Below are 230,686 nucleotides of genomic sequence, written 5' to 3' on the forward strand. Positions count from 1 at the left end.
TCCAGAATGCTGAGGTGGAAATGGGCCACGGAAGATGAGGCCAGGCCGTTCCCTTCGGCGATGTCCCTGACGGACGGGGCGTAGCCCCTGTCTCTGATGAAAGCGGCGATGAAGTCGAGGATTTGTTTGCGTTTTGGGGTCAGCGTCTCCATGGATTCCTCCAATAGAACATTTGTTCTATTTTGTGGATGTATGATAAAACTTATCCCGGTTGGTTGTCAAGGGGCTTCTTGTTGAGCGTGCTGGAGGCGGGATTGAATATTATATCGACAAGTTCATTCTCAAAACAAATTGTTCAGTTTTCCTTAGCCAAAATACCTGCTGGGCATATCGCATTTCTGCAGTTTTTATCGCGTTTTTACAGGGTTTTGTGTTAAGCCGTAGCCGGAAGAGGGGGGGGACCCCCTCCCGGCAGGTATTCAGTGTCTCAAATTTACGATAATATGCTACGAGTGGAGGACTTTTCGCAAACGATATGGCAAACGGTATCGTAAACGATGACGTAAACCTCATTGAACAATGTTATCTTTTGTTCAATGTAACAACATCTGAGCCTGTATTTTATAGCATTGTTTATAAGATGGAAATCGGAATATGGAGACTAGTTCTATGCAACTTTTAGGATTTTTTCGGAGTATCTGTCTCTCCTAAAAGCCAAGCAGTAGATACACCTAAAGCTTTTGCTATTAATGATAGTTCTGTATCAAGAACAGGCCGCTGTCCATTCTCTATCTTTGAAATAGCAGATTGTTCAATCTTTAATCCAAGAACTTGTAAACGAGCTACAAGATCAATCTGCGATATTTTCGGCGAAGACATATACCTAGCTTGATGCACTCTAGCGCCTATCACATTACGCTGCATAGTAACGTAATGATATATAATATTCTGACTAGGAATATTCTCGTGGGGAATATTTTGTGGTATAATCGGGCAACAAATCGGAGGGATTGTTCAAACAGGGGGTGCAATATGAGTTACTGCTCGAACTGCGGCGGCAAGATTGAACCTGGTCATGTATTTTGTCCTAATTGCGGACAAAAACCCCCGCAGCAGAATCCCAAGAAAGTACAGAGCAATAAGCATCATGGCAGATACTGGGCTACGATTTCTGTACTTATAATAGTATTGGTAATTGCCATAGCCGCGGTAGTCAGCGGTCTTGTGATAGGACTTGGCGGAAACAATAGTTCGTCTTCAAATTACTATCAGTCAACGTATCCGACATATACGTATCAACCGCCGATACCGACATACACATATCAACCACCAACACCTACATATACGCCGACAACACATACATTGCTGTCGGATCATACATTATTTGGACCTTCTTACAACTATGATTCTTACTATATCCCAGCAGGTAAAACTATCTCACTAAGCTGGAGCGCAGATGGATACGTTTCTATTTATATCCTCACTGAAACCCAGTATAGTTACTTTTCGACATGGGGATGGCATTCAAGTCCTGCCGCATATGACAATGGTAACTCCGGAACCCTTTCCTACCACGTTACAAATACTGATACATATTACTTAGTAATTAATAATCCGTCATGGGTTACAGGGATCAAAGTATATTCAGCAACAGCAAGCTGGTAGGAAAGGAGATGGCGCATGAATTACTGTCCTAACTGCGGTAACAAGATTGAAACTAACCAACACTATTGTCCGAGTTGCGGGCAGACACTTATCCAAGCTGTAAACCAAGAACGAGAACAGAATAATGAAATCAAACGGATCAAAGCAAAGATGAAGGAAGCAAGAATCAACGAGATAACTCTTGCTCTGTTTGGTGGTCTTTTAATCGGTGGCGGAATAATCTTTATATTACAAAGAATATTTACAGTAGACATTTTTGATGTGAAGGTAGTGTTCATAGACAACGCTGCTATCGGTGGTGTCGTGGCAATCATACTAGGAATCGTATGCTGCGCCGGCGCAAGTGATTACGGTAACAAATACAACGAATTAGAGAGGAAATTGTAGATTACTTGCAAAACTCTTGAATCCGGGATAGATTCATTCGTGAAAAAACACTTTTATGCTCCTCTAACTTGAGCCCGATAGGCTCAAAGGCTTTATCCTTGACAGCCACTATCTCAGCCATTAAAGTGTTACTAACTTATACATCTCCATTTGCTCCAGATAGATTGCATATAAGGAAAGCATGGTGAAAAAATACTCGGTATTGGGATTAATTATCGCTTTCGTTTTCTCAATCGCCGCCATAGGATGCAGTAATGGCAGCAACATCGGTCCTACCCCGCAGCCGAAAACAGCAACAGCAGCCCCAACAATAGAGCCTACACAGGAGCCAATACCCACACCAACTCCTAGTTATACGACTGAACCAACACCGACGACTGAATTAACCCCTACCCCCAGTTCTACTCCGACGGGTAGCATTACACCTACTCCAACATCTGCGCCAACTTCAACAGGAGCACCTACTTCCACAGCGACACCTACTCCCACGCAAACTGCAACATCCACACCAACCGCTGCGCCAACGCCTACCCATACGTCTGCTCCAACACCTACGCCTACACCTGCAGCTACACCCACGCCAACTATGACTCCTGTAGAAGTGGATGATGCTATGGTTTTGTGGGTGGATTATAAATATGGCAACACTATAGCCGCAGACGCTAAATATAAGAACAAACTGCTTACAATAACTGGTATAGCTACTGAAGTCGGGACAGACTACTCAGGTGACACTTACCTGAAATTTGGCACGGATATTCCCTCATATTTTGGGATATACTGCACTTTCAAGCCTGAAGCTATAAGCGATGTTGCTGCAATAATAATAGGACATACAGTTACAATACAGGGTATTTGTATGGGTTACAGTGGATATTACTGGGTTTATGTAGAAGACTGTATTGTCATCAATAACACAAATCCCACGTCGACGCCGACACTCACTCCAACACACACACCTACACCCACGTCTACACCAATGCCAACATCAACACCGACCCCTACGCCAACGCCTATACCTACTACAACAGTGCTGTTTTCCGATGACTTCAGTGACCCGAACAGCGGCTGGAGAATCTATGATGGTATTTATGGTCAAGTTGGCTACGAGAACGGATACTATTATGTGGAAGATTCTGCCCTTTACAATGGCATCATGTGGGGCAATATACAACTTTCCTTCAGCGATTTTATCCTAGAGATAGAGACCTGGCTGATTGACGGCACCGACTATAACTGGCAGTCAGTGTCATGCCGGGTACAAGATGACTATAACTACTACAGCTTCGGCATTAGCGCCGGAGGGGGCTATTTAATAGAGAAGGTCGCTAATGGAGAGCAGGTGCTCCTGCGTGCACCTGTCAGTTCATCCTATATCAACCAGGGTGTGGGTGCCGTTAACCTAATCCACATAGAGTGCATCGGCAGCAGCCTAAGCTTTTCGGTCAACGGCCATCTATTAGCACAGGTTACAGATAATGCCTTAAGCAGTGGCAGTATCTCCTTGGATGCCAATGCGAAAAATGACACATTTACGAAGGTTGCCTTTGACAACTTGGTTATTACCGAGCCATAAAAAGATTCCAGATATTGGTATAAGCTGTTCCGTTATCCCAGCGATGCCTTATAGAACTTCAACGCTATGAAACAACCGAAGCAATCTGATATAGAGCGCATACTTCAATGCTACAATCGTAGGAAGGGCAGGGAATACTGTAAAGGCTGTGAGCTAACCGGAGAGTGTAGGAAACTCAGAAAGTTCATTAAAGACAAAGCAACTTATCATCTTGCAAAGACGCATGCCTCCAGGATGATGGATTTCTATGCAGCAGATACCACGAAGAATAAAGGGAGCACATGATGAGACTGGTAAGATTATCTATAGCAGCGTTACTTCTAAGCGTTGTCCTGATTTCCACCGTTGCTTGCGAAACTACTAAATATCAGTTATACACTTCTATCGGAAATGGGCAGGGAACGGTAGCGCCAACCTCCGGAACATATACTGAAGGCACGTCCGTTACAGTATCAGCGATACCCGATTCCGGCTGGGATTTCAGCCACTGGGAAGGGGATTACGGAGGCACCGATAATCCGATCACTGTAGAAATGAGTTCAGGTAAATTATTGAGGGCCTACTTCGTTGAAACGTATACACCTGCGCCCACTCCGACAGAAACGCCTGAACAAACGGTTACGCCAACAGCAACCCCATTGATTTCACCAACGCCATCAGCAGAACCGACTTCAACGGCTACACCGACAATTGTACCCACAGCAACACCAACAGTAACAGCTACTCCTACAAACACAGCTACACCCACTCCTACACCCACGCCAACATCTACGCCTCTAGAGCCACCACAGGTAACATTAAGAGTTGTTGGCAATATCTACGCTCTGGGTAATATTACAGCACAGGAGGCTACGAATATCTCATTCCAGATTAGTACGGTACTCGATGGCGAGAGTGTTAATCTTGATTACTGCGTAGTGAACTATCAGGACGCCAATAGTCTAGATACTAATATCTCTAGCGGCGGACTCTACGGATTCACCGGAATCCTTGCAACGAATGAGGTACGGGATATCGACATAGACATATCGTCGTATAACCTGGGACATTACGATTACTTCACATTAGATATTATCCCGCAAACGGGCGCTACTCTCCAATTCACGAAATTCCTGCCCGGTGAAATTGAAGCAGTTATGAATCTACATTGATTCTGTTTATAAGCATGCAGATGCGGAGCAGATCTATTCGTGAAAAAACACTTTGGTACACCCAAGTAGAATTGAACAAAAGTTTGGTATGTTCAATGCAGTTTACTGCATAGTTTACTATATCGTTTACCTTGTCGTTTATTTTTTATAGAAACCCGGTTTTGTGTAGAAATTACAACGTATCCCAAGGGGAGGAGCCCCCGAGGGAAATAATCCCTTTTTGCTGTTTGAGAGTTTCAATAACAGAATGAACGTCTCGTCAAATTAACAGAACTGTTTTATATAGTAGTATTTGGATTGAACCTTTTGTTCCAGGTAACTAAACGAAAGCTAGCATTACTTTGATTTCATCAACTATCGCCGCAGTGGGTTCGTTGGAACACACCTTCCTTGCATCGCGGACAGGGCAATTCATGGAGGGTCTTAATCAGTGCCGTTCCGCATGTCGGGCAAATAGGGTCTAGTCGCCGTCCGTCCCACTTTCTGGCGGCTATACTGTCCTGCGGCCCTGGCATGGCACGGACCCACCGGCAAATATTCCGCAGGCCATTCGGTTTTGCTCTAAACCAGTTTCTGATGGCCCGCCTCCACCTGTAGTCCGCAAGTTCATTCCAGGCTATATCAACATCACCGGGGTGTTCGAATTCATATATGACCGCATATCTCACCTCATCGCACTGGCGACAGTAGAGGTTTTCCGAAAAGCCGTTAACAGTGCTAGACGGCTGCCTTTTCAACCAGGACTCGAATTGTGTTAGCATTTCACGCCGCCTAGTCTTGTCCCTAATCTTCATTATCGATTTGCGCGTCATCATCGGGCCTGCTCTGGGATGGCCGTAAGGTTGGCGCTGTCCGGATTCGTCCCTGTAGAATTCCCATGGGCCCGATGTGCGCACCGTATAACCGCAGCTGCTGCATTCAAATGTATTGTGTATTGCCATGAGCTACTCCTTTCATCATCATGCGTACCACGTTGCGATGGATGCTTCTATCAGACCCGCCGCTTCTTCCAGTGTCCTTCCGTCGATATCCGAGAAATTAGCCCTGGCAATGGACATCGCCACCCTCTTGGCGTAATCCGCCGTTCTATTGTCTCTACGCAGCGGTGAGTTGATAAACCGCTCGATAATACCGTTAACCCTGCTCACATAAGAATCGATTTCTTCATCCGACACCATCAATTTGGGAATGTGTTTCCGTCCTTCGCGCAGCCAGGAAATATAACCCCCGGTGGAATCAAGGTCGGATGCGTACCCCAGCAGCTTCTTTTTTATGAGTTCCTTCCTGTAGGATTCGTCCAGTTCATCGGCTTTTACGATCAGCGCAAAACGGCTGAGTAGTATGGGAGGCAAACCGATCTCCTGCACCGGCTCATTGATAAACACGGTATTTACCGGATTGGCAAACGCAATCATGATAAATTGGGATTCTATCGTTTCATGCATCCGCGCCGAGTGAACGCTGCACTTGCCGTTGGACAGCAGTTCATAACAGTATTCCACATCCTGGTCCGGTATCTTGTCGAATTCGTCCGCCAGGACCACTTTGCCATCGGCGTAGGCGAGAACGCCGAGCTGGCCGGTTGACAGGCTGCACACTAGGCCGGCGCGTGTCGCGTTGGCCCCCACGAGCTCGACATCCGCGCCCAGTCCTCTGACCATGATGTCCCTGGCCAGGGTCTTTCCTCCCGCAGGGTCGCCCACGACAAGAACATGCACCGGTTCTTGAGGAGTAGAGAAAAGGGCACATGCGAGGGATTTCTTCATAACCTCGTTGCCGTATAACTCCGCGAAGAAACCTTCCGCGAATCCGCTAAACCCCTTCTCAATGGCGATATCCATGACTTTACGGCTGGGAGCCGATTCTGCGTCGGCGCGCTTCTCCTTCGGCATGGGAACGAATGACTGCGCTCTTTCCTTCACCAGTGCGAACATCTCGTCGAGATAACGCGTTTCTATAGACTGGAAGTGTGCGTGTTTGGGCCGACATTCGTCGCACAGGCTCACACGACATATCCTGCATATGTGCGTGGAAGCCGCTCCGCATGCCGAGCAGGGACCTGGGTGGGGAGCGGAGATACTGAGAGACTTTCTCTTGTCATCTACCGTGCGCAGAAGGTCTTCGCTCCATATGCCGAGAACGTGTTCGACGGCACTGATGGTTGGCTTTGTCGTGTCGGATAGCATGATATCAATGCCGCAGTCGCAACTGTCCGTATCTACTGCGATGATACGATCGTAGGCGAGTATGTTCCTGGCCCTGGTTATGATATCGTCGCCCTTCCTCTTGCCCAGGCCGAGGTCATCCCGCCAGCACAGTGATACCTTCTCGACGGTATTCAGCCCCATATCTTCCAGCATCTTTTGTTCCTGTGGTCTCAGGCGAAGTCTTTCGAGTTCCATGTTAGTTCCTCCTACATTTCTTTGCAAATTATTTGCGATTAAAGGATGCTTTCTTACGATGTGCGCTCCGGTAGGCCTGTTGGCATTGAAGATTAGTGTTGAGAACTATAACATAACTGCTGATTAGTGTCAATTATAATCTATTATAATCTATATGTGCCTAATCATAGACATCCAACTAAAATTACGTCAAAGTTCGAACTGGAGTTAACAAATGGGAAGATCGAAGAATATTAAGAAAGAGGTTGTAGTCGAGCGAATATTCTTCAACTTTACTGAGACGCAAGAGTTTCTAGGCGTCAGTCATCAGACTGTGTACAAGTTAATGAAGGAAGGATTGCCTTCTCATAAGATAGGCAATAAGAGGGTGTTTCTTAAGGAAGACCTTATCAACTGGGTGAAAGAGCACTAGAGAACAACTTGTGGACATAGTCACAGGTTAAAGAGAACTGGCAGCGGCGCTATTAGTAAAGGCAGTAGAAGAATCTTGAACCTTTTTGCTAATATTTTGCTAATACACGAGTTGTCAGCCCCTGGTGCCTGGAGGCATGCCTAGATACGAAACGTTCTTTTAGTACACAACATGAAGAACTTATTTATACGTAAAATCAGTCTATAACATATTCATCGCTAGTTCCGAAGACCGATGCTCTAATCCGCTGAGCTACGGGCGCAAGTTCACACTAGAAGTCGATAATCGAACGATAAGTAAAAAGGGTGAGCGGAGGGGGTCGAACCCTCGATCTCCAGGGCCACAACCTGGCGCCTTAACCACTCGGCTACGCCCACCATGCAGTGAACATTTTAGCACAACGACATCAGCCATACCATATTCGGCAAAGATTAGAACAATCGTGGACGTGAAAAAACGTCGAACACCATTATTTCGACACTTCTTCGATAAGCAGCGGCATTAATTTGGTATAGGTCGAGTCCAGGTCCTCAGGTATCATCCTCGTCCCGCCCAGCACCGTCATGAAGTTGGAGTCTCCGGACCATCTCGGCACCACGTGCATATGAACGTGTTCGCTGATGCCGGCGCCAGCCACGCGGCCTACGTTCATGCCGATATTAAACCCGGTGGGCTGCATGAGGCGTTCCAGCGCGGCCACGGACGCCCTGGTGAGGGTGCCCATCTCCCGCAGCGACTCATCATCCAGCTTCGTCAGATCGCCCTCATGTCGATAGGGGATAACCATGACATGACCATTGGTATACGGATAAAGGTTCAGCATTATATAGCAATAACGCCCGCGGTAAAGAACATAGTTATTCCTGTCGTCTGCGGGACATCTTACCTTTTCGCACAGTATGCATTCTTCGATTTTCTCGGATGATTTAGCCTGCAAAATATACCTCAATCTCCATGGCGTCCAGATTATTTCCAATTGCCAGCCCTCGCCATAACCGTTTCAATTTAATGTTGAGATTCTAGCACACAACCGTACCAGGTTCAACACAATAGGCGCTATGCTATAATGAGCCGCGTAGCGATATGAATAGCGAATTATTCGATACTATAGTAATCGGAGCCGGGCCAGTCGGAAGCTATGCCGCGCAACTGCTCGCGGGCGGCGGCTTTAATGTGGCCATAATGGAGGAGCATGAGCACTTCGGCGAACCAATGCAATGCACCGGTATCATAGGGGTTGAGTGCTTCGAGCGGTTTCACCTATCGACAGAGTCCGTTCTGCGAGAAGCGCGTTCGGCGAAATTATTCAGCCCGTCAGGTAGATTGATACGCCTGCACAGCGAAAGGCCGCAGACCTACATCGTAGACCGCAGCGCGTTCGATCGTATGCTGGCCGATAGCGCAGCGTCACATGGCGCAAAATATTTCACGTCGAATAAGGTTACCGGAATCGAAATCACAAGCGATCGAGTGAGGTTATCTATCGACAAAGGCAAAACGTTCGAAAGCCGAACGGCCATAATCGCCAGCGGCTTCTATTCCAAACTTACTCAAAAGCTCGGGCTGGAGAAATACAGGGACTTCATCACGGGAGCCCAGGCCGAAGTAACGATCAAAGAAAGCAGCGAACTTGAAGAAATCGAGATATACTTCGACCAGGACCTGGCGCCAGGCTTTTTCGCATGGCTGGTGCCGACATCGCCGCAGCGGGCTCTTGCCGGCTTATTCTCACGCAAGGCGCCAAAGAAGCACCTGAGTAGATTCCTGCAAACGCTTTACGACAGAGGTCGAATTACATCGTCCGAAGTGGAAATCACGCACGGCGCAATACCGCTTAAGCCGCTGAACAAGACTTATTATGAACGAGTTATCGTGGCAGGGGACGCGGCGGGCCAGGTGAAGCCTACCAGTGGGGGAGGAGTGTACTACGGCATGATCTGCGCTCAGATCGCCTCCGATGTGCTGAGGACAGCTTTTGCGGAAAACGATTTTTCTGAAGGGTCGCTGTCCGCCTATCAGAAGGAATGGCAAAAAGAGATCGGGCAAGAACTGCGCAATGGTTACATCGCGCGCCGTATCTATGAAAAGCTCAGCAACCGCCTGATAGACAATCTGTTCGGCCTTTCACTGAAAAAAGGTCTCCACGAGATAATCAATGAGTCTGAAGACATTTCGTTTGACTGGCACGGCAGAGCCTTTTCCGAGTTCATAAGAAACTCAGTGCCACGTATATTTAAGTCTTGATGCTACACGCTTACAGTCGACATAATATTCAACACAATTTACAAATAATAGTTTGTATGCGGTATATAGTTTCTGATAAGATAAGGCCGTGATTTTTGAAATGAACGAAGACAAAGAACGCGATGTTGAATTGAATAGCCCCGCCCGCAACATCAATATCCCGCCCGACGATGCCGCCGCGATAGCCGGCGGCTTCATAGAAGCATTGTCCTCGACAGAAATGAGCGACATGCTGGATAGATATGTAGACGATATACATATCATAGTGAAATCCAATGCCGTAGTTATCTATGTATATGACGCAAGCACGATGCTATTCTCGATGCAGGCGCACCTCGGCATAACGGATAAGTTTATGAACGAACTCCAGAGAATTCAAATATCGGAAGGCGAATATAAAAAACTGCTGCGCTGGGATAATCAGGCGTCGCTGCTGGAAGAGACGCTCTCGGAAAACACTTACGCGAATATCATGAAAACTGTGTTGCGCGATGGCATCAATATGCTTATTGCGCAACCTCTAATTCAGAAAAACAGCGTCTTAGGCATGATGTTCATCGGATACAATTCTCCCCGAAAGATATCCACGGAGGATAACAAGCTTTTCGAGTTCATAGGCAAGCAGACCGCCTCATCCATAGAAAACATTGTTCTGAAAAGAGATATCGCTAAGATTAGCAAACGGCTCGATCTCATGAGCGCCATGACCATGTTCACCGGCTCCAGCTTCAATCTGAATCAGATTTTTGAAACTATAGCATACGGGATCAAACAGATACTTGACTTCGCTCATGCCAGCATTGCGCTGGTCGAAAACGATATCATCTTATATAGCGCGGCACATTCGGCAACAAAGAGCCAGATAGTGGCGGGATTCAAATTGCCTCAGGGAGCTTCCCCTATCAGCTGGCTCATAAAAAACAAAAAGCTCTATATCCAGAATGATTTGTCCGCAGGCATACAGTTCTCTACGGACGATATCTATGCAAAAGAAGGCATGCGATCCGTTGTCTATATACCACTCTATTCACAAAACTCGATATTCGGATACCTGACCGTGGCCAGCCGAAAACCAAACGCATTCAACGCCAGGGATCAGAGCATACTGCAGGAAATCAGCATTCAGATAGCTAACAGGATGGAATTCTACCGCATTTACACGGAGCTGAAACGGCATCAGGAGAACCTTGAATCAGCTAATAAACAACTTGCGGAAAAGGCCGATCTGCTCGAAAAGAATAAGGACCTACTTGACAGTTCATTCATGGACATCGCTAAGACTGTTGTGCTTCTTGCTGAATCGCGCGAGCAGTACACGATCGGTCATTCGGAAAGAGTTACGGATCTTTGTAAGAAGATAGCATCAGAATTGAAGCTCAGCGAGGATAAAATCCGGCAACTGGAGTCAGCGGCGGGATTACTTGGATTGGGAAAAGCCAACGTTCCTGAAGAGATACTAAATAAGCCGGGACCTCTTAATGATGAGGAGAAAGCCAGGTTGCAGGCGCAACAGTTGAAATCGCTGGAACTGCTGCGCGTACCTGATTCGCTGAGCGGAGTAGTAACTATTCTTGAGAACAAACATGAGAATTACGACGGCAGCGGCTACCCTAAGCAGATAAAAGGCAACGATATCCCCGTTGAAGCCCGCATCCTGGCGGTAGCCGATGCCTATATCGCGATGATATCAGAGAGACCGTACCGTCATGCCATGAGCAGCGATGAAGCTGTCAAGACATTGAGAGGCCAGGCCGGGAAGCAATGGGACCCGTTAATTGTGACCGCGCTCCTGCATATTCTTAAGTAATAAATCCCTTTTAAACACTCTACAAAGTTAAGATATATGATCCGATTCATGCCAGATGATTTATTATGCGAATAAATCGACCGTCAAATTACCACTCTAGGTCAACCCATTCTCAACCTCTTTCGTTTTCTCCGTTTCCGATTCCATACCGGCGATTGCCTTAGCTATTGTCTCCTTGGAGAGAGAGGACTTGATTTCCTCGAGCGGTTCCTTTCCGATATCCTTAGCCGCCTCTATCGCCCCTATCACAACCTGGCTTACAGCTACGTCCTGATCTATCCCAGTCTGCTGTGCTACTTCCTTAGCCGCCTCTACTGCTTCAGAAACCGCCGTTTCCAATTGCGCTCCCGTTTCACTGGCTCCCTGCACCATGCCATACGCGGCACCGCGCAGCGCTTCAGCTACATTTTCCTCACCGCCCTGCTTATGCAATGCACTGGCAATTCCAACTACGGTCTGACGAGCCACCTCCCCGGCATCAAGGTTGGTCTGTTCTACAGCACGCATGGCGCCGCGGGCGGCATGCTGCGATATCTCTGTGACATTTACACCTGACGCTTGCTCCGTTCCTAATAAACCTATGAGCAACTTTTCCAGTGCCCCGGATATCTTTGCTGCCCCTCTCCTGCCATGCTTTACGGCAATTACCGCCATACTCGCAGCTTCGGCGAGCTGATGCGCCGTCACCCCTATAGCAACATCCAGCCCGGGTAAAGGAACTTTTCTTATATACCCAAACGGAAACTGCGACAGAAAACTCAGGCTGGCTGTAGATCCCAGCGGCTTCGTAAACCGGCGTAACGGGCTTACCAGAGCATCAAGAACCACGTCGCGGTCAACCTCTCCTTCCTCACGCAACATGGTCAACAGTCCCAACACCATAAGGCCCAGCACAAAAGCTATCGCGAAAAGAAAGTCAAAGCCTGTAAGATGGAATGCCGACATCTGCAATACGCCGGAGGGGTCGGTCCACGAAAAGACGAGGCCAAGCTGGCGGGAACTGAAGAAGTCGGCGATAGGCCCGCCGAGCAGAGGCCCCAAACCTGTTCCGAGGCTTGTGGCTACAGCAGCCGTGGTAAGATATGCCGTGGCCTGCCCCTTTGGCGCCAGTTTCATACCGAGCGTGCCGGTAGTCAGGGTCACACCTGAAGAGGCTATACCTGCCATTATGTGCAACACAACCAATAATGGTATGGTCAGGAAATATCTGTCAGGCATGGTTGTAAAAGTCCAGCCGAATATCACCAGAAGATACAGGGACGCGCACACCGCCATAACAGACTTGCTCCCATAACGATCCGCATACTGGCCCCAGACGCGATAGAACAGGATTGTGAATATCTGGCTAAGCGCGCTGAAACCTATGACCGCGGATACAGGCAACTCCAATCTTACCAGCATATACACGGTGAAAAACGGCACGGCCAGGTTCAGGCAGAACCCCCATAGTAAAAGGAAAAGCAACAAATAGCGGTAATTACGGTTTCTATAAGGTATTGTAAGCAGATTTCTAATCGACTGGTTCTGCCCCTGTGTCGATTCCATCAACGGCTCCGGCATTTTCGCCATCATCAACGGGCTGGCGATACCCAGAGTCACAGCGCCGAGTATCAGCGGATATACGTAACCTGTTGCTTCCGTCCCCGGCGCCGCATTGCTCTTCCAGTAGTCCACAAACAGAGCGGCTCCCACGCCGAATATCATCGCCACAACCGTGGCGTATTTAAAACGTCGAGCGAAAAACGAGCCCATTATCTGCTGCGGCACAAGATCCCTTACCCAGCTATGCCAGGCGCCGTTGGTTACAGCTTGAAGTATGCTTCTTGCCGCCATAATAGCCAGAAGTACAGAAATCCCGGGAGCGCCGGGAACCTTGAGATAGAAGGGTATCAAAGCTATAGGTATCCACAGTAATTGAGCGATGAACCAGGTTATAACGGCTATCAGCTTTCGCTGTCTGACACGTTCGACAAGAAGTATTGTTGGGATTTGCAGCACGCCGCCCAAGAAAGGGAGCGCAACCAGAATACCTATCTGGAGGTTATTCGCACCCAGCGCAAGAGCGTAAGCCGTTAGGAAACCGCTGGTGGTTATGCTGCTGAAGCCAAGCGAGGCCATTCCCTCCCAGGAAAGCCACTTTAAACCTGAAGCCTGCTCGGCCTCGGATATAGAAGGACTCGGTTTTAGAAATCCTATTATCTTGAACAATATTTTACCTTCTCAAACGTAAAGAGTACCACAAAACACCGGATAGGCTATTCACTCTCTCACTCACATCATGAACGGATTAAGATATCGTAAACAAAAACCTTAAACTTTTCAAATACTGTTACAATACAGCGACACATAATGTCGACATCTGATAATCACTGACTGTTTCTATTTCCAGATTCCCCCATACCCCTTATTTAACTACTAACCGCACCGAACCGGCCAGCGACCTCCCGACGCAGCGTATATTGTAAGTTTTTCAAATCCATGTTTAAATTAGGAACAACCTCAAAAACATCGCCCGCTATACATCCGTTACGTATCAATGATTCGACAGGAGGGATAAATTGAAACCAAAGCAATATGAAGTGCCTGTTGAAAAACTGCGCTGGAAATGCGACCCCGGAATATTTGAATTCGAATGCACTAAAGAGCTTTCTCCGCTCGGCGAATTTATAGGCCAGGAGCGCGCCGCCAAGGCCATAGAGTTCGGGTTGAACATGAGCGATGACGGCTACAACATCTATGTCGCCGGACTTACCGGCACCGGCAAGACAACAATGGTTAAGACCTATATCGAGAAACTTATAGAAGAGAAGGAAACTAGGGGCGAAATGCCTGTTATCGAGGACTGGTGCTACCTGTACAATTTCAGAGAGCCGGACCAGCCCCAAATAGTGAGCCTGCCGCAGGGCAAAGGCAAGGAATTCCGCGATGACATGAACCAGTTATTGAACAGGGCTCGTAAGGAGATGAGGAGGGCTTTCACCAGCGATGAGTACAAGGAACAAAAAGAAAAGGTCATGGAGGAAAGCCAGACCCTGCAGAAACAGGTGTTCGAGAGCGTGTCCGAGGAGGCGCGCCAGCAGGATTTCGCTCTGAAAGTAGGCCCCGCCGGCCCGACGCTGATCCCGACGGTAAACGGCCACCCCATGGAGGAAAAGCAGTTCAACGCACTTTCAGAAAACGCCAAGAAAGAGCTGAATAATAAGCATGACGAACTCATAAAGAAGCTGCAGTCCGGCATCGAGCAGGTCGCTGATTTACAGAAACAGACCGCGGAGCGCCTGCAGAAACTGGATAAGGACATAGGAGAGTTCACTATTTCGCGGCTGATCAACATGCTGCTGATCACGTATCAGGAGCAGTCAAAGATAAGCAAGTTCCTCTACGAGTTAAAAAGATACACGCTCGACAATATTGATTTATTCAAGGATGGGGAGGAGCCGGCGCCTACTGTGCTTGGGATGCCGGTGAACCAGGCGGCCACAGGCAAGAATCCCTTCCTTCCTTTCCAGGTCAACGTCTTTGTAGATAACAGCGAGGTCAAGGGGCCGCCGGTCGTGATCGAATCCAATCCTAATTTCGGTAACCTGTTCGGCATGATAGAAAGGCGTTTCCTTCTTGGCGGCTACGTAAGCGACCACACCATGATAAAACCGGGCGCGTTGAGCAAGGCCAACGGCGGCTACCTCCTGCTCAGCGCCTATGACATAGCAATTAACTCCATCGCTTGGTTCGCCCTCAAGCGTGCGATAAAGAACAGGGAGGTGCGCATAGAAGACCCGTTCGAGCAGTTCGGTCTCTTCGCGCCTCAGGGCATGAGGCCGGAACCGATGCCCGTGAAAATAAAGATCATACTTATAGGTGAATCTTTTATATATCACCTGCTGTCCATGCATGACGAAGACTTCTGGGAGATATTCCGGGTCAAGGCCGATTTTGATTATGAGATCGATAAAACCGAGAAGAATATGAAAGACTACGCCGCCTTCATCGCCGTCTGCTGCGAGGAGTGCGGCACGAAGCATTTTGATCCGGCCGGAGTAGCCAGGATGATAGAATACTCGTCGCGGATGGTGTCCGATCAGGAGAAAATGTCATCGCGATTCGCGTTTATTAAGCAGTTGATACAGGAATCCGATTACTGGGCCTCCCGCGACGGGGACAAACTCATCACCGATAAGCACGTAGCGAAAGCCATTGAAGAAAGGATATTCAGACACAATCTCGCCGACGAAAAAATCAGGGATATGATAAACCGCGGCGAGATAATGATAGATATCGCCGGCGAAGAGACAGGGCAGGTGAACGGGCTCAGCATCTATTCTCTGGGGGATATCGCCTTCGGCAAGCCTTCGCGGATAACCGCAAGCACCTTCATGGGACGCGGCGGCGTAATCAACATAGAGCGAGAATCGGAGATGAGCGGCCCGATTCACAATAAAGGCGTCATGATCCTAAGCGGCTACCTCGGCTGGCGATACGCCCAGGATAAGCCGCTGTCGCTCTCCGCCAGCCTGTGCTTCGAACAGTCTTACGAAGGTGTTGACGGTGACAGCGCCTCATCTGCCGAGCTGTATGCGATTCTCTCCAGCATTGCCGAAGTGCCGATACGCCAGGGGATAGCGGTCACCGGCTCGGTAAACCAGAAGGGACAGATACAACCCATCGGCGGCGTCAACCTAAAAATCGAGGGCTTTTTCCGCGTGTGCCAGGCGCAGGGACTCACAGGGGAACAGGGCGTGCTCATCCCCGGCCAGAACATAAGGAACCTGATGCTGAAAGAGGATGTAGTGCAGACGGTGAAAGACGGCAAATTCCACATCTATACGGCGAAGACCGTTGACGAGGGTATGGAAATACTCACCGGTTTGCCGTCCGGCGTCAGGAAAAAAGACGGCACATATCCAAAAGGAACGATAAACTATCTGGTCGATAAGAAGCTCAAGGGCATGACGGAGAAGTTGAAGAAACTGACTTCTGAAGATAAGTCGGAAGGAAAAGCCTAATAACCGAAACTGAGTTCCCACACGATAGACAATTCTTAAGCGGGTCGACTATTATGTATTACCTGAATCTCGGTTGTATTGGAGCGGGAGACGGGGCTCGAACCCGCGACACCCTGCTTGGAAGGCAGGAACTCTACCACTGAGTTACTCCCGCGAAACACGTAGCTATTTTATACTTAATCACAAGCCGTGTCAAAAATACAACCCTAATCTAAGTAACTGCTAGTTTATTATCTCAATCCTATCGCCGGCACCCGGACTAATATACAATCCTCTTCCTTCCAACCTCTCTGTAATTTCCAATCTTTCGCCTTCTTAGTGCAGTGTGGGTATACACACGACCGCATTTGCCGTTCTTGCACCTGTACAATCCCGTCTTCTCATTGTAGACCAGAGACTCGCCGCATTTAGGACACTTTTTTTCAATCATCTTAATTTCGTCCTTCTATCGGATTACACAAATCATCCCCATATGGCATCGATTATCTTTGTCCTCATCGCTCCGTGCACGGGCAACAACGCGGAAATTATGGAGACGACGAATAGCAGCAAGGCGGTGCGGACTAACACAAACGGTATTATCCTTAAGAAGACGTCGCCGAACGGGAAATGGAACGGGTAGTGCGCTTCCAATGGTATTATTCCGAACTTGTAAATCAGCATGGCCAGCGCCAGCGCGACGATGGCATAGAATATGGCTCGTATCACGTACGACATCGTGATAGAGGCGGGAGTTATACCGATAGCCCGCTGGATGCCTATCTGCCGTCTCCTGTGCGCCACATCGATATAAGTTATGATAAAAATTGTGATGCCGGCCACAAGCAGGTTCACCGCATTCATGATTACTTCAATGATCTTAAAGCTTGACGTCATGCTGTGAACGAGGCCGGCATAGTCTTCCCATGTCATGACCTTAAGGCCGTTCCTTATATTCAATATCTGATCAGTTATTGAGCCGACATCGGCATCTTCAGTAGTCCTGATATGTATGGTGCTGGCATTATTCGCCAGTAGCGGGGCAAGAGTATTGAACTCCTCTTCGGATATAAAGGCTTGCAGGTCCGTTTGAATAAACTCCGTGTGGAAAATGCCTTTAACCGTATATTCCTTCTCTATACCATCGGCATAGGCAACTTTTACTACATCTCCTGCATGCACATTCTGAAGCGACCTGGCGTATAGCTCCAAATCCGTTCTATCAGCACCGGCAAGCTGAACGCCGAGAACTATAGTATCGATATCATCCTCATCCAGATAGCTTCCCTCTATAATATAGTCGGCGATAGTAAAAACGGCTCTTTCCGTATCCGGATCAACCCCATAGACAGCAGCACCAACATATTTACCTTCAGAATCAATCTCAGCGCCCAGATAATTCCTTGCTGCGGCCGCCTCAACGCCTTCTATCTTCTCGACCTCCGCCATGAGCCAATCGACATCGGGAATGTAGTGGCTGGCTCCATCCGGTTCTATAAGGAGATCGCCCGTATGCGTATTGACCAGCTTATCGTTCGCCCCCCACACCAGCCCGTCGAGCAGACCGGGCACAAAGAGTAAATTTAGAGCCACAAGAATAAGAATAAGCATAGTGAGCAGGGCTATCCTGAAATTGCCCTTAGTAACCGAGGTGAAAGCCAGCAGGCAGGCCACTTTCAGCGATCTGATCATGCCGTTCCACCGTCACGCGCGATGACCTTGCCGTCTCCCAGCGTCAGAATATGCCGGGCGTACTGCCTGTCTCCGGGATCATGGGACACGAAGACGATGGTGATTTTCATATCCTGATTCAGCCTGGCCAGCGTTTCCATAACCCTGCCGCTGGAGATGGTATCCAGATTGGCACAGGGCTCGTCGGCCAGAAGAACCTTTGGGCTGTTGATTAAAGCCCGGGCGATGGCCACCCGCTGCTGCTCACCCCCGGACAGCTCTTTAGGATAATGGCTGACTCTTTTGCCCAGGCCCACCAGCTTCAATAACTCGACAGCGCGTTTCTTGTAGTCTTTACCTTTGTGGTTCAGCATCATGCCGGGTAAATACACGTTCTGATGCGCGGTCAGTTCGCCAAGAAGGGCATACTCCTGGAAAACGTAGCCCAGATATTTCAGACGCAGCCGGGCTCTCTCGCTCTCAGCGAGTCGTGTCACATCATATCGACCGAGGAATATCCTCCCCGTTGTCGGAAGGTCCAGCAGCCCCATCTGCCTGAGAAGCGTCGATTTCCCCGAGCCGCTTTTGCCCATGATAGCAAGCATATCGCCATTCACAACATTGAAGGAGACGCCATCCAGCGCTTTAACCTTCACTTTACCCATGTTATAGGTTTTAGTCAGCTTTTGTACTTTGATCATCTACTTACTGTACCGCTCTATGATTGTCGGGGGGCACCCGGGGATATTTTAATGTCTGGGGTGAACGATAACAAGTTCGATACTTTAATAAAAACAAAACGTTTGAAGCCACAAAGAGCCCTGCTCCATTAGAAGAAGACGCGTCTAAAGACAAAATCTCTATAATTTCAAATTCAACAGTGTGACCCTGTCGTTCACGCGCTTCGCCGCTTCACGCCGCGTGAGCGGTCGTGACAGATCTCTTCCCAGCTTCTCATCCTCGATGACTTCATTAAGCCAGTTGCTGAAGTCATGCTTCTCATCGTTTGAATGATAGAAAAAGGTCTCATCCGACATAGTCTCAAGTCCGTCGGCCAGTTCACTCATATTCCTGAATATGCGCCCATCGCAACACCAAAACGTATTTTTTTCAGGAACGTCGGCCAAGAATTTCTGCGCATCCTGTTTCGTAACCTTGATCTTATACATCGTATCACCCCTCTCCTGAGATGCAGAGCATCAATATGTGTTGCACGCATGATAAAGACTCTCTGATGGAGGAACATTATACTACTTTTCGGGGTGATTGTCGTTAGAGTATCGCTGTTTTGACACGAAGCTTCATAGACTGTCACTGCTGGCAATTTCCGCCGCCGTATGCCTGACCCACCCCAGCCACTCTTCCAGCCCCTGTCCCGTGGCGCAGGATATCTCAAAAATCTCCACTTTGTCATTAAGTCCAGTCACCGATTTTCTATACGCTTCGGTGTCAAATTTGGAATATGGCAGCAGATCGATCTTGTTCACCAGAATGACATCGGCTATGGTGAACATCAACGGATACTTCAACGGTTTGTCGTCGCCCTCAGGAACGCTGGCGATGACGAGGTTCTTATGCGCGCCTATCTTGAATTCGGCGGTGCAGATGAGATTGCCTATGTTCTCGATAAACAGAACATCGATATCGTCAAGCGGAATCTCATTGAGAGCACGCTTTATCATGTTTGCATCAAGGTGACATTCTCCGCCGGTGTTAATCTGCAGTACCGGCACGTTCTCCTGAGCTATTCTGTCCGCGTCCACGCTGGAGCTGACATCGCCTTCGATGACCCCGATCCTTATTTTGTCCTTAAGGCTGGCGATGGTCTGCAAAATCACGCTCGTTTTACCCGCCCCCGGAGAGGCCATTACATTAATCGCAAGTACGTTTTTGCTATCGAGCAGTTTTCTGTTCTCAAGTGCGATACGGTCGTTGGCGCTGAGTATATCCTTTAAAACCTTGATTTCCATGTCAGTCCACCTCAATGCTTTCCACGAACAACTCCATGCCCTTTAAAAGCTGAACGTTTTTTTTATGGCATTCCGGGCATATCCAGTCCAGTTTCTTGATTGTGAACTCGTGGCCGCAGTCGCGGCAGCGACCCTGAGTAGGCACGCGTTTGAAAAACAGTTTAGCGTCCTCGGCGATGGTCCCTTTGCTGAGCTGCTCATAATAGAACTGCATACATTCATCGACATAGCCGCTTAGTTCTCCGGCGACCACATTGACTCTCAAAACCTTCTTAGCCCCGGACTTCCTGGCGTGCTCCAGAACGAGGTCTATCAGGCCCTGGGTTATTGCTAATTCATGCATATTCCATCACTACACAATTTCCAAATTAACTGAGACCATGTTGGTCGCACATCGTTTCATTTTACCTGATAAAAAAGTAAGGGGGAAGCACTTATGCTTCCCCCCATTTCAACTTACCTTTTAAATAAGTCGCATCTTACATTCAACTATACTTGTAACTTTATCCTTCTGAATTCACCCCTGATAAAAACGATTAAGTAACATTCGTAAGCTGTAAAAACGCGTTATGCAGCCTCTGGGAAAGTGCGCTAGTAATCCATTGATAAACTACACAGCCCAAAACAGGATCGTTTTGGGATAAATCGCGTAAAGCTTGTCCGTTAAAGACCAGCGCGGTTAACTTCTTTTCAACCCTAACTGAACCTTTATATGAATATGGCGGAACCACCGCCGACCAGCCAACTAGTTCGAACTTAGAAGCGGTTTGTATCTGCCGTTCGTAGGTCTTTCCAAGTCCTACAATAATCGATGCCGTACCTTCCGCAATTAAATACAGATTGTTAGCTTTTTTCCCTTCCTTGGCTATAATCTCCCCAGCTTCATATGTCTTCAGTGTACACAAACTCGCTAACTTCTCAAGCAGTCCTTTGTTAGCCTTCGGCAGTACATCAGCTTTAACCCAGTACTCAGTAGCTTTTTTTAGTACTCCTAACTTTTCCACCATTTCCCTCCAATTCTATATATCGGATATCGACTTCATCGATATCATCAACATATCATAGACTAAACTTTAGCCTGTACTCCATTTAAATCTCTTCACCCAGTTCTTTTAATTGCTGATAAGAGTACACCGGTCCGTCAAAACACACGTATTTTTCACCGATGTTGCAGTGGCCGCATTTGCCCAGGCCGCACTCCATCCTTCGCTCCATAGTCGTGATTATCTTGTCCCCGGCGAAGCCCAGCTTCAGCAGGTCCAGGATAACGAAGTGTATCATTATCGGCGGGCCGCAGACAAAAGCCACGGTGTTCTTCAGGTCGATGTTGATCTTGGACAGCAGCGAGCCGACCACGCCGATGTTCTCGCACCAATTCTTCTCCGGATCGGTATCCACGGTGCGCAGAACCTCGCTGTTGGGCACCTTGCCCCATCTATCGAGGTCGTCCATGAAGCACATCATCTTGGGATACCTGCAGCCGTAGAGAATGCTTATCTTCTTGAATTTCTCCCTCTCGGCGAACATCTGATTGATCAGCGAGCGCAGAGGCGCCAGACCGATGCCGCCGGCCACGAACAGGATATCCTTGCCGGCTACTTCATCGAACGGGAAGGTATTGCCGTAAGGGCCCCTGAAACCGATGACGTCGCCTTCCTTTTTCTGGTGCATGGCGCGGCTAACTTTGCCAACTCCGGCTACGCTCAATTCCAGATAGCCTTTCATCGACGGCGACGAAGTGATGGAGATAGGGGCCTCGCCGACGCCGAATATGGTGACCTCGCCGAACTGGCCGGGACGATAGGCAAATGACTTGCGCATCTCCGGCTCGTTGAACTCCAGGGTGAATGTCTTAATGTTTTCGGCTTCGTCACGTATCTTTTTTATAGTTATCAAATGAGGAGCATAAATGTTCTCAGTCATTTCGATGTAACCCTCCCCAGGATATGGGTGATGTCTATATCGGCGGGACACACCTCTATGCATCGCCCGCAGCCGGTGCAGCCGGGCACTCCGTTATACTTGTCCGGAGTATATACGCATTTGTGGAATATCCTCTGGCGCAGCCTTTCCGACTGATGTTCCCGTGTATTTTCCGCCGCCATCTGGGTGAAGCCGCCGAGCTGGCAGCTGTCCCAGTAGCGAACCCTGGTGCTGACGCCGTCGCCTTCATTGATGTCCTCTATATTGAAGCAGTGACAGGTGGGACATACAAAGTTACAGCCGCCGCAGAGGATACAGGGCAGGGACTCCTCCGACCACAGTTTGTCGTCCCACGAACCCGGCAGCTTCTTCTTGGCCTCGGCCGAGCGCACCGAGCGCTTAAAAGCGCCCTTGCTCTTCTTCTCCAGATCGGCCGCCTTCGCCTTGTCGGCATCGGTAGCGGCGCCGAACAGCTTCGAGCCCTTTTCGATTGCCTTCTTGCCTTTATCGCTCCCGATGTTCACCAGGTATTTGTCTCCGAGGTCAGTGAACATAACATCGAACGCTTCACTAGCGAAAGGACCCGTCTTAGTTGAATCGCAGAAGCACGTATCGCAGGGCTCGTTGCAGTTAAGCCCCATAAGTACGGTATTGTCCCGCCGCGCCTTATAGTAGGTATCCACGTAGTTGGACATGTATATCTCGTCCAGGGTCTTGATACCGTAAAGGTCGCAGGGGCGCAAACCCCATATCACGCGCTTGGCGTCGTTGGTATGAGCCACGATGTCTACCTTCTTTGGATCCTTGGCGTTGAAAGTAAATATCTTCTCGCGCTGCGGGAAGAAGTATTCCTTGGGAGGAATCAACGGCCGCCCGTTGAAACCTGTCTCCATCTTAACGGAACCCATGTTGCCCATTATGAGGGTGCCGTTTTCGATGGACGACACTATGACCTCACGGTCGCCGTTCAAAGCCTTCAGGAAATCGGCCAGATTGCCTTTGCTTATAATCTTCATCTCGCTCATTGTCTAATTCCTCTCCAGCTTAACCGCGCATACTTTGTATTCCGGTATCTTGGCCACCGGGTCCAGATTGGCGGCGGTAAGTCTATTAGCTGCAGCTTCCGCGAAGTGGAAAGGAATGAAAACCAGCCCTTCCTGAATTGTATCGACGACCTTAGCTTTAACTACTATCTGGCCTCTTCTCGATGATACTTTCGTCATCGCGCCGTTTCTTATTCCAAGCTTTGTAGCGTCACTCTTGCTTATTTCCACATAGCTTCCCGGCACTTCCCTGTCCAGTATCGGAACCCTTCTCGTCATCGTGCCGGTATGATAGTGGAATCCGGTGCGCCCCGTTGTGAGCATGAACGGATACTCGCCGTCCGGCAATTCCGCCGGCTGTTTGTACGTTATAGGCATGAATTTACCCAGACCGCGCGCGAATTTATCCTTATGAAGATAGGGAGTCCCAGGATGTTCTGTCGTCGGACACGGCCAGGCCAGACCGCCGTTCTCCAACCGGCTGTAGGTTATGCCGCCATACGACGGAGTCAGTTTAGCAATCTCCTTCATGATTTCCTCTGGAGATGCGTAATCCATCTTGTAACCCATCTGTCTGGAAAGCTCACATATGATCTGCCAGTCCGGCCTGCTGTTACCGATGGGATCGATAGCCTTTCTGATCCTTTGCACCCTTCTCTCGGTATTGCTGAATGTGCCATCCTTCTCGGCAGGCGAGACCCCCGGTAATACTACGTGAGCCAGCTTTGCCGTTTCCGTTAAGAATATATCCTGTACTACAAGAAACTCTAATTTCTTTAATGCGTGCTCAGTATGATTACTGTCGGGATCTGACACCATGGGATTCTCTCCCATAATGTACATGGCTTTCAGCCGACCGTCCGCCGCGCACTCTATCATCTGAGTAGCGGTGAATCCAGGCTTGGGGGATAGCGTTACTCCCCAGACTTTTTCGAACTTCTGGCGGAGCTCGTCGTTATTGACTGCCTGATAACCGGTGAAAACGTTGGGCAGGCCGCCCATGTCGCAGGCACCCTGGACATTACTCTGTCCGCGCAGCGGATTCACTCCTGTTGAGGGCTTGCCAACGTTACCGGTCAGCATCGCCAGGTTGGCGCATGACATAACATTATCAACGCCTGTTACATGCTGAGTAACACCCATGCAATAAATTATTGAGCTCTTCTTGCTCCCTGCATACGTTTTAGCCGCACTTATAATGTCGCCGACAGGTATGCCGGTGATCTCGGAAGCCTTCTGCGGAGTGCAATCAGATACTGCTTTCTTTAGCTCCTCAAACCCCTCCGTGCGCGTCTCGACGAACTGCTTATCATATAAACCTTCGGAGATGATGTAGTTCATCATACCGTTGAGCAAGGCCACATCCGAACCGGGCTTGAGGCTCATGTATAACCCGGCTAGTTTAGCCACCTGTGTTTTTCTCGGATCGGCCACTATAAGCTTTGTGCCCTTTTTAACCGCCTTAATTATCTGATGCGAAACCAGCGGGTGCTGTTCTGTAGTGTTGGAGCCGATAGCAAGGATTACTTCGGCTTCGCCGATCTCATTAATGGAGTTGGTCATTGCGCCGCTTCCAAATGTTGTGGCCAGACCGGCCACAGTGGAAGAGTGTCAAAGACGGGCGCAATGGTCGATGTTGTTCGTGCCGATAACGGCACGTGTGAACTTCTGTAAAAGATAGTTTTCTTCGTTAGTGCATTTCGCGGATGTGAGAACGGCGATGGAATCGCTGCCTGATTCTTTCTTGATCTTGTCGAGTTTTGTTGCAATCAGCTTATAGGCTTCATCCCACGACGCTTCCTTGAAATTATCGCCCTGTCTGATGAGAGGCGTCGTCAGCCGTTCCGGGCTGTGAATATATTCGTGACCCTGCCATCCCTTGATGCACAACTTGCCGTGGCTTACATCATGTGAGGTACTAGGATAAACCGCAGCCACCCTGCCGCCTTCCACCCCGAGATAAAAGTTACAACCGCACCCGCAAAACTCGCAGGTGGTTAAGACCCTTTCCAAAACCTGCCTCCTTTAAGAAAGCCTCTGCCATAAAAAATCGCCCTATCTAATATGGCAGAGGCTTAACCAATCTACTTTGCCGCTGGCGGCTGCTGTGCCTTTTGTTTACCGGTTCTCATGTATACATACCAGTATGCACCGGATACAAAAACCGCAGCGCCTACGATATTACCAAGGGTAACCGGGATGAGGTTTTTCACGATGAAGTCGCCCCAGGTAACAGCTGCGCCTTCAAAAATACCGGCCGGGATAAAGAACATGTTGGCCACGCTGTGTTCGTAACCGAGAGCAACGAAAGCCATGATTGGCCACCATATGGCCCATACCTTGCCTATGATGCTGTCGCTGCTGATGGCCATCCACACTGCAAGACAAACCAGCCAGTTACAACCTATGCCGCGCAGAAATGCCTGGTCCCAGCCCAGGGAGACTTTCTTGCTCGCGATAGTACCGATGTACTCATGCCAGGGTGATGCCGCAAATAGTCCAGTCATATGCGCCAGTAAATAAGCTACGATCAAGGCGCCGATAAAGTTGCCGATGTAAACGAAGAACCAGTTTTTCAGCAAGCCTCCGATTTTAGCTTTGCCGCTCATGCATGAAAGCACGGGTATGGCACAGTTGCCGGTGAAAAGCTCCGACCCGGCAATGACCACCAACATGAGTCCTACAGGGAACACGCCGCCGAAGATGAATTTTTGAATACCCGGCATGCCTAGATTTGTAGCCCAATCGCCGGCGGCAGCCGTAACCGCAAGCTGCGCCCCGAAAGCGATGTAAGCACCGGCCAGAATGCCGAGCACCAGCATCTTGCCCCAGGGGAGCTGTGTTTTCGCAGTACCTGCAGAACACGCCGCCTCTGCGATCTCTTTAGGTGATTTGAATGGCATTAAGCTCTCCTTTCATTTAATATTTTGTGATTCCTAATGATTTATTCGGTAACTTATTCCCAATTACCTGGCATATTCTACAACGCCAGTTCTTTAATTGTTTTCCCGTCCTGCCCCTCCTTTCAACCCTATAGCAAATACGACCCGGCAAAATGCGGGACTTATTTTTTTCGTCTGCATTTCCACCAAGTCGTATATTTGGGATTGTTATTTATTTCACATATCATTTTGTATATTTTACCAGAATTACTAATTTCCAACGAGACCTTTTATGAAAGAAAGCTATCAAATCTGACGGTATTACCGACCATACCTGATAAAAATATTAAGTATTTTAAAAAAGGAGCGAAAACAATATTCGCTCCCTGCCTGTAAGCCATAGTCGACAAATCACCGTTAAATTTTACTACAGATAAATCGACGATGTAAATACCCTCTTCATGACGATACTATACGGATACCACTTCTTTAACTTCAGGCACCTGCTCCTTCAATATACGGGCGATACCCTGCTGCAACGTCATAGCCGCCATCGGGCACCCGTGGCAAGCGCCCTGGAGCCGCACGCTCACGACGCCGTCCTTAACATCAACCAGTTCAACATCTCCACCGTCAGCCTGAAGCGAAGGCCTTATCTTCTTTAAAGCTTCCTCCACCTTATCCCTCATAACTCTCCTCTCATACTATCGAGTCCGCAGTAGCGACCGACCCGACGATTCCCAAACATCCAGTTATATTGTACCACTTTCGAAACTAACCCTGCTTCAAAGCGGCAGCCACGATCTCTGAAAGGTCCATGACCTTGACCTTGTCCTCCACCTTCTTATCCTTGAGACCATCCTCGAACATGGTCATGCAATAAGGACAACAGGTACAGATCGTATCCGGCTCCTGCTTCAGCGCCTGTTCGGTGCGGGCTACATAAATACGATCGCCGACATTTTCCTCCAACCACATGCGTCCTCCGCCTCCGCCGCAGCAGAAAGCCCTCGACCTGTTCTTATCCATCTCGGCGGGAGCCTGTCCCGTCGCGGCAGCAACAGCACTTCGCGGCTGATCGTAGATCGAGTTATAACGCCCCAGATAGCATGAATCGTGAAAAACGACCTTGCCCAGGCTAGCGCCGCCGTTCAGCTTGAGCTTGCCCTGCTCAATCAGACTATTGATAAACTCGGTATGATGTACGACTTCGATATCAGCATCGTACTGCCGATAGTCGTTCTTGAAGGCGCTGAAGCAATGGGGACACTGCGTAATTATCTTCTTGATGCCCTTCTCCTTAAATAAGGCGACGTTCTTCTTGGCCATATCCTCAAAGACAAATTCGTTGCCCAGACGCCGCAGGCTGTCGCCGCAGCACAGCTCGTCCTTGCCCAGGACTCCCCACGAGACACCGGCGGCATTGAGCACCTTGGTCGTAGCCAGCGTCACCTGCTTGCTGCGCGAATCGAGCGCGCCGGCGCATCCCACGTAGAACAGATACTCGGTCTTGCCTGATTCGAATAGCTCGGCGCCGGCTTCCTGAATCCACGACGCCCGCTTTTCAGGCGCTATGCCCCACGGATTGCTGCGGCCTTCGATGTTCTCGAAGAAATTATGCAGCTCGTGAGGGAACTTGGCCTTCATCTCAACCAGATGCCGCCGCATGTTCACGATCTTCGGCACGTGCTCGATGAATACAGGGCAGACCTCCATGCAGGCGCCGCAGGTGGTACAGTCCCAGAGCACCTGTTCCGATACGCTGCCGCCGTGATGATCTCCTATCAGCGGCAACACCGGCTCGCCCTTTTTTAACAGCAGGGGGCCGTTTGTAAGCAAATTCACCTTGATATCATGTATCAACAGCCGCGGCTGCAGCTGCTTTCCCGTATTTGCCGCCGGACAGTTATCGGAGCAGCGGCCGCACTCGGTGCAGGAGTACGAATCGAACAGGTCCTTCCATGTAAGCTGATCGACGCGCTCGGCGCCGTAGACATTGCCCTTCGCGAACTCCTCGCGCGGCTGGGTGGTCACTTTATCGATGCTGCGAAAGAAGCAGTTCGGGATCGATGTAAGAATATGCATATGCTTGCTGTAGGGCAGGTAGTTGAGGAACGACAGAAGCACGATCGCATGTATCCACCAGAACACGTCCGCGACCGTCTCGGCTGCACCCTGCGAAGCACCACCCAGTATCGTTGTGCCGACGAAATTCGATATCGGCATATAAGACGCGGCCTCTTCAACTCCCTGCGCGATCTCGCCGCCGTGCGTGAAGAAGAACGCTATCATTAGTGTCGCGATGAGCCCTAAAATTATAAATGCGTCGCGGCTTCTGGCCTCGATGAACTTGGGCGGAAATAGGAAACGCCGCGCAACAGCGGCAACGATGGCTACCAGTACAAGTACCGACACAATATCGAATATCATGGCCAGCGCGTGATAGGCTCCCGAAGGCAGTTTCGACAGGGCGATGGTATTCGGCACCAGACCGTGCAGCAGGAACTCGGTGTTGGCGATGAGCAGCAGCATAAAGCTCCAGAAGAGCAGGGCGTGGTTGATGCCGAAGCGATAGCTGCGGGAGATGGTGCAGCGCTGCGAGAACGGGTAATAGATCATGTTCCATATGCGCCTGCCGATCTCTTTGAAGCGGTTGTCGGGCTTGCCCATAGCCACAAGTCGAAAACGGCTATAGCAGCTCGAAATGAACAGCGTCACCGCCGCTATGAATACCACTATAAATATCACAGTGCTTACAGACACGGTTAACTCCTTACAGACATCAAGATCGACAACCTAGCAAGCCACCTTTTGTTGCTTCAAATTTTTGAGACGCTTGGTGATAGCCGGTATCACCTGGAACACGTCGCCGACGATCCCGTACGTCGCAACCTCGAATATCGGGGCGTGGTGATCCCTGTTGACCGCTATGATCACATCCGAATCCTGCATGCCCACCAGGTGCTGAATGGCGCCGCTTATGGCGCAGGCGATGTATATCTTGGGCCGCACCGTCTTGCCCGTCTGTCCCACCTGGCGTTCGACGGGCATGAACCCGGCCTCCACCGCGGCGCGCGAGCAGCCGACAACGCCGCCCAGCTCGTCGGCCAGCTCCTGCAGGATGCCGAAATTCTCTTTACTGAGCATGCCGCGTCCGCCCGCGACGATAACGTCCGCAGCCGATACATCTATCGCATCCGCTCCCTGCCTGCTGTCCTCGATTATCTGAAGTACCTTTACCAGTATGTCGTTCTCTTTAACCGGAGACGGCTCGACGATGATGGTACCTTTGAGCCCCTTGTCGCATGGAGGCATCGGCATCACATGCGGGCGCACGGTAGACATCTGCGGCCTCGTTCTCTCCGTCATGATGGTGGCCATGATATTGCCGCCGAAAGCGGGACGGGTCTGCATCAGGAATCCTTTATCGTCAATGGCCAGTCCCGTGCAGTCAGCCGTCAGTCCTGTTAGCAGATCGGTGGCCACCGCCCCGGCCAGGTCGCGGCCCAGTCCGGTCGCCCCCACCAGCACGATCTCAGGTTTGTACTTGCGCACCAGATGGCACACAGCCTTGTAATAAGATTCGGTGCGATAGTTCTTATAGACAGGATCGTCGACAAGATACGCCTTGGACGCCCCGTAGGAGAAAGCCTCATCGCAGAGATGTTTCACGTTATCGCCGATGACGATGGCGCACAACTCAACGTTCAGCTTCTTAGCCAGCTCGCCGCCGATCCCCATCAGCTCCCATGCCACCGTGGCCGCATTGCCATCGCTCTGCTCAACGAAAACCCAGACGCCCTTGTATTCTTTTAACTGCGGATGAGCGACATCTTTTGCTTCTTCATCTTCCTCCGCCTTGGGTGCCCCGCCCTCGGCGGCCCTCTGCGCCTCCCACTCCGCCAGCAGCTTCTTCTCCTCATCGGTGAGGTACATCTCTATAGCGCCGGAAGGGCAGACCTTGACGCACTTGGTGCAGCCGATACAAAGCTCGGGCTTGAAAACCGGTTCGCCCTTATCGTTCATCTCCACGCCGTCTTTGGGACAGGCCACCTGACAACGGGCGCCGCAAGCGATGCACTTGCCCGGTATGAGCCTGGCTACGCCACGCGGTTTCTTTATTTTCTTTTTCTTTTCGTCCATATCACCCTACATCCGAATCGATATTTATATTGAGATCACGTCTTTCTTGAGCAGCTCGTCTATGAGCATTCCGGCCGCCCCCTCGGGATCGCCGACGCCGTCTCCGAGTATCTCGCCCTTGGCCCGCTCGGGAGAGAAAATCTTCCTGACCTGGGTCGGCGAGCCGTTGAGACCGATTAGCTCTGCCGGCAGCTCCATCACGCTGTTGTTCCACAGCTTGACCTGCGCATCCTGGGACATGAGCTTCATGGGAACAGTGGGATACCTGGGCTGATTTATCTCGCGCACCACGGAAATGACCGCGGGCAGGGGAGCCTCAACGATCTCATGCCTTCCCTCAAGCTTGCGCCTGACTATGACCTTCTTTGCCTTCGGGTCGAAGTCCTGAATCTGATCCACCAGCGTCAGCTGCGTGTAATGCAGCCTGGCCGCGATGCCGGGGCCTACCTGCGCCGTATCACCATCTATGCTCTGCTTGCCGCACAGCACGACACCGACCTCTTCCTCCTTAGCCAGCCTGGCGATGGCTTCTGCCAGCACCTTGCTGGTGGCCAGGGTGTCGGCGCCGCCGAATACTCGGTCGCTGAGCAGGACGGCGTCGTCCACGCCGAGGGACAGAGCCTTTTTAAGGGTAACTTCCGTGTTCGGAGGCCCCATCGATATGGCCGCGACGCGCAGGCCATACTTATCCTTGAGCTTGAGGCCTTCCTCCAGCGCGTGGGTATCGAACGGGTTCACGATGAAAGGCACGCCTTCTCGAATCAATGTCCCCGTAACCGGATCGGTCTTCACCTGCGTGGTGTCAGGAACCTGTTTTATGCATACTACTACTAACACTTGTCACACCTCGCTTAATTGGATGGAGTTAATACCTGGAGAGAATAACCGGGGTACGCTTTTGCGAATATAAAGCAGACTGTTCACTATAAAAGTATCTCTATATAGCTATATTTCACTCTTTTATATACTTAAAAACACAACCTTCCAATTTTAGCGTTTTTAATATTCCTTTGTCAATGAAAATCACGATTAAAACAAGGATTAGCCGACTAATGACCGTTATGCTATAACCTCTTGCTCTCATCCGCCTTCCGGATGAATTCTTTTGCGCTTTTCACGGAGCTATCATTGGGTTTCGGCCCGGCCAGCATGACAGCGACTTCTTTAAATCGATCCTCGCCGGAAACGGATTCGATAACGCTGACCGTCCTGCCTTTATTCGTCTCTTTGTGCACCACGTGATGCGCGTCGGCATAGGCCGCTATCTGAGGCAGGTGGGTGATGCAGATAACCTGCCGATTCCTAGCCAGGTTCCACAGCTTCCGTCCGATGACCTCGCCGCTCCTGCCGCCCACACCGATATCGATTTCATCGAATATCATTATCGGTATATCATCGGCCCCGGAGACGGTGCTTTTCAAAGCGAGGGTGAAACGAGACATCTCGCCCGTGGATGCAATTTTAACAAGAGGCTGCACCGGCTCGCCCGGATTCGTCGATGTCATGAACTCTACATAATCGATACCTTTGTCGTTGAAACTGTAACTTTGACCATCGCCCGACGGCAGTCCATCGTCGGCTTCCTCCTGCGTGATAGCGACATCGAAAACCACCTGCGACATGTTCAATTCTTTGAGCTCGGCCTTAACCGCGGCGATGAGCTTCTTAGCCGCCTTCGACCGCGCCTGCGACAGCTTAACGGCCAGCTTTCCCATCTCCTCCCTGAGCGACGCGCGGAGCTTCTCCAACTCGCCCTGCTTCTCTGACGAGTGCGTTATCGCTTCCAGCTCATGCTCGGCCTTATCGAGATAGGCGAGCACCTCGCTCACGCTCTGTCCGTACTTCTTCTTGAGCCTGCCGATGAGGTCCAAACGAACCTCGACTTCCTCAAGGCGCTTCGGATCGTGCTCCAGCGTCTCGCCATATGAGCGTATCTCGCGCGCCGCGTCCTCCAACCGATAATTCGCATCCTCGAGAACATCGAGCTGGGGCTTCAGTGTAGCATCTATATCGACCGATTTCTTTAACGATCGAATCGACTCGCTCAGGCGCTCCATAGCAGAGCCTTCGCTCCCGGAATCGCCGCCGCTGAGAGCATTGTAGGCCTCGTCGCAGAGCTCCTTCAGCTTCTCGGTCGATGATAAAACCCTGCGCTCCTGCGCCAGCGCCTCCTCCTCGCCCTCCTTGAGCTTCGACTGTTTGATCTCGTCGATCTGGAAACGCAGAAACTCCTCGCGCTGGGCGCTCTTTTCCTGCGCTTCGGCCAGCGATTTAAGCTGCTGCTCCACATGGCGCAGCTCAGCCGCCTTTTCAGCGAAGCTATTCCTTAAATCAATCGTATGGGCATACGCATCAAGCATATCGATGTGATTTTCGATATTGAGCAGCGACAGGTGCTCGCTCTGGCCGTGAATATCGATGAGCAGGTCGCCCACCTGACGCAGCAGGCCCCTGGTCACCGCCTGCCCGTTGATCCTTATCACCCCACGCCCCTGCCGCCTCAGCCCGCAACTGACCGCCAGCGTGTCGTCGTAATCGATTCCGTTGTCTTTTAAGATGACGGCGAGCCGCGAATAGTCGGCTTCACGATCGAGAGAGAAGACCCCTTCGATCCTGGCCTCGTCGGCGCCGTGTCGGATGGCGCTCTCATCCAGCTTGCCTAAAAGCAGAGCCTCGATGGCGTCGACCACCAGCGATTTGCCGGCGCCGGTCTCGCCCGTTATCACGTTCAAGCCGGGACCGAGGCTCCAGCTCATATCCTCTATGATGCCGAAGTCCCGCACCTTCAACTCGACCAGCATCGGCTGCACCTCGTCATTCCGGCCCCGTATCGGCGTACGGGGTAAACTCCAGCCGGAATCCATACCGACATCCGACTATTCGTCGCACGGTAATTCATGGGATAAATTTTGGCACAAAACCTTTTTATATACAACTCCATATGGCAAGCGGCTTTGCATCCCTGCTCCTCCAAATGTTGCACTTCATTATTGAACCCGCGTCTGGAAAAATAAATCCTTTTGCTCGGCGTGTCCTTCCATGATCAACATTGTATGGAAGGATTCACCTCGCCGACAACTTTGTTGAAGGTGAAGAACACCTTCAACAGCATGAAATCGATAATGGTAAGCTCAGCCTGCCTTACATTACCAAATAAAAAAAGCCCGCCGTGCTGGCGGGCTTTTTGTTTACCCGTATCTTATCCCTTTACAAGGACTATATTCTTCCTGACCCTCTCGGAAAGCGCGCCCTCAGCGGCTGTAAGAGGAACCCTGTTTCTGCCGGTGATTATTTGCTTCCGCCTTACCTCGGAAAACTGACCGATGCCGGATGGCGTATGAGCCCTGTTCCTCCCGATGATTATCTGCTTCCTTCTTACCTCGGAAAATTGCGCGGTCCCGGATATGTCAGGCGGATTTATTCCCTTCTGCTGATCAAGCCTTTCCTGGATGCTCATGATTCCTCCTTTATATTTTTGACGAAATACTCAGCGCTATAATGAGGATTTTCTGCTGCTCTGATTATTCATAGATTTGTTCTGTTTGTCAATATTTTCAAACAGGTCGAGCGTAATTGACCTTAAATACTTAATTCCCATATAATCCAACAAATGAAAAACCGCCATTCCATCCGTTTGAAAGAATACGATTATTCACAATCCGGTGCGTATTTCATCACAATATGCGCCCATGACAGAGAGTGTTTATTTGGCGAAATTGTAAATGGACAGATAGAATTGAATGATGTTGGCAGAATGATCGATAAGCAATGGCAGGATTTAAAAACCAGGTTCCCTGATATTGAATTGGATGAGTGTGTTATCATGCCCAATCATTTTCACGGAATCGTAATATTGAACCCCGAAAATTACCAAACTGTAGGGGCAGGGTCCTCCTGCCCTAATGAAACGACGAAATCGTCCGGTGATGGTGGGCGCGAAGACCGCGCCCCTACATTGGGAGACATCGTCGGTTATTTTAAATATCGGACGACAAAACAAATCAACGCGACACCTGAGACCGGTATTAAGAAACTATGGCAACGCAATTATTACGAACATGTCCTTCGCAACGAAGCTGAATTGAACGAGATACGGCAATACATTGTAGACAACCCGGCCAAATGGGATACGGATGAGGAAAATCCAAACGTAAAACCATCATAACGATGATATCTGTTCGGCCTTTTACTCGGCATGACTGGACAATCTCGATGGTAGCTTACTTCAACCCTCGCCAATCGAGCCTTTGCTGTGATTTCCATATATGAAGATACCAGTATATTGGATTAGTTATGAAGAAAAAGCCTATCAGTAAGACTATCCAAGTCAACCTCTTCCCTTGTCCAAGTTCCCTATTCCCCATGGCATGAAAAATATTAAAGATAATAACCCATGGCAATACACCCGACCAAGTCAACCTCTTCCCTTGTCCAAGTTCCTTATTCCCCATGGCATGGAAAATATTAAAGAAAGTAACCCATACACCCGAACTAACCACCAAAATATGAAAAATCCAGAATATTGCGGGAAGACGTTCTACAAATGGTAAAACGGTGAAAACCAAAATAAAATATAACAAGGGCAAAATATTAATGATTCCTAATAAAAGCTTCGACTTCTTACTCAATACAATCAGTGACTCCGATATTAGGATATAATTAATCTACCCCACCAGCCCCCGCTCCTCCATCTCGCTAACAATATCCCCCAGCCCTATGCTTTCAAGCTGCTTTTTGGTCTGCAAGCCGGTGGCCGCATCCCAGCCGCGAAGCTTGTAATACTCGTCCTTCATGGCCTCGAACTTTTCTCTATCGACCACCGTGTTCTTGCGTGAGGCGATCTCGCCGTTTTTGCCGGGAACCTTGCACTCCACGTTAAGTCCCATGAACTTGATAGGGCGGGTGTAGAATACATCATCGAGAACGTCCGCGGCGCGGCCGCGGTGGCCCTCACGCGCAAGGATAGCGCGCTGCAGGTTAAAAACTCGTTCCCCGACGCTATAGAGTCCCTGCTCATCCGGCTCGCCGCCGACGACCGCGGCCAGCATCCTGCTGTCAAGAGAGGGATCGCCGATGTGGTCGTCGGAATACATCACGCTCGACGCGTTGTTGAGGGGAAAATCGCACAGGATCAGGCATTCGCGGGCGTACTGGCGGTCCTGTATCTTCACGGCCGCCTGCGCCTTCCCATCGTAGGTGGTGAAATCGGCGGCCGTCTCCGTACCCCAGAACACTTTGGCCAGCTTGCGAAATACACCGCTCGACAGGTAAGAAGTGGTGACCCCGTCGACCCAGTCCAGCCATTTGTACAGTGGCAGGCTCGTCTCGTGGAGCTGCTGGATCGGCATCCGCGGCTCCATGGCGTAGAACAGGCTGTGAACCAGGAATATGCGCGGGTCGTACAGAGTCATATGTCCCGCCTTAGACACGTAGTAGGTTATCTGTTCAGTGGCGGCGGCTCCGAGCGATTCGGCAGCTTTGATAGTGCCTTTCGCCATGACATCGCCGAAGCCCTCACGCAGGGATATCATCTTTATCATTTTATCGATGAACTCGATGCTGCCCATCTCCATTATCTGCATACCGGTGGTCTCATCGTTCAGCACGCCTTTGGCGTAGCAGCGCCCGAGCCACATTATCATCGCCAGCAGAGAGTTTGTGTCGATTCCGTAATCGTCGCACATCATCGTTGCCTGGAACGGCACGTCGACGGCCTCGGCGCTCCACGGCCCGTAATAGCGCTTTGCCGGCTCCTGATATAATTGGGCCGCCGTGCACATATATTTGTGGAATGTACCGTCTTTCGACATGGCCTCGGAACGGATGCAGCCGCGTATGCAGCCGAAACAGGCTATCTTCTTCATGCGGGGCCCCGGGGTAAGATCTTTCTGCACCAGCGGCATGCCCTTAGTGAGTTCGCGGGCGTACTGTGAGACCTGTTTCAACGCCTCGGGATTGGCGGCGACGGGCTTATTCTTTCCCTTGACCACGATAGCCTTGAGCTTCTTGGAGCCCATGGACGCAGCCAGGCCGCCCGAGCCGGACGCATCGTCATCGGCGAGGATTATCGAGAACTGCACACAATTCTCGCCGGCCTGCCCGATGGAGACCACTCGCGCCGTATCGCCGTGAGCTTCCTTCAAAGCGCGCCGCGTATCGATATTGCCCTTGCCCCACAGATGCGAGGCATCCAGTATCGAAACGTTCCCATCTTCGACGTAGATGTAAACCGGCTTATCCGACGCGCCGTGCACTACAACGCCGTCGTATCCGGCGAACTTGAGATGCGCGCCCCAGCTGCCGCCTAGGTTGCAGTAGGTGAATGATTCCGGATCGGTGGCGGGCGATTTGCCGCAGATGACCCAGCGAGAGCCGGAGAGGCCGGGGAAACCGCAGAGAGGCCCGGTCATGAAAATCAATCGATTATCGGGATCGAGAGCGCCGACGGAAGGGGAGACCTCATCCCAGTAAATCTTAGCGGCTATACCCCTGCCGCCGAGAAATCGAGATGAATAATCAGCCGTCGATACGGTTGATGTTTTACCCGACGATAGATCGACCCTTAATATCTTGCCGCTGTAGCCATAAACAGCCATTCAGCACCTCGACCGTTTCGAAAAAGAAGAAGTTAATTAGACTGATCCGGGATAAACGTCAGTGCGCGACCGCCGGGGACGTCCACGCAATCCAGCGTCATCCCCTTGACCGACTTGGCGATCTCCTGATCCACGAGCAGCACTTTAGCGCCGTCCTGCTCTATAGCCTGGTCGCCATCCCTGAAGATGTCGGGGATAAGGCCAAATCCCTGATCCCCCATTATCACCAGCCTGAGGGCGATATTATTCATATCGAACTCTTCGCCGGCATCGCCATGCCCCTCGCACCCGCAGCCGCAGTGGCTGCCGCAGCTCGATTCGGCATGCGCGGGCTCATCGCCGCAACATGATCCGCCATGCTCATGCTCTTCGCCGCATCCCGAACACTTCATCTGTTCCAGAATGTTCTTTAACTCATGGATTCCCTGCGCCGTCACCTTCAACATAACACATCCTTTCAGTCAACCATTTGGCTGAGCACTATAAGCAATACAGAAGTAGCGACCATATAGTAATAAAGGCTCGGCACAGGCCCCCACCACTGCGTATGCCACCATATTTTCCCCTTCTTAAAGTTCTTCAACCCGTAATGAGGATTAAAAACGAACCAGAAAAAATCCTCCAGCAGGAACGTAAGAAACATCAATCCCAATATAAGTAAATGAGTAGCCAGCGTCCACCGAACGAACAGCAGGGGAAAGTGAAACATAAGGATTACAAAGGTTATCATCACTATATGATAACCTGTAACCGGACGGCCGCCCGACAGCTTGACGATAAGCCCCTTTTCTTTCCGCCAGCATGGAAGCTTCTCCGCCCAGCCGTGCTTGCCCTCGATCTGAATCTCGAAAAGGGCGAAGACAACGGCCAGCACCACGGCGCACACGATATAGACGGCAAGATGGAAAATCATCTACTATACCTCATATATCAAGACTGTACATAATAGTAAACGATAGACTGGCGTTTGCCAAGTGTTAGTTACCCTGACCCTCACCCTGCAGCGTGGTTCGGAATCATAGTTCCCGTAGGGGCGGGTTTCAAACCCGCCTCTACACTCTTATCAACGTACAGTGGATAGCGGGGATAACTCCGCCTATTGGCAAGCGCATCGCATATCACTATAATTAACCAAACATCCATATACCTTTATAGAGACACAGAGGAGGGAAGTCGATGGTAACAACGCGAAGTGCGGCGAAGCCGGCCATCCGGACAAAAAACGCCTCCTATAACTATCGCAAGATTAAGGCTGTCGACAATGTGTCTATAGAGATACCACGCGGCATCAGCTTCGGCGTGCTCGGCCCCAACGGGTCGGGGAAAACCACTTTCATCCGTATGCTGGTGGGATTGATCAAGCCCAACTCAGGAGCAATACGCACCCTGGGACGCACCCCATCGCGACAGCTGGCGCGGCATATCGGTTATATGCCGCAGCTGCCCGCCCTGTACTCGGAGTTGTCGATTGCGCAGAACGTTGACTTCTTCGCCCGCATCTACGGCATTAAAAACAAGGCGCAGCGGCAGAAGCTGGTTAAGGAAGCCATAACCATGGTCGGTCTGTGGCCCCGGCGCAAGGACTCGATCAGTAAGCTCAGCGGCGGGATGAAACAGCGCGTCAGCCTGGCATGCGCCATCGTGCATAAGCCGCGTCTGCTCTTCCTCGACGAGCCGACCGTGGGCGTTGACCCGGCGCTTCGCGTGAAATTCTGGGAATATTTCAGGAGCCTGACGAAGAAGGGCGTCACCATCATCATATCCAGCCACACCATGGACGACGCCGCCCACTGCGACAGGCTTGCATTTCTGAGAGAGGGCAAGGTCATCGCCCAGGGAAGCCCCGGCGAGCTGAAACAGGCCACTGGCTCACCCGAAGCCTCGCTCGAGGAATCCTTCCTGTACTTCGTACAGAGAAAGGAAGCGGGCAATGTCAGCCAATAACATTTTCGCGATGGCATCACGCCTGATACGCCAGCTTATAAGGGACCGCCGCACCATAGCGCTCATTGTAATTGTGCCAATCGTCGTCATGTCTCTGATCACCTACGCCTTACCGTCGGGCGAAGGCGTGCTTGACAGATACGCGCCTGCGCTTATCGTAACCATGGCCCTGTTTTTCACCTTCCTTCTCACAGGGATCAGCTTCCTGCGCGAACGTTCACAGGGTACGCTGGAGCGCCTGATGGCCTCACCCGTATCCCGACTGGATATGGTACTGGGATACATATTCGGATTCTTCATCTTCGCGCTGGCGCAGGTGCTGATAATACTCCTCTTCACCATATATGCGCTGGACATAGAATACGCCGGCGGCCTGTGGCGGATATTCCTGTTCCTGATACTGATAATCATTATGGCTGTCTGCCTGGGCATCTTCGCCTCCGCCTTCGCCAAGAACGAGTTCCAGATGGTGCAGTTCATCCCGCTGATAATCGTGCCCCAGATATTCCTCTGCGGCGTAGTCTTTCCCATGAACCAGATGAATACAATCCTTCAGTGGATAGGTAAATTCCTGCCCCTTACGTACGGGGTTGACGGCATGCGCCAGATCATGCTCCCCGAGCCCATACTTTCCGGCCTCAAAGCGAGCGGCCAGATACAGCACGACCTGATTATTGATATAGGAATACTCGCCGCCTTCGTTATCGTGATGTCGGTGCTGGCTGCCGCCGGTCTGCGACGGGGACAGTCCGGCTAGATGAATCCTGATAATATTTTGGTACTTAACATGGGGATTCACGAATCGCTTCTGCTTCCGCGACATATATAAGACCAAAAATAAAAGCGAGCATACCCGAAAATGAGTATGCCCGCTCAACGGCTTCAATATGATATATCGTTCAGCTATTGAATCTTACGGAGATAACTAGGCAGTTGTCTTAGCCCTCTCGGCTGCTCTGGCTGCTTCAGCCGCCTTTTTTTCATCGGCTTTCGCCTTATCTTCCTTGCACTTCTTCAGATATTCTCTGTCGCCAAGGTCATGCGTGAAAAGCCTCTTGAAATAGACGAACAGGCCGCCTATATTCTTACCGAAGAACACCAGCGCCTGCCACGTCAGGGCGACTCTTAATATGCCGCGAACGTCGACATCAAAAAGGGTGACTTCGTAGTTCCATTTGACCGGCTCTACTATGATGCCCCTCATTATTACTTCGTTGTTCGGCTCGCTCGACAGGTTGCCGCGGCTCAGATCGATAACCAACTGTCTGTCTCCTAAACCCTTAGACCAAAATCTCATTTTTTTATTACCTACCTTTTCGCTAGTTTAAGAAATAACTCCGGCTAATTATTTAGCCGCCGTGGTTTCCGCAGCTGCCGGAGCGGCCGCTTTCTTAGGCTTCTCTTTGCCAGCCGATCGTTTGATGATACGCTGGTAGAAAAAGCTCAGGACATACTTGAAGTTCTTCAGGAAGTGCATTACTACCGGCCCCGAGAACAGCATATGCAGAAGACCGGGAACATCTTCTTTCTCGAAGAAGAACTTGCAGTCCCAGATGATACCTTTATCGCGTACGATGCCTTCCGCAACTAGAGTTTTCCCCTCAACTTTTATGTCGCTCTTGAACCAGTCAGCATACAACGCTTGCTTTCCTAGACCTCTCGACCATACTTTCATTCTTCGTACTCCACACTATCAGTTTTAGCTATCCACAGATGTAGCATTTTACAATATAACATATTCTTTTAGAACGTTCAATAGCGTGTTTGTCCCAATAGGGTCTCAGATTCGATATAACTTATTAAGGAGAATAATCCTCTGACATCTTTTTTAATGTTGAGTTGAACATTGTTCTTCCTAACCCCCTGTAGTTCCCCAAACGTTGAGTGACTTTTAATTTAATTACGGGATACCCCTGAAACCCGGTAGAAAAAAACTGTCCTGCACCACTCTTATTCTTGACTGTCATTGCGAGTCCTTCCTGGGAAGGATTCCATATACCGAAATGTCATGGAGGGACGACGTGGCAATCTCATGATGTCGCTGGCCGATGGATTGCCCGAACCCCCTGTAGTCCCCCAAACGTTGGGGGACTTAAAAAATCCGGGGGGCACCCCCGGTTACCCCGGAAGGAGCTTCTCCTTCACCTCTTTCTTTAAGATAACTCCTTTTCCAAAAGGAGGGAGAACTTAACGTTTGTCATAGAGAGGTGCAGGAGATTCCTCTCCTGACGGGGGATTTTGGGGGACACCCTCAAAATAAACTTTCCCCCAAGAATGGGGGATATAGGGGGTTGAGAGCAGAGCTTTGAGCCGAAGCTGGTTGGAGTCGCTGCAGCTATATCAAATCCGGCGCAGTAAAAAAATCGGGTGCACCCCTTGTGAGATGCACCCGATCCGGCGTCTGAATCTTTTTCTATATTACATCATGGAATAGCCGCCGCTGACGCTCAGCGTCTGGCCGGTGATAAAGCTTGCGGCATCGGATGCAAGGAATATCATCGCGTTGGAGATATCCTGAGATGTGCCGACCCTGCGAAGAGGATAGTTCTTTGCGATCTTGGCAACTACTTCGTCGGTGAAGAAACCGCGGGACAGCTTCCATCCGCTGTCATCGCCATACTCGTCAGCGCTGCCGGGTATGGTCACGCCCGGGCATACGACGTTGAGCCGGATGCCGAACTTGCCGGTCTCACGCGCGACAGCCTTGGTGAAGGCAATGACGGCGCCCTTGGTGCCGCCGTAAACGGCCTCTTTGAACTCGCCGACGCGGCCGGCATCGGAACCGGTGCTGACAATGACGCCCTTGCCCTGCTTCATCATCGGGCCGAGCACGGTCTTGGTGCAATTCAGCACGCTGCGATAGTTGATAGCGATAACCTTGTCCCAGAAATCGGGTCCGGTATCGACGAAGAGCTGCTGGATATCCCAGCCCACATTGTTGATGAGAACATCTACAGAGCCAAGCTCGTCAACGGTCTTCTGCACCATTGCTTCTACCTGGTCCAGCTTGGTCACGTCCGTCTTCGCTACGATAACCTTGGGGCTGCCTAGCTCTTTCGCTTTCCCGGCTACCTTCTGCGCCTGCTTATCATCAAGGTCCGCGATCATAATATTGCAGCCTTCTTTGGCAAAGCCCAGAACGATGCCGTATCCGATGTTCGATGCTCCTCCTGTGATTATTACATTCTTCCCCTTAAGACCTAGCTCCATGTACACTCCTCCTTCAATATTTTTACATTAGAGTTTATTTCAATCCGATACTAGCATCGGAATTACTCCCAAACAGATTACCCCCTCGGCAACCCCAGCCCCGCCGTCGCCAGAATATTGCGCTGTATCTCAGGCGTACCTCCGGCGAACAAGCAGCCCATATTGTTCAGGTAGTTGCCCGTCATATATCCGTCCATGGGCGCCTGCGGAGCGTGCCAGGCCAATGAGCCGTAGAGCCCCATTATCTCGGTCGCCGTCTTGGCCAGCTTGAAATAGACCTCGTCGCCGACGACCTTGGCTATCGACGCCTGGTAATGCGGAATCAAGCCTTTGGTAATCATCCATATGACGCGATAGGCCAGCAGACGCGAGGCCCTGACCTCGATAGCCATATCCGCAACCCTCTGACGAACGATAGGGTCCTTCGCCAGCGGCTTGCCTCCGTAGCTGGTGTTCTTGACGTAATCAATTATGTCGTCCAGCGCGCGCTGCGTTGAGCCTCCGATGGCCGCCAGCGTGCCGCGCTCGAAGCCGAGGATGGTCATCATGATGAGCCAGCCGCCGTTCTTGGGGCCGAGCATGTTCTCCTTGGGCACGCGCACGTTGTCGAAATATACCTCGCAGAAGCCGGGAGCGCCGCACATGTTTATTATCGGGCGCACCTCTATGCCCGGGGTCTTCATATCGATTAAAAAGAAGCTGATGCCTCTATGCTTCTTGGCGGTAGGATCCGTCCTGGTAGTCATGTAGCAGAGATCGCCGTGCAGGCCGAAGCTGATCCATATCTTCTGGCCGTTGATGACATAAGAATCGCCGTCCTCGACGGCGCTTGTCTGTATGCCCGCGGAATCTGAGCCGAAGTTAGGCTCGGAGAAGCACTGTATCCACATGACCTCGCCGTGCGCGATAGGGGACAGGTATTTATCTTTTTGCTCCTCGGTTCCGTGGACGAGGATCGTCGGGCCGACTATTCCGCTTCCGCCCTGGTCCATACGCGGCGCCCTGGCATAAGCCATCTCCTCGTTGAAGATGAGGTACTGCATCTCGGTGCCTTCCAGCCCCCCGTACTTCTTGGGCCAGAGGGTGGCTATCCACCCCTTCTCACCTATCTTGCGTGTGAACTGCTTGGTGAACTCCCACTCCTCGTCGCTCTCGCCGCCGTGGAGTACCTTGCGCTCGTATTTCGCGGGCAGTTCCTTCTTTAAAAAATCACGTATTTCCTGCCGAAAGGCTTCTTCTTCAGGGGTAAACGTAAAGTCCAAAACATCGCTCCTAGTCAATTAATAAAGGGCACAAGCCTCTACAATTCTATTGAAAAGGGTATATCCCGTCAAGTCCTCGACTGCCTTTGGCGGGTATCGGTAAGGTGGGAGCAGGATATGTTTTTCCGAACCCCTAAATCCCCCATACGTTGGGGAAATTAAAAAAATAGAGGGATAACTTACCTCATACAGATGCGACGCGCCTGCCCTCACCCTTACCCTCTCCCTGCGGAGGGAGAGGGAAGTAATTATTGATTAACACCCCCTTACCCCCTCTTCTAAAAAGAGGGGGGACTATCACGACCAAGACAGCAGTCGAATTATTTCAAAATCCTCTCATTTTATGATGGTTTACCATGTAAATAGAGGTACAGGAGACATAGTCTCTTGACAGGGTTTTAGGGGTGTCCCCTAATTCTTTTAAATTTCCCCCATGAGTGGGGGATAAAGGGGGTTGAGAGCATAGCTTTAAGCCGAGCTGGCTGGAGCCGCCGCAACTGTATAGGTGTGACTAGCTAACCTCTCTCTTAGAGAGATAGCTGTAATAGTATTTCGGTCGCCAACATCTCGAATCTGTCATCCTGAGCGAAGCAATAAATCTCGTCACTAGGCTAATTGAAAGTACGAGATACTTCGGCGCTGCCTCAGTATGACAAGTTAAAACAACTCACTACTTACTACACGCTACTCACTGATATTTTCTTGAACTTACGTTCGAAAATGTGTTAACATTAATATTTGTACAGGACAGAAAAACATATATGAAATACTCTTTAGGCATAGACATCGGCTCGGCCAGCGCCAAGTTGGCGCTGCTTGACGAGCAGGGCGAGATAGTGCACCTCGATATCGAGGAGATAACCGCCTCCCCCCAGGACGCGGTATCCTCCCTGCTCTCGCGCCTCAGCTCAAAGGTCAGCCTGGATGACATAACCACCGCCGGCGTCTCCGGCTCCGGCAAGGGCGTGATACCGGAGGACATGAACTGGTCAGTATACAGCAGTTCGCTGTCGATATCGGCAGGGCTGCTGCGCTTCCATCCCGACGCCAAGACGATCGTGCAGATAGGCGGGCAGACATCGCTGGTGATAGGGCTCGAGGACGGGCTCAAGAAGCCGTGGAAGGTGGCCTCCAACCCTCTATGCGCCGCCGGCACCGGACGTTTTCTCGACCAGCAATCGTATCGGCTGGGCATAAAGATAGAGGATTTCGCGGACGCGGCGCAGCAGATAGGAGAGACCGCGCCCCGGATAGCGGCCAGATGCAGCGTCTTCGCCAAGACCGACCTGATACACCTGCAGCAGAAGGGCATACCGCTCGGAGCGATGCTCAGAGGATTGTGCGATAGCATAGCGCGAGGCGTGGTCTCGCTGACCAAGGGGACATTCGCCGAGCCCATCTACTTCGTGGGCGGAGTAGCGGCCAACAGGGCCATCGTCGAATCGTTGGCGGAGGCCGTCTCGGCGCGCAACGGACATAAAGTCAAAGTAACCGTTCCCGACAACTGTTTCCATATCGAGGCCATCGGCTCGGCGCTGCTGGCGCAGGAGGCAGGGAAACAGTCGCGTGTTAAATTGCTGCCCAAGGCGGATGTAGAGCAGTGCTACTGGGAAACGCCGCCGCTGAGCCCCCTGACGCAGGAAACGACATTCAAGTATCGTAAAATCGACCAGCCGTTCAGCGGCTACCTTGGCGTGGATATAGGCTCGACCAGCACCAAGGCTGTGATACTGGATGAGTCCTGCAGGAACGTCATAGCCAAGAGCTACCTGATGACGGCGGGACGCCCCATCGAGGCCATACAGAACGTTTTCCGGAACCTGATCGCCGACGTGGGCGACAACGCGAATATACTCGGGGTCGGCATCACCGGATCCGGCAGATATCTGGTGGGCAGCTACATAGGCGCCGACCTCATCCGGAACGAGATAACGGCCCAGACGCGCGAAGCCGCCGAGGTGGACCCGGACGCGGACATCATCGAGATCGGCGGACAGGATTCGAAACTTGTCATAAAGCGGAACGGCGTCGTCGTGGACTACCAGATGAACAAGGCCTGCGCCGCGGGCACGGGCAGCTTCATCGACGAGCTGGCGGAACAGCTCGGGGTCAACGTCAAGAACGGCGACTTCGCCAGACTGGCATTTAAAGCCCCGCATACGATAGGACTCGGCTCGCGCTGCGCCGCCTTCATGGGACAGGCGGTGGCCTCGGCGCAGCAGGAGGGCGTACCGATAGAGATCATCTGCGCCAGCCTGGCCAATTCCATAGCCGCCAACTACCTGTCGAAGGTAGTCAGCCGGCGCAAGCTGGGCGATAAGGTCATACTGACCGGGGCCGTATTCTACAACGACGCCGTGGTATCGGCATTCAAGCAGGCCCTGCCCGGCAAGACCATCATCGTCCCCGAGCACAAGGAGGTCAGCGGCGCCATGGGCGCGGCCCTCCTGGCCAGGGAGATGCTGAACTCGGCGCCGTCGCGCTTCAAAGGCTTCCAGCAGGTCATCGACCGCGAATATAAGCTGTCGAACTTCATATGCAAGGGCTGCGAGAACAACTGCACCATCAGCCGTTTGGACATCGAGGGCGAGCACGCCACCTTCTACGGCAGCAGGTGCGACAAATACGACAGCTCGGTGCTCAAGGAAAAGCAGGAGCCGACGCCCTTCGACGAGCGGGAAAAGCTGCTGTTCAAGGAATATAGAATGGGGATGGGCACCGGGCACACAGTGGGAATACCCCGGTCGCTCATCGTTTACGATTTCGCGCCGCTTCTCCTCGGCTTCCTGAACGACCTCAACGTAAAGGTTGTTCTCTCAAATAAGACCAACAAGCATATCACGGAGCAGGCCTGCGAGATGAGCTACACGGACAGCTGTTTCCCCGTCAAGCTGCTGCACGGCCACGCCGCGAGCCTGGAAGACGTAGATTATATACTGTATCCCAGCGCCATACGCCTGGGGCCCAAGGACGGCGACGAGAACCAGAAGTACTCCTGTCCGCTGGTGCAGGCCTCGCCATACATCATCAGCGAAGCACTCAATCTTGAAGATAAGATGCTGATTCCCACACTGGACTTCAGCATGGGCGACGACGATGTCATCAGGAACTTAACCGATGTAGCCGTGAAGATGGGATTCAGCCGCGCCAAGGGCGGGAAGGCCGCGCTGGCCGGGCTCAGGGCGCTGCGCGAATTCGAGGCAGCCTCTGTCGAAGCGGGCAAGCGGATTCTCGGCGAGATACATAAGAATAACAAGACGGGCGTGGTGATAATGGCGCGCTCCTACATGTCGCAGGACTCCGGCGCCAACCTCGGCATCGCCAAAGAACTGGCCGACCTGGGCGTAGTACCCATACCCATGGATTTTCTGGACCTTCAATCAGTTAATGCCAAGGACTATTCCGACCGCCCGTACTGGTACTACGAGAGCAAGCACATCTCGGCCGCGTCCATCGTGGCCAACGATCCGCAGTTGTACGGGCTTATATTAACCAACTTCGGATGCGGCCCCAACTCGTTCATCATCAAGATGGCCTCCGACATAATGGGCATCAAGCCCATGGGGCAGCTGGAGATAGACGAGCACGCCGCGGAGGCCGGGTTGATAACGCGGCTCGAGGCCTTCGTGGATACGATAAACAGCTACTCGAAGAGCGGCAAGTCCTCTCAGAGCGCGGGCAAGGAGATATACCGCTCCGTTCATACCCTGGACAACAAGGGACAGACCATCATGCTTCCCAGCATGTGCTCGCACGCCGGGATGCTGGCCGCGGCCATGCGCGCCTTCGGCGTGAAGGCCTTCGTGCTGCCGGAGACGACCGAGCGCTCATTCCAGTTGAGCAACAGGGTTACCGAAGGCACGGAATGCCTGCCGTACCGCGTGACGCTGGGCGATTTCATATACTTCCTGCAGGAGAGCGGCCACAAGGATATCGATCTTAAGAACGTGGAAGGGTTCATGCCCAGCGCCTTCGGTCCCTGCCGCTTCGGCAAGTATGCCGTGGAGCAGGTGCGCGCCCTCAAGGAACTGGGATTCGATATGCCGTTCCGCACCACGGTATCGAACAACGCCTACCGCGACCTGGGTCTGGGCAACGCCTTCGAGCGCCTGGCGTGGAAGGGAATGGTGGCCATGGACCACCTGGAGCGGATACTCTGGCGCACCCGCCCTTACGAGAAGACCCCCGGAGCCGCCGACGCCCTCTTCAAGAAATACAGCGATCTCCTCATAGAACGCATCGAGCAGCAGAAAGACTTCAACGACGTGATGCAGTATGCAGCGAAAGAGGCCGCGGAGATCATCGACAGGAACATACCGCGGAAGCCGCTGGTGGGCATCAACGGCGAGATATTCCTGCGCACAAACAAATTCAGCAACTGCGACCTGGCGCGCGAGTGCGAGAGGGCCGGGCTTGAGGTCATCATATCGCCGATGGGGGAGTGGCTGAACTACATCACGCACCGCCACATCGAGGACGGCGTGCGCGAGAGACAGCTCAAGAAAACCATAAAAGGCTACATCAAGAAGGTGATACAGGACAGGGACGAACGCTCCGTAGCAGTTAACGTCAACGGTTTCCTTGACATAAAAGACCCGACTATCAAGGAGGTACTATCCCTATCCGGCGAGTACCTCTCGGCAAAGTGCGGCAGCGAGGCCGTGCTCAGCCTGGGCTCCGGCATCGAGTGGCTGGAGAACCCGGCCTTCGCCGGCGTCATATCCGTTATGCCGCACGGCTGCATGCCCGGCGGCATCGTGGCCGCCATGTCGGAGCGTCTCAGCGAGATGCATGGCAAGCCCTGGATAAACCTGACCTACGACGGCACCATGGAGACCAACAACTCGGAACGCATCAGCAACTTCGCCGAGATCATCAGGTTCTGTGCCGGTCAGCATATTTAACTCACCCTTGTCCCTCTCTTTCACAAAGAGAGGGTAGCAATCCCCACCATCTACAGCTGCGGCGCGCAGATATATTCGTATGTGCACTGGACTTCGTCCGTGCACATACATTAAGGTTCGCTAAATGCTATACACCAGAGGTGAAGGAGAAGCTCCTTCCGGGGGATACAGGGGGAGTCCCCCTGTTTTATTTCGTCCCCCAACGTTTGGGGGACCACAGGGGGTTCGGATATCCATCGGCCAGCGACAACCGTGCGGGCGTATCGCGATACGCCCCTACTACACGCTACACGCTACTCACTACCCGCTACCCACTACACGCTAAATGCAAAGACTGCTATAATTTTAGATGGCCCATCACATAAGAAAGGTAATATCATCGCCGCGTTCAAACCGGCGTATCATAGAACAAAAGATGTTTCGAGAAGTTATCCTGCCCGATGAAATACCGGGGAAGCTGTACCTGCACAGCATGCCCGGCCGCTATGAGAAGCTCTCCAGATCGTGGCAGGAGATTAGATCGCTGTCCATCGACGAGATACTCTCGATGGTATCGATGAAAGAGACCGAGCAGAAATCCCCCTTCTACGCCGAGGCTATTAAACGCAACGACATACCCTGTGAATACGTTCCATACCCGATAACGGACGCCGGCATCCCGGACGACCACCACGATTTCGCGCGATTCGTGGAGGAAGCCGCCAAAAGGATTCAGGAGAACAAGCGCCTACTGATACACTGCAGCGCCGGCATAGGCAGGACGGGCACTATGGCTTGCTGTATCCTGATAGCGATGGGAATGTCGGAAGACGAAGCCGAGGCGGCGGTGCGCAAGGCTGTGGCCCGCCCGGAGACCGTCGAGCAGAGGGCGTTCGTGCACTGGTACGCGCAGCACAAGGCAAAGTAAGAACGAACTCACCCTTGTCCCTCTCTTTATCAAAGAGAGGGCAGCAATCCCCGCCGCAACCACGTCCCCCGTAGGGGCGAGGTCGCCTCGCACACTGTCATTGCGAGCGAAGCGAAGCAATCTCCTTTACCGCATGCCATACAAACGACGAGATTGCCGCGTCGTCCTTCCGTATATTCCTAACGGGGAATCCTTCCATGCAATATTGATCATGGAAGGACTCGCAATGACAAAATAGACCGGGGGATGCCGGAGGGTGTACACTTTACTTATGGACACCCCCACCCCAAAGCTGATCGCCCGCGCCCGCGAGCTGGGCATGGAGACGTGCGTCCCGTTCGAGGCGTTCCTCTTGAAACCGGAGCAGAGGATACGCGACCTGTGCTATGAGAACAAGTGCGGCAAATTCAAGAACCACTACATGTGCCCGCCCTATGTCGGAACGATAGAATCGATAGAGAAAAAACTGCTGGAGTTCCGCAATGGCATCCTCCTGCAATATTCCAAAGCCTTAGACGTGAAGAACGACGCCGCCGGCCTGATCCAGAGCAAATTAGAGTTCCATGAGAAGATACTCGCGCTGGAGCACTACGCCGATAGCTGCGGTCTGCCGCGCGCGATGGGGATGATTGGCGGCAGCTGCGAGCTGTGCTCTGTTTGCAAGGCAAAAACAAAAGAGCCCTGCCCGTATCCGGCAAAGGCCAAGATGTCTTTGGAGTCCATTGCCGTGGATGTGATGGCGCTGATGGAACGGCTGGGGGTCGAGGGGGAGTTCAGGGCGGACCGCGTCAAGTGGACGGGGTGTGTGATGTTTTAATATTAAGTTTCTGAAGGACTTCGCTACTTATAGATAACAAATAACTATTTGTAGAATATTACCCCAGCAATCCATTGACCAGTCCTTTCATTTGAGTTAGAGTAAAAACATCAAATGACAGAGCGTATTAAAGTATCAAATCAGTTTTCGCCCTCAGAAAGCATCGTATTATACCACGGTGATTGTCTTAAGCTGCTTAAAGCAATCCCAGACAATTTTATTCAGCTAATTGTAACCTCACCCCCATATAATATAGGCAAGCAGTATGAGAAGAAGTTAAAACTAAGTAAATACCTCGAACAGCAAGCGTTAGTTATTAAAGAATGTGCCCGAGTGCTTTCCGACAATGGTAGTATTTGCTGGCAGGTAGGCAATTACGTCGAAGACGGCTTTATTGTGCCTTTAGACGCAGTTCTATATCATATTTTTGCAGACCTGGATTTAAAGATGCGTAATCGGATTATTTGGCACTTTGAGCATGGGTTACATTGCAGTCGTAGATTTTCTGGCCGCTATGAGACAATCATGTGGTTCACAAAATCTGAAAATTATACATTTAATTTAGATCCCGTCAGAGTTCCACAGAAATACCCTGGGAAGAAATATTTTAAAGGCCCCAAATCCGGGCAGTATTCATGCAATCCTCTCGGTAAAAATCCTAGCGATGTATGGATTATTCCCAATGTTAAAAGCAATCACATAGAAAAGACTGAGCATCCATGTCAATTCCCCGTCGAATTAATTGAACGTCTCATTCTCTCAATGACAAATGAGGGTGACTGGGTATTTGACCCCTTTTTAGGAACGGGTACTTCTATCATTGCAGCTATCCGGCATAAACGTAAAGGAGCAGGAGCTGAAACATTAGAAAAATATGCACAATTAGCGCAAAGTAGAATTCAGCAAGAGCTTGCAGGCAACTTGAAAACAAGACCTATGAACAAACCTATATATGACCCAGTTCTTTACAAAAATAGCTTAACTAGCTCTCCTTGGGATAAAGGTAAACCAGTAGATCAATATGTATTATTAGAGAAAAAATCTAGGAAACAGAGGTATAAAGTTAAATGAAGATTGTTGAAACGTATTCACATTTAAATGGCCTCGAGTTCCTTATTGTTCACAAGCCTGCGCTATGGCAAGAAATACAATCCGTAATTGCCAAGGTGGATGCCACCAAATGTAAAACAAAAGTCTCTAAAGAAAAAAGAATGGAGGGCGATTTACTCTATAGCCCCATTGAAATGAATGCTGAATACAAGAAACTCCTGCGAGCAAAGAAGTGGGAGGAAAGCCGTGTCAGTTATTGGGTAACTAAAAGCGAAAAACTGATTAGGAAAACTCTGACCATGTCCCCTGACGAACAGAAGAAGGAAATTAAAGCAGCCGGTGAAACCCCTATTTTTAGCTACAATCAAACAGATTTTGTCAAAGAACGAGTAGCAATTGAAATTCAATTCGGGAAATATGCTTTCGTAGCATATGACTTGTTCGTTAAGCACCTCGCATTTTACGTCGGCGACCACATCGACGTTGGTATAGAAATACTCCCGATGAAAACACTACAGTCCAACATGAGTTCGGGCGTCGCCTACTACGAAGGTGAATTCTATAATGTCGTAAGACAAGGGCGCGGCGTCCCAGCAGTTCCATTAATCATAATCGGAATAGACTCGTAAGACTGAGAAACTTCGTTCAACCGTTGGTGTCCCCACTTCGTTTAACATAACCGTTTCCAAACGTAAAAATCCGTTCGCGGCAATTGACGGAAACTTGCAACGGCGTGAGGCCAACCTTAAATGTCGAAATTTGATGGTAATATCGTCATATTATAAAAACATGTCTAAGATATCGACATATTTTCACCACCACATCCTACACCAACTTGAAATAACAAATTGTGACTTCAAGATTTTGAACTCATCGGGATTCAATTGAAACATGAAATCATCCGGGAAGCGATCTATATTGACATCCCGGCGGGGAAGGTTATATATTAGCACTAGAATCACGATTAGAGGCCAACCAAAGGGTTCCGTCCCGCGGTAATGCCTCTTTTTTATTTTCTCTCTGCATATTCTAATTTGCCTCTGATATCGTTCATAAACACCATGTGCGGCCTGAGCTTCCTGAAAAGGGAAGATTATATGATCGCCCTAATTCTACTAAAGACGACCGTCGAGACGAACACAGGATTCGCCCCTGCCTGACATACAAATCGCAAACGTTAACATACTCACAATATGGAAGCCTGCCCCACTTCGTTTAACATAACCTAAATTGAACGTAAAAATCCGTTCGCGGCAATTGACGGAAACCCCAAAATTTAGTACTCTTACACTGGCGTGCCTATATCATTGTCAAAAATATTAAGGAGGGCTAATGATAGGTATTACTTCATTCGGTGCCTACATCCCCTGGCACCGTCTAGACCGACAGCAATTCCTTAAAGCCTGGGGAGGGTTCGCCATCCCCGGCGAGAGGTCGGTGGCGTATTACGACGAGGACAGCGTAACGATGGCCGTCGAAGCGTCGATGAACTGCTTAAAGGGATTCGATGCGACAAAGATCGACGGTCTTTATTTTGCCACTACGACAGCACCATACAAAGAGAAACAGTCCGCCGCAACGATGCGATTGGCATTGAACATGCGCGACGACGTGCGCACCGCGGACCTGACCACATCATTGCGATGCGGATCGACGGGCCTGCTCATGGCCTACGAGGCCATTAAGGCCGGGACGCTGAACAGCGTGCTGGTGGCCGCGGCCGACTGCCGCATAGCGGCCCCTTCGGGCATGACCGAGCAGAGCCTGGGCGACGGAAGCGCGGCGTTCCTGCTGGGCAAGAAGGACGTGGTCGCCGAGATACTGTGCACCTATTCCACATCCGACGATCTCTGCGCCACATGGCGCGGCGAGAACGACACGTTCGTTCGATTCTGGGAAGAGCGCATGGTCATGGACGAGGGCTGGTCCAAGCTCGTGCCCATTGCCATCAATGCCCTGCTGGCCAAGGCCAAACTGACGACCGCAGATATCACCAAGGCCGTCTTCGATCCCCCCGGCGACGCGCGCAGGCACGGCAAGACGGCGACACAGCTTGGCTTCAAGCCGGAACAGCTACAAGACCCGTACGGCCTGTTCCTTAACATGGGCATGACCGGCGCGGCCATGGCTCCGCAGATGCTCTCGGCGTGTTTAGAGCAGGCGAAACCGGGCGACGTGATTCTGTACGCGGGGTACGGCAACGGGGTGGACGCCATGATACTCAAGGTAACCGATAATATCACCAAGCTCCCCGAGCGCCGCGGCCTGATCAAACACCTCTTCGTTAAGAAATCATTCGATAACTACAACAGCATGATCAAGTGGCGCGACATAGTGCCACTGGAGGCCGCGAGACGGCCGGATAAGCAGCACATACGCATGTCGGCCAACTGGCGCGACCGCAAGGTCCTCTTAGGCCTCTGGGGCGTAAAGTGCAAGAAGTGCAAGACCGTACAGTACGACAACGGCGCCATGAGCACGCCTCCGATACGCGTGTGCGCCAAGTGCCAGGCCCAGGACAACTTCGAGGACTACTGCTTCCAGGGCAAGACGGGCACCGTGTTCAGCTACACGCACGACCAGCTGGCGCCGGTCATCGATCCGCCCGCGTCCGTGGTGCTGGTGGACTTCGAGGGCGGCGGCAGGGCCTTCTTCGACCTCACCGACAGAAACCCGGATGAGATTCAGGTGGGCACCAAGGTCGAGTTCACCTTCAGGAAACTTCAGGTCGACAGGGGACTGACCAACTACTTCTGGAAAGTCCGCCCGGCGAGGTATTAGAAGGAGACGGATGAGATGAGCGGAAGCATTAAAGATAGAGTTGCAATAGTCGGCATGGGCTGCACCAAGTTCGGCGAGCTCTGGACCAGAGGCCCCGCCGATATGATAATCGACGCGGTGACCGAAGCCTACCAGGACGCCGGCGTAACGGCAAAAGACATACAGGCGGCATGGGTCGGGACGCTGTTCTCCGGCAACGGAGGACGCGCCATCAGCGAGCCGTTAAAGCTGCAATATATACCGGTCACGCGCGTTGAAAACGCCTGCGGATCGGGACATGAGGCGCTTCGAGGCGCGGCCTACTCCATAGCCGCAGGGATCTACGACGTGGTACTGGCGGTGGGCTATGAGAAGCTCAAGGACGAGGGCGCCAGCGGACTCCCGGGAATGGAGAACCGCACCAACACCCACTACCAGTCCAGCATGCCGGGCGTGTTCGCCATGATGGCCACCAGGTACTTCAACCGCTACGGCCTCACCCCTGATGAGGGCAAGAGGATGCTGGCCAAGATCTCCGTAAAGAGCCACCATAACGGCAAGTTGAACCCCAAGGCGCACCTGCAAAGGGAGCTGACCATAGACCAGGTGCTGGGAGCCCCCATCATCGCCTGGCCGCTGGGGCTCTTTGACTGCTGCGGCGTCAGCGACGGGGCGGCGGCGGCCATACTGGTACGCGCAGAGGATGCCAAGAAGTACCGCAAGGACCCCGTTTACTTCAAATCGATGCAGATATCGGCGAGCCCCACATCGGGACGCATGCTCACCGATTTCGACTATACCCACGTGGAAGAGGCCTACCGCGCCGGCGTGGCCGCCTACAAGGAGGCCGGCATCAAGGACCCGCGCAAGGAGGTCAGCATGGCCGAGGTGCACGACTGCTTCTCCATCACCGAGGCTGTTACCATGGAGGACCTGCAGTTCAGCAAGAGGGGCAAGGTCAAGGAAGACCTGGAGGCCGGATTCTTCGAGCTGACGGGCGGCCTTCCCGTCCAGCCCGACGGCGGACTGAAGTGCTTCGGGCATCCCATCGGCGCCTCCGGCATCAGGATGATCTACGAGCTGTACCTGCAATTGCAGGGCCGGGCGGACAAGCGCCAGATAAAGAATCCGACGATAGGGCTGGCGCACAACATGGGCAACGAGCCCTACGCGCCCGTGGTCAGCGTAGTTATAGTAGGGACATAGAACCTTAAAAAAATAGGTGGTAACGTAGAGACGCAACATATTGCGTCTCTACACGATGACCGATATATAAAGGGCAGACACGCAGGTCTGCCCCTACGTCGATTCCGTGTAGGGGCGAACCTATGTGTTCGCCCGCAGCGTGGATTCCGGCCTTCGCCGGAATGACGGGGTGGAACAGGGTGTCATGCAAGGGCGAGATGACCTCGCTCCTACATACAGAGGTACAGGAGACAGCGTCTCCTGACGGGGTAATAGGGGTGTCCCCTAATTTAAAATTCCCCCAAGAGTGGGGGATAAAGGGGGTTGAGAGCATAGCTTTAAGCCCAGCCGGCTAGAACGAGATTGCCGCGTCGCCCTTCCGCATTTCGGAAGGACTCCTCGCAATGACAATCCGTAATACAGAGGTACCCCGATGAATCGGGGACGGGGTGATAGGGGTGTCCCCTAACTAAAATAAAAGTCCCCCAACGTATGGGGGACTACAGGGGGTTCGGTCAATCGACCGCCCTTCGAACCTTATAGTATAATTACAACGGTTACTTCTTAAACCGAATAAAAAAAGGAGGTTTGATAACAGATAATGGGAATGTTAGATGGAAAAGTTGCAATAGTCACCGGCGCCGGACGCGGACTGGGCAGGGCGCACGCGCTCTTCCTGGCCCAAGCCGGAGCCAAGGTGGTAGTTAACGACCTCGGCGGCGCTGCGGACGGCTCCGGAGCCTCCGCCACACCGGCGGAAGAGGTTGTTGCCGAGATCAAGAAGGGCGGCGGGGATGCCGTAGCCAGCCCCGAGAGCGTTACCGAGTGGGACTCCTCCAAGAAGATCATCGACCTGGCAATCAGCAAGTTCGGCAAGCTGGACATCCTGGTCAACAACGCGGGCTTCCTGCGCGACAGAATGACCTTCAAGATGAGCGAGCAGGAATTCGACGCGGTGATCAAGGTACACCTCAAGGGCACCTTCAACTGCGGCAGATGGGCCTGCATCCACTGGTACGAGCAGAGCAAGGCCGGGCAGAAAGTGGCCGGACGAATCATCAACACCGTCTCCCATGCCGGACTCGGCGGCAACGCCGGACAGCCAAACTACGGCGCGGCCAAGGGCGGCATCGCGTCCCTGACCATGGTGTGGGGCCGTGAGATGGCCAAGTACGGCGTCACAGCCAACGCGGTGGCCCCTATGGCGCGCAGCAGGATGACGCTGGGCTCCGACATGACTAGAGGCATCATGGGCGAAGAAGCCCCCAAGGAAGGCTTCGACAAGTGGGCCCCCGAGAACCTCTCTCCGCTGGTGGTCTACCTGGGCAGCACCGAGGCCGGGGACATCACCGGGCGCATCTTCACAGTAACGGGCGGCAAGGTGCAGGTATTCATCCCGTGGACCCCGGGACCTGCCATCGACCTGGGCGAGAAGCGCTGGACAGAAGAAGAGCTTCACAAGAGGATCCGCGAGCTCGGCGACCTCAGCATGCCTCCGTTCCCTCTATGAACAATTAAATTAAATATCGAACAAAAACCGGGGGTGGCTTCACACCCTCGGTTTTTTATTTTCGGGCGAGACGACCTCGCCCCTACAACGTCGATTTATAATTATGATGTTCCGTAAAAAAGAGGTGAAGGAGAAGCTCCTTCCGGGGGCGACCGGGGGTGTCCCCCGGTTTTTTCTATTGTTCCCCCAACGTCTGGGGGACTACAGGGGGTTCGGGATAGCATTCACCCGAACCTTAGAGCCGCCGCCCCTCAAGGGAGAGGTTAGTTGAAAAAGAGAGGTGCAGGAGAATCATCTCCTGACGGGGTTATAGGGGTGTCCCCTAACTAAATTAAAAATCCCCCAAGAGTGGGGGATAAAGGGGGTTGAGAGCAGAGCTTTAAGCCAAGCTGGCTACAGCCTCCGCTGCTCCAGCGGCATATACAGATTATCGCAATTCTTGCACAGCTCATTCTCGACCTTGTTCTCGATGAATTCCTTGCGCAGCGACTGAATCCGTTCGCCATTCCAGATATCAGACAGCGATTGTTCTGCCATATTGCCCAGCACATACCTGCCGTTGTAGTCGTAGCAGCAGGGGAGGACATCCCCGTTCCAGGCGATCGTCATAACCTCCCAGGGCAGGGTGCAGGTAACCGCAGATTTATCCGCGAACTGGCACGTGCAGTTGTGCGGCAGAGCGTGCACATCCTCCGCGTTGCCGTCCCACGTGGAGAACTCCTTATATATGAACTGGTCTACGCCCTCGCGCCGGTCCCAGTAGCTGGCCATCCTGTACATGCTCTCCTCGTTCATCTTGAAATCGATCATGGACACGATAACCTTGATGCGGCTGCGGCTCTTCACCTTGCGGGCGAGGAAATCGATGAGATTATCATGCGACATTCCATACGCCTTCTTCACGCCGCGGATCTTGTGGAACGACTCGTCGTCGTGGCCGTCGAGGGACATGCACAGCATATACGGCCTGGATCTCAGCAGCACATCGATAACCTCATATTGCAGCATGATCGGATTGATGGACAGGGCGGGGCGCACGCCTTTAGAGACAGCATACGCGATGCAGTCGCCGAAGCGCGGGTGCAGCAGGCTCTCCCCGAAGTGATGCAGCCAAACTAAACGATTGTCGACGTATTCGCCATTGGCCGACACGAGCTCGTCGATGGCGCGCTGATATAGCTCAAACGACATGAACCCCTGCTCGCGCGTCATGTTCTTCGTGCGCGGGCACATGATGCACTTCATCGGGCACTTGTTAGTCAGCTCGATGTTGTATATGCCGAAGGGGTGGTCGGCACGCGGCGACCGCTCTTTCGGAGGAATAACCTTGAAGATGTTTTCAGTGCCCATGCGATTAAACTTTCGACTGCAATTATTATAACAGGGAACAAACCACGCCTCATACAGCTGCGACGCGCAATACGAATTGTAGGGGCACGGTCCTTCCATGATATTTGGTCATATGGAAGGATGCCCCTACGGTTGGGCGGGCGAATACAAGATTCGCCCCTACAAGATACGTGGACGCACGAACTCACCCTGGCCCTCTCTTTGTTAAAGAGAGGGTAACTAACTGACAGAGGTACCCCGATGAATCGGGGACGGGGTTTTAGGGGTATCCCCTAACCTTATAGCCTCCTTCCGCAGAATCCTTCTAAATAGTATTATCATGGAAGGAAACGTATGGGGGACTACAGGGGGTTCGGTCAATAGGAAGCATTGACCTGATCGACGCTGAAAAAAAAATGGTCGGGGTGGTCGGATTTGAACCGACGGCCTCATGGTCCCAAACCATGCGCGCTAAGCCGCTGCGCCACACCCCGATGCGGGGAATATATCAAACAGGGGCGGAAAGGTCAAGGAATATACGCGGAGAATCGACGCGACCTTATACCTTGCAGCGCTCCAGCAGCCTCTCCCACTGCAGATCGACCCACTCCTGCATCTGCTCGATTATCGGCGCGTTCTCCGGCGTCATCAGGTGCTTGAAACGCCCCTGCGAGCTGAGCCAATCCTTCACGGGTTTCTTGGGGTTGGGATTATATGTCAGGTGATACTCTCCGTCGACCACCTCGTAGAGCGGCCAGACGCAGGTATCCACGGCAAGGCGGCAGACCTCCACCGTCTTCTCGCCGGGGTAGCGCCAGCCCCTCTGGCACGGCACCAGCGCATTGAGATATGCCGGGCCGCCGCAGTCCGCGGCCTTCTTAGCCTTCTCCATCATATCGCGCCAGGCGTGCGGAGATACCTGGGCTACATACGGGATATTGTGATCAGCCATAATGGCCGTGACATCCTTGCGGTGCACCTTCTTGCCGAAGCTGGCCTTGCCGTCCGGCGAGGTGGTGGTCCATGCGCCGAAGGGGGTGGCGCTGGAACGCTGGATGCCCGTATTCATATAGGCTTCGTTGTTGAGGCACACATAGACAAATTTATGGCCGCGCTCCATGCAGCCGCTGATCCATTGCAGGCCGATATCGTAAGTGGCGCCGTCACCGGCGAAACACACGAACTTGATTCCCTCATCCTTCATCTTGCCCTGCCGCACCAGAGAGCGGTACATGGCCTCGGCGCCGCAGATGGTGGAGGAAACGTTCTCAAACGCGCTGTGTATCCACGGCACGCGCCACGAGCTGAAAGGGAAGGGGGTTGTGGTCACTTCCACACACCCGGTCGATGAGCCGATAATAACGGGCTCGCCTATCGCATGTAATATCTGTCGTATAGCCATAGGCTCGGCGCAACCGGCGCACAGCCGGTGACCCGGAGCCAGCAAATCCTTGTCTACGGAAACTTTCTCCAATTGCATATCCAGTGTATCAAGTACCATGACTATCTCCTAATCCCTTACTCCAAAGAATCTCTGTACCGGGTCCGCGATCCCCGTCTTGCCTATCTCAACCATCTCCTTGTACATCACGCATATCTGTTCCGGGGTGATATCGCGCCCGCCCATGCCGTAAACATAGTTAACCAGGTTAGGATTAACCTTATTGACGAAGAAAGATGCGATGACCTCAAGCGCCAGGGGCCCGGTCTGGGCGCCGAACGATATGGAACGGTCCAGCACGCCGACGACCTTGCGCTTGCCAAGAACTTCGGAGACCATCTTCTGCGGGAAGGGCCGGAAACATCGTATCTTGAGCAGGCCGGCCTTGACCCCGCTGTCGCGCATCATGTCCACCGCCACCTTGGCAGTACCCATCGTTGAACCGAGCCCGACCAGGACATAATCCGCATCCTCCATGCGGTACTCCTCCATCAGGCCGTACGGACGCCCTGATAGATCGCCGTACTCCTTGCCGACTTTAACTATAACTTCCAGCGCATTATGTATGGCCTCCACCTGCTGGCGCTTATGCTCAAAGAAGTAGTCCTGCAGGTCCATCGGGCCGAACGTAGCCGGATGCTTCCAATCGAGCAGGGAAAACCTCGGCTTGTAAGTCCCTATGAACCCCTTGACCGCCTCATCGGGAAGCGTCTCCAGCCTCTCCACGCTGTGCCCGATGATGAAGCCGTCCAGCGCGTGCAGCGAAGGCAGCATCACGTCGGGGTGCTCGGCGATGCGCACCATCTGTATCGCGTTGTCATAGGCTTCCTGAACATTCTCTCCAAAAACATGAACCCATCCCGCGTCCCTCATGCCCATGGTATCGGAATGGTCGCAGTGTATATTAAGCGGGGAAGATAACGAACGGTTGACCGCGTGCATAACTATCGGCAGGCGCGAGCCTGACGCCACCCAGAGCACCTCCCACATCAGCGCCATTCCGGCTCCTGATGTCGCCGTCTGCACGCGTCCCCCGGCGGCGGCAGCGCCGATGCACGAGCTCATCGCGGCATGTTCGCTCTCCACGGCGATAAACTCTGTGTCCACCTCGCCGTTGGCCACGAAATCGCTGAAGCGCATCACTATTTCCGTCTGCGGCGTTATGGGATAGGCGGCTACGACATCGGGGTTCATCTGGCGCATGGCCTCGGCCACGGCGCGGTCGCCCTCTATACCCCTGGGGATTCCTTGATATCTCGCAGTATGCGTGGTTGTCATTTTACCGCCTCCCTCAGCTTAGTCTCCTCCACCATCTTTATAGCCTTCTGGGGACATTCCTGCGCGCATATGCCGCAGCCCTTGCAGTGATCCAGGTCCATCCCGCTTACGACCCCGTCCTTGATCACGATCGAGCCGTCCGGGCAGTAGACCCAGCACACTTTACAGTTGTTGCATTTCTTGTCATCCCATACGGGACGGAACGACCGCCAGTCGCCCGTCTTGTAATGAATGGAGTTGCCTCCATCAGTTATCGTCCCGCCGGGCAGTATCTCATGCCAACCTTTTAAAGCCATTTCATTCACCCTTCACTTCATTATAGGCTCTTTCGAAGGCAACGACATTGGCCTTCACCAGCTTTTCACTGACCTTGCTTCCCATTTTCTTCTTGACACCATCCAATACCGCCTCCTTGCTCAACACTCCGCCCAGAGCGCTAAGGAGAGCGCCTACTAGCGGAGTATTTGGGATATTCCTCCCGATAGTGTCGATTGCTATACGCGTCGCGTCCACCGTGAACAGCTTGCCGCCGCTGAAATTGAGCTTCTTCTTCAGATCGGCAGCGGACATGCTGATATTTACGATGACCGTGCCTCCCGGTTTAAGCCCTTCCGTAAAATCAACGACCCCGATCAGTGTTGGATCTAATACTACCACTGCATCGGGGTTCGTTATCTGGCAATGCTGGCTGATCGGTGAACTGCTGATCCTGGTGTAAGCCCTGACCGGAGCTCCCATACGCTCGGGTCCGTAATCGGGGAAGGCCTGAAAGTACTTGCCCTCCTCAAGGGCGGCTTCGGCCAGGATTTCGCTTGCCGTCACTGCCCCCTGGCCTCCGCGGCCGTGCCAGCGTACTTCAAGTAGATCTTTCTTCATTTTTAACTCATACCTCTTCTTTTAAGCGCCCCTGGGGCGACTCGAACGCCCGCTCCCAGCTCCGGAGGCTGGTGCTCTATCCTCTGAGCTACAGGGGCTTATTCCATGCCAAACTACATTTCTTTTGCCCCGGTAATATATGCCAAGCAAACGCTCGAATCTTCCTTAAATCAAGGATTATCTAACTGCGCTCATATAAAGGATACTACAAAACAGGCCACGATGACAATAAGCGCTTACGTACAACATGCTGCGTACAACAAATTCACAACTTATGATTTGGATTTCTTCGAACGGAACGGTAATCCCACCCTTGCTACCTTGGCCAGTATATAGCCAAGGCCAAATAGAACTATTATCGGCGCCGCTACCAGCGTCTGATTTACCGGATCCATAGTAGGTGTAATGAAAGCACCGAGCACAAAAGCAAAGACTACCACCCACTTCCATTTTCTAAGAATCCAATCAGGGTTTATCACCCTTATCTTACTGAGAAAGAACATCAGCAGCGGTATCTCAAAGACAACTCCGATCCAGAAACATAGCTGGGTGACCACCGAAATGTAATCATTAACCGTCCACATGGGCTGAATTCCGCCGCCTACCCACTCAGGAAAATTGTAATACAGGAAAGTCAGCGCTGGAGGCAATAGCACAAAATAGCAGAACAGGACGCCGCATATAAAAAGAATGATTGTAGAAGGCAGCAAGGTATACAAATAAGCCTTTTCCTTCTTTTTTAGCGCGGGATTTATGAACATTACAATGTGATACAGTATATAAGGTCCGGCAATGGCTAAAGCGGAATACAAAACGATTTTAATGTAGGGGCTGATCAATCCCGTCACTTCGATGTAGTAAAGATCAACACCCTGAACAGGTTCCCTGAGTATGGGGATAATATAACGGGCGACAGGTAAAGCGAGGAGAACCCCTATAACTAACGCGATTACGCTTTTTGTCAGACGAATACGGAGTTCGTCAAGGTGAGCCAGCAGTGGTTGCTTGTTACTGTCCTGCATCTTCTATGCGATGTCCTGTCGCATCGCTAAGTCTTCTTGTTCGATCCTTCAGCCTGTTCCTGAGCTTTATTCCCGGGCTTCTTGTTGTCATCGATTTTAACGTTCAAATCTTTTTTGATGCTGCTCAGATCGGAATTGAAATCCGATGCTATTTTTCGCAACGGGTTCTCTATCTTCTTATCCTCTTCGATGCCGACTTCCTTGGTCAACTCTGAAGTCAGATCCTGTGAAGCCCTCTTGAGCCGGCGGTAGGCCCTGCCCGCTTTCGCTGCCATTGCCGGAAGATTCCTCGGCCCGACCAGTATCAAGCCGATTAAAAATATCAGCAGAATCTCCCAGAAGCTTATGCCAAAAAAACCATCCATACAACTATTCGCTTAACCCGTGACATAGGCAAGATGTGCTTTACAGAGGATACCTAAAAGCTAGCTTGATTTTGAATCGGATGCGTCCTTGCTTTCAACGTCTTTGGCAGTCTCTTTTTTAGCGTCCGATTTCCCCTCATCAACGTCCTCTCCCGCAGCCGATTTCTTAAAGTTGCGGATGCCTTTGCCCATCGCGCCCATAGCCTGCGGCAGCTTGCCCACGCCGAAGACTATCAATACGATAGCCAGGATGATCAATATCTCCGGCGCACCCCATGAACCAGCGAAAATTGCAAATGGTAACGTAATCATAGCCGCCATAAAATATTACCTCCTAAGGAGTTTCCTCTCCTTGACTGCTAGTATTTTCTGTATAAGTGCCAGATTTATAACCTCTCTCGCAGGCCTGCCTGTCCAGATCTAGAGTATTTATCCACTCCAGCGGCATCGCGACATCTTTGCTAACTTTCCTCAGATCGACGGCTTTTAAATATCTCTTGCACTTCTCACACACATAAACCCTGTAGCGCCCATCTAAATCTGCAAAGAAAGAAAGCTCCTTCTGTTCCGCATTACCGCAAAACGGGCACTCCATCCTCTGAAAAAGCCATTCCGCGTCGCACCGGGGGCAGCAAAGCCACCTCGCGCCGTTCTCCGGTTCTAGATAGGCGAAATTAGGCGTCCCTCCGCATACCGGACAATACCTCCGCCGCCACTTCTCCTGACTAATCTGTGGCAATAACTCCTCCGCCCACCTCGCCAAGAACGGCTTAATTGCGGAATGAATTGCCACGGTTAAGATATCTTCATCCATTCCATCGTGCGGAAAAGACTGTTTATTATACCACGATTCAATTGCCTGCCTCAACTGAAAGGCGCTCTCGGCATCTATTGACGAAGAATATTCTCCTATTATCTCAAGAGCACGTTTGAATAAGTCGTCGACCTTGTCCCAATCCAGGTGCAGCTCATCGAATTTAAGCGCTATAATGCCAAGACCCACCCTCTCATCGATTTCCTCTTGAGACGGGCGGGCCTCTTTTATCTCTATATCTGACCTTGCTTCGTACTGCAGGCGGGTCAGCTTAACATATAGTTCGATAGACTCGGGAAGAGAAGTTTTTCCCAGTTCCTCCAGCTTTTTAAGCACTTTCCCATAACTTCCACTACCCATTACGTTTGCACACTACAGTCTTACTTCCCTTTACCAGATTCCTTGTTATGTTTCATCAACTCATCATACCATTTCTTATGATGAGACTCGGCGTAGTGAGCGGGCACTGTACCGTCCACCATAGACCAGAATATACCCTTCATCTTTGGATGCAATACTGACAGGTACACATGGATAAAAGCGAAAGTAAACAGCGCGGCCATGCCTATTGAATGGAACGTGCTGGCCCACAGGAACACGCCGGGAGTTATGATCTCCTTGAAGAACCACATCAGCGCCCCTGTAATAACCATGACCGAACCGCATGCCAGAACCACCAGCCACCACAGCTTCTGTCCGGTGTTCATGTGCTCCTGAGGCGGCATTTTATCTTCTTTACCGAAGAAGTAATACGCGGGCGCCGCCATGGCCCACTTTATATCGGCGGTGCCCCACTTGAAAGCGAACTTAATCCCTTCTATGGAAGATTTCGGGTTGCGCAGGAAATAAACGGCGGCCCAGCCGCAAACGACCACTGCCGCTATTCTGTGAAACAGTCCGCTTATTCCTCCAACGGCGCCTCCACCGAACTGAGGCACAAAGAAGAACAAGCCGGTTATGAACAGGATAACCCACGTTACAGCGGTTACCCAGTGCAGCCACCTCTCCTGTTTGGTATACCTCTGCACAACCTTCTCTCCGGGAACAGGCCTGTGTCCGAAAAAACCCTCCAAAGCGGAGTGAGAACGCTCTTTGGATTTAGCACTGGAAGTCGCCATATTATTCCCCCTCGCTCTTAATCTTTATCTTCCGCTGGGCGATAATGTAGTTCAGCCCGAGACCGAGCACGGCTATGCCGGCCAGCCCCCAGCCGACCGGCTGCACAATATCTTTCCAGACCGTAGTAGCGATAGGCACCTTGGGATTCCCAGGTAGACCATAGACCTCAGGCGAGTCCTCAAGCACATACAACACATGCAGTCCGCCCAACTGAGTATCGCCGTAGATATTGGCTTTAGGGTTACCAGCCTTAAGCACGTTAACCCTGGCCTGAGCGGCGGCGAGTATATCCGAGCGTTCGCCGAAGGTAAGCGCGCCGGTGGGACAGCTTTTCACGCAAGCGGGTTTCTCTTCATTGGTCACACGATCCTGGCACAGGGTACACTTATTTGCATGCCTTATGCCGGTGACGGCGCCGCTGCTGGAACGGGGGACATCGAAAGGACAGGCCTCTACGCAGTAACCGCAGCCGCTGCACTTCGATTTATCGTACGCCACGAAACCCATCTCGTGATGATACAGTGCTTTTGTAGGACACACATCAACGCAGGCGGATTCGGTACAGTGCATACAGCTGCGTCTGCCGAACAGCCAGCGAATATCGGGATACGTGCCCTGTTCGATGAACTTTATCTTCAGCCATGTATTGGCGGACAGATCGGGAGGATTCTCATAGGTTCCCCGATTAGTCGTGACATCGCCGCTGAGATCGTTCCACTGCTTGCAGGCGACCTGACAGCCGCGGCAGGCAGTACATTTACTCGCATCGTATAGAATCGCTAATTCTGACATGTTTCTCCTTCCGCTTCATCTATACCTTTGTAATATCGCACAAGAAGGTCTTATATTCAGGTATCGTAGTATTCGCATCACCCACGTGCGGGGTCAGAATATTACCGCTGCTGTGGAAAGCGCTCGACCGGCCCATGAACCCCCAGTGCCATGGTACGCCCACATGGTCCACAGTCTTTCCCCCTATAGTCATTCGTTGCATTCGATTGGTGACGATGGCAACTGCATTCACGAATCCGCGAGCCGTGGATACCTTCACCTTATCGCCGTTCTCGATACCTTTATCAGCCGCCAGCTCCGGCCCTATCTCGGCAAACACCTCGGGTTGAAGCTCTGCCAGCCACGGATGGTTGCGTGTCATCTGACCCGCCTGCCAGTGCTCCGCCACCCTGTATGTCATGCCAACATACGGGAACTCATCCGCCGACCCCTTCTTGTTCCATCCTTCCAGACTGCCTATATAACAGCAGGGATCGTTGAATCCGGGAGTGCCCTTGCCATCAGCATTAGCGTTTGCTACACCTGTAACCAGATTCTCATCCAGCGGGCTCTCCCACGGCTCGTAAGCTACAGGGAACGGCCCTTCGGCCATGCCGGCCGGTCCCCACAGATGCGCCACGCCCTCCGGCTGCATGATGAAAGGCAGGTACTTCTCTCCGGTTGCGGCCTCGTTGATGGCGGCCCATCCGCCATCGGGTATGTCTCCCAGCCATGCGCCGCTTGAGCGCTGGATCACCGGGTGTTCACTGTCGAACGGCTGACCGTCGAAGTCCACCGACGCCCGGTTATAAATTATGCGCCTGTTTATCGGCCAGCACCAGGTCCAGCCTGAATACAAACCGATCTGGTTAAGGCTGTTATCCACAGGATTGCGATCTTTAGCCTTGTTTCGCCCATCGGCAACATTGAACATGCCGGAGTACAGCCAGTTGCCGCAATAGGTGGAGCCGTCGCTCTTAAGCGCCGTGAAATTCGTTACCAGCGACCCATCGGCCACATTGCATCCGTTAAGCTCCTCGGCCACCTTGTTGGGGTCGGCCTCGTGCTCATACTCGCCCGAGGTGCGATAATTCCAGTAAAGCTTATTTATCGGTTCCGCCTGCACGCTGTTATCGCCGGCGTATTTCTCTTTCAACTTAAGAACCAGCTCGTCGATAATCGCCATGTCCGGCTTGGCCTCTCCTATAGGATCGACCGCCTTGTAGCGCCACTGGGCCCATCGACCGCTGTTCGATATGCTGCCCTGCTTCTCGTAAGAGGCCGCGGCCGGGAGAAGGAAGACCTCTGTCTTGATTGCGCTGGAATCGACCCGCTTGGTCTCATCGGAAGATTCGGGGTCGGGCCTCTTCCAGAAAGCCGCCGTCTCCGTCTCGAACAGGTCGGCCACCATCAGCCATTCCAGGCTGTCCAGCGCATGACGCTCGCCTTGCGAATCGGGTCCGCCTACTGCCGGATTCTGCCCCCAGACCATCATCCCTTTGATAGTCCCGTTGGCTATTGATTCAAAGGTGCCGATGTGTGTATAGTCATGCCCTGAAGTTACCTTGGGAAGATAGTTGAAACCAAAATCATTATCCGCGGTGGCATTATCCATATACCAGGCCTTGAGCAGGCTGACCATGTATTTCTTGTAGTTCTGCGCCTCATCGCTCAGCCACCACCAGCTGGCGCTCTTGTCGCCGTGCAGCCCGACGGGGGTGACCGGCTGCTTACCCGCTTTTGCCGTCGCTATGTAGTCGGCCAGGCTCTGCTGCTTATGGTTTACCACCGATAGATACCCAGGCAGGATATGCGAGAGCAGACACATATCGGTGGAACCCTGCACGTTGGACGTGCCGCGCAGAGCATTGATGCCGCCGCCGGCGATGCCGATGTTAGCCAGCAGAAGCTGCAGAATGGCATAACCCCTGATATTCTGCGTACCGTAGGTATGCTGGGTTGTTCCCATGGCATACATTATCGTGCCGGACTTGCCGGGCGCGCCCGAAGCCGCGTATTCCTCGCATACCTCAAGGAACTTACCCTGAGGGCAACCTGTTACTTCCTCGACCTTCTCCGGCGTGAAATCCTCGTAGTTCTCCCACAAACGCCTCAGCACCGAATTCGCGTTTAGATCGCTCCACTGCGTCCATGAGTTACCAACGATCGCCGCGTCAACATTAGGATTGGTGGTATTTGCATATTTCCACTTCGCCTTATCATAGGCCCCCAGCTTGCTGGGCGCGGCGTTTGTGTTCTCAGTGAAACCGACGAACAGACCGGGATGCGCGGAATCCTTCCAACTCTCAAAACCGTCATTTATTATCAGCGCGGCATTCGTATATTCCGCTACATATGTCATATTGTATTTCGCAGCCCTCTCCGCCGAGCTTAAAGATTGCATATCGTTCAGGATATACCTGATCATACCGCCGATGAAGGTAATGTCTGTTCCCGATCTCATCGGGGCGTAGAGGTCAGCCTTTGACGACGTGCGTGTGAAGCGCGGGTCGACGCTGATGAGCTTGCCGCCGCGCTCTTGCGCAGCGGTTACCCATTTGAAGGATATGGGGTGATTCTCCGCTGCGTTTGAACCGATGATCATTATGCGATCCGCATTTCTGATATCGATCCAGTGGTTGGTCATTGCTCCCCTTCCGAACGACTCTCCCAGAGCCGCTACAGTAGCGGAGTGTCAGATGCGTGCGCAGTGTTCAAGATAGACAATGCCCAAGGCGCGGGCCATCTTAGAGAGAAGATAGCACTCCTCATTATCCAGTTCACCGCCGCCGAAGTTGCAGATCGCATCGGTGCGATTTACGTTATATGTGGTGCCGCCCACATCTATCGTCGAGAGCCAGTTCGCATCCCTGGTCGTCTTCACCCGCTCGGCGATCGTATCTATAGCCCAATCCCAGTCCACCTCCTGCCATTCGCTGGCATAAGGAGCGCGGTAAAGAGGCTTGGTCAACCGATTAGGATTATCCTTGCCGTCGACCATCCTCATCTGGGCCAGGGCCTGCCCCTTGGCACATAAGGAACCCTGATTAATCGGATGGTCCGGGTCGCCCTCAATGTTGACCAGCTTGCCGTTCTCTGTCGCTGCAACCGCGCCGCAACCGACGCCGCAGTAGCAGCATATAGTGGTTGTCTCACCGATTTGCTTGTGCAGCGGAATCGGAGATGAAGACAGCTCCTGCTTCCAGTTTCCCCCTTTTAACAAAACAAATCCGGCTGTACTGGCGCCGGACAATTTGAGGAAACCTCTTCGAGTCAGTTCCATCAGTTACCTCCCGATATTGTTTCAGATATGCTAGATACTAAAACCTACCACTCTCCTTTCCAAACACGGGAGGCCTGAAAATTTCTTTTCAAACCCTGGAGGCTTTCGCCTGTCGGCTGCTAACCATATCTACATTGATTGATTTAAGACTTAGGTTGACCAGCTCGAAGAGTACTCTTGCACTATAATCTTAATCGATATTAAACTTGCTTGTTAAATTTTAAGGCACTAAAGAATCTATTATCTACTATCCTTTGTGAAAATTGTAACATACCCTAGCTAGCGACGTGTCAATACCTGTCAGCGTTTAACGCTAATAATACACACCTTTCACCTATTAATTATGCTCGACAGCCGACTTAACAACAGTTCATCCTCCTCGGTGAAAACCGTCCGGGGATCAAGCAGAAAATAGTCCTCTTCAATACGGCCGATGACGGAAGGGCTGCCTTTACGAAGCTCCTCGGCCAGCTTCTGCGCTCCACCACTGCATTCGATTCTGACCAGCCGCGTTGGCAGGGTGCCACCCGGTAAGCTGCCGCCGCCGACCATGGATCGTCCGTCAACAACCGAAGCCGCCTTGCCGATAGCCCTGCACCATCGCCGCGCCCGCTTATCGATATCGTCAACCGGCATCGATATCATGCACCATACCGGTATCTTCTCCTCAGCCTCGCCTTTGATATAGTGAAGCAGCGTCGCTGACAATCCTGCCAGCCTTACTTTATCGATTCGCGTCGCCCGGGCTAGCGGGTGCTTGCTCAGCTTAGCGATTAGTTCCTTACATCCAACGATGATTCCGGCCTGCGGCCCGCCCAGCAGCTTATCTCCGGAGAACATAACCAGGTCGACTCCGGCTTTAACGCTATCCTGAACCATAGGCTCGTATTCCAACCCGAACCTTGTCGTATCGATGAGGCACCCGCTGCCTATATCGTCGAGCACGGGGATGCCGCGGCGTTTCCCCAATTCGACCAGTTCTCCTACTTCCACCGATTCGGTAAAACCGACTACCTTGAAATTGCTGGAGTGCACCCTGAGCAGGGCGGCAGTGCGCGGCGTTATCGCCTCCTCGTAATCCGAGATATACGTGCGGTTAGTGGTGCCGACCTCAACAAGCTTTGCGCCGCTCTGCCGCATCACGTCCGGCACGCGGAACCCGCCGCCGATCTCCACCGCATGCCCGCGGGAAACGATGACTTCCTTTCGTTTAGCGATGGCGCTCAAAGCAAGGAGCACGGCCGACGCGTTATTGTTCACGACCAGTGCCGCCTCCGCGCCCGTCAAACGGCAGAGCAGCGACTCGATATGCACCTGCCGCGAGCCGCGCTTGCCGCTGTCCAGATCGATCTCTAAGTTTACATAACTTATGGAGCATTCCCCCATAACCTCTACCGTTTCTTTACTCAGAGGCGCCCTGCCGATATTCGTATGGATTATGACGCCTGTAGCATTGATAACGGGGCGTATGCTTAAGCTTCCGAGGGAAGAGACTCGATCGCAGACCGAGCCGACGACATCATCGAAAGATGGAGCGGAACCGCCGTCCTTCAATCGCATGCGAGCCTCGTTTAGACACTCGCGGGCGATCTGCAATACGGTAGGGCGGGAATACGTCTTCTCGCAGCGCACGACGCGCGCATCTGAGAGAATCTTATCGACGCTGGGGAGACTGCGGAACTCTTTTTTCATATTACTTAGTTCGCAAGCAATTTAGCATACCGCTCACAGACTGTCAAACGGGTTTCCTTGACATCCCTGCCTTATAACACCTACAATTCTTTCGGAAAACATTAATTAGTTATGACGGAGAGGGGGTGATATCGATGTACCATCGCAAAACGTGAGCCTTCAATCGACCGGGGGCGTGGCTCCCGCATTATCTGAAATCAAAATTCGAAGGAGGATGTTGTGACTCGTGTGACACGAATCATGACGCCGGGTATGTTGATATTCACCTTAGCTCTGATAATCGGCATACTGGCGGCGTTTCTTGTGAAGTGGGGCAACCCGCAGAACATGGGCATATGTGTAGGCTGCTTCCTGAGGGACACCACAGGAGCTTTAGGCCTGCACCGGGCTGCGGTAGTCCAGTACATGCGACCTGAGATAATCGGGTTCGTTCTCGGCAGCTTCGGCGCCGCATACGCTTTCAAGGAATTTCGGGCCAGAGGGGGATCAACCCCGCTGGTCCGTTTCTTTTTGGGCATGTTCGTTATGATCGGCATCCTTGTCTTTCTGGGATGCCCGGTCAGGGCTTTATTACGCCTTGCCGGCGGCGACCTTACTGCGATTGCCGCGCTGGCCGGCGTGGCCTTTGGCGCCCTGATAGGCGTTTTCCTGCTTAAGAAAGGCTTCTCGCTGGGCCGATCTCACTCCATGCCGGCGGCATCGGGCTGGGTCATGCCCGTAGTTATGATCGGCCTGCTTATCATGGCTATAGTTAAACCGAGCTTTATGTTCGCCAGCGAATCAGGCCCGGGTTCTCAATACGCACCCATAATCACGGCACTGGCGGTCGGTCTATTCGTAGGTATAGCCGCGCAAAGGACAAGGATGTGCTTCGTCGGCGGCTGGCGCGACCTTTTCCTGGTACGCGATACATACCTGTTCAAAGGCATAGCAGGTCTGTTCATAGGAGCCCTTCTGGTAAACCTTATACTTACCTACGGATTCGATGAAAGTCTGTTCAAGCTCGGCTTTGAAGGCCAGCCGGTGGCACACACCAACCACCTGTGGAACTTCTTCGGCATGACGCTGGTGGGCCTCGGTGCTACACAGCTCGGCGGCTGCCCGCTGCGACAGCTTGTGCTCAGCGGCGAGGGCGATACTGATGCCGGCATCACCGTGCTCGGCCTGATAGCCGGAGCGGCCGTAGGCCATAACTTCGGTCTGGCAAGCTCCGCGGCAGGGCCTTCGGCATCCGGACCGTGGGTAGTTGTCGTGGGATTGGTGATATGCATCGCCTCCGGATTCCTGTTCCGGGATAGAGTGAAAGCATAAAGGGAGATAGATTTGCCGTTATTCAAACGTGAAAAAAAGATATCGGGCGAGGGCAGCGGGCTGGCGCTATTCGCCGACGTCCAGGCCGCTCTCAAGGCGGAGAAGGCGCTGAAGAACGCTGGCTACGCAATAAAGCTCGTCGCCCCTCCTCCTAAGCTGCGCAAAGGCTGCGACCTTGCGGTGGAGATAAACCTTGTAGAGAGCATGGGCATCGAACGCCTGTTCCTCGAAAAGGACGTCCCCTATGTGGAAATCGTTCCGCTGAGCGAGGGCACAAGCGACCTGCTCGATATCGTGAAAGTAACCGATTTCGGCGACTGGACAATGGTCAAGGCCGGAAACATGAAACTGACCTTCGAGAAAGAGAGCGGCGTCATAGTGAACACATCCGGCGGAGGCTGCCCCGACATCCCATACATGCACGTAGAGATGATCGGGAAGAAGCTGTCCGAGGCGCCGAACCCGAAAGACATCGGCTTTACGCTGTGCGCCACCATGCTGCACCGCGCGCTGGAGGAGAGCCTGGCCATCTGGCAGGGGAGGCGCTCATGACGCTGCTTATAGCCGGAGTGATACCCGATAAAAATCTGCCTCTGACCGTGGGCGACGTTGCCTCGGACGGCGACTACCTCACCGTCGATAAGCAGCGTTTCCCCTGCATGCAGGGCACCGGCGCCATGATCAGTGCCGCGCTGGCGGTGACGAGCTACTTCAAGCTGGACGCGCCGCGCGTGGTTGTCGCCGGCGACATAGGAGACGGCGCGGGCAGCCGCGCCATATACGACCTGCTGATACACAGCGTCGATAAGCTCGCGCCGACGGTCTTAGCCCTGCATTACTGGCTGCCCGACATGGCTCAGACGAAGCGCCTGTGCGAAACAATCGACAAATGCGATAAACGGCCGGTCATGATAGCGGACGCCGCCTCGATGTATTCGGCCAAGGCCTCGGGCATGGCGTCGAGCTTCGACATATTCACGCCGGACGCCACTGAGATGGCTTTCCTCGCCGATCCGGCCGCGACGCACCCGGCCTACATCGCCAGACATCTGTTCGATACCGACGTGACGCAAACGCCGAAGCTTATCGGCGACGCATACGCCAATAAAAGCGCAGCAAAATTACTGCTGGTAAAGGGTAAGATCGACTATATAGTTCGCGACGGCGAGATAATCAAGACAATCGCTGAACCGGACGTGCCCGCGCTCGAGCCCATCGGCGGCACCGGAGACACCATCACCGGACTCGTCGCGGGACTGGTGTATATAGGATTGGAACCTCACGAGGCCGCCATAATCGCGGCTAGAACCAACAGGATTGCCGGACAGATGGCAAATCTGACACCGGCGACGAAAGTGAGCGAGATAATACGACAGTTCCCCGCCGTATTCGAAAAATATCTCTGCGAATGGAGCGGGGTATGCTGTATTAAAGGAGAAGGGAATGAGTGAAGTAGATGCGCGCGGGCTGTCCTGCCCGCTTCCTGTTATAAACACCAAGAAAGCACTGGAAGGCTCCGACAAACAGGTCACAGTGATCGTAGATAACGCCACGGCGCGCGATAATGTGACACGCCTGGCAAAGAGCAAGAAATGCTCGGTCACGGTGGAGAAAAAGGGCGGGGATTTCCACCTGACTTTAAGCAAAAGCTGAACGAGACCTTGTAGGGGCGATTCGCGAATCGCCCCTACACAATTTGTACCAATACATTCAAGCAACAAATGTAGGGTGGGTTCGCAAACCCACAGCCAAGATGATATCATAGGCCAATGGCGCACCCTCGATATCGAGGAGGTAGTAATGGGCGACAGGGTGAAAAAGAGGCTTACCGAGACCGTCCGCGGGGCGGGTTGAGCCGCCAAAATAGGTCCGTCGGACCTGACAAAAGCCCTGTGCGGGCTTGAGATGATGCACGACGAGAACGTACTGGTCGGGTTGGAGACCGGCGACGATGCCGGCGTGTATCGGTTGAACGATGATCTGGCTATAATCCAGACCGTCGATTTCATCACGCCCATCGTGGACGATCCGTACACCTTCGGCCAGATAGCCGCTGCCAACTCCCTGAGCGACGTCTATGCCATGGGAGGAACGCCCATTACCGCCATGAACGTGGTCTGTTTCCCTACCAGCAGCCAGGATATCTCGACGCTGAGCGATATACTGCGTGGCGGGCTGGACAAGATGAAGGAAGCCGGCGTGGCGCTTGTCGGCGGGCACAGCGTAGCCGATGAGGAGCTTAAATACGGCCTGTCGGTAACCGGTATCATCCACCCCGCACAGGTACTGAGAAGGAACAGCCCGTGCGCCGGCGATAAAATTATTCTGACCAAGCCCATCGGCACCGGCATAGTGGCCACGGCGCTAAAGGGCGGAGAAGCCGATTCGAAGGCCATCGAGCCGGCGGTGCGCAGCATGACCACGCTGAACAAAAAGGCCGCCGAGCTTATGCGCACGACCGAGGTGCACGCCTGCACGGACGTGACGGGCTTCAGCCTGATGGGTCACGGCTACGGTATGATAGCCAACAGCAAGCTGGGAATGGAGATAAACGTATCATCGGTACCGATCTTCGCCGCCGCCAGGGAGTTCGCAACAATGGGATTCGTGCCGGGGGGCGCGCGGCGGAACATGGAATACTATAGCAGCCATATAGAGCAGGCCTGCGAGATAAGCGACGAGATGAGGGATATACTATTCGACCCGCAGACATCGGGCGGGCTGCTCATGGCCATACCTCAGGACAAAGCCGAAGGGCTGATGAAAAAGCTGCGCAGCAGCGGCATAAAAGAAGCAGCCATCATCGGACAGATAGTAGATAAGCCGAAAGGTAAGATCGTATTAAGGAATTCCTGAAAAAGAGGTGCCCCGATAAATCGGGGCCAGGGGAATTGGGGGTGTCCCCCAACTCTCCATTCCCCCAAGATTGGGGGCCAGGGGGTTGATCATTAAATGCCATTTGTATTAGGCACAGCAGGACATGTCGACCACGGGAAATCGCTACTGGTCAAAGCTCTGACAGGGATAGATCCCGACCGCCTCCGCGAGGAGAAAGAGCGCGGCATGACCATCGACCTGGGCTTCGCCTGGCTCACTCTGCCGAGCGGCCGCGAGGTCAGCATCGTCGACGTGCCCGGCCACGAGCGCTTCATCAAGAACATGCTGGCCGGCGTCGGCGGCATCGACCTGGCGCTGCTCATCATCGCCGCCGACGAAGGCGTCATGCCGCAGACGCGCGAACATCTCGCCATACTCGACCTTCTTGGCGTGAAGAACGGCATCATCGCCATTACTAAAAAAGACCTAGTCGACGATGAGATGTTAGAACTGGTTACGCTGGATATCGAGGATACTATTAAGGGAACGACGCTGGCGCAGTCGCAGATCATTCCCGTATCCGCCATGACCGGCGAGAACCTGCCGGCGCTTCTCAATGCCATCGATGCCATGCTCGACAAAACAGCCCCCAAGCGCGATATCGGCAAGCCAAGGCTTCCAATCGACCGTATCTTCACCATGGCCGGGTTCGGCACCATAGTAACTGGAACACTCATCGACGGCAGCCTGAAAAAGGGCCAGGAGATAGAGATCGTGCCGGCCGGCATTCGAACGCACCTCCGCGGGCTGCAATCGCACAAGCAGAGCGTGGACAGCATCGATCCGGGCAGCCGCGTCGCCGCCAACCTGGCGAATATTGCGACCGAGCAGCTCACACGCGGCGATGTAATCACCATACCCGGCTGGCTCAAGCCCACTAAAGCGATAGACGTCAAGCTGCGCCTGCTCGCTTCAGCGCCACGTCCGCTGGAGCACAACGCGCAGGTTACCCTGCACACCGGAGCCGCCGAGTCCCAGGCCAAGGTACGATTGCTCGACGCCAGCGAGATCAAACCGGGAGATACGGCCTTTGCGCAAATAGTACTCGACACCCCGATCGCCATCGTTAAGGACGATCTTTTTATCATACGCTCACCGCAGGAGACGCTGGGTGGCGGTCAGATACTGGAGCCCCACGCTAAAAGGCACCGCAGGTTCCAGGCATCAACAATCGAGCGCCTCTCGGCAAAAGACGAAGGCAACGCTGAGTCGGTCATACTCGCATCGCTGGATGCGTACAAGCCGACCGAGCTCGCTAAGCTGGCGGCCACATGCAACATACCCTCTAAAGACATAGATGCCGCTATCGCATCTTTGGCCGAACGCAAAGACATCACGGTGCTGGGAGAGAAGAACGACCGGCTCATTTATTCGGCGCAAGCCTGGACCGCCGTCGTACAATCGGTCGAGGAGACGCTGAAGAGATTCCACAAAGACAACCCGCTGCGACAGGGTATGGCCAAGGAAGAACTCAAGGATAAAATAAAGGCCCCATCCAAATTCTTCGACGCCGCCGTAAAACAGCTATCCGACGAAGGTATTCTCAAGGAATCAGGTCCGATTGTGCATGCGCCCGATCATCAAGTAAAACTGTCGTCTGAGCAGCAGAAGAAGGTCGATGCCTACATCAAAGCGTTATCGACAACTCCGTTCTCGCCGCCGCCGGAGACGATCATCGAGCCGGAACTGCTCAGCATCATCATCGGGCAGAGAAAAGTTGTGAAAGTGGCTGATGGCGTTGTTTTCACCGCCGACGCCTACGATAAAATGCTGCAAATAATAACCGACCATATTAAGGCGCATGGGCAGACAACGGTGGCCGAGGTACGCGACCTGCTGCAGACCAGCCGCAAGTACGTTCTCGCGCTGATGGAATACATGGACAACCAAAAAATAACCCGCCGCGTCGGCGACGGGCGGGTGCTGAGATGACTTCTGGCGGGAGCGCATAGGAGTCGAACCTACTATGGACACCGCAGGGTGCCCACCGACGGATTTGAAGTCCGCGGAGCCCACCGGGACCCATCCGCTCCCATAGCTGATTTACTACCATGCCATGCTATCATAACCCGTCGTGATTTTCAATTTCGGCTGGTAAGAGGTGCAGGATACTTCCTGCCGGGGGAATTGGGGGTGTCCCCCAACTTTTTAAAGTCCCCCAAGCGTGGGGGATTAGGGGGTTGAACATCATCGAGATTGCCACGTCGCTTCGCTTCTCGCAATGACACTCGCGCTGCATAATTTATTGCTTCCGACCCCTGAGATGTTGTAACATCTGGATGGTTTATAAATAAAATAACCAATATCGAAACTCACTAAGAGAAGAGGTGCAGGAGAAGCTCCTGCCGGGGGAATAGGGGGTGTCCCCCTTCTTTTAATGTCCCCCATGACTGGGGGATTTAGGGGGTTGATAAAAGTTAATCAAATATCAAACCAATGAAAAGGAGAGAACCTACATGCAGATCAAAGGCAAAACCGCATTCGTAACAGGTGGCGCCAGCGGATTGGGCGCCGCCACCGCTAAAAAGCTCCATAGCCTGGGAGCCAACATCGTCGTCGCCGACATGAACAAAGACACAGGCGACGCCATGATAAAAGAGCTCGGCTCCGGGGCCATCTTCGTTCAGATGGACATCACCAATCCCGACCAGGTGAAAGCCGGATTCGAAACGGCTCTTAAAGAGTTCAAGAACGTTGATATCCTGGTACACTGCGCCGGAACCGGCTGGGTCGGAAAGATAGCCGGCAAGGAGGGCCCGCACGACCTCAACATGTTCATCAAGATCGTCAACATCAACCTCATCGGCACGTTCGATGTCTGTCGCTGGGCCGCGTTCCATATGCAGGCCAACGAGCCCAACGAGGACGGCGAACGCGGCGTAATCATCAACACCGCATCCATCGCCGCCACCGACCCGCAGATAGGGCAGATAGCCTACTGCGCCTCCAAGGCCGGAGTGGTCGGCATGACGCTATCGATTGCCAGAGACATGTCACGTGTTGGTATCAGGTGCTGCACCATCATCCCCGGGGCCTTCGCCACACCGCTTACCGCCATGATGCCCAAGGAGATGAACGACGCGCTGGCGGCGCAGATTCCCTTCCCCAAGCGCTTCGGCAAGCCGGAAGAATACGCCATGCTGGCGCAGCAGATAGTCGAGAACCCCTTCCTCAATGGCGAGACGATACGATTGGATGGCGCCATACGCATGCCGCCGAAATAACGACTAACATTTACGATTATATGTGACGTAGGGGCGATTCATGAATCGCCCCTACTGTTTATGGAAATAGAATACTCATGACCGACACATCTGTTCACATCGAAGAAATTCCTCTCGGCGACCCGTGCTGGACCCCGCCCCTACGAGTCCATGGGAGCGCGGCATTACAAAACGTGGCGCATCTACGAGTTGCCGTTATAACTAGACCAACTTCACTTATACGATAACGCTTTTTTACCGCTCAAACATTGACAGAATGCCCTGAATTATGGTAAAAGAACGGAATATGAATATGTCGTCAGAATGGGTATCATATAAATATCAACGGAGTCCTGCGTAATCCGCAGGTTTTTTGTTTAAATGAAACGCGTCGGAGGCGATTTCAAGGAGTCCGACATGTCGCGACCTGGATTTGTTGCGGTAGTCTTCACGACCATATTTATGTTCTGCGCCCTGCTGGCCGGGTTTCTTGTCCTGTCTTCACAAGAAGCGAACGCGTTTACTGGCGGCGGTAACGGAACCTCGGGAGATCCCTACCTGGTTACAAACATTTCACTGCTCCAGGAGATGAACAACGAACTGAACGCCTATTATGCATTGTCCAATACAATAACCATCACCAGTTGGAGCGACCCCTCCGGCTTCCTGCCCGTAGGAACCGATACAGATCCATTCATCGGCAGCTTCGATGGACGAGGTTATACCATAAGAGGACTTTACATAAACCGCCCCAATAACGACGATGTGGGACTATTCGGATGCATAGGGCCTACTGCGGAGATTGTGAATGTTAGCCTGTTCGACGCAAAGATTACAGGAATGATAAACGTCGGCGCTCTTGTAGGATGCAACAATGGAGGCACGGTAACCGATTCATCATCCACCGGCCCTACGGGATACGTGAAAGGAACCAACAGCGTCGGCGCGCTCGTGGGAAGAAACTATAACGACGGTTTGGTGACCGGCTCATACGCCGCCTCCAAAGTGGAAGGGAACGACGCCATCGGCGGACTCGTAGGAGAGAATTACCAGGGGGAGGTCACTGACTCATACGCCACGGGTAATGTGCAGGGAGTGAACACTGTCGGCGGACTCGTGGGGTGGAACTACTACAGCATCGTGACCGACTCACGTGCTTCGGGAACCGTAAGCGGAAGTTCCGATGTCGGCGGACTCGTGGGATGGAATGACGACAACAGCACCGTGACCGATTCATTTGCTACAGGAACGGTTGATGGAGACTCGGATGCCGGCGGGCTCGTGGGAGAGAACTGGGGCACCATAACCGGCTCATATGCTGAAGGCGATGTGGAAGGGATTTATGACTGTATAGGCGGTATTGTGGGAAGAAACTACAATTTTGGCCTTGTGGAATACTCCTACGCCAAAGGCAATGTGGAAGGAAGTAACGCCGTCGGCGGGCTCGTGGGAGAGAACAACGGCGGCACGGTGACAGAATCGTATGCCGCGGGAAGTGCAACAGGAATCGAGGATTGTGTCGGCGGGCTCGTGGGAAGAAATTATAACTACGGTGAGGTGACATACTCATACGCCACGGCAACCGTGAACGGAAGCGGTCTGGTAGGCGGGCTCGTGGGAGAGAACAATGGTGGCTCGGTGATCTACTCATACGCCGCGGGAGCCGTTAACGGAAGCGATCTGGTTGGAGGACTGGTCGGAAGAAACTATAACGGCGGCGCGGTTTCATACAGTTTCTATGACCGGCAAACCACCAACCAGTCTGACTCCGGCAAAGGCGTGCCGAAGACCACCGCTGAGTTGAAGACCTTGGAAACCTTCTCCGACTCCTACTGGAATATCGAGGAAAACCTGACAAACCTTAATAACGGTTATCCTTACCTGTCATGGCAGTTGTCGGGCGGTTCCGGTACCACCATCTGGTATATTTATAATCCTTTATGTCCCCCGCCGGACCTGCCCACCACCCCGTATCCGTTGGGCGGCGCAACGGACGTGCCGGTTAGCGTGACCCTGGACTGGGCCGCATGCGCTGACGCAAATCTATATAATGTATATTTCTCTACCACCGCATCTCCTACATATCGCGGCAGCACCACCGCCAGCAGCTACATCCTGTCTAATCTGCCATACAGTACAACTTTTTACTGGCGTGTAGTGGCCGTCAATGATTGCGGAAGTACCTGGGGACCTATATGGAGCTTCACAACTGTATGCGCTCTCCCTTCCGTGCCGCAAGCGCCGTCTCCAGCCAATAATTCCACTAACTCTGCTACAAATATTTCGCTGAGCTGGAATGCCTCCACAAATGCCGTTTTATATAATGTATACTTCGGCACTTCCGCAGCGCCAGCTTATCACGGGAATACAAGCAACAACAGTTACCAGTTGCCGGCGCTTAACTACAGCACAAAGTATTACTGGCAGGTGATAGCTCTCAGCAGTTCAACCTGCGGTAGTAATAGCTCTGTATGGAACTTTACGACCGCTGTTGCGCCAACTCCGACACCCACGCCTACACCAACGCCATCGACTACACCCACGCCCACTTCTACGGCAACAGCGCCCCCGGCTGATGACGACGGGACCCCGGCATGGTTCTGGATTCTTGTAGTGCTGGACGTTATCTTAACAGTTGCGATGGTGGCGGCGGTATATATAGTGGCAAAGAGGCGGAATCAGAAAAAACGAGGGGCCGCAGTAAAAGCTGAAGGCTCGAAAAAGCTCTTCCGTCTTCCCCGACTTCGCCGCGGCGCTCCGACCCCGCCGGAGAGCGAAGAGGAAGAGTAGGACACAAACTGGAGTACTTTCAAGAGTTGAGCCTCCATCCCGGTCCGGCAAAGATGAAATAACAAGAGCCTGGTAGTACGCGGAATCTTTCATGTAACAGCCACGACAGAAGACGTGTAAACTCTTTGTTACTGAGTCGCTTAGAAGTTTGCCGGTGTAATCCAACCATTACGCAGGGCGAGAGCCACAGCGTGTGCCCTATCATTAGCATTAAGCTTACGGAGAATAGCGCTAACATGGTTCTTAATCGTCTGCTCGCTGATATCCAGAATACGGGCGATCTCTTTATTTGAGTTACCCTCCGCGATGTAGGCCAGAATCTGAGTTTCCCTGCTGGTAAGGGGAGCGGCCAGGCCTTCCATAGTTTTAGTGACGCCGCGGAATTCGTTTAATACACGCTTGGCAACCTTAGGACTGGTCATCAAACTCTCATTGATGGGATATTCGCCCTTGCAGGTTCGTCTTATAGTATTAGCCAGATCGTCGGCAGAGGCCCCCTTGCTCAAGCAGGCTGCCGCGGCAGTCTTAATGACTTCAAAAAGCACCTCATCATCAGGATCGGGACTTAGCACTATCACTTTGGTATTGGGGTAGTGTTGAGCAATCGTTCTACCCAACTCAATCCCGCTGAGGCTAGCCAGGTCGGAACCAAGCAAAGCGACATCAGGGAGAGTAGCTTCAATAAACTCAAGCCCATCCTGTGTTGGGTCGCATTCCAATACTTCCAGATCAGGTTGTTGAGACAGTATCTGTCGCACTCCGGCTCTGAAGAACGCATGCTCATCAATTATCACTACCTTGATCTTATCCATCAGCCATCCTCTGATAAAATCCGTTGACTATAAAGCACCTGCCATAAAATCACAGAGACAAGTCGTGAACAAGGGAAAATAGAGTCTAGTCATTATTATACTAAACCCTATCAGTCTTTATGTCCATGCCGCCATTTCATAATAAGTGTCAATATTTCAACAGTTACCTAAATTTAACTTTACTTACCTATACTTAACCACCGAAAAGTATATCCATTATATCGAGAAACTAAGACTTGTCAAATATTTCAAGTAAAAGCATTATATAAAATCTTGATCGGCTGTGGAATATGATAAATAGATACTATAAGATTATGAAGTGTACATCAAAGAATATTGTTGTGACTTATAGAACGAAATCATTATTGAGCTTTACCTTTTCGCGAGATAGTTATAAAATAAGTGACCGGATACGAAAGTGATATTCAGGCAACGTGACCTGCCCAGCGACACTATGGAATCGGGAAAAGGTTCTTTGGAAGAGCTATGTGATATCGCTCTAGCTCAGGCGCAATATGAGTGTAAGCTAATAGCAAAGGTGTTGGAGTATGACTGATGCCCAGTGATGAAGAGCTTTCTCAGGCAGAAATAGACGCGCAGGTATTTGAGGTTACGCGGAAACCCACCCCACCACCCACCGCCGGTGGCGCAGCGTATGCTCGCAAACCATCGGGATCGTCCCCTTCGACACGGCAGGAAAACGAGTCCCTGACCGCCAGGCTGGCACGTCTTGAAAGCGACATCACTACACTGAAGAAAGATCTGCAGGCGATCCTGCTTGACCTGAGAGAAAAGTATCTGGAAGCTGAAAACCCCTTCAATTCGCCCGCTGCCCCAGGCCAACCCCAAGCACGCAGTAATAAAACAGACACCCCTGGCGAATGAGAAAAATCCAATCCTGATTTGCGGAATAAATCACCCCGGTTACGTGATTTATTTGTTATTGAGGGCGGCTACATTTCCACTCGGTTGCGGCCGTTTTGTTTAGCCTTGATGAGGTTCTCCTCCGCACGGGAGAGAAGAGCTTTTGCATCCTCACCCTGTTCCCAACTGGACAGCCCTTGACTGACAGTTACGGCGAACATATTCTCTTCCGCGTCTTTCATCTCAGCGTTCTGAATCGTATTTCGGATTCGCTCGGCTGTAACCATGGCTGCATACAAATTGGAGCGGGGCAAAACAATTATGAACTCATCATCCCCATATCGTCCCGCTATATCCGAGCCGCGGATATTTTGGTGAATTATCCTGGCAACATTCTCTAGAACTGCATCTCCGATGAACTGGCCATTACGTTCATTTATCCTGTTCAAATGATCGATGTCCAATAAGCTAACGCTCAAATTATGCTTATAGCGCTCGGAAAGAGCGATTAATTCACGCAGTTTGTCCAAAACGCCTTGACGGCTTAACAGTTCGGTCAGTGAATCAAACCACTCGGTTCCGCTCATTTTCTTTATCCTTGTAGAAAATCACCAAGACGCCTTTGCGTCTCTATCATTAATCTATTATATATTATGTGTAAAAGCGTACTCTTTTCACGTTACCCCTGTCAAGATATCCAGCCATGAAACAGGGAGAGGGTAAACAGCCCGTCCTCCTAGCAGCCGCAACCCCAATAGCTATATTCGGCAAGTGATAGAACTCCTTTCCTATTACTATTTCCTAATCGATATAGTACTATTGGGTCTTGTATAGTTAGTTTAGTTTAGTTAAGATTGGTGCACTTAGATTTACAAATATCTAAAAAACCTTAAAAAATTAATAAATATGGTGACTTCGGAATTTATTGCTATATAGAGAGGAGATGATAGAGATGTTGGAAGGTGGCGCCCAGAAAGACGGCATGCTGACACTGAATGAAGTAGCCCGGCTCCTCCACGTACATCCGAACACCCTGAGGCGCTGGTGCAAAGACGGAAGGATACAATCATACCGGATCGCCCCCAGAGGCGACCGCAGGTTTAAGCAAGAGGAAATCGCCCGTTTCCTGGCAGAGAACAATGCAAAGGTGGGCAACGGATAGCTAGTAAAGAGGAATCATGAATAAATCTCTTCAAGGAGGTGGATAAGATGTGAAAGAAAAGATATATATGACCAATAGGGCATATAGTTTATAGGGATCGCCCGGTGCCGGACGGGCGGTATCAAAAAACAGAGCCCGGCAACCAAAAACAGTAAGGAAACAAAAAGGAGGGAAATACAATGAATGGCAAGTTTTCAAAAGCACTGGTAAAATTTCATAAGGGTGAAAAAGGTATCACAGGCCTTGAGACCGCCATCATACTCATTGCCTTTGTGACCGTAGCCGCGGTTCTGGCTTACAGCGTTCTGTCTGCAGGCGTCTTCTCGTCCGAGAAGGGCCAGGAGGCCGTGTTCAGCGGACTGGAAGAGGCGTCGGCATCCATGCAAGTGTTGGGCAGCATATACGCCCTAGGTAATGTAACATCGCAGCAAGTGACGAACGTCTCCTTCCAGCTCGGCACAGTGCTAACGGGTGAGAGCGTTGACCTCGATAATATCACAGTTAACATACAGGATGATACAAAGATTGAGCTGGACGTCGCTGATGGTGGTCTCTACGGATTCAGCGGCATGCTTGCCCCTAACGAAGTCGTAGATATCGATATAGACGTAGAGGGTGAAGGGTTTGTTCTGGAGCCTTACGAATACTTCACGATAGAGATCATCCCGCAGACGGGCGCTTCATTACTGTTCACGAAATGGCTGCCCGGTGAGATCGACGCAGTTATGAACCTGCATTAATCCAGAGAAAACGGCATGCATCTGAAGCATGCGCGGTATTGACTTAAACAGGCAATTAGCGGTAGTGTTAGGAGTCAGCGGGAGTCCCCGCTGACTCCTAACCATCAAAGAGAGATAACATAGCTCGGGAGGAAACTCCAATGAAGACGGATGATAGAATGGCTGAGAGGATAGCGCACCTGGAAAGGGAAACCAAGATCCTTAAGAACGAGGTGCAGGCGGTACTGGTTGATCTGAGAACCAAATTCATGGAAGACAAAAACCCGTTCGGCGCGCCCTCCCAGCCAGCTTCCTCCCAGCAAGTAATAGTCCTTCAAGCCCCTGCGGCACAATCGCCTGCGGCTGGTGAAGTAGGCCCCGGCGCGGAGGCTCACGGTGGTGCAGAGGTAAGAGAAGAACAGGACAAAACAGAGGAACCGTCGGAAATATCTGAAGAGGTAGAAGATAAAGCGGAAGAGCCGGCGATAGCATCGGATGAGTTGGAAAACAAAGCAGAGGAACCGTCAGGGGAAAAGTATCCGGCGGCAGCGCGTGAGGAGGTGGCAAAAGCGCAGATACCGGAGGATTTCCCGATCAATGCCAGAACTTATAGAGGACACACCACCGGCCGAGAAATAAATCTAATTAGTGTCAGCGGACTGGTGAATTGGGCAGAGGAATCCGTCAAGAAACTGGGGCATCAGAAGACCGAGGCAATTCTAGATGTTGCTGAACTGATGGGATTGCTCTCGCCCCAGCTCAAGCAGATCATGATAAAGCTTATCAATATCGACAGGGAGGACGGTTCGCAGTCTGTTTCGGCAAGGGCCTTTCTCGACTCGCTGGTGAGAATCACCACACTCCTCGGCAAGGACAATCAGACTGAGGCGGCTTTGCTGTCCATTCTGTCTGAGGAGGAGGAGGAACATGGATAAGATAATAGTAACGGTAATGCTCATAATAGCCGGCCTCACGGCGGCATTCGCCGTCTTCAACAGCGTTTACCCGGCGGTGCAGAGAAGCGGCGATTCCATGACCAACGCCGCCGATGATATAGGCGAACGAATCACAAGCAGAATAGAAATCATACATGTCGGTTCCGTTAATGACAGCGTTGATGCCTGGGTCAAGAATATTGGCACGTCACGGATTTTGGGAATATCCAACAGCGACATTTTCTTCGGGGAATACGGCAATGTTTCCCGAATCTCTTACGGAGACGACGGCTCGCCCCTGCCGTACTGGAGCTACGATCTAGAAGGGGACTACACTACCTGGGAAAAAACAGCCACCAATTCAATTACAATTCATCTTGCGGGGGCGCTGGATCCGGGTGTTTACGCCTTCAAGATGGTACTCCCCAACGGGATCTTTGACGAGACATCCTTCAGCCTGGAGTAAGAGATGGATACTATCCTGGTTGCAATAGTTGTCATGGTTTTAATCATCATGAGCGGCCTGATAATCACGGTCAGCATTTTTCAATCGGCAAACAACCTGGCCGATTCATGGAAGGACATGGAGGCGCAGTCCGACAGCATAAAAGAAACCGCGATCAGCGCCGTCGGCAACTACTCGGGAGGATTAATAGATATAGAGGTGGGGAACGAAGGCAGCACTAATCTATATGATTATAATAACTGGGATATCATCATACAGTATCAATCCGGCAGCGCTTCCCATCTTTCCTATACGGGCACCTATCCCCCTGCATCAGGCGGGTGGGCTATTGAAGACATCTTTATGACCGGGGGAGCGACGGAAGTATTCGACCCCGATATTCTTAATCCTGAAGAAGTTATGGCTTTATCCGCCAACCCTGAGCCGGAGATAGGCATTGGAGAGACCGTTCGTGTAGTTGTCTCAACGCCCAACGGAGTGACCTCGCAATGCTTCGTCACTAGATAGAAGCTGATCCCGCAGGTGCAGGAGATCATTATGGCTAGACCGGATGATGAAAAAGAAAAAAAGAAGATCATCTCAACGGGGCACGCCGAGATAGATAGAAGACTTGGCGGCGGCCTGCCTATCGGCTCACTGACACTGGTGGAAGGAGAATCGGATGCCGGGAAATCGGTGCTCTGCCAGCAGATGATATGGGGCTCGCTTAACGATGGTTACAGCGTCATCCTCTTCACCACCGAGAACACGGTAAAAAGCCTGGTGAGCCAGATGGACAGTCTGGGACTGGGCATTCTCGACTATCTTCTGCTGGGCAGGCTCAAGGTTTATTTTATGAAGCAGTCAAATATCAGGACACAGGTCAATGAAACGTTCGCGACTATATTGGAGACGATTGGTAAAAATGAACGGTATCAGCTCATTATAGTAGATTCTTTAACCCCCATGCTTCCAACCGCCAGCGATGTGGAAGTCCTGCACTACATAGAGCGCTGCAAGCACTTTTGCGATAACGGAAGGACTGTCGTCAATGTCACTCACAGCTATGCCCTGGAAAGCGGCGTATTAATGCGTGTCAGGTCGGCATCAGATGCCCATCTGAGGCTGATGATCGAAAAGGTCGGCGACAAGCTGGTCAAGACCCTCGAGGTGGCAAAGGTCAGAGGCGCGGCTCAGAGCACCGGCAACGTGGTGACCTTTGACGTCGAGCCGGAGATAGGTATGAAAATTATGCCTCTCTCCAAGGCCAAAGCATAAGCGGAGGACTGGCTGGAAATGCCGGGGATTCAGGCTGTATTCAGCAGGAGGTCGGAATAAACCATGGTAGCGCAACCTCAGGTTGAGGAGAATAAGGCTAGAGGGTCTGCGAAAACCGCACCATCCGGACAGGTTTTCTCGGAAGCCCTTAGAAAGGCGTGTGAAGAAAGCCCTCACCTCCTCGAGTACGTGAATCAATTAAGCGCCGACATCGGAATTCCCGAATACGTGCCTAAGCTCTCCAGGAAGATGTCCGAGGATACAAAGCCGAACCTTATCTATCCTACCAGCGCCAAAGGCATCTTCATTCATATCTTGTATGATGAAAACGGCGACATGCACAACTATATCGCTGTCGAGCCAACCACAACGGTGGACTTGAGCAGCATTATGGAAAAGGTCGAGGACGCATGCATAGCCATAAGCGAGCACATACCGGGCATCGATCCTTATGCGGACAGGCAGGAACAGCTTCTTAAATATGTCGAGCAGGTCACCACTTTCAAGAAAGCTGCCGGTCAAAGTCCGATGCAGAAGTATTTCAAGTTCCTGCGTCCCAAAGAAACCGAGAGCGTGGAAAAGGTTAAAGTTACCCGCAGGGAGCTTGAAGGGATAAAATATCTCTTTATACGCGAAAAGGTCCGCATGGGGGTCCTCGATCCGCTCATAGCCGACCCTTATATCGAAGACGTAAGCTGCGCGGGATTAGGGAACGTGTTCGTTGCGCACAAGATTTTCGGGAGCCTCAAAAGCACAATCTCCTTTTCCAATATGGATGAACTGGATGAATTCGTTATTCGACTGGCCGAGCGGGTAGGCAAGGCGGTCACGATCAGACAGCCTATCGCCGATGCCTCTCTCCCCGACGGGTCACGGATTAACATCGTCTACGGCCGCGACGTTTCCAAGCGCGGCTCCAACTTCAGTATTCGTAAATTCAGCGAGGTGCCTCTGTCTATTTTCGATATAGTGGAATTCGGCACCATCGATTATATGATACTGGCGTACCTTTCCCTCGCCATCGGCAACGGCATGAATATCTTCATCGCCGGTGAATCTGCGTCAGGCAAGACCGCCCTCCTGAATGCCCTGACCGTCTTCATTTCCCCGCAGGCCAAGATCGTATCCATCGAGGATACCCCCGAACTGCAGGTGCCTCAGCAGAATTGGTGCAGAGAGGTGGTCCAGACCACAAAGGCCGATGATACCAGCGGAGCGATAACCATGTTTGACCTGCTCAGAGCGGCGCTGCGGCAGAGACCCAACGAGATCATCGTGGGAGAAATCAGAGGCAAAGAGGGAAACGTGGTGTTTCAAGCGATGCAGACCGGACACTCGGCTATGTCCACCTTCCACGCGTCCACCATTGAGAAACTCATTCAGCGAATTACCGGAGACCCCATCCTGGTGCCCAAGACATATCTCGACAACCTGAACATCGTCGTGCTCATGGGCATAGTGCGGTTACCTAACGGACAGACGGCACGCCGGTTGACTAGTATTGCGGAAATCGTAGGATGGGACTCTGCGTCGCAGAGCTTCAATATCACGGAAGCCTTTCGCCATGATGAGGTAACCGATACTTTTGAGTTCAACGGCTACATGACCAGTTATATCATGGAATATAAGATCGCCCCAATGTTAGGGATTCCAGCCAACCAGATAACTAAGATATATGCCGAGCTAAAGAGACGGGCTGCTATTCTGGAGACTCTGCACAAACAAAAAGGGGTTTCCGGTTTCTACGAGGTGCTCGACGTGCTGGGCAAAGCGCAGAGGGAAGGACAACTATAGGGGCGCCGGCCGCGAGGTAGCGATATGACGACAACCACTCAAACTTCAATAGAAAAAAGACCGGGCGATAGTGTATTACGGCGCCGTGACATCGAAGAAGCGATGCCGGAATCGCTGAGGGCCGTTTGCCGGGAACACCCGCATGTGTTCGACTATATAAGCGGCTTGCCGCTGTCCGAGGTCGGCATGCCGGAGTACGTGCCGGAGCTGACGCGTAAGATGGGTGATAGCAAACAGCCTAATTACATCTACCCGGCCCACTTCAAAGGCGTTTTCATACATGTTTTATTTAGCAACACCGATGTCAGACATCAATACATACCGATAGAGCCTTCAACGGAAGGCCTCAAGGACCTGATGCAACAGATGGAGGTCAAACTTCTGGCACTGCGCACCAAGCTTCCACGCATCGATCCTGATGGAGACAAGCAGGCTCAGCTCCTGGATATATTAGACTTGGTGGTCAGCGTTGACGCGCAGGCATCCAAATCAAGCATCTTGGATAGAAATGTCGGTTTTCTGCGCAAAGGAGGCCCTGCCGTACCAAAACTGAAGGTGACAAAAAGGGAACTGGATGCGCTCCGGTATCTTTTTGTCCGCGATAAGCTTGGCATGAGGGTTATGGACCCTTTGATGCAGGATCCTTATATAGAAGACATCAGCTGTTCCGGCACGGGTAATCTCTTTGTTGAACATAAGATTTTCAAGAGTCTGAAAACCACGATTACCTTCTCCACACATGAGGAGCTTGACGAATACGTGATATGGCTGTCCGAACGCGTGAAGAGACCTGTTACCAATAAAAAGCCCATCCAGGATACAGTCCTTCCCGATGGATCACGCATAAATATCGTCTACGGACGGAATGTATCCAGGCGCGGTTCTAATTACACTATCCGTAAATTCAGCGAAACCCCGTTGTCTGTTTTCGAACTGTTAGAGTTCGGCACCCTTAACTACCAGATGCTTTCTTATCTATCACTGGCTATAGGATGTGGAATGAACGTTTTCGTATCCGGTGAGACCGCCTCCGGAAAAACCACTCTGCTGAATGCGGTGACCACCTTTATTCCACCGCTGGCCAAGGTGGTCAGCCTTGAGGACACGCCTGAACTGCAGGTGCCCCACAAGCACTGGCTCAGAGAAGTAGCCAAGGCCGCCGGAGCCGATGACACCAGCGGTGCGGTCACCATGTTTGACCTGCTCAGGGCAGCATTGCGGCAGAGACCGGACGTGATAATTGTGGGCGAAATCCGGGGCAAGGAAGGAAACGTGGCGTTCCAGGCAATGCAGACCGGACACTCTGTCATGGCCACCTTCCACGCGGCATCGGTGGAGAAACTGATCCAGCGTATCACTGGCGATCCCATTCTGGTTCCTAAGAACTATGTGGAGAGCCTTAACGTGGTTATTCTGACCAGCCAGGTAAAACTGCCTAACGGCAGGAAGGGGCGGAGACTTACAGGAATCGCCGAAATAGTGAGTTACGATCCTGTTGCAGAAGCCTTTTCCTTTGTAGAGAGTTTCAAATGGGACCAGACGAAGGACGTCTTTGAGTTCACAGGATATATGACCAGTCACGTCCTTGAGAACAAGGTAGCCCCCAGGATTGGCATCTCGGTTCATAAAAGGCAGAACGTATACGCAGAGATGGAGAGGCGGGCGAAAATATTAGAGAAGTTGCACAAGGAAAAGGGGGTCACCGGATTTTACGAGGTTCTTGAAGTATTGTCCAAAGCACAAAGGCAGGGGCTTTTCTAATGAAGTTTCCCAATTTCAAGAAAAAAGAAACCAAGAAAAAAGAGGAGAACTTCGACGCTTTACTGTTGGAGGTGGACTTCTTTTGCCAGCTGGCATATATGGCGGCAATCGCTACATCGGGCATATCGAGAAGCGGAATGTTCTATCAAGCCGCCAGGTTACCGTATTCGGCCACGCGTTACTTCAGAAGGGTCGACTTCGTGGCCAAGATGTTCAACCACGACTATTCGCAGGCATGCCGGATAGTAGGAGAAAAGACTAAAGACCCGGCAATTAAAGCATTTTTGCTGCGGTTCTCGGGCGCCCTGTCATCAGGAGAGGATATCACCGGCTTCCTTTCACGGGAATCAGCCATCGTTTCGGAGACGTACGGTAACTCTTACGAACGAAGGCTTGACCTCGTGAAGAAGTGGGCCGACGGCTATGTAGCGTTGATGCTGGTGCCGGCGCTGATCTCCGTCATGGGTGTGGTGACCCTGATGCTTGGTGTAGTATCGGTAACGTTCCTGGCTTCGATGATAGTTCTGAGCATAGTGGCTTCTATAGTAGGCTCATGGTTCCTGTATCGCACATCTCCAAGAGAAGTTAAGAACCATTCGTTTCCGATCCGCTCCAAAGAACAGGAATTAGCCAGGAGCCTGGCGAAACTTCTTATCCCGATAGCAGTCATCGCTGTAATGTTATTGTTTGTCATGAAAGTTGATTTAGGTCTTATGCTGATTGTTGCCGGCGCCTTTATCCTGCCTGTCGGGCTGTTAGCCATGTCGGATGATAGAAAAGTGACAAAGCGCGACTCCGATATCGCCAGTTTTCTGAGATCTGTGGGCGGAACAATGCAGGCCATAGGAGCCACCGCCGCCGAGGCCATCAGCCGGCTCGATTTCCGTTCGCTGGGAATCCTGAAGGACGATGTGAGCCTGCTTCACACCCGATTGGTCGCCGGTATAAGCGCATATGCCTGCTGGAGAAGCTTTGTAGAAGAAACAGGATCTGAATTGATAAACCGCAGCGTAACAACTTTCTGGGACGGGATTACCCTGGGTGGCGAGCCGCAGGAAGTAGGACATGAAGCAAGCGCTTTCGCCTTGAAAGTATCTCTTCTGCGGGCGCAGCGAAGCCAGATATCCGCTGGTTTCACATGGCTTACAATTGCCATGCACAGCGTGCTTTCCTTATTGATCATGTTTGTATATTCCGTTTTTGTGAGTTTTACTGAAATTATCGAGAGGCTAATGCCGTCGGAGGGAGCTACTCAAAGTAACATCCCCGTCTCTATTCCGTCATTCGGTCTATTCGGCCAGGACCCGGCGCTGCTGGATCTCTTCTATGTCTTTATTATTATTGTCGTTTTCGTAATGATTATAGCCAACTCCTTTTCTATTCACGCGGTGAGCGGAGGCCACCCCATGAAGCTGGTCTTTTACCTGGCTCTCACCGGGTCAATCTCAGGTATAGTCATTCTTGTAGTCCCATCCCTGGTAGATATGTTGTTCAAAAGCATGTGGTGATTGAGAATGCAGATTAGGAAGAGTTGATTATGAATACAACACTGATAGCAGTACTGATATGCTTCGGATTGTGCTTGAAGATAGCGCTCACCATAGCGGCTATCCAATATTTGAGACGATCCTCTTCAAAGATCACCAGGAAACGGAAGCGCCAGGGCGGCCGGCGGGAGGCATCAGTGAGTGAGAAGAAAGCCGAAAGCCGGCCTGTATTGGAGAGTTCGACCGGCCCTGATACTAAAGAACAAGCTAGTTCTTTAGTCGATAAACCTTTGAAACCTACGCCGGTAGCTAAAGTTCAACAACCGGAGACACAGGCAACAGGGACAGTAGCCGCAACAACCGAAATGAGGCGCATGGAAAAACCTCGCCAGGAACCGCCGGCAGGCAAAACGCCCGAAGGGGAGCGGAAAATGATGAAAGTGGTCACCGGCCCCCCGCGCAAGAAGGGCGAGAAGATCGAGGTCGTCGAAATTAGAAAGCAGGTTGAGCCAAAGAATATCGCCCCCGTCGGGGCTCAAACACCGAGCAGAGACTTGAAAGACGACTCCACGAGCGGTACCGCACTTACGGGTACGGGAACGCCGCGGGAGCAGGCTGCCGCAAACGAAGCGAAGGACGCGGATAAAACTCCGCAGGAACCGATGGCAGGCGCTATTGTACCTGATGAAACAACAATGAAAGAGGATGAAAGCGGCGCCGAGGACAATCAGACAAGCTCCGAGCCGGCTGAAGGGGCTTCGGATTCAGAAGAGACGGAAGAGGACACGCAGCAGAAAGATAAATCAGGCCTTGGTGATTTAGCGGATCTGTTCGCCACGAACGCTTCCGATTTTACCGAAAAGAGCAAACTCGCTGAACAGGTGCAGGAGGTTGACGTCAACGACATTCTTCAGGAGGGGCTGGGACTGCTCGGCAAGGTGAAGAAACCTGATGAATAGGGCTGTTCGCGATGTTAATCTTAACCGAGTGAACCGAAGGACTAGTTATCGCCAGCAAGCTGAACTTGTCGCAGCACCGATTGGAGATTGTCCTGGACAGCCCCGATAACAAGTTGCGATCCTCGACCAATTTATGGCCGAACGATATCAGTTGATGCGGCGCAATCTAAGCATACTCCTCATCATTATCGTATAGTCAGGCTGAAATGTATTGACAATGTGCATCGTGTATGTTATATTTTCCCAATTTTAGATGAATATGAATGGTTCATGTAGGCAGTGTTTTCGAGGATGCTTAGCTGCGTAAGTTGTCCAAAAAACAAACCGCAAGCAATTGCGGAGCGCAAAGCTGCGGGCAGGTTTCAATAGTCGCAGTAATAAGATTGTTGGGGCTTTATGCTCCAGGGGAGGAACTATAGAATGGACTCAACAGTTACTTGCATTGTAAATCTGGTGTTCGCCTGTCTCATTGCAGCCTTATCTATTGCCGGATACGTGTTGACTCATAAGAGGACCGGCCAGCATTGGCCTCTCTGGATTGTGCTTGCCGTAGGCTGGGTTATCCTGGCCATACCGTATGTCATATTCCTTGCAGATTACAATTTGAGCGTAGCGGCAATGGCCGCCCTATGGCTGTCTTCTTATGTGCTCATCATGGTGTCGCTGGTGCTGCTTTTCCTTAAGCTCATGCATTTTTTAAAAAACAGGGAGAAGAAAGAAACCACTCAGCAATAAGTTATCAGGCGATAGTTGCATAATTTAACGCTTGAGAGCCCCGGGTTATTGTATATAGCTTAACATCGGGGCTTTTCAATTATCTGAGTGTTCCCGTCCATCCAGATCCTGTAACGATATGTTCATTCAAGTTAATACGGGTACCTTCCCCCCGATAGCAATCCTAAGCATATCACCAGGATTATTGACTGAACCGGTAAAAGCATCCATAATAAACAATCTGATGGAAGGTATCTGGATAGCTGTTTTCGTCGTGCTGGGAACGGTTGTAGCCGGCCTGCTTAATGTTTTAATCGATCGCTTGCCCAATAATCAGTCGATTCTATCCGCTCGTTCTCACTGTGCCTCGTGTCATCATCGCCTGACGATAAAAGACCTCATTCCTGTATTGAGTTATCTGCGGCTGAAAGGGCGTTGCCGCTACTGCCAAGCGCCTATTCCCAGACGCATGCTCTGGGTAGAAATCGGCACCGGGGCTCTTTTCGGCTACCTCTGCTGGCACTACGGACTGAATATTGATCTGGCGATTGCTTCCTTCTACTGCTGCCTGTTCGTCATCATCATGGCAATCGATTTAGAGCACCAGCTTATTCTTAACAAGGTGACTTACCCGGCTATGGCAGCGGCGCTGCTCATCAGCGTATTCTCATCCGAGCCGGGAATAGTTGACGCGGCCATAGGCGGCGGCATAGGCCTGGGGCTTTTTCTGCTGATTGCGCTTGTCAGCAGGGGAGGGATAGGATTGGGCGACGTAAAGCTGGCGGCACTGATAGGGCTGGTCACCGGCTATCCACTGGTATTCATTGCACTGGTTCTGGCGATTATTATTGTTGGCCTGGTCGCCATAATGCTACTCATTATCAAGAAAAAGAAAGGCAAGGAAGGCATCCCCTTCGGGCCATACCTTTCTTTAGCCGCCATAGCCACCCTGTTATATGGAGCTGAGATACTCGACTGGTGTCTGGATATATTTCAGGTTTAGTATATTCTCAGCATGGCCTGTACTCTTGATCAGCGATTCGACCGGATTCACATGGATTTGTCGATACAGTTGTAGTGGAATAAGATTTCTCGGCGCAGCTCCTACTCATATCGTTTTGCCCGCACGGAAGAATGTCCCGTCATAAAAAACCAACTTTTGCCATAGCCTTGTTTCTATTGTATAATCGCAGATTGTGGAGAGGTGTCCGAGTGGTTGATGGTGCCGCTCTCGAAAAGCGGTCTCGCCGTTTCGGCGAGCGCGGGTTCGAATCCCGCCCTCTCCGCCATATAACTGCAACCGATGCGCCATAGGCCGTAAAAAGACCTCCATGCGTACGCTTCTCGACTAACAGCCGATATTGTGGTACATTACTCACACTGAATTATTCCGGAATGCAATTTCGACTAATAATTGAATCAGATATCATCAGCGATCTTTCTGGCTGAGGGGTATGGCATGGAAAAACAGATAAAAATACTGATTATGGAGAACATACCGGAGGACGCGGAACGCATAGAGCTAGAGCTTGAAAAGACCGCACTAAATTTTATATCTCGGCACATAAAGACGAAGGCTGAATACCTGCACTACCTGGAAAGAGGCGCGGAAGTTATCATCGCCGATTACGGCCTGCCTAACAACAGCGCTATGAAATCGCTGGATATATTGAAAGAGCAGGGGCTTGATATCCCCCTGATAATGGTTGCCGACGCTGACTACGAAGACCATGCCGAAGAATGCTTAAATCAGGGAGCGGCGGATTTCATACTGAAGAATAAGCTGACGCATCTGGGGCCAGCCGTCATTCACGCGCTGGAGAAGAAGCCAATACATAAGGTTGAATCCCGCGTCGATAAGGCAGTGCCGTCGGACACGCAGGTAAGGATGCAGAAAGTTTTTGAAGACACGGTCCACGCCCTGGCCCAGGTCACCGAGAGCAGAGACCCCTTCACCGCGGGCCACCAGAAAAGGGTCGCTTCCCTGTCTTACGGTATTGCCTACAGGCTCTCCCCCGATAACAATCATGATTTCGCCGAAGTCCTCTATCTGGCCGGACTTGTACATGATATCGGCAAGGTGGCCGTGCCCATCGAGATCCTGAGCAAGCCGACCGGCATCACCGATCTCGAAATGCAAGTCATTAAGACACACCCAAAGGTAGGCTACGATATATTAAAGAAAATAGATTTCCCGTGGCCTATCGCCGAAATGGTACTGCAACACCATGAGAGGCTGGACGGCTCAGGTTACCCCAACAGGCTCAAGTGGAAAGAGATCATGATAGAGGCCAGAATACTGGGCGTCGCGGATGTGGTTGAAGCCATATGCTATCCCCGCTCCTACAGATCCGCTCTAACCATCGAGCAGGCTATGGAAGAGGTCTCCAAGTACAAAGGCACTTTATACGATCACGACGTCGCTGATGTCTGCACGTCGATCTTCAAAGAAGCCGGCTTTTCCTTCACACGCGGCCTGGAGGAATGCGACGCGTTGCGCGACGCCAACCTAATGAAACAGCAATAATCGCAGGTTAAGATAATGGGCATCGTTTCCGAAACGCTGAAATTCGAAATACCGCCGAAGGAAAAGGTGTTGCTCCTGGTGAAACAGCTAAAGGGCGGCGGCGAGTTCCTCACAGAGATAACGGACTATTTCCAGATAGCAACGGACGCCGATAAAGCCATTTGTCTCGCTGCCGTGAACCAGATAACCAAAGACGATCCAATGTTCGTTAAGAACGGAATCGACCTTATCATCAGCCAGCTTGACAGCAAATCAGCCCAGGTCAAACTGGAGGCCGGCGAGATCATCACAGGCACCTCTAAAGCCTTTCCCGATGAAGCCGCGAAGGCAATTCCAGCATTAACGGCAATGGCCGATGACCCGGGAACGATTATCAGATGGAGCGCTGCCAACGGGCTGACCGAGATAGCAAAAAACAACCCGAAAACCAGGAAAGAGCTGACGCGATTTTTCAAAGCAGCGGTCAAAAAGGAGAAGCAGTCCTCGGTGCGTAATGTCTATCTTGAAGCCCTATCTGACATTGGCAAAGGCAAATAATATTCTTAAATGACTTCCCCATGGAGGGTCGGTATGGCGACTAAAAAGAAATCCTGGCGCGAAAAGCTGAATGACAGCAAAGACCTGCCTCGCGTAGAAGTCATAGACGATAGGATGAGCAAACGCTGGGGCACCGGTACGTTCGTGATACCGGCTCCGATCGAGGTCGATGAGATAATGCGACGGGTTCCTAAAGGCAAACTCATCACGATAAGCGAGATCCGCCAGAAGCTTGCGGAGAAACATGGCGCTACCATAGGCTGCCCGCTGACCACAGGCATATTCGCTTGGATAGCCGCCAACGCCGCCGATGAAGCCCTAAGCTCAGGCGAGAAGAACATCACGCCTTATTGGCGCACGCTGAAATCGGGCGGCGTGCTGAACGAGAAATACCCCGGCGGCATAGAAGGTCAGAGGAAGCTCCTTGAAAACGAAGGTTTCAAGGTAGTGCAAAAAGGCAAGAAGTGCGCTGTGGCCGACTTTGAAAAATATCTTTACACATAGCCTTTCGGCTAGAATCTCTGGTATAATCCATAAAGTTAAATTCCTTCATAAACGACATCACGTCGAATAGAGCCCTTAAGCGGAGAGGTGCTGGAGTGGTCGATCAGGCACGCCTGGAGAGCGTGTGTACCTTCGGGTACCGCGGGTTCGAATCCCGCCCTCTCCGCCATATTCCTCAATTCCCCGATATATTCAAAATTCGCACAATTTAGAAAAAACAGGGGGTTCTCTTGCATTTCGCGACATGATGTGGAAACCTTCTCCCTTCTAAAAACAGACGTGTGCTAAATCAATCAGGGAATCGGAAACATGAAAGTAAACTAATCGAGCCGTAGATTTGAGCGCATCACCAACCCCCGCCGGACAAAGCGGGGGTATTTTTTTACCCTGACTCATGTGCTAGAATAACCTAGTTTATGAACGAGACAAAATTCTGGGTGGGATTTTCGCTGATACCGGGGATGGGACGCGCCCGCATCTCCAGGCTGGCAGGCTATTTCTCCAGCATGGAGCAGGCCTGGCAGGCCAACGCCGCCGAACTGGAAGCGGCCGGGCTCGATGCCAAATCCGTGCAATCGATCTTGTCCAACCGCTCCAAACTGTCGCTCGAAGACGAGATGGAAAAGCTGGAGCGGTACAAGGTAAAGGCTATAACGATTACCGATGAAGCTTATCCCGCAATGCTCAAGGAGATATACGACCCCCCGCCGCTGCTCTACATCAGGGGCGGCTTTGCCCCCCAGGACGAGTGGTCGCTGTCCGTAGTCGGCACGCGCTACCCGACATACTACGGACGCGAGGTGACGCAGCAGATAGCGGGAGCGCTGGCCGGCAATCGCATAACTATTATCAGCGGGCTGGCCAAAGGAATCGACTCGATAGCTCACAGGGCGGCGCTGGACGCGGGAGGGCGCACCATCGCCGTGCTCGGCTGCGGGCTGGATATCGTCTATCCCAGCCAGCACGCCAACCTGGCGCGGGACATAATCGAGCAGGGCGCTCTCGTCAGCGAGTACCCGCTGGGCACGCCGCCCAGGAGGGAGAACTTCCCCCTGCGCAACAGGATAATGAGCGGGTTGAGCCTGGGCGTACTGATAGTCGAAGGGAAAAAGGAAAGCGGCGCAAGGATAACCGTGGAACGGGCCATCGAGCAGAACCGCGAGGTCTTCGCCATACCCGGAAGCGTGCTCTCGCCAACGAGCTGGCTGCCAAACAGGCTGATTCAGGAGGGGGCTAAACTCGTTCGTAACGCCGAGGACATCATGGAGGAACTCAACCTTACCATGGCGGTGCAGCATGTTGAGGCCAAATCGCTGATCCCTGCGACTAAGATGGAATCCGTTATACTACAATACATATCGGCGGAACCGACACATATCGATGAGGTGCGCAGGCAGTGCTCACTGCCTATAGCGACCATATCCAGCACCCTGGCCATGATGGAGCTTAAAGGTATGGTCAGGCAGGTGGGCGGCATGAACTACGTGACAGCGAGAGAATCGCGGGAAGAATACAGGGTGAAAATAAACTAATGACTAAAAAGAAATCGACTAAATCGACCAGAGCGAAGATATCAACAAGAACGAAATCGAAAGCCAAAACCGGGGCTCGATCGTCGGGCGGAAGCCTTGTAATCGTTGAGTCTCCGGCCAAGGCCAGGACCATCACCAAGATGCTGGGCGGCGGCTATAAGGTGAAAGCATCCGTCGGCCACGTTCGCGACTTACCCCAGAAACGGCTGGGCGTAGATATAAAGGAAAAAACGTTCGCTCCCAAGTATGAGGTGCCCAAAGAGAAGCGCGATGTGGTCAACGAACTGAAGGAAGCCGCACAGAGTTCTTCAGCGGTCTATCTGGCCACCGACCCCGACAGGGAAGGGGAGGCCATCTCCTGGCACCTGGTGGAAGCTGTCGGGCTGGACGGCATGCCGGTCAAGAGAGTGGAATTTCACGAGCTGACCCAGGATGCGGTAACGGAGGCCTTCAAACACCCGCGCGACATAGACATGGACCTGGTCAACGCGCAGCAGGCCAGGCGTATTCTCGACCGCCTGGTAGGGTACAAGCTGAGCCCGCTGCTGTGCCAGAAAATCAGGCGCGGCCTTTCCGCGGGCAGGGTGCAATCGGTGGCACTCAAGATGGTGGTCAACAGAGAGCGGGAGATATTAAACTTCGTCCCGATAGAGTACTGGTCCATCGACGCGCTGTTAGAGAAGGCGGCGACTAAAGAGCAGTTCACCGCCGCCTTTATCGGCAATATGAACGGCACCAAGATTGACATAAGCAGCAAAGAAGAGTCATCGAAACTAATCGAAGAACTGAAGTCCGCCGACTACAAGGTCGCCGGCATACGAAGAAAAGACGTGCTGCGACAGCCGTCGGCTCCGTTCACAACCAGCACACTGCAGCAGGAGGCCTGGCGCAAGCTGCGATTCAGCGCGCAACGCACCATGTCCATCGCCCAGCAATTGTACGAGGGGCTATCCATGGGCAAAGAGGGATCGGTGGGCCTCATCACCTACATGCGCACCGACTCCATTCGAGTGACACCATCTGCGATAGAGGAGACGCGCGCGTATATCCATAGTAAATACGGCGAGGCGTTCCTGCCGAAACATGCCCGCGTCTTCACCAGGAAAGCAAAGGGAGCGCAGGAGGCGCACGAAGCTATAAGGCCGACATCGATCGGGCGCGAGCCGTCTGCGATTAAGTCACACCTAAGCCAGGACCAGTTCCGTTTATACGAGCTGATATGGAAACGCATGGTGTCTAGCCAGATGTCGCCCGTAATAATCGATACGACCACAGCCGATATCGAAGCCAGGACCCGTAAAGAGGGGAACGCTTATCTATTCCGGGCGGCCAGCTCGGCTGTGAAATTCCAGGGCTTTTCCATACTTTACAGCGAAGGCAAGGATGAGTCCGACGACGAAAACAACAAGACGCCGCTGCCTGATATGGCAAAAGGCGACCATCTCAATCTCATAGATCTTAAACCGGAACAGCATTTCACCCAACCTCCCTCCCGTTACACCCAGGCCACGCTGATAAAGGCGCTTGAGGAGTGGGGCATCGGAAGGCCTTCGACCTACGCGCCGATCCTGGGCGTCATACAGGTAAGGGATTACATCGTACAGGAAAGCGGGCGTTTTAAGCCAACCGACTTAGGCATGCAGGTGAGCGACATGCTCAGCGAGCATTTCCCCAATATCGTCGATTTCGGGTTTACGGCGCAGATGGAGGAAGGGCTGGACCTCATCGCGCAGGGAAAGAAAGACTGGGTTCCGTACGTCAGCGATTTTTACGAACCGTTCGAGGCCACGCTCCAAACGGCTAAATCGAAAGTAGAAAAGGTGCCGGACGAACCGACGGATGAAATCTGCGAGAAATGCGGCGCACCGATGGTTATTAAGAACGGCCGCTACGGCAAGTTCATGGCCTGCTCCGGCTACCCTGAATGCAAGAACGCGAAACCGCTTGGCAAGGGAGATGTAGCCGAGGAGAAAACAGGAGAAGACTGTCCCACCTGCGGCAAGCCCATGGTCGTCAAATCGGGGCGCTTCGGCAAATTCATCGCTTGTACTGACTACCCTAAATGCAGAACGACGAAGCAGATCCTTAAGAAGATAGGCGTCGCCTGCCCCAAGTGCGGACGCGACATCGTGCAGCGCAGGAGCAAGAAGAAACGTAATTTCTACGGGTGTTCGGGTTATCCCGACTGCGATTTCACGTCGAACGTCAAACCGGTACCAAATCCATGTCCGCAATGCCGCGGCCTCATGGTAATGAGCGGCAAGAACGCGGCTAAATGCACGCAATGCGGTTTCAGCGAATCCAGCGACAAGCTGGAAGGGGAGGCCGTTAAAAAATGATCCCGTTCCTGCAGGATGAGAAAAGCATGGCCGTATTGTTTGGCGATTTCAAACGCTATCTTGAGATCGAGCGCCACGCATCGCCATATACGCTGCGCAACTACCTGCATGACCTGCGTCACTTCATAGATTACGCCGTTAAGGAGAATGTTGCGACGCTGGAGGATGTGGATATCCAATTGTTGCGCCGATATATCGCCTCGCTGCTGGAAGGCGGATACGAGAAATCCAGCATCGCGCGCAAGCTCAGCGCGCTGCGCTCGTTCTACGCCTATCTCACCCGTATGAATATCATCACGGAAAATCCGCTGCTTACAATATCCTCGCCCAAGCTGACCAAGAGGCTCCCTTCTTTCCTTTCCAACGACGAGGTCAAGAAACTGATAACGGCTCCGGATGCCAGCACCCCGCTGGGCATGCGGGACAAGGCCATACTGGAGTTGCTCTACGCGTCAGGTCTGCGTGTAAGCGAGATCGCCGGCCTCGATATCATGAACGTCAACCTGGAGGAACGCGAGATCCGCGTGCTGGGCAAGGGCTCCAAGGAACGCATCACGCTCATGGGCAAGCCCGCCGTGAACGCCATCGAATGCTACCTGCGCGAAGGTCGGCCGAAGCTCACGGGGAAACGCTCCACCGACGCGCTTTTTCTGAATCGATACGGACGGAGACTATCGAAGCGTTCCATCGAGGAGACGCTGTCCTATTACGCTAAAGCGGCAGGGCTCACCAAGAGGGTCTTCCCGCACATGATACGCCACAGCTTCGCAACACATCTGCTCGACGGCGGCGCGGACCTGAGAGTTGTGCAGGAGCTGCTGGGCCATGCCAATCTGGCCACCACTCAGATATACACGCATGTTACTCAGACGCAGGCGAGAAAGGTTTATCTGGCCTCGCATCCCAGGGCCAGGAAGCAGGGGGGATCATCATGAAGATATTGCTCATACATGGCCCCAATTTAAATATGCTGGGCAAAAGGAATCGCGATCTGTACGGCGACAAGACCCTGCCCGAGCTTGAAGCCGCTGTTACAAAGCGTGCCAGGGAGCTGGGCGCCTCGGTGAAGACATATCAGTCGAACCATGAAGGCGCGCTTATCGATTTTATTCAAGACGAGGCGCCTAAAGCCGACGGGATAATAATAAACCCGGGGGCGCTCACACACTACGGATTATCCTTAAGAGATGCGCTGGAAGACAGCAACCTACCGATTGTCGAAGTTCACCTCTCCGATATACACCATCGCGAGGAGTGGCGCAGGAAATCCGTCATCGAGGACCTGGCCAAGACGCAGATTTCCGGTCTCGGCTGGCAGGGTTATATCGATGCGGTCGATTTTTTAATAGCTCTCCTCAAGAAGAAAAAATGACGGGACGCCTGAATAAGATAAGACAGCAGGTCGACGGGAAAGGACTGGATGCCCTTTTTGTTTCGCAGGCGGAGAACCGCCGCTACCTCAGCGGATTCACCGGATCGGCGGGATATCTTCTCATCACGCAAAACGATGCCGTTCTTGCAACCGATTTTCGCTATGTCGAGCAGGCCGAGAGCCAGGCACCCGAGTTCAAAATATTACAAAAGCAGGGAGCTCTTTCAAAGTGGTTTAATGAATTGATTTCATCTTTCGATATAAAGAGGATCGGTTTCGACGCTAACGATGTTTCTTTCGCGACGTATCGCTCAATCACGGCCGACATCCATGGAAAAGAGCTGGTTCCGACCGAAGGCCTCGTCGAATCGCTGCGCGCCGTTAAGGATGACGACGAGTTGGCGCTAATAATGAAAGCCGTTGCCGTAAGCGACGCCGCCTTCGAAAAAGTGGCCGCCGGGATGCAGGTCGGCATGACCGAAGCTGAAGTGGCATGGGAATTGGAAAAGACCATGCGCGAGAACGGAAGCGGCGTAATGCCCTTCGACATCATAGTGGCCTCCGGCCCCAACGCGGCTAAGCCCCACCACCAGCCCACGGACCGCCCCATCGTCGCCGGCGAACCGGTTATCATAGATATGGGCGCAAGCGTCGGCGGGTACACCAGCGACCTGTCGCGGACTATTTGCATGGGGAAAAAGGGTGGAAAATTTGATAAAATATATGACTTGGTACTGGGAGCGCAGCTCACCGCCATCGCCACTATAGAATCGGGTATGACGGGCGATACGGCAGACGGCCTGGCGCGGACGGTCATCGAACAGGGAGGATACGGGGAGCACTTCGGGCACGGGCTGGGTCATGGGGTGGGGCTGGCCACGCATGAGGCGCCGCGGGTGGGGCGGGAATCGAAGGACATACTAACGGACGGCATGGTGTTCACCATCGAGCCCGGCATATATATCAGCGGATGGGGAGGCGTGCGCATAGAGGACATGGCGGTTTTGAAAGATGGAAGAGCGACGGTGCTCACTAAAGCAAAGAAGCTAGAGTAGTTCCACTGGAGTCTATGTATTCCGGTTTATATACAATCGAATACGTCGAGAGGATGGGATAAATGATAGGAACGGGTGACATTAAGAAGGGACTCACGATCGTGATCAGCGGCACGCTGTACCAGATCGTAGACTGGCAACACATCAAGTCCGGACGAGGCTCTGCTCAGATAAAGCTGAAACTTAGAGACCTTCGCGGAGGACATACGATTGAATACACCTGCCAGTCGGGAGAGAAATTTGAGCGGGCGACTCTCGACCGGCACACGGTACAGTTCTTATATAACGACGGCGACCTTTATTATTTCATGGACGCCGACACCTTCGAGCAGACGCCGCTTAATAAAAAGACGCTGGATGATGCGGTAAACTACCTCAAGGAAGGTCTGAAGATCGACCTGCTCACATACAAGGAAGAGGTCGTCAGCGTGGAGCTTCCCAACTCGGTCGAGCTTGAGGTCATCGAGACCGATCCGGGCTACAGGGGTGACACCGCGACCAACGTCAACAAACCCGGAAAGCTGGAGACCGGGCTTACCATACCGATACCGCTTTTCGTCAACCAGGGGGACAGGATACGCGTCGATACGCGCAGCGGCCAATACCTTGAAAGGGTGAACTAGATGCAGGTCTACAGCGTAGCCCAGATAACGGGCTACCTCAGGGACATCCTCGAATCAGACGCCCTGCTCGCCGACGTCTGGATAAGCGGCGAGGTATCAAACATGTCGGGTTCCTCCGCCGGACACCTCTATTTCACGCTCAAGGACGAATCGAGCCAGATGCGCTGCGTCCTTTTTAACCGCAAGCGACTCAGCGTCGAAGTTGAGAACGGCATGGCCGTCGTGGCCCACGGACGCATCTCGATATACGAGGTCAGCGGAGCCGTCCAGCTTTACGTGGACATGATACAGCCCACCGGGATCGGCGTGCTCCACATGGAGTTCGAGAGGCTCAAGGCCAGGCTGGAGGAGGAGGGACTTTTCGAGCCGTCGCGAAAGCGCCCCCTGCCGGAGTTCCCTGAAAAGATCGGCATCGTGACCTCGCCGGGCGGGGCCGTGCTCCACGATATAACGAACATCATCGGCAGGCGCTACCCGCTGGCCGAGCTTGTGCTGGCGCCGACCGCCGTCCAGGGCGAAAGCGCCGTACCCGGCATCATAAACGCCATGAACGCGCTCAACGATAGGGGAGACATCGATGTGATCATCGTCGCGCGCGGCGGCGGCTCGCTGGAAGACCTGTGGGCCTTCAACGATGAGAAGGTAGCCCGCTCCGTCTATTCCAGCAAGGCTCCGGTTATCAGCGGCGTAGGCCATGACACCGATTTCACCATATGCGATTTCGTCGCCGATAAACGCGCCCCCACCCCCTCCGCCGCCGCCGAGCTGGCGGTCCCCCAGCGCGGCGAGATCGAGGCGCTCCTGCAAGGCTGCGTCGCGTCGATGTCATCATCTCTTTCCGGCGGTATCGAGCGTGGCCGCCAGCATGCAGATGAGATGTATGCCACAATGTCGAATCAAATCGATAATGTGCTATCAATAAACGGCGAGAAGCTGCGCGGGCAGCAGCTTAAACTGGGTTCGCTGAGCCCGCTGGCGACGCTGGAGCGCGGCTACGCGCTGGTTCAGAGCCACGCAAGCGGAGAAGTCATATCGAGTATCTCGCAGGTGGAACGCGGCGACATGATAGAGGTCAAGGTCGGCGACGGACAATTCAACAGCCGCGTGACCGGCTCGAAGAAGGGATTGCAGGCATGGATGAAGGACTTTCCTTCGAAGAAGCGCTGAAGCGGCTGGAAACGATAACGGAGGCCCTGCAGAAGGGCGGCATGCCGCTCGAGGAGATGATCGCGCTCTTCGAGGAGGGTGCTTCCATCGCCAAGATATGCCACGAGAAACTGAACAAGGCCGAGCTCAAGCTGAGCGAGGTGCAGACCATGTTCGATAACGACGGTGAAAACGGGGAGCCCGATAAATGAAGTGCGACCTGCACATCCATACCATGTACTCGCCCGACTCAAAGACGACGCCGGAGCAGATCATATCTCGTTGCATGGAAACGGGTATCGACTGTATAGCAGTGACCGATCATGACACCATAAAAGGCTCCGTCGAGCTGAAGCGACTCGCTCCTTTTAAGGTGATCGTAAGCAGCGAGATTCATACCAGGGACGGCGAGGTCATCGGTTATTTCCTGAGCGAAGAGATACCGGGGAAGCTGCCTGCGACTGAGACCGTGCGACTTATCAAGCAGCAGGGCGGATTGGTCTGCGTGCCGCACCCGTTCGACGCCCTTCGCGGCTCGGCTATCGAGCGTCATGCGCTGGACGAGATATTGCCTGAGGTTGACATAATAGAAGTATTTAACGCGCGTTCCCTCTATAGACACCACAACACCATGGCCCGGGAATTCGCAGAACGGCACAAGCTCCCGGCCGGCGCCGGCAGCGACGCCCACACACCGGACGAGATCGGCACAACGTATGTGGAAATGCCGGATTTCGAGGGAAAGGACGACTTCCTCAAGGCGCTTGCGCAGGGAAACATCGTAGGACGGCCGTCATCGCCGCTGGTGCATATGCGCAGCACATGGGCCAGGATAAGGAAGGTGTAACATGCCGCAGCAACCGTATAGAATAGGCTGGTTTTCCACTGGCAATGGAGAGGGCTCCAGAAACCTACTGCGCTTCACCTGGAACAGTATAATCAGGGGCGATTTAAAGGCCGAGATCGCCTTTGTTTTTTGTAACCGCGAGCCGGGGGAGCACAAGGGCAGCGACGAGTTCATGAAGCTGGTGCACGATTACAGCCTGCCCCTGGTATGTGTATCATCAAAGCAATTCAAACAGGCGGGAACGGGCGACTGGCGCTCCAGGTTCGAGGAAGAGGTCATGAGCAAGCTGGAGCCATATTCCTTCGATCTCGGCGTTTTGGCAGGATATATGCTCATAGTCGGCAGGGAGATGTGTAAAAAATATCCCATGATCAACCTGCACCCCGCGCCGCCCGACGGCCCCGCGGGCACGTGGCAGGAGGTCATCTGGCAGCTCATCGAAAAGAAGGCCAAGGAGACCGGCGCCATGACGCACCTGGTCACGCCCGTGCTCGACGGCGGCCCCGTCGTCAGCTACTGCAAGTTCTCCATCAGGGGCAAACCTTTCGACAGGTATTGGGACGAGATTAAAGGACTCCCGCTCTGGGAGATACAAAAGCACGAAGGCGAGAGGAACCCTCTCTTCATCGAGATAAGGAAACAGGGAGCCGCCAGGGAGATACCGCTGGTCATATCGACGATAAAGGCCTTCAGCGAAGGTAAGATAAAGATAGACAACGGCAAGGTCGTGGACGTAAAAGGCAAGCCCATCAAGGGATACGATCTGAGCAGGGAGATAGACAAGAAAGTGAAAGAGCCTCCCGCCCCATGAACCTTATCTTCTTCGATATGGAAGGCCCGCTGTCCATACACGACAACATGCGGGCGCTGATGAAGCTCATTCCCAACGGCAATGCGATATTCGACATCGTGCGGCGCTACGACCGCCAGCGCACCTACGAGGAGGAGGATGCCTACGACCCCGGCGACGACCTGGCCGTATTAGCTCCATTCATTATCAATCATGGAGTAACCTCGGACGACATTGAAAAGCTGGCCGATGAGGCCACAATCGTAGACGGCGCGGTAGAGCTCATTAAAAGCCTCAGCGATTGGCATGTGTTCTGCATCAGCACCGCCTACGAGCAATACGCATCACGCATCATGCAGCGCGTGGGCATCCCCCGCGAAAATCTCGAATGCACTTTGTTCCCTATCGAACGGCTCAAAAAGCTCGCAACGAAAGAAGACTACAATCGAATCGCCGCCTTCGAGATCGAAGTGCTCGATATGACGAACGCCGATGATAAGAATGTGAAACTGAGATTCGAGCGTTTCTTCCGCGGCGAGCTGGGGCAGACGACCTTCGGCAAAGCGATACGCGAGATAACGCCGATGGGCGGCCGCAAGAAGGCCGCGGCCCTGCGCAACTTCGCCCGTATGCGCGGTGTGTTTCCGGAGCAATGCGTCGTCGTCGGCGACAGCATCACCGATTCGCGCATGCTGGAGACCGTGCACCTGCCCGGCGGGCTGGCCGTGGCCTACAACGGCACCGAGCACGCCCTGGCTTACGCGACGATAGGATTGGCCTCAACCGATATATCCGACCTCAAGCCTGCGCTCGACGCCTGGGCACAAGGCGGCCGCGAGGCAGTGAAACAGTTCGTGGAAACTAAGAGGAGAAACAAGTTCCAGTGGTTGGCCGACGCCGACGGTTTGGAGGAGCCGCTCCGCATTCACCTCGGCGTCCGGCAGAGGGTGCGCGGGGCGGCGGGGCTGGGGTAAAAGAAACCAGCTGTATTTTTCCTCATTGCCACCGCCAACTTTCCTCCATCCATTCTGTAGCAGATAAAGCCTCAGCATTCTCGGCAGCTGCTGGCAATGTGATATTCACAGGCTGATTGATATTCGAATAAGTCAGTATCTCACTTAGCCATTCACCATCTGAAATCGTTAGATTAAATGACAATTTCATAAGATAGTAATTGTTCTCTGCAATCCAGGCATTAAATGTTGGTATCTTTATCGTTAATCCACTCAATCCAAGAGCATTCATCTGTGATTCAGTCGGAGTAATGTCTATCTTGTAACAGTTCGTCCCGTCGACAGACTCCATACTAATGTAGCTTGCTTGAGTGTAGTTTTGCAATGTAACTAACAATTGTTGTTGCGGCGAACCATATATACTATTCCAAATATCTTCTGTCAACTGGGTTTTTATCCATTCTTCAGTAGAATTGCGTGTATAAAGCCATTCATCTAATGCATAGACCTCCATAGATTCATTCGGGAAGGCCGAATCATACGCTACTGTATATGCTGAATGGTTTAAATTATCTATAAGAGCAGAGGTGTCCCCACTACCGCTAAACCATAGCCTATTCGTGGTGTAAATTTCATGTATTTGCACAGTATTCATAGAGTTTGATGCGTTGTGACAGTTCGACAATATCTCGTCTGCCGTCATGCCGTTCGACTCATTGCTGACACTGCTTCCACAAGCAACAACGCTCATCAATACCGCCATGCAAAGTAGAACTGAGATGACTTTCATTAATTGCCTCCAGATACAAGACTCGGTCACATAGAATTACTACAAAGTGTCTAAAGGTATTTTACCGTCAGTTAGAGCTACGGTCAATCTTCGAAACACCTAACTTCCGTTATTGTCATTGCGAGCCTTGCGAAGCAATCTCTACTCCAGTAGGGTGGGCTCCGCCCACCATTTTATCGGCGGGCACAGCATGCCGTGCCCCTACAACCAACCTCACACACAAACGACGGGATTGCCACGTCGCCATTCACAGGGAGGTCTCCTCGCAATGACAGAATAACAAACCAAATATTGCGGCCTCACCTGCAAATCTATATAATGAAACCATCGATGCAGAGGTACAGGAGACTCGTCTCCTGACGGGGGAACTGGGGGTGTCCCCCAGATTTTTTTATGTTCCCCCAAGAGTGGGGGATAACAGGGGGTTGATATAACAGCAACAAGCACTCCCATCAATCGACAATCGTAAATAACATAAGGAGGAACGCACTTGGAGTTAAAAGACATCAAAACGATAGCCGTCATCGGCGGCGGCACAATGGGTTCACAGATATCGGAACTTCTTTCATACGTAGGCAAATACAACGTAACGCAGTGGTCGCGAACGGATGAGACCGTCAAGAGGGGCATCGACGCCATCGCCGACAGGCTCAAGAAATTCTACGTCGAGAAAAATAAGATGACCCAGGCCGAGATGGACGAGATAATGGGACGCATCAAGGGCACGACCAGTATCGGGGAGGCGGTCAAGAACGCCGACCTGATTATCGAATCGGCCATGGAGAAGATGGACATCAAGAAGGACGTCTTCGAGAAGATCGACGCCGCCGCGCCGGCCCATGCCATCCTTTCCACCAACACATCACAGATGAACATCACTGAGATTGCGGCCTGCACCAAGAGACCGCAGGTGGTTATCGGCATGCACTTCTTCAATCCGGTGAGCCGCATGAAGCTCGTCGAGGTGGTAAGGGGCACGCTGACCTCGGACGATGTGGTTAAAGTGATATGCGAGCTGGCAGTAGCGCTGGGCAAAGAGACCGTGATATGCAAGGACTTCAGCTACGGCTTCATCGCCAACAGGGCCTACCGCGCCCTGCGCTGGGAAGCCCTGGATATGATACGCGAGCGCGTCGCCTCCCCCCAGGACATCGACAAGGCTCTCAAGCTGGGCTATAACTTCCCCATGGGGCCCCTGGAGCTGGGCGACTTCAGCGGCGCGTGGGGCACCTACGCCGTATCCGAGGCGGACGCCATGAAGGAGTTCGGGCCGGAGAAGGGCAAGCTGCACCCGCTCATCAGGACCATGGTGCGGGCGGGCTACACCGGCGGACGCCACGGCAAGGGCATCTATGCCTTCTGGGACGAAGTAGCCTCAAAGTGGTAGGATTCCCCGTAGGGGCTTGATTCATCAAGCCCGAATCTCGATCCCGTAGGGGCGAGGTCTTCTCGCCCTCTTATCATAAAATCAAAGGACGCTGGCAAAACCAGCGTCCTTCTTTTTCACCCTCACCTTAGTCCTCTCCCCTCAAGGGAGAGGAAACAAAAGAGGTGCAGGATACCTCCTGCCGGGGGTTTGGGGGTGTCCCCCATCCTTTTTTATTATCCCCCAAGACTGGGGGATAACAGGGGGTTGATAGAACTCGGCCAAGCGTTCCCCTAATCAAAAAACAAAGAGCGCAGGCTTGCGACCTGCGCTCTTCTTAATCTCCTGTTAATCTCCCCCTTTCGCAAAGGGGGATTCAGGGGGATTTTAAACTATCGACTATTTGCCCTTGAAATTCGGCTTGCGCTTCTCGGCGAAGGCGCGAGGGCCTTCCCTGGAATCCTCGGTATCGAGCAGTTTATCAACAAGGTCCAGCTCCAACTGCATGCCTTCCTGGAGCGTCATATCCGTTCCCTGCAGGATGCACTGCTTGGCGGCCCTGACTGAAAGCGGCCCGTTCTCGGCTATCTTCTGGGCCCAGGACATGGCCTCTTCCATCAGCTTATCGGCGGGTACGATCTTATTGATAAGACCGACGCGTAACGCCTCCTGCGCATCGATGGAGGTTCCCATGAGAAGCATCTCGGAAGCCTTGGCACGGCCTATCTGCCGCGGCAGCCGCTGCGTTCCGCCCCAGCCCGGAATAAGGTTCCACTTCACCTCGGGAACGGCCAGCTTGACGTGCTCCGCCGCTATGCGGATATCGCAGGCCAGGACTACTTCCAGGCCTCCGCCCATGGCCACGCCGTTGATGGCTGCGATGATGGGCTTGTATATCTCCAGCCCGCGCTGGATGAGCTTGGGCGCGTCGCCGCCTGGTGACGGCAGCCTGTCGCCGCTGGCATCCATCGTCTTCAGGTCGAAGCCCGAGGAGAAAGCCTTATTGCCGGAACCGGTGACTATGGCCACCCACGCGTCCGGGTCGTCTTTGAACTTGATGCCGGCCTCGCTGAATGCCTGGATCTGAGCCGGGTTGAAAGCGTTCATCGCCTCCGGGCGGTTCAATGTGATGATTACAACGTGACCTTTCTTTTCGTATAGGACTTCGTTAGCCAAAAAAATCCCTCCTTATTTTTGTCATTGTATGTACCAGCGACCTAAAGCCGCTATGAGGACTGAATACTAATTACGACCTACTTACTCTCTTCCTTTTTTAATATCTCATCGACTATGCCGTACTCCACCGCCTGCTCGGCGCTGAGGAAGAAATCTCGGTCGGTATCCTTTGAGACCTTCTCAAAGGCCTGACCGGTATGGTTGGCAATTATATGGTTCAATTTCTCCTGTAATCTCAGGATTTCCTTGGCGTGGATGGCTATATCCGAAGCCTGCCCCTGCACGCCGCCCATCGGCTGATGCATATGTATCGTTGCGTTGGGCAAAGCGTAACGCTTGCCCTTCGTTCCAGAGCACAGCAGGACGGTGCCAAAGCTGGCAGCCGAGCCAACGCATATGGTAGATACATCGCACCGCATCAGCTGTATCGTATCGTATATCGCCAGACCGGAGCTCACCACTCCTCCAGGCGAGTTGATATAAAGGCTAATATCCTTATCCGAATCCTCCCGTTCCAGATAGAGAAGCTGGGCTATAATAAGATTGGCGATCTGGTCGTTGATGGGAGTGCCCAGGAATATTATGCGCTCCTTGAGCAGAAGCGAATATATGTCTAAAGTGCGCTCGCCCCTGGCGCTGGTTTCAGTTACAAACGGTATAACAGACATCGGGTCCATGTTATCGCTCCCTCTCTCTATTTAGCTTCGCTTTCGCCCGGGGATGCCGTCTCGGCTTCTTCCTCCGGCTTCGCGGCTTCAGTTTCACCGGATGAAGCCGGCGGTTCAGCTTCCGACTTCGCTTCGTTCGACGCGATATCCATCAGCAGCCTGACCGTCTTGGCCACGGCGAGCGACCTCGCCACGGAGTTTCGCGGCTCCGGCGATTGGAACACTTTAGCCAGCTCCTCGCCGCGCTCGCCGGCCGACTGCACCATCTGCTGTATCTCAGCCTCTATCTCCTCGGCGGTGATCTGTACCTGTTCCTTCTCGGCCACCTTGTCCACAACAAGCGATATGGCGATCTGCTTTTCTGCCAGAGACCTCAGGCTCTCGCGCAGATCATCGATGCTCTTCTGCTGGCTCTTAAGGAAGTCCTCCAGCGTCATGCGGCGCGCCGCAAGCTCCCTCTCCCTCTCCATGATCACCCTGTCGATCTCCTGCTCCACCAGAACTGGAGGAAACTCTATCTTGGACTTCTCCACCACCGCCTCAAGAACCTTCTGCTCGAAACGCCTCATGGCGCCGACCTGGTAAGCATTATTAAGATTGGAGTTGATATTACTCCTCATAGCTTCGACCGTATCGAAATCGCCGCCCATGCCCTTGGCGAAATCGTCATTGACCTCGGGAAGCTTCTGCTCCTTCACTTCGTTCAGTTTCACCTTGAACGAACAGGTCTTTCCGGCGATCTTGGGAGCCTTGAAATCTTCGGGAATTGAAATCTCGAATTCCTTCTCCTGGCCTATCTCCATGCCTTCTATCTGCTCGGAAAACCCGGGCACAGGAATAGGCATATCCTTATGCACCTGCATCTGGAAGTCCTTCTGTTCGACCAGATTCTCGCCTTCCACCGTGCCGAACAGATCGATGGTGACCAGGTCTTCGAACTTCACCGGGCGTTCGACGGGCTCCCACGTCCCGTGCTGCTGGCGCACCTGCTCGATGACTTTATCGACCTCGGCCTCGTCGACGCTGACGGGTTCCTTATCGACCCTGATCTCGCGATAGTCCCCTAATTCGACGACCGGCGGCAGAGATACGGTGGCCTTGAACGATATCGGATCGATCTTCGTGACCTCTATCTGAGGCCTGGCAATGATATCCACCTTCTGCTCGTCGATGGCCTTGCCCAGAAGCTCCGGAACCAGATGCTCCACGGCCTCCTCAAGCAGAGCGCCGCGCCCTATGTGTCGTTCCAGCATGCTCCTCGGCGCCTTGCCGCGTCGAAACCCGGGAACCTCTATGCGACTGACCAGATGACGGTACGCGTCCGAAAGCGATTTCTCCACCTCGTCCGGCTCCGCCTCCACCTCAAAAACCATTTGTCTGTTTTCTATTGTCTGCGATGATACTTTCATAAGTTACAATTATAGCAGAAATCAGCCTTCATTCCAACAAACTTATCTCTCTATCCAAACATCTTTAAGATAGGAGATAGTTGTCGGCGCGGGGTTAAAACCCTTCACATACGGCTTCACCAGGTAGTAGTTCCGACCATACCACAGGGGGAAGAACGGCGCGTCGCTCACGATGGCCTGCTCCGCCGAATGATACAGATCCATTCGATCGTCGATATCGGAAGCGACCCTGGCCTCATCCAGCAAAGCGTCAACGCCGGCATCGCAATATCCTGTATAATTTTCCACGCTGCCGCAGTGGAAGAGCAGATCGAGGAAGTTCTCGGGGTCGGGGTAATCCGCTATCCACCCCACCTGAGAGGCCTGCAGCTCCCCGCTACTGGCTTCCGTTATAAGCGTGATAAAATCGAGTGCTTCGATGCTGACTTCAATGCCAAGGTTCTCCTGCCACATATAAGCAATGGCTATATAGGCGGAGTATACTCCAGCGCAACTGCCCTGAACCGACAGGACTATGGGCGGCATACCGTTGCGATAGCGCGATTCCGCCAAAAGCTGTTGCGCCTTCGATATGTTGAACTCGAGCCCGCTCAGATCATCGTTATAACCCGGCATGCCCTCGGGAAGGATGCCGTAGGCAACCGAAACGGTGTTCTTGGTCAAAACATCGACGATTTTCTCTTTATCCACGGCATAACACAAAGCCTGGCGCACCTTGGCATCATCGAAGGGAGCTACATTGACGTTAAACCCGATGTAATAAAGTGAAAGCTCAGAACCGGACACCAGTTCTTTATTCAAAGCGTTATCCGGATCGAGAACCCTGTCGATATCGCCAGCGCCGACGGCGACGATGTCTATGCCGCCATTTTCGTATGTCATCATTGCATTGCCCTGAAGCCGGAAAATCACGCTCTCCAGCTTGGCCGCGCCGCGATAGTAGTACTCGTTCCGCTCCAGGACTATCTGCGACCCGCTGCTCCACTCCAGCAACTTGAAGGGGCCGGTGCCGTTCGGCTCGCGCCACCAATCGTCGCCGGACTCGACGTTGTTCCGGTCGACTACGTAGGCCGCCGGATGCGTCAGCTTGGAGAGGAAGTAAGCCTTTGGCGCGTCGATGGTGATCTCCAGTGTATACTCTTCGACGACGCGGACGCCGCTGACCTCAACGGCGAGGCCGGCCAGCTTCTCCGTGACGCCGACGATATCGCCGATGTAGGCTTCCGCTATGCGCGAGCCCGTTGCCGGGTCGGCGGCCCGCTCTATCGAATACTTGAAGTCGTCGGCCGTCAACTTCCTGCCATCGTGGAAGAAAACATCATCGCGTAGATGGAAAGTATAAGTCATTCCATCGGAGCTGATATTCCATGACTCGGCGATATCCGGAACGACTTCCAGATCGCCGTCGAGCGTGACCAGCCCGCTGAATATCTCAACTATATAGCCGGCGGCAGTGGAATCGGCGCAGTTAGCCGGGTCCAGCGTGCTGGGACTGGAGCCGAACAGTACCAGCGTGCCGCCCGACGCCGATTCCGTTGTCCCCGCGCAGCCGCAGGGCAGCAGCAAAACGATTGCAGCCGCTAACACGACAAAGATTGTTCGTACGTCGACCCGACGCATTCTCAAGTTAATAAACCTCCAAAAGAGGTAGGGGCACGGCATGCCGTGCCCACAATCGAGCGATGTGCAAGATGCCGGAATGCCAGTGTTCCAGGGGTGTCCCCTATCCTTATCAGATTTCCCCTGTAGGGGCGAACCCCTGTGTTCGCCCTATCCAATCGCATCTCCACCGAGTAACGAAAGCAATATGCAACCCACTTAATCCAGCCTCAGCCTGAGATGTAGGTCCTTGAGCTGCTCCTCCGAGACCTCGGACGGAGCGTCGAACATGACATCCGCTGCGCTCTTGTTCTTGGGGTACGCGATAACCTCTCTTATGCTTGATTCGCCCGCCAGTATCATAACGAACCTGTCTATGCCGGGAGCGATGCCTCCGTGCGGCGGAGCGCCGTATTCGAACGCCTCCAGCATGTGGCCGAACCGCTTCCTGGTCTCCTCCTCCGTATAGCCGAGTATCTGGAATATCTTCTGCTGAAGCTCGCTTTTGTGTATCCTTATGCTGCCGCTGCACAGCTCAAGCCCGTTGCACACCATATCGTAGCACTTGGCCAGCACCTTGCCCGGGTCGGTATCCAGCAGCGGGATATGCTCGTCCTGCGGCGCGGTGAAGGGATGGTGTGTGGAATCCCACCTTCCCTCCTTGTTTTTCTCGAACATGGGGAAATCCACGATAAAGCAGAAGGCCAGCACATCGGGATCGGCGAGATTCAAACGCTTTGCCATCTCGCCGCGCAGCGCGCTCAGCGACTGTTCCACTACGGGCCGCGCTCCGGCGACGATGAATATCATGTCGCCGTCTTTAGCCTCGAAGCGCCGCCTCATCTCCTCTTTCTGCTCCTCGCTGAAGAACTTGGTCACCACGGCCTTGGCGCCCTCGCCGCCGACGGGCAGGTTGAGCAGCCCTTTCGACCCGTATGCCTTGAGGAACTCGCCCAGATCGTCGACCTGTTTGCGCGAATAGCCCGCGCAGCCCGGCGCGCATATGCCGCGCACGATGCCGCCGGCATCCAGCGCCGACTTGAAGACGCCGAACTCCGTCCGCGCCGCGATGTCCGACATATCCTTTATCTCCATGCCGTAGCGGATATCCGGCTTGTCGCTGCCGAACCTGTCCATGGACTCGCGGTAAGTCAGGCGCGGGAACGGCTTTATCATCTTATATTTAGGAGTGACGTTTTCGACAATGGCGACGAACATATCCTCCATCAGCTTGAGGATATCCTCCTGGTCTATAAATCCCATCTCCAGGTCGAGCTGGGTGAACTCCGGCTGGCGGTCTGCGCGCAGGTCCTCGTCGCGGAAACAGCGCGCTATCTGGAAATACTTATCGAAGCCGGCAACCATAAGGAGTTGCTTCATCTGCTGCGGCGACTGCGGCAGGGCATAGAACTTGCCCGGCTGGACGCGGCTCGGCACCAGGTAGTCGCGGGCGCCCTCGGGCGTGCTCTTTATCATTATCGGCGTCTCGATCTCAAGGAAGCCGCGCTCGTCCAGGAAATCGCGCATGAACTTGATCACGCGGTGGCGCAGCACGATGTTATCATGCATGCGCGTCCGTCTCAGGTCCAGATAGCGGTAGCGCAGCCTCACGTTCTCGTCCACGTCCGTACCGTCGCTGCCGATATCGAATGGAGGAGTCCTGGACTGATTCAACAGCTCGGCTTTCTCAACACTAACTTCTACCTCGCCGGTAAGGAGATTGGGATTCTCCGCCCCCGCCAGGCGTTTCATGACCGTTCCGGTCACACTGAGCACATATTCGTTGCGCAGCTTTGCGGCTATGGCATGCGCCTCGGCCGATACCTTTGGATTGAATACCACCTGCACCAGCCCCGTTCCGTCACGCAGGTCTATGAATATCAGTCCGCCGTGGTCGCGCCACTTCTGCACCCATCCTGCGAGCCTCACACTCTCGCCCGAATCCTTCGCCGTCAACGTACCACAACCATGAGTTCTGTACATATTTAGTTAATCTCCTTAGTTCGCTAACGATTATAGATGATTGCGGGCAGCGATTTCAATCGAATCGGAACCGCTTGGTCTTTCCGCGCACGCCGACAATCTACGCCGCCATACGGCCTAATCGACAATATACATCTATCGTTGTTGACATTTGCCTACAAGTATGCTAGATATAGTCTGGAGTATTGTTTATATCATTTTATAGTTATTAAACATCAAGTAATTGCGGCGGATTTTAAATCGTGTTATAAATCAAGGCAAGTAATCGCGAGAGCGTAGATTAATGGCTGATAAGAACGCGCCTAAAACAGAAAGCAAAGAGAAAAAGGGCAACGGCGGTAATAAACAGAACGTCGTCAGCTTTCAGTTTTCTTCTCCTGCTGTAGACCTTGAAACGATAGACGTTCAAACGGAAGCGCTGGAACTGATACCGAGGAAGGTGGCGCTGGAGCAGGAAGTGCTTCCCTACAAGCTGGAGGACGATACCCTCACCGTTGTCACCTATAACCCGGACGACTTACAGCTCATCGACACGCTGTCCGTGCTTACAAAGAAGCGCATAAAAACGGTTACTCCGAACACTGGCGACCTCCATGTCTTCATAAAGAGCAAATATGAGAACGCGTCCGTTCAAGACGCCACCCCCATGTTAAGCGAATCCTTGATGGACATCATCGCTCCTATCGAGATATCCAAGCAGGAGGAACTGTCGGAAGCCTCGATGGAAGCGGCCACCGACGCGCCAATCGTGAAAGCGGTGGACTTTATAATCACACGCGCCGTTCAGGAAAGGGCCTCGGATATTCACATAGCGCCTGAGGAGCACGTGCTGAACGTGCGCTACCGCATAGACGGTGTGCTGCACAACTCGGTTTCGCTCCCACTCGGTGTCATGTCCGCCGTGCTGACCAGAATTAAGATATTGGCGAACATGAACATCGCCGAGCGCCGCCGCCCGCAGGACGGCTCCTTCTCAGCAAAGATATCGGGCAGGGTGATCGACTTCCGCGTAGCCACCATCGGCACCAACTGGGGAGAATACTGCGTCATGCGCGTGCTGGACAAGACCTATAGCATAATCGAACTTGAAGACATAGGCATGCCGCAATATTTCCTGGAACCATACCTGCAATGTCTGAATTCGCCGTTCGGAATGATAATATTCAGTGGCCCTACCGGTTCGGGTAAAACCACCTCGCTTTATTCATCTCTAGCCAAGCTGGACAGGGAAAAACTGAATATCATGAGCATTGAAGACCCCATTGAATATAAATTCGATGGGATAAGGCAGATACAGGTCAACCGCGCCGCCGAAATCACCTTCGCGAAAGGGTTGCGCCAGTGCATGCGTCTCGACCCGGATGTTATACTCGTAGGAGAAATTCGAGACAAGGAAACGGCCCAGACCGCCGTAGACGCCGCCTTGACGGGACACCTTGTGCTGACCTCCATCCACTCCAACGACGCCGTAGGCGCGCTCGTGCGCTTGGTAGACCTGGGAGTCGAACCGTTCCTTGTGACCTCCGCCGTGCTGGCAACCATATCCCAACGCCTGGTGAGAAGGGCATGCCCCAAATGCAAAGAGATACAAACGGCGCCCGTGGCAGATCAGCTGGTATATAAACAGGTGACCGGCAAGGAAAAAACCGATTTCCATTACGGTAAAGGTTGCAGCAACTGCTCAAACACCGGATTCCGCGGAAGGATCGGCGTATTTGAGCTTCTGCTGGTGACTGATACCATCAAGAGCATGCTTTCCAGGGGCGCAGGATCCGTGGAGATTAAACAACAGGCGGTGAAAGACGGCATGCTCTTCATGCGGCATCACGGCATGAGCCTGGCGAGGGAAGGCATGACCACCCCCGGCGAAGTGGCGCGCCATGTATTCACCATCGACTAGATATTCAACGCCATTGTAATTCGCAAGCATTGCAATTATCATTGTATTATAATAGTATATTCAAACTAAGAAACCGATACGCCATTAGTCGACGGTTCTGTAGGGGGGAACCATATGAGGCGATTCAGTTACATAGGTTTTAATCCCAACGGCGAAGAGGTAAGGGGAGAGCTGGAGGCCGACTCCGAAAGGACTGCGGAAGCGACCCTCTGGAAGTCCGATATCACCATCGTCAATATCAAAGAAAAAAAGAAACTGCTGCCTCCAATAGAGGAACTGCTGCCGTCACTGTACGCCGTTAAGACCGAAGAAATAATCAATTTGAACCGCGATCTTTACACGCTCCTGAATGCGGGCATCGGCATCTACCCTTCACTGACAATGCTTTACGAACGCACAAATAAGAGGTCTATGAAGAGCCTGATACAGGACATACTTCAATCGGTCGAGGCAGGCAGTTCCTTCTCGGAAGCATGCGAGAAACATCCCAAACTATTCTCGCCTTTCTATATACGCATGACAAAAGTTGGCGAGGAAATAGGTAATATGGAGCAGATGCTGCAGCAGATAAGTATCCAGATGGTCAAAGAGGCCGAGATCAAGCGGAAGGTAAAGGGAGCTATGACATATCCGATGATCGTGCTTGTATTTGCGGTAGTGGCCATCATCGGTCTTGTAACCTTCCTTGTTCCGGCCATGAAGGGTCTGTTTGAGCAGATGGGCGGCGAGATGCCTTTCCTCACAAAAGCCATGGTATCCATATCTGATTTCACTATGGATAATATCCTTTACCTGTCTATCGTCACATTCCTAATCATAGGCGGCGTTATATGGTATCTCAGAACAGCGCGGGGTAAGATGACCAAGGATGCCATGATGCTGAAGACACCTATCATCAAAGATGTAAACTTAAAGGGAGCCATGGCCAGGACAACGCGGAATATGGCGTTGCTGCTGGGAGGAGGAATATCAATTACTGACGCGCTGGACCTAATAGTGCAAACGAGCGATAACCACATCTTAAAGAGGGCATTCCAGCAACTGCGGAGCGACGTGAATGACGGACTTCTTTTATCACAGGCGCTGAAAAACCAGGCTATTTTCCCGACTCTAATCGGACAGGTAGTAGGTGTCGGTGAATTAACGGGAAAGCTCGAACCTAATCTAATTTCAATAGCAGATTTCTACGAGACAGAGACGGACAGGGCGGTGGCAAAAGCGACCCAGATGCTTACACCTATCATGACCGTAGTCATTGGAGGAATAGTTGCTGTGATAGCCCTCTCCATGTACCAGCCGATGTACGGCATAGCCGGACAGATTCAGGGTGAATAAGAAATTATTTTAAATTAGATTATTTTAATAATAATTAAGTTTTAATATTGACATTTAGTTTTAATTATTGTATAAATATATGATAACCTGCAACCAGGTAAGGGCATAGAGTCAATTACTGTTTATATAGCGTAGATGTAGGAGAAGGGGAGGGTAGCTATGAATAAGAGAGGCACAACCCTCATTGAGACCCTCATATCTATATTTCTCATATCTTCTGTTGTTCTTACATTACTTGAGGCTCTAAATGTAGGTATAACAGGTACGCTGAACCTTAGCCGCAAGACTTCGGCATTGAACCTTGCCAAGTCACAAATGGAATATGTGAAGGTGCAGAAATATATCAATGCAAGCGGTGACTTTGATGATACGTATGGTAATATATCCCCTAATATAAGCGATATTACCAATTACACCATCGATGGAGAAGTGGAAGTCCTAGGAATAAGCCAATCGTTGCAGAAAATAACGGTAAACGTAAACTATATGGCCGGCAAAGAGGATGTTGAGCTTATAGGCTATAAAATTGCGGAGGGGAATGCCTTTACATCCGCTCCTCCGGCAAAGGGAAACCTCGTCAGCGATGTCATACAGGACATGCCTTTTGAATCGCCTGGCGGCTGGGCGCTGGGATGCTGGGGCTTCTTGGAATGGCTCCTCGGCGAACAGGGCTGCGGAACGTGGACGGGATACTATCGCACTATAACCACCAGCCAGGAGGGATACATCAGCGCCACGTGGGGCTTCAACTGGACAAACGAGTTCGCTAACACTATATACGGGTACTTCACCTGGGGAGCTCCGTTCATCGGCATATATGCGGGAGTGCCGGACTGGGCTCAGCGGGATTACCTGGATCAACCCTATCCTGACGGAGTCGTCTTCAGACCGGGAAGTGATACCGCATGGGACGGCGGATGTATGCCGGGGTGTGGCTGCGACCCGGATGTACCTGGTGATTATGCTCCGATAGTAAAGGCGCCATCGGGTTGTCATATCGATGAAGGTGTTGAGCAATGGACGTATGAGCACAACTGTTGGTTTTTAGGCATCCCCTGCGACAAGCCAGCAACAGGATATTATGAATTTACCGTAAAAACAGCCAGCCCCCAACCTGCGGGGACATATACCGTACTGTTTTTCAATGGAGAGGACAGAGTCTCATTCGAGACCGTAACCGCAGCGGTCACATATGTTTACTAAATATCAACCGGGCTGTACAGGATGAACGTTGAAGATTTTGGAAGGAACTGCAGCACAATGAAGCGCTTGCGCGGTTTTACATTGATAGAGGTGGTAACAGCGCTGGCTATCACTTCCATACTGTTGCCCGTAGTAAGTATTGTATTCTATCAGGTACTGGTCATCCCTCCAGATCAGAGTGCCTACATCACACTTGTCAACGATGTGGAGCGTCTCGCATCAATGCTCTATCAGGACGGCTATAGAGCTGAAACCTTCAGCGAAGGAGACTTGAACCCGGATTTCGGTTCTTTCAGCTGGACCGATTACTCCACAGGAGATATATATTACGTCAGATATTACTGGACTGGCAGCGATTGCAGCAACAGCTCGCAGTGCCATATAGCCAGAGAGGTTACTATTATAGCCCCGACGCCGACACCATCGGAACCGACACCGACGCCGACACCAACGCCTACGCCCACACCCACACCAACGCCTACGGCCCTGCCCACGCCTACGGCTACGGCTACCCCTTCATCATATACCTATTGCGACAACTGGGGTGAGGACAAGTGGGCCTACGGCAGAACCTGGAGCAACCAGGAATGGGTTACCTGCAGCCGTCCCTATGATCTAGCGGACTTCTTCAATATGGGGGTAAGGGTTCCCTCCTGCGTTGGCGAGATCGATTCCGGATACCAGATGTTTTACGGCGACGAATCTATATATGATGCGATATGCAGCGTCGGCGACGACTACTGGATGGAATACGAGTATCTTGCCGTACCGGTGCCCCATGAGGATTCGCAATTATACCAGTTCAAGATTTATCAGGACAGGGATAGCGTCACCGAGATATCGGTAACATTTATAGGCCGCGGCCCGGATGCTCCTTCCGACACTATATACTATCTTAAGGTTTATTTGTGGGACTATGTAGACGACACGTGGGACAGATACGTTAATGTGAATGGACCAGCTGGCAGTGCGGTTATGAATACCTATACTTTCAGCATCTCATCGAATCCTAATCACTATATCGAAGCGGGCTCCGGGAACCTCAGCGTTCTCGTCGCGGCGGATTTCAATCCCAGCCACTCGTCCCAGGGTGTATATACAGATTATATAGAGGTAGAGATAGAGTAGCAGGGTAAATGCCATGAAGAGATTATCTGAACATACAACAAGGATCTTCTCAATACTGGCGGTAACGGCGCTGGCGGTTACTGCTGTTCTGCAATCTTTCGTATGGCAGGTGCAAACTGCCGAGGCCGACTCGGTACATACAGAGACATTCAGCTCTGTAGGCACTACATCTTGGACGGTGCCCGAAGGAGTAGAATCGGTTGAGGTGCTGGTGGTGGGAGGTGGTGGCGGAGGTGGCGGAGCTGGAATAGCATATGCCTGTGGAGGAGGTGGCGGCGGCGGCGGACTTGTCTATAGCGCGAGTTACGCTGTGACAGCCGGCAACAGCATCACGGTTACAGTCGGCGGAGGAGGTTCCGGCGGCAGCAGCACCAATAACGGTAATGCAGGAGGGAACAGCGTATTCGGCACCTTAACGGCATATGGAGGAGGATATGGCGGAGGCAATGCCAACGGCGGTAACGGCGGCTCCGGAGGAGGAGCAGGAACATACCTGGACGATCATAACGGAGGCACCGCATCGCCGAGCGGCCAGGGATACAACGGCGGAAACAGCTATTATAACAATTGTTATCACTGGTCTTGTCTTTGTCTGTGTCTCTGGGCTTCCGCGGCAGGCGGCGGCGGCGGCGCCAATGCTGCAGGCGGTTCCGGCTCGGTACCGGATGTAGCCGGTAATGGAGGCGCCGGTAAGTCTTATAGCATAAGCGGATCCGCCGTTACCTATGCAGGCGGCGGAGGAGGAGGCACTTACTCAGGAACGGCGGGTACGGGCGGCGCTGGCGGAGGCGGTAACGGGGGCGAGAACGCAAATGGCGGAGCCGGTACAGACGGCCTCGGCGGCGGCGGCGGCGGCGCGGGATGCACCGGTGTCATCAGAAACGGCGGCGATGGCGGCGACGGCATCGTTATAATCAAGTACACCAAGTTTGAGAAAACCCTTACCACCAGCACGGGGGCCGGCGGCACTGTCACCACCCCGGGCATAGGCACATATACATACGGCAAGAACCAGGTTGTCAGCGTCCTTGCCACGGCGGACTCTTGCTACAGGTTCGATAGCTGGACAGGCACGGCCGTGACTGCGGGCAAGGTGGCCGATCCGAACGACGCTTCCACTACGGTCACCATGTCCGACAATTACACCCTCACGGCCAATTTCATATGGAACTGCTACGACCTCACCATAAGCTCCGGAGACGGCGGCGATGTTACCACCCCGGGCGAAGGCACGTTTGAAGACTATGCCTCCGGTCAGGTGGTCAATATTGTCGCCACGCCTGACGACTGCCACGCATTCGTTAACTGGAGCGGAGACACCGGCGCCATAGCCAACGTGAACGCCGCTTCAACCACCATCACCATGAACGGCAACTACTCCATAACCGCCAACTTTAGATGGGACTGCTACGACCTTACCACTAATTCAAGCAGCGACGGTTCCGTCACCACGCCCGGTGAAGGTACATACACGTATAATTTAAGTCAGGTGGTTAACATCGTCGCCACACCCGACTACTGTCAGGAATTCGTTAACTGGACGGGCGATACGGGCACCATCGCCAACGTGAACGCAGCTTCCACTACCATCACCATGGACGGCAACTACTCCATAACCGCCAATTTCACCTTCGATTCGGGCAGTTGTTTCAACCTCAGCACGAGCGCGGGAACCGGCGGCACGGTAACGACGCCGGGGACGGGAACCTACCCGTACCTTAGCGGCACGGTAGTAGATATTGTAGCCACTCCGGGAGACTGCTATGCCTTTTCTGACTGGTCCGGCAATACAAGCACCATTGACGGTGTCGCAAACAGTTCCACCACTATTACCGTGGACGATGACTATGCCATACAGGCCAATTTTGGACGATATACTTACATACTAACAATAACAAACGGCTCCGAAGGCGGCTCGCCTTATTTTGTGGGGTCCAACCCCATAGACTGCGGCACGATTGTTTCCGTCTACGCCAATACGCTCCCCGGCTACACATTTATCGGATGGAGCCCGCCGGACGCGGTCGTGGACGATACAGACGAGGAAACCACATTGCTGATACATGATAATACCACCTTATGGTCTTTCTATGTCAGCGGCACGCCTACCCCCACGGTAACCCCTACGCCAACAACTCCAGGTAACGAGAGCCAGAGCACTATGTATTTAACATGGCATGTGTCTCAAGAGAACTTCAGGCTCAACAGCGCGGGCGGCTATATAATAGCGGACATACTGGCAAATATGACCAGCAGGATGGGTAAAACCCTTGAGAAACAACTTACAATATACATCAAGCAAAGGGTCACGGAAGTAAGCCAGGGGCGTGGGGGCATATGGGGGGAAGATCTTATCGTTGGACTTGACTCCATGTCCATCAGCGGCGAGGGCAACCTGTTCAGCGGCGACCTGTACGTTGACGGTGCCGTCTCCGTAACCGGCGAGGGAAACATGGTCAGCGGCACTTTGTACTGTGACCTTCTTTCCGCAACGGGAGACGGCGCGGATTTCAGATGCGGGGGTCCCGAGTCCTGTCCTGCAGTCAGCTTCGATGAGATAGAAAGTAAACTGGGCACGCCCGACGATAAATTCTATGCTAACCTGTCGGAGAGCATCGAAGTGCTGGATGACATAAATAACGAGTATGTCTTCACCACGGACGTTGTCCTTACCACTGTAGATGAGGTCTGGCAGGATAACGATCCAAGCACATACACATTGAAGCCCGGTTATTACTACAGCCCGGGCACCATAACGCTTAGCACCGGAGGCGTACCTACCAGAGGACGCGTTACATTCATCGCTGATCAGATCATCATTGATAATACCACCACCGGATATGGTTCGGAATACTATATAGGATTGGAGCCTTATGACGCGGACGGCCTGCTTCTGTGGTCCACGGGAAACGGCGGCACCCCCAACACGTTTAATAACGGCGATATCATGATCAAGGGAGATGATGGCTGGAGGAACGCCTGTGTCAGGCTTGAAGGGGTTCTCTTCGCCCCGGACGGCGAGATAGAGCTGCAGGGCAGCGGGCCTAGACTGCAGGGATATGAAAGGCCCATACTCAGCAGAGGGGCCATTATGGCTAAGTATCTGACCATCTACGGCAACGAGTGGTGGATGTACAGATGGTGATGGAATGTTCAAGATAACAGGGTTGAAAGCTAAAAAGGGCCAGGTCTTTATCCTTGTCCTTATGGTTATGGCTATAGGGCTTATTGTTATTTCGCCTCTTCTCGACTACCTGAGCAGCAGCTACAGAACTTACACCAAAGATCTCATAAAGACAAACGCCTACTACGCCGCAGACGCCATGATGGAATATATAATTCACGACATCCAACGAGGCGTCAACGTTTATGAACTCAACGCCAGTACATCTTACAGCCAGGATGATTACCTGGATAGCGGTATGGATGTTACCGTAACAATCAACGACTCAATGCCCCAGCCGTTGGCCCCTCCGGAAGGCGGCAGCGGATGGACTTATCTGGATCCGGGGATTTTAATCTGTCCGGAGGCTTCCTGCGATAGCACCCTCCTCCTTAGTTCCCTTGGTTACGGCAAAACCCATGACTTCCCTTTGTATCTTGTAGAAGAAGCAGATATAGAGGTGAACTGGACAATGGATGACGAAGGGCGTTGGTTTTTATTCTGCGGCACTTGTTCCTATTATCTTGGCGCCTCTATGTGGATGAATTACCCTAACGGCTCAAAGATAGCGGAAACGGAGGTCAGCGGCTCAAGCACTAATGCTCCGCTCACCCTTAACTTTGACTGGACCGTCCCTGAGGGCGGCACCGGCGACTATACCGTACAATTCAAGAATACCGGATGTCACCGTCAGAGCCAATGTAGCTGGTTTTCGTGCGATGGTAACGAAAACCGCCCGTCATACTCCGCGTCAGTCAGCGGTACCGGGGATACCAGTTATACATGGGTCAAGATTGGCATGGAGAAGGATGGAGTGGTCTACACCTATCAGGATTACTCGGTGACGGCTACAGCCAGCAAGAACGGCGAGGACCTTGTGTCCATAACCGCATACATACGGCACAGCCCCGGATCAATGGTATACTGGCTGGAGCAGACCGTAGAGATAGCAGGCTGGCAGGTAACATATCATTAGTCCCGCCTGGCAGCTCATAATGGCGGATATGGAAGCCGCCATTTATTTATGTTAGTCTAATAGAGAATCGTGAAATTTCGTGATGAAGCCCACAGGCGGAAGGGTACTATTAATACTTGACATTTACTTCTTTTCATAGTACATTCCTGTAACATATGTCTTGAAGAAGGAACTGTGTATGACGATGCAGCAAGCACCGGAAAGACGTCCTGCAAAGATAAATCTGAATCTTCTACCGGATGAATATCGCCCCCCTAAAAAATCATACCTTGGCCTTACACTATATCTAATAGCATTTATCCTGATCTGCGCAGCAGCCATGTTTTTCATCATGAAATCCGGCATTGACAGCGATATCAAGGCCCTTGATCAAAACCTAACAAGCCTTCAGCAGCAGATCGCTGAACTGCGCGAAAATAAAGACGAGGCGGAGCCCATTCAAGATCAGATTACCAACACACAGAATCAACTGGCAAGTTTGGAGGCGGACTACCAAAGCTTCTTGGACAGTCGTGCATTCTGGTCTGAAATCATCGCCGAGATTGATGACCTGGTTCCGGGTAAAAAGATCACTTTAGACAGCATAACCGATAGGGGTGACACAATAAATATTGCTGGTATGTCTACAAAAAGAATATATGTATACGATTACGCTGTATCCCTTGAAGAGAGCGATTTATTCGAAAATGTTGATTTCACATTTGGCGATTGTCCTGATGTATCCGAGTGCGATTTTAACATAATATTACAATTAACTGGAGCGAACTAGACAGCAGGTGAAATAAATGAATAAGAAGAATGCACTAGGGAACTTCTCTTTAGCCAGCCTTTCGTCGATGAAATTGCCTAAAGGCATTACTACAACACATCTTATCCTGATAGTTGTTAGTGTTATTCTCCTGGCTCTGACCATTTATTTTACAGTATTATACTTCGGCGCAGCAGCCGATAAAAATGACCTGGAAAAGCAGATCACGCAGAAACAAACACTGCTAAATTCAATGGGCGAGATGCAAAATATAGCAGCCCTTGAAAGCCAGCTTGAACAAGCCCGGGAAGACTTGGCGGAAAATTCTCCGTTCCCCGACAGTGTAAAGAATACAGATGTAGCCTATTCTATAATTCTGGCCGCCAGGGAAGCCTCCATAACCTGCTTCAGTTATGATTCAGATGATCCTAAAATATATACAATCAATGGCAACGATTACATTGAGAATATTTACGGAATCTCGGTACAGGAAACCGATAGCGAAACCGGAGAGAAGATCAGCAGGATTATCAGATTCCTGACGGAATTAGAAGAGACTTATGATAACTCAATAGTAACCTCAGCCAGTATGTCGGACGGCGAAAGTGACGGATTGTGGGTTATCGATTTTAAATATTCAGTTATATCACTAGAGTAAGAGCGGCCTGATGTTTATTAAGGAGCACCTGATATGAAACGCCTGAAGATGCCCAAGATACCAACAAGGGTACCGGTGCCTGATATGCCGAGTATTCGTATCCGCTCCAGTAAGAAAGATAAAGGTGAATTCGTCGCTGACGCCGTACCGCTCGTAGCAGAGGAGCAAGCCCCTGAGACACAACCGGTAGAACAGATCGCAGTTGAACAACCGGCTGTTGAACAGCCCGTGGAAGTTAAAGAGTCGGGGCATCGCAAAGTAAATATGCCCAATATACCTTTGCCCAGTATATCCAAACCAACACTCCGCAAGCCCAGCGCGCCTAAGATACCCCTCCCCAGCATATCCAAGCCCGGCGCTCCCAAACTGAGCGTGCCCAAGATTCCCCTCCCCGGGATATCCATGCCCGGCAAGTCCAGGAAGGCTCATCCTCAAGAGGAAGAGCAGCCTCAGCCTGAGATGATCGAAAAAGCCGCCCCTGAGCCATATTCACCGGAGCCCGCGGCGACCGCCGACAGCGTTCCGGAACAGGCGGAAGAAAAAGCTAGACCGAAAATTAGTATTCATAAAATAAGCGCGCCCAAGATGCCTTCTCTGCGTAAGGCAAAAGAAAAGCAGCCGGCAGACGAAACCACGACCGAGCGCGAAACCCCACCGGCGGCCGAGGATGAGAAAAAACCAAAGGCTAGAATAACAGGTATCCACATACCGTCTTTCCGCAAAGCGAAAGAAAAACCTGAGACAGCCGCGGAAACGGAACCCGCGCCTCAGTTGCAAGAACCGCCTGCTCCGATAAAAGAACCGTATATTCCTATGGGGACACCGTCGATACCTGTGGATGTACAGCCGTCTTCGATAGAAGAACCGCCCGCTCCGATAAAAGAACCGTATATTCCTATGGGGACACCGTCGATACCTGTGGATGTACAGCCGTCTTCGGTAGAAGAACCGCCTGCTCCATGGGCTCCTATTGCTCCGCCAGAGGTACCGCCGACTCCAGTACAAGTGCCTTCGGCTCAGGCACAGTTTACTCCGGCGGGAGTTTCGGAGTCTTCCATAGAAGCGCCGCCGTCTCCACCCGAGACACCTAAGGCGAAGGGTAAATCCAAACTGAGCATGCCCAAAATGCCAAAGATCGGCATGCCCAGTATGTCCGTGGGAAAAGGGAAGGGCGGCGGAACCAGGTCTACCGGTAAACGCATCCTGGCTTTAAGTATCGAAGGCAACGATATCAGGATGTTGAGTTATGCCAATAACGCAGTGGATTCATGGAAAAGCGTTCCGTTCGATGCCAGTCTACTCAAAATGGGACAGGTAGCCGATCCCGTAGGTCTGGGAGAAATCATTAAGAGCGCGGTCGTCGATATTGAAGTACACAGGTGTTATGTATTGTGCGCTCTGCCCGGCCTCAGATCTGTCTCCCGCATCATCTCCATTCCGAATGTAAGCAAGAAAGAGATGGAAACAATCATCCCCCGCGAGGTCAGGAGAACCATGACGGTATCGGAGGAGGATAATTACTTCCACTGGCAGGTACTCCCCGTGGAAGCGGCGCAGGCACGCGTCTTCGTGCTGGCCGTGCCCAAAGAACCCATTTCACTGCTATTACGGTCTTTGAGTAACGCCGGACTCAACCCTTCTCAGATGGACCTTAAACCTCTGGCGCTCATGAGAGCGATAAATCAGAAGGATGCCATCATTGCCAATTGCGAAGGTAACAGCATGGAGCTGGTCATAGTTTCAGATGACATCCCTGTACTGATACGAAGCGTATTCCTGGGAGAAGGCGTAGCAAACCAGGATTACGCGGTGGGAAGGATCAGCGACGAGCTGGGGCGAACAGTTGTAACCTACAACGAGATCAATAAGGAACGCCCGCTTGACCAGGACGTTCCTGTCTATCTCACCGGAGCGGCGGCATCAGGCGTGCCTTTCGCTCTCAACGTTGCAGCGCTGACGGGCCGAACGGTACAGCCGCTGGAATCGCCTGTAACGGTACCGGAAGACCTGCCCCTGGCCGAGTATATGGTCAATATAGGACTCCTCCTTAAAGTGGTATGACGCCAATCTTTGCGGCATTCGTTTTCGCGCTGTTCGGCATGTCCATCGGCAGTATGTTGAATGTGTGCATAGACCGCATCCCAGCCGGGCAATCCATAGTCAGACCTCCATCACACTGTCCTTACTGCAATAGAAAAATAGCAGGCATAGACCTGATACCCATCTTCAGCTATATATTCCTGCGCGGCCGCTGCAGGTACTGCGGGGCCGGGATACCCATCCGTATATTCATTGTTGAGCTGACAACAGCGCTTCTCTTCGGACTGATCGCGTGGCACTTCATGTCCCATCACGACGGCCTGAGCGCACTTGTTGCCATTCCCATTGTATACGCCTGCGTCTTCATGGTCATTTTCTTCATCGATCTGGAACAGCAGATAATAATCGTCCACCCGATAGTCACGGCAGGAATAATACTGGCGCTTATCTTCTCGCTGTTCTGGGACGGCTTCGGGGAATACTGGCCCCAGGCTAGTATAGCCAATACCTACTTCGACGGCATAACATCGTCGCTTCTGGGCGGCGCTACCGGATTCGTCTTTATGATAGTTCCGTACCTCATCGCCAGGTGGCACTACAAGTCGGAGGGGATAGGGCAGGGGGACATATACCTTGGAGTTTTTATAGGCGCGGCGACGGGATTCCCGCTGGTCTTCCTGGCTTTAATAATAGGAGTGATTATCGGCGGCGTAACGGCCATCGCACTGTTAGCCCTGCGCCGTAAGAAGAAGAAGGACATGATACCCTTCGGGCCGTTCCTGTCTGTCGGGGCTATGATAGCGGTGATATGGGGAACCCAGATGATGGACTGGTATCTCAACCGTTATTCATCATTCTGAGAGGAGATGCCGTCAGTCTTTACTTTATGCATTCGACAAACGAAAAATATTGACAAAGCTAGTATACGTATGATAACCTTTCCTAATCTTCCGACAAAACCTAAAAATACCAAATGCACATAAAAGACTATTGACAAATATAAAACATTGTGATATCTTAATTCTGGATAAAATTATATAAAATACGATATACGATATATGTAATGAACTGGTAAATTTACAGGAAAGGAGGTGAATTGAAATGAAGACGTATAAAAACATAGGGTTCGGGCCACGGAAAAGCAAGAAAGGTTTCACGTTAATCGAGTTATTGATCGTTATGGTCATCCTGGCGATCCTGGCCGGAGTCGTGGTCATGGCCGTAGGCGGCGTATTTGGCAATGCCAGAGAGCGCGCTTACGATACAACTAAGGACGAGCTGAAGAACGCCGTTGCAGAGTACGCAAGTCGCCACTCAGGAGATTTCCCGTATACGAGCACCGCCAACATAACACTTACCTCTCCTGCGGGCACATACTACATCATCAACATAGGCGATATACTGACTGCGAATGGCGGCGTACTAGCGGACGAGCCGGACAGCGTTGCTCTTCTGGACACCGCTGATAACTGCGATGGTGGACTGACATGCACTGCCAGCGACACTGCCCACTACGTATGGCTGATGGATGCTTACGGCAACATATACTCCCAATGCGATGACGAAAACGGCGGCAGCACTGCTTGCGACGCCGAGGATGAAGATGGTTTCATGACCGTATATCCGTAAGCTCGGTTAAGGTAAACAAAGCTTGACTCAGAACCCAAATAACAACAAGAAGCGCTTTGAGAAATCGGGGCGCTTCTTCTTTTCCCCGTCTCAACACGGGCGAAATATTTTTCGCCCCTACACCGCGAATATCTTCCAATCCGGTGGTTCGGGAATCGGCTATTCATAATCCCCTCTGGATTATCCTTCCCTGTATCAGGGAAGGATAATGACAATTACGCATCGACATTTCCCGTAGGGGCAAGCCCCCGTGCTTGCCCGAATGCTAGTCATCACAACCGATTTTATCTTTTGTAGGGGCGATCCTTGTGATCACCCGAATCCGATACATTACAACCGATAACCCCCGCGTAGGGGCAGACCTGTGTGTCTGCCCTTTAATGCCGTATCTGATTAAGGCGCCAAACCTACCCCCACATTAATCAACATCTCAATTGACACCCTTACGGCATAATAGTAAGATATTCACACAGGTCATTTTTATTAGCCCCCATTAGTCTATTAATTATGCTCGCAAAAGTATTAAGCTGCGCCGTGGTCGGCCTTGAAGGCTGCATCGTAGAGGTGGAGATAGATATTTCACCCGGCCTGCCTGCATTCAACATCGTAGGATTGCCGGATACCGCGGTGCAGGAGGCCAAGGAGAGGGTCCGCGCAGCTATCAAAAACAGCGGACTGTACTTCCCTGCCAAACGCATCACGGTTAACCTGGCCCCCGCCGACATGAAGAAAGAAGGCCCGGCCTACGACCTGCCGATAGCCGTAGGCATACTGATATGCTCGGGACAAATACAAGCGGATGTCTCAGACACGGCACTCCTCGGCGAACTGTCGCTGGACGGCAGCCTGCGCCACACTCACGGAATCCTGCCCATGGTGGCCCTTGCTGCTGACAACAGCCTTCATTCCGTCTTCGTCCCGGCCGTTGACGCCCGCGAGGCCTCGCTGGTGCAGGAAGCAAAGATACTGCCCGTCAATTCGCTATCGGAGCTGGCGCGGCATCTGAATCGTAACGAATGCATATCTTACTATGTGCCGGAGGAGGAACTGCAGAATACGTCAATCATGTCCGCGACAGACCTGGCGGACATCAAGGGGCAAGAGCACGTAAAGCGCGGGCTGGAGGTGGCCGCGGCGGGAGGACACAACTTCCTCATGAGCGGGCCGCCGGGCAGCGGCAAAACCCTACTCGCGCGCTCCCTGCCGTCGATACTGCCGAAGATGAGCAGGGCTGAGGCTCTTGAGGTGACGAAGATTTACAGCATCAGCGGCCTGCTGCCGTCGGACACCCCGCTGATAATGCAGCGGCCCTACCGCGCCCCACATTACACCATCTCAAACGCCGGACTTGTCGGCGGCGGCAGGTGGCCCAGGCCGGGCGAGATTAGCCTGAGCCACCGGGGCGTGCTCTTCCTCGACGAGCTGCCCGAGTTCGGGCACAACGTGCTGGAGGTGCTGAGACAGCCGCTGGAGGACAAGGTGGTGAGTATCAGCAGAGCGCAGGGCAGCGTCACCTTTCCTGCCAACTTCATGCTGCTTGCGGCCATGAATCCGTGCCCGTGCGGATACTTCGGCGATCCGATAAAGGAGTGCACCTGTTCGCCGGGCACAATATCGCGATATCAGAAACGCATCAGCGGCCCTCTCCTGGACCGGATAGACATGTTCGTGCAGGTGCCGCGCATAGAATACGAGAAGCTGGCTGATGACCACAAAGGCGAATCGTCCGAATTAGTACGTTCCAGGGTCGAGGAAGCACGAGAGATACAGCGCGCGAGGTTCGCCGGCACCAGGATAGTCTGCAACGCAGAGATGTCCCCCTCTCAGGTTAAGCTGTTCTGCCAGGTGGAATCCGAGGCGCAGCAGCTGTTAAAAGCGGCCATGCAGCAGATGGCGCTCTCGGCGCGGGCCTTCCACCGCGTGCTCAAGCTGGCGCGCACCATCGCCGACCTGGCTAAGGAACCCGGCATTCACGTAAGCCATCTGGCCGAGGCGCTGCAGTACAGGCCGAGGAGCCTGATGCAGTAGTCCGCAGCTTTGTATCCGATAATTCAGCGAGTCTTTCTCTCTAGTTAAAACAATACACCGCCAACGATGTTGGCGGTGTATTTAATTTCTTACTCAGATCAAATACTGTCTATTGCATATAACTCAGGGCTACAGATATCGATACGGATATAATAATGATCGACAGTACAATAGCAACAAACTGCCAGGATATAAGAAAACGTTTCAGCGCAGCCTTGGCAGCTTCATCAGCCAGAGCGCGAGTCTCTTCATACTTGCTATCTACAACTTCCGGTAATCTTGACATACGACTTCAACTCAACGTTAGTGTTGACTACTTAGGCCATATAGGCCAAAGCTGATGCTATCGATACGGCTATGACAATGATTGCCAGCACAATGGCAACGAACTGCCATGAAGTGAGGAAGCTCTTAAGCACCATCTTGGCGGCCTCTATAGAACGCGCGTGCGCATCATCAACCGCTTTATCAACCATCCCCTGCGTTTTCTTCATGACATCGGAGAATGCGTCCTCGGTGGCTTTCACCGCTGCTTCAGCCTTGGACCTGGCTTCCGCAGCGACCTGCTCCGTCCTTCCTATCATAGCATCGGTCTTCTTCACCGCCTCGGCAGTAGCCGCCTCAGACTTACGCTCTACATCAACCGCGGTCTTCTCGGCCTTCTGCAGCATGGCCTCAACCTTCTTCAGCGCATCGGCGATAGCCTGTTCCGACTTCCGCTCAACATCAGCAGCGACCTTCTCGGACCTCAGCGCCATCGCCTCCGCTTTCTTCAGCGCATCGGCGATAGTCTCGTCGGACTTCCGTTTGACCTCAGCAGCGACCTCCTCGGATTTCAGAGTCATCGCCTCTGCAGCCGCCAGCGCCCCGGCAACAGCGCCTTCGATAGCCTTAACCGACTCATCCGTCTTTGTCTGGATATCAGCCGCAAGTTTGGCAAGTGCTTCCAGGTAGACATGCATAGCGCGAACGGCGGCGATTACAGCTCTGTCTCCGGCCGCGCTGGCAAGATCGGAGGCCGCCCGGGCCTTCTCCGCCGTCTTTATTCCAGAGGCGGCCGCTTCCTTGGCCTGCCTGCCGGAATCGATAACCTTCTCGGCCAGCGTTCCCGACAAAGCGGAGGCGGCCCTGAGAGCTTCATCTCCGGCCAACTCGGCGAAATCGCATTTCCTGTCCAGCTCCTCCGCGGCGAACAACGCCTCCGCAGACGCTTTCTTCGCAGCCGCGCCGGCCTCCTGCGCTTTTTCGATATTATTTAAATTGGGAGCCTTTGTAACAACATCAACAGACGCGTCAGCCGCCTTTGCCGCTTCCTTCGCCTGCTTGATGGCCTCATTCGCAGATTTGATCGAGGCATCCACGGCATCACTGGCGATATAAGCCCTCTCCTGAGCCCTGAGCCCTTCCTCCTCGGCCCTGGCCGCCGTCTCCGAGGCTATCCTGTCCGCTAACTCAGCCACCTCGGCGGCTTTGGCCTCGATCTCTTGCTGCCTGCGGGCGGCATCGGCCGCTATCTGTTCCGCCCTGCGGGCTACCTCGTCCGCTATATCCTCAGCCCTGCCTGCCGCCCTTTCGGCGATCTCCACCGCCCTCCTCAACGCATCCGCTATAGCGCGATTAGCAGCCTCAATAGCGCTGTCGCCGGCGATATTCGCGGCATCGGAAGCGCCGCGTGCTTTATCAAATAACTTCAGCCCGGAGGCCGCCGCGTTCCTGGCCTGAGTACCGGCCTCGGCAACCTTTTCTCCCAGAACACCGGTCAAAGTGGAGGCAGCCTTAAGCGCCTCATCCCCGGCTAACTGAGCGAAATCCGCCTTCCGCGCTACTTCCTCAGCGGCGGCCAGCGTCAAAGCCGATTCCCTCTTGGCCTGGGCGCCGGCCCTGCCGGCTAACTCGATATTATCTATGGTGGGCTTCGCAGACACCTCAGCGGCAGCCGTTTCAGCGGCCTTGGCCGCATCTTTGGCCTTCTTTATCGCCTCGCTCGCGGCTTTCATGGCTGCCTCTAAAGCCTCGGTGGAAGCATAGGCCCTCTCTTGAGCTTTAAGCCCCTCATCCTCAGACTGGGCCGCTATCTGATCCGCCGCGGTGCTGGCCACGCTTGCCACCTCTACAGCCTTGGCTTCAACTTCCTCCTGCTTACGGGCGACTTCCTCCGCAGCCTGTTTGGCCTCAGCGCCGGCCTGCGCGGCCCGCTCCGCTTCCTCCTGCGTCGCCTTTAATGCAGCTTCTGCTATCTTCTTAGCCTCTACTGAAGAGATATCCGCTTCCTTAGCCTTCTCTACGGCTTCCTTTGCCGCTTCCTCGGCCTTCTTAGCCGCTGCCTGAATATCCTGTCCAGTCGTCTTTGCCTCTACCGCCTGCGCCCCCGCCTCAGCGGCGGCCTTAATCGCGGATTCAGCCGCCTTTCCCGCCTCCTTAGCAGCCTGTTCGGACCTGCGAAGAGCGTTAGCTATATCCCAGATATTCTCATCGATCTCATCCAAGATGGCTGGAAGCGTTTTTGTAGCTATCTTAAAAGTACCTTTGCGAGCGACTTCTTTCTCAGCTTCGGACTGCTCCGATTTCTTCTCTTCCTCGGGATCGCCTTCTGTTTTCTTTGCCATCTTCGTCTCCTTATTCAAATCCCAGCTATTACGATATATTTCCTATAATACAAATGTCCCAGCACCGATACCGGAACTGGGACCGTAACCTAACAGCTTGTTCTAGCTATAGTTCTCCAAATTCAGCAACATACCCCACAACTCCGCACCCTGATTCGTTCATCCCTGCTATAAATCCGACAATAATAATACCCCGCCTGGGGGCATATTGTGCAGACTGGTCATATATATCACATACATTAATCCTTGTCAATAATATTTGTCAAGCACAAAACAAGCGTATCTCATTGACATGGCGTACACGCTTACACTAAAATCACGTCGAAGGTGGCAAGAGTGAACATCAACGAAATTCGAGAGGCGTATCTTACTTTTTTTGAAGAGAAGGAACATCTGCGCGTAGCAAGCTCGTCTCTGGTTCCGAAGTCGGACCCGACCCTGCTGCTGACATCAGCGGGGATGGTGCAGTTCAAACGATACTTCACCGGAGAGGCGATACCCCCCAATCCGCGAATGACATCGTGTCAGAAGTGCTTCCGCGTGACGGACATCGATGATGTGGGTGATACGCGGCACCTCACTTTCTTCGAGATGCTGGGCAACTTCAGCGTCGGCGACTACTTCAAGAAGGAAGCTATCGCCTGGTCGTGGGAGTTCGTCACGGAGCGGCTCAAGATGCCGCCGGAGAGACTGTGGGTCACTATATACAAAGACGACGAAGAGGCGTTCCAGTACTGGCAGGACATCGGATTCCCCAAGGAGAAGATAAAGCGATTCGGGGATAAGGAGAACTTCTGGGGACCCGCAGGCGACAGCGGCCCCTGCGGCCCCTGCAGCGAGCTGCACTACGACTTCGGCGAGGGCATCGGATGCGGCAAATCCGACTGCGGCCCCAACTGCGAGTGCGGCCGCTTCGTTGAGATATGGAACCTGGTCTTCACGCAATACGACCAGCTCAAGGACGGCAGCCGCGTGCCGCTGCCCAAACCCAACATCGATACGGGCATGGGGCTGGAGCGCACCGCCGCGGTGATGCAGGGCGTGACGACGGTATATAAGACCGACGCATTCCAGCCCATGATCGAACATATCAGCAAACTGGCAGGCAAGCGCTACGGCGAGAACGAGGAGAACGACCGTGCCATACGCATACTCGCCGACCACTCGCGCGCGATAACATTCCTCATCGCCGACGGTGTGATACCCTCGAACGAGGGTCGCGGCTACGTGTTGCGCCGGGTGTTGCGCCGCGCCGCGCTCTTCGGCAGGAACCTGGGATTGGAGGAGCTTTTCCTCTGCAACCTGGCTACAGAGGTCATCAAACATATGGGTGCCGCATACCCTGAACTCAAGCGCGAGCAGAAGCATATCCTAGCCACCATCGAGGCCGAGGAATCGAGATTCCGCGAGACGCTCAACGTCGGCCTGAACCTGCTGGACTCAACTATACAGAACACATTCACAAGAATGTTAGAAGACACCGAATTTAAACAGGCCATAAAGACAATGCAGTCGACTACAAATGGCCTTGTGAAGGGTATACAATCACTCAAAATCCCAGAAGAAACTTTTAAAGTATTTGAGACCATTAAATCACGAACTGACGAGTTCGAAAAAGCTTTGCAATCATTAAAGATCCCAGAAGAAACTCTCAAATCATTAGAAGTACTAGGGCAAGCTATGCAACCTTTATCCGAAGAAGTTCGCAAGTCTTCCGAAGCACTAGAACAAGCTATGCAACCTTTATCCGAAGAAGTTCGCAAGTCTTCCGAAGCACTAGAACAAGCTATGCAACCTTTATCCGAAGAAATTCGCAAGTCTTCCGAAGCACTAGAACAAGCTATGCAACCTTTGCTAAAAGAATTCGCGGCAGCTTCTGATATAATGTCGAAAACTTTAAATGCTTCTAGAATTACTGGCTCTCAACTTTTCAAGCTATACGATACCTACGGCTTCCCTCTCGATGTTACAAAGGAAGTCGCAGACGAGCACGGCCTGAAAGTAGACATGGAAGGCTTCGAACGCGAGATGGACAAGCAGCGCGAGAAGGCCCGCTCCGCGCACAAGTTCAAGGTGGACGACAAAGCCGCGGCCAGGGTATATACAAAGGAGAACCTGCCGGAGGTAAGATTCGTCGGCGACGACTGCTCCAGGCTCAAACACCGCAGCGATATTTTAATAATGACCGCTAAAGGCGCGAAGACGGCGAAGTTGTCGCAGGGCGACGAGGGCGAGATAGTGCTGCACGAGACGCCGTTCTACGGCGAGATGGGCGGACAGGTGGGCGATATCGGCGAAATCATCGGCCCGCACGGGCGTTTCATAGTGGAGGATACATATCACATAGGACACGAGTTGACCGTGCACCACGGCAAGGTGAAAGAGGGTTATATCACCACCGAGGACACCGCTGAGGCCAGCGTAGACGAGCAGCGCCGCCGCGACATCGCGCGCAACCACACGGCAACCCACCTGCTCCAGGCGGCGCTGAGGCAGGTGCTGGGCGAGCACATACGGCAGTCCGGCTCGCTGGTGGCGCCCGATTATTTCCGCTTCGACTTCACCCACCAGAAGGCGCTTACTAGAAATGAGTTGATTAAAGTACAGCGCATCGTGAACGATTTCATACGCCGCGACTATAAAGTGACGGCGACAAATATGCACTACAAGGAAGCCGTTGACATCGGCGCGCTGGCCTTCTTTGACGAGAAGTACGCCGACGAGGTGCGCGTGATGCAGGTCGGCAAGCCGTCTATATCCACAGAGCTGTGCGGAGGCTGCCACGTCTCTGCCACGGGAGAGATTGCTTTCATGTGCATCACCGGCGAGAGCAGCATCGGCGCGGGCATACGGCGCATAGAGGCCGTCACCGGAAGGGGCGCCGAGCGATACATTGAAAGCAAACAGGAGATGATCGACGAGATCGCGGCGGCGCTCAAGACCAAGCCCGCCGACATCTTAAATCGGATATCCTCACTACAGAAAGAGATCGAGGCCATGCGCAAGAAAGCGGCGAGCACGGAGCAGCAATCGCTCAAGGGAGACGCCGCATCGCTCATCGACAAGATAGTCGATATAAACGGTGTGCGCGTGCTGGCAGCCAGGGTCGACGCGACGGACATGGACGCACTGCGCAGAATGGGCGACCACATAAAGGAGCAGGCTGGCAGCGTTCTGCTGGTGCTGGCGGCGGAGTTCGACAGCCAGGCTAATTTCATCGCCATGGCGACACCGGATCTGGTCGCCAAAGGTCAAAGCGCCGGACATATCATTAAACATATCACGCAGGCGGCCGGCGGCCGCGGCGGCGGCAGGGCGGAGACGGGGCAGGGCGGATGCAAGGACGCGGCAAAGATAGACGAAGCCCTGAAAATGGTAAGGGAATTGGTGACCGAACATGGCCATCATCGGGCTTGATGTCGGCGATAAACACATCGGCGTCGCCATGGCGGTCGGCAGCGTGGCTATCCCCGTCGCCGTTATCGGGAGGACGGAGGAAGCGGACGATTTGGAGCGGATTGCGGCGCTGGCACGTGACTATGAGACCGAGCTTATCGTTATCGGGTTGCCGCGCTCCATGGACGGCACCGTCGGCGCCCAGGCTAATCTGGTTCTCGATTTCGCCAAGTCGCTCTCGAACCACATAGACATTCCGATTGAGATGTGCGACGAACGCCTGACCACCGTGATAGCGGATCGATTGATGCGGGAAAGCGGCGTCAAGCGCAAGAAACGCAAGGCCAATATCGACGCCATGGCCGCCGCCGTCATCTTGCAGGCTTACATCGACGGAGCGAAATGATGTAGAGGTAGGGTGGGTAGAGCGCAGCGAAACCCACCACAATATATTATGACGGTGGATTCCGGCATTCGACGGAATGACGAATAGGAACGTCCCGTAGGGGCAATTCATGAATTGCCCCTACACGATGACCGCAATATTGGGGGCCAGGGGGTTGATAATACATCAAATGACGAAACTGGTCGGATTAATAGGTTATCCCGTAGGGCATTCCGTGTCCCCGCAGATGCAGCAGGCTGCGCTCGACCACTACAAGCTCGACATCAGATACGAACTGTGGGAGACGGCGCCGGATAAGCTGGCCTCGTTCGTCGAGCGGCTGCGGCAACCGGAGTATCTGGGCGCGAATATCACGGTGCCGCACAAGGGCGCTATGCTTCAGCTCGTCGACGAGACCGAGGCCCTGGCCTCAGAGGTAGGCGCAATTAATACCATAGTCAACAGGGACGGGCGGCTGCTCGGCTTCAACACCGACGCCGGCGGCTTTCTCAAAGCATTGAACAAGGACGGCGGCTTCGATCCGGCTGAGAAGCGGGCGGTGATACTCGGCGCCGGCGGGGTGGCGCGGGCTGTGACGTTCGCGCTGTCCAAGGCCGGGATAAAGTCGCTTACGATAACCGACGTCGACATGGAAAAAGCCCAAGGGCTAAAGACCGACCTGGAGCGCAGCCTAGCGCGAACGCAGGGTAAGCCGCCGCGAAGCTGCTACGACGCCAAGGATATCACATGGATCGATTCGCTGACTTACAAGCTGTGGCCCATCCCCGACATCGACATCGTTCCATCAAACGACACGCATTTCAAGGACGCTTTATCGGAATGTAACCTGATAGTGAACTGCACGCCGATAGGGATGAAGCACGGAGCAACCGAGAACGAATCCCCGCTGGAGGCCGCTTTAATCCCCGCAGGAGCATTTGTTTACGATGTGGTGTATAATCCTCTAGTAACAAAATTTCTATCGGACGCAAAAAAAGCAGAGGCGAAAACGCTCAACGGATTGACGATGCTGGTATATCAGGGGGCTATAGCCTTTGAGCTCTGGACGGGTAGGGAGGCTCCTGTTAACATAATGTTTAAAGCGGCGGAAAAAGCTCTATGAAGTGAGGGGGACTTATGAACACGGATTTGACAAGCAGGCGCTGTGGATACTGCAAGGGCACGGGAAAGGTAAAAAAATCGGAGTTTGGCATGACTTCCGTATCATGCCCGATCTGTCATATGAAAGGCACGATAGAAGTTCCCTCTAACTACGCCGTTTGCTCTCACTGCGACGGCACCGGAAAAATCGTTTCAGGTTTCGCCATGAGCAAGACCGCAGTCTGCGAAGCGTGCGGTGGTCAAGGCTGGGCCAAGCCGAGTTGATCGTGGAAGGAATAGCTATGTTACGTTATTTAACCGCGGGCGAATCTCACGGCAAAGCGCTGACGGCTATAATCGACGGCATGGTCGCCGGGCTGCCTCTCGATGAAGGCTACATCGCCCGCGACCTTGCGCGCAGGCAGGGCGGATACGGCCGCGGCGGACGTATGAAGATAGAGAAGGACCGCGCCGAGATACTTTCCGGCGTGCGCTACGGCCTGACAATGGGAAGCCCCATCTCTCTGCTGATACGCAACCGCGACTGGGAGAACTGGGCGGAAACCATGTCGGTCGCATCGGTATCAAAGAAGATCGAGCCGGTAACGCGGCTGCGCCCCGGACACGCCGACCTGGCTGGCACGAAGAAGTACGGTCTCGACGATGTGCGCCCCATCCTGGAACGTGCCAGCGCCCGCGAGACGGCGGCGCGCGTAGCGGTGGGCGCTGTAGCTAGGCGATTTCTTGAGGAGTTCGGAGTCGAGCTGAAGAGTCATACGTTGGCCATAGGCGACTCGCGAGTCGCAGACATTGATATCAATAAAATTGACTGGGGCAAGGTCGAGAAGTCGCCTGTGCGCTGCACCGCAGCGAAGGCGGAAAAGACGATGATCGCCGCCATAGACGCGGCGAAAGACGGCGGCGACAGCGTTGGCGGCGTATTTCAGGTGGTAGCCGCCGGCGTGCCCATCGGACTGGGCAGCCACGTGCAGTGGGACCGCCGCCTCGACGGCAGGATAGCGCAGGCGATAATGAGCATACCCGCCGTTAAGAGCGTCGAGATAGGCGGATCCTCATCCGTCGCAGGGTTGATAGGCTCGCTGACGCACGACACGATAAAATACGACAAGTCTAAACTTGAGTGGAGCCGAGCCACCAATCACGCCGGAGGCATCGAGGGCGGCATCAGCAACGGCGAAGCGATATTAGTCAAAGCCTTAGTCAAGCCGATACCGACACTGAGCAAGCCGCTTCCCTCAGTCGACCTTAAGACAGGCAAGCGCGTCGACGCCCACATCGAGCGCAGCGACGTGTGCGTGGTGCCGGCAGCGGGCGTGATAGGGGAGGCCATGCTGGCCATAGTGCTGGCCGACGCCATGCTGGAGAAGTTCGGCGGCGACCATCTCAAGGAAACGATTCGCAATTATAGGAATTACATTAAGACAATATAGGTAATCCATAAAAATAGGTGCAGGATAAATCCTGCCGGGGGAACTGGGGGTGTCCCCCAGATTTTTTTATTATCCCCCAAGACTGGGGGATAACAGGGGGTTGATAAACCCCGAGTTGAATGTTAAAGGCAGTCTTATGCGTAAAGACAACATAATCATCATCGGCTTCTCCTTTACCGGCAAATCGGTAGTAGGGAAAAGGACAGCTGAGAAACTCGGGTGGCAGTACATAGACAGCGACCATGCGATAGCGGCTGCCGTTGGCAAACCCATCCCTGACATATTCGCCGAGAAAGGCGAGTCGCATTTCAGAGCGCTGGAGCGCGAGATGCTGCAAGACGTTTGCGGACGCAAGAATAAGGTCATAGTCACCGGCGGCGGCGCCATCGTCGACCCGCGCAACCGCGAACTCTTCCTGCGATCAGGCGTCGTAATCTGCCTGGAGGCCCATCCTAAGACCATCTACAAACGCCTTCTGGAATCGAAACAGATGGAGGATACGGTGCCCCGTCCGCTGCTGAAGGCCGCCGACCCTATGGCGCGCGTCATACAACTCAAAACATCGCGTCAGGCATACTATGCCGTAGCCGACCGGGCTGTTTTCACCGATAACATGACGGTCGATGAGACCGTCGAAGCCGTGATAATGGAATTCGAGAAGGTCAAGTCTCAGCGGAAAGACACCGCCAGACAGACAACACCGTTCATCGTAACCACACCTGCCGACAATTATCCGGTTTTCGTCGGATGGGGATTACTGGAGGGCCTGGGTCGGCGTATGCGCCAGTGTGGGCTGAGCGGTTCCGCACTTATCATCAGCGACGATAATGTTTTCCCGCATCACGGTGAAAAAGCGATCGAATCGTTGAAAGCCGAGGGTTTCAAGACGGCGACATACATAGTGCCGGCAGGGGAATCGACGAAGACCATCGACACCGCGATCAAGATATACGACTGGATGGTCAAGCAGCATGCCGAGCGCGGACACGCCGTCGTGGCGCTGGGAGGCGGAATGGTCGGCGACCTGGCCGGATTCACCGCGGCAACATTTCTACGCGGCCTGCCGCTGGTGCACGTGCCGACTTCTCTCATGGCCATGACCGATTCGTCCATAGGCGGCAAAGTAGCGGTGAACCACCCCAAAGCCAAGAACCTAATCGGCGCCTTCTATCAGCCGCGCCTCGTGCTGGCCGACGTCAGCACGCTTAAGACGCTGCCCAAACGCGAACTCGTCTCCGGCTGGGCCGAGGTTATTAAACATGCGATGATCCTCGACGCAGATTTTCTCGACCTGCTTGAAAGCAACGCCGACGACCTGTCGAAGCTCAAGCCAGCCGTTATCGCGGAGGTCGTAAGACGCAGCGCCTACATCAAATCCACCGTGGTCGGCGAGGACGAGAAGGAACAGCGCAAACGCATGGTGTTGAACTACGGCCACACCATCGGGCACGGGCTGGAGGCGGCCACCGGCTACGGAAGGCTGCTGCACGGGGAGGCGGTATCCGTTGGAATGACGGGGGCGGCCATGCTCAGCCAGCGGCTCGGTATGATAAAACGCGACGTCGTCCTGCGCCAGAAAAAGATACTCGAACGTTTCGGCCTGCCCGTCGTCTGCTCCGATGTGAAGCTCGCCCCGGTCCTCAAAGCAATGGCCCTCGATAAGAAGGTCAAAGAAAAGAAAATCCAGTGGGTGCTGCTCGAAGGCATCGGCAAAACCACTTTCCGTGATGATGTCCCAGATAGAGACATCGTCAAAGTCATCAAGGAGCTTATCGTAAGTTGAAACGGAAGCTCAAAGACTTATTCGAACCCATTATCAATCGCATTCAGTCCTCGGAAACCTCCGTCGGCATTATCCTCAGTATCGTAGTAGGTATCGGCGCCGGATTCGGCGCGTGGGTCTTCTGGAAACTCATCGAATACTGCAGCTGGTTCTTCTTCAAGGGAGGCGCGTCCGCGTTCGGCTTTATGGGCGATTACTACGTCATCATATTGCCGGTGGCGGGCGGACTAATAATAGGCCCCCTCATATATCTGCTTGCCCGCGAGGCTAAGGGAGAAGGCCCGCCCGAGGTCATGAAGGCTATAGCCGTGGGCAAAGGCCGGATTCGACAGCGTATAGCCATAGCAAAGATAGTAGCCTCATCCATCTGCATCGGCAGCGGCGGCTCGGTGGGACGTGAAGGCCCGATAGTTCAAATCGGCGCTTCTATAGGTTCGACGATAGGCCAGCGTTTCAAGCTTTCCGACGAATGGGTAAAGACGCTTCTGCTCTGCGGCGCCGCGGGCGGCATATCGGCCACGTTCAACGCACCCATAGCAGGCGCGTTCTTCGCTTACGAAGTGTTGCAAAGAAAAGCCAGGATGCGAAACGCCCTCTTCATCATTATCAGTTCCGTTGCGGCATGTCTCATCGCCAACATATTTATTTTTACAGAAGAGCACCCCGCCCCGTTCGCCTTCGTTGCATATACAATGCAGAGCCCCTGGGAAATCATCTCTTATATGCTCCTCGGAGTAATAGCCGGCTCAGCCGCGTTCGCCTTTTTAAAATTCTTCTATAAGTGCGACGGATTCATATCAAACATCAGGTTCCCTTCCTACCTGAAACCGGCCGCCGGAGGACTTATCATAGGAGTCATCGGCTACTTCTACCCGGAGATATTCGGCGTGGGCTACGGGACGCACTACGGCCCCGGAGGCGAACTGCTTACCATGGGAGGCGTCGACAGCGCTTTGATGGGACAAATGACCATCGGCTTGCTGCTTACGCTGTTCGTGCTTAAAGTAATCGCCACGTCGATAACCCTCGGCTCCGGAGGCAGCGGAGGCATATTCGCCCCCTCACTGTTCATGGGAGCCATGCTGGGCGGAGCCTTTGGCCTGATATCACAGGAGCTTGTGCCCGGCATCACCGCGCCGGTGGGAGCATATTCCCTGGTAGGGATGGGCGCGTTCTTCGGAGCCGCGATAGGAGGGCCGCTGACCGCGATATTCATCGTTTTTGAAATTACAAGGGATTATGCCGTCATCCTGCCAATCATCGCCGCCGTTGCCTTCAGCACCATAGTCTTCAATAAACTGAGCAGCGAGACGATGTACACCACCAGATTGCTTAAGCAGGGCATTAATCTGCGCAAAATCCAAGAGCCGAACCTGATGAAGACGCTCACAGTCGGCGATATAATGACACGCGACTTCCCCACAGTGCCGCCCTATATGCCGATCACGGATCTGGCAGGCAAGATAGAGACGACAGGACACCATGGTTTCCCCGTAGTGGATGACGATGGGCATCTTTTCGGAGTAGTCACCATGTCGGACATAGAAGCCGGAATTAAAAAAGGAGCCGAAGGCCTCAAAGTCAGCGATATCGCTACTCGTAATCCCATCACCGCCTATCAGGACGAATCGGTGCACGAGCTCTTATCAAAACTGGGGGCAAAGGGGGTCCCGGATATCGGCCGTATACCGGTCGTATCGAGGGATAAATCACTTCTCCTGATAGGGGTACTGCGAAGGCATGACATCATAAGGGCGCAGATACAGGCAGCTACGGAAACGGATTCACGGCATCCGCTGGGATAATCATTGCCGGCGCACCGCGGCCCTCACCATCCTCATACGGTAAAGAAAACCTGCGACTATTTCTTGCTCGGCGGACTGCTTCAGCCGCCCGCTTCCTGCGCGGCCTTCTGTTTGGCCTCTTGCCTGGCCAACCTGCCAAAGAACGGTTTAATCATCGAGGGTGTGAGCAGCGTGGTGAACAGGCTCACCGCCACCGCCGCCCCGAACAGCTCGCGCGCCATCTCCTCATCCCCCAGCGCCCCGGGTATGAGCATCCCCACCCCGGCCACTATCAGCCCAACCTCGCCGCGGGGCACCATCCCAACGCTTACTATCATCGCCTCGGTATTGGAGAATCTGCCGACGAACTTGGACGGTATGTAGCAGCCAATTATCTTGCCTATGACAGCCAGCAACACCATCACGGCAGCAAAGGCCGCCACCGGCCCCATGGCCGGCACGTCCACCTGCATGCCCAGATAGCAGAAGAAGAACGGCGCCAGGAACAGCATTATCGGCCTGGTCTTCTCTATGATCTCTTCCTTCTCGGCGCATGCGGAGAACATCAAACCTGCGACGTAGGCCCCTACCACCGGATGAAGATCGATAAGCGTGACCAGATAAGAAATAAGGAATCCGACAAGCAATGCCACTATAGGAATGGCCTCGGCACTCTTGAACGGTCTGAGTATAAACCTGGAAATCTGCTTGTGGAACTTTACGCCCACAAACAGCAACGCTAGCCAGACGGCAAACCCGGCTATGGTGACATAAGCGATTTTCCCGGCATTAACCGTCCCCGACTGCGCGATGGAGGCGACAACGGATAATATGACTATGCCGATGATATCGTCGATGACTGCCGCGACCAGTATCGTAGTGCCGGCCCGGGTATGCAGCTTACCCATATCCATCAGTATGCGCACGGTTATACCGATGCTGGTGGCCACCAGGACCGCGCCCATGAACAACTTGGCAGAGTTAGGAGCATCGGGGAAGAACACCATGGTCATGAGGTAGCCGAAAACGAAAGGCAACAGCACTCCGCCGATAGCTACCAGGGTGCCCAGCTTGGCCTGACGGACAAACGAACGAACATCGGTCTCCACACCGGCGACAAAGAGCAGCACTATGACAGCTATCTCAGATATCACCTCCATTACGCTGAACTCGCCCTCGCCGGAGAGGCCCCAAGAGGTAAGATGTTCGAAAGGTATATGAGCGAAATTGAGGACTATCGGATCCGACCCGAAAATGAGACCTCCAAGTGCGAACGGCGAGATTATAACGCCGGCCAGCAACTCGCCGATAACTGCCGGCTGCTTGAGATATCGCTCCGTGAAAAACCCGCCTATCTTGGCGGCGATTAATATTAGAACAAAGGCTAATACAAATTTAAAATAAATTTCGACTTCCATTAACTACCTTCCTGCATCACAACGCCGGTCCTCGCCGGCGATTACTGAAAAATAGTCTATTAACCTAATCTTATTCGCTCGCAGATACGAGCACATGCACAAACGCTGTAATTTTACCATATCGACCGGGTGATTACAAAGAAGGGACGCCACCTGTTTGAACATATTCGACCAAATATTCATAAACAAAGCAGTAGGTCGGTTTTGTTTAACCTGTAAGCGACCGCTCAATCTTCCGGGTATCTTGCGCCTTGACGATATTATCAGGTAGTATGTGGAAGTTGAATCCCGTACAAGAGGTTTAGTCCGACTGATGGTTAGCTGCAATATAGACGATAGAAAAAGCCCGTCCGATTCAAGATGGAGCAAAGGGATATTCCCTTACATACGTGTGCTCAAGCCGCGCGAAACCGTGCTTTTGACCTTCATCGGAGTGTGCGCCGGCGTAGTGGCGGGACAGGGACAACCGGATGTGCAGACGCTCCTGCTGGCAACGCTGGCGCTGCTGCTGGGCAACGGCGGCACCAACGGCCTGACCAACTATGTCGACCGCAACCTTGACGCCAGGCTGACACGGGTCAGGCATCGCCCCCTGCCGTCAAAACAGATAACCCCCCCGTGGAAGATGCTGCCCTGGGCCATCAGCCTGGTGCTCGCAGGCCTTATAATCGCGTGGTTCCTGCACTGGCTGTGCTTCACCTTCGCCGCGGTAGGCGTAATCGTGGCCACAACGTTTCGAAAGAGGGTGACCTGCGTATTCCCGCAGGGCGCACTGGCCGGCTGTGCTCCAGTGTTTATCGGATATGTAGCGATCAGCAAGAGCGTCGACCTGACCCTGCTCTTCCTCTGCCTGCTGATAGTGATCTGGATACCGCTTCACGTTTGGAGCCTGATGATATCGCACCGCGACGACTACAGACAGGCCGGCATCACGTATTTTCCGATGTCGATGGAGGTCAAAGACTCCATTAAAACGCTTCCGGTACTCGCCGTGCTGCTCTTCGCCGCCTCGATCGCGCTCTATTATGAAGGCGATTTCGATTTGATTTATCTAATCACGGCGTGTATCATGGGAATCCTTACGATTCTCTCGACGTCACGGCTGATTTATAATAAGCTCTCCAGCGAGTCGTGGAAGGTATATAAACTGACAGCGTTTCCGTACCTGGGGATACTTTTCCTGGCCATGGCCCTGGATGTATGGCTGCTTTAGGAGGACACTATGGACTTCAATCTTCGCGAACACGAAAAGATGCTGCAAAGGTCTGCCAAGGATTTCGCCGACCGCGAGATCAGGCCTTACGCGGCCGAGATAGACATCAAGTGCGAGTTCCCATTCGACATCGTCGCCAAGATGGCGCAGACGGGATATTTCGGCCTGCCCTATCCCACCGATTACGGAGGGAGCGGTGCCGGATACACCGGCTTCGCGCTGGTTATCGAACAACTTTCGCGCGCCTCGATGGTCACAGGAGCCATCATGGGAGTCATGAGCCTCACCGGCGAGGCGCTGTTCCGCCACGGAATCGAGGGACAGAGACAGACGCACCTGGTCTCGCTGGCCAGCGGCGCCATGATATCATCATTCGCCTTCACCGAGGCTGCCACGGGCTCGGACCCTTCATCCATAGAGACAAGAGCCGTGCCGGACGGGGATGACTATATATTAACCGGCCAGAAGCACTTTATTACTTTATCGCCCGCATCCAAGATGTGTCTGGTTTTTGCTATGGACGAGACTAACAAGCTGACCGCTTTCCTCGTCGATACTTCTTCGCCCGGCTACCAGATACGGCACGCCTGTCCCACCATGGGCGCCCGCGGGTTCTGCCCCAGTGTTATTTACCTGGATGACGTGCGAGTCCCCTACAAGAACATCGTCGGAGAGAAATCCAACGGCTACAACATCCTCCTGGAATCCGTTAGCGTGGGCAAGCTGGCCATATCCGCGGAGGCCGTAGGCGTGGCGCAGGAGGCATTCGATCTCTCCGTATCATACGCCGGAGAGCGCACCGCCTATGATAAGCCGATTTCCAACCTCGCATCGATAAAGGGACTGCTTGCCGAGATGTATTCGCGTATCGAGGCGTCACGACTGATGACGTACAGAACAGCCTCAATCCGCGACGAGGGCAAGAGCATCCTTAAGGAGTCGGCGACATCGAAGCTGTTCTGCTCGCAGGCCGTGGTCGATGTTACACGGATGGCCATGCAGGTGCACGGAGCCTACGGCTACATGACCGACATGCCCATCGAGCGCCTGTACCGCGACGCGAAGCTGACCGAGATATACGAAGGCGTATCCGAGATACAACGGGTAATCATCGCCAATCACCTGCTGAAAGAGCTGGGGTGAGCTTTAAAGTAACCAACCGCTGCAGCGACACGTCCGCGCGCGCCGGAATGCTATCGACGGCGCACGGCGATGTGCCGACCCCGGCCTTCGCGCCGGTGGCCACACAGGCATCGGTCAAAGCCCTCAACCCGGAGACGGTCGCCGAGCTCGGCGCCAAGATACTGCTGTCGAACATGTATCACCTATATCTGCGCCCGGGTGTCGGCGTTATCGAAAAGTTTGGCGGCCTGCACCGCTTCATGAACTGGCCGGGGCCGATCCTCACCGACAGCGGCGGCTATCAGGTGTTCAGCCTCTCGCACCTGCGGAAGGTGAACGACGACGGAGTCACCTTCCGCTCTCACCTCGATGGAAGCGAGCACTTCATCTCCCCCGAGCTGGCGACGCAGTATCAGGAATCAATAGGAGCCGATATCATCATGGCCTTCGATGAGTGCCCACCGTACACGGAAAAACGCGGCGAAGTGGAGGAGGCGGTAATTCGCACCAGCCTGTGGGCGGAACGGTGTCTGCGGGCTAAAAATAGAGCGGATCAGGCCATGTATGGCATCGTCCAGGGAGGCGGATTTGCCGATCTGCGCCGACAGTCGGCGGAGGCAATCACGGCGTTGGATTTCGACGGCTACGCCCTCGGCGGGCTGAGCCTGGGAGAGCCCAAGGAAATCACCGATGCGATGTTAGAGGCAACCGTGGCGCTGCTGCCAGACGACAAGGTGCGCTACCTCATGGGCGTAGGCTCGCCGGAGGACCTGCTGAACGGGATCGCGCACGGCATCGACCTATTCGACTGCGCACTGCCGACACGCATCGCCAGGAATGGCGGCTTCTTCACAAAATACGGGCGCAAGATCATCCGCAACGCGAAATACAGCGACATGAACGCCCCCCTCGATTATGAGTGCAATTGCTACACCTGCCGCAACTTCTCCGCCGCCTACCTGCACCACCTCTTCCGCTGCAAGGAGCTGCTGGCCTACAGCCTTGCGACGATACACAACCTGCATTTCATATTAAAGCTGGTGTCCGACGCGAGGCAGAGCATAATCGACGGAACATTCAAGGAATTCAAAGAGGCGTTCCTCAGCACATACGAACCGACCGACGAGACGGTGCGGCTCTCGCAGATGGAGAAGGGCAGGGCGCGTCAGCGGGCCAAGTTCAGCGAGAACCCGTCACCACGCAACGAAGACAACGTCGATTAAAGGGCGGGTCTCGACCCGCCGATAAAAAAGGTGGGCACAGCCCACCCTACATCACCAGAGCAAATCCCCCTTAATCCCCCTTTGCGAAGGGGGGATTCGTCATTCCGGCGAAGGCCGAAATCCACCGTAGGGGCGAACCCATGTGTTCGCCCTTCCTCTCACCGCGAACCCGTCACGATACGATCAGGATGCGAGTATATGTTGAACTGGCGGCCCCGCACGAAACCGACCAGCGTTACGCCATAATCGACGGCCTCTTTAACAGCCAGCGTCGTCGGCGCAGCGATTGTAACCACTATCGGAAATCCAGCCCTGACCTCTTTTTTCATCGCCGATATCGTCTGGCGACAGGAGGTCACGATAACGCAATCGGACATATCATATCCGTTCCTTACCGCGATGCCGATAGCTTTATCGATAGCGCAGTGCCTGCTTATATCCTCAACGAAGAACATGATATCGCCGTGAACTATGCCGACGATGTGCGTGCCGCCGGTCTTAATGTGCAGAGGACAGCTTTTATTCAGTTCCTCGGCCCACGCAAAGATCTGACTGTCGATAACCTTCAAATCAGAATCGGCGACAGACGGCTTGCGAACTCTTGATTTGCATTTGCGCGTTACCGATATAGTTGCGCCATCGACCGTAACATCAATATCGGACGGCGATGCAATGCCCTCGTCGAACAGGTAGCCCAGGGCCAGCTCCTCCAGATGCTCGGCGAGGCAGGTCAGATGACGATGCGTCCTGCCGTCGATCTTAATAACGACCTCGGACTCGCGGATCACGAAGTCCGACTGCGAAACTTTCTCGCCGTTAACAACCTTTATGATTTTCAGCTTATCGCAATGCATCATCGCCCTCACCCTGGTCCCTCTCCCCTGCGGAGGGAGAGGGTATGCAACGGTGGGTTACACTACCGTTTAACCCACCCTACGGCTGACCTCTGTTAGGATTTAACGATTTTCGTAGGGGCGAAAAATTTTTCGCCCCTACATCGTCGGTTCTCCCTTGTCTCAATTTTATACAAAGAGGTGTCCTTCCGCGGAAGGACCGGTCCTTCCATGATGTTAAGATGTATGGAAGGATAGGGGTGTCCCCTAACTTTTAAATATTCCCTTCCAATCCGGAATCCTTCTAAATAGCACCTATTATGGAAGGGCCATGATTGGGGGATTATAGGGGGTTGATTACCCTCAACCATGGTTCCCCCTCTAACACAACTGCCGATGATTATAAACCATCGGCAGTCTTCATACCAAATATGCGGTTGATATATCGTTTAAACTCTAATTCACCGCGCCGTTAAGGAATTTCACTATGTCGCTCGAAGGGGTTCCAGGGCCGAACACAGCATTGACCCCGACCTTCTTTAACGCAGGGACATCCTCATCCGGGATGATGCCGCCGGCCACTACGACCACCTTGAGGCCCTTGGCTTTGAGCTTCTCCATCACAGTGGGGAAAACCTCAAGGTGCGCCCCGGACAGGATGCTCAGTCCAACAACGTCCACGTCCTCCTGAAGGGCGGACTCCGCTATCATATCCGGCGTCTGGCGCAGGCCGCTGTAGATGACCTCCATGCCGGCGTCGCGCAGGGCGCGCACCACAAACTTGGCGCCGCGGTCATGTCCGTCGAGTCCGGGTTTAGCAACTAATACTTTTATCGTCTTCGCCATACAGATCACCTTTCCTTCTACTTTATCTTCTGCACCAGCTCCAGGAGCACGCCCTTGGTCGCCTTGGGATGTATGAACGCTATCATGCCGGCCATTCCCTTGCGCGGCTTCTTGTCGATGAGCGCCACGCCATTGGCCTCGAGGGCCGCGAGTTCCTGTTCGAGATTCTCAACCTCGAATGCTATGTGGTGTATGCCGTCGCCCTTGGTCTCCACGAACTTGGCGATGCCGGTATCCGGCTTCACCGGCTCAACGAACTCGATGTGCACGCCGCCGATGTTAACCGCGGCCGCCTTCACGCCCTGGTCCGGTATCTCCTCCTCGTGTTCGCTCTTTACGCCGAACACGTCGCCCCAGACCTTAAGGACATCGTCGATGCTCTTCACCGCTATCGCTATATGATCAATCTTCTTAAGCATTTCTTCCTCCTGTTTTCTTCCGACCTATCACAACTAGAACGCGGAGAACTCGCGCTGTTCGCCGAAGACGCCGCGCAGCACATCGCATATCTCGCCGATGGAGGCGTAAGCGGCCGTGCACTCGATTATGGCCGGCATCGTGTTCTCTGTGCCCTTAGCCACGTTCTTCAGGTTTTCTAGCGCCTTCTGCACCGCCGCGTTATCCCTCTCCTTCTTGACCTTCTGCAAACGTTCAACCTGCTTCTTGGCCACCGCGGGATCGACGCGCAGAAGAGGAAGCTTAGCGTAGCTCGACTGGAATTTGTTCACGCCGACGATGACCCTCTCGACACTCTCCACGGATTTCTGATAGCGGTAGGCGCTGTCGCTGATCTCGCGCTGCTGGAATCCCTGCTCGATGGCTGTAAGAGCGCCGCCCATCTTATCTATCTTCTCGATGTATTCCTTAGCCTCGGCCTCAAGCGTATCGGTCAATTTTTCGACGTAGTATGAACCGGCCAGCGGGTCGATGGTGTCCCCGACGCCGTTCTCATAGGCAAGTATCTGCTGCGTGCGCAGCGCTATGGTCACCGCGTCCTCGCTCGGCGTGGCGTAGGCCTCGTCGCGGGAGTTGGTGTGCAGCGACTGCGTGCCGCCGAGCACCGCGGCCAGCGCCTGCATCGCGGTCCTGATGATATTGTTATCCGGCTGCTGCGCCGTGAGCGTGGAGCCGCCCGTCTGCGTGTGGAAGCGCAGCATGCACGAGCGCATATCCTTGGCCTTGAAGCGCTCCTTCATTATGGTGGCCCAGAGCCTGCGCGCGGCGCGGAACTTGGCCACCTCTTCGAACAGGTTGTTGTGGGACGCGAAGAAGAACGATAGCCTTCCCGCGAATTTGTCAACATCCATGCCGGCATCGATGGCCGCCTGAACGTAAGCGATGCCGTCGGCCAGCGTGAACGCCAACTCCTGCGCCGCCGTCGAACCGGCCTCCCTGATGTGGTAGCCGCTGATGCTTATCGTGTTCCACTTGGGAACGCTCTCTCCGCAATATTTGAATATGTCTGTGATGAGCCGCATGGACGGACGCGGCGGGAAGATGTAGGTGCCGCGCGCTATGTACTCTTTCAAGACATCGTTCTGAATCGTGCCATCGAGCTTGGACGGATCGACGCCCTGCTTCTTGGCCAGCGTCACGTACATGGCCAGTAGCACTGCGGCAGAGGAGTTGATTGTCATGGAGACGCTGACCTTGTCCAGCGGTATCTCCTTGAACAGTATCTCCATATCAGCCAGGCTGTCTATGGCAACGCCCACCTTGCCGATCTCGCCCTGCGCCAGCTCGTGGTCGGAATCGTATCCGATCTGTGTCGGCAGGTCGAAGGCTATGCTCAGGCCCGTCTGGCCCTGCTGCAGCAGGTAGCGGTAGCGCTTGTTGGACTCCTCGGCATCGGCGAATCCGGCATATTGCCTCATGGTCCAGAACCTGCCGCGGTACATTGTAGGCTGAACACCCCTTGTAAAAGGAAACTCGCCGGGATAGCCTACTTTTTCGTTATAGCTCCATCCGGCGAGGTCATCTGGGGTGTACAGCGCTTCTATCTCGGTCCCTGAAGTATACTCGAATTTCTTTAATCGTTCGGGATTCTTCTGAAGGACCTTATCGAGCGTGGTGCTCTTCCATTCCTTCTTGTCTTTACTTGGCATAATACCTCCTCAAGGTGTTAAAAAAAGCGGCTGTCAACCGCCTCAGAGTTTATCGTATTTCACTGCATTGTGTCAATGTGGCGCTCGTAATGACCGCCCACCACCGCGACGGAAAAATGACGACAGAATTTTTCTTTATATACTCGTTTCTCTTTCAAAGAAAATATACGGATAACAATCTAATCAGCATTTAAAGATAAATCTGAAATTTATAATAAATGCTACTCTAATATATTAAATTAATAGCTAAATAAGATATTTATATAAGGCATTAATGTGTTGACAATAATAGAAAAATGTGCTATCATAAAAACTCTTAAGGGTAAGTATTGTGAAATATCCAGAGGATTTAAACAAGGAGGTGCATTAAAAGAGGCATAAATTAGGCTTATAGTATTGATGTGTAAGCTAACATTCCATCTCGCAAAACGTCTCTAGTATTAATGGGAGGAAATAATGAAGTTCAGGAGAATAAAAGAATCGATATCACTGAGAGCAGTAGTGGCTGCAGGAGTATCTGCGTTATTAACATTGACTATTCTGACTAGCATAGCTACACCCGCCAGCGCCTATGTATTGAGTGGAGTCCGCTATGATCCCAACTCTATTAATCCAATCGAATACAAGTTCTATTCAGTCGATTTGCTCTATATATTGGCATTCCGTAATGCCGAAGCTGTATGGGATGCGACTTCGGCACCAGGGTATTTCTCCGAGAAATCATTGTCATTAGACCCTGAAATTGAAGTTAGAAACGCTGATTTTGGAACGGGCTTTTGGGCAATAACTGAGGGCACTGATACCAATAGAGATCGTTTATGGGACGGTAATGAAGTCCGTATCTACTTTAATTCAAACGCAAATGAAATGGGTTCATTAACTGCCTATCAAAAAATGGTTGTGGCAGAACACGAATTAGGTCACGCATACGGCCACGCGGAAAATAATAACCAAGGTTGTGTTCTGATGCGTCAGGGATGGGACAAATTCACCTGCGGAACAATGCCTACTGCTGATGATATTGCTGGTGTTGATGCTATTTACTAAGCGAATAAGGAGGAACTATGAAAAAGAAAAGAATAATTTACCCAGTAATAGCTGCCATGTTTGCGTCACTGCTAGTAATGACAGTCTGGTTCGCAATCCCTAGCGATGAACCAAGAGCTATAACATTTACAAACGTCGATTTTTACGTGCATTCATCGGTGGAAGAACTTACAGCTTTTTCAGATACAGTAGTTATAGGTTCGGTAAAAGGTGTCGTAGGTCACGAGATCAACAATGGCGCAAATACTGATGAAGAATACGGCGCGTCAGAAAACCAAATACAGGGATTGGCAATGGTTTATTATGAGATAGACGTAACAAAGACACTGAAAGGTAAAACAGAGGAGACTATTATTGTAGCTGGTTTAGATACAGGTCAATCCATTTGTGATCAAGTGACGCCGTTGCTTGCCGGTGAAGAGGTTCTTCTATTCCTCAAGGAGAGGACTGAAGGAGAAGCCCCGGGACTTAAGCAATATGAGCATTGCTACTGGATTGTAAGTCTTGATAACGGCGTGTTTGATGTACTGGATGATACCGTACAGCCAAGATACGCACAGGCATTTGTGGAACCGAATGCAGACGGGACATTTACAGCACCGACTTACAACCTGACAGAAGTGTGTGAAAAGATACAATCAGTAAATTAACAATATATACCTCCCCTCTATGACCCATCTCGTAGGGGCGACCGGCCGGTCGCCCCTACATTTTTGTCGACGCGACAAACATCGCCACACCCATCCATCGTTTGATAAATACAACCCGACTTATTATAATGTGTCCATGTCTGCGAAGGACAAGGACAACATCGAGCGCGTCGTCTCGGGCAAAGCCGAGGAAGAGGATCTGCCCATAGACTACACCCTGCGCCCCAAGCGCCTCCCCGAGTTCATCGGACAGGACAAGGTCAAAGACAACCTCAAGATAGCCATAGACGCCGCGCAGGGCAGAAGCGAGGCCCTCGACCACATCCTGCTATACGGCCCTCCCGGTCTGGGTAAGACAACGCTGGCCAACATCATCGCCGCCGAGATGCGGGTAAACATACGGACGACATCGGGCCCGGCGGTGGAGCGCCCCGGCGACATAGCCGCCATACTCACCGGACTGAAAGAGGGCGACGTACTTTTCATCGACGAGATACACCGCCTCAATCGCATCGTGGAAGAGAAGCTGTATCCCGCGATGGAGGACTACGCAATTGACATAATCGTAGGCAAGGGACCGGGCGCGCGCAACATACGCCTGAACCTGCCGCGATTCACCCTGATAGGCGCGACGACACGTTTCGCAATGCTCAGCGCCCCGATGCGCGACCGCTTCGGCTCCGTGTACCGGCTCGATTTTTACGATGAGAATTCCATAGCGGCAATAATAAAGCGCGCCGCCAAAATATTGAAAGTTAAAGCAGACGAGGGCGGGATAAAAGAGATAGCCAGCCGCTCCCGCGGCACTCCACGCGTAGCTAATCGCCTGTTGCGGCGCGTGCGCGACTACGCCCAGGTCAAGGGCGACGGCACGATAACAAAGAAGCTGGCGCTCGAGGCGCTGGCCCGCCTTGAGATCGACAACCTGGGGCTGGACGAACTGGATCACCGCGTGCTGCGGACAATAATCGAGAAGTACAACGGCGGCCCGGTGGGCCTCGATACCATCGCCGCATCGATAAGCGAGGAGGCCGATACCATAATGGACGTCTACGAGCCGTACCTGCTGCAGCTGGGCTTCCTGGACCGCACCCCCCGCGGCAGGGTGGCTACCCCCCACGCCTACGAGCACCTGGGGATTCCCTACAACCGGAAGGATAAACCGCCCCAGCTCGGCATGTTCGACAAGTAGAGCGGTAAGCTGTCATTCTGAGTCCATTCCATACTAAGACTCTCTGGAAGGACGAAGAATCTCGTAGTAACGACAGGTATCTCCCGAAACCGGGATATATGAATCATGAAAATAGACCTCAGCAGCAATCTCAAGATCAAAATTGCAGCCATACTCATGATTCTAATGTTCTTTTCAGTATGGGAGATTGGGTTCTGGTTAACTTTCGTTTGGATGCTTCTTGCCCTCTTCTTTCCCGTAGCCCTATTTTTCAAGGCGGACAAATGGCTATGGTCTATCTGCGTGGTCATATTGCTCGCGCATGCATTAACTATACCATTCGGATTTGCAGATATCCCTACGCGCTATGTATGCGGCTGCCCAAGCGGCCCGGACTGGGAATACGTAGCCCGCGGCAGCATCACTTTAATCCTTTGCATCCCGGCTCTTGTATTGCTGCTACCTGCCGGCAAGCCGCTGTTCCAATCAGCAAAGGTGTTTAAATATTACAGTGTACTGATTTTCTTAATAATGACGACAATTCTTTTAGTAATCCTACCTATACTAGCATTTATAAGCGGCGGCAATTATAGCCGAAGGGCTCCGTACACCTACGAGGAAGACGAGATACAGGAAGCCGTAACCAAGTATCAGGAAAGCCACTCCGGCGCACTTCCTATAATAGAGGGAGCAAACGTAAGTATTAACGAATCGAGCTATTCCATCATTGACTTGTGCGAGCTATTCTTTATCCCGAACCAGCCTGAGTGGAAACATCTTATACCCACCGGTGTCTATTCCGCTCCCGGCCCCGGCAACGACAACTGCGACAACGATGACGCCTGCTGCGGCTGCTGCGTCACCAGCCATTACATCTGGGCAGTGGATGTCAATGGCAGCGTGCTCTCGACATGTGTTAACACCGACAGCAACGGCGGCGGCTGCGCCAACGTCAGCCAGGACGGCTACCAGGGAGTTTGGCCATAATATATAGTATTAGGGAGTCGAACTAAATGAAAAAAATCCTCCTCCATACCTGCTGCGGCCCATGCGCCACTTACTGCGTCAACCGTCTCCGGGCGGAAGATTTCGACGTCAGCGGTTTCTGGTACAACCCCAACGTTCACCCCTTCAGTGAGCACAAATTACGATTGGAAGCAACCCAAACCTTATCACAAAAAATGGAATTCCCGCTGATAAAAGCCGACGGATATGACATGATCGATTACTTCCGCGCCGTGGCCGAAAAAGAAGGCGACCGCTGCCGCTACTGTTTCAAAATGCGGATGGAGAAAACGGCTCAGGCCGCAAAAGAAAAAGGCTTTGACGCCTTCACCACAACGCTGTTTATAAGCCCGTACCAGAAACACGAACTGCTTAAGGAGATATGCGAGGAGGCCGCAAAAGAATACGGCGTCGACTTTTACTACGAGGATTTCCGCCCCGGCTTCCGCGAGAGCCACGAGCTGTCGCACGAGATGGAACTGTACCACCAGAAATACTGCGGCTGCGTCTACAGCGAATGGGAGCGCTACGGCAAGGTGAACATCGAGAAGATGATGGAAAGGTAGGGGCGAATGGCATTCGCCCTCCCTGGATTCCGGTTGGAATTTACCCCGTACGGCGATACGGGTCCGGAATGACGGATGTAGGGGCAGACCTATGTGTCTGCCCTCCGTGGGCGATCACAAGGATCACCCCTACACGATGACCAAAATGTTGGGGGATAACAGGGGGTTGACTCAATATTGAAAAACGACAACCTACTGAACCAAATCGCAGCGAAAGGCTCGGATAAAGAGGCGATTGCAGAGCGCATTGCTGATAATCCTGAGCGTATCGCAGAAGCGATCGAAGGGCTGAAAAACAAGAAAGCTCCGGTTAAATTCGGCTGCGGCAAGGTGCTGCGCATCCTCAGCGAGCGTCATCCCGAAGCCCTCTATCCGCACATCAACGTTTTCATCAAGCTGCTGGACAGCGATAACAACATCATGAAATGGGAAGGGATACACGTCATCGGCAGCCTGGCCCGCGTCGATAAAGCTAAAAGGATCGATGCCATACTGCCACGATATTTGAAGCCGATCGAAGGGCCGGTGCTGATCACGGCGGCCAACGTCATCGGTGGCGCTGGCAGGATAGCCGCGGCCAAACCGTACCTCGCCGAAAAGATAGCAGCCGAGATATTGAAGGTCGAGCATGCCGAATACGCCACCGCGGAGTGCCGCAACGTGGCGCTGGGACAGGCGCTCGACGCATTCGAGATCTTCTTCTACAAAATCAAGAACAAACAGCCGGTTATCGACCTTGTCACAAGGCAAGTCGACAATACAAGGAACAGTACGCGGAAAAGGGCGGAGAAGCTGCTCAAGAAATGGCAGAAATAAATTATGCAACGCAACGATCAATCTCTCTACCAGAATCACGCAGAAACGTGGTGGGACGGCACTAAAAGGTTCCAGCGCACGCTGGCTAATCAGATATATCCACGCCTTAAATACTTCGACCGGGTGGCGCCTGACTGGACGGGGCTGAATGTCCTTGACCTCGGCTGCGGGGGCGGCTTCATGGCGGAGCCGTTAGCCCGGCGCGGCGCGCGCGTCACCGGCATTGATCCCAGCGCCGCTTCACTGGAAGCTGCTCGTAAACATGCCGAGGCACAGAGACTTGATATCACCTACCGTCAAGGGGTTGGCGAGGATATTCCATTAGAGACAGGCTCAATGGACAGGGTTGTATGCGTAGATGTGCTGGAACACGTTAAAGACATCGACAAAGTGCTGTCCGAGGTTCGCCGCGTTCTGCGCCCTAAGGGTCTCTTCCTTTTCGATACCGTCAACCGCAACTGGCTCTCGCGCCTTCTGGTATTGAACGTGGTCGAGGATGTCCTGAAACTCATCCCAAAAAACACTCACGACGCGGATAAATTCATCCGACCCGTGGAGCTTAGCCGCTTACTGGGAAATAACGGTTTCACAGTTAAGGAGCCCTTCGTAGGCATGGGCCCGGTATGGGTCAACCGCCGTCTGGATTTTGTTTTTGGCATCACGCCCTTCAAGTGGATAATGTATCTGGGACATGCTATCGCCAGCGAGTAGCATCAGGATAAAACCGACTGCGTTTGTGCTGTATACTTTATAAAAAGGCTTTCCAATGACTGATAATCTACCCGCTATAAAACGAATATGCGTCTTCGGCGTCGGCGGCGTGGGCGGCTATTTCGGCGGAAGGCTCGCTCACAATATGCACGGTGGAAAAGGCAGCGGTTACGAGATATATTTCATCGCACGGGGCCCTCACCTGAACGCCATCAGGATACACGGGCTCAAGGTAATAACCCCGACGAAAACCTTCATCGCAAGGCCGAACCTGGCCGCGGACGACATACGCAGGATCCCCACCCCGGACCTCGTCCTTCTCTGCGTGAAGAGCTACGACCTGGACACGGCGGTCAGGAAGATCAAATCGAATATGCACGACAACACGGTGATAATACCCCTGCTCAACGGCATCGACATCTATGACAGGATCAGAGCAACTCTTGATAAAGGCTTCGTGCTGCCGGCATGCGCCTTTGTCGGCACACACATCCAGAGCCCGGGGGTCATAAAGCAGAGCGGCGGCGGCACTCTTACCTTCGGCAAAGACCCGCGACATCCCGATTTCACAGCGCGGAACGTTATCGACTTTTTCCAGCGAATGGGCATAAGCTACAAGTGGAACGACGACCCGTTCCCTGCGATATGGGAGAAATACATCTTCATCGCCGCGTTCGGCCTCGTATCGGTACACACCGGCAAGACGCTGGGCGAGATAATGGAGGACGCGGAGTCGAGAGAGAACGTGCGGTCTATAATGGTGGAAGTAATCAACCTGGCGAAGGCAAAAGGCATCATCCTCCCGCCAAACGTCATAGAGGAATCGCTCGCTAAAGCGAACAAGGTGCCGCGCGACACGAAATCCTCTTATCAGCGCGATGTAGAGAGCGGGAAAAGGTCAAACGAGGGCGATCTTTACGGCGGCGCCATAATCCGCATGGGAGAGGAATTGGGCATAGCAACGCCGATCACGGCCTCGATATACTCCGAGATTCAGAGCCGTAGGTAGGGAAAGCCCGACATGCCGATATCTACTGCAAATATGAATAAAAAGAAATTATTTACCGCTACAGTAATAATAATCCTCGTTGCCCTCGCAATCGCCGTCCCCCTCACTATCAGGAGCCTCTGCGCACATGAAGCCACCCTCACCCCCCGCCCTGAAAGCTGGGCCCAGCCCATAGAGATGGAAGGCGTCTCCAATCTCTACAAGCTGTCGGACGACCTCTATAGAAGCTCGCAGCCGCCGCAGTAGGTGCACGGCGAGAAATCGAATGATTGAACGCGCTGGCGGAAGGCGATGTGTTCGGGATCATGCCACAAGTCGCGCAGGCTCTTTTCCATGATGTTGCCGACAACGTAGCAGCGCGAGTAGACGGATACAAAAAGATGGATGCTTCTCATAAAAGCATCCATCTTTAGATTCAAACTAGCCTAAGTAATATTGACAGCTAATCGTGCATCCTGACTGAAATCACGCTCCCGTCTCTGGAATCAAGAGAAATCTCGATAATTGAATATACCGGCGGCTCTGTTCCAACAGGACATCTGCGCGGCGAAAATGATCCGGTAAAACTAACAACCCAAACAGCAGAATCAGTAGTGTCACCACTTAATAATGGCTCTGATGACGTTATTTCTAGCTCACTAACTTCATCAGTATATTGTGCAACTGTTAACTCAGTTACACCATCAAGCGCCGGGGACTGAGCCTTATCTTGACCAGCATTGTTCCAGTTAGCTACTTGTTCTGCAATCTCTATTGCATCATCTCTATCAATGATTGCAGACGAACCCGGTTTTACATCGGTAGCTCGTACATCCAGACCGGTAGAAATAAAAACTGCTGCCAATGTTATAATACATACAACAGTGATTAGTATAAGAATTAGCGAGTATTTTTTTCTCATAGCCCCAGTCCTCTCTTTTTCAAACTTCATCATATCTTACTTCCATGCGCTTCCACTCGTTGGATAACTTACCCACGACCAATTTAAAGGAGTTTTACTCACACAGAACGTTTTATTATTATCGTTAGGCCAATTTGTTGCACCACCTTGATTACGACTCGTGTAATACTGTAAACTAGACGACGTTGTACTTGAAAATGTAGATTGACTGGATGTCATCTCACCTCCGGTACAAAGATAGTCACTAGTATATAAGTCAGGCATTCCTACATAAGTATTGAAACTATCTACTCGTACATACCAGAAATGTTGATAACCTTCGAGGTGCAAGGGATAAATTGAATAGGTATGACTTGTACCAACCCCCTCCGGATTTTTATTAATCTTCATTTCAAAATAGCCATTTACAGGATGATTGTATGCCCAATAGAAATGATTAATGTCTTGTCCATGCCATCCCCTACCGAACCCAATTTCCTCCCAATATAGGCCGTCCGAATGAGCATTCCACAAAGAGTTGACTACGAATCCTCCCGTGGAATAATCATACGCCGTATATGCACGCTCAGGGAATGTTGATGTTCCACCGTAAAAGGTAACCCCTGGCACGGTAACTCCATTAGCATGTATTGTCGCCGTTGTATCATCATAACATTCAGCAGAAACGCCATAGGCATGGACTCCTAATGGAGTCATACAAACTAGTGTCAAGGCCACTATTATGATTACATTCAAAAGTTTTTGTATTCGCATTGCACTGCTCCTATTCAGTAATTAACTTCTACTCTATAACTGCATCATAGGACATATATGATTTATGTAAAAATATCATATTTATTTACTCCTGTCAATACCTATAAATTTTTTATTTTGACCTATTATATAATTAATGTAGAAATATCACTGTCTGTAAGTCTTTGTTTGAATACCAGACCTACGCTACCTAGGCCATGAGAGACTTTCACCCCCATCACGGGCACTGGATCAGCCCCTGAGCCCACAGGCACCCCCCGCAGGTAGGGAAGCAGTTCCCCGCACAGTCCTCCTCGTTGTCCACGGAAAGCTCGCAGCCGCCGCAGTAGGTGCACGGCGAGAAATCGAACGACTGAACGCGCTGGCGGAAGGCGATGTGTTCCGGGTCGAACCATAAATCGCACAGGCTCTTCTCCATGATGTTACCGACGACGTAGCGCTTAGAGTGACGCTCGTAATCGACAAGGTAGCTGGTGTGCGTATGCATCAGCGGCAGACATGGGCTCAGGTTGCCGTCCCAGGCGATAGCTCCAACTCCATTCTCGATAAAGGGACAGCGATCGCGCGCCGCCTCCGGATCGATGCCGCCCCAGCTAACATCAGTGCGCCGCATCGCATCGGCTATGATCTCCGCCGGTATTCTGCCGCTTTCGATTCTGGGCAAGCTGAGGCGCGGCAAGTTGCCGCTAGGCTGGCGCATGTAGTGGTACAGCATCTGCCCGCTCATCTCCTTCGTGTAAGGCAGGACGTTGGTCACCATGAACCGCTTCGCGTCGAATCTCATACCGAGGTCGAGCACGGCTGGCAGGTCGGCGATGTTGCGCTTCATGGCCACGAACACTATGCCCAGCTCGGTGCTGAAGAAGGTCAGCAGCCCGATGGGGCTCTTAAGCACGCCGGCGTCGCGACGGATGGCGTCCCGGAAACCGGCGATATTATCGATGACGTTGGGCAGCTCGGCGCCCAGCCGCACGTCCTCGTAGCTGTCGGGCGTGGCCCCGTCCAGCGAGACCCACAGCAGGTCGATGCCGGCTTGAACCAGCTCTTTCGACAGCTCGGGCGTGAGCATGGTGCCATTGGTGATAAGCTCGACGCGACATCCGAGCTCTTTGACGCGGCGCACCATCTCGACGATGCGCGGATGGAACAGGGGCTCGCCGAAGCCGCCGAAGAACACCGTAGGCAGGGGGGAGAACTCTTTCAATCCTGCGACGATGCCGTCAAATACCGCATCCGACATCATGCCCAGCGGCTCCTCCCAGACGTTGCGCATGCAGGTGCGGCAGTCCAGGTTGCACTGGTTGGTGGGCTCTATGTACAGCTTGGAGAGGCGCGACGGGCGCAACAGCTTTAATTCAGCCGCGCCCTCGGCCAGCGGGAGGCGGTCGCCGGGCGCCAAACCGTAGCGAGAGGCTACCTCCGGTGGCACAACGAGGCGACCGTTTTTGTCGACCTGTATGTAAATATCTTTATCGTTGGACATTCTATAGGCGGGCTGCTCACAACTATACTATTTACGGCATCACCAATACGATCAGGATGACCGCGTTTCTTGATCATCACCTTTATCTATGGGCGGCTCTGGTTCAGCTTCAGACTGCAAAACGTCCGGGTTATCAATTTCATCGGCGGATGCCTCTGATTCAGACTCAAGCTGTGATTTAAGTCTCTCCTCCCTGCGAAGGAAGAACTCATCCACGCTGAGCTTCTGCTCCCTGTAACCATAGATTAGCAGCACAAGAGCGGCCGCCATCATGACACAATCCAACGCCAGCGCAGCCGGGGCCGCCAGCGGGAAGGCCTCTCCAAAACACGTTCCGCATTGCTCCTTGCCCTGCACAATAGCGCCGATGTTGGCAACCATGAATGTAGCGCTGATAAGCAGGGTGCCGAGGGCTCCGAATCTCACCAGTATGCCCAGCACCAGGAATACCCCTATCAAAAGCTCCAGCCACGGCAACGCCGCGCCATAGGCGGACGCCAGGCAGTCAGGCAGCATGTTATAGCCTTTCACCATATCGATGAAATCGGTCTGCATCGGAAGCTTGGTCACAGCCGATACGATGAACGTCACGCCCAGGAACAGCCGCAGCGTGAGCTGCAAATAAGCGTTCTTAAGGAGGATGGTCAAACCTTTCATTGATCGTCCTCCATAGCACGCGCCTTCTCTATCGCCGCATCGATAGCGTTACAAAATTCTTCCAGTGAGGTTGACGACCCTGTATACTTTACCCTGTTGATATATGTCGACTGCCACTCTGCCCCATTGGCAAGAGCCTCTTCCTGCTCCGCCATAATCTTATCACTAAACTTGCCGCTATTTAGCGAGTCGGTAAATAATACCATGTCCAAGCCGATGCTCTCGGCGGCAGTCAGTATCTCAGACATATTGACCGGCGCTTGTCCCAGATAGAATTTATCATGAAGCTCCCAGAACATACCCTGCTCGCCGGCGCATTCCAGAGCTTCACCCAGCGTAAAGGAAAATTCGTGTGTGGTGGGGTAGTAGTGGTGATAATCCACCCTGACCTCATCCGGGTATATCTCAAGAGCTTGAATTACCAGCTTCTCCCGATTTACGCAAATCGAACATATGAAATCAGGGAAAGTACCTATGACAACAATCGGTTCTTCGGCGCCGCGGCACCAGCCCGTGCACTCCTTATCGATTGACAGCTCCTGCGTCCCGCTGTGCCAGAGCGCAACACCGATCGCCAGGGTAACGACCGTTACCAGCAGGACGGTGAATAAGTATCCCTTGCTTTGCATATAGCGACTCCGATTAGATAACTACGGCTCCATGAAGAAAGATTCAACAGCCACATTATCCGGTTATCCGGACAACTTGGCAATACCGGTCAAAGAAGGCTAAAATGGTGTTTAGCGCTACCTTGCTTTATGCCCCAACGCGATAACCTTATCAATTTACATCCATCAGCGTAATCGCATTCTGCGGACATTCCGCAGCACAGGCACCATCGCCGTCGCACTGCGCCCCCTTTTTCTGCAATGCCTTGCCATTATATATATACAGGAAACCTTTCATGCAGGCCTGCACGCAGAGGCCGCAGCCGTTGCATTTCTCTTTATCGATCTGGATCACTTTCTTCACTGTTTCCATAAGTATATAGGAGCTAAGACTTCATATGCGGCTTCAACTTATCCATCACCTGCTTCATCTCAAGACCATCGATGCCAAGAAGCTTGATCCTGTGATTCTCACCCTGCAAGATCGATATCCTCTCATTGGAGATGCCGAGTATCTCACTCAGAAATGCAATTATTTCTTTGTTGCCGTAATCGTTACGCTCATCGTCAGCCTGCACAGCGATCTTGAGACGCAGGTAGCCACCCGCTACCCCCAGTACCTCGTTGCGCTTGGCATTTGGCTCCATATGAATTGTAATACTACACTGGCTCATATTAACCTCCTAATTTAAGGCAATTCATGAATTGCCACTACTTACTACAAACTACTTACTGCCACCAACGGGCGACTCCGCCTTGAAAAATCTCTTCTTGAAATACAGCGCCAGATTCACCAGGCTGATGAGCACCGGCACTTCCACCAGCGGCCCGATGACCGCGGCGAAGGCCACCCCGGAGCCGATGCCGAATACCGCGATAGCCACGGCTATGGCCAGCTCGAAGTTGTTGCTGGCGGCGGTGAAGGCGATGGTCGCCGTCTGCTCGTATGGCGCGCCGATCTTCCTGCCCATGAAAAACGACACAAGGAACATGGCCACGAAGTATATCAGCAGGGGCACGGCTATGATCAGCACATCGACGGGAGATGCCACAATGGTCTCTCCCTGCAACGAGAACATCACGACGATAGTGAACAGCAGAGCGATGAGCGTGATGGGACTGATCCTCTTGATGAATTTATTATCGTACCAGTCGCGGCGCTTCTTCTTCAGCAGGAAGAAGCGCGTGAGCATGCCGCCGAAGAACGGGATGCCAAGGTAGATGAAGACGCTCTTTGCTATCTCTCCGATGGTGATGTCGACCTCGGAGCCCTCAAATCCGAACCATCCCGGCATCACGGTGATAAAGATATACGCGTAAAGCGAAAAGAACAGTATCTGAAAGATCGAGTTGAAGGCCACCAGCCCGGCGGCGTACTCGGTATCCCCCTTCGCCAGTTCGTTCCACACGATGACCATCGCGATGCAGCGCGCCAGCCCTATCATGATAAGTCCGGTCATGTACTCGGGATAGTCCCATATCACTCCCAGGAACAATATCGCCAGGAAGAACATGAGAAGCGGGCCGATTATCCAGTTCTGCACCAGCGACAGGGTGAGAACTCGCCAGTTGCGGAAGACCTTGCCCAGTTCTTCGTACCTGACCTTGGCCAGGGGAGGGTACATCATGAGGATGAGTCCGATGGCGATAGGTATCGAGGTAGTGCCCACGGAAAGCGAATCGATGAATTCGGCGACGCTTGGGGCCAGGTAGCCCAGACCCACGCCGAGGGCCATCGCTATGAATATCCACAGGGTTAAGAATCGATCTAAGAATCCGAGTTTTCTTACCTGTTCAACCATATTCGGTATCCTTTCAGTCATTGACCTTAACTCTGTACCCATAGAACAACGTAATATATCCCCACCCCGATACACACCGCCGCCGCGATGCGCCGCACCCACTTCTCCGCCACCGTCACTTTGTTAAGCCACTTCGAAACCTTCGACACCCCGAATGACAGCAGGACGGCGAAGATAAGCACCGGCAGCCCCGTCCCGATGGCGAACACCGCCGGGAACGTGATTCCCGCCGTGGATTCGATAGAAAGCGGTATCAGCACCGCGAAGAAGAGCAGGGCGGTATAGGGGCAGAACGCCAGCGCGAATACGACGCCGAGGAGGAACGGTCCCAGCCACTTGCGTTTCGAGACCTTCTCTCCGATACGGGACAGATGCCCTCCGCCTTTGTGAGCCGGTATCTTGATGATGCCCAGCATGAGTATGCCGACCACTATCAACAGCGGCCCAAGGAACACCTCGCCCGAGCTCTGCAGAGCATTGGCCAGTCCCGGTATATTTACCCCGGCCAGTATGACAACGACACCGATGATAAAATACGATACCATCCTCCCAAGCGTGTAAAGCGCGCCCGCAATGGCTACATATTTTTTATCCGTGATATCCCGGCTGATGAATGCCAGCGCGGTTATATTGGTGGTCAGCGGACACGGGCTTATGGCGGCCAGCAGACCGATAAGGAACGCGGCGATGACCGGCCATCCGCCGCTCTGGGTGAAATTCAGAACGAACTCATTAAAACCACCCATAACAACTACTCCATGTCCTCCAGGCGTTCCTCAATTTCAGCCTTGGCGGCATCGCGATATGCCTGAGTGTCATATATTAAGAGATAGAGACTGGTCATTTGTTCTATCTCTTCCTCACCGTCTACTATCTTATTTATGAATATTTGAGACGTGTAAGCCCCGAGTTTATTCACTAGAGCGCTGTTACTCACATCTTCTACGTTGATTGTCATAAATACAAGCTTGCCGTCAGCCACCTCATCGCCAAAATATGTGTCGACAACCCATCTAAGGTTATCTTCCGCCCATACGCAGCTTGTGCAGCGGTTCGCACGGTGGGTATATATGACTTCGACCACATTCTGCCAATCCAGCGTTACCCCCGGCTTGAGCGTCGCGGTTTCAGGAGCAGTCACTATCTCCACCACTGTTATTTCAAAATTCAGGTCTCTCCCGGCAAGCGGATGGTTGAAATCTACCGTTACGCCTTTTTCAGAGGTATCAATCACAATGCCTTGAAACGTCTGGCCTGCTGAATTCTGCATTTGTATCTGTTCGCCGACCTCCGGCACGAATCCCTCAAATGAACTCCAGTTTACTGTTACCACCATAGAATCAAGGGATGGACCGTATGCATCGTCGGATAATATATGTATATTCTTGGTTTCATTCACACGCATACCGATTACTGCCTGTTCAAAGCCGGGGATTAAATTGCTGCTGCCGATGGTAAACTGCAAAGGATCGCCGCCTTGAAGTTCAGAGGAGTCGAATACTGTCCCGTCATCCAGTGTGCCAACATATAGAACCTTGACGGTATCCCCTTCATTAGCAATCGTTGAAGTGGATGATCCATCCGGTGCTGGCGCCCCGCATGCCGAGACAAGCCCTATCGTCAACAAAAGAACGGCTGCCAGCGCGACCAATCGAAATTTATTGAACACTCCCAATCTTGCCACCTCATCTCCTTAATATCAAATTTATCTTAAATACAGAGGGAAATCATGAAAACCCATGATAATCAATTCAGGCGCTCCTCAATCTCAGCCTTGGCTTTATCGGAATATGCCTGAGAGTCGCCTACGAGATAATAGAGGCTGGTCAACTGTTCTATCTCCTCCTCACCGTCTGCTATCTTATTTATGAATATTTGAGATGCGTAAGCGCCGAGTTTATTTGCTAGAGCGCTGTTATTACTATCTTCTATATCGATTGACATAAACACGAGTTTACCATCGGCCATCTCGTCGGCAAAATATGTGTCGACAGTCCATCTAAGCCAGTCTTCCGCCCATATACAACCGGAGCAGCGGTGCGTACGGTGGGTATATATGACTTGGACCACATTCTGCCCATCCGGCGTCGCCGTCGGCTGGACTGTCGCGACAACGGTTGATGTTGGTGTAGGCTGAACGGTATTCACAGCGGTCGGGGTAGGCGTAGCCTGGCCCGTCGCACTACCCGACGGTTCTCCGCATGACGAGACAAAACCCACTACCAACAAAAGAGCGGCCGCGAGCGAGATTAATCGAAACTTATTGAATACTGCCATTCTTGCCACTTCAACTCCTTAATACCAAATTTGCCTTAAATGCAGGGGAATATAATGAAAATCCATGATAATCAATTCAGACGATCCTCGATGTCCGCCTTTAGAGTATTTACGAACTCTTCATCCTTCCACAACAAGAACCAGATATCCGTTATCTCCTCAATATCATTTGTTCCGTCTTCCACATCGTTCAGGAAAAGCGACGATGTATAGGCCCCGAACTTCTGCACCATATCCGCGTTAGCGGAGTCCTGCAGATTCAAAGCCATGAAAACTATCTCGCCGCTCTCAAGCTCGTCGGCAAAACACGTGTTCAGCGTGTATTCCGTCATCTCCTGCGCACGGGTGCAGGCGGTACAGCGTTGCGCGCGATGGAAATACACAACCTCGACCCCGTTATCTATGCTGGGAGGCGGACCGGACGAATTATCGGGCTCCGGAACCTTGCACGCCGACACCAGCCCAATTGTCAGTAAAAGCACAGCCGCAAGCGCAATCAATCGAAATTTAATTGACAATCTGTATTTAGGTATTTCTAACTTCATCTATTTAGCAGTGCCTTATAAACCGTCTTTCCTCTTACCCTTGGCATCGCCTTCGCATTCAGCTTCTCCAGCGAGATGACAATCGTATCGAGGTCCTTTATAGGGAAGCCCAGCACAGCCTCGTTTTCCGCCAGGTCAGTTGCCTCGCGGCAGCCATAACATCCCAGCGTAGCGTTCATCTTTTGAGTAAGGAAAGGCTTAACCGTGCAATCCACACACGTAGCCTGAAGGATAGCGGTATCGAAATTCAACCTTCCGCCGGTATCGAAAACCAGCGCCAGCGCGACCCACATCAGGTGTTCTACATCGGATTCTATTACCACCACATCAGGCACAAAAGGCGCCTCGCCGAGCGGGCAGCAGGCCGCCATCTTATATCTGCCCATTTCCAGGCGGGACATGGTGCTGAGCGTGTTCACAGCGGCCGCAGGGCTGCCAAATATCCCCATAGCGGCAGGCATCTCCCCGGACAAAAGCTTGGCGGGCGGTTCTTTAAAGCCGAATGCCCAGGCGGCGGCGGGACAGGCGATATTATCCGCAGTGAGCGTCAGCTTCTGGCCCTCCCGAGCTCCCATGAGCACCTGACAATAACGCCGGTCGCCGGGCTTCTCAAAACCTTCCAGCCGAACTTCATGTTCAAAGAACTTCACCGCTACCGGCTCGTATTTGAGGCCCAGTATATCTCTTAATTTACCCGCCGCCAATCGATAATCAGCCAACTAACCTTCCGCCTTCTCTATTATCAAACGTTTAAATACGATTATTCACAACAACTGTTGCTACTGGAACCGGAACATCAAGTCCCGCCTTTCGGGGAGGACATGCCGTCCAGGGGTATAACCCCTTTATCCCTGTAATCCCTGATCCTGCGGATAACAAGCTCGTTGCCCGGCAGCTCGCCACACTGGTTCCTGTTGGAATAGATAATCCAGTTATCCACAGCCACTTCAAATACGCCGGCATGTCCCTCTACCAGCTTTGCTTTGATTCCAAACCCTTTCTCGATCTCAGCCGCCAGACCGGCGGCTCTGTCGTAAAATCCTCACTCTACGCAATAGGTGATTTCTACACCTAATCCCTTCTTTTCTTTGTCGTTACCTGCCGATGGCTCATCAGAATGCATCCCGCAAGACTCACACATAACGGCCTCCTTTTACTTTTTCATAGCTTCATTGATGTACTTCTTAACCTCATCCTTGCTCGGAATCTTACCCGAGCAGACCACCTCTTCATCGATCACGAGTCCGGGAGTCGTCAGTATAGGATACTCAAGTATCTTGGTGATATCCTTCACCTCTTCGATTTTCGCGTCGATACCGAGCTCTTTCACCGCCTCCTTGGCGGTCTTTTCAAGCTGCATGCACTTGGCGCAACCGGTTCCCAGTATCTTTATGATCATCGTTCACCTCCAAGAATTTATTGCGTTACCAGACCGAAAATATATCCCGATATCGTGGCCATGACTACAACAATCGATACATACAGCAGCATCTTCTGCGTTCCCATTATCTTACGTATCACCAGCATGCTGGGCAGCGACAGGGCGGGCCCCGCCAGCAGCAGCGCCAGCGCCGGGCCCTGGCCCATGCCCAGGTCCAAGAACGATCTTACGATGGGCACCTCGGTCAGCGTGGCGAAGTACATTATCGCGCCGAGGAACGAGGCGGTGAAATTGGCCAGCAACCCGTTGCCGCCTACCGAAGATGTTATCGCCGACTCCGGCACTCCGGTGCGTATCATGCCGGCAATAAATACGCCGATAAGCAGCCAGGGTATGACCAGCTTAACGAAACGCAATGTTTCACTGAGCCACTGTTTAACCTCGACCTTGCTGAAGAAGCGCCACAGCGTCACCGCAAGTATCACGAGCAGGATGCCCATGATTATCCACTGCTTGCCCGCGGCAAAGACCAGTATGCCGAGCAACGTTCCGATAAACAAGAATTGAAGCTTCGGGCTCATGCCGTCGTGTCCCTGTGACGCCATCATCTCGAAGGCCTTCGCGTCCGCCTTCGACTGCTCCTTACGGTAGATGAAAGCCATGATCAGTCCTATAACGACCGAGAACAGTATCGCCATGATAGCGCGACCCAGACCCAGATCATAACCGAGGAGCTTGGCGGAATAGACTATGGCCAGCACATTGATGGCAGGAGCCGCGTACAGGAACGTTACCGCCGGTCCCAGGCCGGCGCCCCTCTTATAGATGCCGCCGAAAAGTGGCAGCACCGTGCACGAGCACACCGCCAGAACCGCGCCGGAGACTGAGGCCACGCTGTATGAGACGAGTTTCTTAGCCTTAGGCCCGAAATATTTCAGCACCGACGCCTGGGACAGAAAGGCCGATATCGCACCTGCGATGAAGAAGGCGGGAACAAGACATGTTATCACATGCGCCGACAGGTACTCGGCCAGCGCATCGACTCCGCCTCTGAGAAGATCGATAAAGAAATCCATTTGTCAGCAACCCTTCCCTAAATGCGCAAATACGCATATATCGTAAGTAAAAAAATTTATTTCACCAGCTTGCCGGCGCACCCGGTACCGACCCGCTCGGCTTTCTTGAGACGCTGACGATCCATAGCGGCAAGCTTGTTTCCGTTCAGCGCCCTGCGCACCGAATCCACCAGCCCGATCATATAATCATCCATACCTTTATTATCGAGCGAATAAAGCGACCAGAGGCCATCCTTGCGCAGTTTGAGAAAACCAGCGTCGTGCAGGGCGGAAAGGTTCCGCGACGCGCGTGTCTGCGATATTTGCAGCGCCTGCATCACCTCGCACACGCAGCACTCGCGCTCAAGGAGCAGGTTCATAATCCTGAGCCGGGTCTCATCCGATAGGGCTTTAGAGGCTTTTACAAAATCACGCATCTATATCACCTTTGAAATAATGTATTCATTCATACGTCTACTACATAGTCGAGCCGACTTTTGAACTCGACGGCTCCGATTCACATCAGCGCCGCACGGGCGCCGATCGGCTATCCTCAGGTACTGCAACCCGAGACGCTGATATAATCCTGTTTAGTAATAGTATCAGAGCAATTTGCCGAGGTAACGGTAAGCGTAACAGTATAAAGCCCATCGCGACTGTAGGTATATGCAGGATTCTGTGTCGTACTATCAACAGCACCATCACCGTTAAGGTCCCATGCCCACCCTGTCACATCACCCGTCGATAAATCGGTAAACTGCACCTTGGTAGCACCGTGACATTCTCTCGGTTCGGCTGTAAAATCGGCTTTGCACTCGGGTGCCGAAACAACTATATAAGACGTCTTGACTTCGCTGTCGCTTTTACCGGTCCCCATGACGGTAAGCTTAACAGTATAATCACCGGGAACCTCATAAACATGGAGCACATACTGATCCGTGCTGTCAACCACACCGTCATTGTCGAAGTCCCATTCCCACGATTCGATTTCGCCGGCAGACAAGTCCGTGAACCATACGCTTAAGGGAGCATTTCCTGAAGTTGCGTTCACAGTGAACTGAGCGGAGGGGGCGCCGGGACCGCACCCGGTCGCTCCGGCAATAATAAACACACTACATAACAGTAATATAAAAATAACGAATTTATGCTTTGACATTCTCCCTCTCCCCTTACCTCCTCCATAAATACGATTGGATTCTATATCCCGCACTGAATATAAGGCCTATGCATCTTAACGAAATCCATCAGCATAACAGCCGCGTATACTTATCATCATATATAACTATATGCGCAAATTCGCATATAATGTATCAAAAAATATAAGCATTTGCAATATCAGCGATTCTCCATCAAATCTCTAAGTCCTTCCATGCAATAGCCCAACGGACGCCAGCGGCATTCCTTGCAGATCACATCCACATCCTCAGGATACAAACGCGCGCGTATCTTGGCCTCGGCCTCGGGCCAGGTCAAACGCTGCTCAAGAGTGAGCCCAAGCCTGACCATTACGTTGAAATCGAGGCTCTTCACCATAGATTCCGAATTTGGACTGTTCTGCCTGCAGCCTCCTTCGGAGAAAAAAGGGCAGAAGGCGCAAATATCATCAGGATAGTCCACTACTTCAAAGTGCACGGACCGCGGAGATTGCAGCCGGCCCACGATTCGCTTCATATTCAGCACGTGCTCAGGGGAATAACCTAGTCCCCGGAAACCTAGTATGCATATAAGGTGATGTGCGCGTATTTTCATCGGCTTTCGCATTCAGCTGCTGTATTACCATTACACTTCATCGGCACAATCGGGGTTCTTATCTGAACATAGTCCAAATATACGTAGAAATATAGTAGCTGTCAATTCCTTATGGTAGAATACATTCAGAATCGCCTTCTGAGGTTGCCATGACTTATATGACCCGCCCGATGCAGCTTGATGATGTCCAGCAAGCCGTTCAGATCGACAAGGAGTGTTTCCCCTTGAATAAACAGCCGATGGCGTATAAGAACGAACTCCTATATAACCAGACGGCCCGCTACATAGTGGCTTACGACGATTCGGACCCGGACAAGAATTCTATCGCGGGCGTGCTGGGTTTCTGGCTCATGGCGGGGGAAGCTCATATCATGACTGTAGGTGTGCGCGGTGAACACCGGAAGCAGGGCGTTGGAGAATTAATGCTGAAGTCGGCTATCGACCTGGCCCTATCATGCGGCGCATTCGCCGTAACGCTGGAGGTGCGCCGGTCGAACTCAGAAGCCATGGCTCTATACAGGAAACACAATTTCACCGAACGCGGCATCAGAAAGAACTATTATGACGAAACGCATGAAGATGCCGTGATAATGACCAGAGAACTGGACAACCGGTGAATCATGTCCCGACGATAAGTTTGCAGAGTTAACCGTCATTAAATATAATAAAGTTCAACCCGACTCTTTAGGCACGGTCATATCAGAATATATCGTGTATAATATATACATAAGTTAGGATAATTCATTCGTGATTAGTGAAATGGGATAATTCTTGAGGAGATAAGGAAATGGATATCCGCGAACTTCTTACAGAAGCCATTAAAAAAAGAGCTTCGGACCTACATATCACAGCAAACAATCCTCCTGTTTTACGCATAGACGGTGAACTGGTGCCGCAGGTCGATCACCCCGTTGTCTCTACAGACGACCTGGAAAAAATGCTAACCAGCATCACCAACGAGGAACAGCAAAAGAGATTCGAAAACGAGCTTGAACTTGACTTTGCCTACAACCTTGAGGATTTAGGAAGATTTCGCGCCAACGCGTGTCTGCAAAGAGGACGTATCAGCCTATGCTTCCGATTGCTTCAGGTCAGGGTCCCTGATATAGAAGAGTTGAACCTCCCTGAAATTTGTAAAGACCTGGCCCTCAGAGAACGCGGTCTTATAATAGTAAGCGGCCCAACTGGAAGCGGTAAATCTACCACGCTTGCTGCGATAATCAAATACATAAATAACTTGAAGAAACGGCGGATAATCACCATTGAAGACCCCATAGAATTCATTCATGAAAACAAGAACTGCTTCATTACACAGCGAGAATTAGGCACCGATACACTGTCATTCGGCACCGCCTTAAAACACGCCCTGCGCCAGGACCCCGATGTGATAATGGTCGGCGAAATGAGAGATCTGGAAACGATAAGTATCGCGCTGACCGCTGCGGAAACCGGCCACCTTATACTGGCAACCCTTCACACGCCGAGCGCCCCGCAGACCATCGACAGGATTATCGACATCTTCCCTCCATATCAGCAGCCGCAGGTAAGAGTACAGCTCTCCACCACTCTGGAAGGTGTATTGTATCAATCATTAATACCGAAAGTCGGGAACGCGGGACGAATACCGGCGGTAGAGGTTATGATAGCCACGGATGCCATTAAGAACCTCATCAGGGAAGGCAAGACCGCTCACATGTGGAATGTCATGCAGACAGGCGCTAATTTTGGAATGCAGACACTGGATCAGGCGCTGATGAACATGTTAAGCAACCGCGTAATCAATTTTGAGGAAGCCATCAGTCACTGCCGCGACGCTGACACATTCAGGAAATCCCTGGGCCGGCCGCTCAAGTAACCAACGATTACCAAATAAAAAAAGGCGGAGCAAATTGTTCCGCCTTTTTCATGATTAACTATTCGATTTCTTGATCGAAGTAATATCTTTAGTTAACAAGATATCAATTATTCGACAATTCTTACTTGGACCATTTTTCAGCGAGATCACCGAGTAACGGCAGCTTGAACTTCTCCCCCTGATATGCCTTTACCATCAGAAAAACCCACAGAATTATTGAGCCAATCCAAAGAAGCATACCAAGTATCCATCCAAGGAAAGGCACCAAGAACAGGATGCCACAAACAATGCTGAGTATTGTTATGGCTCCAAAAGTAACGATTGACTGCATGGCGTGGAAGCGTACGAAGTCATCATCTTTCTCAATGAGGTAGAATATCAAGCCAGTGATCCACCAAAAAACATAACACAATAAACCTGCTACATTCGGCTGAAGACTTGTTCCGCTGCTCTGACTCATGTTACACCTCCTCTTCTTTATTGGAATATAATATCACACAAATCTATTTTGTAAATACATTTCATCACCGATTTCAACTAACGGTCAATTAGATCGCGACAGACTCCACTCGCAAGATAATCATCAGTTGACATTTTTTACTTCCCCGTCATAATATCAATATACTGAATTTCTCTATTCAATGATTCATCTCGACTATGATAGGTACTATTCTCAAGCCACTTTTGATTATCGAACCTATTTACTGTAAGGACATTACGGATGGAAGAAAAAATAAAAAGGGCAGCCCTGGCGAAAAATAAAAAAGGGGTTACCTTTATTGAATTGCTTATAGTATTGACCATACTATCCATTCTCGTCGGCGCGGTTATTTTATCGATAGGTAATGTTTTCGATACGGCGAGGAAAACGGCATATACGCAAGTCAAGCGTCAGATACAGGATGCGGTGATTGGTTATTCCGCGGGGCACTCCGGCGATTTTCCTTTAACAGGAGATACTACAGTGATTGACGACAAGACGCTCGGGATTATAGATATCTGTGCATTGTTGACCAGAAACAATCCCTCTGGATTATTAGGAGAGATGCCTGACGGATGTGTATCATACGAAAATAACGATAACTGCAATTCACAGACATATGAATGTTCATGCGATGTAGAAGCGCATTACATCTGGGCTATTGATGTCAGCGGTAGATTATACTCATCATGCATCAATACAGCAGCTAACGGAGGCGGCTGTGAAAACACCGGCCAGGACGGCTTCCAGGGCGTCTGGCCATAGCTTACCCTCAACAGACGCTACCTCACACACGCGAAATTGTATCGATGCGTTACATACCCTCCAGCGTAAGCTCGATATTCATCGCACCCTTACTCTACACGGCGTGACCGGGCTTGCCGTACCCGCACATGAAACTGCGGCCGTGTTACCGTTAGCTAGTTGAGAGCCGTTTGTGAGACCGTTCGGCAAGCAAATTTGCCTGTTAATGCGGCAATTCTCCACTCCGCCGAAAAACGCAGAAGATGGAACCGAATATTAATTATGGAAGAACAAATACCATCGAACGGACTTGCGGATTGAGCTGATATAATGTACCATCTACAAATCTCTGAATGCGCACAATACCGGGCGCATACACTTATCACATAAATCACGACAGCTAAGCAAGGCAAGGCGCAAAACAAAAACCGTAAGGAAAAGGTTGAGGAAATGATACAAAAACATAACACGTCCCCACTGACCGAAGATGATTTATTCCTTTTTAACGAGGGCTCACACTTTCGCCTGTACGAGAAACTCGGGGCTCACATCGTTACTGCGGATAAAGGTGAGGACACTTACTTCTCGGTATGGGCTCCGGATGCCAAAAAGGTATCGGTTATCGGTGATTTCAACGGATGGAACAAGGACGCTCACGTACTGATCCCACGCGGCAGTTCCGGTATATGGGAAGGATTTATACCGGATGTCGGCAGGGGTGCCTGTTACAAATATCATATAGTGTCCCGATACAGAGGCTACACGGTGGATAAAGCGGATCCTTTAGCGCTACATTCCGAAAAACCGCCGCTGACCGGTTCGATCGTCTGGGACCTGGACTATAAATGGGGCGACACGGACTGGATGAAAAAAAGACGAGAACGCAACACTTTGAATTCGCCCATGTCCATTTACGAACTGCATGCAGGTTCATGGAGAAGGATGGTAGAGGAAGACAACCGCTATCTAAGCTATCGTGAACTTGCGCCGCTGCTGGCGGAATATATACGAAAAATGGGATTTACGCATGTTGAATTCATGCCCTTAACGGAACACCCCTTTTACGGATCATGGGGTTATCAGGCAACGGGCTACTTTGCGCCCACAAGCCGCTACGGAACCCCGCAGGAATTCATGTACCTTATCGACCATCTGCACCGGCACGACATCGGCGTCATACTTGACTGGGTGCCCTCACACTTCCCCAACGACGAGCATGGATTGGGATTCTTCGACGGCACACATCTGTACGAGCATGCCGACACGAGAAAAGGTTTCCACCCCGACTGGAAAAGCTTCATCTTCAACTACGGAAGGAACGAGGTGCGCAGCTTCCTGCTCAGCAGCGCGTTGTTCTGGCTCGACAAATACCACATCGACGGGCTGCGCGTGGACGCCGTAGCTTCTATGCTGTACCTTGACTACTCCCGCAAAAAGGATGAGTGGATACCGAATATCTACGGGGGAAACGAGAACATCGACGCGATCAGCTTCCTCAGGCGTTTTAATGAAGAGACTTATCGCTGTCATCCCGACGTCCAGACGGTGGCCGAGGAATCTACCGCCTGGCCTATGGTATCGCGCCCTACATATGTGGGCGGTCTGGGATTCGGCATGAAATGGGACATGGGCTGGATGCACGATATGCTGCAGTACATTTCGAGAGACCCCATACACAGGAAATACCATCATAATAATCTGACGTTCAGGATGCTGTACGCCTTCTCAGAGAATTTTATACTGCCCCTCTCTCACGACGAGGTCGTTCACGGCAAGGGCTCGCTTCTGAGTAAAATGCCCGGCGACGACTGGCAGAAATTCGCCAATCTCAGGCTGCTCCTCGGATATATGTACGGACAGCCGGGCAAGAAACTTCTGTTCATGGGCGGCGAGTTCGGGCAGTGGAAAGAATGGAATCACGATGAAAGCCTGGAATGGCATCTGCTTAATTACCAGCCGCACTTCGGCATACAGAGATGGGTGCAGGATCTGAATTCGATGTATCGCAGCGAGCCGGCATTATATCTTAACGATTGCAATCCTTCAGGCTTCGAATGGATAGACTGCAACGATTCCGACGGCAGCACTATAAGCTTTATCAGGAAGGGCGATTCGGGAGACGAAACGATCCTGGCGGTCTGCAACTTCACACCTGTACCGAGATATAACTACCGTGTCGGAGTACCGTATGGAGGATCATGGAAAGAAATTCTAAACAGTGACGCGCAGGAATACGGCGGAAGCGGGCATGGCAACCTCGGAGGAGTGGAGGCATCAGCCGTACCGCTGCATAACCGGCGTTACTCGCTTACCCTGACAATGCCGCCATTAGGGATAGTATTCTTCAAAAAAGCGCAGTAATCGATCCGGCGGGCTGAATATCTCCTTCAATCGTTGTAATATCTGTCAAAACCTTCGAGCAGATTAAGCAGAATGAATTAAATGCGCTACGGTACAACGATACGACGCCGACCGTTACGGTAGCATACATCTCTCCGCCTCTCAATCCCCCAGTAACTGCAATATGCCGTTCAGCGGCACTCTCAGCCAGCCGGGGCGATTATTAAGCTCATGGCTGATTTCGTATACGGCCTTATCCAGCAAATAAGCGTCCAGCAAAATCTTCTGATGATCGGGAGACTCGGGCAGCAAACTGTTTTTCCCGATGGTATTGAAGTAGAACGTGAGAAACGTCACGGAAACCCAGACATACCAGAACTGAGCCCAATGTCTGAGAACCGGCATATCTCCTTCATCCGGCGGCAGCGACGGGGCAAACCGCAGCAGAGCGTTGTGCGTCGCGTAATGGAACGAGCGGATCATGCCGGCAACATCACGAAGCGGCGACCGTTTCAGACGACGCTCGCTTAAAGAACGGGCCGGCTCTCCTTCAAAATCGATGATGACAAAATCTTTGCCCGTATACAACACCTGCCCCAGATGATAATCCCCGTGGCAACGCATTCGCATAGCCGATATCCTGTTCTTCTGAATCAAACGGTACCTGTCGATGATTTCTCTCTCCATGCTCAGCACCCGCTGCGCATCCTCAACAACTTCCTCCGGTATATCCGCGACTCTTTCCCGCAATGTCTGCAACGTCTGCATTGTAAAGCCGCGCATAGACTGATATAGAGAAGTCTGATACATGAACGTGAAGGGCTCGGGAGAAAAATCAGGGTCGTCCGCAACAGAAGCCAGCGCCATATGAAGCTCAGCTGTACGTTGCCCCAAAAGCTCGGCCGAGGATAAGTATGAGCCTATCATCTGTTTAGCTAACTCCGGCGGCTCTTTCAGCATGGATAACAGCGACCTGTTAGTGACCGGGGGCATCTGAACTGTTGGATGCGCTAATGCGTTCTGGAAATAACGCGCCAGCGAATCCAGCGTGTATTGCCACGCGTCGCCTTCGTTCGGCACAAAGGCTTGCAATATGCCTAGGCTGGAAGGCGTACGCCTTCTCAAAGAATACTCCAGCGCTCCGGCGACGGGTGAGATATTGGCAAAAGAAGTCTTGTCCGTAAGAAAACGCCCGATTTCCAGATCCAGATTAACGCCGTCCTCAAGCTTTCGGAACAGTTTCAGAATAAAACGATCTCCGTACGATATGAAAGTATTATTCTGTTCGACTTTCATAGGCATAAGATCGAAATTTGCTTCTTCTGTTCCACGAACTCTCCGGAATACCGGTGTAACAGAAGCATTAATCTCACCATTGATTCCTTTAAAGCGGCGTCTCCGCCCTATCGCCTGTAATAGAAAACCGCAGTAATCCTTATCTACGAGGGCGTCATACAGCAGCCACTCGGTACCCTTGCCGCGGGGTTTGAGTCGGGCGAACACAGCTTCAGGATGCTCTTCGGCAATTGCGTTCAATCGATCAGCCGGAGCTATCATCAAGGGAATCACGTAAGAATCAGGGACACCCTCTGTATATTCTATCTGGAGCAAAACAACCTGTGTAACAAAGCTGGCAGAGCGCATAGGTATAATGTCCTTTATCTCCACGGAGCGTATATCACGCGCTTTACCTCTAAACCACCGCCGGTTTTTTACATAATCCTGTAATACGGACTCCAAGATAAACCAGTTTTCCTTATCGAAGAGCGATTCACTATCCCTCATGATAGTCGGTACCGCGCCGGGATCAATCGCGACAAATTTCGAGCCCGATGTGCTCTGCGGGAGCGGCTCAAGCGAGAACCAGTAAAATGCGTGAGGACTCAGTGTAAAATAATACTTTCCTCCCTTTACAGGGTCGAATTCCACGCCGCCGAAAAGATCTACTGGCCTCCATCCGTTAAATTCATTCAGATCCAGTTGAGTCTGCTGTGCAAGATGCGAAAGGTTAGCCACAACAAGGATTGTCTCCTCCTGATAACGGCGAAGAAAGGCCAACACCTTGCGATTTGCCGGCTGCAGGAACTCTATACTGCCGCGACTAAAGGCCTTATATCTCTTTCTTAACGCAATAACGCGCTTCATCCACCAGAGCAGGGAATCGGGATTGCTCTGCTGCGTTTCCACGTTGACGGCTTCATAATGATATTCCGGTTCGATTATCGGCGGAAGGTATAGCCGCTGAGGGTTTGCTTTGGAAAATCCGGCATTCCGCTCCGGGCTCCATTGCATCGGCGTGCGCACGCCATTCCTGTCTCCCAGATAGAAATTATCGCCCATGCCTATCTCATCGCCATAGTAAATCACAGGCGTGCCCGGCAATGAGAAGAGCAGCGCTTTCATAAGCTCTATCTTCTTACGATCGTTGTTAAGAAGCGGCGCCAGACGGCGCCTGATGCCCAGATTTAGGCGGGCAGCCGGATCGCTGGCGTAAACCCGATACATGTAGTCCCGCTCTTCATCAGTGACCATCTCCAGGGTCAACTCGTCGTGGTTACGCAGGAATGTGGCCCATTGACATGTCTCCGGTATTGACGGTGTCTGCTGTAATATGTCGATTATGGGGAAACGGTCCTCCATGCGGATAGCCATAAACAAACGCGGCATCAGGGGAAAATGGAACGCCATGTGAAACTCATCGCCATCTCCGAAGTAGGCGACAGCATCCTCCGGCCATTGATTAGCCTCGGCTAAAAGCATTCGATTCTTGTATTTTCTATCGATATACCCGCGGAGTTCCTTCAGAAAAGCGTGTGTTTCCGGCAGGTTTTCGCAACTGGTCCCTTCCCTCTGGTAAAGATAAGGCACGGCATCCGCGCGCAGCCCGTCAACTCCCTGCTTCAACCAGAAATCCATAACCCTGAAGATAGCCCTGCGCACAGACGGATTATCGTAATTCAAATCGGGCTGGTGATAATAAAAGCGATGCCAGTAGTTAGATTTTGCCAGATGATCCCATGTCCAGTTAGAACCCTCGTAGTCCTTAAAAATGATGCGGGCTTCTTTATATTTATCGGGTGTATCGCTCCAGACATAAAAATCACGCAGTCGGCTTTGGGGCGCCGCTCTGCGCGCTCTCTGAAACCAGGGGTGCTGGTCCGAAGTGTGATTAAGGACTAATTCGGTTATGACACGGATGCCGCGCTGATGCGCTTTATCGACAAAAGACTGGAAGTCCTGCATGGTGCCGTAAATCGGCTGTATACCTGTGAAATTCGATATGTCATAGCCGTCATCTTTAAGAGGGGAAGGGTAAAAAGGCAGCAGCCAGATGGCGTTAACGCCCAGGTCCTCCAGATAATCGAGCTTCTGCGTAAGGCCCGGAAAATCGCCCACTCCGTTAGACTCACTATCAAAGAAAGACCTTACATGAAGCTCGTAGATTATGGCATCCATATACCAAAGAGGATCGGCGCTGATCGACATTACTGATACTCCCAGCCCACTTGCTAATCGCCTAATAACGTATGAACATAATTAACTATTTCTTTTACACCGACGGTTTTAACCAGAAGTCCGCTGGCACCGTGCTCCGTGCTGTCGCGTTGGACGGCCGTGCTGCGTTGAGGCGTTATCACGATATAAGGTATTTTCTGCTGGCGCAAGCTGTCACAACGATCCCATATAGTCTGATCGAAACCGGTTAAATCTATGAGCGCAAGTCTCACATTGGATTGACCGGCAATAACCCGATCAATATCTTCGAGGCTCGCGGCACAGACCACTGCGTAGCCTTCTGCTTCAAGCTGCTGCGCCGTTGAATCCAGTTGACCGCGATCAGTACCGACTATTAAAACTAATGGTTTTTCAATCATCGAATTCTCACATTAAAGTTTTTGTCCCGCCTTTTACGGGTTAACGCGCAAGACTATATCTGCACTGCTTATCCATGTACCGGAAGCCAGCCCGACATAGCAGAGTAGAAAGTATACCATCGTAATCAGAAATTAACAAGATATTTCACAACGCATCCTATTTAAGAACCATATCAGACCACAGCGGCTATTGCAACCACGGACATCCGGGAAAATTTTCGATAATATCATCGATATTGCCGCGAAAACTCGTCGATGCGTTCCATCTCCTCTGGCGTAAGAGCCAGTTTCATTGCCCCCGCGCTCTCCTCGGCGTGCTTCGTTTTGCTAGCCCCGGGTATCGCTACCACCGTGTCACCGTGGGCATTTATGAGCCAGTTAAGCGCTACCTGCGATACGGTAACACCTTTCCTAGTCGCTATTTCATCGAGGAGATTAATGAGCGGCCGGCTCTCCTCAATTTTTTTCCCAAGAGCGTTGCGACGCCCGCGTGGAAGACTCGTAATGAGGCCGGGATCCTGATGAAACTTGCCGGAGAGTAATCCCATCTCCAAAGGGCTGTAACAGATAATAGTTATCCCGAGCTCCTTGGCGGCATCAAGCACTCCGTTATCCTCGATTTCCCTTGCAAGAAGGTTGTACTTAACCTGATTGGAAGCGAGGGGGATGCCGCGTCGGGCAAGGGCGGCGTGTGCTTTTCGCATCATCTTTGCAGAGAAATTGCTCACGCCTATTGAGCGAATCTTACCGGCTTCAACCAAATCCGCCATAGCGTTCATCTGCGCTCCTATGGAAGCGACAGAATAGGGATTATGGATTTGGTACAGATCGATAGCGAAGGGTTCGAGGCAGCTCAATCGTTCATCGATAGTGTTCCTGATGGAGATTGCCCTTCTCATTAGCGGCCACCATTTTGTGGCAATGACCACATCGCCGTTGTTCTTGCCTGCCGCTTTGAGCGCAGTGGACAACCCTCGTTCGGAGCGGCCATTGCCGTATATCTCGGCGGTATCGAACCAGTTCATGCCGCCGTCTAAAGCGGCTTTCACAATAGCGCTAGTCGTATCGGCAGATATACACGCCCACATATACTTGTGAAACCCCTGCCCCTCGGAGAACTGCCAGGTGCCCAGCCCTATTGGCGTTATATCGATATCCGTCCTGCCAATCCGCCTCTTCTGTATCATAGACCACCTCACATATCCGGATGGAGCGATATTACCAGATTATTGCGACAAAAACCACTTATTTAGATAAAGGTGACATTGTTATAAAATACGTCTATAATAGAATATGGAAACGCAACATTACACTAGCTACAAACTTACTTTTTGCATAAAGTAAGGAGGCAAAATGAAACTGTATTCTATATTAGCTGTTTTGTTCATCACCCTCATCCTGCCAATTGCAACACTTGCTTGCTCGCCGCAAGAGACTAACGAAGAGTCAAGGTTTGGCGTCTATCTCGTCGATACTGGAGGGTTGATATTATCGGAACATCATATCGAATCATATAATTCGTCGAGTCACGAGATCGAGCTGAACGCAGCAGGAATTGAACAATGGAATTCGTTCGTCAAATCACATGATCCCGGCGACTGGCATGCTTCAGACATCTGGTGCCTGCACCAGAAAGAATTCTCGGTCAAAATGGATGGCGAAGAAATATATACCGGACAATTCTGGTCTCCACTATCGTCACTGATGTACGAAGGTGTTGTGATAATGTATTTCCCTAAGCTTTACGATGAATTCAACACTCTATGGATAAACTCGTTCCAGCCCGACGATAATGACCCCATTAACGACCCTCGGGTCATCGATTTCTTCGCCGGCGAAGGACTGCTGGAAAATTAAAGGCTTGATCGTCGCTATAATTCCCCCCGCCTTGACACCTGATATCCCCCCATGTACGATACGCTCGGACACCGAGATACCACTTGCAAGGATGGAGCAATGGCTGAAACAGGCTTTGAATCACAGCGCCGCGCGGAGTTCTATGATAAGAACGTGCGGCAGACGATACCGTACTACGAGACGATTAATCACGAGACCATCGACCTCATAAAACATCTGAAGCCGGACGTATCGTGCTGGCTGGACACCGGCTGCGGCACCGGCTTCATCGTCGAGCAGGCGCTGGCCGCTTTCCCCGCCGCGAGGTTCGTTCTGACCGATCCATCCGACGGCATGCTGGACCAGGCACGCAAACGACTGGCAAGGGCGAACTCGCGCGTGCGCTTACTCGACGCCATGAAGAGCGAGGAGCTTGTCTGGCCGGAGGGCGAAGCGGCGCCGCAGGTTATCACGGCGATACTATGCCATCACTATTCATCGCGCGATGAACGGCGCAGGGCAATCGAGAAATGCTATCGAATGCTGGCGGACGGCGGCGTTTTCGTCAACTTCGAGAACGTAGCCCCTTACACGCAGCACGGCGTTGAGAAAGGACTGGAGCGCTGGGGGCGATTCCAGGCGGCGCAGGGGCGCTCCGCGGAGCTTGTGCAAAAACACCTGCAGCGCTACGATACCGTCTACTTCCCCATACGCATCGATGAGCACATCGCGCTGCTTCGGGATGCCGGCTTTCGTGTTGTCGAACTGCTGTGGTTCTCTCACATGCAGGCCGGGTTCTACGCCGTCAAATAGATGCGACTCTTATCTGAGATGATTAACTTAACATAAGGAATGCAATGACAAAGATACTCGGCATTGTTGGCAGCCCGCGCAAGAAGGGCAACACGGATATTCTTGTCGACAGGATCCTCGAAGGCGCAAAGAACGCCGGAGCCGACGTCGAAAAGATTCATCTGAGAGGACTGACCATCAAGGAATGCGACGGCTGCTATATATGCTGGAAGAACAAGCCATGTCCCAAAAAAGACGATATGAACGACATTTATCCCATGATCGACGCCGCCGATGTCATCGTTTTCGGCACGCCGGTCTACTGGTTCGGGCCCACCGCGTTGCTGAAGGCATTTATCGACCGTCTGATATACTTCAACTGCCCCGGGAACAGGCCAAAGATCGCCGGCAAGGCCGCGGTCATCGCCAGCCCGTTCGAGGATACGGACATGGACACGGCAGCGCCTTTGTTGGCCTTCTTTGAGAAATGCTTCGATTACCTTGAGATGAAGCCGGCGGGACGAATACTTGTGCCGGGAGTAGCGGCAAAAGGTGACATCTTAGCCAAGAACGACGCGCTTGAGGAGGCGTACCGTCTCGGCTCGAAACTGGCTGAAACCAGCAGGTGAAATACCACTTATTAGATGGAGGCAAGCTCGGCATGGAGATGAAAACGGACAAGGACAAACTCCAGAAACTCGCAGAGTTGATGAACGAGCAGTCGGAGACGCCGTTCATGATCACCGACGACCTGCTGTACATATTCGACGCGGCGCTGGAGCCGGAAGAGGTCGACTTCCTTCTGAAGATGGGCGGGGGCAACCTTACACGCGGCGATGTCGAGAAAAGAGTCGGATTGCCAAAGAAAGAGTTCGACCGATTGCTTGAGACTCTGCTGAACAAGGGGCACATAACCGAGATCGAGGCCGGGCCGGGAGAAGAACCGTACCTTCATGTGATGTCCATCTTCCCGGGCTGGTTCGAGCATTACCTCATGGGCGGCGCCGACACGCCCGACAGGCGGGAGTTCGCCCGCCGCGTCAGCGCGTACTTCAGCGCGGCGCAGGCCGTGCCGCCCGACGTGTTGAACATGATATTAAAGGACGTATCGCCGCACCGCTCGGTGGCCACGGTCAATCCGACATCGTCGCGCCTTATCGAAGTTAACAAGCCCCTTCCGCCGCAGGTAAACGAAGTCTATCCGGCGCACAGCATCCTCAATATCCTGGAGCAACTTCCCGACGACGAGGTTATCTCCGTCGGCCACTGCTTCTGCAGGCAGCAGCGCAAACTTGACGGCGACCCCTGCCGCATGCACCTGCCGGATGAATCGTGCATCGCCCTGAGCCCCGGCGCGGAGCATATAATCAAGCGCGGGCTCGGGCGGCGCATCAGCAAGCAGGAAGCTATCGACCTGGTTAAGGAGGCCGAGAAAAAGGGCGCCATTCACCAGGTGGGCAGGCTGGTTCCCCTGAAGGATTTCAAGGCGAAATACGCTGTAGATATCATCTGCAACTGCTGCTGGGACTGCTGCGGGGTCATAGGCAATTACAGCCGCGGCAACACGCCGTTCATGCTCAAGTCTTTCTACATAGCGGAGATGCCGGACGAGAACGCCTGCAACGGCTGCGGCGAGTGCGAGACCTATTGCCCGGTCAGAGCCATCGCCGTCGACGGTTACGGGATAGCTCGAATCGATGATAAGCTGTGCTGCGGCTGCGGCCTGTGCGTGCGGCACTGCCCGGAACAGGCCGTACGACTGAAACCATTCGAGCGCAATGTATTTCTGCCGGTGCTGGAGAGCGGCAAGCGGCGAATAGAATAGCAACTGGAAAGCGATGGAAGAGATATAAACGATATCATACACAGGCAATAACCCAGCGACGAACTCGATAAAGCGACGAGATAAAAGGAGGAACGGAATGAAAGAACTTCAGGACTACAGCGGACCATTCGTAAAGAACATCCAGTTCGAGGATATGTCAAAAGAAACGCTGGCGCGGCTGCTGCGCGTTTACTGCAAGGAGATGCTCACGCTGGACGCTTACTGGCAGCAGCAGATGCGTAAACGCGCCGGCGAGCAGGTCGAGCGGGAGTGCATGCTGGAAAACTGGACCCGCATCGGGAAACACGAGATGAAGTGGACAGCAGAGGCACTCAATATAAAAGACAACGACATCGAGGCCTACGTTAAAATCAACCAGTTCCTGCCATCCTTCGCGCAGGGCGTTTTCGACTACGACTGGGACCTCAAGGACAAGAACAACGCTATTCTCACCGTCAGGCATTGTCCCGCCTTCGCCGCGCTGAAGAACCGCGAGCCCGAGAAGCTGGATTGGACGTGCCGGGTCTTCGAGGATGCCGGCATGAAGGCGTACACGGAAGCGCTCAATCCAAATATCAAGTGGAGGCCGCTCAAGGTCGGATTCACCGGAGAGCCCGACGAGATCGCCTGCAAATGGGAATTCTATACGGAATAGAATATACCTGCTCCATATTGTATATCGACTGCAACAAGTACGGTTATCCGTTTTTCCACGGGTCGACCGCCACGTCATGTAACTGCAATTCTCCACGCATGCTTTAATGATTCGGTTTCGCGATAAAACTTAGCTATGGAGGCAGGCGGATTTTTCAATTATCTCCAAATAGCATTGACATATGCTTTTTTATGATTTATAAAAGTAATATAAGATATATAAAAAATCTCTGGACTGAGTGCCTAACCAAGCGCAATTCATTTACAGAGCGCGACCGCGTAAAAGTCAGGAGGTTGCAGTTACAATCGGATGAAGGAGAAGTAAACTGGGGGTTCAAAGCTCGTGATTGAACGCAGTTTATCGTTCAATAAGCATCAGCGGAGTACGCCGTTCGTAAACTGGATTGGATTTCCGGTTTCAGACCTTCGTCGAAAAAACCAGGTTCCGCAGCCCCTCCTGAACACGGATGTAAGAAACACTAAACCGCCCCGGGCCGGATCACGTAAAGGAGTCTCGGGGTGCCTCTAGGAATAGACCCCCACGATCTGCCTGTTCTGCTCTTATTCAACGTCGACCGCTGCTGGAGTCCCCCGGAAAAAGAAGAGGTTGTTTCTTTATCCTCTCACCTTGATACCGCCATATCGTCGATAGGGCACCCGACAACGTCGATTCCGCTGTGCGATGATGACATCGAATCCGTGCTGAGCGCGTTCGATCCGCTATCATATATCGTATTCAACTGGTGTGAAAGCATCCCCGGCATACCGCACAGCGAGCATCTGGTAGCGCGGGCTCTTGAGAGAATGGGTTTCGCCTTTACCGGAGCCGGCTCCGAAACGCTGTCGAAGGCGCAGAATAAAAGGCTGATGAAGCAACTCCTGGAAAGGGATGGAATACCTACACCAAAATGGCGCGTGTTCGAAAGACCCGAAGCGAACGGATGGGACCGCTTCCCGTCCATAGTTAAAGCCGTGAATGAGCATTCCAGCGAGGGCATCACGCGCGAGTCGGTAGTGTCGAACGAGGCTGAGCTGGTCCAGCGGATATCGTTTGTGCTGCAGACCCTGAAACAGCCGGCCCTGGTGGAAGACTTCATCGACGGACGGGAGTTCCACGTATCAATTTGGGGCAACGGACACATCGATATGCTGCCTCCGGCCGAGATGGATTTCTCATCTTTCGGCGACATTCACGATCGGCTGTGCACATACGACGCGAAGTTCCTGCCCGGGTCGCCACTGTACGACGGCATCAAGACGCTGCTGCCGGCACCGCTGAGCCCGGAGGAGAGCGACAATCTGGAGAACGCCTGTAAGGCGGCTTACAAGGCGCTTGGCTGCCGCGACTATGGCCGCATCGATGCGCGCATCCGCGACGGCATCGTTTATGTCCTTGACGTGAACCCCAACGCCGATATCAGCGCCGACGCCAGCCTGGCCTGCGCCGCCGAGGTGGCAGGCTACTCCTACGGTGAAACGGGAAGCCGTATCGTCAGGCTGGCAGCGCACCGCCACCCCGTCTGGGGCAATTAAAGCTGGAAATATCCTCCATCCACGCGTCGAAACCTTCATCACCGCTTCACTTTGACTCCCGACATCTGCTACAATCAATGCGTCGATGCCACGCGCTCGATTTGAATCACGAAGGGCGAGAGAACCTCGCCCCTACGCGACCGATTTGAAATGCAGGGGGTTCGGATATTCATCGCCCCGCGACATCTGAAAATCAGCGCCCTCCGGCAAAAGACCCGAGGGCTGAATCTCAATAGAAGGAGTTTTTATAATGAAAAAAGAATTGAAGGTAGGAGACAAAGCCTCGCGCAGCAAGATTTTTACCGATGACGACGTTAAGAAATTCGCCGATGTATCGACCGATAAGAACCCGATACACCTCGATGCGGAATACGCCAAGAATACGATATTCAAACAGCGCATCGCGCATGGCATGCTGGTGGGTAGTCTATTCTCGGGGATCCTGGGATGCGACCTGCCCGGCGAGGGCACCATCTATCTGGGCCAGACGCTGAGTTTCAAGGCGCCGGTGCCGCTCAACGAACAGGTTACGGCAACCGTCGAGGTATTGAGCATCCGGGAGGATAAGCCCATCGCAGTCTTTAAAACTACATGCGTGGACAGCCAGGGTAAGGTGGTTATCGAAGGAGAAGCTACAGTAAGAGTTCCTTAGAGAACATCGGTAGTCTCACTCCCGCAAATGCTTTAAACCAAATCATACAAACAAAAAAGCTGGAACACTTTTAGCGTGTTCCAGCTTTTTACATTATAACTTCTATGTTCTATGCTTTTGCCCGGTACACTATAGCTCCGATCAAACCGGCAAGCAGCGCGGCACCCAGAACTATAAGGATTATCAATATCCACCGCTCCGGCAGGTTGGTTTTACCAGCGGTACCGCCGTCAGACGGGACTGTAGGAACCGCAGTCGCAGTAGCAGTAGCTGTAGCTGTGGCCGTCGGTGTAGGCGAAACAGTCTGCGTGGGAGTTGAAGTTGGAGTAGCCGTCGGCGTTGCTGTTGGCTCCGGCTCCGTAGGCGCCATTAATGCGAAGATGGAGAAGTGGGTTATCGTGAACGTGATAGTGTTATTTACGAGATCCACCGTGCCGGTTATATATGTGTAGGTACCGGTAGCCTCATTGTATATTCCGAGGACCAGATTTTCTCCCGTGGCTCCTTCAGGGAGCAATGCCGGGTCGTAATCTATTGTTATCTGTATGCCTGGATCGAAGGTAGCCCCGTCAGGATCGAAATCGAAGGCGGCCAGTATCGTTTTTCCCTCCGGTGCTTCCGGAAGAGGTATCATTTTCTCCATAGACATTCCGCTCAACATCGAGCCATTCTCGGTAAGCAGTTTGGTCCCTGCCGGTATGTAAACGCTCGCGTTTCCGTCAGAGCAAGAAACACTAACGTTATTCTGCATAACACCAGCACTGGAAATAATCCAGGATCCACTCGAACCACACATGTCAGTTGTGAAGGGATATGTAAAGTCTTCCGGGCTATACCCTCCGCCGCCTGTACCGGGAGTATAGTAACCATAGCCGTAGCCATACTGACCGTAAACCCCACCCATGTCCTCAATAGCGGGAACCATTAAGAGTGTTATAATAATAGCCATAAAGATAGCTGTTGAGATTACTCTCGTATTTGAACGTTTCTTTTTTTTGCTCATTAAAATACCCCTTAGCAAAACACTGCGGAAATAGAAAATCCCTTGCTTTCAGCTTTGCATAAAGCTAATCACGGATTTTACATTTATACTACACTTAGGTATCTTTGTCAACACTAATACCAATGTTATATGAAAATATTACGCTTGTTCAATGAAAAATCGACATCCATAAGCAAATTTATGCCGCGTGCGTTATGCAGGCATATATCGCAATCGCAGATAACTTCTCGGCCTCGCTAAAACATCCGCGCAGGACGCTACCGCCCATTCAAAGGATAGTGTTTGTGCTAAAATTAGTGGGTTATGCTTAGCAATAATCAACCCCGTGTATCTCTCGGTCTTGGGGAAATTCTTAAGAGGATAGCGGACACCCCTATAACCTCGTCCCCGATTATATCGGGGCACCTCTTTTCGATGTGTTGTTCCAATGAATGATATATTTGTTTCGCTTGACCTGGAGACTACGGGCCTCGATCCTGTCAACGACGAGATAATCGAGATCGGCGCGGTTAAGTTCGACCGCAACGGCGTCATCGACACTTACCAGTCAATGGCTAAGCCCTCGCGCCCTGTGCCTTACCGCATACAGATACTCACAGGCATAACCGACCGCGACCTTGTGAAGGCGCCAAAGCTGCCGGTCGCGCTGAATGAGCTGGTCGATTTCCTCGGCAACGCCACGATAATCGGACAGAACATAGGGTTCGACCTGGCGTTCCTGGCGGAGCAGGACGTTGCGCCGCGCGGAGAGGTCTACGATGTTTTCGAGATGGCGACCATCGTGATGCCGGCGCTGACCGATTACCGACTGGCTACACTGGCTGCCGAGTTGGGCGTATCGTCCGTGCAGTATCACCGCGCGCTGCATGACGCCACGGCCGCCAAGGACGTATTCCTGGCGCTGCTTGATAAGCTGCGCTCTTTAGACCCGTCGATCGTCGCCGAGCTGGACCGCATCGGCGCGAGCCGGGACTGGCCGCTCGGACGCCTCTTTCACGCCGTGTCGGATGAGAAACTCGGCGACGTTTTCTCCATCGCCGGAGAGCCCGCGTTGAAGATATATGAGCTCTCAAAAGAGAAAGGTGAGCGGCTGCGCGCCAAAACGGAACGCGAGAAGATCGACATCGATCGTATGGTGCTCATGCTGGAGGACGGCGGGAAATTATCGAAATCCTTGGAAGGTTTCGAGTGCCGCAAAGAGCAGTCGGCTATGGCGCGGGCCGTGGCCGAGGCGCTTAACAAGAGCGCGCGTCTCATCGTGGAGGCGGGCACGGGCACGGGAAAATCGATCGCTTATTTATTGCCGTCGATCATTTTTGCTTCCGGCAACGGGATGCCCGTCATCGTATCGACCAACACCATAAGCCTGCAGGAGCAGCTTATAGGGAAGGACATACCGGATTTGGAGAAGGCCCTGGGCGATGTGGCTTTCCGCTGCGTGCAGCTCAAGGGACGGGGCAACTACCTCTGCATGCGGCGCTGGAATCTGCACAGGCGGATGCGCTCGCTGACGCGGGAGGAGTCCGGATTCATGGCCCGTATACTTGTCTGGCTGGCGCAGACGGAGACCGGCGACCGCGGCGAACTCAACATGAGGAGAGAGGAGCAGTCGCTATGGAGCCGCGTCAGCGCCCAATCGGAAAGCTGCCTGGGATCTCAGTGCCCTTATCAGAAGCGCGGGCAATGCTTCCTTTACCGGGCCAGGCGCATGGCGGAGGGCGCCCATATTGTAGTGGTGAACCACGCGCTGCTGCTTTCCGACATCGTCTCGGAAAGCAATATCCTGCCCTCGTATCGCCACCTCATAATTGATGAAGCCCACAACCTGGAGGAGGAAGCCACGGAGCAATGGGGGCTGGAAGTAGGAGAACGTGACCTTCGGGGCTATTTCGACCGGCTGGGGCAGCGCGACGGCGGAGGGCGCTACGGCGGCCTGCTGTTTGAGCTGGCCGAGCATTTCAGGGGCAGCGCCGTGCCGCTGACACGCCAGCACGAGATCGGGGAGATGGCCGGAGACGCTTACCGGATCGTAGAGCATGGGATCGACCGCGCATCAGAGTTATTCGACGCCCTGTCGAAATTCGTGGACGTTCACGCGAGAGACGGCGGCGGCTACGAGCGGCGCCTGCGCATAACCGGGGCGGAGCGCCAGGCTTCGGAGTGGCGGGGTGTCGTCCTGGCCGCGGAGAACATGGATATGGCTTTGCAAGATATAGGCGGCGAACTGGGGCGACTGCTGGCCGCCGTCGAGCCGCTGGATAGTATGCTGGACCACGACGACATTGTCACGGAGATAGCTTCCGCGATATACCGCGGAGAGGAAATGCGGCAGGGGATAGGCTGGATCTGCGGCGGGGAAGAAGAGGACAGCATATGCTGGCTCTCCGCCATCGAGGGGCGCGTCACCATGCACGCGGCTCCGCTGGAGGTGGCTACGGTGCTGGAACGGGATTTATATGAGAACAAGGAATGTGTAGTGTTGACCGGAGCCACTTTGAGCGTCGATGGCGGCTTCGGTTATATCAAGAATCGATTGGGCTTCGGCGATGCCAGGGAGGTGATGCTCGGCTCACCGTTCGACTTCGAGGGAGCCGCGCTTTTATACATACCCGACGATATCCCGGAGCCGGGCGCGCGCGGTTACCAGAAGGCCGTGGCGCAGGCGCTGATGGATATCGGCCGCGCCGCGGAGGGGAGAACGCTGGCCCTTTTCACATCGCACTCCGCCCTGCGTTCCAGCTATGAATCGATTCGGGAAACGCTTAACGGGGAGGATATCCTTGTCCTGGCGCAGGGAGTGGATGGCTCGCCGCGCCAGTTGATCAGGTCGCTCAAGGAGGATTCACGAACCATGCTGCTGGGCACCTCCAGCTTCTGGGAAGGGGTCGATATAGCGGGGGACTCGCTGAGCGTGTTAGCGATAGCCAGGCTTCCGTTCAGCGTGCCCACGGACCCGGTCTTTGTATCGCGCTCCGAGCTTTTCAGCGATCCTTTCAACGAATACGCAGTACCGCAGGCGGCGCTGAAGTTCAAACAGGGATTCGGACGTCTCATCAGGAGCAAGAGCGACCGCGGCGTGGTCGTCATCCTCGACAGCAGGGTGCGGTCGAAGAAATACGGCGGAGTGTTCCTTTCGTCGCTGCCGCAATGCACCGTTAAGTCCGGACATGCGGAGCGACTGGCGGGGGAGATCAGGGACTGGCTGTACGGGGGCTAGCTGGGGGGCTGCTCGAACTGGACGGTGGCGTCCTTGATCCAGGGGTTCTCCTCCGCGCAAATCTTGCACACAAATCCCATGCCGCTGGAGCGGGGATCGAACCATATCTGTCCACAGTTCTCAACAGGTTTATCGGTGTTCCACGTCATATGGAAGCTCCTGCCGCATAGAGAGCAGCGGGATACGTTCTCTCCATCCAGCGGCTGACCGCAGATAATGCATATATCGCTCATTTTGCCTTCGCCTCTTTCCTCAATCATTTAAAGGGTTTGGGCAGGTGTAAGTCAACCCCCATGTTTATCCGTTATGTAGGGGCAGTTCCTTCCGTGATATCTTGGTATATGGAAGGATGCCCGATAGACAGGGCGCAGCGAGCAGCGCCCCTACACAGGCATTCCCAAATCCTTACTTATGTGTTTTCAGCCAATACTGCACGAAGGTCTCTTCTTCCTCCATGGTATCTGCAAGACCGTCCAGCTTCGCGTCCTGGAGCGCCTTAAGTATCCGGCCCAGGCGCGGGCCTGACTCAACACCCATCCTCTTAAGCTCGTTCCCATCGAGATGTATACGTACATACTGCGTCTCTTTGAGATATCGCTCTATCTGGCCGCGCACTATGCGGGAATCATTGGAGAGAAAGCAGGCCGACGCGACTTCCACCGGATAGCGTTTGAGGTAGCGATAGACAGCGCTGGGTTGAATGGCGGGATCCGCCAGCTTGTGGATATCTTCGTTGATCCGGGCTACACCGATCACGATGCGTTTCCAGTCCCCCGACAGATTGAGACGTTCGCATATAGCTTCAGCATCATCCCTGCCCAGATCATGGCACAGCAAGGCGAAATACACGGCCGGACCGGCTACATAATGCCGCCGCGCATCCTCAAAACGGTCCGCGAGCCATTTACTGCTCTTCAGCGAGCGGTTGATCTGGCGCAGCACGCCCAGCTCGTCTGCGCGGGCCAGCCCGTTCTCGGGGAATTCCTCTTTCAGCAGCAGTTCGATCTCGTTTCTCAAACGGTCTCCACTGATTGTGTTAATCATGGCGACCTTCCTGCGCAGTAGACGCTCGGTTCCGTCCTCGATGGTAAAGCCCAGCCTCTGTTCATAACGTATCGCCCGGAATATCCTCGTCGCGTCATCGATGAAGCTTCTCTTATGCAGGACGCGAATCAGTTTCTTATCAAGGTCGCTTACGCCGCCGTGAAAATCGAGCAGTTGACCGAATGATTGAGGTGAGAGATCGACGGCCATGGCGTTGACGGAGAAGTCCCTGCGTCCTGAATCGTCTTTGATCGTAGCGGGTTTAACTATAGGCAGGGCGCCGGGGTGCGCATAGCTTTCGCGCCGCGCCATAGCTATATCGATGGTGAACTCGCCGTGCCGAAAGTTGGCCGTGCCGAACCTCTGGTGTATAGCCAGCTTTTCCCCGGTCTCGGCGGTTATCTGCCTCGCGAATTTTATAGCGTTTCCCTCCAGCGCCAGATCTATATCCAGACTGGAACGCTTCAGCAGAAGGTCGCGCACCGTCCCTCCCACGAGGTACAATTTTTCTCCGTTTTCTTCCGCGGCCTTTCCCGCTATTTGTAAAAAGAGGGCCATCTCCCGGGGCAGATGTTTATCTATTACTGATTTCAGGTTTTTCACAACTCTCGAATTATATCATTCTTGCCTTGACAAATCGAGGCTCCAACATTATGTTTGACAGAGGGGTTCACACGTTGGAAGACATCACAGAACTGAAAAACACGCTGCAGGTTCCTTTTCGCGAGCCCGTTCTGCTGCAACAGGCGCTGGTGCACCGTTCGTATCTCAACGAGAATCCGGATTTCGAACTGCAATCGAACGAAAGGCTCGAGTTTCTGGGCGACTCGATGCTGGGAGTCGTCATCGCCGAGAAGCTGTACCGCGAACATCGCGATCTACCGGAAGGCGACTTGACCAAGCTCAGGTCGGCGCTTGTTCGGAGAGAAACGCTGGCGCGCATAGCAAGACAGCGTCTCAAGCTGGACAACTACATTTACCTGGGACGCGGCGAAGAATCCAATAGCGGTCGCGCCAGGCAGTCGATACTGGCCGACGCTCTGGAGGCGGTTATCGGCGCCGTCTTCCTGGATCAGGGATTCGATGCCTGCCGCGACCTGATACTGAGGCTGTACGATGGCGAGATAGAGAAGGCTGCCGACACCGTCCTGAACGCGGACTTTAAGTCGCGGCTGCAGGAGATCGTGCAGTCGAGGTGCCGCGAAGTGCCTGAATACCGCGTTATCAGCGCGGAGGGGCCGGATCATGCCAGGGAATTCATCGTTGAGGTGCTCATAGGCGGCAGGGTTTTGGGCAAGGGAAAGGGGAGCAGTAAGCGCGAGGCGGAGCAGGGGGCAGCCAGGGCCGCACTGGAAGCCGGACCTTAGTAATTTTTCGAAGATCCACATGCCGTTCGCCGCCGATTTGTGTTAAAATTATAAATCGACCTTCAGTCACCGGTTTCTATATTTTAAGGGGTGATTAACATGGCTTACGAAACCATTACGTTAAAAAAAGACTCCCACATCGCCACTCTCACCATGAACCGTCCTGACAAGATGAACGCTTTAACCAGGAAGATGCTGCTTGAGATGGTTGAGGCCGTCGCCGATGTGGCACAGGACAGGGATATCAGGGTAATGATACTCACGGGCGCGGGCAAGGTCTTCTGCTCCGGCGCCGATATCAGCGGGGGAGGATGGGAGAGCGGGCTTGCCGGTACTCCCAACGAGCTGCACTACAACATACGCACCAGCTACCAGAGAGTCGCTCTGGGCTTACAATCGATGGACAAGCCGACCATAGCTATGGTCAACGGCGCCGCAGTAGGCGCGGGCTGCGATTTCGCCTTCGCCTGCGACATGAGGGTCGGCTGCGACAGGTCGAAGTTCAGGAACAGCTTCGTGAAGGTCGGACTCATTCCGGGCGGCGGCGGAGCATGGTTCTATACTCGCCTGCTCGGTCTCGGCCGCGGACTTGAATTCATGTTCACGGGGGATTTCCTTGAAGCGGAGGAGGCATTGCGCATCGGCGTGCTGAACAAACTCGTCCCCGGCGATAAGCTGGAAGCCGCCACCATGGAGCTGGCCGGGAAGATCGCATCGAACCCGCCGCTGGCCGTACAAATGTCAAAGAAGCTGGCCTACAAGGCGCTCGAGACGGACCTGGAGACGGCTCTGGACTTTGCGGCCACGTGCCAGGCGCTGGCGCTGAGCTCAGAGGATCACCGCGAGGGAGTCAACGCTTTCATGGAGAAGCGGGACCCTACATTTAATGGCAAGTAATTTTTATCGAGGAGGAAGACTTTGATCGACGAACTAAAGGTTTTTACCGGTAACGCGCACCCCGCTCTGGCTAAGGGTATCTGCGATTATCTAAAAATACCTTTAGGCAAGTCCGAGGTCTTCGAGTTCGCCAACGAAAACACGTTCGTCAAGATACTGGAGAACGTCCGCGAGCGGGACATTTTTGTAGTACAGCCGGTATGTGCCCCGGTGAACACGAGGCTCATGGAGCTGCTTATTATGCTCGATGCGTTAAGGCGGGCCTCGGCCGGGCGCATCACCGCGGTCATGCCGTATTACGGCTACAGCCGCACCGATAAGAAGGACCAGCCGCGCGTGCCCATAACCGCGCGTCTGGTGGCCGACATGATAAGCGTCGCCGGCGCCGACAGGGTGCTCACCGTCGACCTGCATGCGGCGCAGATACAGGGCTTCTTCACCATCCCCGTCGACGAACTCACCGCGCTTACGCTCCTCGCCGACTACATCAAGTCCAAGAAGCTGAAGGATATGGTGGTAGTGGCCACCGACATCGGCATCACCAAGCACGCCCGCGACCTTGCCGCCAAGCTCAACACGCCGCTGGTCATCATCGAGAAACGCAGGGCGGGCAACGACGATAATGCGGAGCTGCTTAACATAATCGGTGAGGTCGAAGATAAGACCGCCATCCTCATCGATGACGAGATCGACACCGCGGGCTCCCTCGTCACAGCTGTCAACGCCCTTACCAAGGCTGGAGCGAGCGGGGTTTACTCCCTGTGCACGCATCCGGTATTCTCCGGCCCGGCCATAGAGCGCATCTCCAAATGCGCCGTCAAGGAAGTGGTGGTCACCGATACGATCCCTGTCCCGACACAGAAACGCAACGGCAAGATCACGGTTCTCTCGATAGCGGAACTTCTGGGCGAGGCCATACGCCGCATCCACGCCGGCGAATCCATCGGCGCCATGTTCCAGGATTAGGGGGCTGCAACCGAATGGGCGAGAGACTGGTTGATGTCTATATCGCCTCGGGAGAGGTGGAAGCCTATATCATCAAGGGCAAGCTGGAGGCCGCCGGCATCGCTAGCATTCTAAGATCCAACGCGGCACGGTCGGTGCATATGTTTACCGTCGATGGCATGGGCGCGATACGGGTCGCAGTCAACGAATCCATGGCCGACGAGGCGCGGCGGATAATCGAGGATGAGTCGTATTCGTTAGAGGAAGGGGAGGACGTGTCTGGTGAATAGGGCGAGAACCTATGTGTTCGCCCCTACGGGTGGCGTCGACATATGTTTAAAGTTGTCATTGCGAGGAGTGTGTCCATATAGTTATATCATGGAAAAACGACGTGGCAATCTCGTCGTTATTATAGCAGTGCCTTGATGGAGATTGCTTCGCCATTTCAGACAAGGGCTCGCAATGACACCGTAGCGGTGGGTTAAGAAACCCACCCTACATTTAGATAGAGGATTTATTTCAATGATCGCAGGTGTATATGTTTAAGAAATTACTGGGCGGATTGCTGGATTCCAACGAGAAGGTAGTTAAACGCTTCGAACCCACGGTCGAGGAGATCAACTCGCTCGAACCGCAGTTCCAGGCGCTGTCGGATGAGCAGCTGCGCGGCAAGACGGACGAGTTCCGCAAGAGGCTCGCCGGCGGCGAGGAGCTCGACGACATCCTCCCCGAGGCCTTCGCCGCCGTGCGCGAGGCGGCCAGGCGCACGATAAAGCAGCGCCACTTCGACGTACAGCTCATCGGCGGCATCGTTCTGCACCAGGGACGCATCGCCGAGATGAAAACCGGTGAAGGCAAGACCCTCGTCGCCACATTGCCGACCTATCTGAACGCGCTGGACATTAACGATGAGTGGATCGAGAAAGCTCAGGAGTTGCAGGGCGGGGACCCGGCCGGTTGGCGTTTCAAACCGTACGGCCTCTATCGAGGCGAGAGCGGCGTTGAGGAGTGGCGGTTGATCGACACTTACACGAGCGATACCACTGCGGTCGGCATGGGCGTTCCTAGAAAAATCTTACAGGTCTCCCGCGGCGTGCATGTGGTCACGGTCAACGACTACCTCTCAAAGCGCGATAGTTATTGGATGGGCCCTGTATACAACTCGCTGGGCCTGTCGGTGGGCACCATACAGCACGAGTCGTCATTCTTGTTCGATCCCGGATATGAGTCGGAGGACAAGACCTGGCCGCACCTGCGTCCGGTGAAGCGGCGCGAGGCCTACGAGGCGGACATCACCTACGGCACCAACAACGAGTTCGGCTTCGACTACCTTCGCGACAATATGGTCGTCGATCTCTCGCAGTGCGTTCAGCGCGAGCTGAACTTCGCCATCGTAGACGAGGTCGACTACATCCTCATCGACGAGGCGCGCACCCCGCTCATCATCAGCGGCCCGGCGCCCGAGGCCTCGGATAAGTACCCCGTGTTCGCCAGGGTCGCCGCCGCTATCGAACAGGGCAAGGATTACGAGATAGAGGAGCGCGAGCGGTCGGTGAAGCTCACCGACGAGGGCATGTCCCGCGTAGAGGGGCTGCTCAAGGCGGAGGGCCTGCTGCGGAGCCCCGATCTATACGATCCATCCAACGCCATGCTCATGTACTATCTGGAGAGCGCGCTCAAGGCGCGCGTCCTGTTCAAGCGCGACCGCGAATACGTCGTCCGTAACGGCCAGGTGATCATCGTCGATGAGTTCACCGGTCGCATGATGCCGGGACGCCGCTACTCGGAAGGCCTGCACCAGGCCATCGAGGCCAAGGAGGGCGTCAAGGTACAGCGCGAGAACATGACCATGGCCACCATCACCTTCCAGAACTACTTCCGCATGTACAACAAGCTGGCCGGCATGACGGGCACGGCCATCACCGAGGCCGAGGAATTTCACAAGATTTACAAGCTCGATGCTGTCGTAATACCTACAAACAAACCTCTGGCAAGGCAGGACCACTCCGATTTCATCTACCAGAACGAAGAGGCCAAGTTCCGCGCCGTGACCGAGGAGATCAAGAAGCTCAATTCCGATGGCAAGCCCGTGCTGGTCGGAACAGTGTCAATCGAGAAGTCAGAGCACCTCGCCGAGATGCTCATGCGCAAGGGCGTGAAGCACGAGGTGCTCAACGCCAAGAACCATGAGAAGGAGGCGGTCATCGTGGCGCAGGCCGGGCGCGTCGGCGCGGTCACCGTGGCCACCAACATGGCCGGACGCGGCGTCGATATTATCCTCGGCGGCAACCCCGAGGGCCGCGAGCAAAGCGACTGGCAGCAGGAGCACGATAAAGTCGTCGGTCTAGGCGGGCTGCATATCATCGGCACCGAGCGCCACGAGGCGCGGCGCATCGACAACCAGCTGCGCGGCCGCGCCGGACGCCAGGGCGACCCCGGCTATAGCCGCTTTTACGTGTCGCTGGAGGATGACATTGTAAAGCGCTTCGGCGGTGAGCGCGTCAAGGGCGTCATGGAGCGCTTCAAGTTCGACGAGGACGTTCCGATAGAGAACTCCATGGTGAGCAAGGCCATCGAGAGCTCGCAAACCAAGATCGAGGGCTACAACTTCGATATCAGAAAACACCTCGTGGAATACGACGACGTGGTCAACGCGCATCGCGAGGTCATCTACAGTGAGCGCCGCAAGATTCTCAGCGGCGCCGATGTCAGGGCCAATATCATATCGATGGTGACCCAGGAGATAAAGAACATCTGCGGCGTGTACCTGTCGAAGGGCGCGGAGGAGACCGATGCCGCCGCCTTCCTCAAAGAGATCGGCACCGTAATGCCCCCACCCCCGGAGCTGAACGCCGCCGCCGTCAAGCAGATGGACAAAGCCGCCGTCGAGGAGCGGCTGATAAAGCACATCGACGATGTATACGCCCAGCGCGAACGGGAGTTCGGCGCGGATAAGATGAGGTTGCTGGAGCGCCTGATCATGCTGCGCATGATAGACCGGGCCTGGGTGGAGCACCTCACGCAGATGGAGCAGATGCGCCAGTCCGCGGGCCTTGAGGCCATGGGCCAGCGCGACCCGCTGGTCATCTACAAGCAGCGCGGCCACTCCACGTTCGAGGCTATGACCGCGGGCATAGAGCACGACGTCGCGACAACTATCTTCAGGGTAAAGATCGAGGAGAAGCCCGCGCAGTCGAAGATAACGCAGTCTCCCATGGCGCAGGCAGCCAAGCGCCCCGAGCAGGCCAGGGAGGACAAGCGCACCCCCGGCCGCAACGACCCGTGCCCCTGCGGAAGCGGGAAGAAATACAAGAAGTGCTGCGGACAGAATAAATAAGTAGGACGGGTTTCAAACCCGCCGATATAATTGGAGGAACAGCTAATGACAATGGATACCAGCAAGCACATAGTACATTGCCCGGTTTGCGGGCAATCCTTAAAGGTTACAGTCGCTGCTTCCAAAATTCCGCCGCATCCGGCCAAGCATCTGCCAAAAAGCACGTGTCCGGGCTCGCGCCAGCCGATAAGGTGAGTGAGGGGAAGTATGGAGTGTGTTTTGCTACACTCTACCCGCTATATAGCTGTCGTGAAGGGAGGAAAATGAGCATAGAAGAGGATATGCAGAAGCTCTACTATGAACAGAGTATGTCAGCCTATTATCAGGAACAGACCCTTCTGTTTACTAGATTGAACTTCTTCTTTACTTCAATATCGTTTCTTGTCGCAGCTCTGGTGTTGTTGTTAGGTGGTTGGACAAGCGATGGTGGGGTTCGCTCGTTTATGTACTTCTCAGTAGTGGTGCTCGGACTTCTTCTCTCGATACTCTTCTTGGTCATCAACTTCTATATGGCACAAGTGACGTTAAAGAAGCTCAGAGACCATGTTTTCAAGATGGGGGAAAACCTCCCACAGCCCTCTGTCTTCTTTAAATCACCTCTCAATGTGCTTGAATCATTGGACCCAGACGCTAGCTACTCTGGAGAAAAGCTAAAGATATTAATAAAATTAATAAGAGATTTTCCCTCACCACACACATGGGTTATCCCATTGATTTTTGTCGCTTTCTGGGGCCTTATGTCTGGTCTTTACGTAGGGATAGTATGGCATTGGAACGATTGGTGGTGGGCTATTTTTAGTATTGTGCCTCTCCTAATATCGCTGCTATCACTCTTTCTGTTCAATAAGTATGTAGTGAAGGTATGTCGTTCGATAAAGTTGGGCAATGGGGAATCATGACCAACGCCGAAATCGCTAAAGTGTTCGACGAGATAGCTGACCTCCTTGAGATGAAGGGGGAGAATCAGTTCAAGATTCGTGCCTACCGCCAGGCGGCGCGCACCATCAAGAAGCTGCCCGTGGAAGTTGAGCGCATGGTGAGTAACAGGGAAGACCTGGAGGAGATACCCGGCATCGGCGATGCCATAGCCGCCAAGATAGAAGATTTGGTCAAGACCGGGTACGTCAAGGCGCACGATGAGCTCAAAGCGCAGTTCCCGCAGGGGATACTGGATATTTTGAATATACCGGGCGTCGGGCCCAAAACTACGCTGCGGCTGTACACTGAGCTCGGGGTCAAGACCGTAGCCGAGCTGGAGCAGGCCGTTCGCGAGGGGCGGGTAGCTGGGATGCAGCGGGTGGGAGAGAAAAACGCCCGGAAGATTCTGGAAGCGATAGAGTCGGGCGAGAAGAGGCATAGTTGTTAGCACGAGATTCTTCGCCGTTCCGGGCAAGGACTCAGAATGACAGAACGAACTCACCCTAGCCCTCTCTTTTGTAAAGAGAGGGTAACTAAGAGAAGAGGTGCAGGAGAATGGGTCTCCTGCCGGGGGAACTGGGGGTGTCCCCCAGATTCTTTTAAATTCCCCCAAGATTGGGGGATAGCAGGGGGTTGACGGAGATTGCCGCGCTTCGCTCACAATGACAGGTGAATGTTAGGTTACGTAGGGGCAGGCCTTGTGCCTGCCCTCCGGCGGGCGACCACGAGGGTCGCCCCTACACAATGATTGAAATATATTAGGGCGCAGTAAACAGCGCCCCTACGGATAACGAATTTGTGATAGGGAAATAATGGCCAGGCGGAAAAAGGCGCAAGCAGAAAAGGGCGTTTCCACCGAGAGCGAATCGGTGCGGCATCTGCGCGACTCCATCGCGGGCGGGAAGCACTGGTTCACCGCGCTGCTGGAGTCCATAGCGCTATGGACCCTCCCCGAGGAAACATATAAAGACAGGACATACCGCTACCTTATCGGTGGCGAGGCCTTCGACTGGCTGCTGCTGGCCGAGCGGCTTCTAGCGGAGGTCGAACACCTTGTGCCCAAGTCCGAAGTCGTCGACCTGCTGTTCCATTCCAGGATGCCCGTCCCGATAACAGACGATGAGTTCAAAGATTTGATCGGCGCATCAAAGTACAGCGCGCAGCTCAACTATTTCTACGGGGTGACGGTGGAGGAGGCGCTGGTGCTGGCTGTCGAGGGGGAGGTGCGCAAGGAGCAGGCAGCGCGGGGCATCAGCGAGGGGGAGGAGCTGGGGGAGGAGGTCTGCCGGCGGCTGTACGGGGCATCGCGACACGCATTGCTGGTCAAGTTCCGCAAGGAGAAGGGTTACGCCCGGGGCCGCTCCATCCAGTTTCAGGAGCTGAAGGAATTCACCTACTGGCTATTCAAGTACCGCGTGAGCAACTCGGACAAGGCGCGTATAGCCAGCGACACGGCCAAGGGCTTGAAGGAGCTGGAGCGCCAGTGGAAGCACAGGCACAAGAGTCGCGAGTAGCGGATATGTAGGGGCGAGGTCGCCTCGCCCTATTGATTGTCGATGAGTTTCGGAGCTATTCTCCGAACCCCCTAAATCCCCCATACGTTGGGGGACTTTTATTTATTTAGGGGACACCCCTATAACCCCGTCAGGAGACCCTGTCTCCTGTACCTCCTGCAGTCTGTCATTCTGAACGCAGTGAAGAATCTCGTATGTGAACTACGATTGGCGTGTCGTTTCTTTGCTTACTTCGGTTTGAAGGCTTTGACCGCAATGCTGGCTATGATCGAATTGCCGCCGCAGCAGCTTCCCGGGGCGCTGTCACCCCTGGTCTCGACAACAACAGGCTTATTGAATCCCGCTTCGCGGATTTTCTGCAGATATGCTTTCTCGTCGATGGCGCCGCCTATGCAGCAGGCCCATTGCGTCATGTCCTGACGCACCGATTCCGGCAGCTCGCCGTGGGTTACCATATCGGAGACGCACAGCCTGCCGCCGGGCTTGAGCACGCGGAAGGCCTCTTTGAACACGACGTCTTTGTCCGGCGAGAGATTGATTACACAGTTCGATATGATGACATCGACTGATTCGCTGTCGACCGGCATGTGCTCCATCTCGCCAAGGCGGAACTCGACGTTCTTGACGCCCATCTTGTCGGCGTTCATCCGCGCCAGCTTAATCATCTCCGGCGTCATGTCCAACCCGATAACCCGTCCCTTGGGCCCGACATTATTGGCCGCGAGGAAGCAGTCCAAGCCTCCCCCGCTTCCGAGGTCGAGCACTGTCTCCCCCGGTTTGAGCTCGGACAGGGCGATGGGATTGCCGCAACCGAGGGAGGGGATGTCCGTTGATATGGCCGCCAGTTCCTCACTGGAATACAGCAGGATGGCGTTGCTGATATCCTCGGTTTCGCCGCCGCAACAACAGCTTGAAGCCTCATCGGGCGGCTGGCAGCATGAGGTGTGCTGCGCCGCTATCTGGCCGTAGAGCTCGCGCACGGTTGATTTGATAAGTTTCTCTTTATTTGAGTCCATAATCACTCCTATATTATCTAGCTATCTCTTTCATCATCGGGCCAAGCATGTCCTTCACCATTCCTGCGATCTCGCTGGCCTTTATTAAAGCGAGACAGCACACTTCTCCGTCCTTTTCCCAGCTTACTAAGGCCAGCTTGTCACCGGGGCGTATTTTTGCTTTATCTCGCACCTCTTTGGGAAGCACCATCTGGCCCCTGTCATCAACGCTGATTACGGAATCTACCTTAAAGCAGTTGCCCGCCATAGATTCGCAGCATTGTTTTTTATTTGACATTTACATCACCTGCCGACTTAATAATTTCTGAAAATTCAGAATACACTGAAATATTATCACAGATGCGAAGGCAGTGTCAATGGCTTTTTGAAGAAGCAAAGACGTAGGGGCGAGGTTGCCTCGCCCGAGTCGTGGATGAGACGGGTAGGGGCTTGATTAATCAAGCCCTTACGGGACACCCCTATCCTTACATATTACGGAAGGAAACCGTTATCTGTCATTGCGAGCGTAGCGAAGCAATCTCCGGCTATGTCACCCCACACGAATGATGAGATTGCCACGTCGCCCTTCCGTATACCTTAGTAACATGGAATCCTTCCAGACATTTATATTCTGGAAGGATTCACAATGACAGGAGCTTGGCGGGTCGAGACCAGCCCTACATCGTCCGAGAAGAATCGCGGATTTGTATTTGAGGTAGGGGCACGGCGTGCCGTGCCCCCGGTCTTACAGCTCCGAAAGCCGCTCGTTGAGCGTGGCCAGCTTATTCTTGAGCGAAACGAGCTTCTCACACTCGCGCTCCACCACCTGCGCGGGCGCCTTGGAGGTGAACTTCTCGTCGGCAAGCCTTGCACTCAGGCGATCAATCTCATTCTGACAGCCGTCGATCTCCTTCTGCAGGCGATTGCGCTCGGCGTCCGTGTCGACCATTCCTACCAATGGCAGGATGACCTCGGCGCCGTTCAATACGATCGTTTTGGCTTTGTCGGGCCGCGCGCAACTCGTGTCGGCGATGGTCAGCGGGCGCGCCCGCGCCAGCGTCTCGATGGCCTGAGCTTGCGATTTGATGAATGGTTTCAGGTCGGTCGCGGCTACGATGGCCTCGATCCACTTTGCCGGCTCTACGCGCAGCTCGGCGCGGGTGTTACGGATGGAGCGCACGATATCGAGAACTATGGCCATCTGCTTTTCTATATCATCGTCGAGGGCGCCGGCGTCGGCTGTGGGATACGATGATATCATTATGGATTCGGCCTGTACTCCGGGAAGGAGCGGCCGTACGTTCTGCCATATCTCCTCGGTGATGAAAGGCATCGCCGGGTGCAGCAGCCGCAACGACTTGTCGAGCACGTGCACCAGAACGGGCAGCGGCGAGTTCGTTTTGTCCTTAAGGCGCAGCTTGGATATCTCTATGTACCAGTCGCAGAACTCGCCCCATACGAAGTCGTGTATCTGGCGCAGCGCCTCGCCAAACTGGTAGTCGTTCATCAGCGTGTCGACGTTGCCGATGAGGCGGTTGAGACGGCTCAGTATCCAGCGATCTTCAGCGGCAAGCTTCGTTTGTGCCAAATCGATAATTGTCTCATCTTCGACGTTGCCGAGGATGAAGCGCGAGGCGTTCCACAGCTTGTTACAGAAGTTGCGCGAGGCCTCCATCTTGCTGTCGCTCAGCCGAATATCGTTGCCCGGCGAGTTCCCCGTCGACAGCGATAGCCGTAATGCATCGGTCCCGTACTTATCGATGACGTCGAGCGGGTTGACGACGTTGCCCTTGACCTTGCTCATCTTCTCGCCCTTCTCGTCGCGCACCAGGCCGTGCAGGTAGACGGTGTGGAAGGGCGCTTTGCCCGTGTTCTCGATGCCCATCATGATCATACGGGCCACCCAGAAAAAGAGGATATCGTAGCCGGTCTCCATCACCGACGTCGGGTAAAAATAATCGAGGTCTTCAGTCTTATCCGGCCAGCCCAGCGTGGAGTGCGGCCAGAGCCCGGAGCTGAACCACGTATCGAGCACATCAGAATCCTGTTCGATCTTACTCGATCCGCATTTGGCGCACTGCGTTGGCTCTTCGACGCTTACGGTCAGCCCTTTGCAGTCGGCGCAGTACCACACCGGTATGCGGTGGCCCCACCACAGCTGGCGGCTGATGCACCAGTCGCGGATATTCTCCATCCAGTTGAGGTATGTCTTGGCGAAGCGCTCGGGTATTATCTTTATCTCGCCGCTCTTCACCGCTTCGATGGCAGGCGCAGCTAAAGGCTCAATATTGACGAACCACTGGCTCGAGGCCCACGGCTCGATGATGGTGCTGCAGCGGCTGCAATGACCTACGGCGTGCTGGTGGCTGTCTATCTTGACCAGCAGCCCCTCGCGCTCCAGGTCGGCGACGATGTGCTTGCGGCACTCGAAACGGTCGAGCCCTTTATATTTGCCGGCGTTCTCGTTCATCGTGCCGTCGCGGTTCAGTATGTTCACCAGCGGCAGGTTATGGCGCTGGCCCACCTCGAAGTCCACCGGGTCGTGGGCCGGGGTTATCTTGACGGCGCCCGTGCCGAAGGCAACTTCCACCGCTTCGTCCGCGATCACCGGTATCTCCCTGCCGATCTCGGGCAATATGGCTGTCTTGCCGACAAACATCTTATTGCGCTCGTCATTGGGGTTCACCGCCACCGCCGTGTCGCCGAGTATGGTCTCGGGCCGGGTCGTGGCGACAGTTATAAAATCGGAGCTGTCTTTCAACGGATATTTTACATACCATAAATGGCCTGTGTGGTCGTCGTGGTCCACTTCGAGGTCTGATATGGCCGTGGTGCAGCGCGGGCACCAATTGATGATGCGCTCGCCGCGATAGATGAGGCCCTTCTCATAGAGCCGCACGAATGTGGTGCGCACTGCCTTCGACGGCCCGTCGTCGAGCGTAAAGCGCTCGCGGCTCCAGTCGCAGGATGTGCCCAGCCGCTTGTGCTGTTCCGTGATGCGGCTGCCGTGTTTCTCCACCCATTTCCACATGCGCCTGGTGAATTCCTCGCGTCCCAGTTCCTGACGCGTCTTCTTCTCCCTGGCCAGCTCCCTTTCGACTACAAACTGCGTAGCTATGCCGGCGTGGTCCGTGCCCGGCAGCCATAGCGCAGGCTCGCCCTTCATGCGGTGCCAGCGCACCATGATATCCTCCAGGGTGGCCGGGAGCACGTGGCCGAGGTGAAGCTCGCCGGTCACGTTGGGGGGCGGCATTATAATTACAAAGGGCTGCTTCGTGCGGTCGATCTTCGGGGTGAAGTAGCCCTTCTCCGTCCAGAAGCGGTACCATTTGGCCTCCGCGTTCTTTGGATCGTAAGCTTTAGGTATCTCGGATAGTCTTGTTCCCATTTCCTCGCTTTTCTCGTGTTTCTAGAAATTTTTTTGGTCGTGATAACAAGGGTTTGATTAATCAAGCCCCTACATCGTTATCGATTGTGTAGGGGCGACCCTTGTGGTCGCCCACCGAGGGCAGGCACAAGACCTGCCCCTACGGGACACATTTCCTGATGGGCACCCTACATCTATATAGCTATCTATTGTGTAGGGACGATTCATGAATCGCCCGCGGTGTCTAATCCCTGCCATCGGCTCTCCTTTTTAAATTCAGAAGGGCCACCACTCGGTCCAATATCTTATCCGCTACCTCCAGCTTGGGCAGCAGCGGCAACCTGGTCACCTTGCCATCCCTGTCTATCAGCACCACCTTATTACTGTCGGCATCGAAGCCGCTGTTGATTTGGGTGATGTCGTTGGCTACGATTAGGTCCAGGTTCTTTTTGAACCGCTTCTCCCGGGCATTCTTCAGCAAATGCTCGCTCTCCGCCGCGAATCCGACCCGAATCATATCGCCTTTCAACGCGCCGAGTATGTCCGGGTTCTCCGCCAGCTCCAGACTCCATGTTTCAGCATCGCCCTTTTTTATCTTCTCGGATGATGTCATCTTGGCGCGGTAGTCGGCGGGGGCGGCGGCCATGATAACCACGTCGGCGTCAGCGCCGGCAAGTATGCACGCGTCCCTCATCTGGATGGTCGTCTGGACCCTGATCAGCTTCACGCCGACAGGAGGGACGAGCGCGGTTGGAGCGCTCACCAGAGCTACTTCGGCGCCGCGGTCGCGTGCAGCCTCGGCGATGGCATAACCCATCTTTCCGGAGGAGCGGTTGCTGATATGGCGCACCGGGTCCAGAGGCTCCTGCGTGCCGCCCGCACTCACGAGTATCTTAACCTTGGCCAGGTCGCCTAATCTACCCAGTATCTGATGTATCGTGCCGCGGATATCGTCGGTCTCAATAAAACGGCCCCGTCCCCACCCTCCGGAAGCCAGGCGCCCCTCGGCAGGGCCGACAAAGGTAACACCCCTGGCCTTCAGCGCGCTGATGTTATCCTGTGTGGCGGGGTTTTCATACATATTAGAGTGCATGGCAGGCGATATAAGCACCGGCGCTCTTGTGGCCAGAACGGTGCAGGTCAGGATATCGTCGGCGATACCCGCGGCCAGCTTGGCGATGATGTTCGCTGTCGCCGGAGCTATGGCCACGACGTCGGCCTGTTCCGCCAGCGAGATATGCCAGTCCTCGGCCCCGCTGTCCCTGTCGAACATGCCCGTGATGACCGGCTGGTCGGTGACGCGTTTGAATGTCAGCGGCTTGACGAACTCCTGCGCCGATGCGGTCATCACCGTAATGACCCTGGCCCCGTCCTGCGTGAGCTTGCTGGCCAGATCGGCTGCCTTGTACGCGGCTATGCTGCCCGTGATTCCCAGTACAACGGTTTTGTCCTTAATCATCGCTCTTCTCCTACCGGTTCATCTCGTAAATCAACCTCAGCCCGATGAGCGTCAGGTCTTTATTCACCGTGTCGATTATCTTTGTCTCCGACGCGAACACGGATGACAGCCCTCCCGTAGCGATCACCTTCGCTTTTTCTCCCAGTTCCTTGCGTATACGAGTAACGAGACTCTCAATGAGGCCGACATAGCCGAACATGATGCCCGACTGCATGGCCTCGATGCTGTTCTTCCCGATGGTCTTCTCGGGCGCAACGAGCTCGACGTGCGGCAGTTTCGAGGTTCTTGTTGAAAGAGCCTCCGCCGTTATCCCGACTCCGGGGGCGATAGCGCCTCCAAGGTAGTCGCCGTTCTTGGATATGACATCGAACGTAGTTGCCGTGCCGAAGTCGATCACGATCAGTGTGCCGCAATATATGCGATGGGCCGCCGCGGTATTCACAATGCGGTCGGCGCCCACCTCTCTCGGATTGTCCGTGCAGACACGTACCCCGGTCTTCACGCCGGGGCCGACTATGAGCGGAGTTGTTTCAATGTACCTGGAACACAAGTCCTCCATGGTCCCCAGCAGCGAAGGCACCACACAGGCCATACCGATCTCATCTATATCCTCGAAGGCCAGCCCTTCGCCCGTCAGAAGGCTCGATAACAGGACAGCGTATTCGTCAGCCGTCTTCTTTACATCGGTAGCGACGCTCCATGTCGAGACCAGCCGTTCGTCATCAAAAACGCCCAGTGTTATGTTGGTGTTACCGATATCAATTGCGAGTAACATCTGAACCCCCTGTTAGCCCCCCATATTTCTGCTCGGCGTAGTGTTCCTCACCTAGCCGAAGGTTGAAGGTGAAGAACACCTTCAATAGCGTAAAAACTCAATCCGGAATCCAGATCGGGCGAGACGAACCTCGCCCTACGACTTTAGATTTTTAATGACCTTCGGCAGCGCCGGCAGCAGGTCGCTGGCGATCATGCCCGTATCGCCCATCTCGTCTCTCACCAGTTCGGCGGCGGCTGTGTGTAAATAGACGCCGCAGGCGGCCGCGTCGCCGAGTGACAGTCCTTGTGCCAACAATCCGGCGACGGTTCCGGCCAGCACGTCGCCCGTGCCCGCCGATGCCAGCCCGGGGTTAGCCGCGGCGTTTATCTTTGCGCTGCCGCCGGGCATTGCGATTATCGAGTTGGCCCCTTTTAAAATAACCGTTTTATTCCATTTGGCGGCGCACTCCCGCGCCGTACCCAGCCTGTCCTGCGTTACGGCCTTCATCGACAGGCCGCTGAGCCTGGCCATCTCTCCCGGATGGGGAGTAAGTATAGCATCACGCTTAAGTTTTTTCCACCAGTCCGTGGTCTGCGCCAGCGCGTTGAGGGCATCGGCATCGACCACGATTTTCATCTTCAGCGACGCCGGCATCTTGAGCAATACGCTGCGGACGAAATCGATGACCGCGGGGTGCTGACTAAGGCCGCACCCGATTAGCAGTACGTCGTAGTCGGCGAGACGCTCGTGCACTATCTTCGATGCCTTGCTGCTGATATATCCCGGCTCCGCCTCGGGCAGCGGCTCATAGGTAGCTTCCGTCAGTTTGGCAGCGAGGATCGGCTGGATGCTGCGCGCCGCGGCCAGCGTCACCAGCCCGGCGCCCGCGCGCATGGCGGCCTCGCACGCGAGATAGGCCGCGCCGACATATTGCTGCGATCCGGCGCAGACCAGCACCTTGCCGAAGGTACCCTTGTGCGCGTTCCCAGGTCGTTTGGGAAGTGTCGACCTGATCCAGTCGACTGTTATTAACTCGGTCGCAATATTTTTACCCAGCTTCGACGGTATCCCTATGTCGGCGACGACCATTTCGCCGATAAGCTCGCTGCCGGACGAATAAAATAATCCTATCTTGGGATATCCCAGCGTTATCGTCAGATCGACGGTCAAAGTCGCGGGGTCCGCCTCTCCGCTGTCGGAATCGAGACCGGAAGGGAGGTCGACGGCCACGATACGCATCGCGGGACGAGACTTTTTTGCGTCGCGCACCCGTTTCAGTACGTCTTTTACGGCTCCGCTTATCGGCCTCAGTTTGCCGGTGCCGAATACGGCGTCGACAACCACGTCGGCTGACGACAGCGCCTGATGCAGGTCGGCATATCTTTTGTCGTCTTCAGCTACGATGACGCGTATCACGCGCTCTTTAACCAGCCGCAAGTTCACGTCGTCTTTACGCGCCACAGGGAGGTAGACGCAGACCCTGGCCCCCCAGTCGCGCAGATGGCGCGCCGTCACCAGCCCGTCACCGCCGTTGTTGCCGGGACCGGCGAGGATCACTATGTCGCATCCCGCTACGTTTCCGACAAGTCTGTGTATATGCCGCGCGATGGCCAGTCCGGCGTGTTCCATGAGTTCGCTTGGCGGCACGCCCGCTGCATCGGAGCGGCGTTCCAGTTCGATCATCTCAGCGGTGGTTACTACCTTCACTGCACCTCTCCCACGACGGCGGCCACGGCCAGGTCGCGCGAATGCGACAGGCTTATGGAGAGACCGCCGAGGCCTAACTCTTCGGCCTTGCGTTTGGCGTGCCCGTGCAATATGACGAAAGGCTTGCCATCGTCGTTATTGAGAATTTCGATCTCGCGCCAGCCCACGCCTTTGATGCCGGTGCCGAGGGCCTTCATAACAGCTTCTTTGGCGGCAAAGCGCACCGCCAACTCCGGAACGCGGTTGCGGCAGTGGCTGCGCTCGGCCTCGGTGTAGACGCGCTTCTGGAAGCGCTCGCCCCAGCGGGCCAGCGCCGACCGCACCCGGTCTATCTCTATCAGGTCTATACCTATTTCATGCATAGAAGTAAAGCCATTGTATACTATCTGACAATGTAGCTCAATAGCGAGCTGTTCGGGGTCAAATTACCAGCGCAATGATTGCTTTTTAAAATGTTGGCATGCTATAATTTCAACTTGGGCGCATTTAAATTTAGCTATGGCATCAGTTACATCAGTTGCATATGATCCCCGAAAAAGGCCCGCAGTGCCTTTGTTTTTTCATTTTCCATTTTCCGGCAATGACGCCTTCAATTATGATGCAGTCACATTGTTATCCATATAGGTATTACCTTTTAACGACTAACAGCTTTTATGGCGGAGGTGAGTATAAGGAAAGGAATCAAGAGGAGCAAGGGTGACGTGAGATGACGGCGGACATCATTTCGGGCACCATTATAGCCGCGCAAATTCGCAGCGAGCTCAAGGTTCGAATAGAAGAGCTTAGTTCAAAGGGGGTAATTCCCGGCCTTGCGATGGTGCGAGTAAGCGAGGACCCGGCCTCGATATCATATGTCAGAGGAAAAAGCAACGCCTGTGAAGAATTGGAGATATATTCCGAGACCATAGTGCTGCCGGAGGCGGCGACGGGGAAGCAACTGCTCGCGAAGATAGAAGAATTGAACCTTGAAAAGAAGTTCCACGGAATACTGGTGCAGCTGCCGCTGCCCGAACAAATCGATGTGGATGAAATAATAAGAGCCATCGATCCCAAGAAGGATGTCGACGGCTTTCATCCCGAGAATGTGGGCAGGCTGTTGACAGGAAAACCTTACTTTGTGCCGTGTACGCCGCTGGGCATAATGGAATTACTGATTCGCAGCGGAAATAAACCCGACGGAAAGCATGTTGTGATATGCGGACGCAGCAATCTGGTGGGCAAGCCCTTAATGGCTATCCTGATTCGGAAGACGCAGAACGCTAACGCTACTGTGACGATGGTACATACGGGAACGAACGATATGGCATCGTTCACCAGGCAGGCGGATATCCTGATAGCGGCGATGGGCAAGCCCAGGGCGATAACCGCCGATATGGTCAAAGAGGGGGTAGTGGTTATCGATGTCGGTGTGAACGAGGTGGGCGTAAGCAGTTCAGGCAAGCGCGTACTCGTAGGAGATACCGATTTCGAACAAATCAGGGAAAAGGCTAAGGCGATCACTCCGGTACCAGGTGGGGTGGGTCCAATGACAGTAACAATGCTCATGGCCAATACCATCAGGGCCGCAGAGTTGCAGGCTTAGTCGATAATAATACAAGCCAATCAAATATAAGGAGGAAAAATGGCAGAAGAGAAGAAAGCAGCACCGGATCTCAAATCGGTACCAGGGTCGGTAGATATGATGAACTACCCCACCGAGGCAGGTTTCGAAGAGTACCTGTTCGACTGGGAAGAGTTCAAAATTATGGCGCGCGCCACTTTTAAGACACAGTTCGGCGGCAAGCCTCCGACACGCGAGCAGTTCAAGGAGATCAAGAAACAGGGTTTCATGCCCGGGCACACCAATCCGGAAGACCTGGTTAAGACAATGGACGAGGCCGGATTCGACTATGTATTGCTGTGCGATGTGAAGATGTGGTCATACTACTTCCACCATCAGATCATCATGGACTACGGCATCGAGCCCATCAACGAGCTGGTAAAGAAGGGCAAAGGCCGCCTTATCGGCGCCGCCAGCTACAACCCGTTCCGCATCGACCAGAGCCTTCGCGATATCGAGAAGAGCGTCAAAGAGTACGGGTTCAAGTATGTTTACATGCACCCGATAACTTTCGGCCTCTCCTTCGGCGATGCGAAGCTGTATCCCGTTTACGCAAAGTGCAGCGAGCTTGGTATCCCTATCGGAATGCAGGTCGGACACTCGGCCGAGCCTCTGCCCAGCTGGGTCGGACATCCGATGGAGGTCGACAAGGTCGCTATCGACTTCCCCAACCTCAAGATCAACATGTCGCACACCGGCTACCCGTGGGTTGACGAGTGGTGCTCCATGATCTTCAGGCATCCCAATGTCTACGGCGATATCTCGGCCTACAACCCGCGCAACCTGACCCCGGATATCGTGTCATTCTTCAACAGCAGCCGCGGCCGCGAGAAGGTCATGTTCGGCTCCAACAGCTACGGCTTGAAGCTGACCAAGGGCCAGTTCCTGGATCTGCCTATCAAGGACGAGACCAAGAAGCGCGTACTCGGCCAGAACGCGAAAGAGTTCTTAGGCCTGAAATAATCAGATTCAGCGCTATCGAGAAGGGGCGGCGCGCAAGCGCCGCTCCTTTTTTATTTGGTCGTTGGGAGTCGCGTCGATTTTCAACCCCCTTTATCCCCCAATCTTGGGGGAATTTAAAAAGAATAGGGGACACCCCTAAAACCCCGGCAGGAGAAAACTCTCCTGCACCTCTATCTGTCATGGAATCCTTCCAGAATATAAATGTCTGGAAGGATTCCATGATATTGAGGTATATGGAAGGACGACGTGGCAATCTCTCCATTTAGGAGCGACAAATGATTGCGGTGGGTCGAGACCAGCCTTACATCGCTCCAGCCGGAATCCGTACATGCCGGTCTGGCAGGTAATCGACATTAATACTGGCTTGCCTATATAATAGGTAGCGATATTTCGGTAAGAGGCCGACATGGCGTACGACGTAACCAAATTGAAAGATTGGCAGATAGCCGAGGCGGCAGAGGCCAACATGCCCACCGTCGAAGACTGGCGCGAGAAGCTCAGCCTTAAGAGGGATGAACTGATTCCTTACGGCAGGCTCAGCCGCCTCGATTTCGCAAAGATTTACAAACGTTTGAAGAAGAAGCCCAACGGCAAATATATCGAGGTCACCGCTATAACCCCCACCCCGCTGGGCGAGGGCAAGACCACCACCACCATGGGGCTCCTCGAGGGGCTGGGTAAGCGCGGCAAGAGCGCGGGGGGGTGCATCCGCCAGCCGTCGGGCGGGCCAACGATGAACATCAAGGGCACGGCCGCCGGCGGCGGCAACGCCCTCCTCATCCCCATGACCGAATTCTCCATGGGGCTCACCGGCGAGATCAACGACATCATGAACGCCCATAATCTGGCCATGGTGGCCCTGAACGCGCGAATGCAGCACGAGCGCAACTACGATGACGAGCAACTGCAGAAGCTGAGCCACATGCGCCGACTGGACATAGACCCGGATAGGGTGCAGATGGGCTGGGTCATAGACTTCTGCGCCCAGGGGCTGCGCAACATCATGACAGGGCTGGGCGGCAGCAAGGACGGCTTCACCATGCGCTCGAAGTTCGAGATTACACCGAGCTCGGAATTGATGGCGATACTTTCAGTCGCTAAAGACCTCAAGGATGTGCGAGAGCGCATCGATAATATAACCATCGCCTTCAGCAAATCTGGCGAGCCGGTCACCATACGCGATCTCGAAGTAGGTGGTGCCATGACCGCATGGCTGCGCAACGCGATAAATCCCACGCTGTGCTGCACGGTCGAATACCAGCCCTGTATGGTGCACACCGGCCCCTTCGCCAATATCGCTATCGGCCAGTCGTCCATCGTGGCGGACCTTCTCGGGCTCAAGATGTTCGATTACCACGTCACGGAGAGCGGCTTTGCTACTGATATGGGCTTCGAGAAATTCTGGAACGTTAAGTGCCGATTAAGCGGACTGAGACCGCATGTGTCGGTGCTGACTACGACCGTCCGCGCGCTCAAGATGCACGGCGGCGGCCCCGCCGTCGTCGCGGGGAAGCCCCTGCCCGACGATTATCACAGTGAAAACCTGGCGCTCCTGGAGAAGGGTCTGCCGAACCTGCTGCACCATATAAATATCGTGAAGAAGTCCGGCGTAAACGTTGTCGTCTGCATCAACTGCTTCAGCAGCGATACAAAGGCCGAGATCGCCATGGTCAAGAAGGCCGCTGAGGGCGCCGGCGTTCGTTGCACAGTTGCGAATCACTGGGAAAAGGGTGGTGATGGAGCCCTCGATCTGGCCGACGCGGTTATCGAGGCATGCGAAAAGAAAGTTGATTTCAAATTCCTCTATCCTCAGGATATGAAGCTGCGGAAGAAGGTCGACAAGATAGCGAAAGAGATATACGGCGCCGACGGCGTATCCTGGACGCCGGAGGCCGAGGCCAAGGCGAAGTCGCTCGAGGCCGATCGCAGGTATGACGACTACTCGACCGTAATGGTGAAGACGCAGTTCAGCCTGAGCCATGAGCCAACCTGGAAGGGAGTTCCCGCGGGCTGGACGCTGCCGATAAGAGACGTACTCATTTACACGGGCGCAAAGTTCATATGTCCAGTTTCCGGCGATATAAGCCTCATGCCGGGGACGGGCTCCAACCCGTCCTTCAGGCGCATCGACGTTGATACCGATACAGGCAGGGTAATAGGGCTGGCTTAACTGATGACAGCAATCGACGGGAATCATGAGTTGTAGTTCCCTTGTAAAGAAGCGGTGTCCACGTAGGGGCAGACCTGCGTGTCTGTCCATTGTGGGCGAACACATAGGTTCGCCCCTACCCGGTGATTAACGTATGGGGGATTCCAGGGGGTTGATTAGCATTAATCGGGTGTCTTCTTAACAGATTCGACATCGTTAGTATTGCCCCTATATAATATCTTCGTGAAAACAAGCGATTTCGACTACGAGCTGCCCCAGGAGCTTATAGCTCAGACGCCCATCGAGCAACGCGACTGTTCGCGTTTGCTGGTCGTTAACCGGACCGATGGTTCGATAACTCACCGTCACTTCTACGATTTGCCCGATATGCTGCGCGAGGGCGATTTTCTCGTCTTCAACGACAGCCGAGTGCTTCCGGCGCGCCTGTTCGGGCACAGGGTTGGCTATGAGGGGAAGGTCGAAGTGCTGCTGCTGCGCCGCATCGAGCCCTGTCTATGGGAGGTGCTGGTCAAGCCGTCGCGGCGCATAGACGCCGGCGCACGCATCCAGCTCGACGGATTGCTGTGCGAAGTCATCGAGCGAAAGGAGGGAGCGATACGCGTCGTCCGCTTCTCCGATGAGGATGCGCTGGAGAAGGCGGGGAAAGTCCCGTTGCCGCCGTACATTCGCCGCCCCGTCGACAACCCGGAAAGATATCAGACGGTATATGCTCGTGTGAAGGGCAGCGCCGCCGCGCCCACCGCCGGGTTGCATTTCACGCCCGATCTGCTGCATCGCCTCGAAGCTAAAGGCGTCGACTTCGCTTTTGTCACTCTTCACGTAGGGCTTGACACGTTTGTTCCGGTGCGTGTCGACGATCCGGAAAGACATCACATACATCGCGAGTACTGCCAACTTTCACCTGAGGTCGCGCAACGATTGTCGGAAGCTAAATCGCAGGGCCGACGCATCGTAGCGGTGGGCACGACTTCGGTGCGGGTGCTGGAGCAGGCGTCGCTCGACGGCGCGATACGCCCCTTCGACGGCTGGGCAGACCTGTTCATACTGCCGGGATACAAGTTCAACGCCGTCGATGTAATGCTGACGAACTTCCATCTGCCTCGCACTACGCTGATAATGATGGTATCCGCATTCGCCGGTCGCGACTTGGTATCGAAAGCATACGATGAGGCGATAAAAGAGAGATATCGCTTCTACAGCTTCGGGGACGCGATGCTGATATTGTAGTAGTTCCTAATTCACAACGGTGACGGAGCCGTTTGTCCAGCCTACATTCGGGATAACGCTATCGACCCATGCCATCCATCTAATCAATGTGTGTTCTCCTACCGGAGAGCCGCGCCCTTCAACGAATGATAGCTGGCTTGTCCCCGCGGCGACTGCCGTGAAGGTAACCCTGCAAAGCATGCCCGACCCGCTTGCACCATAGCCATTATTCTCGTTGTTCGCCCAATCAGCGTTGTCCCATACCACGCGTATGAGTCCTGATTCCATTATCTGATAAAAAACTTTCGTGGGGTTGAACTGACTCCCCCAGTTAACTGCTATCGATCCTTCCATCTCAATAATGTTTGCGTTGAAACTCAAATCGAAGTAGGCGAAAGTTAGATAGGTTGCCTGCTCTATATTGATATCGACACTGAACTGGCTATCTCGCTGCACCTGGCTTGCCGTGCTGATCGACACGACAGTCGTCAGCGTTTGGGTCGAAGTAGGAGTAGCTGTTGGCGTAGTTGTCGATGTCGGCAGTGTTCCTCCTCCGCCACCTCCGCCCGAAGGCGTCGAAGTCGGTTCAGGCGTTGGCGTGGCTCCGGGCAGCGTTGCGGTAGGTGTTGCCGTTTGAGTCGGCCCCGGTGTCGGCGAGGAAGATGTTGGCACGGGCGTCTGGCCCGGGGCGGACGTAGCTGTGGGAGGATATGTAGCTGTCGGCGTTGCGTCAAGGTATGCGGTAGAGCCCGGTTGATATGTCGGGGTAGCTATGGCGGTATCGCCCGGCTGCAGGGTTGATGTGGAGGTGGGAGATTTGCCGGCAAACTGGACTATAACAACGGTGATATTAATCGCGATTACGATTAAAAAGGCGATTATTGCGATTTTCACGTTTACTTTCATTGGTATGAACCCCGTGTATTGCGAACAAATTCAGAGTATACATGGATGTGGTGTTTTGTCAAATAGAGAAATGAATCCGCGCTCCCGATTGTGTGCTATAATCTCAATCGTATGCCGAATATAACTCGACCCGTGAAAAGAGCTCAGCATGCCGGACACTAAGAAGAAGGTTTTCTACGGCTGGTTCGTTGTTGCCGGCGCGTGGATATCTACCTTCGTCTGCTCTGACGCGCTGGGCTCGTTCAATATATTCGGCCCGGAGCTGACCAAGCCCGTGTCGCAGGGCGGCCTGGGCCAGTCGATGGGGGTGCTGTCTGTCGCCTATTCCATCGACATGATCGTGATGGCGGCGTTCTCGGTTGTAGCAGGCATGCTTGTCGACCGTTTCGGGCTGAGGCGGCTCATGGTCATCGGAGCCATCATCGCAGGGACGGGATTCATCCTGCTGAGCCAGATAAATCATGTCTGGCAATTCTACGTTCTATATGGAATCATCGCACCCGCCGGCGTGGCCTTCGGCCACGTCGTGCCGTCGGTGTCGACCGTCCGCCGCTGGTTCATGCGGAGGGCGGCGCTGGCGGTAAGCCTGGCTATGACCGGCTCAGGCATCGGCGTTGTGGTACTCGTGCCGCTGTTCTACATGCTGATAGAGAGGTCGGGCTGGAGCGCGGCCTATATCGTGATGGGGACGACCATCGCCGCGGGCATGATAATCGGCAGCATGCTCATGCGCAAAGACCCCGAATCGCAGGGCACATATCCAGACGGTATAGAGGCAACCGCGTCGGAGATTGCGGCAAGGCCCGATTTCGCCGCGCGCAGCCAGCGCTGGACCGTAAAGGAAGCCCTCAAAACGCGCACCTGGTGGCTGTTCCTCTTCGCTCAGTTCTACTACCTGGCCGTGCTGGGATTCATCGGCCATATCAAGTACTGGGGCACGGAGGATTTGAACCTTTCCAGCGGCTTTTGCGTTGCCATGGTCAGCGTACTTGTGGGGGCGGCGGCGGCCAGCAGGCTCATAGCCGGCATCATATCTGACTGGTCGATGAAGAAATTCAATGTCACCCGCAAACCGGTGCTGTACGCGTGTACTTTCCTGGTGGCAATCGGCAGCGTTGTTGCCATTCAGATCGGCGCCGGTAATCATTCTGGGATGATTGCGGTGGCAATACTGGTCGGCATGGGCTACGGCATCGGCATGGCCATGTTCCCCACGTATCTGGGCGATCTCTTCGGCGTGGTCAGTGTGCCCAAGCTTTACGGCATAATGTATCTTATGAGCGCCGGCGTCATCGGCGGCATCGGCCCCTCGCTATTCGGATTTATCCACGACGCCGCGGGTTCGTACGATACCGCTTTTCTGATCACGGCGATAATGTGCACGGTCTCCGCCGTCTTCCTGTTCCTCATCAAGCCGCCGCGCAAGGTATCTATCGAGCCTTCATCTGCTTAATGCGCTCGATTAAAAGCGGAAAGCACTCCGCCGCCGGCGCCCTCAGTATCACATCGCATATCTCAGTGAACGGCGTCTCGTAGGGATTAACCTCGATTAGCTTTGCTCCGCGGTGTTTCGCCGTCGATGGAAATCCTGCGGCAGGGTACACCGTCCCCGATGTGCCGAGGAGTATCATGCAGTCGCACTTGTAAGTCTCTTCCTGGCAGCGGTCCAGCACCCGTGGCGGTATCGGCTCGCCGAACATTACGCCGTCGGTCTTGATGAGGCCGCCGCAGGGGCAGTGGGGCGGCAGCACCTCCCGGCTTATCTCGTCCATCTCATATTGGGCATGGCAGGCGATGCAGCGCAGCTTGAACATATTGCCGTGTATCTCGGATAGTTTCTTGCTGCCGGCCCGCACGTGCAGATTGTCCACGTTCTGCGAAATGATGTGCTTGAGCACGCCGAGCTGCTCCATCTCGGTGAGGGCGTAGTGGGCGGGGTTGGGCACGGCGTTCTGTATCGTTTCAACGAGTTCCTTCATATAGCCCTGGGGTTTGGTGTATTTTTCCCACCAGTCCTTGGGGTCGTCTAGGAAACGCTCAAAGCTGCTCCCCTCCGGCTCGCCGTACTTTGTCCACAGCCCGCCCGGCCCGCGGAAGGGCGGTATGCCGCTTTCCACGCTCATGCCCGCACCCACAAGCGCGATGACGTAGTCCAATTTCAATATAGTCTGCGCTGCTTCATCTATTGCATCAGTTAGACTCGACATAAAATAACCTCGCCCAATTATTCGATTCTATCGTGTTTCTCAAGATTGTGTTTTCCACAGAGAAGCTGGATATTATCCGCCGTAGTTGAAGAGCCTCCTTTTGACCATGGAATTATATGGTCGAAATGTAGGTCGTTTGTTGACCCGCATTTTGTACATTTGCCACCATCGCGTTTCCATACCTCTAATTTGATTTCGGTCGGAATTACTCTCCGTAGTCGTGATTGTTTTGGGACTGGCTTGGAAAAGTCCTCTTCTCCTTCCACTGCGACTAATTTAAATTTAAATACCTTTCGCCCATGGGTTTGCTCCATCCAAGAATCAATTAGATGAAACACTCCATTATACGACCAGATACCCTGTTTGATTTTTTCGTAAACACGGATTCTCTCTGGTGGCCGCTTTTCTAATTTGTAATCTTGCGCGGCTTTATGAAATAGGCCATTTTCTGTAAGTTGGCCTGAAGGGGTGAACTCTGGTTGATCGACGACTTTGGGATTAGAGTTTTGTGAAGAACGTGGTTCATCATGTCCTTCGTAGATTATTGTAGACCCATCATCTTCGAATCTATCTGCATATGGCGCGCCTGGCCTGACCGACATCAAGATTACCGAATGATTATCATTGAGTTGGTAATTCATTCCTCTCTGGAGGCTAGTACCTTCTCGCAGGCACATTTCAATATAACGTATGATTTCGTTAGCCATATTCAATTATTCCTTAAACAAATCCGCGTGCGTGCCCATGCGCTCGAAGATGATTCTCGGTTCATCGAGCTTGTAGATGAGCAGCCAGTCGGATTCAATATGGCACTCGCGGCGGCCGACGTACGGGCCGAGCAGGCGATGGTCGCGGTGGATCGGGTCGAGTTGTTTACCGGCTATTAGTTCGCGCAGGATGATCTTGAACTTCTCAAAGTCCTTGCCGCGGCGCCTGCAGCGCTTAACGTCTTTCTCGAACTGTCTGGTATATGACGAGGTGTACATCAGATCCCCAGTTTATCGCACATGTCATCCGCGTCTTCGCAGACGATGAGGTCGCGCCCGGCGTCGGTGGACTCGAACGTGCGTTTGGTGCAAGCGCAGGGGATGGCTACGTCGAAGGGAAGGCCGTCGCGCAGTTCCACCTGCTTGTAGAACATAGTGATGGCCTGTGTAGAGTTCAGCCCCAGCCGTTTGAATATAGATTCTGCGTGCTCCTTCAGGTTGGGTTCTACTCTTGCTCTGACCGTTGAAGTTTTGCTCATGATATTGCCTCCATCGCGCTCAATAATGTAGCACATACGGGCTACAATGTCAATGAAACGGATGACAGTTTATTCAAACCCCTGCTATCCCCCAATCTTGGGGGAACTTAAAAAGAGTAGGGGACACCCCTAAAACCCCATCAGGAGAAAAATCTCCTGTACCTCTTTTTTAAAATACGCGAGTGTTCCCTTCATATCACCTAGCCAGCCTTAAGCTTTGCGATTTTAGCCCTCAGCTCTTCCATGGCAGGCTCGGCTTGGTGAAAGACATCTTCCACCTTGTTGAAATCGAGCAGCTTCACATTGTGAATGTCCGGGTGGACGAAGATATCCGGCTGCAGAATTTTCATCTTAGCGGCAAGGTTTGCTGTTTGCATGATCCTTATAGTGCCAAGAGCCGACTGAATGAGCGAGGGTACTTCGTGCTTGTGAGCAGTAGGCGTTCCGGAAACGTCCACCGCTATAGTCACATCGCATAAATCCAAAATATGTTCATAGGGCACTATATTTACAACGCCTCCATCAACAAGTATCCTGCCTCCGATCGAAACCGGGGTGAATACAACGGGAATTGCGGCGCTGGCCTTGACCGCAGGGAGCAGTTCGCCCGTTTTAAAAACCACTTCCTCGGCTGTCCAGTAATCGGTTGCTATGACTATTAATGGAATTTCGAGCTCTTCGAATGTGGTCTTACTGATCTCGCCGAATAAACGGTTATAGAACTTATCCGCCTTTATGATCCCGCCGCGCGCGTGTGCAGGGGCGAAGGCACTGGTCCACTCAAGTATATGTGCCCTTTTATCGATTACATCACGCAAGCGGTCGTCTTTCGAGATGATGTGGCGTCTGACGAGCTTCTTTATGTCTTTGCCGGACATGCCTGAGGCGTAAAAGGCGCCGATGATGGCTCCCATGCTGGTTCCTGCGATGACGCTTGGCTTGATATCCAATTCGTCAAGGACCTCCAGAACGGAGATATGCGCGAGACCGCGTGCGCCGCCGCCGCCCAGTGCCAAACCTATTTTATGCATTCATCCCATCCTTTTATCGTTTCCCTCTCTTTGTTAAAGAGAGGGTTAGGGAGAGTTCGATTATTATATTCGAACAACTGTTCCGTCGTTGACCATGAAACGCGCCGCGTTTTCCAGGAATCCCGGCTCGAAATAGTCTATATCCGTTGTAGTGATGACGACCTGATTATATGACGATACGGCTTCCAGAAGCTGATGCCGCCTGGTCGCATCCAGCTCGGAGAGCACATCGTCCAGCAGTATGACGGGCTCGTCGTTCAGCCTGGAACGCAGATAGCCCGCCTCGGCCAGCTTGAGCGAGAGGGCGACGGTGCGCTGCTGCCCCCTCGATCCGTATGTGTTTACATCGTTGCCGTTGACCGTAAACGACATGTCGTCGCGGTGCGGGCCGACCACGCTCATGCGCTGCGCTATCTCCCTTTTACGCACCTCCTGCAGCCGCTTGCGGAAGCCTTCAATGCCGACGCTGGGGAGATAGTTGATCTGAAGCTCCTCACCGGAGCTGATGCGGCTATGGATGGGCGGGGCCAGCCGGTTGAGCTCGGCGATCAGATGTATCCGCTGCTCGATGATAATTGCGCCGTGCCGTATCATCTCGCCGTCCCAGAACTCAAGCTGCCCCTCGTCGGCGCGGCGCTCGGCGATTAGCTTGAGCAGATGGTTGCGCTGGAGCAGAACCTTGCCATAAAGCTGCAGGGCGTGCAGATACTTCGGATCTACCTGAGAACTCGCCATATCGAGATATCGCCTGCGCTTTGAAGGCGTTCCGTAGATAAGCTCTATATCTTGCGAGGTGAAGAGCACCGCCGCGATATGTCCCACGACTTCTATGGCCCGCCGCGGCACGCCGTTTATCTTAAGCTTCTTTTTAAACTGGGGACCTTCGTTCGATTGCGTAACGATAATGGCTATCTCGACTTTCGTTTCACCGGCCCTGGTCTCGACCTGCGCCGTGACGCGGGCGGCGGCGATATCGCTGTCCAGACATCCCCAGTTGACCAGCTCGCGGTCGGTCGTCGCTCGATGCGACTTGGTTGCGACCATCATGTACATAGACTCAAGGAGGTTAGTCTTACCCTGGGCGTTGTCGCCCTGGAACACGATTAGATTAGCCGGGAGGTCCAGATCAAGGATCCGGTAGTTGCGGAAGTTCGTCAGGCCGATATGGGAGATATGTATGGGACACCTCCATCTGGCATCGGTTTAACTCATAATAACTCTACCCCGAACAGCAACAAGGCGCAATACCTTGAGATGATTACTCGACAAGGACCTCCCTTGAACAACGCCATCTCCTTCTATATAATCGCTAAAGTAACAAGTATCCTTGATTAAACGACGAAATACGGAAGCATCTAATCTGCTTAAGATTAACGGGAGACGACTTGAATGAAGGAAAACAAACAGGCACTTAATCAAGAATGGCAAGAACGGAAGATGATTCTCGATATATTGAGTCAGGGAGCTGTAACGGTGAGCGAGCTCGTCGAGAACATCCGCGAACGCCAGAGCAGACTAAGCGCTATGGGACAGAAGGTGCCGGACCGTTCCGACAATAGCGCCTACATGGATTGGATCGCCGAGCTTAAAGACACACATCTGGTCATCGACAGCGGATCCAGGCTGCTGCTGACGCCGCTGGGAACGTGGCTACTGACATCTACCTGCATCAGCACTCTAAAGGAGCGTTTCCTTTTCATCAAGAGGATAACCTGTGCACGCTGCCACCTGGCAGGATTCGTCTCCGTGCTCAAAATCAGGCCGGATACATCCAGCAAGGACCCGAGGAGCAGGATGCTGATAATGACCGTCGAATGCCCGAAGTGCCGTCAGGTGGAAAACAAAGCGTTGACCGAAACCCTCACCGCGAGCCAGTTTAAGAATTTATATAACCTGGTTCTGGAAGATTTAAAGAAGAACGTTAAGTTCATGCCCCAGCTCGTCCTGCCGCGCTAGGAGATTATCGAGCGGAGATCTGTCGGCGCCACTATAGTCATGTAAAAGCGAGACATACCACAGAGAAAGCGCTGCGGAAGATTAATCTCCTATCGTAGTTTTAGAGACTGCTCAGAGCCTGTTGAAGGGAATATCACATGAAGGCGGCCGACCGGTTGCCGCTACCCGATATCCAATGTACGGGGAACTAACATGGGGTTCGGGTTTTAAAACCCCGCCCTCGCGTCGGAGCACAACCCGTCCCCTTTGCACTTCCAGCAGGTATAGCCCCTGTTGTGATCCGGGTCTTGCCCCCATCCCTGACATCCGGGACAGATGCCGCGGTTCCTGAAACGGTCGTCGGCCATACCAGACCCGCCGCAGGTGGGACATTGCTTAGGCTTCCACTCATTAAGAGGCAGGTGCTTGGGCCCTTCTATCTCCCCTCTTCCCTGGCAATTCGGACAGATAATCATCAGTGAATCCTCCCTCTCATTGGTCAGCCGCTGCTTTAAATAAGCGCGATTAAGACAGATTACATTTTGCGGTGCTGCTTTGTCAACCTGAACACCGATGTGAAAGGGAAGAGGCTTGCCGTATCAGAAGGCTAATTCTGACATTAAAATTACTGTGCGATATCTTAACTCATATACTCGAATTTACCCGTCCTAATGTCAGCACGCACTAATAGCCCTCTCACAACTGATCAAGCGTCTTCAGGCGAATAACCGCGCCCAGAGTCCCCGGCCCAACATGCACCCCTAACACGGGCCCCATATTCACGATATTTATAGGCACAGGCTCTCTGTGCAGGATCGATTTTATCCTGCCCGCCAGCAGCTCGGCGTCATCCGGCACGGCGCTGTGGACAACCGCGATCTCCTTAAGCTTTCCAGCTGTTACAACGAATTGACGGAGTCTGTCAAGGGCTTTGTTATAGCTGTAAACCCTGTCGAAGGGCAGAAATTCGCCATCACCGATAGTCAACAAAAGCTTGACCCCCATCACTGTGCCTAAAAAAGCTTTAGCCTTGCCTATGCGGCCACCCCGGTTAAGATAATCAAGGTTATCGAATATCCCTAAGTAATCAATCTTGGGAATGTTATCCTTCACCGAAGAGACTATATCATCGTATTTCTTTCCCGCTATTGCGCCTCTGGCGGCATCCGTAACTAACATGCCCAGCGCGGCCGATACCCACAGAGAATCAACAACCTCAACGGGACAACCGACGTTGGCGATATCCCTGCCCTTCATCGCATTCTCGCAGGTTTCACTCATTTTGCTTGAGATATGGATAGAAACGATGGCGTCAGCATCCTTTGATGCTGTGCGGTAGGCATCAGCGAAATCCTGCGGCGTGGGCGGCAATGTTGTGGGCAGGATAGGATCGCTTCCCAGGCGGGAGAACAACTCATCGGAGCTGATATCAATACGATCGCGGTAGACGTCGTCCCCAAACTTCACATATAGCGGGACCTCCGTTATGCCCAGCTCTCCGGCAACGTCGGGCGGCAGATCAGCGGTGCTGTCAGTCACAATCTTTACTGTCATCGTGTCACCTTTAAAATATCGGCTCGATAAATTTTAACAGTTTTACATTATGGCGGCCTTTTGTCAAGACAAACGTATCGGACAACAGTGTTGCAACTGCATGCAGCGAAACGATCCACAATCGCGCTGGTCCGCAAATGATGACCTTAAACGCAATGGACTCCGTCAGAACTTCTGTGTCTTAATCCAGTCGAGCGTTATCCTGAACGCTCCGTCAGCGGAATATCTGGGCTGGTAACCGAAATCACGCGTCGCCTTATCGTGAGTGAAGGTGTGATCCAGACAGAGGCAATAGACCGAAAACCTGTGAAGTTCGATTTCGGGCTGAGCTTTTCAGCGAACCAGGCAAGCAGGTCGCGCCTGCAAGCCATTGGTATAAACGTCGACATCTCCTCAGGGCCACTCGCTCAAATCCAGCGTCGACGATCATTTGATAATCAACTATATTACAAGTTATTAACGGCGATAAGCTCTTGGCTTACGACTTTGAAATTTCCCGCCCAAGGTATTACAATCGATTTCGATAGTTTCGGAGGACTTGAATATGAGATTAAAACCCAATCAAAAGCTGTATTTATCCTCTGTCGCTTTTCTAGTTCTAATGACGCTTTCCCTATCATCCTGCGGCAATGCGGGAGATGATGCTTTGACACAGGAGGAAAGCAACAGCAGGGTAGCGGTAGCGGCGGTTCATGTAGCTGCGGCGGGGCTGGGAGAAATCTTGGAGGGCATGGATGAAACTCAGCAGATCGAGACCATCCGCGAGTTCATTGATCCCATACGGTTTTTCGATGATGCGTCGGGATATTTCTATGTCTACAATTTCGACTGCGTCAACATAGCGCACGCCGTGGACAAAACCCTGCCCGGACAGAACCTCTCCGATTATCAGGACATGAGAGGGCTCTATGTCATCCGCGAACTTTCGACGGCGGCGCAGGACGGGAGCGGATTCGTCACATATTACTGGCCGCATCCTGAGACGCAGCAGGAACAGGAGAAGGTGGGATACGTTGAGACGATACCCGGCACTGGCTATTTCATCGGCACGGGGTATTATCCTGATACGGAGTAAGTGAAGCCAATCAGAAAGGTGTTGACTTTCCATAATCTCCCCAAAGCTACTAAAAGTTTCTCCGTATATAAGCACGTTGGATATAAAAGGCATCTATGAATAACGAGCAAAGAGAAATCGAACTGAACACATGGTCAAGCGCAAAACAGAGCGATGCTCTGTCTGCCGAATTTATCAGAGGTTACAAGATAACGGATGTGGCATTTTCCGAATATGAAGGTTGTCCCACGTTCATGATAGCCAATATAAATTCCACGCATGATATCGGATACAACCTCTCGCGCATGGAGATTATCGTACAGGCAGCCCACGAAGAAAATGTGGATATCCTCGTCTTACCGGAGCTTTGCATCTCCGGCTATATCTGGAAAACCGATAATAAAACAGAAGTTCTGGATCAATTGAAGGCCGGTAGTAACCGCCGGCCGAAGGTAAAAAGGGTGCTGGACAACATAAAGGCCGGGCTCGTTGACCGCGGCGACGGACTGAAGATGGTTTTTTTCAGCAATGTCAGGATGGGTACACACCGCGACGAGATATACGACAGCACATACGTGATGACAGCTAATTCTGATTACAACAGTACATTCTATGATAAGATTTTCTTGACTCCTATGGAAAAAGTGTTTTTCCATAGAGGAAACGGCAGAAGACTGGTGCTGGATACGCGGTGGGGCAAGATAGGAATAATGATGTGCTATGACCTGTGCTTTGTGGGATTGGGGAGAAGATATGCTTTTGACGACGGTGTAGATGTCA

General features: G+C 53.0%; 214 protein-coding genes, 7 tRNA genes, 2 pseudogenes and 1 riboswitch (1 of these 224 cut by a window edge). Of the genes and pseudogenes, 117 read left to right on the forward strand and 106 right to left on the reverse strand.

The window, feature by feature from the left end; genetic code table 11:
- Positions 1 to 618 precede the first annotated feature (618 nt).
- A complete protein-coding gene (locus WC562_00005) occupies positions 619 to 819 on the reverse strand; it encodes a helix-turn-helix domain-containing protein (protein ID MFA5054550.1) in 201 nt (66 codons plus the stop codon).
- A 153-nt stretch (positions 820 to 972) separates the two neighbouring features.
- Here WC562_00005 and WC562_00010 point away from each other — a divergent pair, with 153 nt between their 5' ends.
- Together WC562_00010 and WC562_00015 are read left to right on the forward strand one after the other, a co-directional pair.
- Complete coding sequence (locus WC562_00010) at positions 973 to 1,605, forward strand: zinc ribbon domain-containing protein (protein MFA5054551.1); 633 nt, start codon at positions 973 to 975, stop codon at positions 1,603 to 1,605.
- A gap of 15 nt (positions 1,606 to 1,620) precedes the next feature.
- Positions 1,621 to 1,992, forward strand: coding sequence for a zinc ribbon domain-containing protein (locus tag WC562_00015; GenBank protein MFA5054552.1), 372 nt, complete (start codon positions 1,621 to 1,623; stop codon positions 1,990 to 1,992).
- A 120-nt stretch (positions 1,993 to 2,112) separates the two neighbouring features.
- Here the strand turns inward: WC562_00015 and WC562_00020 are convergent, their stop codons facing one another.
- The gene (locus WC562_00020; protein ID MFA5054553.1) at positions 2,113 to 2,331 is read right to left on the reverse strand and encodes a hypothetical protein; all 219 of its coding nucleotides are present in this window, start codon (positions 2,329 to 2,331) and stop codon (positions 2,113 to 2,115) included.
- 79 nt (positions 2,332 to 2,410) lie between these two features.
- Between WC562_00020 and WC562_00025 the strand changes: the two genes are divergently transcribed.
- Positions 2,411 to 3,568, forward strand: a complete 1,158-nt coding sequence (locus tag WC562_00025; GenBank protein MFA5054554.1) for a hypothetical protein — start codon at positions 2,411 to 2,413, stop codon at positions 3,566 to 3,568.
- A gap of 284 nt (positions 3,569 to 3,852) precedes the next feature.
- Positions 3,853 to 4,719 carry a hypothetical protein gene (locus tag WC562_00030; protein MFA5054555.1) on the forward strand — a complete coding sequence of 289 codons (867 nt, stop codon included), beginning with the start codon at positions 3,853 to 3,855 and terminating at the stop codon, positions 4,717 to 4,719.
- 350 nt (positions 4,720 to 5,069) lie between these two features.
- On the opposite strand, the gene WC562_00035 is transcribed toward WC562_00030, so the two are convergent.
- Complete coding sequence (locus WC562_00035; protein MFA5054556.1) at positions 5,070 to 5,660, reverse strand: hypothetical protein; 591 nt, start codon at positions 5,658 to 5,660, stop codon at positions 5,070 to 5,072.
- An 18-nt stretch (positions 5,661 to 5,678) separates the two neighbouring features.
- Complete coding sequence (locus WC562_00040) at positions 5,679 to 7,121, reverse strand: hypothetical protein (protein MFA5054557.1); 1,443 nt, start codon at positions 7,119 to 7,121, stop codon at positions 5,679 to 5,681.
- A gap of 214 nt (positions 7,122 to 7,335) precedes the next feature.
- On the opposite strand from WC562_00040, the gene WC562_00045 reads away from it, so the two are divergent.
- Complete coding sequence (locus tag WC562_00045) at positions 7,336 to 7,533, forward strand: helix-turn-helix domain-containing protein (protein MFA5054558.1); 198 nt, start codon at positions 7,336 to 7,338, stop codon at positions 7,531 to 7,533.
- A gap of 304 nt (positions 7,534 to 7,837) precedes the next feature.
- Here WC562_00045 and WC562_00050 read toward each other — a convergent pair.
- Both WC562_00050 and WC562_00055 read right to left on the reverse strand, forming a co-directional pair.
- Positions 7,838 to 7,910: transfer RNA gene (locus WC562_00050), tRNA-His, on the reverse strand.
- 92 nt (positions 7,911 to 8,002) lie between these two features.
- Entirely contained in the window at positions 8,003 to 8,470 is a 468-nt protein-coding gene (locus WC562_00055; GenBank protein ID MFA5054559.1) for an HIT domain-containing protein, read from the reverse strand.
- A gap of 146 nt (positions 8,471 to 8,616) precedes the next feature.
- Between WC562_00055 and WC562_00060 the strand changes: the two genes are divergently transcribed.
- Together WC562_00060 and WC562_00065 are read left to right on the forward strand one after the other, a co-directional pair.
- Complete coding sequence (locus tag WC562_00060) at positions 8,617 to 9,777, forward strand: NAD(P)/FAD-dependent oxidoreductase (GenBank protein MFA5054560.1); 1,161 nt, start codon at positions 8,617 to 8,619, stop codon at positions 9,775 to 9,777.
- A gap of 100 nt (positions 9,778 to 9,877) precedes the next feature.
- A complete protein-coding gene (locus WC562_00065; protein ID MFA5054561.1) occupies positions 9,878 to 11,584 on the forward strand; it encodes an HD domain-containing phosphohydrolase in 1,707 nt (568 codons plus the stop codon).
- Between the two features lie 96 nt (positions 11,585 to 11,680).
- On the opposite strand, the gene WC562_00070 is transcribed toward WC562_00065, so the two are convergent.
- Positions 11,681 to 13,792, reverse strand: coding sequence for an MFS transporter (locus tag WC562_00070; GenBank protein MFA5054562.1), 2,112 nt, complete (start codon positions 13,790 to 13,792; stop codon positions 11,681 to 11,683).
- A 350-nt stretch (positions 13,793 to 14,142) separates the two neighbouring features.
- Between WC562_00070 and WC562_00075 the strand changes: the two genes are divergently transcribed.
- Positions 14,143 to 16,587, forward strand: coding sequence for an AAA family ATPase (locus tag WC562_00075; protein MFA5054563.1), 2,445 nt, complete (start codon positions 14,143 to 14,145; stop codon positions 16,585 to 16,587).
- Between the two features lie 79 nt (positions 16,588 to 16,666).
- Here the strand turns inward: WC562_00075 and WC562_00080 are convergent.
- The 18 genes from WC562_00080 to WC562_00165 all read right to left on the reverse strand — a co-directional run bounded on the left by WC562_00080 (position 16,667) and on the right by WC562_00165 (position 33,655).
- A tRNA-Gly gene (locus WC562_00080) sits at positions 16,667 to 16,741 on the reverse strand.
- 105 nt (positions 16,742 to 16,846) lie between these two features.
- A complete protein-coding gene (locus tag WC562_00085; GenBank protein ID MFA5054564.1) occupies positions 16,847 to 17,017 on the reverse strand; it encodes a hypothetical protein in 171 nt (56 codons plus the stop codon).
- 32 nt (positions 17,018 to 17,049) lie between these two features.
- On the reverse strand, positions 17,050 to 18,258 hold the full coding sequence (locus WC562_00090; protein MFA5054565.1) for an ABC transporter permease: 1,209 nt from the start codon (positions 18,256 to 18,258) through the stop codon (positions 17,050 to 17,052).
- Positions 18,255 to 18,938 carry an ABC transporter ATP-binding protein gene (locus WC562_00095; protein MFA5054566.1) on the reverse strand — a complete coding sequence of 228 codons (684 nt, stop codon included), beginning with the start codon at positions 18,936 to 18,938 and terminating at the stop codon, positions 18,255 to 18,257. Before WC562_00095 ends, WC562_00090 begins: the two co-directional genes overlap by 4 nt.
- A gap of 159 nt (positions 18,939 to 19,097) precedes the next feature.
- Positions 19,098 to 19,406 carry a hypothetical protein gene (locus WC562_00100; GenBank protein ID MFA5054567.1) on the reverse strand — a complete coding sequence of 103 codons (309 nt, stop codon included), beginning with the start codon at positions 19,404 to 19,406 and terminating at the stop codon, positions 19,098 to 19,100.
- Positions 19,407 to 19,538: 132 nt separating this feature from the next.
- A complete protein-coding gene (gene hypB, locus WC562_00105) occupies positions 19,539 to 20,207 on the reverse strand; it encodes a hydrogenase nickel incorporation protein HypB (protein ID MFA5054568.1) in 669 nt (222 codons plus the stop codon).
- Position 20,208: 1 nt separating this feature from the next.
- The gene (gene hypA, locus WC562_00110) at positions 20,209 to 20,550 is read right to left on the reverse strand and encodes a hydrogenase maturation nickel metallochaperone HypA (GenBank protein ID MFA5054569.1); all 342 of its coding nucleotides are present in this window, start codon (positions 20,548 to 20,550) and stop codon (positions 20,209 to 20,211) included.
- Positions 20,551 to 20,743: 193 nt separating this feature from the next.
- Positions 20,744 to 21,211 (reverse strand): cyclic nucleotide-binding domain-containing protein, encoded by a 468-nt coding sequence (locus WC562_00115; GenBank protein ID MFA5054570.1) that lies wholly within the window; start codon positions 21,209 to 21,211, stop codon positions 20,744 to 20,746.
- An 85-nt stretch (positions 21,212 to 21,296) separates the two neighbouring features.
- The gene (locus WC562_00120; protein ID MFA5054571.1) at positions 21,297 to 22,130 is read right to left on the reverse strand and encodes an FAD/NAD(P)-binding protein; all 834 of its coding nucleotides are present in this window, start codon (positions 22,128 to 22,130) and stop codon (positions 21,297 to 21,299) included.
- A complete protein-coding gene (locus WC562_00125) occupies positions 22,127 to 23,155 on the reverse strand; it encodes a 4Fe-4S dicluster domain-containing protein (protein MFA5054572.1) in 1,029 nt (342 codons plus the stop codon). The genes WC562_00120 and WC562_00125 overlap by 4 nt, the downstream gene beginning before the upstream one ends.
- A 3-nt stretch (positions 23,156 to 23,158) precedes the next feature.
- A complete protein-coding gene (fdhF, locus tag WC562_00130) occupies positions 23,159 to 25,186 on the reverse strand; it encodes a formate dehydrogenase subunit alpha (protein MFA5054573.1) in 2,028 nt (675 codons plus the stop codon).
- A gap of 71 nt (positions 25,187 to 25,257) precedes the next feature.
- Complete coding sequence (locus tag WC562_00135) at positions 25,258 to 26,076, reverse strand: formate/nitrite transporter family protein (protein ID MFA5054574.1); 819 nt, start codon at positions 26,074 to 26,076, stop codon at positions 25,258 to 25,260.
- 449 nt (positions 26,077 to 26,525) lie between these two features.
- Positions 26,526 to 26,744, reverse strand: a complete 219-nt coding sequence (locus WC562_00140) for a NifU family protein (protein MFA5054575.1) — start codon at positions 26,742 to 26,744, stop codon at positions 26,526 to 26,528.
- Positions 26,745 to 26,829: 85 nt separating this feature from the next.
- The gene (locus tag WC562_00145; protein MFA5054576.1) at positions 26,830 to 28,818 is read right to left on the reverse strand and encodes a (Fe-S)-binding protein; all 1,989 of its coding nucleotides are present in this window, start codon (positions 28,816 to 28,818) and stop codon (positions 26,830 to 26,832) included.
- 33 nt (positions 28,819 to 28,851) lie between these two features.
- Complete coding sequence (locus tag WC562_00150) at positions 28,852 to 30,198, reverse strand: FAD-binding protein (GenBank protein MFA5054577.1); 1,347 nt, start codon at positions 30,196 to 30,198, stop codon at positions 28,852 to 28,854.
- A 24-nt stretch (positions 30,199 to 30,222) separates the two neighbouring features.
- Positions 30,223 to 31,035: an electron transfer flavoprotein subunit beta/FixA family protein gene (locus WC562_00155; protein MFA5054578.1), complete on the reverse strand. Its 813-nt coding sequence runs from the start codon at positions 31,033 to 31,035 to the stop codon at positions 30,223 to 30,225.
- Between the two features lie 227 nt (positions 31,036 to 31,262).
- A complete protein-coding gene (recN, locus tag WC562_00160; protein MFA5054579.1) occupies positions 31,263 to 33,062 on the reverse strand; it encodes a DNA repair protein RecN in 1,800 nt (599 codons plus the stop codon).
- A gap of 335 nt (positions 33,063 to 33,397) precedes the next feature.
- Positions 33,398 to 33,655: a hypothetical protein gene (locus WC562_00165; protein ID MFA5054580.1), complete on the reverse strand. Its 258-nt coding sequence runs from the start codon at positions 33,653 to 33,655 to the stop codon at positions 33,398 to 33,400.
- A gap of 153 nt (positions 33,656 to 33,808) precedes the next feature.
- Here WC562_00165 and WC562_00170 point away from each other — a divergent pair, with 153 nt between their 5' ends.
- Positions 33,809 to 34,363 carry a transposase gene (locus WC562_00170; GenBank protein ID MFA5054581.1) on the forward strand — a complete coding sequence of 185 codons (555 nt, stop codon included), beginning with the start codon at positions 33,809 to 33,811 and terminating at the stop codon, positions 34,361 to 34,363.
- A gap of 499 nt (positions 34,364 to 34,862) precedes the next feature.
- Here the strand turns inward: WC562_00170 and WC562_00175 are convergent, their stop codons facing one another.
- Genes WC562_00175 through WC562_00185 form a run of 3 tightly spaced genes read right to left on the reverse strand, consistent with a single transcriptional unit; the run spans position 34,863 to position 37,707 of the window.
- Positions 34,863 to 36,794, reverse strand: a complete 1,932-nt coding sequence (locus tag WC562_00175; protein MFA5054582.1) for an aldehyde ferredoxin oxidoreductase N-terminal domain-containing protein — start codon at positions 36,792 to 36,794, stop codon at positions 34,863 to 34,865.
- 32 nt (positions 36,795 to 36,826) lie between these two features.
- A complete protein-coding gene (locus WC562_00180) occupies positions 36,827 to 37,240 on the reverse strand; it encodes a hypothetical protein (GenBank protein MFA5054583.1) in 414 nt (137 codons plus the stop codon).
- An 11-nt stretch (positions 37,241 to 37,251) separates the two neighbouring features.
- The gene (locus WC562_00185) at positions 37,252 to 37,707 is read right to left on the reverse strand and encodes a hypothetical protein (GenBank protein ID MFA5054584.1); all 456 of its coding nucleotides are present in this window, start codon (positions 37,705 to 37,707) and stop codon (positions 37,252 to 37,254) included.
- 263 nt (positions 37,708 to 37,970) lie between these two features.
- Here WC562_00185 and WC562_00190 point away from each other — a divergent pair, with 263 nt between their 5' ends.
- The gene (locus tag WC562_00190) at positions 37,971 to 38,738 is read left to right on the forward strand and encodes an ABC transporter ATP-binding protein (protein ID MFA5054585.1); all 768 of its coding nucleotides are present in this window, start codon (positions 37,971 to 37,973) and stop codon (positions 38,736 to 38,738) included.
- On the forward strand, positions 38,725 to 39,495 hold the full coding sequence (locus WC562_00195) for an ABC transporter permease (GenBank protein MFA5054586.1): 771 nt from the start codon (positions 38,725 to 38,727) through the stop codon (positions 39,493 to 39,495). Before WC562_00190 ends, WC562_00195 begins: the two co-directional genes overlap by 14 nt.
- 168 nt (positions 39,496 to 39,663) lie before the next feature.
- On the opposite strand, the gene WC562_00200 is transcribed toward WC562_00195, so the two are convergent.
- From WC562_00200 to WC562_00215, 4 genes are all read right to left on the reverse strand, one after another.
- Positions 39,664 to 39,999, reverse strand: a complete 336-nt coding sequence (locus WC562_00200) for a hypothetical protein (protein ID MFA5054587.1) — start codon at positions 39,997 to 39,999, stop codon at positions 39,664 to 39,666.
- A gap of 84 nt (positions 40,000 to 40,083) precedes the next feature.
- A complete protein-coding gene (locus tag WC562_00205) occupies positions 40,084 to 40,413 on the reverse strand; it encodes a hypothetical protein (GenBank protein ID MFA5054588.1) in 330 nt (109 codons plus the stop codon).
- A gap of 743 nt (positions 40,414 to 41,156) precedes the next feature.
- Positions 41,157 to 41,948 carry an SDR family oxidoreductase gene (locus WC562_00210; protein MFA5054589.1) on the reverse strand — a complete coding sequence of 264 codons (792 nt, stop codon included), beginning with the start codon at positions 41,946 to 41,948 and terminating at the stop codon, positions 41,157 to 41,159.
- A gap of 77 nt (positions 41,949 to 42,025) precedes the next feature.
- A complete protein-coding gene (locus WC562_00215) occupies positions 42,026 to 43,210 on the reverse strand; it encodes an acyl-CoA dehydrogenase family protein (GenBank protein MFA5054590.1) in 1,185 nt (394 codons plus the stop codon).
- A gap of 761 nt (positions 43,211 to 43,971) precedes the next feature.
- Between WC562_00215 and WC562_00220 the strand changes: the two genes are divergently transcribed.
- The 5 genes from WC562_00220 to WC562_00240 all read left to right on the forward strand — a co-directional run bounded on the left by WC562_00220 (position 43,972) and on the right by WC562_00240 (position 51,517).
- Complete coding sequence (locus WC562_00220) at positions 43,972 to 48,114, forward strand: acyl-CoA dehydratase activase (protein ID MFA5054591.1); 4,143 nt, start codon at positions 43,972 to 43,974, stop codon at positions 48,112 to 48,114.
- A gap of 415 nt (positions 48,115 to 48,529) precedes the next feature.
- Entirely contained in the window at positions 48,530 to 49,021 is a 492-nt protein-coding gene (locus WC562_00225; protein ID MFA5054592.1) for a protein-tyrosine phosphatase family protein, read from the forward strand.
- A gap of 256 nt (positions 49,022 to 49,277) precedes the next feature.
- Positions 49,278 to 49,838: a DUF2284 domain-containing protein gene (locus WC562_00230; GenBank protein ID MFA5054593.1), complete on the forward strand. Its 561-nt coding sequence runs from the start codon at positions 49,278 to 49,280 to the stop codon at positions 49,836 to 49,838.
- Between the two features lie 114 nt (positions 49,839 to 49,952).
- Positions 49,953 to 50,909, forward strand: coding sequence for a site-specific DNA-methyltransferase (locus WC562_00235; protein MFA5054594.1), 957 nt, complete (start codon positions 49,953 to 49,955; stop codon positions 50,907 to 50,909).
- Positions 50,906 to 51,517, forward strand: a complete 612-nt coding sequence (locus tag WC562_00240) for a BglII/BstYI family type II restriction endonuclease (protein MFA5054595.1) — start codon at positions 50,906 to 50,908, stop codon at positions 51,515 to 51,517. The genes WC562_00235 and WC562_00240 overlap by 4 nt, the downstream gene beginning before the upstream one ends.
- 201 nt (positions 51,518 to 51,718) lie before the next feature.
- Here WC562_00240 and WC562_00245 read toward each other — a convergent pair.
- Positions 51,719 to 51,808: pseudogene (locus WC562_00245) on the reverse strand (ORF6N domain-containing protein).
- Positions 51,809 to 52,220: 412 nt separating this feature from the next.
- Here WC562_00245 and WC562_00250 point away from each other — a divergent pair.
- From WC562_00250 to WC562_00260, 3 genes are all read left to right on the forward strand, one after another.
- The gene (locus WC562_00250) at positions 52,221 to 53,669 is read left to right on the forward strand and encodes an OB-fold domain-containing protein (GenBank protein MFA5054596.1); all 1,449 of its coding nucleotides are present in this window, start codon (positions 52,221 to 52,223) and stop codon (positions 53,667 to 53,669) included.
- Positions 53,670 to 53,684: 15 nt separating this feature from the next.
- The gene (locus WC562_00255) at positions 53,685 to 54,854 is read left to right on the forward strand and encodes an acetyl-CoA acetyltransferase (protein ID MFA5054597.1); all 1,170 of its coding nucleotides are present in this window, start codon (positions 53,685 to 53,687) and stop codon (positions 54,852 to 54,854) included.
- Positions 54,855 to 55,434: 580 nt separating this feature from the next.
- Positions 55,435 to 56,343, forward strand: coding sequence for an SDR family oxidoreductase (locus tag WC562_00260; GenBank protein ID MFA5054598.1), 909 nt, complete (start codon positions 55,435 to 55,437; stop codon positions 56,341 to 56,343).
- 393 nt (positions 56,344 to 56,736) lie between these two features.
- On the opposite strand, the gene WC562_00265 is transcribed toward WC562_00260, so the two are convergent.
- The 15 genes from WC562_00265 to selA form a co-directional block, all read right to left on the reverse strand.
- On the reverse strand, positions 56,737 to 57,693 hold the full coding sequence (locus WC562_00265) for a radical SAM/SPASM domain-containing protein (GenBank protein ID MFA5054599.1): 957 nt from the start codon (positions 57,691 to 57,693) through the stop codon (positions 56,737 to 56,739).
- A 396-nt stretch (positions 57,694 to 58,089) separates the two neighbouring features.
- Positions 58,090 to 58,166 (reverse strand) — tRNA-Pro (locus WC562_00270).
- A gap of 65 nt (positions 58,167 to 58,231) precedes the next feature.
- Positions 58,232 to 59,173 carry a thiamine pyrophosphate-dependent enzyme gene (locus tag WC562_00275; protein ID MFA5054600.1) on the reverse strand — a complete coding sequence of 314 codons (942 nt, stop codon included), beginning with the start codon at positions 59,171 to 59,173 and terminating at the stop codon, positions 58,232 to 58,234.
- Positions 59,174 to 59,182: 9 nt separating this feature from the next.
- Complete coding sequence (locus WC562_00280) at positions 59,183 to 60,391, reverse strand: transketolase C-terminal domain-containing protein (GenBank protein MFA5054601.1); 1,209 nt, start codon at positions 60,389 to 60,391, stop codon at positions 59,183 to 59,185.
- Entirely contained in the window at positions 60,388 to 60,687 is a 300-nt protein-coding gene (locus WC562_00285; GenBank protein ID MFA5054602.1) for a 4Fe-4S binding protein, read from the reverse strand. The genes WC562_00280 and WC562_00285 overlap by 4 nt, the downstream gene beginning before the upstream one ends.
- Position 60,688: 1 nt before the next feature.
- On the reverse strand, positions 60,689 to 61,267 hold the full coding sequence (locus WC562_00290) for a 2-oxoacid:acceptor oxidoreductase family protein (GenBank protein ID MFA5054603.1): 579 nt from the start codon (positions 61,265 to 61,267) through the stop codon (positions 60,689 to 60,691).
- 26 nt (positions 61,268 to 61,293) lie between these two features.
- Positions 61,294 to 61,365 (reverse strand) — tRNA-Arg (locus WC562_00295).
- 174 nt (positions 61,366 to 61,539) lie between these two features.
- On the reverse strand, positions 61,540 to 62,289 hold the full coding sequence (gene tatC / locus WC562_00300) for a twin-arginine translocase subunit TatC (protein ID MFA5054604.1): 750 nt from the start codon (positions 62,287 to 62,289) through the stop codon (positions 61,540 to 61,542).
- 26 nt (positions 62,290 to 62,315) lie between these two features.
- A complete protein-coding gene (locus WC562_00305; GenBank protein MFA5054605.1) occupies positions 62,316 to 62,654 on the reverse strand; it encodes a twin-arginine translocase TatA/TatE family subunit in 339 nt (112 codons plus the stop codon).
- 60 nt (positions 62,655 to 62,714) lie between these two features.
- The gene (gene tatA / locus WC562_00310) at positions 62,715 to 62,966 is read right to left on the reverse strand and encodes a twin-arginine translocase TatA/TatE family subunit (protein MFA5054606.1); all 252 of its coding nucleotides are present in this window, start codon (positions 62,964 to 62,966) and stop codon (positions 62,715 to 62,717) included.
- A gap of 22 nt (positions 62,967 to 62,988) precedes the next feature.
- Entirely contained in the window at positions 62,989 to 63,804 is an 816-nt protein-coding gene (locus tag WC562_00315; protein ID MFA5054607.1) for a formate dehydrogenase accessory protein FdhE, read from the reverse strand.
- Between the two features lie 44 nt (positions 63,805 to 63,848).
- Positions 63,849 to 64,586 carry a cytochrome b/b6 domain-containing protein gene (locus tag WC562_00320; protein MFA5054608.1) on the reverse strand — a complete coding sequence of 246 codons (738 nt, stop codon included), beginning with the start codon at positions 64,584 to 64,586 and terminating at the stop codon, positions 63,849 to 63,851.
- A 1-nt stretch (position 64,587) separates the two neighbouring features.
- A complete protein-coding gene (locus tag WC562_00325; protein MFA5054609.1) occupies positions 64,588 to 65,379 on the reverse strand; it encodes a 4Fe-4S dicluster domain-containing protein in 792 nt (263 codons plus the stop codon).
- Between the two features lie 19 nt (positions 65,380 to 65,398).
- A complete protein-coding gene (gene fdnG / locus WC562_00330; protein ID MFA5054610.1) occupies positions 65,399 to 68,641 on the reverse strand; it encodes a formate dehydrogenase-N subunit alpha in 3,243 nt (1,080 codons plus the stop codon).
- Positions 68,642 to 68,678: 37 nt separating this feature from the next.
- Positions 68,679 to 68,823: riboswitch (molybdenum cofactor riboswitch) on the reverse strand.
- Positions 68,824 to 68,971: 148 nt separating this feature from the next.
- Positions 68,972 to 70,333 (reverse strand): L-seryl-tRNA(Sec) selenium transferase, encoded by a 1,362-nt coding sequence (selA, locus tag WC562_00335; protein MFA5054611.1) that lies wholly within the window; start codon positions 70,331 to 70,333, stop codon positions 68,972 to 68,974.
- 219 nt (positions 70,334 to 70,552) lie between these two features.
- Between selA and yedE the strand changes: the two genes are divergently transcribed.
- From yedE to selB, 6 genes are all read left to right on the forward strand, one after another.
- On the forward strand, positions 70,553 to 71,644 hold the full coding sequence (yedE, locus tag WC562_00340) for a YedE family putative selenium transporter (protein MFA5054612.1): 1,092 nt from the start codon (positions 70,553 to 70,555) through the stop codon (positions 71,642 to 71,644).
- Between the two features lie 12 nt (positions 71,645 to 71,656).
- The gene (locus WC562_00345) at positions 71,657 to 72,196 is read left to right on the forward strand and encodes a DUF3343 domain-containing protein (GenBank protein ID MFA5054613.1); all 540 of its coding nucleotides are present in this window, start codon (positions 71,657 to 71,659) and stop codon (positions 72,194 to 72,196) included.
- The gene (locus WC562_00350; GenBank protein ID MFA5054614.1) at positions 72,193 to 73,095 is read left to right on the forward strand and encodes an NAD(P)H-hydrate dehydratase; all 903 of its coding nucleotides are present in this window, start codon (positions 72,193 to 72,195) and stop codon (positions 73,093 to 73,095) included. Before WC562_00345 ends, WC562_00350 begins: the two co-directional genes overlap by 4 nt.
- The gene (locus tag WC562_00355) at positions 73,088 to 73,297 is read left to right on the forward strand and encodes a sulfurtransferase TusA family protein (GenBank protein MFA5054615.1); all 210 of its coding nucleotides are present in this window, start codon (positions 73,088 to 73,090) and stop codon (positions 73,295 to 73,297) included. The genes WC562_00350 and WC562_00355 overlap by 8 nt, the downstream gene beginning before the upstream one ends.
- Before the next feature lie 147 nt (positions 73,298 to 73,444).
- The gene (gene selD, locus WC562_00360) at positions 73,445 to 74,500 is read left to right on the forward strand and encodes a selenide, water dikinase SelD (GenBank protein MFA5054616.1); all 1,056 of its coding nucleotides are present in this window, start codon (positions 73,445 to 73,447) and stop codon (positions 74,498 to 74,500) included.
- A gap of 96 nt (positions 74,501 to 74,596) precedes the next feature.
- Entirely contained in the window at positions 74,597 to 76,453 is a 1,857-nt protein-coding gene (gene selB / locus WC562_00365; GenBank protein ID MFA5054617.1) for a selenocysteine-specific translation elongation factor, read from the forward strand.
- A gap of 4 nt (positions 76,454 to 76,457) precedes the next feature.
- On the opposite strand, the gene WC562_00370 is transcribed toward selB, so the two are convergent.
- Positions 76,458 to 76,555, reverse strand: a tRNA-Sec gene (locus tag WC562_00370).
- Positions 76,556 to 76,977: 422 nt separating this feature from the next.
- Here WC562_00370 and WC562_00375 point away from each other — a divergent pair.
- Together WC562_00375 and WC562_00380 are read left to right on the forward strand one after the other, a co-directional pair.
- Positions 76,978 to 77,745, forward strand: a complete 768-nt coding sequence (locus WC562_00375) for an SDR family NAD(P)-dependent oxidoreductase (GenBank protein ID MFA5054618.1) — start codon at positions 76,978 to 76,980, stop codon at positions 77,743 to 77,745.
- A 360-nt stretch (positions 77,746 to 78,105) separates the two neighbouring features.
- Positions 78,106 to 80,514: a GLUG motif-containing protein gene (locus tag WC562_00380; GenBank protein MFA5054619.1), complete on the forward strand. Its 2,409-nt coding sequence runs from the start codon at positions 78,106 to 78,108 to the stop codon at positions 80,512 to 80,514.
- A gap of 140 nt (positions 80,515 to 80,654) precedes the next feature.
- Here the strand turns inward: WC562_00380 and WC562_00385 are convergent, their stop codons facing one another.
- A complete protein-coding gene (locus WC562_00385) occupies positions 80,655 to 81,326 on the reverse strand; it encodes a response regulator transcription factor (GenBank protein ID MFA5054620.1) in 672 nt (223 codons plus the stop codon).
- Positions 81,327 to 81,881: 555 nt separating this feature from the next.
- On the opposite strand from WC562_00385, the gene WC562_00390 reads away from it, so the two are divergent.
- A complete protein-coding gene (locus tag WC562_00390; GenBank protein ID MFA5054621.1) occupies positions 81,882 to 82,211 on the forward strand; it encodes a hypothetical protein in 330 nt (109 codons plus the stop codon).
- 68 nt (positions 82,212 to 82,279) lie between these two features.
- On the opposite strand, the gene WC562_00395 is transcribed toward WC562_00390, so the two are convergent.
- Positions 82,280 to 82,777 (reverse strand): GGDEF domain-containing protein, encoded by a 498-nt coding sequence (locus tag WC562_00395; GenBank protein MFA5054622.1) that lies wholly within the window; start codon positions 82,775 to 82,777, stop codon positions 82,280 to 82,282.
- Between the two features lie 365 nt (positions 82,778 to 83,142).
- Between WC562_00395 and WC562_00400 the strand changes: the two genes are divergently transcribed.
- The 28 genes from WC562_00400 (at position 83,143) to WC562_00535 (ending at position 107,690) form a co-directional block, all read left to right on the forward strand.
- On the forward strand, positions 83,143 to 83,352 hold the full coding sequence (locus tag WC562_00400) for a helix-turn-helix domain-containing protein (GenBank protein MFA5054623.1): 210 nt from the start codon (positions 83,143 to 83,145) through the stop codon (positions 83,350 to 83,352).
- Between the two features lie 179 nt (positions 83,353 to 83,531).
- The gene (locus tag WC562_00405) at positions 83,532 to 84,092 is read left to right on the forward strand and encodes a flagellin (GenBank protein ID MFA5054624.1); all 561 of its coding nucleotides are present in this window, start codon (positions 83,532 to 83,534) and stop codon (positions 84,090 to 84,092) included.
- Between the two features lie 140 nt (positions 84,093 to 84,232).
- Complete coding sequence (locus WC562_00410; GenBank protein ID MFA5054625.1) at positions 84,233 to 85,006, forward strand: hypothetical protein; 774 nt, start codon at positions 84,233 to 84,235, stop codon at positions 85,004 to 85,006.
- Complete coding sequence (locus WC562_00415) at positions 84,999 to 85,472, forward strand: hypothetical protein (protein ID MFA5054626.1); 474 nt, start codon at positions 84,999 to 85,001, stop codon at positions 85,470 to 85,472. Before WC562_00410 ends, WC562_00415 begins: the two co-directional genes overlap by 8 nt.
- Positions 85,473 to 85,475: 3 nt before the next feature.
- Complete coding sequence (locus WC562_00420; protein MFA5054627.1) at positions 85,476 to 85,979, forward strand: hypothetical protein; 504 nt, start codon at positions 85,476 to 85,478, stop codon at positions 85,977 to 85,979.
- Between the two features lie 30 nt (positions 85,980 to 86,009).
- Positions 86,010 to 86,729, forward strand: coding sequence for an ATPase domain-containing protein (locus WC562_00425; GenBank protein MFA5054628.1), 720 nt, complete (start codon positions 86,010 to 86,012; stop codon positions 86,727 to 86,729).
- A 63-nt stretch (positions 86,730 to 86,792) separates the two neighbouring features.
- The gene (locus WC562_00430) at positions 86,793 to 88,523 is read left to right on the forward strand and encodes a type II/IV secretion system ATPase subunit (protein MFA5054629.1); all 1,731 of its coding nucleotides are present in this window, start codon (positions 86,793 to 86,795) and stop codon (positions 88,521 to 88,523) included.
- Positions 88,524 to 88,547: 24 nt separating this feature from the next.
- Positions 88,548 to 90,284 (forward strand): type II/IV secretion system ATPase subunit, encoded by a 1,737-nt coding sequence (locus WC562_00435; GenBank protein MFA5054630.1) that lies wholly within the window; start codon positions 88,548 to 88,550, stop codon positions 90,282 to 90,284.
- Positions 90,284 to 91,792 carry a hypothetical protein gene (locus WC562_00440; protein MFA5054631.1) on the forward strand — a complete coding sequence of 503 codons (1,509 nt, stop codon included), beginning with the start codon at positions 90,284 to 90,286 and terminating at the stop codon, positions 91,790 to 91,792. Before WC562_00435 ends, WC562_00440 begins: the two co-directional genes overlap by 1 nt.
- Before the next feature lie 29 nt (positions 91,793 to 91,821).
- On the forward strand, positions 91,822 to 92,730 hold the full coding sequence (locus tag WC562_00445) for a hypothetical protein (GenBank protein ID MFA5054632.1): 909 nt from the start codon (positions 91,822 to 91,824) through the stop codon (positions 92,728 to 92,730).
- A 420-nt stretch (positions 92,731 to 93,150) separates the two neighbouring features.
- Positions 93,151 to 93,465: a hypothetical protein gene (locus WC562_00450; protein ID MFA5054633.1), complete on the forward strand. Its 315-nt coding sequence runs from the start codon at positions 93,151 to 93,153 to the stop codon at positions 93,463 to 93,465.
- A 184-nt stretch (positions 93,466 to 93,649) separates the two neighbouring features.
- On the forward strand, positions 93,650 to 94,447 hold the full coding sequence (locus WC562_00455; GenBank protein MFA5054634.1) for a prepilin peptidase: 798 nt from the start codon (positions 93,650 to 93,652) through the stop codon (positions 94,445 to 94,447).
- A gap of 195 nt (positions 94,448 to 94,642) precedes the next feature.
- A tRNA-Ser gene (locus WC562_00460) sits at positions 94,643 to 94,733 on the forward strand.
- A 170-nt stretch (positions 94,734 to 94,903) separates the two neighbouring features.
- Positions 94,904 to 95,971 (forward strand): HD domain-containing phosphohydrolase, encoded by a 1,068-nt coding sequence (locus WC562_00465; protein ID MFA5054635.1) that lies wholly within the window; start codon positions 94,904 to 94,906, stop codon positions 95,969 to 95,971.
- A gap of 15 nt (positions 95,972 to 95,986) precedes the next feature.
- Positions 95,987 to 96,508: a hypothetical protein gene (locus tag WC562_00470; protein ID MFA5054636.1), complete on the forward strand. Its 522-nt coding sequence runs from the start codon at positions 95,987 to 95,989 to the stop codon at positions 96,506 to 96,508.
- A 33-nt stretch (positions 96,509 to 96,541) separates the two neighbouring features.
- Positions 96,542 to 97,012: an MGMT family protein gene (locus WC562_00475; GenBank protein ID MFA5054637.1), complete on the forward strand. Its 471-nt coding sequence runs from the start codon at positions 96,542 to 96,544 to the stop codon at positions 97,010 to 97,012.
- Positions 97,013 to 97,093: 81 nt separating this feature from the next.
- Positions 97,094 to 97,181: transfer RNA gene (locus tag WC562_00480), tRNA-Ser, on the forward strand.
- Between the two features lie 247 nt (positions 97,182 to 97,428).
- Complete coding sequence (gene dprA / locus WC562_00485; GenBank protein ID MFA5054638.1) at positions 97,429 to 98,544, forward strand: DNA-processing protein DprA; 1,116 nt, start codon at positions 97,429 to 97,431, stop codon at positions 98,542 to 98,544.
- Entirely contained in the window at positions 98,544 to 100,883 is a 2,340-nt protein-coding gene (gene topA, locus WC562_00490) for a type I DNA topoisomerase (protein MFA5054639.1), read from the forward strand. Before dprA ends, topA begins: the two co-directional genes overlap by 1 nt.
- Positions 100,880 to 101,818, forward strand: coding sequence for a tyrosine recombinase XerC (gene xerC / locus WC562_00495; protein ID MFA5054640.1), 939 nt, complete (start codon positions 100,880 to 100,882; stop codon positions 101,816 to 101,818). The genes topA and xerC overlap by 4 nt, the downstream gene beginning before the upstream one ends.
- Positions 101,815 to 102,255, forward strand: coding sequence for a type II 3-dehydroquinate dehydratase (locus tag WC562_00500; protein MFA5054641.1), 441 nt, complete (start codon positions 101,815 to 101,817; stop codon positions 102,253 to 102,255). Before xerC ends, WC562_00500 begins: the two co-directional genes overlap by 4 nt.
- Positions 102,252 to 103,310, forward strand: coding sequence for a Xaa-Pro peptidase family protein (locus WC562_00505; protein ID MFA5054642.1), 1,059 nt, complete (start codon positions 102,252 to 102,254; stop codon positions 103,308 to 103,310). The genes WC562_00500 and WC562_00505 overlap by 4 nt, the downstream gene beginning before the upstream one ends.
- 62 nt (positions 103,311 to 103,372) lie before the next feature.
- Positions 103,373 to 103,933, forward strand: a complete 561-nt coding sequence (gene efp / locus WC562_00510; protein MFA5054643.1) for an elongation factor P — start codon at positions 103,373 to 103,375, stop codon at positions 103,931 to 103,933.
- A complete protein-coding gene (gene xseA / locus WC562_00515) occupies positions 103,934 to 105,100 on the forward strand; it encodes an exodeoxyribonuclease VII large subunit (GenBank protein ID MFA5054644.1) in 1,167 nt (388 codons plus the stop codon).
- Positions 105,067 to 105,291 carry an exodeoxyribonuclease VII small subunit gene (gene xseB, locus WC562_00520; protein MFA5054645.1) on the forward strand — a complete coding sequence of 75 codons (225 nt, stop codon included), beginning with the start codon at positions 105,067 to 105,069 and terminating at the stop codon, positions 105,289 to 105,291. The genes xseA and xseB overlap by 34 nt, the downstream gene beginning before the upstream one ends.
- The gene (locus WC562_00525) at positions 105,288 to 105,926 is read left to right on the forward strand and encodes a PHP domain-containing protein (protein MFA5054646.1); all 639 of its coding nucleotides are present in this window, start codon (positions 105,288 to 105,290) and stop codon (positions 105,924 to 105,926) included. Before xseB ends, WC562_00525 begins: the two co-directional genes overlap by 4 nt.
- A gap of 1 nt (position 105,927) precedes the next feature.
- Positions 105,928 to 106,737: a formyltransferase family protein gene (locus tag WC562_00530; protein MFA5054647.1), complete on the forward strand. Its 810-nt coding sequence runs from the start codon at positions 105,928 to 105,930 to the stop codon at positions 106,735 to 106,737.
- Positions 106,734 to 107,690, forward strand: coding sequence for an HAD hydrolase family protein (locus tag WC562_00535; protein MFA5054648.1), 957 nt, complete (start codon positions 106,734 to 106,736; stop codon positions 107,688 to 107,690). Before WC562_00530 ends, WC562_00535 begins: the two co-directional genes overlap by 4 nt.
- A 22-nt stretch (positions 107,691 to 107,712) precedes the next feature.
- On the opposite strand, the gene WC562_00540 is transcribed toward WC562_00535, so the two are convergent.
- Positions 107,713 to 108,459, reverse strand: coding sequence for a hypothetical protein (locus WC562_00540; GenBank protein ID MFA5054649.1), 747 nt, complete (start codon positions 108,457 to 108,459; stop codon positions 107,713 to 107,715).
- Positions 108,460 to 108,949: 490 nt separating this feature from the next.
- Between WC562_00540 and WC562_00545 the strand changes: the two genes are divergently transcribed.
- Positions 108,950 to 109,846: a 3-hydroxyacyl-CoA dehydrogenase family protein gene (locus WC562_00545; GenBank protein MFA5054650.1), complete on the forward strand. Its 897-nt coding sequence runs from the start codon at positions 108,950 to 108,952 to the stop codon at positions 109,844 to 109,846.
- A 378-nt stretch (positions 109,847 to 110,224) separates the two neighbouring features.
- On the opposite strand, the gene WC562_00550 is transcribed toward WC562_00545, so the two are convergent.
- From WC562_00550 to aspS, 5 genes are all read right to left on the reverse strand, one after another.
- Positions 110,225 to 111,001: an enoyl-CoA hydratase-related protein gene (locus WC562_00550; protein MFA5054651.1), complete on the reverse strand. Its 777-nt coding sequence runs from the start codon at positions 110,999 to 111,001 to the stop codon at positions 110,225 to 110,227.
- A gap of 77 nt (positions 111,002 to 111,078) precedes the next feature.
- Positions 111,079 to 111,669, reverse strand: a complete 591-nt coding sequence (locus tag WC562_00555) for an ATP-dependent Clp protease proteolytic subunit (GenBank protein ID MFA5054652.1) — start codon at positions 111,667 to 111,669, stop codon at positions 111,079 to 111,081.
- Positions 111,670 to 111,695: 26 nt separating this feature from the next.
- A complete protein-coding gene (tig, locus tag WC562_00560; GenBank protein MFA5054653.1) occupies positions 111,696 to 113,078 on the reverse strand; it encodes a trigger factor in 1,383 nt (460 codons plus the stop codon).
- Between the two features lie 42 nt (positions 113,079 to 113,120).
- Positions 113,121 to 114,698 (reverse strand): peptide ABC transporter substrate-binding protein, encoded by a 1,578-nt coding sequence (locus WC562_00565; protein ID MFA5054654.1) that lies wholly within the window; start codon positions 114,696 to 114,698, stop codon positions 113,121 to 113,123.
- A 198-nt stretch (positions 114,699 to 114,896) separates the two neighbouring features.
- Entirely contained in the window at positions 114,897 to 116,660 is a 1,764-nt protein-coding gene (aspS, locus tag WC562_00570; protein MFA5054655.1) for an aspartate--tRNA ligase, read from the reverse strand.
- 283 nt (positions 116,661 to 116,943) lie between these two features.
- On the opposite strand from aspS, the gene WC562_00575 reads away from it, so the two are divergent.
- The 12 genes from WC562_00575 (at position 116,944) to WC562_00630 (ending at position 133,468) form a co-directional block, all read left to right on the forward strand.
- Positions 116,944 to 118,560, forward strand: coding sequence for a GspE/PulE family protein (locus WC562_00575; protein ID MFA5054656.1), 1,617 nt, complete (start codon positions 116,944 to 116,946; stop codon positions 118,558 to 118,560).
- Between the two features lie 114 nt (positions 118,561 to 118,674).
- Positions 118,675 to 119,895 carry a type II secretion system F family protein gene (locus WC562_00580; protein ID MFA5054657.1) on the forward strand — a complete coding sequence of 407 codons (1,221 nt, stop codon included), beginning with the start codon at positions 118,675 to 118,677 and terminating at the stop codon, positions 119,893 to 119,895.
- 159 nt (positions 119,896 to 120,054) lie between these two features.
- Entirely contained in the window at positions 120,055 to 121,098 is a 1,044-nt protein-coding gene (locus WC562_00585) for a hypothetical protein (GenBank protein MFA5054658.1), read from the forward strand.
- Between the two features lie 21 nt (positions 121,099 to 121,119).
- Positions 121,120 to 122,226 (forward strand): type II secretion system protein, encoded by a 1,107-nt coding sequence (locus WC562_00590; protein ID MFA5054659.1) that lies wholly within the window; start codon positions 121,120 to 121,122, stop codon positions 122,224 to 122,226.
- A 13-nt stretch (positions 122,227 to 122,239) separates the two neighbouring features.
- Positions 122,240 to 125,371, forward strand: a complete 3,132-nt coding sequence (locus WC562_00595) for a glycine-rich domain-containing protein (GenBank protein MFA5054660.1) — start codon at positions 122,240 to 122,242, stop codon at positions 125,369 to 125,371.
- A gap of 4 nt (positions 125,372 to 125,375) precedes the next feature.
- Entirely contained in the window at positions 125,376 to 126,365 is a 990-nt protein-coding gene (locus tag WC562_00600) for a hypothetical protein (protein MFA5054661.1), read from the forward strand.
- Positions 126,366 to 126,543: 178 nt separating this feature from the next.
- Positions 126,544 to 127,134: a PilN domain-containing protein gene (locus tag WC562_00605; protein ID MFA5054662.1), complete on the forward strand. Its 591-nt coding sequence runs from the start codon at positions 126,544 to 126,546 to the stop codon at positions 127,132 to 127,134.
- Positions 127,135 to 127,150: 16 nt separating this feature from the next.
- Positions 127,151 to 127,771 (forward strand): hypothetical protein, encoded by a 621-nt coding sequence (locus WC562_00610; GenBank protein ID MFA5054663.1) that lies wholly within the window; start codon positions 127,151 to 127,153, stop codon positions 127,769 to 127,771.
- Between the two features lie 33 nt (positions 127,772 to 127,804).
- Entirely contained in the window at positions 127,805 to 129,832 is a 2,028-nt protein-coding gene (locus WC562_00615) for a hypothetical protein (GenBank protein ID MFA5054664.1), read from the forward strand.
- Complete coding sequence (locus tag WC562_00620; protein MFA5054665.1) at positions 129,829 to 130,671, forward strand: prepilin peptidase; 843 nt, start codon at positions 129,829 to 129,831, stop codon at positions 130,669 to 130,671. Before WC562_00615 ends, WC562_00620 begins: the two co-directional genes overlap by 4 nt.
- Before the next feature lie 241 nt (positions 130,672 to 130,912).
- The gene (locus WC562_00625) at positions 130,913 to 131,440 is read left to right on the forward strand and encodes a type II secretion system protein (GenBank protein ID MFA5054666.1); all 528 of its coding nucleotides are present in this window, start codon (positions 130,913 to 130,915) and stop codon (positions 131,438 to 131,440) included.
- A gap of 507 nt (positions 131,441 to 131,947) precedes the next feature.
- On the forward strand, positions 131,948 to 133,468 hold the full coding sequence (locus WC562_00630) for a YifB family Mg chelatase-like AAA ATPase (protein MFA5054667.1): 1,521 nt from the start codon (positions 131,948 to 131,950) through the stop codon (positions 133,466 to 133,468).
- 317 nt (positions 133,469 to 133,785) lie between these two features.
- Here the strand turns inward: WC562_00630 and WC562_00635 are convergent, their stop codons facing one another.
- Positions 133,786 to 136,074 (reverse strand): hypothetical protein, encoded by a 2,289-nt coding sequence (locus WC562_00635; protein MFA5054668.1) that lies wholly within the window; start codon positions 136,072 to 136,074, stop codon positions 133,786 to 133,788.
- A gap of 336 nt (positions 136,075 to 136,410) precedes the next feature.
- Here WC562_00635 and alaS point away from each other — a divergent pair, with 336 nt between their 5' ends.
- From alaS to WC562_00670, 7 genes are all read left to right on the forward strand, one after another.
- Positions 136,411 to 139,491 (forward strand): alanine--tRNA ligase, encoded by a 3,081-nt coding sequence (alaS, locus tag WC562_00640; GenBank protein ID MFA5054669.1) that lies wholly within the window; start codon positions 136,411 to 136,413, stop codon positions 139,489 to 139,491.
- Entirely contained in the window at positions 139,472 to 139,876 is a 405-nt protein-coding gene (gene ruvX / locus WC562_00645) for a Holliday junction resolvase RuvX (protein ID MFA5054670.1), read from the forward strand. The genes alaS and ruvX overlap by 20 nt, the downstream gene beginning before the upstream one ends.
- Before the next feature lie 169 nt (positions 139,877 to 140,045).
- Positions 140,046 to 140,978: a shikimate dehydrogenase gene (locus tag WC562_00650; GenBank protein MFA5054671.1), complete on the forward strand. Its 933-nt coding sequence runs from the start codon at positions 140,046 to 140,048 to the stop codon at positions 140,976 to 140,978.
- Between the two features lie 14 nt (positions 140,979 to 140,992).
- Complete coding sequence (locus WC562_00655; protein MFA5054672.1) at positions 140,993 to 141,241, forward strand: hypothetical protein; 249 nt, start codon at positions 140,993 to 140,995, stop codon at positions 141,239 to 141,241.
- Between the two features lie 17 nt (positions 141,242 to 141,258).
- The gene (gene aroC, locus WC562_00660; GenBank protein ID MFA5054673.1) at positions 141,259 to 142,407 is read left to right on the forward strand and encodes a chorismate synthase; all 1,149 of its coding nucleotides are present in this window, start codon (positions 141,259 to 141,261) and stop codon (positions 142,405 to 142,407) included.
- A 136-nt stretch (positions 142,408 to 142,543) separates the two neighbouring features.
- A complete protein-coding gene (gene aroB / locus WC562_00665) occupies positions 142,544 to 144,190 on the forward strand; it encodes a 3-dehydroquinate synthase (protein ID MFA5054674.1) in 1,647 nt (548 codons plus the stop codon).
- Positions 144,187 to 145,995: a chloride channel protein gene (locus tag WC562_00670; protein ID MFA5054675.1), complete on the forward strand. Its 1,809-nt coding sequence runs from the start codon at positions 144,187 to 144,189 to the stop codon at positions 145,993 to 145,995. The genes aroB and WC562_00670 overlap by 4 nt, the downstream gene beginning before the upstream one ends.
- 80 nt (positions 145,996 to 146,075) lie before the next feature.
- Here the strand turns inward: WC562_00670 and WC562_00675 are convergent, their stop codons facing one another.
- Positions 146,076 to 147,392: a cation:proton antiporter gene (locus WC562_00675; protein MFA5054676.1), complete on the reverse strand. Its 1,317-nt coding sequence runs from the start codon at positions 147,390 to 147,392 to the stop codon at positions 146,076 to 146,078.
- Positions 147,393 to 147,705: 313 nt separating this feature from the next.
- Between WC562_00675 and WC562_00680 the strand changes: the two genes are divergently transcribed.
- From WC562_00680 to tgt, 3 genes are read left to right on the forward strand one after another with little or no spacing between them, the layout of a single operon-like run.
- A complete protein-coding gene (locus WC562_00680; GenBank protein MFA5054677.1) occupies positions 147,706 to 148,605 on the forward strand; it encodes a UbiA family prenyltransferase in 900 nt (299 codons plus the stop codon).
- Between the two features lie 9 nt (positions 148,606 to 148,614).
- Positions 148,615 to 149,748, forward strand: coding sequence for an acyl-CoA dehydrogenase family protein (locus WC562_00685; GenBank protein ID MFA5054678.1), 1,134 nt, complete (start codon positions 148,615 to 148,617; stop codon positions 149,746 to 149,748).
- On the forward strand, positions 149,745 to 150,950 hold the full coding sequence (tgt, locus tag WC562_00690; GenBank protein ID MFA5054679.1) for a tRNA guanosine(34) transglycosylase Tgt: 1,206 nt from the start codon (positions 149,745 to 149,747) through the stop codon (positions 150,948 to 150,950). The genes WC562_00685 and tgt overlap by 4 nt, the downstream gene beginning before the upstream one ends.
- Before the next feature lie 158 nt (positions 150,951 to 151,108).
- Here the strand turns inward: tgt and WC562_00695 are convergent, their stop codons facing one another.
- The 4 genes from WC562_00695 to WC562_00710 all read right to left on the reverse strand — a co-directional run bounded on the left by WC562_00695 (position 151,109) and on the right by WC562_00710 (position 154,734).
- The gene (locus WC562_00695; protein MFA5054680.1) at positions 151,109 to 151,807 is read right to left on the reverse strand and encodes a formate dehydrogenase accessory sulfurtransferase FdhD; all 699 of its coding nucleotides are present in this window, start codon (positions 151,805 to 151,807) and stop codon (positions 151,109 to 151,111) included.
- A 432-nt stretch (positions 151,808 to 152,239) separates the two neighbouring features.
- A complete protein-coding gene (locus tag WC562_00700; GenBank protein MFA5054681.1) occupies positions 152,240 to 152,629 on the reverse strand; it encodes a cobalamin B12-binding domain-containing protein in 390 nt (129 codons plus the stop codon).
- Between the two features lie 17 nt (positions 152,630 to 152,646).
- On the reverse strand, positions 152,647 to 153,048 hold the full coding sequence (gene mce, locus WC562_00705) for a methylmalonyl-CoA epimerase (protein MFA5054682.1): 402 nt from the start codon (positions 153,046 to 153,048) through the stop codon (positions 152,647 to 152,649).
- A gap of 33 nt (positions 153,049 to 153,081) precedes the next feature.
- A complete protein-coding gene (locus tag WC562_00710) occupies positions 153,082 to 154,734 on the reverse strand; it encodes a methylmalonyl-CoA mutase family protein (protein ID MFA5054683.1) in 1,653 nt (550 codons plus the stop codon).
- Between the two features lie 456 nt (positions 154,735 to 155,190).
- Between WC562_00710 and WC562_00715 the strand changes: the two genes are divergently transcribed.
- The 9 genes from WC562_00715 (at position 155,191) to WC562_00755 (ending at position 161,955) form a co-directional block, all read left to right on the forward strand.
- Complete coding sequence (locus WC562_00715; protein MFA5054684.1) at positions 155,191 to 155,781, forward strand: hypothetical protein; 591 nt, start codon at positions 155,191 to 155,193, stop codon at positions 155,779 to 155,781.
- A 17-nt stretch (positions 155,782 to 155,798) separates the two neighbouring features.
- On the forward strand, positions 155,799 to 156,431 hold the full coding sequence (locus WC562_00720) for a hypothetical protein (GenBank protein MFA5054685.1): 633 nt from the start codon (positions 155,799 to 155,801) through the stop codon (positions 156,429 to 156,431).
- Positions 156,432 to 156,567: 136 nt separating this feature from the next.
- The gene (gene ruvB / locus WC562_00725) at positions 156,568 to 157,623 is read left to right on the forward strand and encodes a Holliday junction branch migration DNA helicase RuvB (protein MFA5054686.1); all 1,056 of its coding nucleotides are present in this window, start codon (positions 156,568 to 156,570) and stop codon (positions 157,621 to 157,623) included.
- Positions 157,624 to 157,728: 105 nt separating this feature from the next.
- Complete coding sequence (locus WC562_00730; GenBank protein ID MFA5054687.1) at positions 157,729 to 158,589, forward strand: hypothetical protein; 861 nt, start codon at positions 157,729 to 157,731, stop codon at positions 158,587 to 158,589.
- Between the two features lie 26 nt (positions 158,590 to 158,615).
- Positions 158,616 to 159,173, forward strand: a complete 558-nt coding sequence (locus WC562_00735) for an epoxyqueuosine reductase QueH (GenBank protein ID MFA5054688.1) — start codon at positions 158,616 to 158,618, stop codon at positions 159,171 to 159,173.
- A 177-nt stretch (positions 159,174 to 159,350) separates the two neighbouring features.
- The gene (locus WC562_00740) at positions 159,351 to 159,989 is read left to right on the forward strand and encodes a hypothetical protein (GenBank protein ID MFA5054689.1); all 639 of its coding nucleotides are present in this window, start codon (positions 159,351 to 159,353) and stop codon (positions 159,987 to 159,989) included.
- A 3-nt stretch (positions 159,990 to 159,992) separates the two neighbouring features.
- On the forward strand, positions 159,993 to 160,700 hold the full coding sequence (gene ubiG, locus WC562_00745) for a bifunctional 2-polyprenyl-6-hydroxyphenol methylase/3-demethylubiquinol 3-O-methyltransferase UbiG (protein ID MFA5054690.1): 708 nt from the start codon (positions 159,993 to 159,995) through the stop codon (positions 160,698 to 160,700).
- 55 nt (positions 160,701 to 160,755) lie between these two features.
- On the forward strand, positions 160,756 to 161,709 hold the full coding sequence (locus tag WC562_00750; GenBank protein ID MFA5054691.1) for a 2-dehydropantoate 2-reductase: 954 nt from the start codon (positions 160,756 to 160,758) through the stop codon (positions 161,707 to 161,709).
- 12 nt (positions 161,710 to 161,721) lie between these two features.
- Positions 161,722 to 161,955, forward strand: coding sequence for a hypothetical protein (locus WC562_00755; GenBank protein MFA5054692.1), 234 nt, complete (start codon positions 161,722 to 161,724; stop codon positions 161,953 to 161,955).
- Here WC562_00755 and WC562_00760 read toward each other — a convergent pair.
- From WC562_00760 to WC562_00855, 20 genes and pseudogenes are all read right to left on the reverse strand, one after another.
- Complete coding sequence (locus WC562_00760; GenBank protein MFA5054693.1) at positions 161,928 to 162,104, reverse strand: SPASM domain-containing protein; 177 nt, start codon at positions 162,102 to 162,104, stop codon at positions 161,928 to 161,930. The genes WC562_00755 and WC562_00760 overlap by 28 nt on opposite strands.
- 47 nt (positions 162,105 to 162,151) lie before the next feature.
- Positions 162,152 to 162,643, reverse strand: coding sequence for a hypothetical protein (locus tag WC562_00765; GenBank protein MFA5054694.1), 492 nt, complete (start codon positions 162,641 to 162,643; stop codon positions 162,152 to 162,154).
- Between the two features lie 3 nt (positions 162,644 to 162,646).
- Positions 162,647 to 163,363 (reverse strand): hypothetical protein, encoded by a 717-nt coding sequence (locus WC562_00770; protein ID MFA5054695.1) that lies wholly within the window; start codon positions 163,361 to 163,363, stop codon positions 162,647 to 162,649.
- Positions 163,364 to 163,580: 217 nt separating this feature from the next.
- Positions 163,581 to 164,846, reverse strand: coding sequence for a radical SAM protein (locus tag WC562_00775; GenBank protein ID MFA5054696.1), 1,266 nt, complete (start codon positions 164,844 to 164,846; stop codon positions 163,581 to 163,583).
- A gap of 51 nt (positions 164,847 to 164,897) precedes the next feature.
- Positions 164,898 to 165,503 (reverse strand): DoxX family protein, encoded by a 606-nt coding sequence (locus WC562_00780; protein ID MFA5054697.1) that lies wholly within the window; start codon positions 165,501 to 165,503, stop codon positions 164,898 to 164,900.
- Complete coding sequence (locus WC562_00785; GenBank protein MFA5054698.1) at positions 165,500 to 166,132, reverse strand: thioredoxin domain-containing protein; 633 nt, start codon at positions 166,130 to 166,132, stop codon at positions 165,500 to 165,502. Before WC562_00785 ends, WC562_00780 begins: the two co-directional genes overlap by 4 nt.
- Positions 166,133 to 166,283: 151 nt before the next feature.
- A complete protein-coding gene (locus WC562_00790; GenBank protein ID MFA5054699.1) occupies positions 166,284 to 166,475 on the reverse strand; it encodes a 4Fe-4S binding protein in 192 nt (63 codons plus the stop codon).
- 22 nt (positions 166,476 to 166,497) lie between these two features.
- Entirely contained in the window at positions 166,498 to 166,785 is a 288-nt protein-coding gene (locus WC562_00795; GenBank protein MFA5054700.1) for a DUF167 domain-containing protein, read from the reverse strand.
- Between the two features lie 51 nt (positions 166,786 to 166,836).
- Positions 166,837 to 167,913, reverse strand: coding sequence for an ACR3 family arsenite efflux transporter (arsB, locus tag WC562_00800; protein ID MFA5054701.1), 1,077 nt, complete (start codon positions 167,911 to 167,913; stop codon positions 166,837 to 166,839).
- Positions 167,914 to 167,939: 26 nt separating this feature from the next.
- Positions 167,940 to 168,659, reverse strand: coding sequence for an aromatic aminobenezylarsenical efflux permease ArsG family transporter (locus WC562_00805; GenBank protein ID MFA5054702.1), 720 nt, complete (start codon positions 168,657 to 168,659; stop codon positions 167,940 to 167,942).
- A 5-nt stretch (positions 168,660 to 168,664) separates the two neighbouring features.
- Positions 168,665 to 169,597, reverse strand: a complete 933-nt coding sequence (locus tag WC562_00810; protein ID MFA5054703.1) for a nitrophenyl compound nitroreductase subunit ArsF family protein — start codon at positions 169,595 to 169,597, stop codon at positions 168,665 to 168,667.
- Between the two features lie 62 nt (positions 169,598 to 169,659).
- Entirely contained in the window at positions 169,660 to 170,190 is a 531-nt protein-coding gene (locus WC562_00815) for a nitrophenyl compound nitroreductase subunit ArsF family protein (GenBank protein MFA5054704.1), read from the reverse strand.
- 71 nt (positions 170,191 to 170,261) lie between these two features.
- On the reverse strand, positions 170,262 to 170,735 hold the full coding sequence (locus tag WC562_00820) for a nitrophenyl compound nitroreductase subunit ArsF family protein (GenBank protein ID MFA5054705.1): 474 nt from the start codon (positions 170,733 to 170,735) through the stop codon (positions 170,262 to 170,264).
- Entirely contained in the window at positions 170,732 to 171,454 is a 723-nt protein-coding gene (locus WC562_00825) for a DUF169 domain-containing protein (protein MFA5054706.1), read from the reverse strand. The genes WC562_00820 and WC562_00825 overlap by 4 nt, the downstream gene beginning before the upstream one ends.
- Positions 171,455 to 171,531: 77 nt before the next feature.
- A pseudogene (locus WC562_00830) lies at positions 171,532 to 171,762 on the reverse strand (Rdx family protein).
- 126 nt (positions 171,763 to 171,888) lie between these two features.
- Complete coding sequence (locus WC562_00835; GenBank protein MFA5054707.1) at positions 171,889 to 172,134, reverse strand: thioredoxin family protein; 246 nt, start codon at positions 172,132 to 172,134, stop codon at positions 171,889 to 171,891.
- 17 nt (positions 172,135 to 172,151) lie between these two features.
- Positions 172,152 to 173,192, reverse strand: a complete 1,041-nt coding sequence (locus tag WC562_00840; GenBank protein ID MFA5054708.1) for a permease — start codon at positions 173,190 to 173,192, stop codon at positions 172,152 to 172,154.
- A 56-nt stretch (positions 173,193 to 173,248) separates the two neighbouring features.
- Positions 173,249 to 173,608, reverse strand: coding sequence for a metalloregulator ArsR/SmtB family transcription factor (locus WC562_00845; protein MFA5054709.1), 360 nt, complete (start codon positions 173,606 to 173,608; stop codon positions 173,249 to 173,251).
- Between the two features lie 116 nt (positions 173,609 to 173,724).
- A complete protein-coding gene (locus WC562_00850; protein ID MFA5054710.1) occupies positions 173,725 to 174,327 on the reverse strand; it encodes a PKD domain-containing protein in 603 nt (200 codons plus the stop codon).
- Positions 174,328 to 174,506: 179 nt separating this feature from the next.
- Positions 174,507 to 174,932 (reverse strand): DUF1284 domain-containing protein, encoded by a 426-nt coding sequence (locus WC562_00855; protein ID MFA5054711.1) that lies wholly within the window; start codon positions 174,930 to 174,932, stop codon positions 174,507 to 174,509.
- Positions 174,933 to 175,069: 137 nt separating this feature from the next.
- On the opposite strand from WC562_00855, the gene rimI reads away from it, so the two are divergent.
- Both rimI and WC562_00865 read left to right on the forward strand, forming a co-directional pair.
- Entirely contained in the window at positions 175,070 to 175,537 is a 468-nt protein-coding gene (gene rimI / locus WC562_00860; protein MFA5054712.1) for a ribosomal protein S18-alanine N-acetyltransferase, read from the forward strand.
- Positions 175,538 to 175,707: 170 nt separating this feature from the next.
- Positions 175,708 to 176,775: a type IV pilus twitching motility protein PilT gene (locus WC562_00865; protein ID MFA5054713.1), complete on the forward strand. Its 1,068-nt coding sequence runs from the start codon at positions 175,708 to 175,710 to the stop codon at positions 176,773 to 176,775.
- Positions 176,776 to 176,896: 121 nt separating this feature from the next.
- Here the strand turns inward: WC562_00865 and WC562_00870 are convergent, their stop codons facing one another.
- The gene (locus WC562_00870) at positions 176,897 to 177,235 is read right to left on the reverse strand and encodes a DUF4870 domain-containing protein (GenBank protein ID MFA5054714.1); all 339 of its coding nucleotides are present in this window, start codon (positions 177,233 to 177,235) and stop codon (positions 176,897 to 176,899) included.
- A 261-nt stretch (positions 177,236 to 177,496) separates the two neighbouring features.
- Here WC562_00870 and WC562_00875 point away from each other — a divergent pair, with 261 nt between their 5' ends.
- Positions 177,497 to 178,021, forward strand: a complete 525-nt coding sequence (locus WC562_00875) for a type II secretion system protein (GenBank protein ID MFA5054715.1) — start codon at positions 177,497 to 177,499, stop codon at positions 178,019 to 178,021.
- Between the two features lie 429 nt (positions 178,022 to 178,450).
- Entirely contained in the window at positions 178,451 to 180,361 is a 1,911-nt protein-coding gene (glgB, locus tag WC562_00880; GenBank protein ID MFA5054716.1) for a 1,4-alpha-glucan branching protein GlgB, read from the forward strand.
- Positions 180,362 to 180,502: 141 nt separating this feature from the next.
- Here glgB and treS read toward each other — a convergent pair whose 3' ends face one another.
- From treS to WC562_00895, 3 genes are all read right to left on the reverse strand, one after another.
- Positions 180,503 to 183,826: a maltose alpha-D-glucosyltransferase gene (treS, locus tag WC562_00885; protein MFA5054717.1), complete on the reverse strand. Its 3,324-nt coding sequence runs from the start codon at positions 183,824 to 183,826 to the stop codon at positions 180,503 to 180,505.
- 23 nt (positions 183,827 to 183,849) lie between these two features.
- Positions 183,850 to 184,215: a hypothetical protein gene (locus WC562_00890; protein ID MFA5054718.1), complete on the reverse strand. Its 366-nt coding sequence runs from the start codon at positions 184,213 to 184,215 to the stop codon at positions 183,850 to 183,852.
- 227 nt (positions 184,216 to 184,442) lie between these two features.
- Positions 184,443 to 185,402 (reverse strand): aldo/keto reductase, encoded by a 960-nt coding sequence (locus WC562_00895; protein ID MFA5054719.1) that lies wholly within the window; start codon positions 185,400 to 185,402, stop codon positions 184,443 to 184,445.
- A gap of 166 nt (positions 185,403 to 185,568) precedes the next feature.
- Here WC562_00895 and WC562_00900 point away from each other — a divergent pair, with 166 nt between their 5' ends.
- The 7 genes from WC562_00900 to WC562_00930 all read left to right on the forward strand — a co-directional run bounded on the left by WC562_00900 (position 185,569) and on the right by WC562_00930 (position 191,507).
- Positions 185,569 to 186,072, forward strand: coding sequence for a hypothetical protein (locus WC562_00900; GenBank protein MFA5054720.1), 504 nt, complete (start codon positions 185,569 to 185,571; stop codon positions 186,070 to 186,072).
- A 99-nt stretch (positions 186,073 to 186,171) separates the two neighbouring features.
- Positions 186,172 to 186,864 carry a class I SAM-dependent methyltransferase gene (locus tag WC562_00905; protein ID MFA5054721.1) on the forward strand — a complete coding sequence of 231 codons (693 nt, stop codon included), beginning with the start codon at positions 186,172 to 186,174 and terminating at the stop codon, positions 186,862 to 186,864.
- A 44-nt stretch (positions 186,865 to 186,908) separates the two neighbouring features.
- Positions 186,909 to 187,472 carry a flavodoxin family protein gene (locus tag WC562_00910; GenBank protein MFA5054722.1) on the forward strand — a complete coding sequence of 188 codons (564 nt, stop codon included), beginning with the start codon at positions 186,909 to 186,911 and terminating at the stop codon, positions 187,470 to 187,472.
- Positions 187,469 to 188,668 (forward strand): 4Fe-4S binding protein, encoded by a 1,200-nt coding sequence (locus WC562_00915; protein ID MFA5054723.1) that lies wholly within the window; start codon positions 187,469 to 187,471, stop codon positions 188,666 to 188,668. The genes WC562_00910 and WC562_00915 overlap by 4 nt, the downstream gene beginning before the upstream one ends.
- Before the next feature lie 97 nt (positions 188,669 to 188,765).
- Complete coding sequence (locus WC562_00920; protein ID MFA5054724.1) at positions 188,766 to 189,323, forward strand: DUF6125 family protein; 558 nt, start codon at positions 188,766 to 188,768, stop codon at positions 189,321 to 189,323.
- Positions 189,324 to 189,841: 518 nt separating this feature from the next.
- Positions 189,842 to 190,855, forward strand: coding sequence for an ATP-grasp domain-containing protein (locus WC562_00925; protein ID MFA5054725.1), 1,014 nt, complete (start codon positions 189,842 to 189,844; stop codon positions 190,853 to 190,855).
- Between the two features lie 250 nt (positions 190,856 to 191,105).
- Positions 191,106 to 191,507 carry a MaoC family dehydratase gene (locus tag WC562_00930; GenBank protein MFA5054726.1) on the forward strand — a complete coding sequence of 134 codons (402 nt, stop codon included), beginning with the start codon at positions 191,106 to 191,108 and terminating at the stop codon, positions 191,505 to 191,507.
- Positions 191,508 to 191,616: 109 nt separating this feature from the next.
- On the opposite strand, the gene WC562_00935 is transcribed toward WC562_00930, so the two are convergent.
- Positions 191,617 to 192,156 (reverse strand): hypothetical protein, encoded by a 540-nt coding sequence (locus WC562_00935; protein MFA5054727.1) that lies wholly within the window; start codon positions 192,154 to 192,156, stop codon positions 191,617 to 191,619.
- Positions 192,157 to 192,937: 781 nt separating this feature from the next.
- On the opposite strand from WC562_00935, the gene WC562_00940 reads away from it, so the two are divergent.
- On the forward strand, positions 192,938 to 195,727 hold the full coding sequence (locus WC562_00940) for a helicase C-terminal domain-containing protein (GenBank protein MFA5054728.1): 2,790 nt from the start codon (positions 192,938 to 192,940) through the stop codon (positions 195,725 to 195,727).
- On the opposite strand, the gene WC562_00945 is transcribed toward WC562_00940, so the two are convergent.
- Both WC562_00945 and WC562_00950 read right to left on the reverse strand, forming a co-directional pair.
- Positions 195,724 to 195,960, reverse strand: coding sequence for a hypothetical protein (locus WC562_00945; protein ID MFA5054729.1), 237 nt, complete (start codon positions 195,958 to 195,960; stop codon positions 195,724 to 195,726). The two genes, WC562_00940 and WC562_00945, sit on opposite strands and share 4 nt — an antisense overlap.
- Before the next feature lie 172 nt (positions 195,961 to 196,132).
- Complete coding sequence (locus tag WC562_00950) at positions 196,133 to 197,374, reverse strand: hypothetical protein (GenBank protein MFA5054730.1); 1,242 nt, start codon at positions 197,372 to 197,374, stop codon at positions 196,133 to 196,135.
- A gap of 74 nt (positions 197,375 to 197,448) precedes the next feature.
- Between WC562_00950 and rnc the strand changes: the two genes are divergently transcribed.
- The 9 genes from rnc to WC562_00995 all read left to right on the forward strand — a co-directional run bounded on the left by rnc (position 197,449) and on the right by WC562_00995 (position 205,749).
- A complete protein-coding gene (gene rnc / locus WC562_00955; protein ID MFA5054731.1) occupies positions 197,449 to 198,138 on the forward strand; it encodes a ribonuclease III in 690 nt (229 codons plus the stop codon).
- Positions 198,139 to 198,237: 99 nt separating this feature from the next.
- The gene (locus WC562_00960; protein MFA5054732.1) at positions 198,238 to 199,035 is read left to right on the forward strand and encodes an enoyl-CoA hydratase-related protein; all 798 of its coding nucleotides are present in this window, start codon (positions 198,238 to 198,240) and stop codon (positions 199,033 to 199,035) included.
- Positions 199,036 to 199,056: 21 nt separating this feature from the next.
- Positions 199,057 to 200,001: a ribose-phosphate pyrophosphokinase gene (locus tag WC562_00965; protein ID MFA5054733.1), complete on the forward strand. Its 945-nt coding sequence runs from the start codon at positions 199,057 to 199,059 to the stop codon at positions 199,999 to 200,001.
- A gap of 14 nt (positions 200,002 to 200,015) precedes the next feature.
- Entirely contained in the window at positions 200,016 to 200,270 is a 255-nt protein-coding gene (locus WC562_00970; GenBank protein ID MFA5054734.1) for a DUF2007 domain-containing protein, read from the forward strand.
- A gap of 248 nt (positions 200,271 to 200,518) precedes the next feature.
- Entirely contained in the window at positions 200,519 to 203,317 is a 2,799-nt protein-coding gene (gene secA / locus WC562_00975) for a preprotein translocase subunit SecA (protein ID MFA5054735.1), read from the forward strand.
- 45 nt (positions 203,318 to 203,362) lie between these two features.
- On the forward strand, positions 203,363 to 203,512 hold the full coding sequence (locus WC562_00980; GenBank protein MFA5054736.1) for a hypothetical protein: 150 nt from the start codon (positions 203,363 to 203,365) through the stop codon (positions 203,510 to 203,512).
- Positions 203,513 to 203,580: 68 nt separating this feature from the next.
- Positions 203,581 to 204,216 (forward strand): hypothetical protein, encoded by a 636-nt coding sequence (locus WC562_00985; protein MFA5054737.1) that lies wholly within the window; start codon positions 203,581 to 203,583, stop codon positions 204,214 to 204,216.
- The gene (locus tag WC562_00990) at positions 204,213 to 204,683 is read left to right on the forward strand and encodes a helix-hairpin-helix domain-containing protein (GenBank protein MFA5054738.1); all 471 of its coding nucleotides are present in this window, start codon (positions 204,213 to 204,215) and stop codon (positions 204,681 to 204,683) included. The genes WC562_00985 and WC562_00990 overlap by 4 nt, the downstream gene beginning before the upstream one ends.
- A 364-nt stretch (positions 204,684 to 205,047) precedes the next feature.
- Positions 205,048 to 205,749: a hypothetical protein gene (locus tag WC562_00995; GenBank protein MFA5054739.1), complete on the forward strand. Its 702-nt coding sequence runs from the start codon at positions 205,048 to 205,050 to the stop codon at positions 205,747 to 205,749.
- 227 nt (positions 205,750 to 205,976) lie between these two features.
- On the opposite strand, the gene arsM is transcribed toward WC562_00995, so the two are convergent.
- The 7 genes from arsM to acpS all read right to left on the reverse strand — a co-directional run bounded on the left by arsM (position 205,977) and on the right by acpS (position 214,396).
- Positions 205,977 to 206,765, reverse strand: coding sequence for an arsenite methyltransferase (gene arsM / locus WC562_01000; GenBank protein ID MFA5054740.1), 789 nt, complete (start codon positions 206,763 to 206,765; stop codon positions 205,977 to 205,979).
- 13 nt (positions 206,766 to 206,778) lie between these two features.
- Positions 206,779 to 207,042: an HgcAB-associated protein gene (locus WC562_01005; GenBank protein ID MFA5054741.1), complete on the reverse strand. Its 264-nt coding sequence runs from the start codon at positions 207,040 to 207,042 to the stop codon at positions 206,779 to 206,781.
- A 447-nt stretch (positions 207,043 to 207,489) separates the two neighbouring features.
- On the reverse strand, positions 207,490 to 210,132 hold the full coding sequence (locus WC562_01010; GenBank protein ID MFA5054742.1) for a valine--tRNA ligase: 2,643 nt from the start codon (positions 210,130 to 210,132) through the stop codon (positions 207,490 to 207,492).
- A 223-nt stretch (positions 210,133 to 210,355) separates the two neighbouring features.
- Entirely contained in the window at positions 210,356 to 211,570 is a 1,215-nt protein-coding gene (coaBC, locus tag WC562_01015; protein MFA5054743.1) for a bifunctional phosphopantothenoylcysteine decarboxylase/phosphopantothenate--cysteine ligase CoaBC, read from the reverse strand.
- 10 nt (positions 211,571 to 211,580) lie between these two features.
- On the reverse strand, positions 211,581 to 212,345 hold the full coding sequence (locus WC562_01020) for a type III pantothenate kinase (protein MFA5054744.1): 765 nt from the start codon (positions 212,343 to 212,345) through the stop codon (positions 211,581 to 211,583).
- 135 nt (positions 212,346 to 212,480) lie between these two features.
- On the reverse strand, positions 212,481 to 214,034 hold the full coding sequence (locus WC562_01025) for an NAD(P)H-hydrate dehydratase (GenBank protein ID MFA5054745.1): 1,554 nt from the start codon (positions 214,032 to 214,034) through the stop codon (positions 212,481 to 212,483).
- A complete protein-coding gene (gene acpS, locus WC562_01030; GenBank protein ID MFA5054746.1) occupies positions 214,031 to 214,396 on the reverse strand; it encodes a holo-ACP synthase in 366 nt (121 codons plus the stop codon). Before acpS ends, WC562_01025 begins: the two co-directional genes overlap by 4 nt.
- A 344-nt stretch (positions 214,397 to 214,740) precedes the next feature.
- On the opposite strand from acpS, the gene WC562_01035 reads away from it, so the two are divergent.
- The 4 genes from WC562_01035 (at position 214,741) to queA (ending at position 219,994) form a co-directional block, all read left to right on the forward strand.
- Positions 214,741 to 215,616 carry a tetrahydrofolate dehydrogenase/cyclohydrolase catalytic domain-containing protein gene (locus WC562_01035; protein ID MFA5054747.1) on the forward strand — a complete coding sequence of 292 codons (876 nt, stop codon included), beginning with the start codon at positions 214,741 to 214,743 and terminating at the stop codon, positions 215,614 to 215,616.
- A 39-nt stretch (positions 215,617 to 215,655) separates the two neighbouring features.
- Positions 215,656 to 216,597 (forward strand): amidohydrolase family protein, encoded by a 942-nt coding sequence (locus WC562_01040; protein ID MFA5054748.1) that lies wholly within the window; start codon positions 215,656 to 215,658, stop codon positions 216,595 to 216,597.
- A 406-nt stretch (positions 216,598 to 217,003) separates the two neighbouring features.
- Positions 217,004 to 218,767 carry a formate--tetrahydrofolate ligase gene (locus WC562_01045; GenBank protein MFA5054749.1) on the forward strand — a complete coding sequence of 588 codons (1,764 nt, stop codon included), beginning with the start codon at positions 217,004 to 217,006 and terminating at the stop codon, positions 218,765 to 218,767.
- A 222-nt stretch (positions 218,768 to 218,989) separates the two neighbouring features.
- Positions 218,990 to 219,994, forward strand: a complete 1,005-nt coding sequence (gene queA / locus WC562_01050; protein ID MFA5054750.1) for a tRNA preQ1(34) S-adenosylmethionine ribosyltransferase-isomerase QueA — start codon at positions 218,990 to 218,992, stop codon at positions 219,992 to 219,994.
- A gap of 6 nt (positions 219,995 to 220,000) precedes the next feature.
- On the opposite strand, the gene WC562_01055 is transcribed toward queA, so the two are convergent.
- Complete coding sequence (locus WC562_01055; GenBank protein MFA5054751.1) at positions 220,001 to 220,879, reverse strand: cohesin domain-containing protein; 879 nt, start codon at positions 220,877 to 220,879, stop codon at positions 220,001 to 220,003.
- A gap of 148 nt (positions 220,880 to 221,027) precedes the next feature.
- Between WC562_01055 and WC562_01060 the strand changes: the two genes are divergently transcribed.
- Positions 221,028 to 222,332 carry an MFS transporter gene (locus WC562_01060; protein ID MFA5054752.1) on the forward strand — a complete coding sequence of 435 codons (1,305 nt, stop codon included), beginning with the start codon at positions 221,028 to 221,030 and terminating at the stop codon, positions 222,330 to 222,332.
- Here WC562_01060 and WC562_01065 read toward each other — a convergent pair.
- From WC562_01065 to recF, 6 genes are all read right to left on the reverse strand, one after another.
- On the reverse strand, positions 222,310 to 223,086 hold the full coding sequence (locus WC562_01065; GenBank protein ID MFA5054753.1) for an NAD-dependent deacylase: 777 nt from the start codon (positions 223,084 to 223,086) through the stop codon (positions 222,310 to 222,312). The genes WC562_01060 and WC562_01065 overlap by 23 nt on opposite strands.
- Before the next feature lie 17 nt (positions 223,087 to 223,103).
- On the reverse strand, positions 223,104 to 223,793 hold the full coding sequence (locus WC562_01070) for an HNH endonuclease (protein ID MFA5054754.1): 690 nt from the start codon (positions 223,791 to 223,793) through the stop codon (positions 223,104 to 223,106).
- A 6-nt stretch (positions 223,794 to 223,799) separates the two neighbouring features.
- Positions 223,800 to 224,072, reverse strand: coding sequence for a type II toxin-antitoxin system YafQ family toxin (locus WC562_01075; protein ID MFA5054755.1), 273 nt, complete (start codon positions 224,070 to 224,072; stop codon positions 223,800 to 223,802).
- The gene (locus WC562_01080; GenBank protein MFA5054756.1) at positions 224,072 to 224,332 is read right to left on the reverse strand and encodes a type II toxin-antitoxin system RelB/DinJ family antitoxin; all 261 of its coding nucleotides are present in this window, start codon (positions 224,330 to 224,332) and stop codon (positions 224,072 to 224,074) included. The genes WC562_01075 and WC562_01080 overlap by 1 nt, the downstream gene beginning before the upstream one ends.
- 200 nt (positions 224,333 to 224,532) lie before the next feature.
- Positions 224,533 to 225,363: a patatin-like phospholipase family protein gene (locus tag WC562_01085; protein MFA5054757.1), complete on the reverse strand. Its 831-nt coding sequence runs from the start codon at positions 225,361 to 225,363 to the stop codon at positions 224,533 to 224,535.
- Positions 225,364 to 225,426: 63 nt separating this feature from the next.
- On the reverse strand, positions 225,427 to 226,542 hold the full coding sequence (gene recF / locus WC562_01090; GenBank protein MFA5054758.1) for a DNA replication/repair protein RecF: 1,116 nt from the start codon (positions 226,540 to 226,542) through the stop codon (positions 225,427 to 225,429).
- Between the two features lie 210 nt (positions 226,543 to 226,752).
- Between recF and WC562_01095 the strand changes: the two genes are divergently transcribed.
- On the forward strand, positions 226,753 to 227,319 hold the full coding sequence (locus tag WC562_01095) for a hypothetical protein (GenBank protein ID MFA5054759.1): 567 nt from the start codon (positions 226,753 to 226,755) through the stop codon (positions 227,317 to 227,319).
- Positions 227,320 to 227,525: 206 nt separating this feature from the next.
- On the opposite strand, the gene WC562_01100 is transcribed toward WC562_01095, so the two are convergent.
- Positions 227,526 to 227,774 carry a hypothetical protein gene (locus WC562_01100; protein ID MFA5054760.1) on the reverse strand — a complete coding sequence of 83 codons (249 nt, stop codon included), beginning with the start codon at positions 227,772 to 227,774 and terminating at the stop codon, positions 227,526 to 227,528.
- A 220-nt stretch (positions 227,775 to 227,994) separates the two neighbouring features.
- Positions 227,995 to 228,852: a DegV family protein gene (locus WC562_01105; GenBank protein ID MFA5054761.1), complete on the reverse strand. Its 858-nt coding sequence runs from the start codon at positions 228,850 to 228,852 to the stop codon at positions 227,995 to 227,997.
- A gap of 544 nt (positions 228,853 to 229,396) precedes the next feature.
- Here WC562_01105 and WC562_01110 point away from each other — a divergent pair.
- On the forward strand, positions 229,397 to 229,927 hold the full coding sequence (locus WC562_01110; GenBank protein MFA5054762.1) for a cache domain-containing protein: 531 nt from the start codon (positions 229,397 to 229,399) through the stop codon (positions 229,925 to 229,927).
- Between the two features lie 95 nt (positions 229,928 to 230,022).
- Positions 230,023 to 230,686: the 5' portion of a carbon-nitrogen hydrolase family protein gene (locus WC562_01115; GenBank protein MFA5054763.1), read on the forward strand. Its footprint extends 386 nt past the window's final position; 664 of the gene's 1,050 nt are visible here — the first part of the coding sequence; the start codon lies at positions 230,023 to 230,025; its stop codon lies beyond the right edge, outside the window.

The organism is Dehalococcoidia bacterium, assembly GCA_041649635.1.
GTDB lineage: Bacteria > Chloroflexota > Dehalococcoidia > E44-bin15 > E44-bin15 > JAYEHL01.

Coding starts and splice junctions, on each gene's coding strand:
- WC562_00610 (MFA5054663.1), top strand. CDS start 127,151: ATGAATAAGAAGAATGCACTAGGGAACTTCTCTTTAGCCAGCCTTTCG.
- WC562_00225 (MFA5054592.1), top strand. CDS start 48,530: ATGTTTCGAGAAGTTATCCTGCCCGATGAAATACCGGGGAAGCTGTAC.
- WC562_00785 (MFA5054698.1), bottom strand. CDS start 166,132: ATGCAAAGCAAGGGATACTTATTCACCGTCCTGCTGGTAACGGTCGTT.
- WC562_00265 (MFA5054599.1), bottom strand. CDS start 57,693: ATGGGCACTGAAAACATCTTCAAGGTTATTCCTCCGAAAGAGCGGTCG.
- WC562_00325 (MFA5054609.1), bottom strand. CDS start 65,379: ATGTCAGAATTAGCGATTCTATACGATGCGAGTAAATGTACTGCCTGC.
- tatA (MFA5054606.1), bottom strand. CDS start 62,966: ATGATTACGTTACCATTTGCAATTTTCGCTGGTTCATGGGGTGCGCCG.
- coaBC (MFA5054743.1), bottom strand. CDS start 211,570: ATGATTAAGGACAAAACCGTTGTACTGGGAATCACGGGCAGCATAGCC.
- WC562_00585 (MFA5054658.1), top strand. CDS start 120,055: ATGAATAAGAGAGGCACAACCCTCATTGAGACCCTCATATCTATATTT.
- WC562_00715 (MFA5054684.1), top strand. CDS start 155,191: ATGAAGTTCAGGAGAATAAAAGAATCGATATCACTGAGAGCAGTAGTG.
- WC562_00735 (MFA5054688.1), top strand. CDS start 158,616: ATGAAAAAAATCCTCCTCCATACCTGCTGCGGCCCATGCGCCACTTAC.
- WC562_00620 (MFA5054665.1), top strand. CDS start 129,829: ATGACGCCAATCTTTGCGGCATTCGTTTTCGCGCTGTTCGGCATGTCC.
- WC562_00590 (MFA5054659.1), top strand. CDS start 121,120: ATGAACGTTGAAGATTTTGGAAGGAACTGCAGCACAATGAAGCGCTTG.
- WC562_00090 (MFA5054565.1), bottom strand. CDS start 18,258: ATGATCAGATCGCTGAAAGTGGCCTGCCTGCTGGCTTTCACCTCGGTT.
- WC562_01020 (MFA5054744.1), bottom strand. CDS start 212,345: ATGTTACTCGCAATTGATATCGGTAACACCAACATAACACTGGGCGTT.
- WC562_00760 (MFA5054693.1), bottom strand. CDS start 162,104: ATGAGAAGCATCCATCTTTTTGTATCCGTCTACTCGCGCTGCTACGTT.
- WC562_00930 (MFA5054726.1), top strand. CDS start 191,106: ATGAAAAAAGAATTGAAGGTAGGAGACAAAGCCTCGCGCAGCAAGATT.
- WC562_00675 (MFA5054676.1), bottom strand. CDS start 147,392: ATGGAAGTCGAAATTTATTTTAAATTTGTATTAGCCTTTGTTCTAATA.
- WC562_00865 (MFA5054713.1), top strand. CDS start 175,708: ATGGATATCCGCGAACTTCTTACAGAAGCCATTAAAAAAAGAGCTTCG.
- WC562_00030 (MFA5054555.1), top strand. CDS start 3,853: ATGAGACTGGTAAGATTATCTATAGCAGCGTTACTTCTAAGCGTTGTC.
- WC562_01005 (MFA5054741.1), bottom strand. CDS start 207,042: ATGTCAAATAAAAAACAATGCTGCGAATCTATGGCGGGCAACTGCTTT.
- dprA (MFA5054638.1), top strand. CDS start 97,429: ATGAACGAGACAAAATTCTGGGTGGGATTTTCGCTGATACCGGGGATG.
- WC562_00005 (MFA5054550.1), bottom strand. CDS start 819: ATGTCTTCGCCGAAAATATCGCAGATTGATCTTGTAGCTCGTTTACAA.
- selA (MFA5054611.1), bottom strand. CDS start 70,333: ATGAAAAAAGAGTTCCGCAGTCTCCCCAGCGTCGATAAGATTCTCTCA.
- WC562_00755 (MFA5054692.1), top strand. CDS start 161,722: ATGCCGATATCTACTGCAAATATGAATAAAAAGAAATTATTTACCGCT.
- efp (MFA5054643.1), top strand. CDS start 103,373: ATGATAGGAACGGGTGACATTAAGAAGGGACTCACGATCGTGATCAGC.
- WC562_00465 (MFA5054635.1), top strand. CDS start 94,904: ATGGAAAAACAGATAAAAATACTGATTATGGAGAACATACCGGAGGAC.
- WC562_00815 (MFA5054704.1), bottom strand. CDS start 170,190: ATGGCAGTATTCAATAAGTTTCGATTAATCTCGCTCGCGGCCGCTCTT.
- WC562_00990 (MFA5054738.1), top strand. CDS start 204,213: ATGACCAACGCCGAAATCGCTAAAGTGTTCGACGAGATAGCTGACCTC.
- WC562_00235 (MFA5054594.1), top strand. CDS start 49,953: ATGACAGAGCGTATTAAAGTATCAAATCAGTTTTCGCCCTCAGAAAGC.
- WC562_00165 (MFA5054580.1), bottom strand. CDS start 33,655: ATGAGCATCCAGGAAAGGCTTGATCAGCAGAAGGGAATAAATCCGCCT.
- aroC (MFA5054673.1), top strand. CDS start 141,259: ATGTTACGTTATTTAACCGCGGGCGAATCTCACGGCAAAGCGCTGACG.
- WC562_00045 (MFA5054558.1), top strand. CDS start 7,336: ATGGGAAGATCGAAGAATATTAAGAAAGAGGTTGTAGTCGAGCGAATA.
- WC562_01070 (MFA5054754.1), bottom strand. CDS start 223,793: ATGGCTAACGAAATCATACGTTATATTGAAATGTGCCTGCGAGAAGGT.
- WC562_01075 (MFA5054755.1), bottom strand. CDS start 224,072: ATGTACACCTCGTCATATACCAGACAGTTCGAGAAAGACGTTAAGCGC.
- WC562_00320 (MFA5054608.1), bottom strand. CDS start 64,586: ATGGCGACTTCCAGTGCTAAATCCAAAGAGCGTTCTCACTCCGCTTTG.
- ubiG (MFA5054690.1), top strand. CDS start 159,993: ATGCAACGCAACGATCAATCTCTCTACCAGAATCACGCAGAAACGTGG.
- WC562_00475 (MFA5054637.1), top strand. CDS start 96,542: ATGGCGACTAAAAAGAAATCCTGGCGCGAAAAGCTGAATGACAGCAAA.
- WC562_00750 (MFA5054691.1), top strand. CDS start 160,756: ATGACTGATAATCTACCCGCTATAAAACGAATATGCGTCTTCGGCGTC.
- WC562_00555 (MFA5054652.1), bottom strand. CDS start 111,669: ATGTCTGTTATACCGTTTGTAACTGAAACCAGCGCCAGGGGCGAGCGC.
- rimI (MFA5054712.1), top strand. CDS start 175,070: ATGACTTATATGACCCGCCCGATGCAGCTTGATGATGTCCAGCAAGCC.
- WC562_01085 (MFA5054757.1), bottom strand. CDS start 225,363: ATGCATAAAATAGGTTTGGCACTGGGCGGCGGCGGCGCACGCGGTCTC.
- WC562_00580 (MFA5054657.1), top strand. CDS start 118,675: ATGAGGCGATTCAGTTACATAGGTTTTAATCCCAACGGCGAAGAGGTA.
- WC562_00525 (MFA5054646.1), top strand. CDS start 105,288: ATGAAGTGCGACCTGCACATCCATACCATGTACTCGCCCGACTCAAAG.
- WC562_00240 (MFA5054595.1), top strand. CDS start 50,906: ATGAAGATTGTTGAAACGTATTCACATTTAAATGGCCTCGAGTTCCTT.
- WC562_00850 (MFA5054710.1), bottom strand. CDS start 174,327: ATGTCAAAGCATAAATTCGTTATTTTTATATTACTGTTATGTAGTGTG.
- glgB (MFA5054716.1), top strand. CDS start 178,451: ATGATACAAAAACATAACACGTCCCCACTGACCGAAGATGATTTATTC.
- WC562_00650 (MFA5054671.1), top strand. CDS start 140,046: ATGACGAAACTGGTCGGATTAATAGGTTATCCCGTAGGGCATTCCGTG.
- arsM (MFA5054740.1), bottom strand. CDS start 206,765: ATGGACTCAAATAAAGAGAAACTTATCAAATCAACCGTGCGCGAGCTC.
- WC562_00170 (MFA5054581.1), top strand. CDS start 33,809: ATGAAAAACCGCCATTCCATCCGTTTGAAAGAATACGATTATTCACAA.
- WC562_00290 (MFA5054603.1), bottom strand. CDS start 61,267: ATGAAGAAAGATCTACTTGAAGTACGCTGGCACGGCCGCGGAGGCCAG.
- WC562_00935 (MFA5054727.1), bottom strand. CDS start 192,156: ATGTCTATGGAGAAAATGATACCTCTTCCGGAAGCACCGGAGGGAAAA.
- ruvX (MFA5054670.1), top strand. CDS start 139,472: ATGGCCATCATCGGGCTTGATGTCGGCGATAAACACATCGGCGTCGCC.
- WC562_00180 (MFA5054583.1), bottom strand. CDS start 37,240: ATGTTGAAGGTGACGGCGCAGGGAATCCATGAGTTAAAGAACATTCTG.
- WC562_00615 (MFA5054664.1), top strand. CDS start 127,805: ATGAAACGCCTGAAGATGCCCAAGATACCAACAAGGGTACCGGTGCCT.
- WC562_00120 (MFA5054571.1), bottom strand. CDS start 22,130: ATGACTGAGAACATTTATGCTCCTCATTTGATAACTATAAAAAAGATA.
- WC562_00100 (MFA5054567.1), bottom strand. CDS start 19,406: ATGTATAAGATCAAGGTTACGAAACAGGATGCGCAGAAATTCTTGGCC.
- WC562_01045 (MFA5054749.1), top strand. CDS start 217,004: ATGGCGTACGACGTAACCAAATTGAAAGATTGGCAGATAGCCGAGGCG.
- WC562_00945 (MFA5054729.1), bottom strand. CDS start 195,960: ATGAGCGATATATGCATTATCTGCGGTCAGCCGCTGGATGGAGAGAAC.
- WC562_00175 (MFA5054582.1), bottom strand. CDS start 36,794: ATGGCTGTTTATGGCTACAGCGGCAAGATATTAAGGGTCGATCTATCG.
- WC562_00565 (MFA5054654.1), bottom strand. CDS start 114,698: ATGCGTCGGGTCGACGTACGAACAATCTTTGTCGTGTTAGCGGCTGCA.
- WC562_00605 (MFA5054662.1), top strand. CDS start 126,544: ATGACGATGCAGCAAGCACCGGAAAGACGTCCTGCAAAGATAAATCTG.
- hypA (MFA5054569.1), bottom strand. CDS start 20,550: ATGCATGAATTAGCAATAACCCAGGGCCTGATAGACCTCGTTCTGGAG.
- treS (MFA5054717.1), bottom strand. CDS start 183,826: ATGTCGATCAGCGCCGATCCTCTTTGGTATATGGATGCCATAATCTAC.
- WC562_00985 (MFA5054737.1), top strand. CDS start 203,581: ATGAGCATAGAAGAGGATATGCAGAAGCTCTACTATGAACAGAGTATG.
- WC562_00770 (MFA5054695.1), bottom strand. CDS start 163,363: ATGCGAATACAAAAACTTTTGAATGTAATCATAATAGTGGCCTTGACA.
- WC562_00775 (MFA5054696.1), bottom strand. CDS start 164,846: ATGTCCAACGATAAAGATATTTACATACAGGTCGACAAAAACGGTCGC.
- WC562_00710 (MFA5054683.1), bottom strand. CDS start 154,734: ATGCCAAGTAAAGACAAGAAGGAATGGAAGAGCACCACGCTCGATAAG.
- WC562_00820 (MFA5054705.1), bottom strand. CDS start 170,735: ATGAAGTTAGAAATACCTAAATACAGATTGTCAATTAAATTTCGATTG.
- WC562_00395 (MFA5054622.1), bottom strand. CDS start 82,777: ATGAGCGGAACCGAGTGGTTTGATTCACTGACCGAACTGTTAAGCCGT.
- WC562_00065 (MFA5054561.1), top strand. CDS start 9,878: ATGAACGAAGACAAAGAACGCGATGTTGAATTGAATAGCCCCGCCCGC.
- WC562_00845 (MFA5054709.1), bottom strand. CDS start 173,608: ATGCGTGATTTTGTAAAAGCCTCTAAAGCCCTATCGGATGAGACCCGG.
- WC562_00260 (MFA5054598.1), top strand. CDS start 55,435: ATGGGAATGTTAGATGGAAAAGTTGCAATAGTCACCGGCGCCGGACGC.
- WC562_00125 (MFA5054572.1), bottom strand. CDS start 23,155: ATGAGCGAGATGAAGATTATAAGCAAAGGCAATCTGGCCGATTTCCTG.
- WC562_00970 (MFA5054734.1), top strand. CDS start 200,016: ATGGGCGAGAGACTGGTTGATGTCTATATCGCCTCGGGAGAGGTGGAA.
- WC562_00250 (MFA5054596.1), top strand. CDS start 52,221: ATGATAGGTATTACTTCATTCGGTGCCTACATCCCCTGGCACCGTCTA.
- WC562_00450 (MFA5054633.1), top strand. CDS start 93,151: ATGGACTCAACAGTTACTTGCATTGTAAATCTGGTGTTCGCCTGTCTC.
- WC562_00040 (MFA5054557.1), bottom strand. CDS start 7,121: ATGGAACTCGAAAGACTTCGCCTGAGACCACAGGAACAAAAGATGCTG.
- WC562_00420 (MFA5054627.1), top strand. CDS start 85,476: ATGGATACTATCCTGGTTGCAATAGTTGTCATGGTTTTAATCATCATG.
- WC562_01055 (MFA5054751.1), bottom strand. CDS start 220,879: ATGAAAGTAAACGTGAAAATCGCAATAATCGCCTTTTTAATCGTAATC.
- WC562_00805 (MFA5054702.1), bottom strand. CDS start 168,659: ATGGGTGGTTTTAATGAGTTCGTTCTGAATTTCACCCAGAGCGGCGGA.
- WC562_00895 (MFA5054719.1), bottom strand. CDS start 185,402: ATGATACAGAAGAGGCGGATTGGCAGGACGGATATCGATATAACGCCA.
- topA (MFA5054639.1), top strand. CDS start 98,544: ATGACTAAAAAGAAATCGACTAAATCGACCAGAGCGAAGATATCAACA.
- WC562_00010 (MFA5054551.1), top strand. CDS start 973: ATGAGTTACTGCTCGAACTGCGGCGGCAAGATTGAACCTGGTCATGTA.
- selB (MFA5054617.1), top strand. CDS start 74,597: ATGCCATTTGTATTAGGCACAGCAGGACATGTCGACCACGGGAAATCG.
- WC562_00430 (MFA5054629.1), top strand. CDS start 86,793: ATGGTAGCGCAACCTCAGGTTGAGGAGAATAAGGCTAGAGGGTCTGCG.
- WC562_00190 (MFA5054585.1), top strand. CDS start 37,971: ATGGTAACAACGCGAAGTGCGGCGAAGCCGGCCATCCGGACAAAAAAC.
- WC562_00285 (MFA5054602.1), bottom strand. CDS start 60,687: ATGGCTTTAAAAGGTTGGCATGAGATACTGCCCGGCGGGACGATAACT.
- WC562_00960 (MFA5054732.1), top strand. CDS start 198,238: ATGGCTTACGAAACCATTACGTTAAAAAAAGACTCCCACATCGCCACT.
- WC562_00720 (MFA5054685.1), top strand. CDS start 155,799: ATGAAAAAGAAAAGAATAATTTACCCAGTAATAGCTGCCATGTTTGCG.
- WC562_00305 (MFA5054605.1), bottom strand. CDS start 62,654: ATGGATGGTTTTTTTGGCATAAGCTTCTGGGAGATTCTGCTGATATTT.
- WC562_00470 (MFA5054636.1), top strand. CDS start 95,987: ATGGGCATCGTTTCCGAAACGCTGAAATTCGAAATACCGCCGAAGGAA.
- ruvB (MFA5054686.1), top strand. CDS start 156,568: ATGTCTGCGAAGGACAAGGACAACATCGAGCGCGTCGTCTCGGGCAAA.
- WC562_00920 (MFA5054724.1), top strand. CDS start 188,766: ATGAAAGAACTTCAGGACTACAGCGGACCATTCGTAAAGAACATCCAG.
- WC562_00855 (MFA5054711.1), bottom strand. CDS start 174,932: ATGCGAAAGCCGATGAAAATACGCGCACATCACCTTATATGCATACTA.
- WC562_00780 (MFA5054697.1), bottom strand. CDS start 165,503: ATGAAAGGTTTGACCATCCTCCTTAAGAACGCTTATTTGCAGCTCACG.
- WC562_00890 (MFA5054718.1), bottom strand. CDS start 184,215: ATGATTGAAAAACCATTAGTTTTAATAGTCGGTACTGATCGCGGTCAA.
- WC562_00530 (MFA5054647.1), top strand. CDS start 105,928: ATGCCGCAGCAACCGTATAGAATAGGCTGGTTTTCCACTGGCAATGGA.
- WC562_00440 (MFA5054631.1), top strand. CDS start 90,284: ATGAAGTTTCCCAATTTCAAGAAAAAAGAAACCAAGAAAAAAGAGGAG.
- WC562_00980 (MFA5054736.1), top strand. CDS start 203,363: ATGACAATGGATACCAGCAAGCACATAGTACATTGCCCGGTTTGCGGG.
- WC562_00540 (MFA5054649.1), bottom strand. CDS start 108,459: ATGAAAGTCATCTCAGTTCTACTTTGCATGGCGGTATTGATGAGCGTT.
- xerC (MFA5054640.1), top strand. CDS start 100,880: ATGATCCCGTTCCTGCAGGATGAGAAAAGCATGGCCGTATTGTTTGGC.
- WC562_00685 (MFA5054678.1), top strand. CDS start 148,615: ATGGACTTCAATCTTCGCGAACACGAAAAGATGCTGCAAAGGTCTGCC.
- WC562_01060 (MFA5054752.1), top strand. CDS start 221,028: ATGCCGGACACTAAGAAGAAGGTTTTCTACGGCTGGTTCGTTGTTGCC.
- WC562_00140 (MFA5054575.1), bottom strand. CDS start 26,744: ATGAGGGATAAGGTGGAGGAAGCTTTAAAGAAGATAAGGCCTTCGCTT.
- WC562_00445 (MFA5054632.1), top strand. CDS start 91,822: ATGAATACAACACTGATAGCAGTACTGATATGCTTCGGATTGTGCTTG.
- WC562_00060 (MFA5054560.1), top strand. CDS start 8,617: ATGAATAGCGAATTATTCGATACTATAGTAATCGGAGCCGGGCCAGTC.
- WC562_00535 (MFA5054648.1), top strand. CDS start 106,734: ATGAACCTTATCTTCTTCGATATGGAAGGCCCGCTGTCCATACACGAC.
- WC562_00635 (MFA5054668.1), bottom strand. CDS start 136,074: ATGGCAAAGAAAACAGAAGGCGATCCCGAGGAAGAGAAGAAATCGGAG.
- WC562_00415 (MFA5054626.1), top strand. CDS start 84,999: ATGGATAAGATAATAGTAACGGTAATGCTCATAATAGCCGGCCTCACG.
- WC562_00380 (MFA5054619.1), top strand. CDS start 78,106: ATGAAACGCGTCGGAGGCGATTTCAAGGAGTCCGACATGTCGCGACCT.
- tatC (MFA5054604.1), bottom strand. CDS start 62,289: ATGCAGGACAGTAACAAGCAACCACTGCTGGCTCACCTTGACGAACTC.
- WC562_00375 (MFA5054618.1), top strand. CDS start 76,978: ATGCAGATCAAAGGCAAAACCGCATTCGTAACAGGTGGCGCCAGCGGA.
- xseA (MFA5054644.1), top strand. CDS start 103,934: ATGCAGGTCTACAGCGTAGCCCAGATAACGGGCTACCTCAGGGACATC.
- WC562_00085 (MFA5054564.1), bottom strand. CDS start 17,017: ATGATTGAAAAAAAGTGTCCTAAATGCGGCGAGTCTCTGGTCTACAAT.
- tig (MFA5054653.1), bottom strand. CDS start 113,078: ATGAAAGTATCATCGCAGACAATAGAAAACAGACAAATGGTTTTTGAG.
- WC562_01095 (MFA5054759.1), top strand. CDS start 226,753: ATGAAGGAAAACAAACAGGCACTTAATCAAGAATGGCAAGAACGGAAG.
- arsB (MFA5054701.1), bottom strand. CDS start 167,913: ATGGTTGAACAGGTAAGAAAACTCGGATTCTTAGATCGATTCTTAACC.
- hypB (MFA5054568.1), bottom strand. CDS start 20,207: ATGGAAATCAAGGTTTTAAAGGATATACTCAGCGCCAACGACCGTATC.
- WC562_00765 (MFA5054694.1), bottom strand. CDS start 162,643: ATGATGAAGTTTGAAAAAGAGAGGACTGGGGCTATGAGAAAAAAATAC.
- WC562_00185 (MFA5054584.1), bottom strand. CDS start 37,707: ATGATTTTCCATCTTGCCGTCTATATCGTGTGCGCCGTGGTGCTGGCC.
- WC562_00870 (MFA5054714.1), bottom strand. CDS start 177,235: ATGAGTCAGAGCAGCGGAACAAGTCTTCAGCCGAATGTAGCAGGTTTA.
- mce (MFA5054682.1), bottom strand. CDS start 153,048: ATGCTTAAGAAGATTGATCATATAGCGATAGCGGTGAAGAGCATCGAC.
- WC562_01100 (MFA5054760.1), bottom strand. CDS start 227,774: ATGATTATCTGTCCGAATTGCCAGGGAAGAGGGGAGATAGAAGGGCCC.
- WC562_00625 (MFA5054666.1), top strand. CDS start 130,913: ATGAAGACGTATAAAAACATAGGGTTCGGGCCACGGAAAAGCAAGAAA.
- WC562_00385 (MFA5054620.1), bottom strand. CDS start 81,326: ATGGATAAGATCAAGGTAGTGATAATTGATGAGCATGCGTTCTTCAGA.
- WC562_00410 (MFA5054625.1), top strand. CDS start 84,233: ATGAAGACGGATGATAGAATGGCTGAGAGGATAGCGCACCTGGAAAGG.
- WC562_00205 (MFA5054588.1), bottom strand. CDS start 40,413: ATGAAAGTATGGTCGAGAGGTCTAGGAAAGCAAGCGTTGTATGCTGAC.
- aspS (MFA5054655.1), bottom strand. CDS start 116,660: ATGTACAGAACTCATGGTTGTGGTACGTTGACGGCGAAGGATTCGGGC.
- WC562_00655 (MFA5054672.1), top strand. CDS start 140,993: ATGAACACGGATTTGACAAGCAGGCGCTGTGGATACTGCAAGGGCACG.
- WC562_00840 (MFA5054708.1), bottom strand. CDS start 173,192: ATGGATTTCTTTATCGATCTTCTCAGAGGCGGAGTCGATGCGCTGGCC.
- WC562_00875 (MFA5054715.1), top strand. CDS start 177,497: ATGGAAGAAAAAATAAAAAGGGCAGCCCTGGCGAAAAATAAAAAAGGG.
- WC562_00575 (MFA5054656.1), top strand. CDS start 116,944: ATGGCTGATAAGAACGCGCCTAAAACAGAAAGCAAAGAGAAAAAGGGC.
- WC562_00505 (MFA5054642.1), top strand. CDS start 102,252: ATGACGGGACGCCTGAATAAGATAAGACAGCAGGTCGACGGGAAAGGA.
- WC562_00435 (MFA5054630.1), top strand. CDS start 88,548: ATGACGACAACCACTCAAACTTCAATAGAAAAAAGACCGGGCGATAGT.
- WC562_00630 (MFA5054667.1), top strand. CDS start 131,948: ATGCTCGCAAAAGTATTAAGCTGCGCCGTGGTCGGCCTTGAAGGCTGC.
- WC562_00350 (MFA5054614.1), top strand. CDS start 72,193: ATGACGCTGCTTATAGCCGGAGTGATACCCGATAAAAATCTGCCTCTG.
- WC562_01105 (MFA5054761.1), bottom strand. CDS start 228,852: ATGACAGTAAAGATTGTGACTGACAGCACCGCTGATCTGCCGCCCGAC.
- WC562_00680 (MFA5054677.1), top strand. CDS start 147,706: ATGGTTAGCTGCAATATAGACGATAGAAAAAGCCCGTCCGATTCAAGA.
- WC562_00905 (MFA5054721.1), top strand. CDS start 186,172: ATGGCTGAAACAGGCTTTGAATCACAGCGCCGCGCGGAGTTCTATGAT.
- WC562_00795 (MFA5054700.1), bottom strand. CDS start 166,785: ATGAGCCAGTGTAGTATTACAATTCATATGGAGCCAAATGCCAAGCGC.
- secA (MFA5054735.1), top strand. CDS start 200,519: ATGTTTAAGAAATTACTGGGCGGATTGCTGGATTCCAACGAGAAGGTA.
- WC562_00035 (MFA5054556.1), bottom strand. CDS start 5,660: ATGGCAATACACAATACATTTGAATGCAGCAGCTGCGGTTATACGGTG.
- WC562_00355 (MFA5054615.1), top strand. CDS start 73,088: ATGAGTGAAGTAGATGCGCGCGGGCTGTCCTGCCCGCTTCCTGTTATA.
- WC562_00940 (MFA5054728.1), top strand. CDS start 192,938: ATGAATGATATATTTGTTTCGCTTGACCTGGAGACTACGGGCCTCGAT.
- xseB (MFA5054645.1), top strand. CDS start 105,067: ATGGATGAAGGACTTTCCTTCGAAGAAGCGCTGAAGCGGCTGGAAACG.
- WC562_00275 (MFA5054600.1), bottom strand. CDS start 59,173: ATGGTACTTGATACACTGGATATGCAATTGGAGAAAGTTTCCGTAGAC.
- recN (MFA5054579.1), bottom strand. CDS start 33,062: ATGGATTCCGGCTGGAGTTTACCCCGTACGCCGATACGGGGCCGGAAT.
- acpS (MFA5054746.1), bottom strand. CDS start 214,396: ATGCATGAAATAGGTATAGACCTGATAGAGATAGACCGGGTGCGGTCG.
- WC562_00425 (MFA5054628.1), top strand. CDS start 86,010: ATGGCTAGACCGGATGATGAAAAAGAAAAAAAGAAGATCATCTCAACG.
- WC562_00390 (MFA5054621.1), top strand. CDS start 81,882: ATGCCCAGTGATGAAGAGCTTTCTCAGGCAGAAATAGACGCGCAGGTA.
- WC562_00900 (MFA5054720.1), top strand. CDS start 185,569: ATGAAACTGTATTCTATATTAGCTGTTTTGTTCATCACCCTCATCCTG.
- WC562_00730 (MFA5054687.1), top strand. CDS start 157,729: ATGAAAATAGACCTCAGCAGCAATCTCAAGATCAAAATTGCAGCCATA.
- WC562_00400 (MFA5054623.1), top strand. CDS start 83,143: ATGTTGGAAGGTGGCGCCCAGAAAGACGGCATGCTGACACTGAATGAA.
- WC562_01010 (MFA5054742.1), bottom strand. CDS start 210,132: ATGGGAACAAGACTATCCGAGATACCTAAAGCTTACGATCCAAAGAAC.
- WC562_00595 (MFA5054660.1), top strand. CDS start 122,240: ATGAAGAGATTATCTGAACATACAACAAGGATCTTCTCAATACTGGCG.
- WC562_00700 (MFA5054681.1), bottom strand. CDS start 152,629: ATGGCGAAGACGATAAAAGTATTAGTTGCTAAACCCGGACTCGACGGA.
- WC562_00210 (MFA5054589.1), bottom strand. CDS start 41,948: ATGGAGCTAGGTCTTAAGGGGAAGAATGTAATAATCACAGGAGGAGCA.
- WC562_00195 (MFA5054586.1), top strand. CDS start 38,725: ATGTCAGCCAATAACATTTTCGCGATGGCATCACGCCTGATACGCCAG.
- WC562_00695 (MFA5054680.1), bottom strand. CDS start 151,807: ATGATGCATTGCGATAAGCTGAAAATCATAAAGGTTGTTAACGGCGAG.
- WC562_00600 (MFA5054661.1), top strand. CDS start 125,376: ATGTTCAAGATAACAGGGTTGAAAGCTAAAAAGGGCCAGGTCTTTATC.
- WC562_00150 (MFA5054577.1), bottom strand. CDS start 30,198: ATGGACGAAAAGAAAAAGAAAATAAAGAAACCGCGTGGCGTAGCCAGG.
- WC562_01080 (MFA5054756.1), bottom strand. CDS start 224,332: ATGAGCAAAACTTCAACGGTCAGAGCAAGAGTAGAACCCAACCTGAAG.
- WC562_00255 (MFA5054597.1), top strand. CDS start 53,685: ATGAGCGGAAGCATTAAAGATAGAGTTGCAATAGTCGGCATGGGCTGC.
- WC562_00500 (MFA5054641.1), top strand. CDS start 101,815: ATGAAGATATTGCTCATACATGGCCCCAATTTAAATATGCTGGGCAAA.
- WC562_01035 (MFA5054747.1), top strand. CDS start 214,741: ATGACGGCGGACATCATTTCGGGCACCATTATAGCCGCGCAAATTCGC.
- WC562_01110 (MFA5054762.1), top strand. CDS start 229,397: ATGAGATTAAAACCCAATCAAAAGCTGTATTTATCCTCTGTCGCTTTT.
- WC562_00015 (MFA5054552.1), top strand. CDS start 1,621: ATGAATTACTGTCCTAACTGCGGTAACAAGATTGAAACTAACCAACAC.
- WC562_00095 (MFA5054566.1), bottom strand. CDS start 18,938: ATGATCAAAGTACAAAAGCTGACTAAAACCTATAACATGGGTAAAGTG.
- WC562_00910 (MFA5054722.1), top strand. CDS start 186,909: ATGACAAAGATACTCGGCATTGTTGGCAGCCCGCGCAAGAAGGGCAAC.
- WC562_00995 (MFA5054739.1), top strand. CDS start 205,048: ATGGCCAGGCGGAAAAAGGCGCAAGCAGAAAAGGGCGTTTCCACCGAG.
- WC562_00835 (MFA5054707.1), bottom strand. CDS start 172,134: ATGATCATAAAGATACTGGGAACCGGTTGCGCCAAGTGCATGCAGCTT.
- WC562_00280 (MFA5054601.1), bottom strand. CDS start 60,391: ATGACAACCACGCATACTGCGAGATATCAAGGAATCCCCAGGGGTATA.
- WC562_00220 (MFA5054591.1), top strand. CDS start 43,972: ATGAAATACTCTTTAGGCATAGACATCGGCTCGGCCAGCGCCAAGTTG.
- WC562_01040 (MFA5054748.1), top strand. CDS start 215,656: ATGGCAGAAGAGAAGAAAGCAGCACCGGATCTCAAATCGGTACCAGGG.
- WC562_00135 (MFA5054574.1), bottom strand. CDS start 26,076: ATGCCATTCAAATCACCTAAAGAGATCGCAGAGGCGGCGTGTTCTGCA.
- WC562_01065 (MFA5054753.1), bottom strand. CDS start 223,086: ATGTCGAGTCTAACTGATGCAATAGATGAAGCAGCGCAGACTATATTG.
- aroB (MFA5054674.1), top strand. CDS start 142,544: ATGCGTAAAGACAACATAATCATCATCGGCTTCTCCTTTACCGGCAAA.
- WC562_00405 (MFA5054624.1), top strand. CDS start 83,532: ATGAATGGCAAGTTTTCAAAAGCACTGGTAAAATTTCATAAGGGTGAA.